Source organism: Povalibacter uvarum (assembly GCF_014202975.1).
In the GTDB taxonomy this organism is placed as follows: Bacteria; Pseudomonadota; Gammaproteobacteria; order Steroidobacterales; family Steroidobacteraceae; genus Steroidobacter; species Steroidobacter uvarum.
The window spans coordinates 170,317-401,002 of the sequence record NZ_JACHHZ010000004.1; the positions used below are offsets into that span (position 1 = coordinate 170,317).

Here is a 230,686-nt window from a genome sequence, read left to right on the forward strand (position 1 = left end):
CGCATCGGCGCCCGCTATCGCTACATGCCGTCGATGGACAACAAGTACAAGAGCTACGACGACATCACTACCGTGGGAACGCCGAGCATCGACTACCTGGATCTCAATGCATCCTGGTACCTGACGAGCGCGGCGGAGCTTTCGCTTGGTGTGACGAACGTGACCAACCAGGAACCGCCGCTGTACACGGCGTCGATCGAGATGAACACCGACCCGAGCACGTTCGATGTACTGGGACGGCGTTATTTTGCCCGATTGAATTACAAGTTCTGAACAGGTCGGTCTGAATGAGGGCCGTCGCGCGTGCGGCGGCCCTCTCTTTTTGGGCGAGCGTCAGCTGGCCCGGAACCAGCCTGTGATGCTGTAGCGTCCCGCTGCCGCGAACGTGGCCACCTGCGTGACCGTGTGCACCATCGGCACGCGCATGAGGTTCACTGCATTGAACGCGGGAGTGAACGCTTCGTGCAGATGGCCATAAGCATCCGGAAAGGCCAGCAACCCGCCCCACTCGACGCGCCAGAGCGGCGTGAAATTGAAGACGTAAGCGACGCGGCGGTTCTTGCCCTTCACATCATCATCGTGACAGGTCAGGAAATCGCCGGGGTTGTAGAGCGTCGCCTGCGCGTCGGCGAAGGTAATGTCATCGAATCCCGTGGCGACCCGGGCGAACTGCAGCAGCGGCGGTGAGTTCAGGAATTCGTGGAATCGTCGCAGGATCAGCGGCACGGCCCGGGCGTCTTCGGCTGTATCGATCCTGCAGTTGCTGAAGCGATACGCAAATCCCCGGGCTGCGGCACGATCGACCCGTCGCGACAGTTCCGCTCGCAGCGATGGTTCGATCTGCTCGAAGCTGCGCGCCGGAATATCGCGAGGTCCCTGATCGTCGTGGATCGAGAGCTGCCAGGGCGTCTGCTCGGCAAGACAGGAGAAAACCGCTTTCGCGGCATCTGCCTTCAGGATGCCGGCGATGTGCACGCGGCCGGATCGATCGAAGAAACGACGCACGAGCGCTGCGTCCGCGGAGGCATCGAGTTCCATGGTGCGATGAGTATAGAGGCAACCCTTCGCCCAAAAGAAAGCGGCGGATGTTGTGCACATCCGCCGCGAATCGAGTTGGTCGAGCAACTATTGAGACAACGGATCAGAACGTCTTTTCCTCTCCCTTCACGTCGACGTCACCGGGATTGTCGGTCACCGACATGACGACACGGCGATTTCCTGCGCGGCCTCCTGGCGAATCGTTGGTCGCGATCGGCTCTGTTTCGCCGTAGCCCTTCGCGATCAGATTCGCCGGGCTGACGCCCTGCGCGATCAGGTACTCGCGGACCGTCTCGGCACGCCGCTGGGAAAGGTTCAGGTTGTAGGCAGCGGCGCCGACGCTGTCCGTGTGACCTTGCAGTTCGACTTTCAGGCGCGGATGCGCTTTGAGATCGGCAGCGACTTCATCGAGGATCGGCCGCGATGTCTGCATCAGCTGGTCCGAGTTGTTCTCGAAGTTCACGCCGTGAAGCGTGACCGAGCCCTTGCGCGGACATCCGACTGCATCGACAGCAACACCGCGCGGTGTGCCGGGACACTGATCCTGCGGATCGAGCACACCGTCACCGTCGGTATCAGCAGGCGGCGGTGGAGGCGGTGGTGGAGGAGGTGGAGCCGGAGGTGCCGGAGGCGGCGCCTGGTAGGGCGCCGGACCGAAGTTGAATGCGAAACCGAGATTGACGATGTAGTCATGGAAGTCGTCGTGCTCGGGCGTATCAGCCCAGTCGTAGCGCATCTTTACTTCGGGCCGCAGCTGGAAGACGAACGTCTTCGCCGCGTTCTGGCCCACGTCGATCATGAGGCCCACGCCTGCCTGTGCGAGCGGCCCGCTCAGTTCGACGACGTCGAAGTCGTTGTTGATGTAACCGGCGCCGAACGTGATGTAGGGAGACACCGCGCGCTCACGCGCGAAGACGAGCAGTGCGTCGAGCGAATAAGCCTGCTGATCGAGATCGACGACCGGTCCTTCGAATTCCCCGATGAGACCGTTGAGCTCGAGGCTCCAGTGCTTGCTGAGATGTTTGCCGATGCCGAGACCCCAGTGATAGTCGTCGTCGACCCCCCGTGCATCGTCGGGCCACGTGTAACCGTATTGCGGATTGAAATACCACTTGCCCGTTTCATCGGCGGCATTTGCCGAACCTGACGTAAGGCCCGCTGCAGACGCCAGCACAGAAAGCAACATCGCGCTCTTGCGAGTTCGCATCACCCAGTCCTCCTTAAGAAAAAACGGCGTGCTCCGCCGTTGGCTCTCCACTACTCACCGCAAGTTAACGGCTGAGCGTAGAATTACCATCCGTGAAAAGGCTATGGGGTGTACGCAAACAACGCGCAACACGCCGGCCCGAGCGCGCTGCGCGAGACGCGCGGAGTTATCTCGGCAAAAAGGCGGGATGAATGATCTGGGCGCCAGCGCGAATCTGCAGCTTCGCTGCGACGCCGGCGTTGAGCTCGACGACACCGAGCACTGCTTGTCCTGACTCGATCGTGTCGAGGGACTGCGGCGTAGTGTTCGCGGTCACGCGAACCACCCGTCCGTCCGCTGCAACGAAGAGCATGTCGAGCGGAATGAACGTGTTCTTCATCCACATCGCGATCGACTGCGCCTGCGGATAGATGAAGAGCATTCCTGCATCGTCGTCCATCTGCTTCACGAACATGAGGCCGCGCTGACGGCGAGACTCGCTGTCGGCAACCCACACACGGAACGTATGCAGCTTCGAATCCGCCGTGGCGATCTGCAGCGACGAGCGCCCGAATTCCTTGTCGAGTTCCGCTGTCGGTGACGGTTTCGAATCGGCAGCGACACTGGCTGCGCAGAGCAGGACCAGCAGGGGTGTCAGTCGTCGCAGCATTGCGATCGGCGTCATGGATGCTTTCCTTTTTGAGATCCCGCCTGGAGTACGGCGTCGTCGGCGTCGTCTTCGACGTCGAAGTCGACGCGGCCCGCGAAATCGAATCGGGAGATGAAGATGGAGCCGTTACCTTTCAGGGCGCGGGCAGGCTCAGTGCAGAAGCCTCGCGCCACGATGCGATACACGCGTGAACGATGCGGGATGCCGACCAGCGGTGTCTGGCTCACCTGATCGAGCGTGCACTTGTCATCGCCCTGCGTTCCATAGAACTCGCCAGTACCTTCGCGCATCACGGTGACGTTCACGGGCAAGGCCTTCGCGCTCGTGCCCTCGCGCAGGGCGGCGATGCCGAAGACGAGCACGAGCTGACCCTCGGATCCCGACTGCCGAGTGAAACGGACACGGATCCCGCCGTCCGTCGGTCGCACAGCGCCGGTGCAGCCGGTATCGGCATTGCCCCAATCCAGCTCCGCATCGATCGAGCCCTTGAGCCGTGCGCGCAGGTATCCCGTGCCGTCGGGCAGGCACTGTGTGCGTTCGGCCACGATCTCTGCGTCGGATGACGCAGGCGGTGCCTCCTGAGCATGGACCTTGCAAGCCAGGAGGAACGCAGGCGCGCACAGCAGCGCGCTCCACCAGCACCGCCGGTCGATGATGCGCCGTGCGGTCAAGGAGCTGACAGGATGACCGAGTGGGGTGAAGCCGCCGATCTCGTCAATCGGACTCTCGTCGAGGGGATCAGGGAAGAAGTTGAGCATTCGGACTACAGGCTCCGGAACGACGGGCAGCATGCAACCGTGCTGACCGATGCGCCCGCAGATATTCCCGGCACAATGCCCAAGGCGCGGCGCACAGGCAAGCGCCGGATGAATCCCCGGATGACTCCAAATGCGCGCTCGTCGGCTACCATGGGGGTCGTCGCACTGTCGCCCGATGCCGGAACCGATCTCATGCCAGACGCAGCTACGCCAGCTCGTGTCCCCGTCCGCCAGAATCAGACGAGCCTCAAGATTTCCTCACGCCGCTATGTCAGCCGCATTACTCGCAATACGCTCGCCGTCATCATGGCGGGTGGCCGCGGCGAGCGGTTGAAACATCTCACGGACTTTCGCTGCAAGCCGGCGACGCCGTTCGGCGGCAAGTTCCGCATCGTCGACTTCGTGCTCTCCAACTGCGTCAACTCGGGCATCCGCCGCATTTCGGTACTCACGCAGTACAAGGCGCATTCGCTGATCCAGCACATCCAGCGCGGCTGGAGTTACCTGCGAGGCGAGTTCGGAGAGTTCGTGGAGATCATTCCCGCCCAGCAGCAGCTCGGCGAGATGTGGTATCGCGGCACCGCCGACGCGCTCTACCAGAACCTGCAGATCATCAAGCTCCATCATCCCCGGCACATCCTGGTGCTGGCCGGCGACCATATCTACAAGATGGATTACGGTCCGATGCTCGCTGCGCACGTGGAGAAGAAGGCCGACATAACGGTCGGCGTCGTCGAAGTGCCGCGCGATCAGGCGAGCAGCTTCGGCGTGATGACGGTCGATGAGAACATGCGCATCACGCGTTTCGCCGAGAAGCCCAAGGATCCCGAGGGCATTCCGGGGCGCGGAGACTATTCGCTCGGCTCGATGGGCATCTACGTATTCAAGGCGAGCCTGCTGTACCGGCTGCTCGAGGAGCAGGCGCAGAGGCCGGGCACCGCCCATGATTTCGGGCGCAACATCATTCCGGAAGCGCTCCAGCATCTGAAGGTGTTTGCGTACCCGTTCAAGGACACGCAGACCCGTGTTCAGCAGTACTGGCGCGATGTCGGCACGGTCGATGCGTTCTACGAGGCGAACATGGAGCTCGTCCATGTGAATCCGGAGCTCAATATCTACGACGAGCAATGGCCGATCTGGACGTATCAACGGCAGTATCCGCCCGCGAAGTTCGTGCTGGACGATGTCGGCCGCGTCGGCATGGCCGTCAATTCGATGGTGTCCGGCGGCTGCATCATCTCCGGTGCGCACGTGAACCAGTCGCTGCTCTTTTCCAACGTCAGGGTGGATGAGCGCAGCTACGTCGAGCGGTCGGTGCTGTTTCCGGACGTGCGGGTCGGCGCCAATTGCACGATCAAGCGCGCCATCATCGATACCGGCGGCATCGTGCCCGAGGGGACGCAGATCGGCGTCAATCCCGAGGACGACGCCCGTCGGTTCTACATGAGCGAGAAAGGCGTCGCGCTCGTGACGCGCGACATGCTGACGCGCTTGAGAAAGCAAGCGGAGGGATAGCGCGGTCGCTCGGAATCGCGGGCAAGCGCACCGGGCGCTACGAATCGCCGTGCGCGGGCATACAATGTGCGGAGTTCTGTTACGGAAGCCGCTATCCATGAAGATGCTCCGCAGCCTCTCGATCCTGCTCCTGCTCGCGGGCCTCAGCGCCTGCAGCAGCATGGCGCCGAAGCTGGAAACTCCGCGCCTGACGATCGTGAGCGTCGGAATGACGTCCGGCGACATGTTCAGCCAGAACTTCCTCGTGCGCCTGCACGTGCAGAATCCGAACGACCGGGAGCTCCCGATCAAAGGGATCGATTACAAGCTCTTCCTCCAGGGCGACTCGTTCGCCGAAGGCGTCAGCAGCCGCCCCTTCAAGGTGCCGGCCCAGGGCGAAACAGAGTTCGACATGACGGTGCGGACCAATTTCGTCAGCAGCCTCGGCCGGTTGCTGACGCGCCTGAACGGCAAGAAGAGGGTCGAATACATCTTCGAGGGCAAGGTCATGCTGGAGTCCGGCATGATCCGGAACATTCCCTTCCAGGAAAGCGGTTCGGTGGATCTGGCGACGAAGTTGTAGAACAACCCGCCGGGGCTGGTCGGCGTCGATGAGTGACCCCGAAATCAAAGGATTGCTGGAACGAGTCCGTGCGGGCGACGTGGGCTCGCTCGTTGTGCTTGCCAAGCGGGTTCTCGTCGGTGAAGGAATCAAGCAGGCACCTCCCGACGCAATCGCCATGCTGGAGATGGCAGTCAAGCAAGGCGCACCGGAAGCAGCGCTGCAACTTTCTGTCTGCGCCGCATGGGGTGTAGGGCTGCCCCGCAATCCGCAGAAGGCGATCGAGTATCTGGTGATGGCGGCCGGGTTCGGTTCCACCGTCGCCAAGCGCGAGCTGGCTTTGCTCGGATGCGCGTCGGACGGCGCCCACGCGCAGGCAAAACAGCCTGTCGACCTGAGTGCTCTCACGACGGCTCACGGCGTGCGCATCGTTTCTGAACGGCCGCGAATCCTGGTCGTCGAACGCTTCGCCACGGAAGCAGAATGCGCCTGGCTCATCGAGCGTGGCCGGCCAGCGCTGACGCGTGCGCTGGTGTATCGAGGCAGCGCCGATGCGCAGGTGGCGCAGACGCGCACGAACACTGAAATGGGCTTCACGATCTTTCACGCGGATGTGTTGCTGAGCCTGCTTCGTGACCGCATGGCAGCGGTCCTCCAGACTTCGACGCGCTTCTTCGAAGTCACGAAGTTGCTTCACTACGAGCCGGGCGAGCAGTTCGCGCTGCACGGCGACTTCCTGCAGACGAATACGCCCGAACTGGCGCAGGAGGTGGACCTGCGCGGGCAGCGATCGACGACGTTCCTCGTCTATCTCAACGACGGATTCGAAGGTGGCGAAACGGATTTCCCCCGGCTCGGGTTTCGCTACAAGGGCAATCGCGGCGATGCGCTCGTGTTCAGTAATCTCCAGGCGGACGGATCACCGGACTACAGCACTGTTCACGCGGGTCTTGCGACTACCCGCGGGGAGAAGTGGTTGTTGTCGCAATGGGTCAGAACAAAGCCGGTGGGGTGAAGCCGCTGGTCATTCCCGCTTTCGCGGGAATGACTACGTAGTATCGCCTGTGTCTACGCCCGCCTGCTCCAGATCCCTTCGCAGCGATTCCAGCTGCCGCTCATATCGACGCCATCGTCCCGACGACTCCCGGTAAACGGGTCGGCGAACCTGCCAGACGCTCGCGGTTTTGACTGCGGTCCGCGCCTGGTGAAACGAAAGAACCGCGTCCTCCCAAGGCAACTCGCAGAACGCCAGAAGCTCCCTCGTCGAGCCCGCCGGGTCGGCGACGAATGCGTCGTAATCGAAATTCAGGATGTCCGGGCCATGGAGCGATTGCCAGTGCGCCATGAGCCGGCGGTATTGCGCGTAGTAATGACCGATGTCCGCCAGGTCCAGCGCATAGCTCATGCGATGGTCGAGATGGAGAAAGTAGATCGACAGACAGTTGTCCAGCGGCTGGCGCTGTGTGTGAATGATCCTTGCGTTCGGAAACAGCCGCTTGATCAGTCCGATGTAGAGGAAGTTGTCCGGCCTCTTGTCAGTTACATGCGAGGCACCCGGAAACAGCTTCGCCAGGCTGTCGAGGTACTGTTGCGCCAGTGACCGCAGTTGCGGTTCGGTAACGCTGCTCATCCTGTTCGGGAACGGCGTCAGCACCTGCGATGCGAGCGACGGTATGAAAGGCAGTTCGCCGCCGGAGCGGATCTGCGAATGGGCGGCGAGCACTTGCTCGGCCAGCGTCGATCCCGAGCGGAACATGCCGCAGATGAAGATCGGCTGCGGTTGCAGCGGCGTCGCCGGCGCCCGGGGGGCGGCGGGGAACTGCGCGATGATCGCGTCGATCAATCGTTCGTGTGCCGCACGGTCATAGCGAGGCGCATTCGCAGGTGCCGCAGCCCGGCTGTCGCGATTGGCGGCGCTGCAAGCATCGAATGCTTCGTCGTAGGAACCGCAAGCATCCAGGACTTTGCCCAGAGCGAATCCGAGACTCGCTTTGTCGAGAACATTCGTCGCGGGGTCGCCGATCGCGAGACGGAGTCGGTTCACGATGGGCTCGTCGCGGTGTTTCGCCAGCGTGAGGCTCGCGTAGCGCGACAGCGCTTCGTAGTGATGCGGGTCGAGCGCGAGGATTCGTTCGTACAAGGCGATTGCGTCTGTGCGTCGCCCGTAATCCTCACGCAGGTTCGCGAGATTGAACAGCGCCGGCACATAGCGAGAGTTGATGCGCAGAGCTGCATCAAGTTCGCGCTCCGCGGCATCGTCCTGCCTCAGGCAGTCCGAGTAGATGACTCCGCGGTTGAGATGAACTTCTTCAGGCAGCGACACGCCGCGGTCGAGCGCTTGCTGATATGACGCAAGCGCTTCCGCGAACTTGCCCATGCGTCGTTGCAGCAGCGCAAGGTTGTACCAGGTGTCGGTGAGCTCAGGCCAATGGCCGAGGATCTGAGTGTAGAGAGCTTCGGCTTCCGCGAGCCTGCCCGCCTGTTCCAGCAGCGTGGCCTGATGCGCGAGTGCTCTGGGATCGCTGCGGGTCATGGCGGAGCGTGACTAGCGAATCAACGATTCGTACAGGTTCTCGTACTCGCGCCCCTGCGCATCCCAGGAAAAATCCTGCGCCATGCCGTTGCGCATCATCTGCGTCCACGCGTCCCGATCCTTGAAGAGGTCGAGCGCGGTCTGCAATGCCCAGCGCATCGCGGGCACGTCGAAATCGTTGAAGACGATGCCGGTGCCCTGGCGCGAATCGCCATCCCACATCTGCACGGAGTCCGCGAGTCCGCCCGTCTTGCGCACGATCGGGACGGTGCCGTACTTCAGGCTGTACATCTGGTTCAGGCCGCACGGCTCGTACATCGAAGGCATGAGGAAAATGTCCGCCGCCGCTTCGATCAGATGGGCGATCTCTTCGCTGTAGCCGCGATGAAAGACGACCCGGTCGGGAAAGCGCTGCTGCAGTCCTTCGAAGAAGCGCTCGTAGCGTGCCTCCCCGTTGCCGACACCGACGAGGCAGCAGTCGCGACCCGCCAGCACTTCCGGCAGCGTGTCGAAGAGCAGATCGAAGCCCTTCTGCGGCGTGAGTCGCGACACGATGCCGAACATCGGCGTCTTCTCGGGCAGCGACAGGTTCATCCAGTCCAGGAAGGCGCGCTTGCCGGCGGCTTTCCCGGAGAGATCGTCCCGGGTGTAACGATGTTTGAGATAGCGATCGAGCGCGGGATTCCAGTCTGCGTAGTCGACGCCGTTCAGGATGCCGACGACTTCATCTCCCCGTTCGCGCAACGTGCCATCGAGTCCGTGCCCGCCGATCGGTGTCTGTATTTCGCGGGCGTAGGTCGGACTCACGGTGCTCACACGATGCGCATGACGCAGGCCTTCGCGCAGCCAGTTGATCTGACCGGCGCCGAAATCAGAAGGCGAGAGGAGTCCGCGGATCTCTCCACCGACATCGTAAGCCGTGCCGGCGCCGAAGACGCCCTGGTAGCCGATGTTGTGGATCGACATGATCGTGCGCGACTGCTCGAAGAGCCGGTCCCAGGCATAGAGGGTCTTGAGCATCAGCGGCACGAGTCCCGTGTGCCAGTCGTTGCAATGAACGATCTGCGGCGCGAAGCCCATGCGCTGGCACGACTCCAGCACCGCGCGCTGGAGCACCAGGAAGCGCAGATGCTCGTCGGGCCCGTTCGTGTAGATCGTCGGTCGATCGAATGCCGCCGGGCAGTGCACGAGAAGGACAGGCGTCGTGGAGCCGGGCAAATGCGCCTGCAGCAGCGAGAAGCTGTAGCGATGCGGGCCCAGGCGCAGTTCGACGTCCTGCACGTTCGGGACGTGGTCCGCGTTCAGGGCACCTAGCCCGATGCTGGAATACAGCGGCATGAAGAGCCGCACGTCATGACCGCGACCATGCAGATATCGCGGCAAGGCGCCTGCCACGTCGGCCAACCCGCCAGTCTTCGCGAGCGGCGCGATCTCGGAGGCGATGAAACAGATGCGCATGGAGTGCGTGGGGGCGTCGGGATGCGAGCGATCGGATGCCCGCGGTCAGGCGTCCACGCGCGGCACGGTCATCGCGTCGGGTCCGAGCCCGGCTTCTCGTTGCTGGCCGGCGTGTCGGCGCCGTTGCTCTTGGAATCGCGCGGCGGCGCGAATGCAGCCAGCATCGACTCCTGCATGCGGGCCCAGACTTCCAGGTTCTGGCGGGTGAGCTCCGACATGGCCGCCATCGGCGCATTCGTCATCATGCGGGTGAGCTGGGTCTGCACCGTTTCCTGCTGGCGCATGAAGGTCTCGACGCTCTTCTCGAGATACGCGCTGAGGAAGCCCTGCAGCGAGTTGCCGTAGAAGCGGATCAGCGACTCGAGCAGCGCGGTCGAGAGGATCGGTCGCCCGAACTGTTCCTGGTCGGCGATCACCTGCAGCAGGATCAGGCGGGTGATGTCCTCGTTGGTCTTGTCCTCGATGACCTTCACCTGTTCGCCGGCGACGACCATCGTGCGGATGTCGTCCAGCGTGATGTGCCGGCTTTGCGACGCGTCATACAGCCGACGATTCGCATACTTCTTGATCAGGCGTGGTTCGCTCATGCACGGTCCCGTGAATTCTTCGCTAGCAATAGCGTGCCGGCGCCCGGTGGTTTTCTGGGACAATGCCCCAACAAGGCGTTACGCACTGCGAGGCGGGCTACTGTAGCGACGCCGATTTGGCGCTGCAACAAGGGCGACAGAAGCTCTCTTGCGGCGCAGCGGGCGATGGAGGCGGCGGAATCGATGGGCGATCAGGACCCGAAGGCAAACGGCAGCCCCTGGGCGGCGGAATGGATCGAGCAACAGCGTGAATTGCTGCGGCAGCGCACGGCTGCGGGCGGCGCCGGCGGGACCGAGGAAGTCCGCGCGATCGGGGACAAATGGCTCGATCTGGGGCAGTCCTGGCTGCAGGGAATTGCCGATACCGCTTCGCAGGGCACCCAATCGTTCGCGGGCTTCCAGGTAGGCGAGGAACTCCTGGATGCGTGGAAGAGCGCTTGGACGGCTGCCGGGGTGACCCAGCAAAGCGCCGCGCGCGCATTCTCGGACATGCTCGGCCGTCTGCCGCCGGTCGGTCTGGCTCGCGAGCACACTGAAGCGTGGCGGGAGCTCGCTGCAGCCCAGGCTGAGTGTGCGCAGCTCGAACAGGAATTGCGGGGCGCATTGCTGGGAGTGCAACGGGACGCGCTGGATCTGCTCGAACAGCGCGTACGCGAGCGAAAAGAGCCGATCGGCGGTTATCGTGACCTGTACAACCTCTGGGTCGAGTGCGCGGAGCAGGTCTTCGCGAAAGTGGCCCACAGCGAGACCTACGGCAAGCTTCAGGCGGAGCTGGGGAATGCGAGCATGCGATTGCGCGCTCGTCAGCAGAAAGTCGTCGAGTACGGACTGCGGCAGTTCGACTTGCCGACACGCTCGGAGCTGAACTCCGTGCATCGCCAGATACGCGCGTTGAAACAGCAGGTCGCGGACCTGTCGCAAGGGCGATCGAAGCCGAAGGCGAAGAAGGCGGTTCGTGCCGCGCCGAAGCGGCGTGCAGCGAAGGGCCGATCCCGATGACCGAAATCAAATTCGATCGTGAGCAGGTGAAGCAGGACACGGACGCTTTCGTGCAGCGGCTGACGCAGGGGCTTGCTGTGCTCGCACAAGCCGGCGACGTCACTATCGGCAGCGCTCCGAAAGACGCGGTGTATGAAGAGGACAAACTCGTCCTCTATCGCTATCGACCCGCTGCTGATGTCCCTGCAAAGAACCGCGTGCGCACGCCGCTTTTGATCTGCTACGCGCTCGTGAACCGCCCGTACATGATGGATCTGCAGCCGGATCGCTCGCTGATCCGCGGGCTGTTGCAGCGGGGTGTCGATGTCTACCTGATCGATTGGGGCTATCCCGACGGCGCCGATCGCTTCCTGACGATCGACGACTACGTTTCCGGTTACCTCGCACGGTGTGTCGACGTCGTTCGCGAAGCGAGCGGGCAGGACCGTATCAATCTCCTCGGCGTCTGCCAGGGCGGCACGCTCAGCCTGTGCTACGCGGCTCTTCACCGCGAGACGCTGCGCAATCTCGTGACGATGGTGACGCCGGTGGATTTCCAGACACCGCAGAACCTCCTGACCAAGTGGACGAAGCACGTCGATCTCGATCAGCTCGTTGCCACGACCGGCAACGTCCCGGGCGAGATGCTCAACGCGCTGTTCCTCGGACTGCAGCCCTTCCGGCTGACGAGCCAGAAGTACGTCGATCTGCTCGATCACATCGACGATCCCAAGGCGCTGGAGAATTTCCTGCGCATGGAGAAATGGATCTTCGACAGTCCCGACCAGCCCGGCGAGATGTTCCGCCAGTTCATGCAGTGGTTCGTGAAGGAGAACCGCCTCGTGAACGACGCGCTCGATCTCAACGGACGTCCGGTCCGCTTGAAGGACATCCGCACGCCTTTGTTGAACATCTACGCCACGCAGGATCACCTCGTGCCGCCGAGTGCGAGCACACCGCTCGAACAGCGCGTCGGTTCGCGCGACTACTCGAGCTATGCGTTCCCCGGCGGTCACATCGGGATCTACGTGAGCGGCGCAGCGCAGCGGGAAGTGCCGACGCGGATCGCGCAGTGGTTGAAAGAGCGTGACGGAAAGCGGTGAGCCGCGAGCGACGAGTTGTGAGCCGGACCGGGACCGGTCATCAGCTGATAACCTCGGGCAGTTGACGCCGTCGACGAACGGCGCGCACTCTCGTGCCCGGTTTTTTTGTTCGCGGCCCGTTGCCCATTCGGACGTGTCGGCTTCCGTTGTCGTTTTCCGTTATCTGAACTAACCGCCAACCGCTAACCGCGAGTCACTACTTCTCATGATTTACGACAGCATTCTCGGCACCATCGGCCGCACTCCCATCGTCCGCATCAACCGGCTCGCGCCGGCCAACGTCACGATGTACGTGAAGTGCGAGTTCTTCAATCCGCTCTCATCGGTGAAGGACCGTCTCGCGATCGGCATCATCGAAGATGCCGAGCGGCGCGGTGCACTGAAGCCCGGACAGACGGTCATCGAAGCGACCTCCGGCAACACCGGCATCGCACTCGCAATGGTCTGCGCGGCGAAGGGCTATCCGTTCGTTGCGGTCATGGTCGAAACGTTCTCCGTCGAGCGGCGCAAGATCATGCGCATGCTCGGAGCCAAAGTGTTTCTCACACCCGCCGCGGAGCGCGGTTCGGGCATGGTGCGCAAGGCAGAGGAGCTGGCGAAGAAGCACGGCTGGTTCCTCGCCCGCCAGTTCGAAAACCAGGCGAATCCGGAGTATCACCGCAACACCACCGGCCCGGAGATCCTCAGCGACTTCGCCGGCAAGCGGCTCGATTTCTGGGTCACCGGCTGGGGCACGGGCGGCACGCTGACCGGCGCGGGCGAGATGATCAAGAAGGCACGGCCGGAGACGAAGATCGTCGTCACCGAGCCGGCGGGCGCATCGCTGCTGACCGGCGCCGAATTCAAGCCCCACAAGATCCAGGGCTGGACGCCGGATTTCGTGCCCGCCGTCCTGAATCGCGGCGTTCCTGATGAAATTCTGCCCGTGACCGACGACGAGGCGCTTCAGGCCGCCCGGAACCTGGCGGCGAAGGAAGGCATCTTCTGCGGCATCTCGTCCGGCGGCACTTTCGCGGCTGCTCTCAAGGTCGCCAACAAGGCGCCCAACGGCTCGGTGATCCTCGCCATGCTGCCGGATACCGGTGAGCGTTATCTGAGCACTGTCCTCTTCGAGGGCATTCAGGACGCTTCGGACTCCGAACCGTAAAGAGAAGCGGTTGGCGGTTAGCGGTTGGCGGCTAGCCGGATTAGCTCCGCCTGCGTCATTCCCGCGAAAGCGGGAATGACGGGCAGCGCGGAATGACGAACAGGGCCTGCCCGTACGGGCCCGAATCCGGCCCGGCCCGAATTTCCGCCTTTTTCATCTTTCCCCTCGGTGCGTGAACTGGATTCGCGCGGATATCATTGAATTTACGATTCTTTACAGCTTCCAAGGGATGCGGCGGCTACCGTTTCCTGAACTCGCGGGGGGCGGACGGGTCGGACGCTGACTCGTCAAAGAAAATCTCGAGGTCGATGACATCGACTCTGGCCTGCATGTCCCCCAGGCCAGTCCCGGGCCGTTTCACGGCGGGGCCGCGCGGGATCCGCTGTCTTAGGCTTTGCATGGTCTCAAGTGTGCGCAACATAGTCGTCGGGGCGGCGCTTCTCGTCGCGGTCGCGGGAATCGGCTGGTATGCCGTATCGAATGGCGATGCGCCGGCGGCCAAGCCGGCGGCAGGCGCACGACCGGGCTTCGGACCCGGCGGACCGGTCGGGGTTCTGGTAGCGACGGTCGGCTACGAGCCCTTCGCGCAGGGCATGGAGGCCATCGGCACGGCTCGCGCGAACGAAGCGGTCGATATCACTGCGAAGGTCTCCAACCGCGTCACCGCCATCGCTTTCCGCGAAGGTCAGCAGGTCAGGACAGGCGACGTGCTCGTCGAGTTCGACAGCGAGCAGGCGCGGGCGAATCTCGCCGAAGCTGAAGCCGCGCTGCGCGACAGCCGCAGCCAGTTCAATCGCAGTCGCGAACTGTTCGCGACGAAAGCACTCTCCGAAGCACAGCTCGATCAGCTGCAGGCGACACTGAGCATGAACGAGGCTCGCGTCGCGGGCGCGCGATCGCAGCTCAACGACACGATCATCCGCGCGCCGTTCGCGGGCCGCGTCGGCCTTCGCAACGTCAGCATCGGCAGCTTCGTCAGCCCCACCACCGTCATCACGACGCTCGACGACACGAGCGTGATCAAGCTCGATTTCTCGGTGCCGGAAGTGTTCCTCGCCGACGTTCGCGAAGGACTCGAGATCACTGGCCGCACGACGGCTTACAGCGACGAAGTCTTCAAGGGGAAGGTGACCAGCATCGACAGTCGTCTCGATCCTGTCAGCCGCGCGGTGACGGTACGTGCCCGCATCGACAATCGCGACGGACGCCTGAAGCCCGGCATGCTCATGACGGTCAACCTGCAGCGCGTCGATGCTCCGACGCTGCTGATTCCCGAGCAGGCGCTGGTGCCCGAAGGCGATCGCAAGTTCGTCTTCACCGTCCGTGACGAGAAGGCCGTGCGCACGGAAGTCCACACTGGTCGCCGCCGTCCGGGTGAAGTCGAAGTGCTGAAGGGACTCATCGAAGGCGACGTGGTCGTGGTCGAAGGCACGCAGAAAGTCCGCGACGGCCTCGCTGTCAAACCGACGACGTCGAGCGAGGCGGTGCAGGGCGCGGCCATCGAGCCGAAGCTGCGACGGGATCGCGCATGATCCTTTCGGAGCTGTCCGTCCGGCGCCCGGTCTTTGCGATGGTGGTGAGCCTGATGCTCACCATCATCGGACTGATGGCCGCGAATCGCCTGCCGGTGCGCGAGTATCCGGATATCAGCGCGCCGATCGTCAGCATCGATACGCGCTACCGCGGCGCCACCGCCGAAGTCGTCGAATCCAAGATCACGCAGATCATCGAAGCCCAGGTCGCGGGCCTCGAAGGCGTGGAGAAGATCACGTCGTCGAGCTCCGAAGAGCGCTCGCGCATCACCATCGAATTCGGCCTGGGGCGCGACATCGAATCCGCTGCGAACGATGTGCGCGATCGCGTCTCACGCGTGCAGGGCAGCCTCCCCGACGAATCCGATCCCCCCGACATCACCAAGGTCGATGCGAATTCCGATCCGGTGATGCACATGGACGTCTCGAGCGATCGTCGCTCGGTGCTCGAACTGAACGATTACGCCGATCGCTACCTGCTCGATCGCTTCTCGATCGTCGATGGCGTCGCGATGGCGCGCATCAACGGCGAACGCCGCTATGCGATGCGCATCTGGCTCGACCGGCAGGCGCTCGCCGGCCGCCAGCTCACCGTTCAGGACGTCGAGAGCGCATTGCGCCGGGAGAACCTGCAGCTGCCGGCGGGGCGGATCGAATCCGTGAACCGCGAGTTCGCGCTGCGCACGGATACCGGCTTCAGCACCGAGGAGGATTTTCGCCAGCTCGTCATCGGCCGCGGCGGCGACGGTTCGTTCGTGCGTCTCGGTGAAGTTGCCGAGGTGAAGCGCGATGCCGAGGATCTGCGTTCGCTCTCGCGCTCCGACGGCGTGACCGGCATCAGCTTCGCGATCATTCCCACTTCGACCGCGAATGTGCTCGATGTGACTCGTGGCGTGCAGGAAGAGATGGAGCGCATACGTGCCACGCTGCCCGAAGACATTAGTCTCGAAGTGAACGTGGACAACTCATTGTTCGTCCATGCATCGATCTACGAAGTGATGCACGCGCTGGTCGTGGCGCTGATCCTGGTGCTGGTGGTGATCTACGCGTTCCTCGGAACGTGGCGCGCGACGCTGATTCCCGCGATCACCATTCCTGTTTCCATCATCGCCGCGGCCATCGTGATGGTGATGGCGGGCTTCTCGATCAACGTGCTCACGCTGCTGGGCGCGGTGCTCGCGATCGGCCTCGTCGTCGACGATGCGATCGTGGTGCTCGAGAACATCATGCGCAGGATCGAGGAGGGCGAAGCTCCGCTGCTCGCCGCAGTCGATGGCAGCCGCGAGATCGGCTTCGCCGTCATCGCGACGACGCTCGTGCTGATCGCGGTGTTCCTGCCGATCTCCTACCTGCCCGGTAATCTCGGTCGCCTGTTCGGCGAATTCGGAATCACGATCGCGGCGGCGGTTGCCTTCTCGGCACTCATCTCGCTGACGCTCGTGCCGATGATGACGTCGAAGTTTTTCGCGAACGGGGCGGTTCGCAGCCGCACGACGCTGGTCGTCGAGCGCTTTTTCCACTGGCTGTCCGCGAAGTACGAAGAGTCGCTGCGCGCAGCGATCGCAAGACCCCTCGTGGGAGTGGGCGCGGCGGCTGGCGCGATTGCGCTCGGCGGGCTGCTCTATCTCGCGTTGCCTTCCGAGTACGCGCCCCAGGAAGACCGCGCGATGGTGCAGATCATCCTGACCGCGCCTGAAGGATCGAGCCTCGCTTACCTTGACCGTTACCTCAAGCAGGTCGAAGCGGTTGCCGTGGATGAAGTGAAGCGCGGCAATGCGCGTCGCGTCCTTACCCGCTCGGGCAACTTCGGCGGCGGCGGCGATGTGAACATCGGCCGTGTCGTGCTGCCTCTGACGCCATGGGATGAGCGAAGCGAGTCGGCCTCGCAGATCGTGCAGCGGCTGCGAACCAAGGTTGCGGATTTCCCGGGCGTTCGTGTCGTCGTAGTCCAGCCCGGCGGGCTCGGCGTTCGCGGTCCCGGTTCGCCGGTGCGCCTGGTACTCGGCGGTTCCAACTACGAAGAGCTCGCGAAGTGGCGCGATATCGTCATGGAGCGCACGGCTGAGAATCCCGGTCTGGTCAACGTCGACTCGGATTACTACGAGCGCAAGCCGCAGCTCGACGTCGCGATCGATCGCAATCGTGCCGCTGACCTCGGTGTATCGCTCGAGGCCGTCGGTCGCTCGCTCGAAACAATGATGGGTTCGCGCATCGTCACGACGTATCTCGAACGGGGCGAGGAATATCGCGTCATCCTGCAGGCGCGCGAAAGCGATCGCGCGACGCCCAATGACCTGGCGAATATCTACGTCCGCTCGATGACGACGAACGCGATGATCCCGCTGTCGAACCTGGTGAAGCTCACCGAGACGGCCGGACCGATCGACTACAAGCGGTTCGACCGGCTGCGCGCGGTGACGATCTCCGCGGGCCTTGCTCCGGGCTACTCGCTCGGCGAGGCGATGGAATATCTCGAGAAGGTGGTCCGTGAGGATCTGCCGCCGGAAGCTCAGGTCAACTGGGACGGCGAGTCGCGCGAATTCCAGCGCTCGGGCTCGGCGATGTACGTGACCTTCCTGCTGTCGCTGATCATCGTGTTCCTGGTGCTGGCCGCCCAGTTCGAGAGCTTCCGCCATCCGTTCATCATCATGATGACGGTGCCGCTGGCGGTGACGGGCGCACTGCTTGGCCTGTGGGTGCAGGGCGGCTCCATCAACGTGTTCAGCCAGATCGGCTGCATCATGCTCATCGGGCTCGCGGCCAAGAACGGCATCCTGATCGTCGAGTTCGCCAACCAGTTGCGCGACCGTGGCGTCGAGTTCCTGGAGTCGATCATCGAGGCATCGGCGATCCGCCTGCGGCCGGTGCTCATGACCAGCCTGTGCACGCTGTTCGGCGCCGTCCCGCTGATGATTGCTTCGGGGGCGGGGGCTGAGAGCCGTCGTGCCATCGGGGCCGTCGTGGTCTACGGCGTGGCCTTCTCCCTGATCCTGACGCTCTACGTGGTGCCCGCCATCTACGCCCTGATCGCCCGGACGTCCCAGTCGCCGGAGCACGTCAGCCGCCTCATCGAGCGTCTGCGGGGCAAGAAGCCCGGGACGCCGGTCGCGGGCGAAGAGCCGGCCGCTCCGGGTCACTGAAAGAAGGCCCCCGAAAAGAAAAAAGACCGATGGGTTCGCCATCGGTCTTGAGGGGTGTCCAAAGCGCCTTTCGAAAAAGAACGCTCGCAGGAGGACGAATGTTGTGACCGGCCGAAACGGCACCGGTTCCAAATTTGTTTGAATTGGTTTCCTTGAATCGGCGGTAGGCAATTTGCCCCATAGTCGGGCAGATTGTAAAAAAATTGTTACAGATATCGGGGGAATCCCTGTTCCAGCCGGGCATCGCCGCCTTGCTAGAATTCGTCCCCGATCCCGCCTCGCTCGTTTTCGTCGGGAATCGGGTCTCGCCGCTTCCCGCGGCCGAGTATTCGACTCACTGGATGCCCCATGGCTCTGACCCCGTATCAACAGCTCGAACAGGAATTCCGGCGTCTGCACGCGTTCAGGAGCGCTGCCAGCGTCCTGCGCTGGGACTCCGCCGTCATGATGCCGCGCGGCAGCTCCGACCTCCGGGGCGAGCAGCTGGCCGCACTGGAAACCGAGGGGCACGCGCTCCTGGTCTCTCCCAGGGTTTCCAGGCTCCTCGAGCGGGCCGACGCGAACGCTCAGATCCTCGAGGACTGGCAGGTCGCGAATCTTCGTGAGATGCGCAGGGAACGGGACCATTCGATCGCGACGCCGCGCAGCCTGATCTCCCGACTCGCCAAGGCGACCTCCCGGGCCGAGATGAAATGGCTGGAGGCGAAGCAGAAAAGCGATTTCTCGATTTTCGCGCCGCACCTGGAAGAGGTCGTGAACCTCCTGCGCGACAAGGCCGCGCTGGTCGGCAAGGCGCTCAATCTCGATCCTTACGATGCGCTGGCCGATGAATTCAGCCCGGGACTGCGCTCGGAGCAGATCGACGCGATCTTCACGGCGCTCGGTCGCCGGCTGCCGGGCCTGATCCACGAAGTGATCGATCACCAGGCCAAACGCCAGCCCACGCATGAGATCACCGGGCGCTTTGCGGCGTCGAAGCAGCGCGCGCTCGCGACGGAGGTCATGAAAGCCATGGGCTTCCCGTTCGACCGCGGCCGTCTCGATGAGAGCGAGCATCCGTTCACCGGCGGCGTGCCCGGCGACATTCGCATCACCACTCGATTCAACCCCGCGGAGCCGCTCACGGGGCTCATGGGGGTGCTGCACGAGACCGGCCACGCAATGTACGACGTCGGCTTGCCCGAAGCCTGGCGGGGATTGCCCGTCGGTCGCGATCGCGGCATGGCCATGCAGGAAAGCCAGTCGCTGCTGCTTGAGATGCTGATCTGCCGCAATCGTCCCTTCCTCCATTACTTGAAGCCGCTGCTCGAAAAGAGCTTCGGTGTGTCGGGTCCAGAATGGGAAGTGGAGAATCTCTACCGCTTGCTCACGCGCGTGCGTCGCAGCCTCATCCGCGTCGATGCGGACGAAGTGACTTATCCCGTCCACATCCTGCTGCGCTACGAACTCGAGATCGAAATCCTCAAGGGCGAGCTCAAGGTCAAGGATGTGCCGGAAGCCTGGAACAGCCGCATGGAAGACCGGCTCGGCGTGCGTCCCTCCAGCGACGCCGAAGGCTGCCTGCAGGACGTGCATTGGGCCGTGGGATCATTCGGCTACTTCCCGTCCTACGCGATCGGCGCCGTCATCGCAGGCCAGTTGTACGAGAGCCTGCGGGCCGCCCGACCTGATCTCGACGAGGAGATCGCCGCCGGCCAGTTCTCCGGCATGTTCGAGTGGCTGCGCCAGAACGTTCACAGCCTCGCCGCCAGCCAGAGCATGCCCGAGCTCATTCAGCAGGCCACCGACAAATCGCTGTCGGCGGCGGCGTGGGTGAGGTATGTGGAAGGGAAGTATCTGGAAGAGTGAGCCGGCTAGCCACTAGCCCGCTAGCCATTAGCCAGAGTGCCTCGATCCAGCCTCACCGATACAATCAGCCCCCTCTTCATTCTGGCTAGCGGCTAATGGCTAGCAGGCTAGCTGGCTTCCTCAAAATGTCCGCCCTCCCCGAACCCTCCAACAATTTCCGTCGCCTGCAGTCCCGGCTGCGCGGCGAGGTCGGCAAGGCGATCGAGGATTTCCGCATGATCGAGGAGGGCGACCGCGTCATGGTCTGCCTGTCCGGCGGGAAGGATTCGTACACGCTGCTCGACATCCTGCTGTCCCTGAAACGCAGCGCGCCGGTGAAGTTCGATCTCGTTGCGGTGAATCTGGATCAGAAGCAGCCGGGGTTTCCGGCGCAGGTGCTGCCGGACTATCTGACGGCGCTCGGCGTTCCGTTCCACATCATCGAACAGGACACCTACAGCGTCGTGAAGCGGCTGATCCCCGAGGGCAAGACGATGTGCAGTCTGTGCTCGCGCATGCGACGCGGCGCGCTGTACCGGTACGCGTCCGAGAACGGAGTGACGAAGATCGCGCTCGGCCATCACCGCGACGATATCGTGCAGACGCTGTTCCTCAACATGTTCTTCGGCGGCAAGCTGAAGACGATGCCGCCGAAGCTTCGCTCCGAAGATGGCCGCCACGTCGTCATTCGTCCGCTGGCCTATGTCGCCGAACATGACATCGAGCGCTATGCACGCCACCGCCAGTTTCCGCTCATTCCCTGTTCGCTTTGCGGCTCGCAGGAAAATCTGCAGCGCGTCGAGATCAGGAAGATGCTGCAGGAGTGGGAAGCGCGCTATCCGGGGCGGATCGAATCGATCTTCTCCAGCATCCGCAACGTGGTGCCTTCGCATCTGGCCGATCCGGGCCTTCACGACTTCAGCGTGCTGCAGCCGTCGCAGCGCGGCGATGCCGGCATTCTCGATGACTGACGAGCGCTCGCTCGCCATCCAGCCCGTTCAAAGCAAGATAAGGTAGCGACCGGTGTCCGACTCACGTCCTCATGTTGTCTTCTCGCACGGTCTGGATGGCGAGCCGTGGGGAACGAAAATCGTGGCGCTGGCCCGAGTTGCCGAAGCGCGCGGATACGTCGTGGAGTCCGTCGATTATCGGGGCATGGAAGCGCCGGCCCGTATCGAGAAGCTGATCAAAGTTGCCCGGGATCTGCCGCATCCGCTCGTCCTGGTGGGGTCGAGTCTCGGCGGCCACGTTGCCGCGACCGCTTCGACACAGGTACCCACCCGAGCCATGTTCCTCATGGCGCCGGCCTTCTACATGCCCGGTTACGAGCAGTACACGCCGGTGCCGGCGGCTTGTCCGATCGAAATCGTTCACGGCTGGCGCGACGATGTGGTGCTGCCCCAGAACAGCATCCGCTTTGCGCAGCAATATCGTGCGACGCTGCATCTGATCGATTCAGATCATCGGCTGACGGCCGAGTTGCCTGACATCTGCAACCTCTTTGATCTCTTCCTGCAGCGCCTGGCCGGCGAGCCGGTAACTGCAGTCTGATCGGGCACGCGGTACTATCGGCCTCCTCGACGCATTCACAAAGGATCGCCATGAACTCACTGCAGCGAATCGGTTCGATCGCGATCTGCCTTGGCGTCCTGGTGGGATGCGGTAGCGGCAGTTCAGAACCCGAAGACAGACCGGAGCCGCCTCCCGTGGAGGACACCGTGTTCGGCGACACGGTCAGCACGATGGATAAGGCGCGCGGCGTGCAGGACACTGTCGATACGCACAAACAGGACCTCGACCGTCAGATGGACGCGAACGAAGGTCGCAGCCAGGAATAACGACGCCTCGCGGCCTCACAACAAAGCGAACAATCGCCGATGGCTGATCAGTCAGGGTGGGACCGCCTGCTGTTGACGGTGCTGCGCGGCCCGATTTCCGTGTGGGCCCGACCTCATGTGCTGCCGGAGGATCTGCGCAAGCGATACGCGCAGCATCCCAGGCCGATCTGCTACGTGCTGGATCGGCACAGCGTCGCCGACATGGTCGTGCTGGAGAAGGTCGCGAAGGCCCAGGGTCTGCCGGATCCGATGCAGGCCCTGAAGCCGCCGCTGCCGTCGCGGTCCTCGTTCTTCCTCGAGCGCAGCGCCAACTTCTGGGGTGATCGTGTGGATCGGCGGATCCCGGTCACGATGCGCGAACTGGTATCGGCGGTGGCGAAAGATCCGACGCTCGATGTGGATCTGCTGCCGGTGAGCATCCTGTGGGGACGAGCGCCCGACAAAGAAGCGTCGTGGTTCCGGTTGCTGCTGTCTGAAACCTGGGATCGCGTCGGCCGGTTCCGGCGCATGCTGTCGGTGATCGTGAACGGCCGGAACCTGTTCGTGCAGTTCGGCGAGCCCGTCTCCGTGCGCAGCTTCCTCGAAGAAGGAAAAGAGCCCGCGCGTGCAGTACGGCGCGGCACGCGATCTCTGCGCACCCTGCTCGGTCGTCAGCGGGCCGCGGCGATCGGGCCGGATCTCTCGCATCAGCGAACCATCGTCACCCAGGTGCTCAAGGCCGGCTCGGTGCGCCGGGCGATGGGCGACGAGATGCGATCGAAGCGCATCTCGCGCCGCGAGGCGCTCAAGGTTGCCACGGACTACGCGGTCGAGATCGCGGCGAACTACTCGCATGTATTCGTCGCAATCATGGCTCGCGCGCTGAGCTGGTTCTGGACGCGGCTCTACGACGGCGTCGAGCTGCACAACTTCAGCCAGTTGCAGAAGATCGTGGACGGCAACGAGGTCATCTACGTGCCGTGCCATCGCAGCCACATCGACTACCTGCTGCTGTCGTACGTCATCTACTACAAGGGCTACGCAGTGCCGCACATCGCGGCAGGCATCAATCTGAACATGCCCGTGGTGGGTGGATTCCTGCGCAGGGGCGGCGCCTTCTACATGCGACGCAGCTTCAAGGGCAATGCGCTCTACACGATGGTCTTCATGAAGTACCTCGGGCTGATGATGGCGCGCGGTCATTCCATCGAGTACTTCATCGAAGGCGGCCGCAGTCGCACGGGGAGGTTGTTGCCGCCGAAGACCGGAATGCTGTCGATGACATTGCGCAGCTATCTGCGCGAGCCGCGACGCCCGGTGGTCTTCCTGCCCGTGTACTTCGGCTACGAACGGCTGGTCGAAGGCAAGACGTACGTGGGTGAGCTTTCCGGCAAGCCGAAAGAGAAGGAATCGATCTGGGGCATGCTGCGCACGCTGCCGACGCTGAAGAATCGCTTCGGCAAAGTGCATGTGAGCTTCGGCGAGCCTGTTCATCTCAACGATGTGCTCGCGATACACGCCCCGCAGCGTGTGCCGGGGCAGCCCGAGAAGAGTGAGCGTCCACCCTGGTTGGCCGGCGCGGTCGACGATCTCGCGACTCGCATCATGACCAACATCAACAGTGCCGCGTGTGCGACGCCGATCAGTCTCCTCGCGCTGGCGTTGCTCGCGACACCGAAGCAGGCGATGCTCGAAAGCGATCTCACGCGACAGGTCGAGCTCTATGCCTCGCTGCTGCGCCAGGCGCCGTATTCACCCCTGGCGTGGACCACCGATATGGACGGCGCCTCGATGATCCGCCACGGCGAGCGGATGGAAGTCCTGCAGCGCATGAAGCACCCGCTCGGCGACGTCATGAAGATGACGGAAGAGACGTCGGTGCTGATGACCTACTTCCGCAACAACGTGCTGCACCTGATCGCGATGCCGTCGCTGATCGCCTGCTGCTTCCTGAACAACCGGACGATGAGTATCGCGGACATCCAGCGACTCATGCGACGCATCTATCCCTATGTGCGCGACGAGCTCTCATTGCGGTGGAAGGAATCGGACATCGACGCCGCGGTGCTGGAAGCGCTCGACGACCTGGCGAACCACGGTCTGCTGGAGGCGGTCGAGGGCAACACGCAATGGCGGCGTCAGCCGACCGGTTCGTCCGAGGCCGTGCAGCTGTCCGTGCTGGCGCAGATCACCGTCCAGATCATCGAGCGCTACTACCTCGTGATCTCCGTCCTGCTCAAGTCGGGCAGTGCACGCATCACACCGGATGCGCTGGAGTCGCAGTGCCAGCTGATGGCGCAGCGCATGTCGCTGCTGCATGAGCTGAATTCGCCTGAGTTCTTCGACAAGGCGCTGTTCAAGAGCTTCATCGAGCTGCTGCGTGCCCGCAAAGTGATCGACGTCAATGCCGAGGGACGGCTGGTCTTCAATCAGATCCTCGAAGCAGTCGCGGAAGATGCGCAGATCGTTCTGCACGAACAGATCCGCAATAGTGTGCTGCAAGTGACTCACACTTGAGGCGCACGCGCCTCTCGTGTGAGTCATCCCCGCGAAAGCGGGGATCCATCTTGGCTAGCCGCTAGCTACTAGCCGTCTAGCCAGCTAGCCAGAGCGAGAAGGCACGAGAGAAAGTTCTGGATCGAGTGAGATTGCTCCATGCGCCAACTCCTGATCGCGATACTGATACTGCCTCTCGCCGCGAACGCTGAAGCCGTTCTCTCGACCAGCGGGCCTCGCGCCACGGCCGGCGGTCCGATCGAGCTGGTGATGACAATCACCAACGCCGACGAATCGGCGCTCACGATGGAGCTGCCCGAGCACTTCCACGTGCGACTCGAGACGCCGACGGCAGTGAGTACGCTCGAGCTGGCTCCAGATCGCGTCGGCACGCTGACGATTCCCGCCCGCGAATTCCAGAAGATCCGTCTGCGCGGCACGCTGCCGGCCGATGCACAGGGACCGGTCGTCCTGACTTCAACAGGCGTCGATGCGAATCCGTTGCTGCTGCAGATCGACAACGCTCCGGCTGCCCGCGTTGCGGCTGCGCCAGCAGACGACGGGAAGAGGCCGCAGCAGGATGAGAGCCGCCTCATCGACAAGCCGCCGCCGCTGGCTGTGTCCGTCTACGAGCCCGTGTACTTCATCGTCGGCGGCGACGGTGGACTGAATGCCAAGTTCCAGATCAGCTTTCGTTACCAGCTATTCGACGGCAACGGTCGCCTCGCGCGACAGCTCCCGTGGATCGACGATCTGTACCTGTCGTTCTCGCAGACATCGCTGTGGGATCTGAACGAGCTGTCGAAGCCCTTCACCGATTCGAGCTATCGGCCGCGACTGTTCTACGCGAACTACGATCTCGCCCGCATGCTGGACGGACAGTTGCGGCTCGGTGTCGAGGCGGGCTTCGGGCATGAATCGAACGGCAAGGACGGCGACTCGTCGCGCAGCTTCAACATGGTCTACGCGCGGCCGACGCTCACCCTCGGCGATCCCGACGGGTTGCGCTTCTACCTCGCGCCCCTGGTCCACAATTACATCTCGGACGACGAGAACCCGGATCTCAAGGACTATCGCGGCTACGTCGACTGGCTCGTCGGCATCGGCAGCAAGGGCGGCCTCGACTTCTGGGCGACGCTGCGCAAAGGCACGAGCAGTGATTTCGGCAGCGCGGAACTCAACCTGTCGTATCCGCTTTCGAAGCTCAGCGGCGGTGACCTGACCGGATGGCTCACGCTCCAGTACTTCGGCGGTTACGGAGAGAGCCTGCTGAACTATCGCGACAAGCTGGATTCGCAGTTCAGGCTGGGGATTGCGATAGCACTCTGAGGCGCGAAGCGCCTCAGGGGCTGCGAGCGATGGGTCCAGGCTGCGCACTCGTCCCAGTAAATGCCGAAGGCATGCTGTCGCATAACGTCCGGCTGAAGCCGGACCCACAGCAACAAGGCACCTAGTCGAAGCTGCGAACCTTACCGCGGCTGTTCTTCACCCGGCTCCGCTGCTGCTTCCCTTCCAGCCGACGTTCTTTCGAGGCGCGGGTTGGCTTCGTCGCCCGACGGATTTTGGGCTCGATGCGGGCTTGGGCCACCATCTCGGCGAGACGCTCGAACGCGTCGCGCTTGTTGTGTTCCTGAGTGCGGAAGCGTTGCGCCGTCAGGACGATCACGTCGTCGTCTGTCAGGCGGCGGCCTGCGAGTGTGCGCAAGCGGGTACGCACACGATCGGGCAATTGCGGCCATGCCCGCAGATCGCAGCGCAGCTGCACGGCGCTCGCGACCTTGTTGACGTTCTGTCCGCCGGGGCCGCTGGCGCGGATGAAGCGGATGTCGAGGGCCGCCTCCGGAAGGCCGGAGAGCGCCGGGTAGTCAGTCGACATCGCCGGGGCTCACTTCACCACTTTTCGGCTGCTGCATCTCGAGGACGACCTGGCGCTGCGCGACCGGGATCGTGAGGCCGTGCTGCTTGAAGAGCCGCCAGATCGCGCGGTTCACGTCCGAGCGCACGTTGTTGACACCTTCCTGCGGATCGGTGATCCAGAAGCGCAGTTCGAGATCGAAGCCGTAATCGTTGAAGCCCATCATGCGGGCGACAGGGCCGGGATCGCGAAGGATGCGCGGGTTTCCTTCGGACGCTTTCAGCAGCACCGCGAGCGCGAGCTCCGGATCGTCCTTGTAGCTCACTCGCACCGGAAGCTTCAGACGTACGCGCGGATCGGTGTAGCTCCAGTTGATCACCGGGTTCGTGATCAGGTGCTGGTTTGGTACGAGCGTCTCGACGCCGTCGCGATCGCGCACGACGACATAGCGTCCGCGCAGTTCCTGCACCCAGCCGAACCCTTCAGTGCTGGTGCCGGTCGTGCCGGTGAAACTGATGACGTCGCCGGGCTTGATCGAACGATCCATCAGCAGCACGAAACCGCTGATGAAGTTCGCGACGATGGCCTGCAGGCCGAAGCCGAGGCCGACACCGATGGCGCCGGTCAGCACGTTCAGTGTGGTGAGATCCAGACCGGCGGCATTCAGGCCGAGCAGAATCGACAGGCCGATCAGGAATGCCTGCGCAAACTTCGCGATGCCGATGCGCATGCTGAGCGCGAGCCCCTGCATCGACATGAGTCGCTGTTCGAACCAGCGTGCCGCCCAGACCGCGACGAGGATGAAGATGCCGACGGTGAAGAGCAGCTTGATCACCGACCACAGCGTGATGCGCGACTTGTCGGTTTTGACGCCGACGCTGTCCAGCGCCTGCACGAGCGGCTCGAACCACCCGAGCACATGGAGCGCGAGGATGAGCCAGACGACGAACGTGATCGTGTTGCCCCAGCCCTTCGTGCGATTGCCGAGCGACAGACGCACCAGGTACACCGCCACCCGAATCAGAAGCAGCAGGCCTGCGAGCGTGATGGCGAGATCGACGAGATTGCTGCGAACCTTCAGCGCGTGCAGGACACCGCCGAACGCGGCGATGAGCACGACGGCCGCGAGATGCGGGCTCGCGATCAGGAACGCTTCGGCGACGCGAGCCTGGAATCCGGTCTGCGCGAGTGCCGAGCGGGCGCGATCGGTGTTGCGCACCTGGCTTCCGAACCACCACGCGATCAATGCAGCGATGGCGATTGCGCCGAGCTGCAGAAGTGAATTCGCTGTGAGGAGCGCGTCGAGGTCGCGACCGATGTTGTGCAGCAGTTCCTGCATTTTTTTAGAAGTAGATAGCGGATAGCGGATAGTGACTGGGCCGGAACGAAGCCGAGACCGCGCTGGTGGCGGGCCAGCGGCAAGCCATCCCGTCGCTTGCCTCACTATCCGCCACTATCCGCCATCCGCTATCCGCCATCCAACTTCTTCTTATGCATTGAGATCGGGGATCAGTTCGCTTTCGAGTCGGGCGATCTGGTCCTTGAGCAGCAGCTTGCGCTTCTTGAGCCGGCGCAGCTGCACTTCGTTCACGTACAGGTCGAGCTGCAGCCGGTTGATGACGTCGTCGAGATCGCGATGCTCGATCCTGAGGCCCCGCAGGCGCTCGAGGCGGCGGAAGGTCTCCGTTTCGACGTTGTTTTCCGATTCGCTCATCGCGCAACGCAAGTACTTTCTAAGGCCCGCAAGGTTACAACCTGCGCAGGCCGCGGTCTAACCGTCGCGGGATCCGCGGCTGCGGCATGCATCCGGGGAAGATGGCGATACTGCTGTTTCAGCCGCATGGCAGCCGGGTCGATCAATGTCGCGGATCGCCGCTTTCCTCGCGATTTTCGCGGCGAGGCGTGAGCGGCGGGCGGTGCTGAGTCCGCCATTGATCCAGGTCGAGCACGTTCGATGGGTTCGCGGGATTGTTCGTCTGGCTGTTCGCCTGGCTGTTCGTCTGGGGGTCGGCCAGGCTATTCGTCAGGGCCGAAGGAGCGACCGGTCGGGGTTCCTGGGCCATGGGCTGGAGACGAGGGCGCTGGTCGGTCTGGCCTGGCGCGTAGCCGACAGTTTCGACGCGGTGTCCGGAAAGAACGACAAATCCCTGCAGGCGGTCGATGCTGGTCGCTGTGTAGTCGAACACGTAGGTGCGGCGCAGCGTGAGGCGGCCGCTGGCTCCCCGCGTCCAGCCGAGGCGCGCGAACGCAACAGTCCCGTCGAGGAATTGCAGTCCCAGGCGCTCGCAGGCTTCGATGGCGGCGGCGTTGGCGCGTTCGCGCGCAGCCAGGCTGTCCTGCCAGAACCATGCGATGGCCGCGGCGACGATGAGGAAGACGAGAGTGGTCCAGCTGAGGAACATCGCAGGCTCGATCGCTATTCGCGGGAGGCCGATGAGAGGGGAGCCGTTATGATACGGCTTCTGATGAACACATCGCCGGCCTCTTTGGTTGCAGATCCTTTACTTCGTCCGCGCTGGGCCGAGATCGACACGGTGCTGCTCGACATGGACGGCACGCTGCTCGACCTGCAATTTGACAATTTCTTCTGGCTGCAGCTCGTCCCGGAGCGATTCGCGCTGCGGCATTCGCTGACACTCGATGCGGCGCGGGAAACCCTGACACCGCGATTCACCGAGCTCCACGGGACGCTCAACTGGTACTGCACTGATTTCTGGAGCCGCGAGCTCGATCTCGACATCGCTGCAATGAAGCGCGAGATCCGCGAGCAGGTGCGCTACCTGCCGGGGGCTGAGACTTTTCTTTCCACGGTGCGCGCACGTGGATTGCGGACAGTGCTGCTGACGAATGCGCATCGGGACAGTCTGACCATCAAGGCGCAGCAGACGGGTCTGGACCGTCACTTCGACCTGCTGGTGAGCTCGCACGAGTACGGCACGCCGAAGGAAACGCCGGAATTCTGGAGTCGGGCACAGGCGCGGGTGGGATTCGATCCGGCGCGCAGCTTGTTCGTCGATGACAGTGTGCCGGTGCTGCGCGCGGCCCGGTCGTTCGGAATCGGCCAGATCTTTGCGATCAGCCGGCCGGATTCCCAGGCTGAACGCCGGCACGTGACGGAATTTCCAGCGGTCGATGCAATCGTCGACCTGCTGGACGACTGATCTATTCCGTGGCCGGGGTTGGCGCGTCGCCGCCACCACCTTCCGGTTTGCCGCCCCTGCGCCGGCGGCGCCGACGTTTCCGTGCCGCGCCATCGGCTGGGGCCGAGCCCGCATCTGGGGAGGCACTTTGCTGTGGCGGAGGAGGGGAGTCGGTCCTCTGAACGTTTCTCGGCGGCGACGATTCGCGCCGCGGTCCGCCCTCACGGCGGCCTGGCCGGCGCGGTCTTCCCCCGTTCTGGCCGTGGCGTCCGCCGCCCCCGTGACGACCGCCGCCGCCATGATGATGTCGCGCGCGACGTTCCGGCTGGGTGATTTCAGGCAGCAGCTCGATCGGTACCGCGGCGACCGGAATCTTGCGATCGATATACGACTCGATGTCGGGCAGCGACATCACGTATTCCTCGCAGCCGAAGCTGATTGCGTCGCCTTCGGCGCCGGCCCGCGCGGTTCGGCCGATGCGGTGAACGTAGTCTTCGGGGTCCTGCGGCAGGTCGTAATTGAAAACGTGGCTGACGTCGGGAATATGCAGTCCGCGCGACGCGACGTCGGTGCCGATCAGGACCGCGAGCGTCCCGTCGTGAAAATCACGCAGCATTCGCAGGCGCTTGCGCTGGGGGACGTCGCCGGAAATCGCTTCCGCGTTGATCCCGTTGCTCTGCAACAGCTGTTCGATGTCTTCCGCGGCGCGGCGCGTGTTCACGAATACCATGCTGCGGCGCGGGTCCATGTGCTTCAGCAGACCCACCAGCAGGCGCGGCTTTTCGTCGTTGGAGGGGTAATAAATCACCTGACGAATGCGATCGACCGTCATCTTGTCCGGCTCGATCCGCACCAGCGTCGGGTCGTTCATGTGTTCGTAGGCGAGTTCGAGCACGCGCTGCGACAGAGTCGCGGAGAACAGCATGTTCAGTCGCTGATCGGGAGCGGGCAGGCGCCGCAGGATGTAGCGGATGTCGGCGATGAATCCGAGATCGAACATGCGATCGGCTTCATCGAGGACGAGAACCTGCACCGAGCGCAGGTCGATCACGTGCTGCTTGAAGAAATCGATGATGCGTCCGGGCGTGCCGATCAGGATGTCGACGCCCTGTTCGAGGTGATGCTTCTGCTTCTCGTAGTCCACGCCGCCGAAGGCGAGGCCGAGACGCAGCCCCGTATGCGAGCCGAGTGCCTCGGCGTCGCCGTGGATCTGCACAGCCAGTTCGCGCGTTGGAGCAACGACCAGCGCACGCGGTGCGTTCAGGTTGCGAGTCGCAGGCACCGGCTCTCGAATGAGGCGTGCGTAGAGTGCGACCAGGAATGCGGCAGTCTTTCCCGTACCCGTCTGTGCCTGTCCGGCGACATCCATGCCCGCGAGTGCCTGGGGCAGCGTCTGGGCCTGAATCGGGGTACAGCGTTCGAAGGACGCATCGGCGAGACCTTTCTGCAGCGTTTCAGGCAAGTGCAGGCTGGAGAAGGAAAGGTCGGTGAGGTGTGAATCAGCCATTGAGTGGAACAGTGGACCTTATTGAGTGGAATGGTGAACCTGGGTCGTCCGTGAGGGTGAATCGTTTTGCCCGAGCCTGAGCCGTGACCATGAGCAATTGCGGGAAGCGGAGGCTTGCAAATCCAAATTGGCTTGGGTTCTAATAAGCCCAACGCAGCGGACCCATCCGCGCCCGCCCCGACCGGAATACCGGCACCAAGCTACTCCTCGTGAAGAAGACCCCCGTCGGGGTTGTTTCGCTCAACTACTTGGCCATCGTGCACGAGCACTGCGCAGGTACGTAACGTCTACAGAGGCTCAACTAGCCGTCATTGTGCCCGACCGAGCACGCTCAAGTCACTAATACGGTCCTTATTCCCGCCCCCGATCAATCGACACTTCGATATCCCGTTCATTTTCCACACACCGAACCTTCCCATCGATCGCCAACGATTTGAGGAGACTGACTGGTGAGCAGCGACACGATTCTGCACGTCACCGACGCAAGCTTCGAAGACGACGTGCTCAAGGCCAACGGGCCTGTACTGCTGGATTTCTGGGCCGAATGGTGCGGGCCCTGCAAGATGATCGCGCCAATGCTCGATGAGATCGCGGGCGAATTCAAAGCCAAGGTCACGATCGCCAAGATCAACATCGACGACAATCCCAAAACGCCGCAACGCTTCAACGTGCGCGGTATCCCGACACTCATTCTCTTCAAAAACGGTCAGGTCGAGGGGCAAAAAGTCGGGGCCCTCCGTAAAGCCGATCTGGCCGCATTTCTGGAAAGCAAACTGTGAGAGGCTATCTCGGTAATCAAGCCCGCAACCAGCGCGGTGGCGGCAACAAAGGCGGCGGTCGTCAGAACCGCGGCGGCAACAACGACGGCAACAGGGGCAATCACCGGCAGCAGCAGCACGACGAGCTGCCGGTCGACGATTTCGATGCCGATGACGTAGGGATCATTTCCCCATCGGAGCTGGCGGCCTCGCGCCAGTCGATGAACCTGACGCAGCTGAAGCTCAAGCCCGTTTCGGAGCTGGTGGAAGTTGCGACGAAGATGGGCCTGGAGAACCTGGCCCGCTCGCGCAAGCAGGACATCATCTTCTCGATCCTGAAGGCGCATGCCCGCAGCGGCGAGGACATCTACGGCGACGGCGTGCTGGAAATCCTGCAGGACGGCTTCGGCTTCCTGCGCTCCGCCGACAGCTCCTACCTCGCCGGTCCCGACGACATCTACGTCAGCCCGAGCCAGATCCGCCGCTTCAATCTGCGCACCGGCGACTCGATCTCCGGCCTGATCCGTCCGCCGAAGGACGGCGAGCGCTACTTCGCGCTGCTCAAGGTCGGCGAGATCAATTTCGATTCTCCGGAGGGCGCCAAGCACAAGGTTCTGTTCGAGAACCTGACGCCGCTGCATCCGACCAAGCGCTTCAAGCTCGAGCGCGGCAACGGTTCGAGCGAAGACCTGACGGCCCGCATCATCGATCTCGTCGCGCCGATCGGCAAAGGCCAGCGCGGCCTGATCATCTCGCCGCCGAAAGCCGGTAAGACGATGCTGTTGCAGAACATCGCCAGCTCGATCACGTCGAATCATCCCGATGTGTACCTGATCGTCCTGCTGATCGATGAACGTCCTGAAGAAGTGACCGAAATGACGCGCACCGTGCGCGGCGAAGTCGTGTCGTCGACGTTCGATGAACCCGCGACGCGCCACGTGCAGGTCGCCGAAATGGTGATCGAAAAGGCCAAGCGCCTCGTCGAACACAAGCGCGACGTGGTGATTCTCCTCGACTCGATCACGCGTCTCGCCCGCGCCTACAACACCGTCGTGCCGAGCTCCGGCAAGGTGCTGACGGGCGGCGTCGATGCGAACGCGCTGCAGCGTCCGAAGCGCTTCTTCGGCGCGGCGCGCAACATCGAAGAAGGCGGCTCGCTGACGATTCTCGCGACTGCGCTGATCGACACCGGTTCGCGCATGGACGACGTGATCTATGAAGAGTTCAAGGGCACGGGCAACTCGGAAATCCACCTGGATCGCCGCGTTTCCGAAAAGCGCGTCTTCCCGGCGGTGAACATCAACCGTTCCGGTACGCGTCGCGAAGAGCTCATCACGTCCGCCGAAGAGCTGCAGAAGATGTGGATCCTGCGCAAGCTGTTGCACCCGATGGACGAACTGGCCGCGATCGAATTCCTCATCGACAAGATGAAGGACACGAAGACCAACGCGGAGTTCTTCGATGCGATGAAGCGGTAGAGCCGCTTCGTCCGATCCCTCGTCTCGATGCGCAAAGGCCTGCCTGCCGGCAGGCCGCTCCGGTTGTGCGTCCGGCTTCAGCCGGACGTTGTCCGCGGGATGCTTCGCATGACGTCCGGCTGAAGCCGGACCCACAACAACGATCCGGCGCCAATCCTCTTGATTGTGGGTCCCACTTCAGTGGGACGTAAGGCCGAAGGCCCGCGCGCGAGCGCGATATCTGGCGCGCAACCCGCGACCTCCGCGGCCATCCCGCCATGTGCTGCATTTCACAGAATCTCCGCGTGTCGGGGGTTTTCCTGATGGAAAACCCGTAACCGTGCGATGGGGTTCTCAGACCCCGCCCTGCGCCATCAATAACGTAGCCCTCGGTTACCGGGGTGGCAGCAATTCTCATGTCCGACGTTCGTCAGGATTCACCCACTTTGCGCCTGCGCAGACTGGATGCTTCCACGTATGAGCTCACCGAGCTCATGCGCGACGGGCGGCTTGCGACCCTGTTTCAGCCCATCGTCGATCCGCGCTCACGCGGGATCTGCGGTTTCGAGGCGCTGACGCGCGGACCTTCCGACAGCTGGCTGCATTCGCCCCAGAATCTTTTCGAAGCAGCGCGCCGTGCCGGCGTGAAGGTCGAGCTCGACTTCGTCTGCATGCAGAACGCTTTCAAGCGCTTTGTCGCGGCGCGCGTCGCCGGCCAGCTGTTCATCAACGTCTCGCCGGACTCCATCTACGAAGAGGCGAATTTCGCCAACCGCTTCCTCGGTTACGCGAAGGACGCGGAACTCGCCCCCGATCGCATCGTCATCGAGCTGACGGAAGAAAGCCTGCTGGACGACTACGCGCGTCTGCGGTCGGCTCTGCAGCGCCTGCGCGATGCGGGCTGTTCGATTGCCATCGACGATCTCGGCGCGGGCTCCTCGGGCCTGCGCACATGGTCGGAACTGAAGCCCGACTTCGTGAAGATCGACCGCTACTTCGTCAGCGGTATCGACGCCGACGCAACCAAACTCGAATTCGTGCGCTCGATTCTCGACATGGGCCGGGCGATCGGCTGCCGCGTCATTGCCGAAGGTGTCGAGACCGATCGCGAATGCCGCGAGCTCGTCGACCTGGGTCTCGATCGGCTGCAGGGTCATCTCTTCGGCCGGCCGAGCGCGGCGCCGATGGCCGTGCTGCAGCAGATCGAATCGCTCGATCGTTCGATCGTCGCCAACGGCGCGTTGTGCGCCGATCACATTGCCGTGTATTCGCCACCGGTATCACCCGATATGCGGGTCACCGACGTCGCGGACCTGTTTCATCAATCGCCGGAACAACAGACGCTCGCCGTCGTGCGCGACGGCCGGCCGGTCGGCGTCGTCCGTCGCAACGATCTGTTCGCGCTGCTCGCGAAGCCGCTGCACCCCGAGATCTACAACAAGAAGCCGGTCTCCTCGGTCATGGAGTCGCCCACGCTGTTGATCGATGGCCAGCTGCGCCTCGAGCAGGTGAGCCGCCTCGTCACGCAGAAGGGCAAGATGCGGCTGACGGAAGAGTTCGTGATCACGCGCGATGGCATGTATCACGGCCTCGGACAGACGATCGACCTGCTGCGGCTGATCACCGATCAGCAGCTCCAGGCAGCCAAGCATTCGAACCCGCTGACGCTGTTGCCGGGTAACGGTGCTATCCGCAGCTGCATCGACCGGCTGATCGAAGCCGAACGCCGCTTCGTCGTCGCGTATTTCGACCTCGATTCGTTCAAGCCCTACAACGATGTGTTTGGCTATGCGCAGGGCGACCAGGTCATCCTCTACCTGTCGGGGCTGCTGAAGAGCTCGTTCTCGACCCGCCTGGATTTCATCGGCCACATCGGCGGCGATGATTTCGTGGTGGTGATGCGCTGTGCCGATTGGCGCGAACGCATCATCCGCGTGCTGGAGCAGTTCTCCGCCGCCGTCGCCGGATTCTATTCACCTGAACATGCCGCTGCCGGCCACATTACGGCGACCGATCGCGACGGCAATGCGCGCGACTACGCGCTCCTGACGCTTTCGGTCGCGGCGCTCGATTCCAGAACCGTCGGTGCAACGAGCGCCGACGCGATCGCTCATCTGCTGGCTCACGTGAAGAAGCTGGCGAAGCAACGCGAAGGCAACAGCTTCGTGCTGCGCAGTGGCGAACGCGTCGTCGATCTGATGCAGGGACAGCACTCCGTGCAACACCTGACGAACGACACCGACATCCTGGCGGTGCAGGCGCAGGAGCAGATGGTCGGCTGAGATGCCGAAGTGGGCTTACTTCCCCAGCCTGTACAGCAGCACTCCCAGCCGCTGCGCCTGAATCTGAAACGTCCGCATGTCCGCGAATTCATCCGGCGTGTGCGCGTCGCCGCCGAGCAGGCCCAGGCCGTCGATCGCCATCTCGACATGATCCGCTGCGAATGAAACATCGGCAGCGCCTGCACGACGCGGATTCACGGCGGTGACAGGTCCGAAGCCGAGATCCTGGCTCACTTTGTCGTAGAGGCCGAGCAGACGCTTGTTGCCCTCGGTCGGTGCCATCGGCGGATAGCCTTCGTCGAAGGTGATTTCAGCATTGGTCTGCGGCAGGTGCGCCGCAACGATCGCCCGCATCTTCTCCTGCGTGCGCTTGATCTGATCCGGCGTGATGGCGCGCAGATCGCCCGATGCGATTGCGATCGGCGCGATGATGTTGTCCTTGCCCGAGGTCTTCGCCTGCAGCGGCTCCGGCACGTACTCGACCTGCGTGCTGCCCGCGATGAGTCCCGGATTGAACGTGAGCAGCTCTTCGCCGCGCAGCTCGTTGTAAAAGCTGTTGAGAATGCGCGACAGCTCGTAGATGGCGCCGGCGCCGACTTCGTCAGTGAAGATCTGGGACGAATGTGCCGATTTCGCCGTGACCTTGATCTGCCATCGGCCGGAGCTGCGTCGCGCGGTTACGGCAGTCGAAGGATCGTCAGCGGCGTTTTCCAGTCCGATCGCGATATCCGCGGCCTTGGCGGCTTCGATGATCGTTTCGCGTGCCGCGGCGAGCGGTGCGCCAGAGTCCTCTTCATCACCATGCATGATGACGGTGATGTTGAGCTTGTCGAGCGCACCGGCTTTCTTGAGCGCATTCAGCGCCGTCAGGGCGACGACGATGCCGCCCTTCATGTCGGAGGTGCCCGGGCCGCGAACGATGTTCGAATCGACGCGTTCGAACTTCTGGAAGGGATGGTCCGGTTCGAAGACCGTGTCGAGGTGGGCGATCAGCAGCACGTGCGGGCCTTTGCCCTTGTGATCGGCAACGAGATGGCCGGCGCGGCCGAATGCAGCGCCATCGACCCAGCGTGTCTGGAATCCCAGCGCATCGAAGTGCGGGCGGAACAGATCGCCGACGGCGCGAACGCCCGCGAAGTTCATCGTCCCGCTGTTGATGTTCACTGCCTTTTCCAGCAAGGCGGCTGCCGCTTCCTGCTGCGTCTTCACGTAGGCGACGATGGCTTTCTCCGACCGGTCGGCCGGTGTTTTCCCCCATGCCGCCGGGACAGTGAGAACCGTGGCAAGAAACATCAATGCGATCGGACGCAGGGCGGCAGGCATGGCAGAATTTCACCTGTTCGAAGGAGCCGGTTACGCATGATACGCGACCGATTCCGGACGACGCACCGTATGCAATCCCCGCCCATTTCACCTGCCGACAAGACTCCCGGAGACGGCGTAACAGCCGAGGGTGAGTCATACCCGTCGCGACGGTTGCAGTTCGTGGGCGTTGCGCCTCCGCAGCCCGGTACCTGCGTGGAGATCGCGGAAGGCGTCCTGTGGAGCCGCATCCCGCTGCCCATCGATCTGAATCACATCAACGTCTGGTTGCTCGACTGCGGTGACGGTTGTGTCGTCGTCGACACCGGGATGGCGGCCGAGATCGGCAAGTCCGCCTGGCAGCGCATTGCGTCGCAAGTCTTCGTCGACAAGCCGTTGCGAGCCGTCTTCGTCACGCACATTCATCCGGATCACATTGGGCTCGCAGGCTGGTTGCAGCAGCAGTACAGCGTTCCTGTTTGGATGTCGGCGCGCACGCTGGATATGGCAAAGCAGCTGTTGAGCGGCGCGAACCTGTCGAATGCCGATGAGGCGGAGGCATTCCTGCGGGCAAACGGCGTGGAGGACGTGTCGGCGCTGAAGCCCATGTTCTCGCCGACGCGCTTCGCGCGAATGGCGAGTGGCCTGCCCGAAGTGGAAAGACTCGTCGCTGATTGCGACGTTCTCGAGCTGGGTTCGTCTTCGTGGACCGCGCTCGAGACCAACGGCCACGCGGAAGGACATCTGTGCTTGTCGAACACCGCGCAGCGCCTGCTCGTCAGCGGCGATCAGGTTCTGCCGACGATCTCGTCCAACATCAGTTACCGATGGCGCAGCGCCGATCCGAATCCGTTGCATTCGTTTCTGTCATCGCTGCAGCGGCTGCGTACGCTGGCGCAGGACACGCTCGTGCTGCCATCGCATGGAATTCCTTTCCGGGGTCTCGCCCAGCGCGTCGATGATCTGACGCGACATCACGAGGAGCAGCTGGAGAAGATCGTCACGGCGTGCAGCGAGCCGCGTGCGGCGTTTGACCTGCTGCGATTCATGTTCCGCCGCGAGCTTTCAGGGATGCACCTTTTCCTGGGGCTCGGCGAGGCGCTCGCGCATCTGGAATATCTCTTCAACGCCGGACGCCTGGAACGCCGCCAGCACGCGGACGGGGTCACGCGCTACGAGCGCCTTTCGGGCTGACGCCGGACCCGAGATCGCCCGCCAGCTTTCCGATCGTGCGCAACGCGCCGCCGATGCGCTGGTCGTCGGGATGGCCGTAGTTGAGGCGGATGCAGTTCGTGTACGCGCCATCGGCCGAAAAGAGATGCCCCGGCGCGATACTGATCTGCCGCGATGCCGCCTGCCGCTGCAATTCCAATGCGTCGATGTGCCGTGGTAGTTCGACCCAGAGAAAGTAACCGCCTTCCGGCCGCGTCACGCGGGTCCCTTCCGGGAAGTATTCCGCGACCTGCTTCATCGCGACGTCGCGTTGTGCCGCCAGCACTCGTCGCAGTTTGCGCAGATGCCGGTCGTACCCACCCTGATCGAGATAGCCCGAGAGCGCCTGCTGCGAGGGAATCGCTGCCGACAACGTCGTCATGAGCTTCATCCGCTCGACCTGTTTCGAGAATTGTCCGGCCGCGGCCCAGCCGACCCGATAGCCCGGAGCCAGGCATTTCGAGAACGAGGAGCAGTGCATGACGAGTCCCTTGCGATCGAATGCCTTCGCCGGCAGCGGTCGGCGAGGGCCGAAGTACAGCTCGGCATAGACGTCGTCTTCGATGAGCGGCACTTCGTGCTTCGCGAGCAGCGCCACGAGCGATTGCTTCTTGTCGTCAGGCATCAGGCTGCCGAGCGGGTTCTGGAAATTCGGCATCAGCCAGCAGGCTTTGACGTTCGCTCGTCGCAGCGCGGTTTCCAGGGCATCGAGATCGATGCCATCGCGAGGATGCGTGGCGATCTCGACCGCCTTGAGACTGAGGCGCTCGAGCGCTTGCAGCGCCGCGTAGAACGTCGGCGATTCGACCGCGACCGTATCGCCGGGACGAGTCGCCGCGGACAGGCAGAGATTGAGCGCTTCCAGTGCGCCGTTGGTCACGATGATTTCCGCCGGATCGATGCGCATTTCGTCGATGGCATAGCGACGGGCGATCTGTCGTCGCAATCGTTCGTTGCCGGGCGGCAGGTCGTCGACGATCCGTTTCGGATCGAGCGCGCGCATGCCGTGAGACAGATGTCGCGCCAGGGTCTGCAGCGGAGAGAGCGCCGCACTCGGAAAGGCCGAGCCGATCGGCACGACATTGCGGTCGCGAGTCGAACCGAGAACGTCGAACACGAGATCGCTGATGGCGACGGCAGCCGACCGCTGTTTCGGCCTAGATGTCTGCGGTGCCCGCGACTGCAGCCGCTCGCTTACGTAATAGCCGGATCGTGCCCGGGCATGAATGAGCCCGCGCGCTTCGAGCAGGTAGTAGGCCTCGAAGACGGTCGCCGGACTGATGCGGCGCTGGGTGCTTGCGTGGCGCACCGACGGCAGCCGCTCTCCCGGTCGCAGCACGCCCTTGTCGATCATCTCCGCAATCTCGGCTGCATATCGCTCGTAGCGCTTCATGGGTCAATCGGGTCGGTGGGGATCTGATCCGGTTTTCGTGGGTCGATCTGAATCTGTTTCCGTTGCACAGCCAGTCGTAGCCTGTCGGCAATCGGAGGAAGGCCATGAGGATAGCGAAACCACTGCTGCTGGTGACGACCCCGCTGGGCGTCCTGGGCGGCATTTACGAGGGGTACCGGCTGGCCGGCGGCCTGATGTTCCTGATGGTCGCGCTGCTGCTGATGATCAGCGCCGCGATCGGAATGCTGGTGATAACCATACGTCGCGAGGAAGCCGCCGAAAAAGCCCGCGCGACGGGAGTGAACCCATGAAGATCTTCGTCATTCTGGCGCTCGGCGCCATCATCATAAGCATGGGACAGGCGCTCTTCGCCATGTCGGGAGGACCGACGACATCGACGAAAATGGTACGTGCGCTGACGGTGAGGGTGGCGTTGTCGGTGGGGCTGTTTCTGCTGCTGTTGCTGAGTTGGCAGCTGGGGTGGATTGAGCCGCACGGGATGTGAGAAGGCGAGCGATGAGCTGCGAGCGACGAGCGATGAGCCAGAGAACGATTTAGGTTGAGATTCTGCTTCTAGCTCATCGCTCGTCGCTCAGCTCATCCGGCCCTGATCCCATTCATCAACATCTGCACGCTGATCATCACCAGCAGCATCCCCATCAGTCGTTCCATCGCGATCAGGCCGCGTTGATGCAGGACGCGGTAGAAGAATGGTGCTGCGAGCAGGATCGCTGCGGTCAGTGCCCAGGCGATCGTCACCGCTACCCACAACTCCCACGGGCTGGCGCCTGATTCCGAGCGCTGCAGCAGCATCAGCATTGCGAGCGTCGAAGGTCCGGCGATCAGCGGGATCGCGAGAGGCACGATGAAGGGTTCGCCCTCCGGTGTGTCCGCGGCGAAGCCGCCGTGAGACGGAAAGATCATGCGCAGTGCGATCAGGAACAGCACGATGCCGCCCGCGATGCTGATCGTCTCCTGTTCCAGGTGGAGCACCTGCAGGATGTACTGACCCAGGAACAGGAACACCAGCAGCACGACGTATGCGATCAGCACTTCCCGCAGGAGGATCTGGCGCCGTCGCGCGGGTGACACGTCCTTCAGGATCGACAGGAAGATCGGGATGTTCCCGAGCGGATCCATGATCAGGAACAGGGTCAGGACGACGGAAGTGAGGTCGGTCATGGGTGGGTTGACGGTTGGCAGTTGACGGTTGACAGTCAGAAGCACAGGTTTCTCTTATTCGCCGTCAACCGTCAACCGTCAACCGTCAACATGTCCTACGACTTCGATCTCCTCGTCATCGGCGCCGGCTCGGGCGGCGTGCGGGCAGCGCGCATCGCATCCGGGTACGGCGCGAAAGTCGCCATCGTGGAGGAATACCGGATCGGCGGTACATGCGTGATCCGGGGCTGCGTGCCGAAGAAGTTCCTCGTTTACGGCGCGCATTTCGCCGAGGACCTCGAGGACGCCGTGCGATTCGGCTGGCACATCGACGGGAAGAAGTTCGAGTGGCCGACGCTGCGCGACAATGTGCTCGCGGAAGTGACGCGACTGAGCGGGCTCTACACGCAGACGCTGACGAATCACGGCGTGAAGATCCTGGAAGGACGTGCGGTGATCGAGGGTCCGCACGATGTGCGCATCGGCGAGCGCACGTACAGCGCCGGGGTCATTCTCGTGGCGACGGGAGCGCATCCGGATGTGCCGCGGATTCCCGGACGCGAACATTCGATCACGTCCAACGAGGCCTTCCATCTCGAGAAGCTGCCGAAGCGCATCGCGATCGTCGGCGGCGGCTACATCGCGAACGAGTTCGCGGGCATCTTCAACGAGCTCGGGTCGCAGGTGACATTGCTCAACCGCTCGGACCAGGTACTGCGCGGCTACGATCAGCAGATCCGCGATCGTCTCGTGCAGATCTCGATGGCGAAAGGCATCCAGTTCACGCTCAACACCGCGGTCGAGCGGATCGACAAGCGGGCTGACGGCGAACTGGCGGTGGCGCTGAGCGGCGGCGTCACGCTGAGTTGCGACGCGGTGATGTTCGCCACGGGACGCGTGCCCAATACCAAAGGCCTTGGCCTGGAGTCCGCGGGTGTCGCACTGGACGACAAAGGCGGCATCCGCGTCGACGCCGGGAATCGAACCAGTTGCCCGTCGATCTACGCGGTCGGGGACGTAACGAATCGCGTGCAGCTCACACCAGTCGCCATTCGAGAGGGCCACGCGTTCGCTGATACCGTTTTCGGCAAGAAGCCCGTGCAGCTCGATTACAGCTGCATTCCTTCAGCAGTGTTCAGTCACCCGCCGCTGGCCGGTGTCGGCATGACGGAAGCGCAAGCGCGCAACGCACTCGGGGACATCAAGGTCTACACGGCGGATTTTAGGCCGATGAAGCACGTGCTCGCGGGCCGAGACGAGCGTGCGCTCTACAAGATCGTCGTCGATGCAGCGAACGACAAGATCGTCGGCGCCCACATGATTGGCCCGGAAGCCCCGGAGATCCTGCAAGTCATGGCCGTGGCCGTGAAAGCAGGCCTGCGTAAATCGCAGCTCGACGAGTGCGTGGCGATTCATCCGACGATGGCCGAAGAGCTCGTACTGATGAAATGAAGATTTCACACGGAGTTCACGCAGTCCGCGGAGCAGAAGTCGATCCGTCTGTCCCGCGGCTTCTTTGTTTTCGTACTCCGTGCTCTGCGTGAACTCCGTGTGAAGCTCTGCTCTTCAACTCTGTTCTTCAGGCTAGTCGGGCACAACGAATCATCGCGTCCGCACTGCGCTCGACATCTTCATCCGTCGTCGCCCACGACGAGACGCTGATGCGCATGGCAGTAGAGCCCTGCCACACCGTGACACCCGCCCAGCACGTGCCGTCCTTCTGGATCGCATCGATCGCGCGGCGGGTCGCGGCATCGTCGCCGAATTTCACCACGACCTGGTTCAGTACGACCTCGTTGAGGATTTCGTGGCCGGCGGCTGCCAGGCGCTCGGCGAAGCGCCGCGCCTGGCGACAGTTGCGTTCGATCATTTCGACCAGTCCTTCGCGTCCGAGCTGTCGCAGGGCGGCCCAGATTTCAATGCCGCGTGCGCGGCGTGAAAGCTCCGGCGTGTAGTCGCACGGATTTCGCCGCGTGCCCGTCGTTGGCAGGTACTCCGCTGTGATCGACATTGCGGCTCGCAGTGCATCCGCGTCGCGTACGAAAGCGATGCCGCTGTCGTAAGGAACGTTGAGCCACTTGTGCGCATCCGTGGCCCACGAGTCCGCGAGTTCCAGGCCGCGAGCGAGCGGCGCGAGAGAAGGGACCGCGCGTGCCCACAGACCGAATGCACCATCGACGTGAATCCAGGCGCCCGCTTCGCGCGCGATCGGGCAGATCTCCGCGAACGAATCGAACGCACCGCTGTTCACGTTGCCCGCCTGCAGACACAGGATCGTGGGGCCGGAGAATTTCGGCAGGCGATGCGCGCGCATCCGCCCTTGCCGATCGACCGGAACGCGCACGAGCCGCGAGCGTCCGAGTCCCAGCATTCCCAGCGACTTGAGCAATGTGGGATGACCTTCATCGCCCACGACCACCTGGATCGGCGGCGCACCGAAGAGGCCGTCTGCTTCGACAGCCCATCCGATACGTTTCAGTACAGCGTTGCGTGCAGCGGCGAGCGCAGTGAAGTTGGCGACCGTCGCGCCGGTGACGAAGCCGACGGCGCTTTCCGCAGGTAGAGCGAGCACATCGAGGAGCCAGCGAGCAGCTACTTCTTCGAGTCGGGCAACGCCGGGGGTCGGCGAAGCCATGCTCGCGTTCTGATCCCACGCAGCAGCCAGCCAGTTCGCCGCGACCGTGACCGGCAGCGATCCGCCGATCACGAATCCGAAAAATCGAGGACCCGCCATTGCCATCGTTGCGGGCGTGATCAGTTCGTCCAGTCGTGCGAGCACAGCAGCCGGATCCGATGTGGCGACAGGAAGCGGCTCGTCGAGCAGCGCCAATCGTTCGACAGCCGCAGGCGGCGCCTGCACTGGGAGATCCGGCAGCGATTCGAGATAGCGGATCGCGCGTTTGGCCGCGTCATCGAGGAGTAATTTCATTGTGAGGTGCCGTCACTCCCGCGAAGGCGGGAGTCCATTCGGTAGCTGAAGATGGATTCCCGCTTGCGCGTGAATGACCAACGTGGCCCAAGTGTGCACCCGGCCTGCCGACGCACACAGGAGCAGTTGTGTCGCGCGCACCGCGATACACCGTCACCGACTTTCGACAGGGTGGGTCTGCCTGGGACGACCGCGCGTCAGTGCGCCGTTCCGTAGATCGCGCGCAGCGCGCGTGCCGCAGTCGTGTAACGGAACTCGAAACCGAGTTCCTGTGCGCGGCGCGGAATCACTCGCTGCCCTTCGATGAGCAGCTGGGCCATTTCGCCGAGGCCGGCTTTCACGACGGAAGCGGGAACGTGCATCCAGATCGGGCGATGCAATGCATCGCCGAGAAGACTGTAGAAATCGCGATAGCGCAGCGGCTCGGGTGCAGTCGCATTGATCGCGCCGGTGTATCGGCCGTTGTCGAGCGCGAGGAGCAGCATGCGAATCAGGTCGTCGATGTGGATCCAGCTGAGCCAGTGAGTGCCTGTGCCGGGCACTACACCTGCGTACCATCGTACCGGGCGTGCAAGACGCGGCAGTGCTCCGCCATCACCGCTCAGCACGACGCCGGTGCGCAGGCATGCGACACGCACGCCGCTCGCGCTCGCAGCCGCAGCTGCCGATTCCCATTCGCTGCACAGCGCGCTCTGAAACATGCTTTGCGGTGGCGTGGTCTCGTCGATCGTTTCGTCGCCGTGAACGCCGTAGTAGCCGATCGCCGATCCGTTGATGAGGACGGTGGGCTTGTGTTGCAGCCGGTTGCAGAGCGCGACCACGGCGCGAGTCGTGTCGATGCGGCTGGCAAGCAGCCGCTTGCGGCGGGATTCGGTCCAGGGCATGCCGAAGATGGGCTCGCCGGCAAGGTTCACGATGCCGTCGATCGAAGCCTGATCGGGCAGCTCATCCAGCGATCGAACGATCCTGACTTTCGCGTTCAGCCTGCGTTGCGCGCGCTTCGGATCGCGCACGAGCGCGATCATCCGATCGCCGCGTCGCAGCAGCGGCTTCACGAGATGGCTGCCGATGAACCCCGTGGCGCCCGTGATCAGCCACGTGCGTCCCGCTGTCGGTCCCGGCAGAAAGTCGGCGCTGGCGCTGGCCAAGCGAGGATCTCCCTATGCAATCGTGCCCTCAAGCTGACAGGCAGCGCACCGGCTCAGGCAATAGGTTTTTTCGCGGACGTCCGGCAGGGATATCCGATGGTTCGGCGCAAACGCACGACAGGGCGTGGCTAATCGCCCGCGGCGGCGATCGGCAGCGGCGTGATGGGCATCAGCGCTTCGACGGTGAGTCCGGGGCTGCCGAGCGGGCGCGACCCGGGGGTGCAGTAGATCGTTGCTTTGGTCGTGATGCCGAAGGTCGGGAACACCTGCTCACCCATCGCGGCCAGCAGATCGCAATCGTTCGGGGACAGGTGCAGGCGTTCGAGACGTGCAAACGAGACGTCGGTCCGGATCGCACGGAACCGGCGAACGGTTTCGGGAGTGGGAAGTTTCCAGTTCCGCGTCTGCGCCACCAGTTCCGTCCGGGTATCGAACGTCGTCTCGGTTTCGACGTTCTCCTCGGTCGCTTCGATAGGCACACCCGCGACGATACGGACGCTGGTGTCGTTGATCAGCGCGCCGACAGAACACTTCGCCCGGACATCCATCGGATCGGCCGCACCGACGGCCCGCATGATGTCCGCAACGCGTTGTTGCAGGATGTCGCAGTAGTAGAAGGTCGTGGGACTCTGGAAATGAAAGGTCACGCTGCGCACCCGCCAGATGGCGTCGACCGCCTGCGTCAGATCCACCGGCGCTTCGGCCCGCGAACCCATGCAGCAAAGCAGCGCGGTCGCGACTGCGACGCTGCGTGCGGCTGCTGAGCGAAGAGGCATAGGTCCTCCGGTGATGTGGCGAGTCTACGCCTGCCGGAGCGCTCCGATGCAATCTGATCAGTGCGGAGCCAGCATTGAGCATGATCGGCTGGTGATATCGCCGGGCCTGCCGCACCATGCCGCAATGCGCGCACTGTGCCTTGCCCTCCTGTATTCGGCGACGTGCTTTTCGGCCGACGAGGTGGAGCCGATCGAGCGGTATGCGATCGAGGCCGTGCGCATCGATGACACCGCCGGTTTGCTGGCCGCCGATGCCGACGGTGTCTGGATCGCCAGCAATGGCCGGATCGACAAGTTCGTGCGTGGCGAATCAGATCCGGTCGTCAGTGCGACGCCCGATGCGCCCTGCGGCGTTGCCGCAGTGGATTTCAACGCTGTCTGGATTGCTGATTGCAAAGAGCGCGCGATTCATCGCATCAATCGTTTCGACGGGAATCGCGTCGCTCTGATTCGCACCGGACTTGCGGATTCCAGTGGGTTGCTGCGGCTGGCGACAGGTGCCGGCAGTGTGTGGGTGCTGAGTGATGCGGCCGGCGAACTCGTTAGGGTCGATCCACGCACGAACGCCGTCAGCGCACGAATTGCAGTCGCGACGGATTCATTCGCCGCCGCCTTCGGCTTCGGTTCGCTGTGGATCACCAACTCGCGCGCCAACACCGTTCAACGCATCAATCCGCGGACGAATCGTGTCGTCGCCACGATCGCTGTCGGTCCATCGCCGGGGCCGCTGGCGACAGGCGAGGGCGCGGTCTGGATCCTCGATCGAGGTGACGGATCCGTCACCCGGATCGATCCCGACATCAACGCTGTGGCCGCGACGATCGAAACGGACGCATCGGGGACAGGCAGCGACATCGACGCAGGCGGTGGACGAGTCTGGGTTCGCGGCTCCAGGACGTTGTCGGTGATCCATCCAAAGCTCAATCGCATCGTTGCGCGCTATGGTACTGGCGGCGGTGGTTCAGTGAGTGTCGCTGCGGATGCGGTGTGGGTGTCCTCGGCCGAAGCGGGTACGCTCTGGGTCCTGCCGCGGCCGGCGGCCGCCGACTGACTTGTCTGAAGGGGTGCTCTTCATGCGGATCGCTGTCGTTCTGTTGATTGCGCTTGCCAGTCCCGCCGTTTCATCGGCGTCGTCGCTGGATCTGCCGGCGGCGCAGCGATTTGCAACGCTCGCGCTCGACTGCGTCCACAAGGAATACCCGAACAAGATCGCGCACGTGCTCGCCAGCGATGCGGATGCGAAGCCGCCCCGGTTGCTGACGCCGGCGTTCTACGGCTGCTATGACTGGCATTCGTCAGTGCACGCACATTGGCTTCTGGCGCGCGTCGCACGATCGTTCCCCGACAGCGACACGGCAGCGAAGGCACGATCGGCGTTGGCGAAGAGCCTTACGGCGCAGAACATCGCGGTCGAAGTCGCGTACCTGAAGACGGACGGACGCGCTTCCTTCGAGCGTCCCTACGGCCTCGCCTGGCTGCTGCAGCTCGCGGCCGAACTGCGTGGCTGGAACAGCCCGCAAGGCCGTGAATGGGCCGCTGTGCTCGCTCCGCTCGAAGCCGAGGCGGTTTCACGATTGAACGGCTGGTTGCCGAAGCTGCGGTATCCCATTCGTGTCGGCGAACATGATCAGACCGCGTTCGCATTCGGCCTCGTCTGGGACTGGGCGAGAATCAGCGGCAACAGCGAAATGCAGCAGCTTCTGAGGGAAAAGGCGCGGCAGTTCTATCTGAATGATCGCAATTGCCCGCTCTCGTACGAGCCGTCGGGCCAGGATTTCCTGTCGCCCTGTCTTGCCGAAGCGGATTTCGTTCGCCGCGTGCTCGAGCCAGCGGCGTTCGCGAAATGGCTCGATGCATTTCTGCCGACCATCGACCGCAAAGGCTCTGCCGACTGGCTGCCTCCCGCCGAGATTACCGATCGCAGCGACCCCAAGCTCGCGCATCTCGATGGCTTGAATCTCAGCCGCGCGTGGATGCTGGAAGGTGTTGTGCGCGGGCTGCCGGGGAAGGATTCGCGAATTCCTGCGCTGCGTGCGGCTGCGGGCAGGCATCGTGATGTGTCGCTCGGTGCCGTGACGAGTGAACACTACGTCGGGAGTCACTGGCTGGGGACGTTTGCGCTGTACGGCGCGTCGCAGTGACAGAACGGCGCGCGCGCCGTGAAGATGCTCTTCGGCATGACGTCCGGCTGAGGTGGTCTCAACGGGTCCGCTGCGCCTGCATCCTTTTGTGGGTCCGGCTTCAGCCGGACGTCATGCGAAGCATCCCCTTTCATGTCCGGCGAAGCCGGACGCTCTGGCTACCTGCTAGCCGGCTACCCGCTAGCAGGCTCTCCTCGTCATTTCTCCACCTTCTCCCGATCCGCACTCGACGGCTCGTCGCCGGCGAACATGATCGCCGTGGCACCGCTGACCGGGCCGATCTTCGCGCGATTGCTGACGAACAGATCGACGTCCTGTTCGAACTTCAGCGTGCCGTTGACGACCGCGTCCGGGCCGATCGTGATGGTGGGGCGCTTGCGATGGCTGTTGAACCAGTTGCCGCGGGGCTTTTCCACGAGGATGCCGCCATCGACCCGAGAGTTCGCCCCGATCGTGATATTGCCGTTGGTCGTCTTCAGGCCGCCGCCGACCTGCGCTGCTTCGAGGCTGATGCTGCCGTTCACGGTTTCGACCTTGCCGCGGACGTCACCGCCTTTGGCGACCTCGATCGAACCGTTCACGGTGGAGACGCCCTGGGCAACCTGTGCCCCTGAGCCGAAACGTACCTTGCCGTTGACCGTTTCGACGGATTCGGCCTTGACCTCATCTCCGATGCGGATGCCGCCGTTGACGGTATCGACTGCGCGCACGCTGACGCGGTCTTCGATCGTGATCGAGCCGTTCACCGTTTCCACGTCCTGGGTGGTCGCCCCGTCCTCGATCGTGATCGAGCCATTGACCGAGCTGACATCGCCCGCGACCTCGCCCGCATCGACGCGGATCGAGCTGTTGACCTTCGAGATGTCCCCCTCGGCGAACGCCATCAACGGGATGAGCAGCAGGGCATACCAGCACTTCTTCATGGGGTCTCCTTCGGGGTCACGTGCCTTTGGCGTTGCAATGACCTTTGGACGCGGCAGGAGGCTCCGGGGTTGCAACGGATGAGCGATGAGCGGGGATGGCGGTTGCGGGTAACTCCGGCATCCGATTCCGGCTCATAGCTCACAGCTCATAGCTCGCAGCCCCCGGGGCGGGCACAATGCCTCTCAACAACCCGCCAGATGAGGAAGGGGCCTGACGGCCGCCAAGCGATATCGTGATCCCCATGGACTCTGCCTCCCACGTCGCCAGTCTGGCCCAGGTCATCCAGCTCGCTGTCGCACCGGTGTTCCTGCTGGCCGGCGTCGCTGCCACGCTGAACGTGCTGGCATCTCGCATCGGTCGCATCATCGACCGGGCGCGACTGATGGAAGAGCGCCTCGAGACAGCGGGTCCCGAGCTGGCGGCAGAGCTTCATGCCCGGCTGAGGGTGCTGTCGCGTCGCGCGACGCTGATCAATCGCGCCATCGCCCTGTGCGTCCTGTGTTCGCTCCTGGTCTCGCTGGTGGTGGCCGCGCTGTTCGTGAGCTCATCGCTGCGAGTCGATCTGGCGACGCCGATCGCCGTGGCATTCGTCGTCGCGCTGCTGAGTCTCGCGGCCGCGCTGCTGTTCTTCCTGCGCGAAGTCTTCATCGCCACCGCATCGACGACTTTCGGCGGGGCGAGAAAAGAGAAGGAAGTGATCAAGTGAAGCCGGCTGGCCGGCTCGCCAGAAGCAGGTAGGTGAGTCATTCCCGCGAAAGCGGGAATCCATCCGACCGCCGGATCGCCTTCCGCGTCGCCATCCAATGACACTTTCCAACCAAACGCGTCAGTCGGCCCGACGAACGGTCCTTAAGGCCGGCCATTTCCGTGATGTACTCCTCAACGTGACCCGCTTCCGACCCGGCAATATGCCGGGGCGAACGCGCTACCGCGTTTTGCGAGAGAGTGTGAATGTCCGCATCCGGTCCGGAAATCCTCGTTCAACCCGACGCCTACCAAGTCTCGCGCGATGAGCAGTTGCTGGTCGCGGAGCTGACGGCTGCGCTTGCGATTTGCGTCTACGACGATACGCAGCCCGTGGCGGGCCTGCTGCATCTGCGCTACGTCGCGACCAACAACGATCAGCCGCTCGATCTCACCGACAACACTCTGAGCTCCGGTCTGCTGCTGATGGATCGCTTCTGCAAGGAGCTGCGTTCAGCGGGCGGCCGCAAGCAGAGCTGGCGTGTCAGCATCTTCGGACACACGCCCGACACGCCGGCGATGGCGGGTCCAGCCGCGACGGTGCTCGACCTCGCCAAGGCCTATTTCGGGGACGGCCGTCTGCCGGTCGAATGCAAGGAAAGCGTCCGCCCCCTCGGCCTCATCGTTCGTCTGCATGCGCGTGAAGGCCGCATCTGGGTGAACGGCACACCGGGCACCGGCAACGGCGCCAGGTTCGCTGCGCCCGCCGCCTGACCCGTTCGCGGCGCGGAATCCGCGTACGACCATCGACAGACTTCCCGTTTCTTCACACGGGCCGCGCGTTTGCCGCTTGCAACTGCGGGTGCCGCCTGTAGCCTGTCGCCAGCCGCACAACAACGACCGCCATGGCCATGACGAACGACGGCGCCGCTCCCCAACCCTTCTATCGCTCGCTCTATTTCCAGGTGCTCGTCGCGATCGTGATCGGCGTGGCGCTGGGTCACTACGCGCCGGAGCTCGGCGCGAAGATGAAGCCGCTCGGCGACGGATTCATCAAGCTCGTGAAGATGATGATCGGGCCGATCATCTTCTGCACCGTCGTCTCCGGCATCGCGGGTATGGAGAGCATGAAGTCCGTCGGCAAGACCGGCGTGCTGGCGCTGCTCTACTTCGAGATCATGAGCACGGTCGCGCTCGTCATCGGCCTCGTCGTGGTGAACCTCGTGAAGCCCGGCGCAGGCATGAACATCGATGTCGCCACCCTCGATGCCAGCAAGATCGAGGGCTATGCGCACGCGGCGGAAGAGCAGAGCGTGATCGACTTCCTGCTGCACGTGATTCCGACGACCGTTTTCGATGCTTTCGCGAAAGGCGAGATTCTCCAGATCCTGCTGTTCGCTTTGCTGTTCGGCTTCGCGCTGCACATGGTGGGCGCACGCGCCCGGATCGTGTACGACTTCATCGACAGCGCATCGCTCGTGCTGTTCCGGATCATCGGCATGATCATGCGGCTCGCCCCGATCGGCGCGTTCGGCGCGATGGCTTTCACGATCGGCGCGTATGGCATCGGCAAGCTGCGTGAACTCGCGTGGCTCATGCTCTGCTTCTACGCAACCTGTCTGCTCTTCATCTTCGTGGTGCTCGGCGCGGTCACGCGGCTGCACGGCTTCAGCATCTGGAAGTTCGTGAAGTACATCCGGGAGGAGCTGTTCATCGTGCTCGGCACTTCATCGTCCGAGTCGGTGCTGCCGCGAATGATGAGCAAGATGGAAACCGCGGGTTGCTCGAAGCCCGTCGTCGGTCTCGTCATCCCGACCGGGTATTCGTTCAACCTCGACGGCACTTCGATCTATCTCACGATGGCTGCCGTCTTCATCGCGCAGGCGACGAATACACCCATGACCTTCGCGGACCAACTGACCCTGCTCGCGGTGCTGCTCCTGACTTCCAAGGGAGCGGCAGGCGTTACCGGGTCGGGGTTCATCGTGCTCGCGGCCACTCTATCGGCCGTCGGTACACTGCCGGTCACCGCGCTGGCCCTTATCCTTGGCATCGACCGTTTCATGTCCGAGGCGCGGGCGCTGACGAACCTGGTGGGCAACGGCGTCGCTACGGTCGTCGTGGCCAAGTGGTGTCGGGCGCTGGATGAGAAAAAGCTCCGAGAACAACTCGATTCCACGACGACTTAGGTACTGCGGGCAGGTGGCAGTACCCAGGTTCAGCCGGTAGCCTTGGGTGATGCCATCGTTTCAACCGGCCCGTACAGAGGCCGAAATCGCCGTCATAGCGGGCCTGGCCCGCGAGATCTGGTACGAGTACTACGTTCCCCTGATCGGCCGTGCTCAGGTCGATTACATGGTGGAGCGGTTCCAGAGCCAGGCGGCCATGTACGAGCAAGTACAGGCCGGATATCACTATTTTCTCGTCGTCGACGGAGCTGAGCCCGTCGGCTACACCGCCATCCGGGAAGAACCGGCCGGCAGCGTGTTCATCAGCAAGCTTTACCTGCTGAAGGCCCAGCGCGGGACCGGAACCGGCCGCGCCATCATGACGTTCATCGAGGAATGGGCGCGTGAACGGGGTCTGACTCGGTTATGGCTGACAGTGAACAAGGGAAATCCCTCGGTTCAGGCGTACGAGCGCCTGGGATTCGAGGTCGCCGAGCCGATCGTGATGGATATCGGGGGCGGATTCGTCATGGACGATTACCGGATGCAGAAGGGGCTCGGCTAGCGAAGAACATTCCTTTCGTCAGGGACAGTCGTGGCGGGGCGACAGTGTTTCAGCGGCGGCCCGATGCATAGACTGTCCAAAATGAGCGTGTCGATGAGAGAAGGCCCTGAGGATGATGCTGCGGATGCCCGCGGCGACCTTGCGGTCTGGCTGGACGATTACACAGCCGGACGGTGCGACCGTGCGCGCATGCAGTCCTCCTTCCTCGACATCTGCCGCAGCAACCCCGAGGCGCCCTGGGATGCCCTGGCGCTGCTGGATCAGTACCAGCGGCGCGGGCGCGTCGATGCAGCCCTCGCGCGTTCCCTGAAGAGCGATATCGCTCAACTCGTCTTCGGTGTCGTCAACCAGTCCGAGGAGGAGCCCGAGGCGCCTCCCTCCGATCAGGTCGAAACGGCCAGCGGTGACACCACCGGCACCCGCTGGCGCAGGCTTGCGGCCGAACGCGATACGCCGGGAGGCAAGGCGGAGCAGTCGTTCGTCGATCCGGTCCAGTTCCGCCGCGATATGGATCTGCCGACGCGGCCGCCACCGCCAGAAATTCCGCGGCGTACGCATGCCACCGACGGCACGGCAGCCAGCAGCATCCTGCGCGATCGCTACGAGCTCCTGACGATCCTGGGTCGTGGTCCCAACGGCACGGTCTACAAGGCGCTCGATCGTCATCGCACTCATCTCGAGCCTTCTTCGCGTTGCGTCGCGCTGCGTGTTCTCAAGCTCAACTATCGCGACAGTCCCGATGCGCTCGCGGAGCTCGAGCGGCAGTTCCATCAGGCGCAGTCGTTGTCGCACCCGAACATCGTCAACGTGTTCGACCTCGATCGCGACGGCGGGACTTACTTCCTCGTGATGGAGTTCCTCGATGGCGAGCTGCTGTCGGACATCCTGCATCGCCTGCGTCGCGAGCCGATGCAGCGCGATCGCGCGCTCGCCATCATCGGCAGCATCGGCGCGGGTCTTTCGCATGCGCATCGACGCGGCGTCGTTCATTCGGACCTGCGGCCCGGCAACGTGATGATCGCCACCAACGGCGAAGTGAAAGTGATGGACATCGGATTCGTGCGACGCACGCACGCCGATCCGCAGCGCTTCGAGCCGTGGATCGGAGATCCAGCGCTCGGCGGCAAGCCCGGCGTCAATCTCGCGTACGCGAGCGAAGAGCGGGTGAACGGTGAATCGCCGGATCCGGCGGACGACGTCTACAGCCTGGCCTGCATCGCGTACGAACTACTGTCCGGCCAGCATCCTTATGGCGGTCGCTCAGCGCCGCTGGCGCGAGCGCATGGACGTGCGCCGCAGAAGATCCCGGGACTCACAGGCAAGCAATGGAGTGCGTTGCAGGCGGCACTGCGCTGGTCGAGGGCCGATCGCAAGATCGACGTCGTCGAACTGGTCGCGGGCCTGGGATGCGCTGATATCACGCAGCGCCTCGCTCCGCCGCAGGACATCGTGGCCGGGGACGCGCCACGCCGCTTCGGGACATTCGGCAAGTTCTCCATCGCACTCCTCGTGCTGGTCGCCGCGGGCGCTGCTTTTCTTGCGTTCCGCGACCAACTGAATTTCGAGCTGCCAGCAACGAGAGCGCAGCAGCCGGAAGCAGTTGTAACGTCACCGGAGCTGCCACAGGCCGACATCGCGCCTCAGACGGTCGCAACAGAGCCTCCTCCTGTGCAGCAGCAGACGCCGGCCGTGGCGGCTGCACCGCCACCCGCAGCTGCTCAACCCGAGCCCGCCAAGGCGCAGCCACAGGTCGCTGCAGCGGAGCGGCAAGCGCCAGCTGCCGCCAAGCCTGCAGGCGGCGGCGTTGCTCGCATTTCATTCGACAAGGATACGTTCGTCGCCACGGAGAGCGACGGCTCGGTGAAGCTCACTGTGCGAAGGTCCGGCAGTTCGCGTAACGCCGTGACATTCCATTGGAAGCTGATGCCGAACTCGGCCGAGGCCGGCAGCGATTTCGCCGCGATCGGTCCGGGTGTGGAGACGATTCCCGCGGGCGCCAATTCGGTGGCGCTGATCGTGCCGCTCGTTTCCGACTCGCTCAAGGAAAGCACGGAGCTGTTTCTCGCGGAGATCAGCCCGGCTGATGACACGACGGAACTGGGTGAGCTGTCGCGCGCGGCGGTGATCGTCGTCGATGACGACTAAGGAGAAGTAGATAGCGGATAGCGGATGGCGGATAGTCGGAGTCTCCTTCGTGGGTCCGGCTTCAGCCGGACCACAGTCAGATCCGCGAAGCCACTGCCGGGGGTGCGATGAACGTCAGGCTCGCAGAAGGTTCGATCCGCGTCAGGGCGAGCAAGGTGGAACTGCAGACGCTGCTCTCATCGCGCGCAGTCACTCTGGAAGTGGCGCTGCCGCGCAATCACGTCTTTCGAGTGAATGTTCGTCCCGCTGCCGTCGGCGACTGGACGCTCGACAGCGATCCGACGGGACTGTGGATCGCGATTCCCCGCGCGGAGCTCCAAGGGCTCTCTGAGTCTCTGCCGAGTCGAGATGGGCTCGAGAAATCGTTCGAGCTGCCGAACGGCGATGAGGTCGCCGTGAGTTTCGAAGTCGACGTCAAGGATCGGTGAGTTCCTTCCGTCACTCCCGCGAAAGCGGGAGTCCATCCGATGGAAAGATGGATTCCCGCTTGCGCGGGAATGACGAAGGGCACTAGCTCCCGGCCTTCTCCCTCTCGATCGCCCGATAGCCGATGTCGCGGCGATACTGAATCCCATCCCAGTGAATGCGATCGGCCAGCGCGTAAGCAGCTTGCTGCGATTCGTACACAGTCTTGCCGAGGCCCACGGCGCAAAGAACGCGACCGCCGCTCGTGGTCACATCTTTGCCGACGAGCTTCGTGCCGCCGTGGAAAACCTTGCCAGGCAGTGATGCAGCGGCATCGAGGCCGTTGATGACATCGCCTTTGCGAATCGTGTCCGGGTAGCCGCCAGCCGCGAGCACAACGCCAACGGCTGCGCGATCGTCCCAATACGCTTCGACTTGGCGCAGTCGCTGATCCAGCGCTGCCTCGCAAAGCTCCGTCAGATCCGATTTCAGTCGCATCATGATCGGCTGTGTTTCAGGATCGCCGAAGCGGCAGTTGAACTCGAGCACGTTGGGCGTGCCGTCGGCCGCAATCATCAGTCCCGCATAGAGAAAACCGAAGTACGGCGTGCCGTCGCTCACCAGGCCGCGCACCGTCGGCTCCATGACTTCGCGCATGACGCGTGCGTGGATTTCAGGCGTGACGACGGGAGCGGGCGAGTACGCGCCCATGCCGCCCGTGTTGGGGCCCTGGTCGCCGTCGTCGCGCCGCTTGTGATCCTGTGAGGTCGCGAGCGGAAGAATGTCGGTGCCGCTCACGATGGCGATGAAGCTGGCTTCCTCGCCTTCGAGGAATTCCTCGATGACGACTTTGTCACCGGCGGTCCCGAACTGCCCGTCGAACATCGCCTGGGCACTCTGCACGGCCTCTTCAGTCGTCGCGCAGATGATCACACCCTTGCCCGCCGCGAGCCCGTCCGCCTTCACAACGAGCGGCGCACGCTGCGCGCGCACCCACGCGGGATCGAAGTTCGATTTCGTAAACGTCGCGAATGCCGCAGTGGGAACGCGATGGCGCGTCAGGAAGTCCTTCGTAAACGCCTTCGAACCTTCAAGCCTCGCAGCCATCTTGCGTGGCCCGAAGCACCTCAAGCCCGCGGATTCGAACGCGTCCGTCACACCGAGTACCAGCGGCGCCTCCGGCCCGACGATCGTCAGATCGATGTTCTCCGCCTTCGCGAAATCGACGAGCGCTGGAATGTCATCCACCGCAATCTCGACATTGCGAACCCGTGGCTCCGTCGCAGTGCCCGCATTGCCAGGCGCGACGAAAACCTGTTCGACTCGCGCAGCCTGAGCGACCTTCCACGCGAGCGCGTGCTCGCGACCGCCGGAACCAATGATCAGGACTCGCATATGCGAGTCCTGAAGCGGTTAGCGGTTAGCGGTTGGCGGTTAGTTCGGAATCGACACATGATGGATCACCGATCAGCTGGTTCGTGCAGCAGCGCCTTCCGGTCCGGTCTGAACTAACCGCTAACCGCCAACCGCTAACCGCTTCTCTCCGACGCTAGTGTCGGAAGTGCCTCATCCCCGTCAGCACCATCGCCATGCCGTGTTCGTCGGCGGCGGCGATGACTTCGTTGTCGCGCATCGAGCCGCCGGGCTGGATGACGGCTTTGATGCCGAATTCGGCGGCGACGTCGAGGCCGTCGCGGAACGGGAAGAAGGCGTCGGAGGCCATGACGGCGCCGGCCACTTCGAGGCCTTCGTCCTTGGCCTTCATGGCTGCGATGCGGCTCGAAACGACGCGGCTCATCTGGCCTGCGCCGATGCCGAGCGTGAGGCGATCCCTGGCGTAAATGATGGCGTTCGACTTGACGTATTTGCACACGCGCCAGGCGAACAGCAGGTCTTCGAGTTCCGCGGGCGTGGGCTGCCGCTTCGTCACGATCTTCAGATCCGCCCTGGTGATCATGCCTTCATCGCGCGTCTGGACGAGCAGTCCGCCGTTGACGCTGCGGTATTCGTGGCGAATGTTGCTCGGCTTCATGCCGCCGGTCGACAGCACGCGGACATTTTCCTTGCGTGCGCAAACCTCGAGCGCTTCGGCTTCCACTTCAGGCGCGATGATCAGTTCGACGAACTGGCGTTCGACGATGGCGCGAGCCGTGGTGGCCGTCAGCGGACGATTGAACGCGATGATGCCGCCGAACGCGGAAGTCGGATCGGTCTTGAATGCCTTGTCGTACGCAGCGAGCGTGTCGGCTGCGATAGCGACGCCACAAGGGTTCGCGTGTTTGACGATGACGCAAGCCGGCTCATCGAACTGGCGTACGCATTCGAAGGCGGTGTCGCCGTCGGCGATGTTGTTGTAGGAGAGAACCTTGCCCTGCAGCTGCGTCGCGCTGCCGATGCTGGAGCCCTGTGCGTCAGCGACTGTGTAGAACGCACCGCTCTGATGAGGATTCTCGCCGTAACGCAGATCCATGCGCTTGCGGAAATGCAGCGCGAGCGACTGCGGGAATTCTGCCGACGCGCTTTCCGTGACGCGGCCGAGATAGCTTGCGACTGCCGAGTCGTACGTAGCTGTGTGAGCGAACGCCTTGGCCGCGAGCTTCTTGCGAGTCGTCCCGGAGACACCGCCGTTCGCGGAGATCTCTTCGGTGATTGCGGCGTAGTCGAGCGGATCGACGACCACTGCGACGCGATCATGATTCTTGGCTGCGGCGCGAACCATTGCCGGCCCGCCGATATCGATGTTCTCGATTGCGTCCTCGAACGTGCAGTCGGGTTTCGCGATCGTGGCCGCGAACGGATAGAGATTCACGACCAGCAGATCGATGGCTTCGATGCCGTGTGCTTGCATGACTGCTTCGTCGACACCGCGACGGCCGAGCAGTCCGCCATGAATCTTCGGATGCAGCGTCTTGACACGTCCATCCATGATCTCGGGAAAGCCGGTGTGCGCGGAAACCTCAGTCACCGGCACGCCGTTCGTCTCCAGCAGCGAAGCGGTACCTCCCGTAGAGAGAATCACCACACCGCGCCGATGCAGCGCCCGGGCGAAGTCGACGAGACCATCTTTGTTGGAGACCGAGAGGAGGGCGCGGCGAATGGGAGTTGTCATTGAGGGTGACGTGTGACGAGTGACCAGTGACGGCTAAGGAGAATCTCGCAGCAGCGAGCGCGGCTTCGGGATGGAATCATCGTCACGGCCCGCGAACGTTCAGTTCGCAAGCCCGTAAGTCTTCAACTTCTTCCTGAGCGTCCCGCGATTGATGCCGAGAATATCCGCGGCGCGGCTCTGGTTGCCTGCTGCGTAATCGAGCACGGCTTTGAACAGCGGTTCTTCGACTTCACGCAGGACCAGATCGTAGAGCTGGCCGGGCTTGTGGCCGTTCAGGGATTCGAAGTAGGAATTCAGGGCTTCGGCGGTCATCGTGCGCAGGGGGACGGCACGCGAAGCGGGTCTGGCAATGGGCTCTCTTCGAGCTCTCGTTTTTTTCTTCGGGGCCATGGGCTCTCCGCCAGTACGTTCCAGGAACTGCAGGAGTCAGGCCGCGTCGTTCAGCAGTTTCCCCTCAGCATCCGCGAGCGCATCGAAGTACGCCCGGGCCTGATCGAGTTGTGATCGCGCGTCTGTCGCCTGCATCAAGGCATGTCGCAAGGCGTGCGCAGTTGCGCGGCCCTTCGCATACCAATCGATGTGTTTGCGCGCGACCCGGACTCCGGCGTCTTCCCCATAGAAGGCATGCAGGTCGCGCAAATGGGCGAGCATGATATCACGTACTTCCGTGATGGAAGGCTCGGGCAATACGATTCCATCGCGCAGATAAGACTCGATCTCGCGAAAGATCCACGGACGTCCTTGTGCGCTGCGTCCGATCATCAAGCCATCTGCACCGGTTTGTTCAAGTACAAACTTCGCCTTGTGCGGCGAGTCGATGTCGCCATTGGCAAAAACGGGAATCGCAACGCTTTCTTTGACGGCGCGAATCGTTTCGTATTCGGCATTTCCCTGATACATGCACGCGCGCGTGCGCCCGTGCACTGCAAGTGCCTGAATGCCGATGTCCTGCGCCATGCGCGCAATCGATACAGCATTCTTCTGAGTCGCGTCCCATCCTGTACGCATCTTCAGTGTCACCGGCACTGTTACCGACTTGACAACCGCTTCGAGGATCTGTCGCACGAGGACTTCATCTCGCATCAGCGCGGAGCCCGCTGCCTTGTTGCACACCTTCTTGGCGGGACAGCCCATGTTGAGATCGATGATCTGCGCGCCCGCTTCGACGTTGCGCTGTGCAGCCTCGACCATCATCTGCGGATCACCGCCCGCGATCTGCACGACACGCGGCTCCGCTTCGCCGCTGTGGTCCATGCGACGACGCGATTTCTCGGTGTGCCACAAACGCACATCGCAAGTGAGCATTTCTCCAGCAGCAATTCCCGCGCCCATGCGTCGGCACAACAACCGGAACGGCAGATCGGTCACGCCGGCCATGGGGGCGAGAGCGAGGTTGTTGGGGAGTTGGTAGGGGCCGAGGAACATGGGGGGAAACAAGCTATGAGCGGTGAGCTGCGAGCGGTGGGCCAGACAAAAGATGGTATCGAACCCGCGGTGGCCTGTCTTTGAGGCAAGGCCTGTTCGGTCAGGCGCCCCCGTTCCGGCTCGCCGCTCGTCGCTCGCAGCTTCCCAGCCCTCCTACTGTGGTATCTCCCCAGCACACACCGGCGCCGGCGCCTTCCCCTTCAGGCACACGTCGAAACGGAACCCTTCCGCATCAGGTCCCGGGTCCACGATCGCGATGGTGGCGTTGATGGGGTCGTTGGGCGTGAGGAGGCGATTCGATGCAGTGCCGGGGTCGAGATACTCCGCCGGTTCGAACTCGCGGGCGCGCACCTGGTCGCCCCAGCGATCCTCGAGCACCAGTTTGAGGAGCGGGTAGGGCTGCGGGAAACCCGCGCGATTCGTGATGCTTGCGCGGACCTTCAATGTGCCCGGATGAGTGGGATCGGAGAGGACACCCCACTGCTTGATTTCGTAAGAGTGCAGCTCCCAGCCGGGGGTCAGCTCGATGCCCAGCGCGTTGTAGACGCTGACGACGGCGGAGCCGATGCCGGGATGACGAGAAAGATCGGCGCGATAGTGGTTGATGATCTGCACGACGAGCAGCAGTACCAGCGGTACCGGGAGCAGCTTCCACACGAGTGCCGTGCCTGGCCCGCGTCGCTGGGCGATGCCTTCGAGCTCTTCCTCGGATGCTTCGGCCTGCGCGGTTCTGTCGCGCTGATCCGCCAGTCGGCGCGCGAAGCGGTCGTGTTCGGATTCTTCGTCTTCGATGATTTCCTGCGACTGCTCGAAGATCGCCTCGTCTTCGGCGCGTAGCTCGCCTTCATCGACTTCGATGCCGTCCGTATCGGCGGGCGCGCGCTCTTCGTGGTCCAGATCGTCGATCTCGACCCATTCCTCCGTGACTTCCTGGCGCACCTCCGGCTGATCCGGATCGTCCATGACCCGATAGGTGCCGGTGATTTCGATGTGGCGGCCTTCGAGCGTGATGTCTTCCTGTTCCTGCGGCTCTTCGACCTCGATCTGCGTCGGCGGCGTGGGTTTCACGAACCGGCCGGAGCTCGTCTCTTCGTAGTCCTGTTCCTCGACGAGCCGCTCGAGCGCATCGAACTGGGTATGGCAGCGTCCGCAGCGCACCTGACCATGCGCGACGCGCAGGATTTCGCTGGTGATGCGAAACGTGGTCTGGCAACTGGGGCACTGGGTCAGCAAGCGGTTTCCTTTCGGGTCCCGTCGATGCGTGCCCACCCATCGCGCACGCTCACGGGAGCGATATGAAACCATGTGGCGTACTGGGCCGCCACTTGCGTTGCTTGTTCCGTCAACAACCCTGAGAGCACGATCCTGCCGCCGGGCTTCACGAGCGTCGCGAGCGCCGCGGCGAGCGTCATGAGCGGCTCAGCGAGAATGTTCGCCAGCACCACGTCCGCGGGCCGCGCATCCATTTCGGCGACCGTGCAGGCCTCCATGCGATCGGCAACATCGTTGCGCGCAGCGTTCTCTTTCGTCGCGATGATCGCCTGCGGATCGATATCGACTGCGAGTGCCGATGCCGCGCCCAGCTTGAGCGCGCCGATGGCGAGAATCCCCGAGCCGCAGCCATAGTCGATCACCGTCTTGCCATGCAGTTCCGCGCCGTCGAGCCAGGTGAGGCACAGCGCCGTCGTGGGATGAGTGCCAGTGCCGAAGGCGAGGCCGGGGTCGAGGTCGATGAAGACGGGCGATGAGCTGTGAGCTGTGAGCTGTGAGCCGCAAGACGCGGTTGTGTCAGGGCGCTGACCGTCCGGGCAGATCCAGAGGCGTTGTCCGAATCGCATCGGACGGAAATCCTTCAGCCACTCGCGTTCCCACGGGCGATCGTCGAGTCGCTCGAACGCGAGTTCCGGCAATGCGGCCGGCAACTGAGCCTGAAGCAGCGCTTCGATGACCAGGGGATCCGAGGCAATGTCGAACAACGCCTTGATCCGTACACTGGGCCACAGCGGCGTGGTCCCTGGGGCCGGTTCCAGAACGGGATTGTCTTCAGCGTCTTCGAGCGTGATCGACAACGCGCCCGCGCCGAGCAGCGCATCTTCGAATGGCTCGGGGTCGGCGGAACCGACGCACAAGGTTAGTTGCAGGAAGGGCATGACGGATGAAGCGGTTGGCGGTTGGCGGCTAGCGGATAGTTCAGAAGGGTGCCTTGCCCTCCGGGTCCGAACTAACCGCTAACCGCCAACCGCCAACCGCTTCTCCTTTCATTTGATCCCGAGTCGCCGCTCCAGGTAGTGAATGTCCAACCCACCCGCCTTGAACGCGGCGTGGTTGAAGATTTCCTGGTGCAGCGGGATGTTGGTCTTGATGCCTTCGATGACCATTTCCGACAGCGCGTTCTTCATGCGGGCGATCGCGGTGTCGCGGTCTTCGCCGTAAGCGATGATCTTGCCGATCATCGAGTCATAGAACGGCGGCACGACGTAGCCGCTGTAGAGATGGCTGTCGACGCGGATGCCGGGACCGCCGGGCGGGTGGAAGAGCTTCACGGGGCCGGGCGACGGAATGAATCCCTTCGGGTCTTCCGCATTGATGCGGCATTCGATCGCATGGCCGCGAATGGTGATGTCGTTCTGCGTCCAGGGCAGTTGCTCACCGGCGGCGATGCGCAGCTGCGCCTTCACGATGTCGATGCCCGTCACGAGCTCGGTGACAGGGTGTTCCACCTGCACGCGCGTGTTCATCTCGATGAAGTAGAACTCGTTGTCCTGGAACAGGAACTCCAGCGTGCCGGCGCCGCGGTAGCCGACGTCGCGGCAGGCTGCGATACAGCGATCGCCGATCGCCTTGCGCTGCTTCGGCGAAATGCCCGGAGCGGGCGCTTCTTCGATCACTTTCTGGTGACGGCGCTGCAACGAGCAATCGCGTTCGCCGAGGTGAATGACGTTGCCGTAGTGGTCGGCGAGAACCTGGATCTCGATGTGGCGCGGCTTCTCGAGGAATTTCTCCATGTAGACCTCGGGATTCCCGAAGGCTGCCTGAGCTTCCGCCTGCGTCACATTGATGGCGTTGATCAGCGTCGCATCGCTGTGCACGACGCGCATGCCGCGGCCACCGCCGCCGCCTGAGGCCTTGATGATGACCGGGTAGCCGATCTCGCGCGCAATGCGGAATGTTTCATCCGGATCGGTGCCGAGCGGACCATCCGAACCCGGTACGCACGGCACGCCGGCTGCCTTCATCACGCGGATCGCCGAAACCTTGTCTCCCATCATGCGGATGGTTTCGGGCTTCGGGCCGACGAAGATGAAACCGCTCTTCTCCACGCGCTCCGCGAAATCCGCGTTCTCGGAGAGGAAGCCATAACCGGGATGGATCGCGACCGAGTCGGTGACTTCGGCGGCGCTGATGATCGCCGGCATGTTCAGGTAACTGTCCTTGGACGCCGGCGGTCCGATGCACACCGATTCATCCGCGAGCAGCACGTGCTTCTGGTTGAAATCGGCCGTCGAATGCACGGCCACCGTCTTGATGCCGAGCTCGCGGCACGCTCGCAGGATGCGAAGCGCGATTTCGCCGCGATTGGCGATGACGACTTTTTCTAACATTGGATGTTCTTGAGGTAGGGCGAAATGCGGGCGGTTCGTTGGCCCTGTGCAGCTGGCTGTGAGCTACGAGCGATGAGCGATGAGCCGGAATTCCTGCTCGCAGCTCGTCGCTCGCGGCTTCCTCGCTATTCGATGATGAAGAGGGGCTGGCCGAACTCGACCGGTTCGCCGTTCTTCACCAGCACTCCGGTCACGCGGCCGGCCTTGTCGGACTCGATCTGGTTCATCATCTTCATGGCTTCGATGATGCAGAGCGTGTCGCCGACATTCACTTCGCTGCCGATGTCCACGAAGGACTTCGCGCCGGGCGTGGGTGCCGAGTAGAAGGTGCCGACCATCGGTGCGGTGACCGTGTGATCGTTACGCGCCGCGGCGGGTGCGGCGGCGGCCGGAGCCGCAGCGGCTACGGGTGCGGCTGCAATCGGGGCAGCAGGCGGGGCGGCGTAGTGCACGATCGGCGCCGGTGCTGCACCACCCGGGGGATACCGGCTGATGCGGACCGACTCTTCGCCTTCGCTGATCTCGATTTCAGCGATGCCGGATTCTTCGAGCAGTTCGATGAGCTTCTTTACTTTGCGGATATCCATGCGATGTCCTCTTTGTTCTTTTCCTACTTGCGGGCCGGAGCGGCGCTCTGGGTGAGATGGTGAGCCGCGGCGCGCAGCGCCAGCTCATATCCAACCGCGCCGAGGCCGGTGATGGTGCCGACAGCGATGTCGGAGAAATACGAGTGATGCCGGAAGGGCTCCCTCGCCTGGACGTTGCTCAGGTGCACTTCGATGAACGGGATCTTCACCCCGAGCAGCGCGTCGCGCAGAGCGATGCTCGTGTGCGTCAATGCCGCGGGATTGAAGATGATGAACGCCACGTGTGTGCCCGGAGCCTCGTGAATCTGCGTGATCAGCTCCGCTTCCGAATTGCTCTGGAAAGCCGACAGGTGATGTCCTGCCTCTGCAGCCAGCTGCGTCAGCCGGGCCGTGATCTGGGCCAGCGTGATCGCCCCATAGAGTCCCGGCTCGCGGGTGCCGAGCAGGTTCAGATTGGGGCCGTTCAGGAGCAACAGATGGGCCATAAGCCGTTTCGGACGCGGACTCGATAAGTTACTTAGCCGGAGATGGCGGCGAGTTGTATCAGTTTTCCAATGCTTTAGCGATGCTTTCGCGGCAACACCGGCACTTGACAGTTGCCGATTCAGGGCAAATCCGCAACAACTGCCACCGGGATCGGCAGCCACCGGACTGCGGATCGCAGGCCGTTTGCGCTATCTGAAGTGCGGAATCAGCGGAGAAAAGCGGTTCGCTGGACGGCGGATCGCGACCGGATCGACGCCTGATCAGGCCTCGGGCGCCTTGATCTCTTCGAGTTGTCCCGCTGCAACGGCCCGGGCGGCGTCCGGCGTCAGTTCACCCCGGTTCACCCGGTTTACCGCGTCGATCATGATTACGGACTGGGGTTGCGTCAGCTCGCCCAGGTGGGTCAGCACGATCCGGCCCTGGTTGTCGGTGAACACCGTGAAGGGGAATCCGAGAGAGCCCATCCCGAAGCTCGTTACCGCGTCGAGCCCGTCCTGTTCGCCGATCAGGATCGGATAGTCGATGCCGATCTCGCCGGCGTACTTCAGCACATCTTCACGGAAATCGACCGCGACGCCGACCACCTGGAAGCCGTTGCCGCCCTGGGTCTTCTGGATTTCCTTGAGCAAGGGGATTTCGCGACGGCAGGGCGCGCACCAGGTCGCCCAGAAGTTCACGATCATCGATTTTCCCTGCCAGCTGCGGATCGACCGCAGGTTGCCTTCCCGGTCCTGCAGCGAGAAATCCGGCAGGTTGGCCGGGATCGCAGCGGGTTCGGGCGTGGCCGGTTCGCTAGCAGGGCCTGCGGCTTGTTCGACTGGGGCGACGGGGGCGTGGGGCGCCAGCGCGTAGCGATAGATTCCGAATCCCACCGCCGCGGCCACGACCGCAACGGCACCGTAAATGACTGCCTTCACTTCGACCTCTTTAAGTCGCTCCGAACGCTGCTGCGACATGGTCGCGGAAGCGCTCGGCGGGCACGAATCCTACCAGCCTGAAGTTCTTGAGTTCGACCCCGGCGTGGTCGAAGAAGGCGATGGTGGGCGGGCCGAAAATCTCGAAGCGGGCGAGCAGGGCCTTGTCGGCATCGTCATTCGCAGTAACGTCAGCTTGCAGCAGCACTGCGTTGGCCAGTGCGGCCTGCACCCCGGTATTGGTGAACGTGTACTTCTCCATCTCTTTGCATGACACACACCAGTCCGCGTAGAAATCGAGCATGACGGGCTTACCGGCTGCTTGGGCCGCGGCCACCTGTCGATCCAGATCGGCGACGGTCTTGATGCGCTGGAATGCGATGCCATGTTGCTCGGCCGCCGTCGCGCCACTGACTCCGCGCAGATGGCTGAGCGGTTGCAGCGGATCGTGACTGCCCGAAGCCGCGCCGATCAGCAACAGGATGCCGTAGACGAGCGACATCAGGCCGACCGCGCGAACCGGTGCGGCGATCGGTGCGCCGCTTCGACCCTTCAGCGAGAAGATCCAGAAGCCTGAGATCGCGGCCAGTGCGGACCACAGCAGCATCGTGAGCGTGTCGGGCAGCAGAGGCTGAGCGAGGTAGATCGCAACGCCGAGGAACAGCACGCCGAAGAGTTGCTTGACGGTGTCCATCCACGGCCCCGCCTTCGGGAGCAGAGTCCCCGCGGAGGCGCCGACGATCAGCAAGGGCACGCCCATGCCAAGGCCGGTGGCGTAGAGAGCGAGCGCGCCACGCATGATCTCGCGTGACTGACTGATCACCGAGAGCGCCGCAATGATTGCCGGGGCAACGCAGGCAGTAACCACCAGCGCAGACAGTGCGCCCATGATGAACGTGCCGATGTACGTGCCCGACTTTTGTCGATTGCTCACGTCAGTGAGGCGCGTCTGCATCGAGGCGGGCAGTTGCAGCGTGTACGCGCCGAACATCGCGAGCGCGAGTGCAGTGAACAGCAGGACCATCAACGTGATGATCCACGGCTGCTGGAAGAACGCCTGCGGCGCCTGCTTGAATGCGAGCACGAAGATCGCGCCCGCTGCGGCGTAAGTAAGCGCCATCCCTTGCACATACGTGAATGCCAGGGCGAAGCTGCGACGACGCGTTACGTTTTCGCCCTGACCGACGATGATGCCGGAGAGGATCGGAATCATCGGCAACACGCACGGAGTCAGTGAAAGCAGCAGTCCCGCGCCGAAGAACGTCAGCAGTGCGTATGCGAGATTGCCCCCGGCCAGAGCGGCCGCGAGGCGATCCTGTTCAGCAACCGGAGCGCCGCTGCCAGCCGACGCGGAAGGCGCCGCTGCTTCCGGCAATTCCGTCGCGACATCCGTCGGGGGAAGCTCGAGCGACACCGTCTTCGTGATCGGGTTGTAGCAGAGCCCGTCTTCGGCACAGCCCTGATACGTAACGTTCAGCGTGAGTGTGCCCGTCGATCCGGCGGCGCGCGCAACAGGAAGGCTCGCTTCCAGGACTTCGTAGTAGACCTCGGTGTCGCCGAAGAACTCATCGTGCTTGGGCTTGCCCTTCGGCAGCACGGGCTGGCCGAGCTGGACCTGCGTCGAGTCGGTCGTGACGGAGATGCGGTGCTTATAGAGGTAGTAGCCCTCGGCGATGATCCAGGTCAGTGCCACGGAATCCGGTCGCTCCATGCCGGCGCCGAACTTGAAGGCCTCGTCCGGCGGCAGGAAATCATCCTGGGTGTTGCCCTTCGGCTTGAGGAATGAGCGCAGGTCGTTGCTGGTGGCGGCGACAGCCGCGGCCGCGGGAACGATCGCTTCGGCCGCCCATTTCTGCGGCGGGTAGCACAGGCCTGCATCCGCGCAGCCCTGCAGCTTCAATTCGAAGGCGAGCTTCGGCGGTCGGCCGCCATGAAAAGTAACGGGAACCGGGATGTCGACCTTGCCGCGATAGATTTCCTGTTCGCCGAAGTACTCATCGCTGTGCGATTCGCCCTTGGGCCACAGAGGCTCACCGAGCTGGACCGTTCCCATGGTCGAGGCGACGCCCATCTTCTTCTTATAGAGGTAGTACCCCTTCTCGATATTCCAGGTGACGATCAGCTGGTCGTTCTCCACGCGCGTGGAGTATTTATAGGCCTGGGTCGGCGGAAGAAATTCGTCCTTCGCCCACGCGGACGCGCCGATACCCAGGGTCAGCAGAACCGCAAGCATTCTGGCTACCAGCTCAAAGCTCATTGCTCGTCGCAAACTCATTTCTCGTCCTTATCCGCAACGCCCAATCGGACCCACTCCAGATATCGTTCGTTCCCGCCGCCGACGGGCAGGACAGCGAATTCTGGAAGCTCGTAGGGGTGCAGGGCGGTGAGCCGTGCCTCAAGTTCACGTAACCGGGCAGACGTCGTCTTGATCAGGAGCAGGACCTCGGCATCGTCCTGAAGCGAGCCCTTCCAGACATAAGTCGAGCGTACCCCAGGGACCCGGTTGACGCAGGTGGCGAGTCTTTCGGTGACCAGCGCTTCGGCGATCTGCTTCGCGGTGGCCTCGTCCGGGCAGGTCGACAGTGCGAGAATTACCTGATCAGTCATTGGGTTAAGCCACCAGGAACCGGGTACGAGGGTAGCGGCTCGGCCTCCGTGGTGTCACCGATGGCCCACGCAAACGCGGCTTGAAATTAAACAGTTGCCCCCTATTATTAGCACCCGTCGCAGGTGAGTGCTAACGCCGCTCTGGCCCACGGCGCGCCCTGCACCATCCCAAATCGGTTTTTTCCTATCCGACCTTACTCGAGGTTTGAGTTATGGCTGACAAGCTGAAAATTCGTCCGTTGCACGATCGCGTGATCATCAAGCGCCTCGATGAAGAGCGCACCTCCCCGGGCGGCATCGTGATCCCGGATTCGGCGACCGAAAAGCCCATCAAGGGCAAGGTCGTCGCCGTCGGTAAGGGCAAGATCCTCGAGAACGGCGAAGTGCGCGCGCTCGACGTCAAGGTCGGCGACAACATCCTGTTCGGCAAGTACAGCGGCACGGAAGTGAAGGTCGACGGCGAAGAGCTTCTCGTCATGCGCGAAGAAGACGTGATGGCCGTCATCGAGAAGTGACGTCACGAAGCGTCGCTATGCGACGCATGTGACGTCGTCCCCGCGAACGCGGGGATCCATCCGGCTCCTGGATTCCCGCTTTCGCGGGAATGACGGAGAGATGGAACGACGCCACGACGTGACCTGCGCCGATCCATAGATTTCTGAATCAGAGGTTGAACTCAAATGGCTGCTAAAGAAGTACGTTTCAGCGATGACGCCCGCGCGCGCATGCTCAAGGGTGTGAACATCCTGGCGAACGCCGTCAAGGCGACGCTCGGTCCCAAGGGCCGCAATGCCGTGCTCGAGAAGAGCTTCGGCGCCCCCACCGTCACGAAGGACGGTGTGTCGGTTGCGAAGGAAATCGAGCTCAAGGACAAGTTCGAGAACATGGGCGCGCAGATGGTGAAGGAAGTCGCTTCCAACACCTCCGATGAAGCCGGCGACGGTACGACCACCGCCACCGTGCTCGCGCAGGCGATCGTTCGCGAAGGTCTCAAGGCTGTCGCCGCCGGCGCCAACCCGATGGACCTCAAGCGCGGCATCGACGCCGGCGTCGTTGCTGCTGTCGAAGAGCTGAAGAAGCTCTCCAAGCCCTGCAAGGACCAGAAGGCCATCGCGCAGGTCGGCACGATCTCCGCGAACTCCGACGAATCGATCGGCAAGACGATTGCCGACGCGATGGAGAAGGTCGGTAAGGAAGGCGTGATCACCGTCGAAGAAGGCTCGGGCCTGCAGAACGAGCTCGACGTCGTCGAAGGCATGCAGTTCGACCGCGGCTACCTCTCGCCTTACTTCATCAACAACCAGCAGAACCAGACGGCCGAGCTCGACAGCCCGTACATCCTCCTGTACGAGAAGAAGATCTCCAACGTCCGCGAAATGCTGCCGCTGCTCGAAGGCATCGCGAAGGCCGGCCGTCCGCTGCTGATCGTCGCTGAAGATGTCGAAGGCGAGGCGCTCGCGACGCTCGTCGTGAACACCATCCGCGGCATCGTGAAGGTTGCTGCCGTCAAGGCTCCGGGCTTCGGCGATCGCCGCAAGGCCATGCTGCAGGACATCGCCGTGCTGACCGGCGGCACCGTGATCTCCGAGGAAGTCGGCCTGTCGCTCGAGAAGGCGACGCTGAACGACCTCGGCGAAGCGAAGAAGATCGTCGTCGAGAAGGAAAACAGCACGATCATCGACGGCAAGGGCAAGAACAGCGAGATCAAGGCTCGCGTCGAGCAGATCCGCAAGCAGATCGAAGAAGCGACCTCCGACTACGACAAGGAGAAGCTGCAGGAGCGCGTTGCGAAGCTCTCCGGCGGTGTCGCCGTGATCAAGGTCGGTGCCGCGACCGAGATCGAAATGAAGGAAAAGAAGGCCCGCGTCGAAGACGCGCTGCACGCAACCCGTGCCGCCGTTGAAGAAGGCGTGGTGCCTGGCGGCGGCGTCGCCCTGATCCGCGCTCAGAAGGCTGTCGAGAAGCTCGAAGCCAAGAACGAAGACCAGGCGTTCGGCATCCGCATCCTCGCCCGCTCGATCGAAGAGCCGCTGCGCCAGATCGTCACCAACGCCGGCGAAGACGCCGCTGTGGTGCTCGCGAAGGTGAAGGAAGGCAAGGGCACGTTCGGCTACAACGCTGCGACCAGCAGCTACGGCGACATGCTCGATCTGGGCATCCTGGATCCGACCAAGGTCACGCGCCTGGCGCTGCAGAACGCAGCTTCGGTCGCCGGCCTGCTCCTGACGACCGAGGTGATGATCGCCGAGGCTCCGAAGGAAGAAGGTGACCACGCTCATGGCGCCCCGGGCGGCATGGGTGGCATGGGCGGAATGGATATGTAACGGGAAGCGGCGAGCCGCTAGCGGCGAGCCACTAGCCAGAAGGGACCCGGAAAGCCCCGCGCAAGCGGGGCTTTCTTTTTTGGGCGGCAGTCAGCGCTATCTCGACTGGTGCCCGCTCGATTCGGCTCGCGACTCACAGTGGCTGACCGGCCGCGCGCGAAGCACTCCGATGAATTTCTGATGACAGCCCTTCGGGGTGGTGGATTCCTTTCACTGGCCGCCGGTATTCTCGATACCCATCGAGAAATGCACTCTTCAAAGGGAGTTGGCCTGTGCTAACCAGAATCCTCTCCGGACTCCTGCTCGCATTCGCATCGCTCACTGCGTATCAGGTCGCGGCACAGGTGCCCGACGTTCGCATCAGCGAAATCCACTACGACAACACCGGTACCGACAGCGGCGAAGCGATCGAGATCTCCGGTCCCGCCGGTACCGACGTCACTGGCTGGCAAGTCGTTCTCTATAACGGCAACGGCGGAGTGACGTACGACACGCGCGCGCTGAGCGGTCCGATCTCCGCAACGTGCAACTCGCGCGGCGTGGTCGTCCTCAACTACGCGACCAACGGCATTCAGAACGGTGGTACGGGAGCGACCGATACGAGTTCGCCGGACGCGGTCGCACTCGTCGATGCGACGGGCGCGGTCGTCGAGTTCCTTTCTTATGAAGGCGTCATCGCCGCGACCAATGGACCTGCAACAGGGTTGGTCTCCACCGACATCGGCGTTCGCGAGCTCGGCACCGAGCCCGTCGGACTCTCGCTCTCCCGCAATGCTTCCGGTGTGTGGGCCGGTCCCGCAGCGTCCACCTTCGGCGCGTGCAACGACGATGGCACCGTTGAACCGCCCGCCGAAGTTGCCACCGTCAGTGTTGCGCCGGTCAGCGGTTCGGTGATCGTTGGCGCGACGTTCGCGTTTACCGCGACCGCGCTCGATGCTGAAGGCGGCGTTGTTCCCGGAACGACATTCACGTGGGTCACCTCGGATGCCACCGTCGCGACTGTCTCGGCGACCGGCGTCGCGACTGGCGTGGTCCAAGGCTCGGTCACGATCACTGCGACTGCCCCCAACGGCATTGCTGGCACGGCAGCGCTGCAAGTGAATCCGCCGCCGACCGGCACATCCGACATCCGGATCAACGAGATTCACTACGACAACGTCGGCACTGACGCCGGCGAATCAATCGAGATCGAAGGCCCGGCGGGCGCAAGCATCGCGGGTTACAGCATCGTGCTCTACAACGGCAACGGCGGCGCTTCCTACAACACGACGACATTGAGCGGGGCGCTTCCGGCAACTTGCGATGATCGCGGCGTCTTCGTCGTGACGTATCCGCAGGACGGCTTGCAGAACGGCAGCCCCGACGGCATCGCGCTGGTTGACGCAACGGGCGCAGTCGTCGAGTTCCTTTCCTACGAAGGCGCCTTCCCGGCGACGAACGGCCCCGCGGCCGGCATGACGTCGACCGACATCGTCGCAAGTCAGACCAATGCGCCGATCGGTCAGTCGCTGCAGCGAAATGCCGCGAACCAGTGGCAGCCCGCAGCCTCGACGTTCGGTGCGTGCATCGGCAATGGCGGTCCGCCTCCCGGCAACACGATCAGTTTTTCCGGACGTAATCCCGGCGATCCCGCGCTGCCAGTGGGCTTCGAGGATCAGCTCTTTGCAACAGTGCGCGATGGCAACAACGTCGTTGTGCCGACGACGATCACCTGGACTTCGGAGACACCGGCGATTGCGAGCGTCGATGCGCGTGGCGTGATGAGGGCGTTGGCGGAAGGGACCGCGATCGTTCGCGCAACGGCAGCGGATGGCGTGACGACTGCAACGTACTCGCTGCCTGCTCGCGTCGCGGTTGCAGGGACGACTGCTGAATACGCTGGTAACGCAGAGTTCGGCGAACCGCAGGACGGCGACCCGAGTGACGACTTCATCGTGCGCTATCCGCAGTACACGGCGTCGTACAACCCGAATCGCGGTACCCCGAACTGGGTGAGCTACGATCTCGATGCGACGCACTTCGGCGCGGAAGATCGTTGCGATTGCTTCACTTCGGACCCGGCACTGCCGTCCTCCTTCACTCGTCTCAGCACCGCGGACTACACAGACTCCGGTGCCTTCCACGGCTACGGCATCGATCGCGGTCACATGGCGCGATCGTTCGATCGGACGACCGGCAGCCTCGACAACGCGGTGACCTACTACTTCACCAACATCGTGCCGCAGGCTGCGGATCAGAATCAGGGACCGTGGGCGATTCTCGAGAACGAACTCGGTGACTTCGCGCGATTCCAGGATCGTGAGGTCTACATCATCGCGGGCGTCGCGGGAAATCGCGGCACGCTGAAGAACGAAGGCCGCGTGGTGATTCCAGAGCGGACGTGGAAGGTTGCGGTGATCATGCCGCGCAATCAGGGTCTCGCGGATGTCGTCGATTACCGCGATGTGCAGGTGATCGCAGTGAACATGCCGAACGAACCCGGCATTCGCAACACTCCGTGGCAGACGTATCAGACCACGGTCGATGCGATCGAACTGCTCACGGGCTACGACCTGCTCGCGCTGCTCCCGGATGACGTCGAGATCGCCGTCGAGAGCAACACGCAGCCGCCGATCGGGAACGTTGCCGGGCCCTCGACATCTTCCGAGGGCGATGCAATTGCATTCACTGCGGCCGGTTCGCTCGACCCCAACGGCAGCATCGTGAGCTATGAGTGGAGCTTCGGCGACGGCGTGACGGCGAGCGGCTCGGATGTCACGCATACGTTCGCTCAGAGCGGGTCATACACGGTCAGCGTGCTGCTCACCGATAACGATGGCCTGACGACGACGGTTTCCGCATCCATCACGGTGAACAACATTGCGCCGACCGTGAATGACTTTGCCGGCGCGACGCTGGTGGCGGGCGAGACTTACAGCGTCAATGGCTCATTCACCGATCCGGGCGCGGATTCGTGGACGGCGACCATCGATTGGGGTGACGGAAGCCCGTCGCTGCAGACACAGCTTGCGGCGCGGACGTTCAGCGGTTCGCATGTGTATTCGACCGCGGGTGTTTATACGGTGACGGTAACGATCTCGGACGGTGAGGGTTCATCGTCACGCACGCAGACGGTGACAGTGACCGAGCAAGTACCGTCGCAGCTCACGGCGGCTAAGGCGCTGATCGATGAGCTTGTCGCTGCAGGCAAGATCGCGAACGCCGCCGGAGCTTCTCTCAAGGCGCAACTGACGCTGGCCGAACGCCTGCTGGCGAACGGCAACACGAAGCTCGCCGTCGTGACGTTGCGTGCGGTGCTCGTGCAGATCGATGTGCTCGTCCTGCTCACGCCGCTGCAGGCGTCGGATGTAACGGCGCTGAAGGCGGCGATCAGGCAAGTGATTTCGGCAGCGGGGTGACTTGGCTAATATCGTCACTCCCGCGAACGCGGGAGTCCATCCGGTGAGGCCGAATGGATTCCCGCTTTCGCGGGAATGACGTGCCTTTACCCCAGCAGCTCCTTCACCGCCCGATGCGCCTGCTCGATCGCCGCATCGGTATACGCCGCCATCGCCGAATCCGAGTTCGCAATCGCAATGCGGCCGAACCGCTTTCGCCCCGCGATATTGGGCAATCGATCGGGCGGCGTGTCGCCATCGACCAGGCAGTTGTACTCCGGTGCGTAGCCATGCGGCCAGCGATTGACGGCAATGCCTTCGATATCGCGCGCCGGATCGAATCCGCCGGCTGACAACGCACGCCCGAGCTGGTCGCGAATATTTCGTTCAAACGTTTCGAACGGCGTAGCCAACAACTCGGCGCGACCCGCCCTGTGCTGCTCACGCTCGGGCAGTCCGTACTGCGCCGGCGTCCGTACCATCCGGATGAGGATGGGTTCATCGGGCGTCGTCACCGTCCTATAGCCGCCGATCTCGACCGCTTCGTTCAGTTCGATGCTGGAGAAGTAGCCGCCGGGCGAGTCGATGCGGTGGACGCCGAGCTTGTGAAAGGCACGCCAGTTGCGAAGCGCGACGCTCGCATAGACCAGCGGTGTCTTGATCAGCTGATGGAGTGCCGCCTTCTGCGCTGCCGGCAGTTCCGGGCACAGATACGGAATCATCATGTTCCAGCACGCGAGCACGCAGTGGCTCGCTCGTGCCTTGAGGAGCTTGCCGTCGCGCGAATAGAGCGCCGCAACGCCGTTTCCTTCGTTGCGAACTCGCAGTGCCGTGCTGTTCAGGCGAATGCGGGTCCGGTTGTCCGGGCGGTCGAGCTTCGAGTAGTCCGCCGTTGCAGTAACGATGTCACGCGCATCGCGCCCGGCGATCGAGCCCGGAATCAATCTGCGAACGAGCAGCCGCGCGATCGACGCGTTGCCGTCCGGATAGTGAAAGGTGCCGGAGCCGCCGGTGTCGGCGAAGCCCGAGGGCGTGAAGCCCATTCGACGAGTCGATCCGGATTCGAGGTCGAGTCCCTGAAAGCCCGGATACCATGTGCCCCAGCAGTCGAGCGCGGAGATCGCGTCGATGCCGCAGCCCCACCACCCGTCCGTCGCATGCAGGTAGTAGGGCAGAACACCGGGGTCTGCCTTCACGATATCGAGCAGGTAGCGCTCGTAGGACATGCGCGACAGACGATCTTTCTTCTGCGCGGATGTCAGTCCAGGGAAATAGTCCTGCTCGCCATGTTCGATCCGCAGGATGTCGCGGCGTACTGCTTCGCTCAGGGGCGCTTGCGCAAGATAGGCGGCGGTTGCGGCACGATCCTCGCCCTTGCGGGCGACGAGTCGATCCGTGCCGAAAGTTTCGCGGTCGAAGAAGACGCCGGGATGCAGGCCGAGCGAGTCGTAGAAGTCGCCCTTCGTGCAACCCTCATCCAGGGCCTTCGCGTCGACACCCAATGTTCTCATCAGGTCAGCGGCGACAGCTCCGTAGGGACGCGGACTCTCGATCATCAACGTGCCGCCGTTCATCAGGTGCGTGCGGCCATTGACGCGGAATTCGTTGCGCTTCGCGTGGCCGCCGAAGTCGTCGTGATTGTCGAGCACGAGGACACGCGCGCCGCGCGGTGCGTTGGCGTGAAAGTAGTGCGCTGCCGCGAGACCGCTGATGCCGGCACCGACGACGATGAGATCGTAAGTCTCGCGTGTGTCGATCGCTGTGGTTTCGTCCACTCGCGACGTGTCGCGTAACAGGTGTGCGGACTCGAACGATCCCGGGTGACTGCCGCGCAATCCCATCCGCGCCGGAGGGTAGTAGCCAGCGCGATCCTGTTCCGAAAGCGACTCGGTTGCAGCGAGGAGCTCAGGCGAGAGACCGCCTGCGAGCCAGCCGCCAACACCAATCGCAGCGCCTTGCAGGAAATCGCGTCGCGCAATCACGCGATGCATGCCCAAGGTCTTGTCGGAGCGCTCTGGCATCGTCGTCTTCAGAAAGTTGCGCGCACAGTCAACGAGTAGCTGAGTGGTGGACCGTACGTATTGTAGGTGTTGGTGCCGCCCAGCCGCGCGTAGTACACCTCATCGAGCAGATTCTGCACATTCAGATTGATCGACGCATGTTCGTTGACGCGATAGCCGATGAGCGCGTTGACGACCGCGTAGCCAGGCTGCGCACGGCGCGGATCGACCGAGACTTCGCTTTGGGCATTGAAGCCCAGGCCGATCGTCAGCCCCGCGGCTCGATGCTCGTTGAATCGGCGAAGCGCCCAGAAGCGCCACGCGTGCTTCGGTTCGAGAAGATCGAACGGCCTGCCTTGCTGCGATGGTGAGGCTGTCACGTACTCATTGTCGAGTCGCGTGTATCCGGCCTGGAGCTCGAATCCTGCCCCGGGGCTGCCGGAAATCTCGACCTCCCATCCCTTCGACTCCACTTCGCCCGCATTCGTGAAGAAGCCGGGGTTCGCCGGATCCGCCATGGATCGATTGTTGTCGAGAAGACGAAAAGCGGCGGCCGACGCGCTCAGTCCGCCGTTGAAGAAATCCCCTTTGAGCCCCACCTCATACTGACCGCCCACGCGCGGCTTCAGTGAACTGCCGTCCGCGGTCCGCTGGGTGGATTGGGGAACGAAGATATCCGCGTAACTCGCGTACGCCGAGAGTTGCCGATTGATGTCGTAGACGACGCCGGCGTACGGCGTGATCTCGTTGCGCACGCGATTTCCCTGGCGCCAGTCACTGGCGACGGCCGGCGGAATGTTGCGCGAGCGAACGTCGAAGCTGCTCATGCGCAATCCGGTTGCCAGTGTCAGGTCGTCGGTGAGGCTGAAGCGGCCGAGCGCGTAGACGCCGCTTTGTCGCGTTTCTGTCAGGCCGCCCTCGTCGTAGGGCAGATCGAAATCGGGTACCAGGTCAGGTCGACCGAATGGAACTCTGATTTCCTCGCTGGGGCTCGTAAGCGAGATGCCACCGTACCGCGTATCGAGATTGTCCACGTTGTAGCCGATCGTGAGCGCGTGATCGCGCCCGAAGAGTTGCAGTGGACCGGAGAAGAAAAGATCGAGCGCCCCTCTCTCGTATTCGTAGTCGTATTCGCGCCGAACGTAAGGCAGCGTGTAGTCGCTGGCCCTTACGCCGTCGTACGCAAATCCATCGTGAAAGAACTGCGATTGGGTTCGGTAAGAGCCGACGAGCTTCATCGTCCAGTCGCTGCCGAGGCGCTGTGTGACTCCCAACGTATAGTCGTCGATCTCCCAGCGGTGCTGGTTCCAGTCTGGCGCCGAGTGTGTCGACCGCGGGACGTCCAGAAGCTCTCCCGTCGCCATCGCCGGCAGCCCAATGTAAGGCGCGGTTGTCCGCGAGTGCTGCGACGTGAGCGATGCGCTAAGTGTGGTTGCCGCGGTCACGTCCCAATCGACGGTCGCATAGCCAACCGCCCGGCTGGCATGCATTACATCCACGAACTCATCTCGTTCCTGGTGCGCACCTACCAGGCGTCCACGGACGCTGTGATTCGCATTGAGCGGCCCGGTCACATCAAGCGTCGCGCGATAGCTCTCCCAGCTGCCCGCGCTCATGCTCGCGTCAGCGGCGAATTCGTCGCGGCCGCGTTTCCTGACGAGATTCAGAACACCGCCGGGATCGCTCGATCCCTGCAGCACACCCCCGGGGCCGCGCAGTACCTCCAGGCGCTCATAGATCGCGAGGTCGAGCTGCTGATAGCCGGACAGGGAGTTGTAGGCGGGGATTCCGTCGTTCATGAGCGCCAGCGGATAGCCGCGTGACTTGTACTGGCTCTGCGACGAATCGTTCGGGATCACCGTGATGCCAGGGACGTTCGCCAGCGCATCCGCCACCGTCGTGAGTCCCTGATCTTCGATGCGCTGCTGCGTCACGATGCTGATCGAGTTCGGGATCTCACGCAGGCTCACCGGGACCTTGCCGCCGACCGTCGCCTTGGTGAGGTAGCGTGTGCCTTCGACGGTGACCTCATCGAGAATCGTCCCCGCGCCGCGGCGCGCGCTGTCATCGGCAGCGTCGGCTGGGCACGCAGCTCCCCTTGCGAGCAGCATCATCCAGACAAAAGAGTGTCCCGGCCTCACGTCCGCAATCCGCTCACCCAACGTCGAGGATGCCGCGCTTCACCGCGATCATGACTGCGTGCGTACGATCGGTTGCGCCCAGCTTCGGCAGAATGCTCTTCATGTGAGCTTTCACAGTGCCTTCCGAGATCGAGAGCTCGACCGCAATCAGCTTGTTCGAGTTGCCCGCGGCGACCAGTTGCAGCACCTGGATCTCGCGCTCGGTGAGAGCATCGTCAGCAGCATGCTCGGCGATCTCACTCGCGATCTCAGGCGGAATGCGTCGCTTGCCTGCGTGCACCGCCCGGATGGTGTCGAGCAGATCCTTGCGCAGCATGCTCTTCAGGAGATAACCAGCCGCACCGGCTTTCAACGCACCTAGTGCGTTGACGTCGCCCTTGTATGTCGTCAGCACTACGATGCGGGCTGCGGGAAATTCACGGCGGATATGTTCGATCGCTTCGATGCCGCTCATGTCCGGCATGCGCAGGTCCATCAACGTGACATCCGGCCGCAGGCGTCGAAAGCCATCGATGGCCTCCGCGCCGTTCGTCGCTTCGCCGACGAGCAGCATGTCCGATTCGCCTTCGATCACGGAGGCGAGGCCTTCGCGAAGCATCGGATGATCATCGACCGCCATCACGCGGATCGGTTGGGTCTGCATCGTTCAGCTCTCCTTCGTACTTTCCAGATCGCGGGTGTCGGCGGCAGCCCGGTGATCGGGGATCGGGAACCAGCGGCTGTGCCGGACGGGCGTGCGATACGCCAGCCCCGCGGGGACCCGCAATTCGACTTCGGTGCCGGCGCCGACGCGGCTCCAGATGTTCATGTGGGCACGCATTTTCTTCGCGCGCTCGCGCATTCCGAGCAGGCCCCAGTGCCCATCGCGTCCGCCCGCGCGAAGGATGAGCGGATCGATGCCGTTGCCATCGTCGCGAATCACGACTCGCAGCGCGGCGCGATCATAGAAGACATCGACCTCGATCCCGTTTGCCTTCGCGTGTCGTGCTGCGTTCGTGAGCGCTTCGCGGGCGACGAGGAAGGCTTCCTCGCGAACGATCGGGTGAAGATCGCGCGGGGCGCCATGCGCGGCTACGCGGACCTGGGTGCGGGCGTCGATCAGCAGATCCCGGCCCGTTGCCGCGATGTCCTGGGCGAGATCGCCCGAACCGCCGTTGAACGATCGCAGATCCTTCACCCGGTCCCGGCTCTCGATCATCACGTCGTCGGCGCGTTCGAGGACCTTCTCCATCATCGCACGCGAAGGCTCCTGGGCAGGGATGCGCGCTGCGACCGATTGGAACCGCAGGATCAGTCCCTGCAGCCCCTGCAGCAGCGTGTCGTGCAGTTCGCGGGCGATCCGCTCGCGTTCGAGCATGCGTTCCTCGAGTCGCGCGCGCAGCCGCGCATTCGCACTTCGCACTTGAATGCGGGTCAGAACGAGCAGCAGAACCACGAACGCCAGCACGCACAGTCCGCGGAACCACCACGTCTGGTAGAACTTGGGAAGAATCACGAAATGAATCGTGGCGCCGACTTCGTTCCAGACGTGATCTTCGTTCGCTGCCTGCAACTGGAATCGATAGTGGCCGGGGCCGAGGTTCGTGTATTCGGCGCGTCGTTCGCCACTCGTGAGGCGCCAGTCTTTGCTCAACCCGTCGAGCCGGTAGCGGAAGAGGACGCGTTCCGGGACGGTCATGCTCCAGGCTGCGTACCGGATCTGGACATCCGTCGTGCCCGGGGGCAGCTCCATTCCCTGCACGGGATGACGGTATGTGTCGTCGTAGGAGACCGTCTTGATCGTCAACAGCGGCGCAAGGGGGTTGGGTACGATTCGCAGCGGGTCGATCCAGCTGATGCCATTGCCGGTCGCAATCCACAGCCGGTCGTCCGTGCCGCGAATCAATGCGGGGCGCCGGTCCTGAGGCGAGCCGTTCAACCCGTCGAATGCGCTGTACGTCTTGCACGTCACCTGCGCATCGCCCGAGCCGCCTCTGTACTGCGACCAGCTGTCGATGCGTGAAATGCCGGTGCTGCGAAAAACCCACAGATCGTCGCCGACGGCCGCCATGCCGGCGATGCCTACGAAGGGCTGGCAGGTGATGGGCACGAGCTTGCGAAACTTCGTGCCATCGAAGTGCATCAATGCTTTCTCGCCGGCAACCCAGAGATCGGTACCTTTCGCATGCAGCACTGTCGAGGTGCCTGTCGCGAGTCCGTCAGCCGCAGTGAAGAGTTGCACCCGATCGCCGGTGATTCGCGCGAGCCGATCGTCGCGATAGCCGAACCAGAGATCGCCGCGATCATCGGCAACTGCGGCAAGCGCAGGCTCGCTGGGTAAATTTGCCGGCAGTCCTTCAAGCCAGTGCCCGTCCTTGAAGCGGAACATGCCCTTGCCGTCGACGGAGATCCAGAGCACGCCGCCGCGATCCGCTGTCATCGCGTTCACGTCGTGACCGGCGGCTTCGTCAGGCAGAGGCGTGGGATGCAGGCGGCCGTCGAGGAGTCGGGCGATGCCGGTGGGACCACCGAACCAGATCGCGCCCTGTGCGGTGCGCGTTCCCGCGGTGAACGATGATGCGTGGATCTGCGATCGCTGTCCGTCCGTGTCGATCTGCAGCAGCGCGCCTCGGCTGCTCGAGACCCAGATCTGGCCCGCATCGCCGGCAATCAGTGTCTTTTCGGTGCCTTCGAGCACGGGCAACGGCAGCTTCACGACGTTGCCGCGGTTCAGGGCATCGATGCCGCTGGTCGTGCCCGCCCAGACAATCCCTTCGCGATCTTCGAACAGTCCGCCCGTCAGATGACCACTCAGGCCCTGCGGCTGGTCGAATTCCTGGACTGGCAGATCGCCCGCTATGCTGCCGTCCGTGGGCAGCACCACTCTTTGCAACCTGTCACCCGTCATCCAGAGCGTGCCGTCGCGATCGATGAGCAGGGAATCGATCTGGCGATTCGCGAAGAGTCGTCGCGGCTTGATGTCCCGACGCAGCGGATCGAACAGCACGACGCCATGATCCTGCTCGCTCAACCAGAGCATGCCGTCCGGTGCTTGCGCCATGCCGCGGGCGCTGCCCGGATATTCGCGTTCGAAGGCCAGCGCGAAATCGGACTCGCCATGCGCACGCGCAAACACCGCATTTGCCGTCACTGCCCATACCGTTCCCTCGCGCGAGACGAACACCCGGAGAACCGGTGCGCCATTTCCCAATGGGACCTGTTGCCAACGCGTGCCATCGAAGCGGGCGAGTCCGCCGTCAGTGGCTGCCCAGATAGCCCGATCGTGGTCTTGCGCAAGAGTGTGAACGCAGCCTTCCGGCAATCCTTCGTTCGCCGTGAAGTTGGTGAGATGCCCATCTTTGATGAGCGATGCGCCGCCCGACTTGTAGCCAACCCACAGTCTGCCGCCCGAGGCAGCGAGCAGCGCGGCGATCTTGGTGCTCGGGAGGTTCTGGCCTTCGACCGCCCTCAGTGGATCGAATCGATTGCCGTCGAACGCTGACAGTCCGTCGCGGCCGCCCAGCCAGAATGTGCCATCGCTCATCTGCGCGAAGCTCTCGACGCCGGTGGGCGCGAGGTCTCTCTGATCCCAGGTTCGGTGATTGAACTGCGTGAGCGTGAGATCGCGATCGAGCGCGCCCGCCGGCACGCACGACAGCATTCCCAACGCGAACAGCAGGATGGTTCTCAGGCGAGACTCCAAGGACAAAAGCCAGCTAGCCAGGGTCCGAGCAGCAGGCGGGCGACACTCTCGACCTTTTCGGGCTGGCCGGCAGCTGGCTAGCATGCTAACGGCTTCTCACGGCCGCTCTGTCCGCCATGAGATCAGTCCTGGTACTACCCGAAAGTGGGATTCGATAGTAGCTGGCGGAGGGTTGGGCCGCTCGGCTTCCACGGCTAGCCTGATGGTGTGCAGAGACTGTTCTCAATGTTTCCGGACGGTGCACCGGGCTGGGCGCTGGTGATCTTGCGCGTGACTGTCGCGGCCAACCTGCTGGTGAGCGCATGGAGTCTGCGCGGCCAGGGTGCGTTCCCCTGGGTGCTCGCCCTGGTGGCGATACTGGCGGGATTGCTCACCGCTGGATTGCTGACCCCGATAGCGGCGCCATTGACCGCCGGGGGCCAGGCGTTTCATCTGCTGGCGCTGGGATTCAGCTTTTCCCCGATTCTCGCGGTGGCGACGGCAACTGCGCTGGCGATGCTCGGGCCCGGGTACTACTCGATCGACGCCCTGCTGTTCGCCCGGCGGACGGTGGTGTTGCCGAATGGGGGGGACTGAGACTTCTTCTTCTGGTGCGGATCCGTGTCGTATAACGTGCTGCGAACCCGCCACAGCGTCGCATCCATGAATCGACTTCCCTTCGTCCTGGTTTGCGTTCTCTTCTCTGGTTGCGCGCAACACCGCCCCGCCGAGTCACCGCCATCGCAAGGGGCCGTGCCGACCGAAGTGCAGGGCTGGCTCACGCGCGCCCGCAACGTGACGATCATTCGCGACGACTGGGGTATTCCGCACGTGAAGGGAAGGACCGATGCGGACGCGGTCTTCGGTCTCATGTATGCGCAGGCCGAGGATGACTTCAATCGCATCGAGACGAATTTCCTGCTCTCACAGGGAAGGCTGGCGGAAGCGCAGGGCGAGGCAGAGATCTGGCGCGATCTGCGCATGAAGCTCTTCATCGATCCGCGGGACATGCGCGCGAAGTACGAGTCGAGCCCGGACTGGCTCAAGCAGCTGATGATGGCGTGGGCCGACGGATTGAATTTCTATCTGCACACGCATCCGCGCGTGAAGCCGCGCGTCATTACTCGCTTCGAGCCGTGGATGGCGCTGACGTTCAGCGAAGGCAGCATCGGTGGCGACATCGAGCGTATTTCGCTCAAGGAGCTGGAGTCGTTCTACGACGGCAAGCCGATCGCATCGACAGCTGCCGTGACAGGTCTGCTGGAGCTGGAGCCGTCCGGATCGAACGGTTTCGCGATCTCACCCTCGCGCTCGAAGTCGAATCGTGCGCTGCTGTGGATCAATCCGCATACGTCGTTCTTTTTCCGGGCCGAGGCGCAGGCGACGAGCGATGAAGGGCTGAATGTCTACGGCGCGCTGACCTGGGGACAGTTCTTCGTCTACCAGGGCTTCAACGAGAGCGCGGGCTGGATGCATACGTCGAGCGGCGTCGACAACGTCGATGAATTTCTGGAGACGGTCGTCCAGCGCGACGGTCGGTACTTCTATCGCTACGGCGACGAGGAACGTCCCCTCGACGTCAGCACGATCGTCGTCCCTTACCGGACGGCGAACGGAACGCGCGAGCGCAAGTTCACCGTGTTCCGCACGCATCGCGGACCGATCGTCCGGGCTGCTGGGGGCAAGTGGGTCAGTGTCCGGTTGATGGAAGAGCCCGTGAAGGCGCTGACTCAGTCGTATCAACGTACGAAGGCGAAGAATCTCGACGAGTTCATGCAGGTCATGCGGCTGCACGCGAACTCCTCGAACAACACGGTGTTTGCCGATTCGCAGGGAAACATCGCGTACCTGCATGCGAACTTCATTCCGCGCCGCAATCCGGAATTCGACTGGACGCAGCCTGTGGACGGCAGCGATCCCGCAACCGAATGGCAGGGCGTGCACACGGTCGAAGAAGCGCCGAACGTCATCAATCCGCCGAACGGCTGGCTGTACAACACCAACAATCCGCCGTGGACCGCGGCTGATGCGCACAGTCCGCGGCAACAGGATTATCCGGCGTATGTTGATGTGAGTCCGCAGAACCCACGAGGCGTTCACGCGCTTCGGGTGCTGAAGGTGCAGGACCGCTTCGATCCGAAGTCGCTCACTGCCGCTGCTTTCGATTCGCAACTGCCGGCGTTCGAGCCGCTGTTGCCAATGCTGCTGGATGCTTACGTATCTCTCCCGAAGACCGATGCGCGCAAGCAGAAGCTCGCGCAGCCCATTGAGACGCTCCGCGGTTGGGATCATCGGTGGAGCGCGGAATCGGTCGCGACCTCGCTTGCGGTGCTCTGGGGCGAAGAGCTGTGGACGCGATCGATCGAAGATGCGGCTCGCGCGAAGGTGCCGATGTACGAATACATCGAGAAGCGAGTGAGCGCCGCACAGCGGCTCGACGCGTTGAACGCCGTGATCGACAAGCTCTCGACCGACTTCGGGCGCTGGAACGTGCCCTGGGGCGAGGTCAATCGCTTCCAGCGATTGACCGGAGATATCGAGCAACCGTTCAGCGACGACGGGCCGAGCATTCCCGTGCCGTTCACGTCGGCCCGATGGGGATCACTCGCGACGTTCGGCGCCCGCTCCTACAAGGAGTCAAAGAAGATCTACGGAACGACCGGCAACAGTTTCCTGGCCGTCGTCGAGTTCGGCGACAAGGTCAGTGCGCGGGCAATCACAGCAGGCGGGCAGAGCGGCGATCCGTCATCGCCGCACTTCAACGATCAGGCGCTTCGCTATTCGCTCGGCGATCTGCGCGAGGTGTATTTCTACCCTGAACAGCTCGCGCGCCACACCGAGCGGACCTACCGTCCTGGAGAGCTGCGCGTCAGCCCCGGGACGGATTGATCAGGAATTTCTCGCCCGTGCCGAACTTCGCATACGCCGCCATCGTCGCGGGATCGAGCGCTTCGCGCAGAGAGATTTCCTTCGTGTAGCGGCTCGCGAACGTCGTTCTGAGCTCGGCGACCACACGCTCGCGAAGTTTCTGCGTTTCGGCCGGACCGATCTTCTGCAGGAAAGGCGTGAGCAGCCAGCCGCCGAGGCCCCAGGCCATGCCGAAGTTGCGTGTCAGTTCCGTGGGGCCGCGATCCAGCATGCCGTAGATGTACACCTGCTTGTGCGTCGGCGAACCGTAGCGGCTGTATTCCTTCATCTTCGCCACCGCGGCGGCTTCCATGCAGCTCAAGATCTGGCCGGCAAGCTTGCCGCCGCCGATCGCGTCGAACGCCAGTGTCGCGCCGGTTTCGATCAGGGCCTTGGTCAGATCCTCCATGAAGCTCGGCGCGGACGAGTTGCACACGTACTTCGCCCCGAGCGAACGCAGCAGCGCTTCCTGGTCCGGCTTGCGGACGATGTTGACGAGATTCACCCCGTCCTTGAGGCAGATGCGATTGAGCATCTGACCCAGATTCGATGCAGCAGCGGTGTGGACGAGCGCGGTGTGTCCTTCGCGACGCATCGTTTCGACCATGCCGAGCGCGGTCAGCGGATTGACGAAGCATGACGCGCCTTCGGCGGGCTTCGTTCCTTCCGGCAGCACCATGCACTGCCTGATGTTCAGGGTGCGATACTGCGAGTACATCGCGCCGCCGAGAACAGCGACTGTCTTGCCGATCAACGCTTGAGCGGCGGGTGACGATCCGGCAGCGACGACGACACCAGCGCCTTCGTTGCCGACCGGCATCGATTCGTCGAGGCGCCCGGTCATCGCACGCAGCAATTTCTCGGGAACGGTTGCAGTGATGGCAGGTTCAGCAGGCGTGCCCGCCACTTTCGCGGTGCTCATGTCCGCGACGCCGAACAGCAGGCCGAGATCCGAGGGATTGAGCGGTGACGCCTCGATGCGCACGACCACCTCCTCGGCGCCCGGTGCCGGCGTCGGAATCCGCGGCAACGAAATCCGCAATTCGCCGCCCTTGGTGATCAACGAACGAAGCTGCAATCCGGTCTGCCAGTCGGTGCTCATTGGGGTTCCTGCCTTGAGTGTCGAAGGCGGCCAGTATAGTCGCCGGCAACGAGCCGCGATTCACCGGTTCGCCCAAGCCATATCCGGCGGCGATTCGGTATGCTTGGGTCGGTTACCGGTGCTGCTTCGAGAAGGGGGTGTCGTATGCCTTGGTGGGCCTGGCTCGTGGTCGGTATCGGATTGCTGAGCGTCGAAATGTTCGTGATCGACGCGCAGTTCTATCTCGTCTTCCTGGGCGCCTCCGCGACCCTCGTCGGATTGCTCGGTCTGGCCGGCATCACGACCCCTGAATGGGCGCAATGGCTCATTTTTTCCCTGCTTTCCATCGTCACGATGGTGACGTTCCGCCGCCGGCTCTATGACCTGGTCAAGGCCCGCAGCGGCCACGTGGAAGAGCGCCTGACGATCGGCGATCGCGTGCTGGTGCCCGTGAGGCTCGAGCCCGGGCAGAGCTGCCGCGTCGATTATCGCGGCTCCTCATGGACGGCTCGCAACGTCGACCTGCAGGCAATCGAGGCGGGGCGCGAGGCGGCGATCGCGCAGATCGATGGTCTCACTCTGCAGGTTCGCGCGGCCTAGACGCGACAACAGGAATCAACGGGCGAAAAGCGGGAGAAGCAATGGAAACAATGTACGTCGTGTTCGTGATCGCGGTACTGGCGATCGTCGTGCTGGCCAAGACAGCGCGTGTCGTGCCGCAACAAAGCGCGTATGTCGTCGAGAACCTCGGCCGGTACAGTCGCACGCTGGGGGCGGGGTTCCACATTCTCATCCCGTTCGTCGAACGCATCGCTTACAAGCACAACCTGAAGGAAGAGGCGATCGACATTCCCGAGCAGATCTGCATCACGAAGGACAACGTGCAGGTCGGCGTCGACGGCGTGCTCTACATGCAGGTGCTCGATGCATCGAAAGCCTCGTACGGCATCACCAACTATCGTTTCGCGATCACGCAGCTCGCCCAGACGACGCTGCGCAGCGAGATCGGCAAGATCGACCTCGACCGCACGTTCGAAGCGCGCGGCACGATCAATGCGAATGTCGTCACCGAGCTGGATCACGCCTCCGCGAGCTGGGGTGTGAAAGTGCTTCGCTACGAGATCAAGAACATCACGCCGCCGAAGGACGTGCTGCATGCGATGGAAAAGCAGATGCGCGCCGAGCGCGAGAAGCGAGCCGTTGTGCTGACGTCGGAAGGCGAACGCGATGCCAAGATCAATCAGGCAGAGGGCGAGAAGCAGCGCGTCATCAAGGAATCGGAAGCCAACAAGCAGCAGCAGATCAACGAAGCGCAGGGTCAGGCAGAAGCAATTCTCGCTGTCGCGACTGCCACGGCGGAAGGCTTGCGTCGCGTCGGCCAGGCCCTGAGCGGCCAGGGCGGCATCGAAGCCATGCAGCTGCGCGTCGCCGAGGAATACGTGAAGCAGTTCGGCCGACTCGCGGACGAAGCGTCCAGCACGCTGATCGTGCCGGCGACGCTCAGCGACATCTCGTCGATGATCGCGATGGCGACGAGCGTGGTGAAACAGCAGACGAAAGCCGGCTGATCCGCCATCCCCGCAAAAGCGGGGATCCATCCGGTCGGAGATTCTTGCTGTGGGTCCAGCTCTAGCCGGACGTCACGCGAAGCACGTCTTTCGGCGTACGTCCGACTGAAGTCGGACCCGCAGCCTGCGGCCGGACGAGGCCTTCCGTCATTCCCGCGCACGCGGGAATCCATCTGGGATGGACACCCGCTTTCGCGGGTGTGACGAACCCTCTGGCTCACCGCTCGCCGCTACCGGCTCATCGCTACCATCTCATCGCGTTGCCCGCAGCAATCTGCTGACTACTCTCTCCAGTTGCGCGGGCGTCCCGCATTCCTCCACCTGGTGACAGTACGGTGCCAGGAATCGCATCTCCGAATCGCCGGTGTTCCACATCGACCGCGGTTCCGGGTTCAGCCAGATCAGTCGGCGGCAGCGATCGTAGACTTCCTTGAGAATGTCACCGCGGGCGTCCGCGTTGTTGTTGCGGGCATCACCGAGGACGATGACTGTCGAACGCTTGTCGATGTCGTCGAGGCACAGGCGACGCAAGTCGCTGAAGGCCTGTGCGTAGTCGGTCGATCCGCCGCCATACTGTTTCAATGTCAGCGCAATGGCTTCTTCGGCGTCGTGCTGCCCGAACAGCTCCGAGACTTCGCCCAGGTCGGAGGAGAACGCGAAGGAGCGGACCTTGGGCAGAACCTCATCGAGGCTGTACAGGAACATCAGCATGAAGCCTGCGTAGCTTGCGACGGAGCCGCTGACGTCGCAGATCGCGAAGACCTTGGGGCGATCCACCTTCTGCGACCGCCAGTGCAGATCGAAGATCGCATCGTCGTACTTCATGTTCCGTCGCAGCGTGCGCGGAACGTGGAGTTGGCCGCGGCGGAACACTTTGCGGCGGCGCGAATAGGCCGAGACGAGCCGCCGGGCCATGCGTCGTACGAGTTCCTGCACGGCCTTGTGATGCGTGGCGTCGATGCGGCCAATTCTCATGTTTCGAAGCAGGTCGCCGCGCAAACGCTTGCCGGTTACGTCAGCGTTCAGCAGGAACTGGCGTTCGACGTAGTCGCGAACCTGTTCGCGCAACCATGCGCGCCGCCGGCCGAGCTCCTGTCCGAGGCGACGCGACGGAACTTCGGCGTTCCCGTTGAGCTGGTCGATCTCCTGCTGCAGCGCCTGCTGTCCCATCGCGTCGAGGATGCGCCACGCGTAGAGGCCTTTCTGTGTGAAGACCTCGATCTGCTGCACGTTGACGCGAGCGCCGGCGGCGTTGATGGCGATGTCGATCTCGATCTGATTGCCGCGCATCAATAGCTGTCCGAGCGCGGATTGCGCGCCGGCCATCTCGCCCGCGCTCGTTTCGGCGGCGGAAGCTTCGTCTCGAGTCGACGTCGATTGCCCCTGGTTCTGCGGAGCGCCGCTGCCGCCTTCGCCGCTTCCCTGACCGCCCTGCTGTCCGAAATCCGCGGGCTCGCTCTGCGATGAGGAAGCGTCGGGTGCGATCGGCGTCGCCTTGCGATAGGCGAAGAACTGATCGAAGGTCGCGTCGAAGATCGCCTTCTCGGGGACGGTCTTCGGCAGCACAAGACTAAGGCTGCTCTTCAGCAGGCTGCGGTCGGCATAGCCCACAAGCTCCACAGTGCTTAGTGCGTCGAGCGTCTCAGCGGTAGAGATGCGCACGTCCGCATTGCGCAGGGCCCGGATGAAGCTGGAGAGGAGAAGATCCATGGGAAAGCTACGAGCGGTGAGCGATGAGCAGTGAGCCGGCAAGGAGCCGCGGCACCTCTCGTCCGATCTGGCTCGCCGCTCGCAGCTCGTCGCTCACAGCCTGGCCTTCGTCGCCTTGTCGGTCAGAGTTCTCAATTCCCCCTGCACGCTGTCGATGTCCTCCTGGAATTTCAGGATGACGTTCAGCGTGTTGCGGACCAGCTCGGGATCGAGCCGATCAGCGTGCAGCAGCAACAGCGTGCGAGCCCAGTCGATCGTCTCGCTGATCGACGGGACTTTCTTCAGGTCGAGGTCGCGCAGTTCGTGAATGAAGTTCACGAGCTGTGTCTGCAGCTGCAGCGGAATTTCGGGAACGCGCGCATGAATGATGCGTTGCTCGAGCTCGATGTCCGGGAATGGGATGTACAGGTGCAGGCAGCGGCGCTTCAGTGCATCCGAGATCTCGCGCGTGTTGTTGCTGGTGAGGAATACCAGCGGCGGTTCGCGCGTCGCCTTGACGGTGCCGATCTCGGGAATCGAGACCTGGTAGTCGGACAGGATCTCGAGCAGCAGGGATTCGAACTCGTGATCGGACTTGTCGACTTCGTCGATCAGCAGGACGCAACCGTTCTCCTGCCGCAGCGCCTTGAGCAACGGTCGCGCTTCCAGGAATTCCTCGGAGAAGAAGATGTCGCCGAACTCGTGGAGACGGCGAACCGATTCGGCGAACCCCCGCGCGCCTTGCAGGACTTCATCGAGCGTCTGCTTCAGGACCTGCGTGTACAGCAGTTGCTTGCCGTACTTCCATTCGTACAGCGCTTTCGCTTCATCGAGGCCTTCGTAGCATTGCAGCCGGATCAAAGGCAGGTCGAACATGTCCGCCGTCGTCTTCGCCAGCTCCGTCTTGCCGACTCCGGGCGGGCCTTCGATGAGTACGGGTTTGCGCAAGTGATATGCGAGATACACCGCGGTCGCGATCTGCTCGGAACAGATATAGCGATGCGCTTCGAGCGCCTGGCGCAGCGAGGTGACTGAGGAAGCAATCTGCGGGATGTCGGCCATGAGAGAGGGCGCGGGGCTCGGGGCGTGGGCTTGGCGAGAAGCTTAGCACCGCCGCGCGGGCGCAGCTTCGTCACTCCGGCGCAGGCGGGAGTCCATCCGAATAGCGGTCCCCAGGTGGATCCCGCGTGCGCGGGATGACGGAAAGGCCTAAACCGCCGTTTGCGGCGTCAGCAATTTCCGATACGCAGACTCGACGGCGTGACGAAAGTCAGGATTGCCGGCAATCGACGGCGCGAACACCTTGTCGAGCGCGAGAAACAGTCCGACATCGTGAGCCGGATCGTTGTTGCAAGCGCGGCCGAGGTCCGATAGCTGCGCAGCGTCCGGATCCACGATCGGCACGCTGCTTTTAGACTGCCTCACGACGAATCTCATCCAGGCCGCGATCGGTACCGCCAGTCGTTGCACCGAACGACCTGTTGCCAATGTGTCCGCGATCGTACCGAGCAAACGAACCGGCAGTTTCTTGGATCCGTCCCATGCGATCTGCGACAACAGGTGCCGGATGCCTGGATTGCGGAATCGATCCAGCACGGCATCGATATAGCCATTCACGTCGAGACCCGAATCCCTGTCGAGCGTGACGGCGATGTCCTCGCGCATCATCGCTTCGACGAACGAAACCAGCGGCTGATCCTGCATCGCATCGCCGACAGTTTCGAGTCCGCGGAGGGAACCGACATAGGCGAGCGTCGAATGTGCACCGTTCAGCAGGCGCAGCTTGGCGCGCTCGAACAGTGAGACATCCTTTGCCAGCGTCACTCCCACGCGGCGCCAGTCGTCCAGATTCATGCCGGGAAGCTCTTCGATCACCCACTGAACGAAGACTTCGCGTTGAATGGGCCACGCGTCATCGACGCCGGTAGCGGTAGCAACGCGCTGACGCAGGGCATCGTCGGTTGCGGGAGTGATGCTGTCGACCATCGTGCGTGGGAAAGCGACTCCGCTTTCGATCGACGCAGCGAGGCTCGCATCGATGCGACGGGCGAAGGCGAGCACCGCGTTGCGCAGCGCGTGGCCATTGTTCGCCAGGTTGTCGCAGCTGATGACGACGAAGGGCGAAACGCCAGCGGCTCGTCGCAAGCGCAGTGCTTCAGTCAGCAACCCCACGACGCTGCGAGGCGTCCGCGGCGACTGCAGGTCGTGCACGATGTCCGGATGCGATTCGTCCAGGATGCCGGCGCCGTTGAGGCAATAGCCCTTCTCGGTGACTGTCATCGTCACGACGCGTGTTTCCTGCGCGGCGAGCCGCGCGAAGACACGCGGATATTCTTCGGAGGCGACGAGCAGCTCGCGAATCGCACCAATCACTCGCAGGTTCGATGCGACGCTGAGTTCGTTCAGCACATACAAACCGTCTTGCGGCCCAAGCGCATCGCGCACACCCGAGCTCTTCAAGGCAATTGCGGAGATCGCCCAGCCAGGATCGAGCTGAAGCAGGGAATCAATGTACGAGGCCTGGTGGGCGCGGAAGAAGGCGCCGGGACCGATGTGGACGAGTCCGATCGATGTCCTGTTGCGATCGTACGCAGGAAGCGCCGCGCCGCGAACGGACGACAGCGTTGCATTGCCCAAGCGAGGATTCATGGCAGTCGGCTCCGCGACATGACGCGGCGCGGGCCGCTGATGAAGAACGCCGGACCGCAGCCGGAGCGAACGCGATCAGCAGTAGCCGGCGTCGACCCAGTAGCTGTGACCGGTGCAGAGGCGGGCGTCGTCAGAGGCAAGGAACAGCACCATGGCGGCGACGTCCACCGGTTCGACGCGGGCCTTGAGGCATTGTTGCGCAAAGATCTTCGCTTCCTCTTCCGGCGTGTGCCACAGCGCCATCTGTCGAGGCGTGCGCACTGCGCCGGGAATAACGCAGTTGACGCGCACATTGTAACCACCGAAATCGCGTGCGAGTGCGCGCGTCATACCCTCGATGCCGGCCTTTGCTGTTTCATAGAGCGCCAGGTCCGGCAGGCCCAGGTGCCAGGAAACGGAGCCCAGGTTGATGATCGAACCGCCGCCGGCGCGACGCATTCCTGGCACGACGGACTGGATCGCGAAGAAGAAGTGACGCAGGTTCACCGCCATCCGGTTGTCCCAGTAGGCGGGTGTGACTTCGAGCGTCTTGTGACGATCGTCGTTCGCGGCGTTGTTGATCAGCGCCGCGACGGGACCGCCCTTGGATTCGATGCTGGCGAACGTAGCCTTCAGCGCCTCGAGATCGGTCAGGTCGCAATGGAGGAACTGCGCAGCGCCTCCCGATTGCTCGACGACCTGCTGCGCGCCCTGCTTGTCGATATCGACGAAGAAGACGCGCGCGCGCTGACGCGCGAAGCCGGCGACGATGTCGGCACCGATGCCGGAGCCGCCGCCCGTGACGATCACGGACTTGCCGGCGAGGGAGGGATAGATCGCGTGTGACATGTGCTTGAAGGTCCGTGTCAGTTCATCGGGGCCCGGCCAGCAGGCCGCGGCGGGCGAGGTTGTCCATCAACTCGCCGATACCGACGGTCCATGGCGGGGCCTGGTCACAGGTCGTGACTTTGTTTTCCAGTACGCCCAGTTTTTCCGCGGAAACGCGCACCAGGTCGCCCGCGTGATGAGTGAAGCCGAGTCCCTTCGCTCCGCGATCGACGATCGGTGCGAACATCGTGCCGAGGAACAGCGCGAAACCGTCGGGATAGCGGTGATGGCGACCGATGGTCTGTCCCGCGAGATCTTCGGGATCCCGGCTGATCTGGGACATCGAGCTGCTGCCTTCCAGCTTGAAGCCGTCTTCGCCCGTGATCTCGAGACGCACGACCGTGCGGCGAACATCGTCGAGAGAGAACGTGCCGTCGAACATGCGGATGAACGGGCCGATGGCGCATGACGCGTTGTTGTCCTTCGCCTTGCCGAGGAGCAATGCGCTGCGCCCTTCGATGTCGCGAAGATTCACGTCGTTGCCGAGCGTCGCGCCGACGATCCGGCCTTCGCGATCGCACGCGAGCACGACTTCGGGTTCGGGATTGTTCCAGGCCGAGTCCGAGCGCACGCCGACCCAGTCGCCCCAGCCCACCGATGAGAGGGGCGGGCTCTTCGTGAAGACTTCGGCGTCCGGACCGATCGCGACTTCGAGGTACTGCGACCACAGGCCGTCGGCGATGAGTGCCTGCTTGAGCCGCGATGCAGCGTCCGAACCCGGCTTGACCGAGCGGATGTCGGTCCCGATTCGATCGCGCAGGCTGGCGCGCAATTCCTCGGCGCGAGCAGCGTCGCCGCGTGCGCGCTCCTCAATCACGCGCTCGATCGCGGAGACGGCAAACGTGACGCCCGCGGCCTTGATGCACTGGAGATCGAACGGGGAGAGCACTCTCCAGCACGAAGCGGCTCCAAAAGCCGGCTGCAGAGGAAGTTCTTCGAGCGCGCCAAGGTCGCGTCCCTCGGGGATGCGGCCGCTCCACGCATTCAACAACTGCGAAACCGTCGGTGCCGTCTTGCTGACATCGCGTACCCGACCGTCAGTCACAACGACCGGTGTCGGACCGTCATCCGTCTGGATGCGCCCGATCAGAGTCGCGCTGCGCCAATCGGCGGGAAGATAGGGAATCACAGACTGAGGGCCCCTGAGTTAGTGCCGGAAGGGTAGTGATACCGCTATCAGGATTCAAGGGGACAGTGCTGAAGCCGCATGTTCGCTGGTGCGAATTCACGCGATCAGGGACGAGCGCTACTTGCTTGCGGGCGGGGCGACGGAGTCGCGTTTGATGAGCTGATGCGCAACGACATGGTCGACGACGACCCGCGTATCGGTGTCCTTGCGGCGGATGCTGCGCAGCAGCAGCTCGATGGAAGATTCGCCCATCGAAGCAATGGGTTGGCGGATCGTCGTGAGCTCAGGCCAGACAGTGGTCGCCGTTGGTGTGTCATCGAAGCCCACGACGGAAAGATCGCGCGGCACGTCCAGACCGCGCCGGTGCGCCACGGAAATGGCCGCTGCCGCCATGTCATCGTTGCTGGCGAAAATCGCGGTAGGCGGTCTCGCACGCGCGAGCAGCTTCTCCGTGGCTTCGAGACCGGATCGATATGTGAAATAGCCTTGCTGGACCAGCGCGGCATCGACGGAAATGCCGGCCTCCTGCATGACGGACTGGAATCCCTCGTAGCGGCGCGAGCTGGCCGTCTGGTTGGGATGGCCCTTGATGAAGGCGATACGACGATGTCCATGCTCGAGCAGGTGCTGGGTCATCTCCTGCGCGGCCCGGAAATCATCGATCCGCACGCAGGAAAGATCGGGCTGGAAGCGGCCCGAAGCGACTGCGACAACGGGCACGCCGGCAGCAACGAATTCCGCCGAGACCGCCTTCGATTCGCACAAAGGAGGCGGCAGGATGACGCCTACGACGTTGCTTGCGAGCCGACGTGCCGCGGCGCGCTCGTTCGAGGGATCGATGTTCGCCCAGGTGTCGAGTACCAGGTGCGACGCTGTTCGTGCGGCGCCTTCCAGCGCGCCAACGAGCAGTTCGCTGAGGTAGGCGGCGCTGGGATTCGTGTAGACGAGCCCGATACGCGTGCCTTGCGCCGCCGCGAGCAGGCGGGCGGCTGGATTGGGGGTGTAATTGAGTTCCTTGACGGCCCGCATCACCAGTTCGCGCGTCGCTTCGCGAACGTTGCTGTTACCGTTCATCACGCGCGAGACGGTCATCGGCGAGACGCCGGCGGCGCGGGCCACCTCGTGGATCGTGACCGCATCTCCCTTGCGCCGGACCGATTTTTCCGCGCCTTTTCGACCGCTGCCGCTCGTCTTCACCACAGTACCGATGGGTTTTGTTGTGCCCGCAATCCTAGCACTCCCGGCTCCGGGTAGATGCGGTGCCAGTCCCGTGGTACCGTTACCATTACTACGATAGACCGCGTTTCGCATGAGGCGCAGGTCATGAGAATGAGGTCAGGATGGGATCAGGGGTTCGAACGACTGCAGGAATCCTGAAGCAGCTGGTGCTGTCAGCAGCGGCTGTTGCGGTGTTCGCCGGACCGGCACGTGCCGAAGACGGCTACGACTTGTGGCTGCGATACAAGCCGATCGAGAGCGCGGCCCAGCGACAGTCCCGCTCATTCGCAACCCAGATCGCGGGGCAGACAGAAACGCCGACCTTGCGAGCCGCTGCGGCGGAACTCAGTCGCGGTCTTGCAGGCATGCTCGGAACGGCGCCCACTGTGTCGGGCTCGGTCACCAGTGACGGAGCAGTGCTGCTGGGCACGCCGACTTCCTCTTCTGAAATAGCGGCTCTCAAGCTGGGTCTCGACCGGGTTGGCGACGAAGGCTATGTGCTGCGTTCGACGACGGTGAACGGCCGTCGCGCGACAGTCGTCGCCGCCCGATCCGATGTGGGCGTCCTGTACGGTGCCTTTCATCTGCTGCGGCTGTTCCAGACGCGCGCGTCGCTGGACAACCTCGATGTCGTCGAGTCGCCCCGCGTGCAGTTCCGGATACTCAATCATTGGGACAACCTCGACGGCACCGTCGAGCGCGGTTACTCCGGCGCATCTCTCTGGGACTGGCACAAACTGCCTGACTATCTGGACCCGCGTTACACCGACTACGCACGAGCGAACGCTTCGCTCGGCATCAACGCCACGGTGCTGACGAACGTCAACGCGAACGCGACGGCGCTGACAGCGCCCTATCTCGACAAAGCGGCCGCGCTCGCAGGTGTGCTGCGACCCTACGGAATCCGTGTGTTCCTGACCGCGCGATTCAGCGCGCCAATCGAGATCGGCGGATTGAAGACGGCGGATCCGCTCGATCCGGCGGTCGCGGCCTGGTGGAAAACGAAGGTCGCCGAGATCTATCGCCACATTCCTGACTTCGGCGGTTTCCTCGTCAAAGCCAACTCCGAAGGACAGCCTGGACCGCAGGACTACGGTCGCTCGCATGCCGACGGCGCGAACATGCTGGCCGATGCGCTCGCGCCGCATCGCGGTGTCGTCATGTGGCGTGCGTTCGTCTACTCGCACGAAGAGCCTGACGATCGCGCCAAGCAGGCGTACAGCGAGTTCGTACCGCTCGACGGCAAGTTCCGCGACAACGTGCTGCTGCAGGTGAAGAACGGCGCGATCGATTTCCAACCGCGCGAGCCGTTCCATCCGCTCTTCGGTGCGATGCCGAAGACGCCGCTCATGATGGAGTTCCAGATCACGAAGGAATACCTGGGCTTCGCAACGCACCTCGTCTATCTCGCGCCGATGTATCGCGAGACGCTCGACGCCGACACGTGGCGCAAGGGTAAGGGTTCGACGGTCGAGAAAGTGGTCGACGGTTCCTTGCACGGCTATCGCCGTACCGGCATCGCGGGCGTCGCCAACATTGGTGCTGACCGCAACTGGTCGGGATCGCATTTCGACCAGGCGAACTGGTACGCCTTTGGCCGGCTCGCGTGGAATCCTTCGTTGTCGTCGGAAGCGATTGCCGAAGAATGGACGCGTATGACGTTCTCGAACGAACCGGCGGTCGTGGAGCCCGTCGTGCAGATGATGCTGCGATCGCGCGAAGCCGCCGTCGACTACATGACACCGCTCGGTCTGCATCACCTGATGGGTCGCGGACATCACTATGGTCCCGGGCCGTGGGTCGAAGGCGGGCCGCGCGCCGACTGGACATCGGTCTACTACCATCGCGCCGACGCACGAGGCATCGGCTTCGACAGAACGGCAACGGGCAGCAACGCGATCGCTCAATACGCGCCGGAAGTCGCCGCCGAGTTCGGCGATCTCAAGCGGTGCCCGGAGAAGTTTCTTCTCTGGTTCCACCACGTGCCGTGGGACTACCGCGTGCAATCGCGACGCACGCTGTGGGATGAGCTCGTCGTGACGTACACGCGAGGTGTCCAATCCGTTGGTGACATGCGCAAAACCTGGTCCACACTCACGCCATACGTCGACTCCGGGCGTCATGCGCAGGTGGCGGCCTTCCTGACGATTCAGGAGAAGGAAGCGCAGTGGTGGCGCGACGCATCGATTGCGTACTTCAAGACCTTCTCGAAGCGTCCCTTGCCGAAAGGCTTCGCTGAGCCGGCGCATTCGCTCGACTACTACAAGGCACTGGAATTTCCACATGCGCCGGGTCATCACTGAGATCCGGCGTTCGCGGGCGTCGATGGCGCTTGTCGCGGTTCTCGCGGCGTCCAACGCATGGGCAGGGCCGCTCCTGCATCCGGTGTTCCAGGATCACGCTGTCCTCCAGCGCGATCAGTCCGTGAGCATCTGGGGCACGGCGGCGGCCAACGATTCCGTGACGATTTCTCTCGGCGCTCATACCGCCACGGCACGAGCCGACGACTCCGGCAACTGGAAGGCATCGTTGCCCGCGATGCCGGCTGGCGGTCCGTTCAATCTCACAGCGAGTGCGAGCTCGGGCTCGACTCAAACCGTCAGCGATGTGCTCGTCGGTGATGTGTGGCTCTGTTCGGGACAGTCGAACATGGTGTTGCCGGTGCATCGAGCGCTCGATTCGCGTTCGGAGATCGCGGGATCAGCCAACGACGCGATTCGCATGCTGACCGTCGATCTCGCGAATGCAGTGCACCCACGGACACAGTTCGCAGCGCCTGCGCAATGGCGAATTGCGGGGCCGGACACGGTCGCTGAGTTCTCGGCGACGTGCTTCTATTTCGCTCGCGAACTTCAGAAGACGGCGAAGGTGCCGATGGGTCTCATCACTTCGGCCTGGGGCGGTTCGAAGATCGAAGCGTGGATGAGCGCGCAAGGACTTCGAGACGCGGGCGGCTACGATGTCGCGCTCGATGTGCTTTCGATTCGGCGAACCGATGTCGACGCGGCGGCCAAGCGCTGGGGCGCGGAATGGGAAGGCTGGTGGCATCGACAGCCGGCGACGCGAAACACTGTGGATCCGTGGGCGACGAAGATGACCGCATCGCAGTGGCGCACCGCACGGGCTGGACTGGGGCATTGGGAGAATTGGGGTGTGCCCGAGCTGCAGCGCTACAACGGAGCGCTGTGGTACCGCACGACCGCATCTGTGTCGGCGCAACAAGCGAAACAACGAGCGAGGCTCGTGATCGGCGGCGTCGATGAGGCTGACCAGACCTGGGTGAACGGCCGCGCGGTCGGCAACGATATGGGTTTCTCCGATGCTGCCGCGAACGACAAGTTCAGCAAGTTGCCACGCGGACCTCGAGCCTACTATCTGAATGCCGGCACACTACGGGCGGGCGAGAACGTCGTTGTCATCAGCGTACTGGATACTTACGCCAACGGTGGTCTCTACGGTGCCGCGTCGCAAAGAGCGATTCAGTTCGAGGATGGCTCCGCCGTGGCACTCGATCGCGAATGGTTCTACCAGTTGCCGCCGCGTGGAGCGCAGACGCCACCGCGTGCCCCTTGGGAAGCAACGGCCGGTGTCACGACGATCTACAACGCGATGATCGCGCCGATTGCGAACTACAGCATTCGCGGCGTGGCCTGGTATCAAGGCGAATCCAACACGGACGAAGCCGGCCGCTACCAGAGTCTTCTCGGTCATTTCATGACCGATTGGCGCAGGGTCTTCGCAACGCCTGATCTTCCATTCCTGATCGTGCAGCTTGCCAACTTCGGCACACCGCCGACGATGCCCGGCGAAAGCAACTGGGCCGCGCTGCGTGAGGCGCAGAGACAAGCCGTCGCAGCAGACAAGCACGCAGGGCTCGCGATCGCCATCGACATCGGCGATCGCTACGACATTCATCCTGCCAACAAGCAGGAGGTTGGCCGGCGCCTGGCGCGTGCGGCGCGACGCTTGGTGTATGGCGAGACAATCGCTGCATCCGGACCGATTCCTGTGGAAGTCGCGCGAGAGGGGGACCGCGCGATCATCCGATTCGGCGACGTCGATCGACGTCTCATCAGCTACGGCACCGATCATCCGATCGGGTTCGAGCTATGCGGATCCGAAGCCGGGACTTGCCGCTTTGCCGAGGCGACGCTGGACGGCAGTCGTGTGACGTTGAGGACGGAAGCGCCGGCAACCCGAGTTCGCTACTGCTGGGCCGACAGCCCTGTCTGCACGCTGTATGACGAGTCGGGCTTGCCGGCGGGACCGTTCGAGCTGTCGATCGGTTCAAGCTCGCCGAGTCATTGATGTCGATCCGCCATTGCGAGGTTCTTCGATGAGCACTTCCCCCTCTTCCCAGGCGCAACCGGCAGGTTCGACGCGCGACCGCGAGATCGTCGATGCACGTGTGATCGTGACGTGCCCGGGGCGCAACTTCGTCACGCTGCGCATCGAAACGCGTGCAGGTGTGGTGGGCCTCGGAGATGCCACGCTGAATGGCCGCGAGCTCGCCGTCGCCTCCTATCTCACCGACCATGTCGTGCCGAATCTCATCGGTCGCGATGCGGGCAGGATCGAGGATACCTGGCAGTTCTTCTATCGCGGCGCCTATTGGCGACGCGGCCCGGTGACGATGACGGCCATCGCGGCTGTCGATATGGCCCTTTGGGACATCGTCGCGAAGCTCGCAGGCATGCCGCTGTATCAATTGCTCGGTGGGCGCTCACGTGACGGCGCCCTCGTTTACGGTCATGCGAGCGGCGCAACCATCGATGAGACGAGCGAAGCGGTCGGGCGCTTCAAAGAGCAGGGCTATCTCGCGATTCGGGCGCAGAGCGGCGTTCCCGGCCTGAAGAAGAACTACGGGGTCACGAACGAGAAGTACGCATACGAACCGGCGGAGAGTGCGCTGCCTGCTGAAACTGTCTGGTCGACGCCGAGCTACCTGAGCAGCACTCCCAGGTTGTTCGAGCGCTTGCGTCGCGATCACGGCGAAGAGATCGAGTTGCTGCACGACGTGCACCATCGCTTGACGCCGATCGAGGCCGCGCGACTCGCCCGCGACCTCGAGCCGTATCGACTCTTCTGGCTGGAAGACCCGACGCCGGCGGAGAACCAGGCGGCGTTCGAAGTCATTCGCCGTCACTCCGTCACACCCATCGCGACCGGCGAAGTCTTCAACTCGATCTGGGATTGCAAGGAGCTGATCGAGAAGCAGCTCATCGACTACATCCGTACGACGCTGGTTCACGCCGGTGGCATCACGCATGTACGGCGCATAGCGGATCTCGCAGCCCTCTATCGGGTTCGTACCGGCTTCCACGGTGCGACCGATCTGTCGCCGGTCTGCATGGGTGCGGCATTGCACTTCGATACTTGGGTGCCGAACTTCGGGATTCAGGAGTTCATGCGGCATTCGCCGGAAACGCTCGCCGTCTTTCCTCATGACTACGAGTTTCGCGCCGGTCGTCTCCACTGCGGCGAATCGCCGGGTCATGGCGTGACGATCGACGAGGAGCTCGCGAAGAAATACCCCTACTCGCCGAAGCAACTGCCGATCGCGCGTCTGGAAGACGGCACGATGTGGGACTGGTAAGCGGGCGCATCGTGCACCGCAGAGGTCCACGTTGGCTGCGTGCGATGGCGTTGCTGTGCGCCAGCGTCTGTTCGTGCGCGAGTGCCGAGACGGTTTACTTCGACTGGTTCGAGTATCGAGGCAACGACAGCGTCTTCGAAGCGCCGCTGGCGAAAGGGGGGTATCGCAATCCCATCATTGCCGGTTTCCATCCCGACCCGAGCGTCACACGCGCCGGCGACAAGTTCTATCTCGTCAACTCGACGTTTGCCTACTTTCCCGGGATTCCGGTTTTCGAAAGCAACGATCTCGTGCATTGGCGCCAGCTCGGCAATGTCATCGATCGACCGCCACAACTGGGTTTCGCCGGCATCGGCATCTCGCGCGGCGTATTCGCTCCCGCCATCGATTTCCATGACGGGACGTTCTACGTGATCAACACGGCCGTCGACAGCGGCGGCAACTTCTTCGTCACGGCGAAAGATCCCGCGGGTCCCTGGTCTGACCCAAAGTGGCTGCCGCAGATCGACGGCATCGATCCGTCGTTCTTCTTCGACGACGATGGCAAGGCCTACGTGACGAGCAATGGACCGCCTGAGGGCCAGCCGCTCTACGAAGGTCATCGTGCAATCTGGCTCCAGGAGTTCGATGTCGCCAGAGGCTCGCTGGTCGGGCCGCGCAAAGTCCTCGTCAACGGCGGTGTCGATCTTGCAAAGCAGCCGATCTGGATCGAAGGGCCGCACATATATAAGCGCGCGGGCTGGTACTACCTGATGTGCGCCGAAGGCGGCACGGGGATCAATCATTCCGAAGTGATCTTTCGCAGCCGCTCTGCGTGGGGTCCGTACGAGTCGTATGCGGGCAATCCGATCCTCACGCAGCGCGATCTACCCGCGGACAGGGCGAATCCCGTCATCAACGCGGGGCACGCGGATCTGGTGGAAGGCCCGGACGGCAGTTGGTGGGCCGTCTTCCTCGGATCTCGCGCCTATGGCAAAGGCAACTACAACACCGGTCGCGAGACTTTTCTGCTGCCGGTCAGATGGCAGGACGGCTGGCCGATCATTCTCGACCCGGGCACCGCGATTCCGTATTTGCTGCCGGGACCGGCCTTCATGAAGGGAGGAGACCAGGCGCCACTCACAGGCAACTTCACCTGGCGCGATGAGTTCGATCGACCCACGCTCGACACCGCATGGCTGCAGGTTCGCGTGCCGAAGCAATCATGGTTCGATCTGACGACACGCAAGGGCATGCTGGCGATGGAGCCGCTGCCGATCGGACTCGATGCGCTCGAGAATCCATCTTTCCTTGCACGCCGCCAGCAGCACACGAAGTTCGAGGCAAGCTTGCGCGTTCAGGTCCCCGGTGCGATGGGAACTGCGGCGGGCATTGCCGCTTTCCAGAAGGAGACGCATTGGTACTTCTTCGGCACCCGACGCACCCCGACTCAGCTCGAAGTCTTTCTCGAGCGGCGCTCGAATGGTGAGATCGAGACGATCGCGCGAGCATCGCTCGCCGATGTGCCGCAGATTCAGCTCAGAGTCATCGGCGACGGCGGCTCGTATTCTTTCCACTACGACGCGGGTGAGGGGTGGCGCCCGCTTCGGGGAAACGACGACGGCTCGATCCTGAGCACGGAAGTCGCCGGCGGATTCGTAGGAACTGTCATCGGGCCGTATGCCCGCAGTGAATCGATCAACAAGTAAGGTGCACCCATGACGAAACGCACGCGCGTCATCGCGATCGCGACATTCATTGCAACTGTCGCGTGCGCGGTCCCGGCGATCGCGGACCAGCCCGTTTACCTGGATCTCGATCGGACCTTCGAGGAGCGCGCTGCCGATCTCGTATCGCGCATGACGCTCGAAGAGAAGGTCGGCCAGTTGGGCAACAACGCACCCGCGATCCCGCGTCTCGACGTTCCTGCGTACGAGTGGTGGAACGAGGCGTTGCATGGAGTTGCTCGTGCGGGTTCGGCGACGGTGTTCCCGCAGGCGATCGGCCTTGCCGCGACGTTCGATCCCGATCTGATGCATGAGGTTGCTACGGTCATCAGCGACGAGGGTCGCGCGAAGCATCACGACTTCGCGCGTCGCGGCCTGCGAAATCGCTATCAGGGCCTCACGTTCTGGTCTCCGAACATCAACATCTTTCGCGATCCGCGCTGGGGGCGGGGCCAGGAAACTTACGGAGAAGATCCGTATCTCACCGCGAGAATGGGTGTCGAGTTCGTGAAGGGACTGCAAGGCGACGATCCGAAGTATCGCAAGGTCGATGCGACCGCCAAGCACTTTGCGGTTCACAGCGGACCGGAAGCGGACAGGCATCACTTCGACGCGCGGCCGACGGAGCGTGATCTGTACGAGACCTATCTGCCCGCGTTCCAGGCGCTCGTGCAGGAGGCGAAGGTGGCGTCCGTGATGGGTGCGTACAACCGCGTCAATGGCGAGTCGGCATCGGCGAGTCCGCGCTTGCTGCAACAGGTCCTGCGCAAGGATTGGGGCTTCGATGGCTATGTCGTATCGGACTGTGATTCCATCGAAGACATCTTCCTTCATCACAAGATCGTCGGGACGGCGGAAGAAGCCGCAGCGCTCGGCGTGAAGTACGGATGCAATCTCGATTGCGGCAAGACCTACGACGCGCTGTTGCCCGCGGTGCGCCAGGGACTGATCGCGGAGAAGGATCTCGATGCGGCGCTGGTGCCGCTCATGCTGACGCGTATGCGCCTGGGCATGTTCGACCCAGTGGAGCGCGTGCGGTGGGCGCAGATTCCGTACAGCGTGAATCAGGCGCCGGCTCACGATGCATTGGCTCTTCGCACTGCGCAATCGTCGATCGTGCTGCTGAAGAACTCCGGTGTGCTGCCACTGTCGCGCGATGTCGGCAGCATTGCAGTGATTGGCCCGACCGCCGACGAAGTGATGTCGCTGCTGGGTAACTACTATGGAACGCCAGCCGCGCCGACGACGATCCTCCAGGGCATTCGCGAAGCGGCCGGACCGCAGACCAAAGTGACTTACGCCCGTGGCGCCGATCTCGTGGAAGGCCGCGAGGAACCGCGTGCCACTCCGTTGATCGATCCGGCCTACCTGCGTCCTGCCGCGAGTTCACAAGAACGCGGGCTCAAGGGCGAGTACTTCCAGGGGCGTGATTTCACGGGCTCACCCGTCCTCACGCGTGTCGATTCGCGCATCTCGTTTCGCTGGGATCGGGGCTCGCCGACTGACGATCTCGTTGCACGGGGTGAGCTCTCTGCTGCGAATGCGCTGAGCGGCGATGATTTCAGCGTGCGCTGGACAGGGCAGCTGCTGCCTCCCGTGTCGGGTCGCTATGAGCTGAGCGTCGGAGCGAATGACGGCTTCAAGCTGTTCGTCGATGGACGCGTCGTCGCTGAAGCCTGGGATCTGAATCCGAGATTGCAGAGTCGCAGCGCCTTCGTCGATCTGGAGGCGGGCAAGGCATATGAGATCAAGCTCGAGTACTTCGAAGACATTCGCGACGCGGAAGTGCGCCTGTCGTGGCAGTTGCCCGGCGCGAAACCTCCGTTTGAGGCGGCCCTCGATGCCGCCCGAGCTTCGGACGTCGTCGTGTTCGTCGGCGGATTGACGGGCGATGTCGAAGGCGAAGAGATGAAGGTGAACTATCCCGGCTTCGCGGGCGGCGATCGCACGGATCTGCGCTTGCCGGGAACGCAGCAGAAACTCCTCGAAGCATTGCACGCGACGGGCAAGCCCGTTGTGCTGGTGCTGACGACTGGTTCCGCGATCGCAGTCGATTGGGCGCAATCGACCCTGCCGGCCATTCTGGTGGCGTGGTATCCCGGTCAGCGCGGCGGCAATGCAGTCGCGGATGTATTGTTCGGAACCGCGAATCCCGCGGGCCGGTTGCCGGTGACGTTCTATCGCGCCGATGAAAAGCTGCCGGCGTTCGACGACTACAGCATGAAGGGGCGCACCTATCGTTACTTCGAAGGCAAGCCGCTCTATCCATTCGGCCACGGCCTGTCGTACACGCGCTTCGAGTACTCGAGCCTCGAGCTCGATCGTCGCAGCGTGGCGCCCGAAGGTACGGTGAAGGTGACGGCGAAGGTGAAGAACGTCGGGTCTCGTGCAGGCGATGAGGTCGTGCAGCTCTACGTAAGTCCCCTCGAGCCAGCTCGTCCGCGCGCTCGCCAGGAATTGCGCGGCATCGAGCGCATCACACTGCGGCCTGGCGAAGAGAAGGAAGTTGTCTTCACGGTGACGCCGCAGAAAGACTTGCGGCACTACGATCCGGAGCGCAAGGCCTATGCTGTCGATCCGGGCAAGTATGAAGTGCAGCTCGGTGCGTCGAGCGCCGACATCCGGCTGCGGCAGCCGGTGGCGGTGAGCCGATAGTGGGTTCTCCAGTGAGCAGTCCGTCCGCGCGATCACGCTGGGTGTTTTCTCTGAGCGCAACTGCGTCGCTGCTGTGTGCGCTGGTTCCCGCCGGCGCCAGCGAAACGTCGCCGCGCGAACGGGTGTCGATCAACGCGGGTTGGCGATTCCAGATGGGCGATCCTGAAGGGGCGTCGGCAGGGCTGATGTACGACGTGCGCCCTGATGTGAAGGAAAGCGCGGACGGAAAGGTCGCGGACGCAAAACCCGAAGAGGCGGAGCAGTTGCACAAGCAAGCGCAGCCGGTGCTCAAGCCGTGGATCCTTCCAACCGGCAACGCATTCATCAAGGACCCTGCGCGTCGTTTCGAGCGGCCGCCAGGAAATCCGGGGAGCGACGTCGCGTATGTGCGGAGCCGTTTCGACGACAGTCGCTGGGAGAAGGTGACGTTGCCGCACGATTGGGCCATCAGGGGACCGTTCCTCACAACGGGACCCTATGGCGGAATGGGTCGGTTGCCGAGTTGGGGAATCGGCTGGTATCGCAAGAAGCTCGATATTCCGGCGAGCGACGCGGGCAAGTCGATCTTCCTCGATATCGATGGTGCGATGTCGTACACGACTGTCTGGTTGAACGGCACGCTCATCGGCGGTTGGCCCTACGGCTACAACTCATGGCGTGTCGATCTCACGCCGCACATCGTGCCCGGCGGCGTAAATCAGCTGGCGATTCGACTCGACAATCCACCGGAATCCGCGCGCTGGTATCCTGGTGGCGGGCTCTACCGAAACGTGTGGTTGACCAAGACTCACGCCGTTCATATCGCACAGTGGGGCACTCACATCACGACGCCGGAAGTCTCTGCGTCCTCTGCAACGATCGAGCTGGGCGTCACGATCGACAACCCTTCGGACAGGGCGTCAACGGTCGAGGTTGCGACCGATGTGTACGCGCTCGACGCGGAAGGTCGACGAGAGAGGAATGTCGTCGCCAGGTTTGCGTCCGCACGCACCAGTATTCCAGCCAACGCGAGCTCGACCGTCAGAGGGTCGGCGAAGCTGGACAAGCCGCGACTATGGGGGCCGCCGCCAGAGCAGCAGCCCAATCGATATGCAGCGATAACGACCATGTCGCTCGATGGCAAGGTGATCGATCGATACGAAACCCGGTTCGGTATCCGCTCCTTGCGATTCGACCCGGACAAGGGAATCTTCGTCAATGGGCGGCATGTACCGTTGCGCGGCGTGAACAATCATCACGACCTTGGGTCTCTCGGCGCGGCCTTCAATGAACGCGCCGCGGAGCGCCAGCTCGAGATGCTGATCGAGATGGGCGCCAACGCGATCCGCATGGCTCACAATCCCCCGGCACCGGAGTTGCTCGAGCTCACGGACCGATTCGGCCTGCTGGTCGTGGACGAAGTCTTCGATTCCTGGGAGCGCAAGAAGACGCCGCTCGATTTCCACCTGATATTCAAGGACTGGCACGAGCAGGATCTGCGTTCGATGCTGCGCCGGGATCGCAATCACCCCTCCATCATTCTCTGGAGCGTCGGCAACGAAGTCGGCGAGCAGTACACCGGCGATGAGGGAGCGGCAATTGCAAAACGCCTGAGCGACATCGTGCGGGAGGAGAGCCCCGATCGTCCGTCGACCGCGGCGATGAACTGGGCGAAACCGCAGATGCCGCTGCCCGCTGCGATCGACGTGATCAGTCTCAACTATCAGGGTGAAGGCATTCGCCAGGCGCCCGAGTTCGAGGGCACGGACCGGATTCGCACGCCGCCGCAGTACCCGGCGTTTCACGCGAAGTTTCCCGACAAGTCGATCGTGAGCAGCGAAACTGCATCCGCGTTGAGCAGTCGCGGCACGTACCTGTTTCCTGTTTCAAAGGAGATCAGCGCACCGGTGCGCGAAGGTCGAGGCGGCGACTCAGCGAATGGTCATGTCAGCGCATACGAATTGCACGCTGTCGATTTCGGATCGACGGCGGACAAGGTGTTTGCCTCGCTCGACGGGCATCCGTTCGTCGCCGGTGAATTCGTGTGGACGGGGTGGGACTATCTCGGCGAGCCGACGCCTTACTACACAGCTCGCAGTTCCTATTCGGGAATCATCGATCTCGCTGGCTTCAGGAAAGACCGGTTCTATCTGTACCAGGCGAGATGGCGACCGGATCTGCCGATGGCGCACATCCTGCCGCACTGGTCGTGGCCTGAGCGCGTCGGCCAGGTTACTCCCGTGCACGTCTTCTCTTCCGGCGATGAAGCGGAGTTGTTCATCAACGGGAAGTCGCAGGGCAGGAAGAAGAGAGCACCGTTCGAGTATCGCTTTCGCTGGGACGACACGATCTACGAACCAGGCGAAGTCAAAGTCGCGACCTACAGGAACGGCAAGGCCTGGGCGACTGCGGCGACGAAGACGGCGAGTGCACCGGCCGGTCTCGATCTCGTCGCCGACCGCGCCAGGCTACGAGCTGACGGGCTCGACTTGTCGTTCATCACCGTTCGTATCGTCGACGGCAACGGAGTCACGGCACCGCGAGCCAACAATCGCATCAAGTTCAGGATCGACGGACCGGGCGAGATCGTTGCGACGGATAACGGCGATCCGACCAGCTTCGAATCATTTCAGTCCACTGAACGCGCGGCGTTCAATGGGCTGTGCCTCGTGATCGTTCGAGGACAGCCAGGAAAAGCGGGAAAAGTAACGCTGCGTGCGGAATCGTCATCGCTGCAGGGTGATGCGATCACCCTGCAGACTGTCCGTGACTGAAGAGAGCAGATCAGCCGACGATCTTGATCAGCTCGGCCTGCTGAGCGGCGGAGAGGAGAGGGCCGAAGCCAGCCTTCAGGTTATCGCTCTGGCGATCGGGCTTGCCCGTGGCCGGAATGACAGCCGTGACTGCTTCGTGGCTCAGCGAGTACTTCAGGAACATCTGCGCCCACGATGTGATGCCCAGTTCGCCCGCCCAGCCCGGCAACTCCTTGCCCTTGACCTGGGCGAACAGCTTGCCGTCGTTGAAGTTCCGGTTCGTCAGCACAGCGACGCCGAGCGACTTCGCCAGCGGCAGGACGCGCTTCTCGATGCCCCGGTGAGTCACGGAGTGATTGATCTGCAGGAAGTCCGGCTTCGTCGCTTCGACGACGTCGGCAAGCTCGTCCTGCGCCGACTCCACATAGTGCGTGACGCCGACGTACTTCACCTTGCCCTGCTTTTTCAGCTCCCGCGCGACTTCGATCTGTGTTTTCCAGTCGCCGAGATTGTGGACCTGCAACAACTCGACCTGGTCCGTCCGCAGGCGCTTCAACGTGTTGTTGAACTGTGCCATTCCCGCTTCGCGGCCGTTTACGCCCGACAGCTTCGTGGCAATGAACGCCTTGGAGCGCGAGCGGGACTCGGCGAGCAGCGGCCCGAGATTGTCCTCGGCATTGCTGTAAGTCGGCGCGGTGTCGATCAGCGTCGCGCCGCCGTCGAAGAAGCGCTTCAGTACTTCCTTGAGCGCCTGGTATTCAGCGCTGCCGGCCGGGATCTCGAAACTGCCCGAGGTGCCCATGCCGATGACGGGGACCAGTTCACCGCTCGAGGGAATCGGACGTCGTAACATTTTGCTCTCCGCGGCTTGCACCAGGGATGACCAGCTGGTGCCCAGCAGCACCGAGCCGGCGACGGTGGCGGAAGTACCCAGGAACTCTCGTCGTGTAGTCATTGCTTGTTTCCCCTTGATCTGTTGAGACGGGACCTGTTGAAACGGTACCCGTCGTTCGGCAGTGGGCGCCTCCGGTTGGTTCCGTCGACCCACGAAAGTGCCTACCCCGGCTTCCCTAACCCTCGCTATTCTCGTCGGGTTCCCTGGAAAGTGAGATCAAGCCCGTGCCGACGATCCGCAGCGCACACAGCTCAGACGCCGATGCGATCTGGGAAATCATCGAGCCGGTGGTTCGTGCCGGCGAAACCTATACTTTGCCACGCGACATGACGCGCGAGGACGCGCTGGCCTACTGGTTCGCAGCTGCCCACGAACCGTTCGTCGCGCTGGATGGCGGGAAGGTGCTGGGCGCGTATTTCATTCAGGCCAATCAGGGTGGCGGCGGTGCGCACGTCGCGAATTGCGGCTACATGACGCACTCGGCAGCCCAGGGGAAGGGAATCGCGAGGGCGATGCTCGAGCACTCTTTGCAGCGTGCGCGCGAACGAGGCTTCCGTGCGATGCAGTTCAACTTCGTGGTCAGCACGAACGAGCGCGCGGTGAAGACCTGGCTGTCGCATGGCTTTGAAATCGTCGGGAGATTGCCCGGTGCTTTCAATCATCCACGGTTTGGGTTCGTGGATGCGCTTGTCATGTACAAGCAGCTCTGAGCGTGTCATTCCCGCGCACGCTGGAATCCATCTTTTCAGCTATTTCGCCAGCGTCGCCGGTTCGAGGCGCGGTGCGAGGAGCTGCACGACCAGCAGCGCAAGCAGGTACGCTGAACCTGCCATCACGAAGACGGGAACATAGCTGCCAGTCGTCTGCAGCAGAAAGCCCGTGAACATCGCGATCATCATTCCGCCCACGGCGCCACCGAAGCCGCCCATGCCGACGACCGATGCGACCGCGCGGCGCGGAAACATGTCGGACGTCAGAGTGAACACATTTGCCGACCAGCCCTGGTGACCGGCGGTCGCGAGACCGATGAGCGCAACGGCGACCCAGAGATTCTGCACCTGCGAAGCGAAGACGATCGGGACGACGCAGAGGGCGCAGACCAGCATTGCGGTCTTGCGTGCCCGATTCACGCTCCATCCAAGCTTGATGAATCGACCCGCGAGCCATCCGCCGAAAATGCTGCCGATGTCAGCCATCACGTAGATGATCACCAGCGGCAATCCCAGTCCCGTCAGCGTCAGCCCATATTCCTGGTTCAGGAACTTCGGCAGCCAGAACAGGAAGAACCACCAGATCGGGTCGGTCATGAACTTCGCTGCGACGAATGCCCAGGTCTGTCGATGCTGCAGCAAATGCAGCCACGGCACCGGCGTGTTCTGTTCAGGCGGGTCGCTGCGAATGTAGGCGAGTTCCGCAGCGGACACCTTCGGATGCTGCTCGGGACTGCGATAGATCGTCCACCACAACACCAGCCAGGTCGCGCTGAGAACGCCAGTGCACAGAAACGCGGCCTGCCAGCCCCACGTTATCGCAATGATCGGGACAGTCAGGGGCGCAACGATTGCTCCGATGTTCGAACCCGAGTTGAAGATGCCGGTCGCAAACGCACGTTCCTTGCGCGGGAACCACTCCGCGACGGTCTTGATCGCCGCGGGGAAGTTGCCAGCTTCGCCGAGCCCGAGCATGAAACGGGCAATCGCGAAGCCGACGACGGTCGCTGCAAGCGAGTGACTCATCGCAGCGATGCTCCACACGCAGACAGCAAGCGCGTAGCCGACGCGGGTGCCGAGCCGGTCGATCACGGCACCAGCGCTGATCAGCCCGATCGCATATGCGGCCTGGAATGCGGTGACGATGTAGCCGTACTGCTGTTCATCCCAGCCGATCTCTCCCTGCAGACTGGGCGCGAGCACGCCCAGGACCTGGCGGTCGACGTAGTTGATCGTCGTTGCAAACAGCAGCAGCGCGCAGATGCGCCATCGGTAGTGGCCGATGACGCCGGTTGCTGACGAAGCTTCCGCGACTGCGCTGTTTGCTTGCACTGCTTACTGCCCGACGGTCAGCGTTGCCGACTTCAGGTCGACGCTGTTCGGTCCGGCGGAGATGGTGAACTCGCCAGGCTCGACGACGTACTTCATGTCCTCATTCCAGAACGCGAACGCATCACGATCGAGCGAGAACTCGACGGTGGTCGACGCGCCGGGTTGCAGCGTGACACGCCGGAACCCCTTCAGCTCTTTCACTGGTCGCGTCACCGAACTCACGACGTCGCGAACGTAGAGCTGCACGACTTCGTCGCCCGCGCGCGAGCCGGTGTTGCGGACATCCACGGCCACTTTGACTGAACCATCAACGCCGATCTTCGGAGCGGACAGGCGCGGCGCGCCGATGTCGAAGGTCGTGTACGACAGGCCGAAGCCGAATGGGAACAGCGGCTCCTTCGATTCGAAGATGTAACCGCGATGAGCGCTCGGCTTCTCGTTGTAGAACATCGGCAGGTGGCCCGCGGAGCGTGCAATCGTCACGGGCAGCTTGCCGCCGGGATTCGCGTCGCCGAAGAGGATGTCAGCCAACGCAGTGCCGCCTTCCTGGCCCGCGTACCAGCCTTCGAGAACCGCGTTTGCGTTCCCGACGACTTCGGGGATCGACAACGGCTGGCCGTTGATCAGCACCACGGCGACCGGCTTCTTCAGCGCGAAGATCGCATCGGCAAGCTCGCCTTGTTCGCCGACGAGGCCGAGACTCGTACGATCGCCGAGGTGATTGTTGGCCCAGCCTTCACGGAAGATCGAACTGCTGCCGCCGATGACGAGGACGATCGTGTCTGCGGTCTTGGCGACTTCGACGGCTTCGGCGATTCGCTTGCGATTCTCTTCGGGGCTCGAGAGAACGACTTCGTCTTCGTACCAATCTCCCGTGTCGGTGAGGCGCACGCCCTCTGCGTGAACCACCCGCGCCCGATCGCCCACTTTCGCCTTGATGCCGTCGAGCACACTGATCGCCTGGCGCGGCACGTTCGAGTAGCCACCGAGATCGATTCGTGCGGCATTCGGCCCGATCACCGCGAGCGTTCCGATCTTGCCGGCATTCAAAGGCAGCAAGCCGTCGTTCTTCAGCAGCACTGCAGTCTTGCGAGCTGCTTCGGCGGCCAGTGCGCGCGCCTGTGCATTGCCTGTGATCGACGCCGCATACTTCGCGTCGGCGTAGGGGCTTTCGAAGAGGCCTGACTGAAATTTCAGGCGGAGCATCTGTCGGACGGCATCGTCGATTCTCTGCTGGGTCACCAGGCCTTGCGCCAGTGCTTGCGGCAGCAGGGAGTAGGACATGCCGTCCGGAAGATCGAAATCGACGCCTGCATTGAGCGCCCGGGCGGCAGCCCTGACGCCATCGTTCTCCGTGTGATGGATCTTCACGAGCTCTGCGATTGCGAAGTAGTCGCTGACCACAGCGCCTTTGAAACCCATCTCCTTGCGCAGGACATCCTGGAGCAGCCAGCGATTGATGTGCGAAGGCAGGCCGTCGATCTCGTTGTACGAAGCCATCACGGCCAATGCATTGCCGCGTTTGATGGCGGCCGCGAACGGCGGGAAGAAGTTCGTGCGCAGGACGCGCTCGGAAATGTTGGCGGGCCCCACGTTGCTGCCGCTCTGAGGCTGGCCGTGACCCGTCATGTGCTTCAGTGTCACGAACACCCGCTCTTTTCCGAGCGGAATAGTCTCACCCTGGAATCCGCGAACGGCGGCGACGCCCATTTCGCTGACGAGATACGGATCTTCGCCGTAAGTTTCTTCGATCCGCCCCCAGCGCGGATCACGCGCTACGTCGACGACCGGCGCGAGTACCAGCTGAACGCCACGCGCACGAATCTCCCGTGCAACGACGGTGAACACCTGCTCGAGCAACTGCGGATCCCAGGAACTCGCGAGCGCGATCGATTGCGGAAAGCTGGTGGCATTGAGCGCCGCGTAGCCGTGCAGCCCCTCTTCGTGAAACAGCACGGGAATGCCGAGACGCGTCTTCGTGAGCGCATGGCGCTGCATCGCGTTGATCAGCTCGACGGTCTGGCGCTCGTCGCGATAGGGCGTCTTGAAGGGACTGCCGACACCTTGCAGGTCGCTGGGCCGCGTGAAGTGACCGATTCCGTTGGGATGCAGCTCACTCGCCTTGGCGGCGTCGAAGCGGCCCTTCGCGTCGAGAAACTTGTTCTTGTCGGCCCAGACGCTCGTGATCTGCACGATCTTTTCTTCGAGCGTCATGCGTCCCAGCAAGTCCTCGACCCGCGCTTCGATGGGAGCGGAGGGATCGCGATAAACGGCGCGATCGCGCGAAGTCTGCGCAACGCCGGGCGCCGACAAGGACGCCATGAACAGGCAGCCGACGCCGACGGCTGCACGGATCGAAGTTCTCATCGTTCGATTCCCCCTGCGATTCAAAGTAGATGTTCGTTACCTTCCCGACCGGAATGGTAACGCTATCATTCTCTCTGCGATCGGGCTACCTTGATTCGTCAGATGGCTGAACGGCGTGCGACTTCCATCCGCTTGGAGGCGGCTTCGGAACGTGCCTTCTCGACCGCATCGGTTTCGGTGGCCGCCAGAATCGAGTCGATGACGCGATCGAGGTGACTGTGCATCGCCCGGCGTGCGGCCTTTGGATCGCGGGACTTCAGTGCATTGAAGATCGTCAGGTGATCGTCGTGTCGCGGCTGCACGCCTGCATTGCGCGCGCGATCGAACATTTCGCGGCACATCGGGGACTCGTAGCGCATGTCCCAGAGAATCTCGACGACCCGCGCAATCGCTGAATTTCCCGTGGCTTCAGCGATCGTGATGTGGAAGTTGCGGTCGGCTTTTTCGCCGGCTTCGTTGTCCGTGTTAGCCGCCAGCTCCTGGAGCAGTCCGGAGAGCTTTTCGATTTCTTCCTCGGTGATGATGGCCGCAGCGAGCGCAGCGGCTTCTCCCTCGAAAAGACGACGGGCTTCGGTCACTTCGAAAGGGCCGATATCGAGTTCGGGCGTGTTGGTGTCCTTGGGCGGCGCATCCACCACGTAAATGCCCGAGCCCCGGCGTGCTTCCGCGATGCCGCGAATCTCGAGCGCGATCATGGCTTCGCGCACGGTTGCACGACTGACATCGAATTCCTGCGCGAGATCGCGCTCCGGCGGCAATCGCGCACCAGGCGCGTAAACGCCGTTGCGAATCGAAGCGACGATGGCGTTCGCCACCTTCTGGTACAGCTTCGGGGCGTTGTGGGGCCCGATATCGGTGAATTTGCTGTTTGGCAAAGCTTTGAGTCCGGCCGCCGAGTCTGTTTTTAAGAGGTCAGGCCAATTATTAGCGGGACGTCGGCATGGCCGCAAGATTCCGTGAGGGGAGGCCATCTGCACATGCAAAACACGCTGGCTGTCGTAGAACGTACGGTTGACAAGTCACTTCAGGCCACTTTAGAGTCAAGTGGACAGGCCACTATGACTGCTCAGTCTGAAGTGGCCAGATGACCAGATGAATAGAGTTTCAGGTTCGACCTGGGCCAATGGACGCGAAGGGGGCGACTGCATCGGCATGACCGGTGAAGCGCAGTCGGCAGAAGTGGCAACAGTCAGTTCTTTCATTCACCACGAGCTCCGTGGTTTGCGTTCATCGAAGCGTCACGCGGCGTCGGCCGCTAATTTTTCGTGCGCAAATGGTAGCGCTACCAGATCGCCACGACGCACGGGCCGTTCGGCGTACGCAGGGTGACGCCGTGTCCCGATTTCAAAAATTCTTGGGTGAGGGGGATGTCATGAAGATTGCGAAGCAGCAAACAGCCCGAAAGGCGAGTGTTCTGGGGATGTGCGTCACGGCCGTCCTTGCGCAGCAGGCGTACGCGCAGACGCCGCCAGCGAATGCGCAAACACTCGAGGAAGTCGTCGTCACGGGCTTCCGCAAGAGCCTCGAGGATTCGACAGCGGCGAAGCGCGAGTCCGTAGGGTTCGTCGATGCCATCTTTGCCGAAGACATCGGCAAGTTTCCGGACACCAACATCGCCGAGTCCTTCCAGCGCATCCCCGGCGTGCAGATCAGCCGCGAAATCAGCGGCGAAGGCACGACGGTCGCCATTCGCGGCCTGAATACCAACTTCACCAGAGTGCTGCTGAACGGCGCACCTGTTGCGATCGCGACTGGGCCGCAGGAAGGTTCGGGCGCCAATCGTGAAGTGCCGCTCGATCTGTTCCCGACGGAGTTGTTCTCGAAGCTCGAGGTTTCCAAGACGCCGAATGCAGAGATGGTCGAAGGCGGCGCCGCAGGCACAGTCAACATGCGCATGTCGCGCCCATTCGACAACGAAGGGCAGCACCTGACGTACTCGATCCAGGGCATCGACAACAGCAACGCTGAAGACATGGGCGGCCGCGGTGCGCTCATCGCGAGCAGCACCTGGGACAAATTCGGCGTACTCGCCGGCGTGACAGCAGTCCGGCAGAAAGTTGCTACTACCGGCTTCGAGACGGTCGGCTGGGCGAACCTGGCACTGACGCAAGCGCAATGCGGTTTCAACAATGCCACACCGCCCGCGCCGCTGCCTTGCAACACCACGGCGGGCAACGGACCTGGCACTGCTGCAACCGTGCCGGACAATGCGAGCACGCAAGCTGCCGGGCTGACACCCGGCGCCCCGATCGATCAGGCCTTCCTGCTCGCGAACAATCCCGGACGCACGATTCAGCAGATCGACAACGCCGTGATTCCGCGCCTGGGTCGGCAGATGTTCGAAGAAGGCGACCGCGATCGCTACAACGGTGTCGTCAGTCTCGAATTCCGTCCGAGCGACGATCTGCACTTCTTCCTCGATTCGATGTACGGCAAGCAGGAAAGCCGCTTCGATCGCGAAGCTGTTGCATGGGCCGTCCGCGCTGGCAGCCAGGGCGGTCGCCCGATTCCAACGCAGCTCGAGGTCGATCGTGAGAATTGCGCAAACGGCTGCGTGGCTACCGCCGGCACGTTCCTCAACGCGCAGTTCATGCTCGAGTACCGGCCCTACACGGAAGAGAGCGAATTCTGGGGAACGAACCCCGGCATGAACTGGCAGATCACGGACAAGCTCAACCTCGACGTGCAGGGCAACTTCACGAAGAGCGAGTTCCATCGCCAGGCCTCGACGGCGCTGTTCATCTCCGACACCGGAACGGTGACCTACAGCAATGTGGGTGGCGACCGGCCGACCATCTCGTCGAGCGTCGACCTGAACGATCCGAACAGCTGGCAATGGCTGATTCTGGATCGCGGCGGCACGGATGTCGGCCGCGTGAACCTCCAGGATGAGAACCGCGAAACCGAAACCGCAGGCGGACGCTTCGCCGTCACGTGGGGCGATGAAACGTTCAGCGTGAAGGCGGGCGGTGCCTACGATCAGTTGTCGCGAGACATCCGTCCCTCGGCCGCCGATGCGCAGTGGCAGGCGCAGGTGTGCGGCGGCGATCCGGACAACTTCCAGCCGGGCCCGAACGGCCAGCCAGCATGCCGCGGCGAAACGGCAGGACAGATCACCGCTGGCGTGAACGGCTATCCCACCTACGCGGCGCCGTACCCGGGTTCGCTCATCCCGAATGCGGCAGTTCCCAGCTATCTGCGGCCGACGCGACACGGCATTGCAACCGTGAACTGGGGCGACTTCCGCCGCGATTCGAACTACGACGCTGTCAGAGCAGATGCGCCTGAATCCGGTGCGACGCCTTCGACGGCGAACTGGGGTTCGATCGAAGAAGACGTCTCCGCGCTGTTCGCGCAGGTGAACGGCGATTTCGAGATCGCCAGCAACCGCACGCGCTACAACGTCGGTGTGCGCTGGGTGAAGACGGAGCAGCTGATCACCTCACGCCTCACATTCGCGAACCCGGCCAATCCCGCTTTGCCCGACGGTCAGAGACTGCCAGACCTGATCAACATCGTGCCGGTCGAAGCGGAATACGAAAACTGGCTGCCCTCGGCGAACGTTGCGATGAACCTGACCGAAAACGCCGTCGTGCGAGCCGGCCTGTCGAAGACGATGACGCGCGCGAACCCGACGGACATGCTGCTCGGTCTCTCGATCCGCAACGCTGACGTTTCGCAGGTAGATCTGGGCAATCCGGATCTCGAGCCGTATCTCTCCGACAACATCGATCTCGGCTTCGAGTACTACACCGGCGCCGAGGGTTACGTCGGCATCGCGGCGTTCCGCAAGGGCATCGAAGGCTTCACGCAGCGTCAGTCGCAGAACATCACGTTCGGTGACCTCGCGCAGTACGGCGTGACGCTCGACACGCTGGCGCAGCAGCAGCGCGACTCTGTGATCGCTCGCGGCGGCAATGCGGCGCCGGTCGAGTTGCGCCAGACCGTCAACGCCAGCGGTCGCCTGACGATCAACGGTCTCGAGTTCAACTGGGTGCAGCCGCTCGATTTCCTGCTCGATGGAATCGGTCTCGGCGGCCTCGGCTTCACGGCCAACTACACGATCATCGACCAGAAAGGCGAGGGCGCGGCACCAGCCATCGCAATCGGCGTGCCACCGGAGAGCTACAACGCAACGCTGTACTACGACAAGTATGGTGTCAGCGCGCGCGTCTCCGTCACTCACAGCCAGGGATCGCAGGCCAGCGGACCGAACAGCAATCAGTCGGGCGTGATCGGGGCCGAGCTCTTCGGCGACGATTACACGCAGTACGATTTCTCTTCGAGCTTCGACTTCTCGGAAATGTTTGGCTGGTCGGAGTTCGTACCGCAGCTGACGGTTGATGTGATCAACATCACCGAAGAGTCGCGGCGCACGTACCAGCAGTACTCCAACGCCACGTACAACCTGTTCGACTCGGGTCGCACCGTCATGGTGGGCCTGCGCGGCAGGTTCTAGTCCGGACATGCCCTGCGCTTGGTGCCGACCCCCCAAACGGCACTTGTCGCGGGATCATGGAGGAGGAGGCGGGGTACCTCGCCTCCTCCTGCTTCCGCGAAATCCCCCCGCTTAGCGACGCAGCGCGTACGCGATCACGTAGCCGCCGGAATCAACCGGCGCCTTGGTATCGCCGGCATTCCGATTGGCTTCAGGCTCCGCGGCGTGGCTCACTTCGAGCGCATCCGTCGAGGGCACCGTGATGACGACGAACTGGCGCTGATCTCCGGGTGCGATGTAGCTGATCGGCGTCGCTTGCGCGCTGCTCGGCAACGCATCGCTCCACAGCACATCGCCCGTGCGCACATCGAACGCGCGCAGGCGTCGATCCATTGTGCCGCCCATGAAGACCAGTCCGCCGCGAGTCACGATCGATCCACCGACATACGGCACGCCCATCGGAATGGGCAGCCTCGACTTCAGGCCGAGGGGACCCAGTTCATTCGCCGTACCGAGCGGCTTGCGCCAGATCGTTTCCTTCGAGCGCAGATCGACGAGCGCAATCTCGCCGTAGGGCGGCTGTTGGCACGGCGTGAAGATCGGTGAGAGGAACGGATCCGTCCGCGCGGCATACGGCGTACCGAGCTGCCATCCGCCCCCGAAGCCGAACTTCGTCTTCTCTGTAACATCCGCGCGTGGATAGAGCTGCACGCGATTCGCCATGTGCAGCGAGTTCACGATCATCACGCTGTTGATCTCGTCGATGGCAACGCTGCCCCAGTTCATGCCGCCAGCGAAGCCGGGATACTGGATGCTGCCGCCGAGCGAAGGCGGAGTGAGCGGGCCCTCGTAACGCAACTTTCGGAACTCGATACGACAGAGCATCTGGTCGATCGGCGTGATTCCCCACATGCTGGCTTCCGTGAAGTCAGCGCCCGCGAATGAAGGCATGCCTGTCGAGAAGGGCTGAGTCTTCGAGGTCCATTCCTCCGGTACATCCGTTTGCGGTACGGCTTTTTCTTCGACCGTCGCGAGCGGCTTGCCGCTGCGTCGATCGAGAAGGAACAGCTCGCCCCGCTTGGTCGGCACCACTACCGCCGCGGCGGTCGAGTTGTTGCCGAGCGGGATGTCGACGAGTACCGGCTGTGACGGCACGTCGTAGTCCCACAGATCGTGATGCGTCGTCTGGAAAGACCAGCGCACGCTGCCGTTCGTCACATCGAGTGCAACGACCGAACTCGCGTATCTCTCCGCTTCCGGCGATCGATGGCCGCCGTAGTAATCGGGCGTCGCGTTGCCGGTCGGGATGTACACGAGGCCGAGGTTGTCATCGGCACTGAACACGCTCCATGCGTTGGGAGTGCCTCGCGTGTAGTGCTCGCCTTCACCCGGCGGGCCCGTGCGATCCGGCCGTCCCATGTCCCAGGCCCAGATGAGCTGCCCGTCGATCGGATTGAAGCCGCGAATCACACCCGAGGGTTCCTGGGTTTCGACGTTGTCGACGACCCAACCACCGAGCACGGCGACATTGCGCGCGATGGTTGGAGGGGAGGTGACGTAGTACCAACCCGGCTTCACGTCGCCCATGCCGGCGAGGAGACTCACTTCACCATCAGTTCCGAAGCTGCTGCAACGCTGGCCGGTCTTCGTGTCGATAGCGATGAGTCGAGCGTCAGTTGTTGCGGTGAGGATTCGTTCGGCGCATTCGCCGATCGGCTCCGGTGAGCGATAGAAGGTGACGCCGCGACACGTCGTGGTGAATCCGATTCTCGAATCCTTCACCTTCGGGTCGAACCGCCAGCGCTCCTGTCCGGTCGCTGCGTCGAGCGACACGACCACGTTACCCGCGAGGCACATATATAAGGAGTCTGCGATCTGCAGCGGAGTCGCCTTGAACGCCCCGTCGACGCCGGTACGATACGTCCATGCGACTTCGAGATCGCTCACGTTGCTCGCGTTGATCTGATCGAAGGGGACGAAGCGCGCGCCGGACGAAGTGCGACCGTAGTGCGCCCAGTCGCCATTGGCTGCCGCCGGTGGATCCACCATCGCGATCGGGAAGGGTAGCGTCGGATAGGGTTCGCGTAGCGCGACACCAATGCCGATTGCGACGAACCCGATCATCGCAAGCCACGTCAATGGGGAGCGAAGCAGCGGCTTGTACTCGCGGCCGCGCAACGAACGCCGCAGTCCGGGCCGCAGCAGGAACAGGCCGAGGACCAGGAATGGGAGCACGCGAGGCGCGAGGGCCCAGCCGTTGAAGCCCACTTCCGCGAGCGCCCATATCGTAGTGAGTACAGTGAGCACTCCATACAGATAGGCACCCCAACCGTTGCCTCGCCACAGCAATACGCCGCTTGCGAGCAGCGCGATTCCCGCGAGCACGTAGTACAGCGAGCCGCCGAGCATCGCGAGTTGCGCGCCGCCGATCGAGAGGATCAGTCCGAGCAGGATGAATACGCTCGCGAGAATCTTCGGGCGACCAGCGTGCGATTTCCGGGTCGAATAGAAGTTCTTGTTCATTGTCGTTGTGGACACAACCGCGACAGTGCGGTGTCGTCATGTGCATGTATAACCGATCCGGTCCATGGCCGCACCGGCCGGATGGATTTCCGCTACGCGAATGGCGCACTATCGCCCACTTGCCACATCGTGCTTGACGGTCGGGTGCTGCTGGCCGGAGCGCGACGCAAGGAACTGGTGTTGTACCGGCGGAGTTCCTGACTGGCGTGCCCCCGGTACGTGTTGAAGGCGACACTTCCGTCGCCGGCCCTGTTCGAAAGAGATGAATCGATTCCCTTATACCTTCGGCATTGAAGAAGAATACTTTCTCGCCCACGCCTCCGACGGCAGCCTGATCGCGCGCATTCCGGATCACTTCCTCAGTCGCGCCCGTGCCCGCCTGGGCGACAGCGTCACCCTGGAGCTGCTGCAGTCGCAGATAGAGATCGCATCGCCGATCCTGAGTGATATGCGGGAAGCCTACGACTGCGTCGTCGATCTGCGCCGCGGCCTTTGCGAACTGCTCGACGAGGAGGGGCTGCGGCTCGTTGCAGCGAGTACGCATCCGCTCGGAGCATGGCGCGAACAGTTCGTCACGGAGAAACCGCGCTACGATCGGCTCCTCGGAGACTTTCGCATCGTCGGCCAGCGCAATCTCGTCTGCGGCATGCACGTGCATGTCGCCGTCCCGCCCGGGATCGATCGAGTCCGCCTGATGAACCGGTTGATGCCCTGGCTTCCGGTGTTCCTTGCTCTCAGCGCTTCGTCGCCGTTCTGGGATCAGCGCGTCACGGGCTTGATGAGCTACCGGCAGGCGATCTACGACGAATGGCCGCGCAGCGGCATTCCGGATTTTTTCGACGACGAACGGGACTATCAGTCGTTCGTCGATCGATTGCAGAAGGCGGGCGCGATCCGCGACGCGAGCTATCTCTGGTGGGCGATCCGCCCAGCGCTGCGATTCCCGACGCTCGAGCTGCGGATCGCAGATGCGTGCACACGTGTCGAAGATACAGTGGCGCTTGCTGCTCTCTTCCGTTGCCTCGTGGCGATGCTCGTGCGCGATCCGGATTACGGCAACCACCGGACGACACATACCCGCCGTCTGATCGATGAGAATCGCTGGCGCGCGAAGCGCGACGGCGTGGCAGCCACCATGCTCGATGAGCAGACGGGCGACGTCGTTCCGATGAAGGCGGTCATCGATCAGCTGTTCGATCTCGTGGGCGAGGATGCGGATGAGCTGGGCTGCAAGGAGTCGCTGCGACAGCTCTACCGCATTCTGGATCAAGGTACGAGTGCGAACGCACAGTTGCGAATCTACAATGAATGCCGTGCCGGCGGCGCCAGCAGCGACGAGGCGTTGCGCCACGTGGTGAAATGGATCTGTGAAACGACGGCGGTCGCGGAGAGGAGCGATCGCGTGGAGAGGAAACTGCCATGAGTGTTCGACAGCGAAAAGTCATCATCGGGCTTTCGCCGCGCATCCTGCGCCAGGTGCCGAGAGAGCTCGGCTTTCGCAACAAGACACTGCAATATCTCGAGCAGTCGATGGCTCATTGCGTGATGCGGCTCGGCGCTGTCGCCGTCATGATTCCGACGGTCGAGCATTCGAGCGACATCAGCCGCTGGGAAGTCTCGACCGAAGACTACGTTTCCGAGCTCGATGGACTCATCCTTCAGGGCGGCGCCGACATCGATCCGGTCGTGTACGGAGAAAAGCGTCTGGATGTCGTCGGCCCGACGGACGCGGTTCGCGATCAGTTCGAGCTGGAGTTGTTGCGCGGTTTTGCCGCGGCGGGCAAACCGGTACTCGGCGTCTGTCGCGGATTGCAGCTCATCAATGTGGCTTACGGCGGCACGCTGTATCAGGACCTGGACGTTGGCGGACTGTCGACGGCAAATCATCGCGTGTCCGACCTTTACGACGAGCACGCGCACGAAGTGAACTTCATCGAGGGCGGCTGGCTGCAGGCGATCTATGCCGGGATGAAGCAGGCGAGTGTGACGTCGATCCATCATCAGGCCGTGAAGGTCCTCGGCAAGGACCTGATCATCGATGCAACGTCTCCGGATGGTGTCGTGGAAGCAGTGCGTCATCCGGGCCATCCATTCCTGCTCGGCGTGCAATGGCATCCCGAGTTCCACGACTCGCGTTTTCCGACGCTGCTGCCGACGGAACCGATGATGAAAGCCTTCCTGAAGGCGGCCGCGGAGCGTCGAGAGCCAAGGACAGCCGAATCGGCCGCTATGCGTTGACACGCTTCGATTTCGGGGACTAGCCTGAAGCCGCCAACCTCAACAGCGGAATCATGAGGTGAGGATATGCGTCTCCCAGACGGATTTCGGCGCCGCAGCTTCGCAGTAATTGTCGTCGCCTTTGTCTCATCCTTCTTTGCAGGCTGCTCGAGCAGCGGGAGCGGAGATGACGACGACCCGCCTCCATCGGGCCAGGTCTCCTTGTTGGCCGGTCACTGGGTGGGAAGCGTCACCGATACGGCGAGCACGGAAGTGCTCACTGCGACGACGCTCATCGACCGCGAAGGCAACGCGCAACTCATGATCGTTCCGGGCATGGCCATCCTGATTCCCGGTGGAGGCTCGTCTCCACCGCCGGGTCCGATCAACACGTTTGGGAGAGTCTTCGTCGTTCACGGAGACGTTTGCTGCGGCTCCGAATTCAGCGGCCAGTTGCAGGCCCAGGACCTGGGCTCGGAAACCCATTCGTCCATTCAGCTGAACGGGCGGCTTTCGGGCGGCATGTTCACCGGCGGATTCGGATACCAGGGGAGACAGTATTCGTTCAGTCTCGCTCCCAGCGATGGTTACGCGCGGCCGCTGACGATGGCGGATCTCGCGGGCGTCTACTCGACTTCACCCTTCAGCTCGAATGGGGTGCCGTCGCCGCTTTCGCTGGCGATCAACGACGACGGCGCGATCACCGGCACACACTTCAACGGTTGCGTCGTGAACGGCACCGTGAGGATTCCGGATCCGGCTCACAATCTGTTTCGCATGCGTGTGCAGTTCGGAAACTGCGGCGCCACGATGGCCATGCCGCGCAATGGCGACTACGAAGGGCTCGGCGTGTTGCTTCGAGGCGCCGCGATTGCGGGCGCTCCCACCGAGTTGCACGATATGCTCCTGCACAGCCTGATCGGTCCGGTATGGCTCGGCTCGCAAGGCGTGATCAAGTAACGGGGTGTCCGCACGGATGATCGTCCGACCTGCATTTGTTCATGACGTGCCGCAATTGCTGCGGCTCATGCATGGCCTCGCCGAGTTCGAAGGGTACCGGGATCGATTCGCAGTGACGGAAGCGGATCTCATCGAGCGTGGATTCAGTCGCGGTCGCACACCTGAGTTTCACGTATTCGTCGCCGCGGATGAGACGGAGGCGCTCGCCGGCTATGCGCTCACCTACCTGATCCCGTTCACGTTCGATCTGCGTCCGACACTCGTCCTCAAGGAGTTCTTCGTTGCCGACGCACACCGCAGCTCCGGCATCGGGCGCAAGCTTTACCAGGCTGTCATCGACTACGGTCGCGAATCAGGCGTGCGCCTGCTGCGCTGGCAGGTGCTGCCGTCGAATGAAGGGGCGAGAAGGTTCTATCGGAGCTTTGGCGGCGACGTGGATGGGGACTGGGAGAACTGGGTTCTGGAGATCCGGTGACGCGTGACGGAAGAGGTCTGCCTGACTCAGCACTCGATCACATTCACCGCCAGTCCCCCGCGCGACGTCTCCTTGTACTTCGTCTTCATGTCCGCACCCGTCTCGCGCATGGTCTTGATGACTTTGTCGAGAGAGACGTAGTGAGTGCCGTCGCCACGCAAGGCCATGCGTGCGGCGTTGATCGCTTTCACTGAAGCGATCGCGTTGCGCTCGATGCAGGGGATCTGGACCAGGCCGCCAACGGGATCGCAGGTCAGGCCGAGGTGATGCTCCATGCCGATCTCGGCGGCGTTCTCGACCTGGCGCGGTGTACCGCCGAGCACGGCGCACAAGGCTGCAGCCGCCATCGAGCAGGCAACACCGACCTCCCCCTGGCAGCCGACTTCGGCGCCAGAGATCGACGCGTTCTCTTTGTAAAGAATGCCGATCGCCGCGGCTGTCAGCAGGAAATCGACGACGCCGTGATTGTTCGCGCCAGGGATGAAGCGCGAGTAGTAGTGCAGGACGGCGGGAATGATGCCGGCTGCTCCGTTGGTGGGAGCCGTTACGACGCGACCGCCGGCGGCGTTTTCTTCGTTCACTGCCAGTGCGTACAGATTCACCCAGTCGAGCACGATGAGCTGATCGCGCAGCGCGGCTTCGGGATTCGCGGTCAGCTGGCGATACAGTTCCGGTGCGCGACGTTTCACCTTGTAGCCGCCGGGCAATACGCCTTCGGTGCGGCAGCCGCGCTTTACACAGGCCTGCATCACTTCCCAGATTCGCAGCAGTCCGGCATCGATCTGTTCGTCGGTGCGCCAATGATGCTCGTTGCGGCGCATGACCTGGGCGATCGAAAGGGTTTCGCGATCGCAGATCGCCAGCAGCTCATCGCCGGTGTGGAAGGGATAGGGCAGGATCGTCGTGTCGGGTGCGATGCGCTTCTGCAGCGCGCCGTCGGCCGCGACCTCTTCGCTGACGACGAAACCGCCACCGACCGAATAGTAGATGCGGTTTGCAAGCTCGCTGCCGTCGGGTGCGAAGGCGATGAATCGCATGCCGTTCGCATGCAGCGGCAGCGTCTCGCGACGATTGAAGATCAGGTCGTTCTTTTCGTCGAAGGGGACCGCGTGCTTCCCGAGCAGCAGCAGTTCGCCGCCATCCCGGATGTGCTGGAGATAGGCGGGCACCGCGTTGACGTCGACGGTATCCGGCTGATGCCCTGATAGTCCCAGCAGTACAGCCTTGTCGCTGCCGTGGCCCTTGCCGGTAGCGCCGAGCGAGCCGAACAGTTCGACCCGCAGACGCGCGACGCGATCGAGAGCGCCTTCGTGCGTCAGTCGATCCGCAAAGAGATGCGCGGCCCGCATCGGTCCCACGGTGTGAGAACTGGAGGGACCGATACCGATCTTGAACAGGTCGAAGGCGCTGACGGCCATGGATGAGGAACTCGCGCGGAAACGCTGCGAGCCAGTGTATTCCCTTGCGAGCTTGCTGGCCCATCAGCAGTTCTGAAGTGAAACAATGTACACAGTCACGGGCGTACAGTACGTTGCTCCAAGCGCCATCCAGAGCCCCCGAAATGATTCCTTTCTCGGTCCTCGATCTTTCACCCGTGACCGCGGGTTCCACGCCGCGTCAATCGTTCGCGAATTCTCTGGATCTGGCGCAACACGCTGAGCGATGGGGTTATCGGCGCTACTGGCTGGCCGAGCATCACAGCATGCCGGGTATCGCGAGCGCGGCAACTTCCGTCGTGATCGGGCACATCGCAGGAGGAACGTCGACGATTCGCGTCGGCGCGGGCGGCATCATGCTGCCGAACCATGCGCCTCTCGTCGTCGCGGAACAGTTCGGGACGCTCGAGTCGTTGTATCCCAACCGGATCGATCTTGGCCTCGGTCGCGCACCGGGCTCCGATCACATGACCGCTCGCGCGCTGCGCCGCACTCTCGCATCGGATCCCGAAGAGTTTCCCCAGGATGTCGTCGAGCTCATGGGCTATTTCGACGAGCCGCAGCCGAATCAGGCAGTGCGGGCCGTTCCGGGGGCGGGTCTCAAAGTGCCGCTCTGGATCCTGGGGTCGAGCCTGTATGGGGCGCAGGTTGCGGCCGCGTTCGGGTTGCCGTTCTCGTTCGCCTCGCACTTCGCGCCCGCGCAGATGATGCAGGCGATCCAGATCTATCGGGACGGCTTCCGCGCCTCGAAGCAGCTCGACCGACCTTACGTCATGCTCGGGTTCAACGTTTTCGCGGCGGACACGGATGAGGAGGCGCGACTCCTTGCCACGTCGGTTCAGCAAGCCTTCGTAGCTTTGCGTTCCGGGCGCCCGATTCAATTGCAACCGCCAGTGCCGGGCTATGCGGATCAGCTCGGACCTCATGAGCGGGCGATCCTCGCGGATGTCCTGGCCTGTTCCGCTATTGGATCGCCGGATACAGTGCGCGACGCCATTCGCGCCTTCGTTGCCAGGACGCAGGCGGATGAGCTGATCATTACCTGCAACATGTTTGATCATTCGGCGCGGCTGCACTCCTACGAAATTGCGGCACACGTGCGCGACTCGCTGGCCGGCGGAACCAATGCAGGCGTACGCGCGTAGTGAGATGCAGGACAAGAATCTGGTCGGCGGGCTCACACTGCACGAGGACGCACTGTGTTGAACAGGTTCTTTGCGGCCAATCGCCGCATCTCCCAGGCGATCACTCCACGCCACATCCATGAAGCCAACGTTTTCGGCGCGTACAGGAAAATCGCGGCACTGCTCTTGTCGAGACCGGACGTCGTCAACGTCGTCGACGTCGGCGCGGGCAAGGGCTGGCACTTTCCGCTTCACTACAAGGAGTGGTATCGCATTCGCCTGATCGGGCTCGATATCGACGCCCGGGAGATGGAGCCCAACCACGCCCTCGACGAGAAGGTGGAATGCGACGTTTCCGATCGCATTCCGCTGGCCGATGCATCGGCGGACCTGTTCATGGTGCATTCCGGCATCGAGCATTTCCCGGACAACGAGCGCTTCCTCGAGAACGCGCTGCGCGTGCTGCGTCCGGGAGGGTTCATCGTCGCGCAGTTTCCGAGTCGCTATGCGCCATTCGTACTGGCCAACCGGCTTCTGCCCGAGAGCGTCAGCCGTCGCGTTCTCGACAAGGCGATGGGAGAGCGCGCGAAGCTGCTGGGATTCCGAGCGCACTACGATAGAACGGACTATGCGGCATTCCGCCGGATGTCGCGCAAAGTCGGCTTCGAAGAGGTCTATCACCTGCCGGGCTATTGCAGCAGTGCCTACTGCGAATTCTTCCTGCCGCTTTTTGCGCTCTCTTATATGTATGACGCGCTCACGTTCGCGCTCGGTATCCGCCAGCTCGCTTCGTACAACTTCTGGGTGCTGAGAAAGCCGAATCCCGGTGCTGCGGAAGAGCCGCTGCGCCTCTACGCCTGGGCGCGATAGAAGAAGTCGCTCGTTTCGATCAAAGAGCGCATCGGCTGGCCTATCGGCGCAGCTTGTTACCGTTTTCTACTCCGACCTTCGCGTCGCACGGGATCGTTGCCCGCATCGTGCGAACTTTCGGTCTCATTCGGTCATTGCGAATGTCGCGACGCGGCAAGCTGTCGTAATCGTAATCGCTCGAAAGTCCACACGTTGTCGTCGAGGTCATCATGCGCTTTTCCCAACACTCCCGTCATTTGTCGCTTCGCTTTGCTGTGGGGGCTGTGCTTCTGACCGCGGCTGCCGGTGTTCACGCTTCAGGATTTGCTCTGCTCGAGCAGAGTGCGAGCCGGCTCGGCACGGCGTTTTCCGGAACCGCCGCAGCGGCGGACGATGCCACAACGATCTTCTACAACCCGGCGGGCATGATGAATCTCGACGAGCTCGAGATCAGTGCGGCAGCCAGCGGTGTCAACATCAGTTCGCAGTTCAGAAACGGCGCGTCGCAGCCCGCGTTGGGTCAGCCGCTCGGTGCCGAAGGTGGCGATGCTGGCGACTGGAATGCGATTGCCGCGGCGTACGTCGCTCTGCCCATCAACGAGAATCTGGCGGCCGGCTTCGCGTTCAACGTGCCTTTCGGGCTCAAGCTCGAGTACGACAACGACTGGATGGGCCGCTTCCAGGCGCTGACGTCGGAGATCCGCACGTTCAACTTCAATCCCGCGCTCGCGTTTCGGCTCAACGAGCACGTGTCGCTCGGCTTCGGCCTGAACTATCAGCGCATCCTTGCGGAACTCACGAACTCGGTGAACTACACGGCGGCGATAGCCGCGGTGTCGCCGGCGCTGGTGCCATTGAACACGGGTCTCGAAGGCAATCTCGTTGTTCGCGGCGACGATGCAGCGTGGGGTTTCAACGCGGGCGTGCTGTTCGAATTCACCCCTCGGACCCGCCTGGGCCTCTCTTACAGATCCTCGATCCAGTATGAAGTCGAGGGGACGGTGAACTTCACTGCGCCGACAGCAACGAATCCGACCGGTGCCGCAATCATTGCTGCCGCTTCGGCACCGGGAGGTCCGCTCGCGGACAGCGGCGCGACTGTCGACATCGAGCTGCCCGACATCGCAACCGCCTCGCTGTACCAGGCGATCGGAGACAACGTCGAGTTGCTGATCGATGTCGCATGGACAGGATGGAGCAGCGTTCAGTATCTGAACGTCGTGCGCGACAACGGTGTGTTGCTCTCGGGCACGCCGGAACTGTGGGAAGACACGTGGCGCTACGCGATCGGTGCGACGTGGAAAGTGAATGACGCATGGAAGCTTCGCGGCGGTCTCGCGTTCGATGAAACACCCGTGCCGGACGAGACACGGACAGCGCGACTGCCGGACACGGAACGAAAGTGGGTGGCCATCGGCGCGCGCTGGACGCCGACGACCGCGACGATCATCGATTTCGGCTACGCCCATCTCTTCAGTGACGATGTGCCGGTGAATCAGAACGAAGGCAACACCCTGCGCTCCGGGTTACTGAACGGTCAGCAGGAATCCGCGGTCGACATCATCTCGCTGCAACTCGGCTATCGCTTCTGACGCTTGCTGTCACGCAGCGGTCACTGTCGCCAACCGCAGTCATTGTAGAAACGCTGACTGCATCAGCGGAATCGACTCCTATAGTCGTGCGCGAATACTTCGCGACGTGATCGTCTGTCGATCTTCTTGACGATTTCAGCGGCTCAGCGAGCGCTTCGCCATCGACGCGCACGTGCAACAACACGCGCGCGAGGTGATTTTCTTTCATGCGGGAACAAACCTTCGACGCCGACGCTTTTGGTGCGCGACGCGAGCGTATTGCGTTTTCCGTTATTGATGCAGATGCGCGCGAGTGTCCGCTTCGAGCGACGCTTGTTCCTCTGATAGTCGATTAGCGAAGCGCGACGCAGCGTGTCACGGGTCGGGTTGGTGCAGAAGTGCAATGTCTCGTTCCGATTTGTTGCGCACGCATGAGCCGAAGGAGCGCGCGACGAAGCCAAAGCGAGTGAGTTTGTAAGTACAAGAACTACAAATTCGTATCGCAGCGGGCAAATCGTCGGGCGTCAGCGACAGAGGTCGCAACGGAACGGGACTTGCTAGAAGAACACCGGGCAGGTGATCGATTCGCGGGACGGGGGCGTGCGCATGTGCAAGACATGGAAGTGTGTCGTGCATGTGTTGGATCTTTGACTCGGAGCCTATATGCGCGCCAGAAAGTTTGAACAAGGTTTCCTCGCTCTCATTGCCACGGCGGTAACCGCGCTGTCGATGAGTGCTCACGCGGCGACGGAAACGTCGACCGCCACGCCAGTACCTCTGCGCAGCGCGCAGTCCGATGGTCCTGCTCCGGTTCGTACGGCATTGCCGCAAGCGACGGCGCATGAACGGGCGGGAGAGATCCGGCTCGCAAGTCTTTCACCTACACCGGCAGTACAGGCTGCGGTTGCAGTGCCGCAGGGAGATCCAGCTCCGCAACGATCCACCAAGGATCTGCTGCTGCTAACGCTGGTCGGCGGAATGCTTGTGGCCTACCAGCTGCTGCGTAAGCACCGGCTGCTGCGCCAACAACCGTTCAGTCTTTAACGGCGAGCGCAGGCGTGCTTCATGAGTAGCACCGGCTATTCCACGCGTTCGTCGGTTCCCGCGATCGGTCAGCGCGCCTGGCGCGATCGTGCGGGCGATGTGAGTGCGAGCGAACCCTTCTCGATCTTCGCGCTGAAGTCGCTGCTGTATCCGATCATCCCGGTCATCACGCTGATGCTCTGCCTCGCGTTCTGGGGCAAGTCGCTCTACGGGCCGTACATCCTGGTTGCAGTGCTTTCGTTCCTGGGCGTCGCGGATCTGCTGGATGTGGTGCCGTTGCGCATCACTCCCGCCAGCGTCATGGCGCTGCGCTCGCTGCTCGACATCCTGCTGAGGTGGGGTGTGCTGATGGTCTTCCTGTGGCTGCTGCTCGGTCTGTCCTATCTCAGCCATCATTTCAGCAAGCCGGTCCTGATGACCTGGGCGATCAGCACGCCGTTCGCACTCTGGATCGGAGAGCTGGTGGCGCAGCAGATGTTGCTGCGCCGGAGCAAGAGCAAGGCGCGTCTTCGCAAAGCTGTGATCGTGGGTGCCAACGACCTCGCCTTGCAGCTCGAGCAGAACATCGGCGGACGGCCGACGCTGCAGATCAGCGTGGGCGGCTATTTCGAGGATCGAGCGGTAGCGCGAGTGCCCGACGAGTGCGTGGGGCGCGTCCTCGGATCGCTTCATGAGGTGGCGGAATACGTCACGCAGCACAATGTGGACATCGTCTACATCACTCTGCCGATGGTGCCGCAGCCGCGAATCCTGGACCTGCTCAATTCGCTGCGCGACTCGACCGCCTCCATCTACTTCGTGCCGGATCTCAAGGTCTTCGACCTGGTGCAGCCGCGCTTCGATCTCGTCGACGGCATTCCCGTGATTGCTGTCTGCGAATCGCCGTACTACGGCGTCCGTGGCCTGCTGAAGCGCATGAGCGACGTTTTCATCTCTGGCACCGCGCTGCTGTTGCTTACGCCGGTACTGGTAGCAGTCGCCATCGGTGTGAAGGTGAGCTCGGCCGGTCCGGTCATCTATCGCCAGCGGCGCTACGGCCTCGATGGCAAGGAAATCATCGTCTACAAGTTCCGCTCGCTCAGCGTCGTTGAAGACGGCGCGACGAGCTACACGCAAGTGGGTCGCAACGATCCGCGCGTGACGCCCTTCGGTGCATTCATCCGCAAGACTTCGCTCGACGAACTGCCGCAGCTCTTCAACGTCCTGCGCGGCGATATGAGCATCGTCGGCCCGCGGCCGCACGCCGTCGCGGTGAACGAGCAGTACCGTCGCCAGATCCCGGGCTACATGGTCCGGCACAAGGTCAAGCCCGGCATCACCGGCTGGGCCCAGGTCAATGGCTATCGCGGAGGAGACGATCTCGATTCGATGACCATGCGCATTCGCTACGACATCGAGTATCTGCGGCATTGGTCGCTCGGACTCGATCTCATCATCATGTTGAAGACTGCGTCCATCATCTGGAATGACCGTCATGCGTACTGACAACGTCGTTAGGACAGCATCGAGCAGATGGGTCCTGCATTCCCTGGTCGTCTGCGCAGGCTTCGCGCTTGCGCTGGCGAGTGCGGCTGTGCGGGCGAACGGCTCGGCGGACTACAAGCTCGGCGCCGGCGATCTCGTGAAGATGACCGTCTTCGGTTCTCCCGATCTCGAGACCGAAGCGCGCATCGCGGAGTCGGGCACGATCACATGTCCACTCATCGGCAGCGTGACGATCGCCGGCCTGTCGCCCAACGAAGCGGAGCAGCTTCTGGTGCGCAAGTACGTCGATGGCGGGTTCCTGCGGCAGCCGCAGATCAATCTGCTCGTGCTCGAGTATCTGAGCCAGAAGGTTTCGGTGCTCGGTCACGTCACGAAGCCGGGGCAGTACTCGCTGAGAGGCAGCGGGGCGGTGCTCGACGTGCTGGCGGAAGCTGGCGGTCTGCAGGCAGCGTCGGCTGGTACGGTCGCGACGCTGACCCGCACCGACGGCACGAAGGCGGAGATCGATCTCGACAAGCTGTTCGACGGTGATCCGTCGCAGAACGTCAAGGTCGGTGGCGGTGACCGGTTGTACATACCGCGCGCCCAGCAATTCTACGTCTACGGCCAGGTCCAGAAACCCGGCCAGTACAAGCTCGAACGCAACATGACCGTTTCCCGCGCGATCTCCGCCAGCGGTGGCCTTACTTCGCGCGGCACCGAGCGGCGCGCGATCGTGAAGCGTAGGAACGGAGAGGGAGTGGAGAAGGAGTACTCCGTGAAGGGAACCGATCTGCTGCAGGCCGACGACATCCTGTTCATCAAGGAGAGCCTTTTCTGAGGCGGCCTGGAGGAGAAAGACCCATGAGCTTCACACAGCTGCTGAGAATTCTCTGGGCCCGCCGTCAATTGGTGATCATCACCACGGCGACCGTGGTGGGTCTCGCCATCATGGCGTTCATCGCGATGCCGAAGGGCTACGTCGGTACCACGTCGATGGTGATCGATGCGCGCGCAGCCGATCCGTTGACTGGCGCGTCGCCGAATCTGCCTTCGACAGCCGCGGTGATCGCGACGCAGATCGACGTGATTGCGAGCCGTGCGGTCGCGCTGAAAGTGACCGACATGCTGAAGCTGCCGACGGACGATGCGCGCGCCGAAGAGACCGGTCTCGAGAAGCGCACCCGCGAAGGCTGGGCAACCGAGTTGCTGAAGCGGCTGGTCGTGAAGCCAGTAGCGGACTCGAACGTCGTCCGTATCAAGTTCGAGGATGAAGATCCGCAGCGCGCCGCGGATGTCGCAAACGCATTCGCCGAAGCCTATATGCAGGCGAGCCTTGATCTGCGCCTGGATCCTGCGAAACGCCAGAGCGTATGGTTCGAGGAGCAGCTGACCCGATTGCGCGGCGTCGTCGAGGATCGGCGCGAGAAGCTCTCGCAGTACCAGCGCAGCCACGGCATCGTCGCGACGACCGATCGTCTCGACGTCGAGAATGCCCGGCTCGAGGAGATCTCGAAGCAGTTGCTGGAGGCACAGCGCAAGTCGCAGGAAGCGAACGCCCGAATGCGCCAATCGCAGTATGCGACCGAAGGTGACCGGTTGCAGGAAGTGCCGGAGATCATGAGCAACGGCCTGCTGCAATCGCTGAAGGCGGACCTGGTCCGCGCCGAGAGCAAACTCGCCGAGCTGAGCGAACGCTACGGACGCAATCATCCGCAGTTCATCGCAGCGAACGCCGAAGTGCAGGAGTTACGCCAGAAGGTCAACGCCGAGGTCGGCAAGGCCAAAGGCTCGATCGAGCAGTCTTCGCAGATTGCGCAGCGCACGACAGCCGATCTGCAGCGCGCGTTCGATCAGCAGAAGCAGCACATCCTCGAGCTCAATCGTCAGCGCGACGAGCTCTCTGTGCAGGACCGTGAAGTCCAGAACGCGCAGGCGGCTTATGACGCGGCTTTGCAGCGCGCGAGCCAGCTGCGGTTGGAGAGCCAGCTCACGCAAACGAGCGTTGCGGTTCTCGATTCCGCCATCGCTCCGAGCACGCCGGCCGGGCTGGGGCTGTTCCTGAGCGTCGCGCTCTCACTCGTGTTCGGCGGACTGCTTGGCGCCGCTCTCGCGCTCATGCTCGAGATGTTCGACCGCCGCATCCGCGACGGCGACGAGCTGGTCAGCGTGGCCGGCATCGAAGTTCTCGGCGAGGTGCCGCGCCTGCGCGCGAGCTTCAAGCCTCACAAGTTGCCGCTCGTGCGGGGCAGTCGTGCCCTGCTGGAAGGGGGATCGGCATGACGGCGGCGAACCACTGAGTGCGGAAGAAAGGGTCCCCTATGGCAATCAATCCCATCCCGACAGACTCGGGCAGGCCTCACCAGCCGATCGGTGAGCTGCTGGCCGAGTCGGCGCGCCTCAGCGAACACGACGTGAAGCGGGTGCTCGCGCATCAGCGCAAGCGCGGCCTGCGATTCGGCGAAGCCGCGCGCAGTCTCGGACTCGTGACAGCCGAGGACGTGCAACAAGCCCTCTCGCGACAGTTCAGCTATCCGTACATCCGTCGCGGCGAGTCGGGCCTGCATCCGATGCTGATCAGCGCCTATCAGCCCTTCGGCGCGGCGGCGGAATCGTTTCGAATGCTGCGCAGCCAGCTGATGTTGCGCTGGTTCGACAAGGGTCGAAAGGTGCTCGCTGTCGGCGCGCCGCGCGCCGGCACCGGCTCGAGCACACTCGCCGCCAATCTCGCAGTCAGCTTTGCGCAGCTCGGTGAACGAACATTGCTGCTGGATGCGAACTTCCGCAATCCGGCGCAGCACCAGTTGTTCGGTATGTCGGCGGAAACCGGTCTGGCGGACGTGCTGCTCGGCCGCTCGAGCGTCGAGAAGTCCATCGTCTCCATTGCACAGCTCAACGGCCTGGCCGTGCTGTGCGCCGGGCCGATTCCGCCGAACCCACACGAGCTCCTCAGCAGCCGGGCAATGCAATACCTGCTCGAGCTTGCGCGGGAGATCTACGACGTCGTGATCATCGATGCACCGCCGATCCTCGAGTACGCGGACGCACAGATGATCGCTTCGCGTGCCGGGGGCTATGTCCTCGTCACGCGGCGTCATCGCACGCGACTCACCGATGTGAGAGCAGTGCAGGAGCGCCTCGAGCCGTCAGGGGCGACATTGCTCGGCGCAATCGTCAACGAATAGCGGGCCATCCGCGATGACGGTGACACAGACCATCGCTCCCGGATACGCGGGAATGCTGCGTTCGGGATCGGACGCTCATGCGGCCGTCTGGCCGACGCGCGTCATCGTGTTCACGCCGATCGTCGTGGCCACGGTCTTCGCGAAGTTCGCGCCGTGGTCAGCGCTCGTTCCGGCGATCGGACTGCTGTTCCCCGTGATCCTGCTGGCACTCGGCATCGGACTACTGACTGGGCGTCTGCAACTCGTTCCAGCGCGTCTCGCGTTGCTGTTGCTTATGCTTTCAGTGCTGTCGCTCGTGCAGGTCTGGCGCGGCGACATGTTTTCGCTCGGCTCGCTGGCCATGATGGCGCTGATTGGATTCGCTTACACGCCGGCAGCGCGTCCGCACACCGTGACGCACGAAGACGCCTTGCGCTTCTTCTGCAACCTCAGCGTGATCATCTCGATCGCGGGCATCCTGCAGTTCGGCCTGCAGTTCGTCGGTGGCACCGCGCTCGCGTTCCCGATCGAGACCTTCGTTCCGGAGGCTTTCCGGACTCGCGGATACAACGACATGGCGGTCCTGTATTACGGGTCACACATCTACAAAGCCACCGGCTTCGTGATGCTCGAGCCTTCAGTGTTCTGCCAGCTATGCGCACTCGGACTGACCTGTGAGCTCGTCTACAAGAGTCGTGTCTGGCGAATGGTGGTCTACGCGGCAGCCATCGTCGTCTCGTACTCGGGCACGGGCCTGCTGATCCTCGCGGTCACATTGCCGCTGCTGGTCATTCTTCATCGACGCTGGGATCTGCTCATCCGCGGCCTGCTGCTGGTCGGCATCCTTGCGCTGCTCGTCGAGCCGCTGAATCTCAACGTCACGATGAGCCGCGCGACGGAGTTCAGTTCATCAGGATCGAGCGCGTTCATCCGCTTCGTGGGCTGGGTCGAGCTCTTCAATGACAAGTTGTGGAACGAGCCCGCGCGAGCATTGCTCGGCTATGGCGCGGGATCGTTCTTCGATGCGGCGGCCGGCTATCGGGCAGGCGAAATGGCACACGCCAAGATCGTGTTCGAGTTTGGCGTGATCGGGGCGTTGTTCTACTTCGCGTTCATCTTCTATTGCCTGCTCGGATCGCGCGCACCCATCGTGCTGCGCATCGGCATCATCGTTGCGTACTTCATGAACGGCGCGTACTCGCCATCGGTTACGGGTTTCGCCACGAGCCTGCTGCTCTGGCCAACGACGGTGGCAATGACGCCGCTGCGACGAACGGTGATTCAAGGCAGGGAGGCATCTGATGCGCGGTGAGCCCATGCGGCGGGACCTGGCGATCGACTTCGTCCGGGGTGCGGGCATCCTGATGATCGGCGTCGATCACCTCACCTGGCTGGCCGAGAAGTTCGGCTCGCCCGAGTTCGTGAACCCGTTCATCACCTGGATCAAGATCGGCTGGTCGAGCGCCGCCGAATTCTTCGTCTTCTTCTCCGGCTATCTGACCGGCATCGTGTACCTGAAGACGATGCAGACGCACGGCGTCGGAATGATGTGGGCGAGGGCGGCGCAACGATCCTGGCACATCTATGTGCTGAACCTGCTCACGCTGTGCGCCGTTCTCATGCTGCTGCGCTCGCCGGTGCTGTTCAACGACCAGCTCAATGCAATGACCGGAATCTCCTGGCTGATGGGGCCGCAGTCCGGAAGCATGCTCGCGGCATTCCTCGGGATGCGGTTCGAGCCCCTCTATTTCGAGATCCTGAACCTCTACATCGTGCTGCTGCTCATCGCGCCGGCGATCGTGCTCCTGACGCGCATCAGCACGATCCTGCCGCTGATGCTGTCGTTCGGCATCTGGCTCTTCGTCCAGCTGAACGCTGCTTACACGTTTGCCCCGGCGCTCGACCTGTCCGAGAACTTCAATCCCCTGGGCTGGCAGTTCATGTTCGTGCTCGGGATGCTCGCCGGCATCCACGACATCTTTCGCAAGCTGCGCGCAGCGTGGTCCCACGAGCGATTGCTGCTGGTGAGCGGTGGACTGCTGCTGCTCGCGTTCCTCCTCAAGGCGCTCGACTACAGCAACTGGTCGATTCCGTATCTCGGCCCGCTGGCGATCCCCGGCTTCGACAAGCCGAACCTGGGGCCGCTGCAGGTCATTCACTTCCTCATCTCCGTCGTATTCGTCATGCAGATCATTCCGCGGTCGGAAGCGGCGCAGCGCTCGCTGGCGATGCGTGCGGTCGCGAGCGTCGGCAAGCGTTCGCTCGAATGCTTCTGCCTGAGCACGATCCTGGTCTACGTCGCGGTCGCCATCATGGCTCGCGACATGTCGTTCGATGCCATTTCCGTCTTCATCGCCGGCGTCACGATCGTGGCGCTGCTCTGCATTGCCGCGCCGGTCGTCGGCTGGATCGGAGACAAGCCCTGGCGCAAGCCGAAGCCGGAAAGCGCCCGCGATGCCTCGGGCAGTGAAGATCCCTCCGTCGTCGCGAGGACTGTTCCATGACGATAGCCCTGTTCATCGCTAGCGCGGTGTTCCTGTTTCTTGCGCTGCATCCGTTCGTGACCTATCCGCTGTCGCTGCTGTTCATCCGGCGCCAGCGGGAACACACGAACGTGGCGGCTGCCGAGGCCGCTTCCGGTCGGCTGCGGTTCGCCATTTGCATGTGTGCGTACAACGAGGAACGCGTCATCGAGGCGAAGATGCAGAACCTGCTGCATCTGCGCGCGCGTCATCCGGATCTGCGGATTCTCGTATACGTCGACGCATCGAGCGACCGGACGGCGCAACTGCTACAGCCTTATGCATCGGTGATCGATCTTCACATCAGCACGGAGCGCCACGGCAAGACCTACGGCATGAATGTGCTGTCGTCGCGCGCGGATGCGGACATCCTCGTGTTCACCGATGCGAACGTCATGCTCGATGAGCACTGCATCGACGATCTGCGCCGGCACTTCTCCGACCCACGGATCGGCTGCGTCTGCGGGAACCTGAACTACATCAACGGCGGCGATTCGGTTACCGCGTCTTCCGGATCGCTCTACTGGCGCTTCGAGGAGGCCCTGAAGCGCCTCGAGTCACGGACGGGCTCCATGATGGGCGCCGATGGTTCGATCTTCGCGATCCGGCGTGAGCTGCGACGTGCGCCGCCGGATCACATCATCGACGACATGTATACGTCGCTCATGGCGCTCATCGACGGCCACCGGGTGATCCAGGCGCAGGACGTGCGTGCGTACGAAGAGTCCGTGTCGAAGAGCGCCGAGGAGTTCAGCCGCAAGGTGCGCATAGCGTGCCAGGCTTTCAACGTCCATCGATTGCTGTGGCCGCATCTGCGCAAGACGGACTGGCTCACGCGCTACAAGTATGTCTCGCACAAACTGATTCGCTGGCTTGGCATCTACTTCCTCGCGTTCGGATCGGTCACGTTCCTCGCCGCGCTCGCATCCGCCGGGTATCCGCTGGTCGCGCTTGCGCTCGTGATCGTCGCGGCACTGTGCCTTACGCTCGGTCACGCATGGTCGATCAAGCCGTTCGCCCAGATTGCCGACCTGTTGCTTGCGATGCTCGGGACAGGGCTCGGTGTGTTGAGGTCGTTGCGCGGCGAGAGATTCCAGACCTGGACGCCGGCCAATTCGATTCGCGGAGGCGTCAAATGAAGCGCCGTGCGCTGCTTGGTTCTCTGGTCGGTGCCGCCGGTCTTTCGGCATTCGGGCGGCTCCATGCCGCCGAGCCGAAGGCACCCGCGCGACTGAGTACCGATCGGCCACCGCTCGGCTTTGGGGTGTATCTCGGCGCAGGATGTTCCGGCGCGGAGCGGCTCGGTGACTACGAGCGCTGGCTGCGCCGCGAAGTCGACCAGACGCTAGAGTTCATTTCGTGGCAGGTGCTGGAAGCGGGCCGCGCGTGGGCGGTGAACTGCTGGGACAAGTCGGGGCAGAAGAACGTCGTCTATTCCTTGCCGATGCTGCCGCCCAATCGCTCCGCGAAACTCGCCGATGGCGCGAGCGGCAAGTTCGATGCGCTGTTCAGCCAGTACGGCGGCTTCCTCGTCAAACACGGTTACGGCCGATCGACCATTCGCATCGGCTGGGAATTCAATGCCGAATGGTATCCGTGGGCCGCGAGCCACGATCCGAAATCGTGGGCCGCCTACTGGCGCCGCATCGTCGACACGTTGCGCAAGACGCCGGACTCCGATTTCAAGTTCGACTGGAGCGTCGCCGGTTCCGCTCGCGGCTTCGATGCAGAGAAGGCCTATCCGGGCGACGACTACGTCGACGTCATCGGTCTCGACTTCTACAACACGAAGGTCGACGAGCAGCGCAACACCACGCAGACCCGGTGGGAGTCGCGCAAGACCATGCAGCACGGACTGCAATGGCATCGCGATTTCGCCCGCGGTCATGGCAAGCCGATGTCGCTTCCGGAGTGGGGCACGGGCGTGCACGTAAAGTGGGGTGGTCCGCCGGACGACCCATACTTCATCGAGAACATGGCCGCGTGGATTCGCGAGAACGACATCGCGTATCACAACTACTGGGAATACAGGAACAAGGACTACGACTCGCGTCTGTCGGATGACAGGCAGCCGCAGGCCGCGGCGGCGTTTCTCAAGGCGTTCGGCGGCAAGCGCGCGAAGCCGGCGGGGGCATGACGATGTCGCTCCCGACGACCAAAAAGAAGGATTTCAACGCGGCGCTGAACGGCTATCGCGGTCTGTGCGCGATGCTGGTCTTCGTGTTTCACGTCGGCAGCGCCGGAATCCTGCTGTGGCCGTCCGGAAACTGGGTCAAGGACTCCATCACCTACCTGTGGACCTCGTTGACCTACGGCGTCGAGATGTTCTTCATGATCAGCGGCTTCGTCATCCTGGCAAGCCTGCTGCGACACCGAAGCATTGGCGGCTTCCTCCACGATCGCGTCGCGAGAATTTTCTCGGCATGGGTGCCGGCACTGTGTGCCGTGACGCTGATGTGCATCGTCCTGCAGATTCCGCCGCTGCGCGGGCTGAATCCGATCGAAGCAGCCGCGCTGTTCGTCGGCAATCTGTTCCTGCTGCCGCCCATCGTGCGTTTCCCGATGATCCACCAGGTGTCATGGAGCCTGAGTTACGAATGGGTGTTCTATCTCACGGCGGCCATGGGTCTCTTCATCTACAGGAAGAGTCAGCAGCGCTACGCGTTGCTCGCGCTTTGGCTCACGCTCGGCGCGTTGTTCATCATGCTGTTCCCGCGCGCCCTGTTCTTCGTCACAGGCGTTCTCGTATTCAAGTACCGCGACTGGTTTGCGCAGCGAAGCCAGTGGCTGCGCTTCCCGCTGGTCAGCCTGCTCATCTTCCTCGTCGCGTGGCGCGCGACGGGTGCGTTCAAGGCGCACATGAATGACACCATCTTCGATTACATCCTGGATGGGCGATGGATCGCGCTGGTGATCGCATTCATCGCATCACTGCACATGTTCGCGAGCGTGACGTTGAATGCAAGCCGCCAGGCGACCGTCCTTTGCGGCCGGATCTTTCAGTTCCTTGGGAACATCAGTTACAGCTTCTATCTGTGGCACGCGTTGGTGATGGCCTTCATGAAGAAGTTCATCACACCACTGATTCTCCCGGAGTACGGCGTCGCGGTCGCGCTGACCGTGTTCGCCGTCGGGAGTCTCGCCGTGTCGCTGCCGGTGTCGTGGATATCGTGGCGGTTGTTCGAAGTGAAGCTGGCGAATGTCATGCGTGGCGCGTCCACCCGGCGCGCCGAAGTCGGAGGGACAGTTCGTGCAGCGTGAGCCTGAAATCAAGCCGAGCGCAGCGCTCAGAATCCTGTGGATCGCGCGCTATGTGCCCTATCCGGCCGATGCGGGCGCGAAGGTGTATTCGGCGAAGCTCGCGGAATCGCTGGCGGGTGCGGGAAATCATGTGCGGTTCATGGGCTTCGGGTCGACCGAAGCCGTTCCGGCGGAGGTCAGGCACGTCGATTGGGTTGAGGTGCCCGGCGCGCGCCGCAGCGAAGTCGCCGCTGTCTTCAGCCGTCTGCCCAATGCAGCGGCCGTCGATGCAACGAGCGAGTATCGCCGTCTGCTGGAGAAGCAACTGGATGAGCAATGGGATGCCATCGTGCTGGACGGTTATGGCACAGGTTGGGCGCTCGATCGTTGCCTCGCGTATCGATACGGCGCGGCCCGGTCGACGGTTCTCGTGCATGTTTCCCACAACCATGAAGCCGCTGTCTGGCGCGACATGGTGCGTGAAGCGCGCGGCTCGCTGCCTCGACGCGTGGTATTGCGGCTCAACGCGCTGAAGGTTCAGAACCTCGAGCGTCGTGTGGCTCGCAGTGTCGATCTGCTGACGACAATTACGGACGAAGATGGTGCCGCGCTGACCGCACCGATGAAGTCCTTGGCTCCGCAGACGATTACGCTGACACCGGGCTACGCGGGTGAAGCGGCACCGGTACGAAGCATCGATGAATGGACCCCGCGCCGTGTCGCGATCGTGGGTTCCTTTCACTGGGTCATGAAGCAGGAGAACCTCCGGCGCTTCGTGGAGCTCGCGGATCCGGTCTTCGCTGCGAACGGCATCCAGCTCGACATCATCGGCGATGTGCCCGAGGCGTTACGCGGTGCGCTCCAGTCGAAAGCGCGCGTGACGCATTTTCACGGCTTCGTTTCAGATGGCGCGCTGAGCCAGCTCCTGTCGCAGGCCCGCATGGCCATCGTGCCCGAGCTGATCGGCGGCGGCTTCAAGCTCAAGCTGCTGGACTACCTGTTCGGTCGTGTCCCGATTGCCACTCTGGCGGCAGCGGCCGCTGGTCTGCCGCGAGCCCTGCAGGCTCACATGATCGTGCGCAGCGACCTGGAGTCTCTGACGGCCGCGATCGTCGCCGACATCGACCAGTTCGATGTCCTCAACCGGCGACAGGAGCTCGCATTCGGGATGGCACGCACGCTGTTTCGATGGCAGGACCGCGGCATCCAGTTGTCACGGGCAATCAGCCGCATACGCCAGGAAAGAAATGCAGGCCGCGGCGAACCCGCCGCGGTTCTCAAGACGTTCAGTACCTCCACGGCTTGTGAGATGAGAGAACCCCAATGAGTGCAGCGGAACGAATTGCTCGCGAGCGCGACTTCCACAACCAGCGGTTCGTCGAGAACAACGCAACCCGGGAATCACCAACACGGCGGTTCTACGACGCAATCGCGTACGGCTTCGAGGAGTTTCGCGCGCGAGTGACGCAGCTCAGTCGCGGCCATTGCGTGCTCGAATACGGTTGCGGCGATGAGATCATGGCCTTCGATCTCGCGCACACCGCCCGCCAGGTCACGGGGATCGACATCTCCGACGTGGCGATCCAGCAGGCGCAGGCGGTTGCGAGCGAGCGGAACCTGCCGAACGTCAAGTTCGTCGTCGACAACGCTGAAGACATGCGCTTCGCCGATCGCAGCGTGGACGTCGTCATCGGCGCCGGGATCATTCACCACCTCGACATTCCCAAGTCGCTGCAGGAGCTGCGCCGCGTCCTGCGGGATGGCGGCGTCGCGATCTTTGCCGAGCCGCTCGGCCACAATCCCGCGCTCAACTGGTTTCGCAACCGGACGCCCGAGCTGCGGACGCCCGACGAGCATCCACTGCTGGTCCGCGATCTGCGTCAGATGACGCGCGCTTTCAAGTCTTCCCGCGTGACGTTCTTCGGTCTCATCTCGCCGGTGCTCGGGCTGATGTCGCCGACGGTGAATCCGAAGAGCTGGGTGACGCAGTTCGTGTGGTCGCTCGATCGCGCCCTTTGCCGCATTCCGCTGCTGCGCCGGTACGCCTGGTACTGCTACTTCGAACTGAGAGCCTGATCCGCCTTGTCATGAAAGTCCTTTTCGTTTCGACACTGTATGCACCCAACGAGCGCGGCGGCGCGGAGCGCACCGTGCGCATCGTCGCGGAAGCGCTCGTTGCAAACGGCCATCAGGCGACCGTCGTCAGTCTCTCGCCCGACGGCGTTGCGCGCGAAGGCGAGGTCAACGGCGTTCGGACCTACTATGTGCCGCTTGCGAACCTCTTCTGGAAGCAATCGGAAGAGTCGCGCAACCCGATTGCGCGCATGGCCTGGCATGCTGTCGATGCGTGGAATCCAATCATGGCTTCTCGTGTGCGTCGCATCCTCGAGCGCGAGAAACCCGATGTCGTACAGACCGGCAATCTGCAGGGATTCTCGGTGTCGCTCTGGCGAACTGTGCGCCAGATGAACATCCCGCTCGTGCAGATGCTGCATGACTACTACCTCGGTTGTCCGAAGTGCACGATGACGCAGGGACTCGAGAATTGCGCGAAGCAGTGCGGTTCGTGCCACGTGTTCGCGACGCCGCGACGCATGAACTCGAATCTGCCGGCGGCGGTGATCAGCTTGAGTCGACGCATGCTGACGCGGCTAGAGGACACCGGCTTGTTCGGGCAAGTCCCGAACAAGTTCATCATTCACGGCGCCAGCAACGCGCGCATCAACGCAACACCGCGTGCGAATCGAGCGCCCGGCAGTCCGATCGTCGTCGGCTATCTGGGCCGCATGGAGAAGGACACGAAGGGAATCGAGGTGCTGCTGGACGCGGCGAAGAAGCTGCCGGCGCACCAGGTTTCCGTATTGCTGGGCGGGAAGGGCGACGAGGCGTACATGACCGAGCTGCGAGCGGCCTATGCCGGCAGCAACGTCCAGTTCCTGGGCTTCGTCAGACCGGCAGAATTTCTCGAGCGCATCGACGTGCTCGTCGTTCCGTCGGTCTGGGAAGAGCCGCTCGGCCGCGTCATCTACGAGGCGTACGCCCAGGGCGTTCCGGCCATCGTCGCCGATGTGGGCGGCATGCCGGAGATCGTCGAAGCCGGACGCACTGGTTTCGTGTTCCGTTCACGCGACAGCGAAGACCTTGCGCGACACCTGCGAAGCCAGATCGACGCAGGGTGGCGCGGCGCCGACTTCTCCGCGGCCTGCGTGAGGAAGAGTGCGGAGTTCAGCATCGACCGCGTGTTCGCCGACTACATGAAAGTGTGGGAGACGGCGATTCGCACGCAGGGCGGTGCTCGCCACCAGGCGCTGAGCAATGACGCTTCGCGCGTGGAGTCGGTGTCAACGTGAAAGTCTTCTATCACCAGGCGGAAGGCGGCAACGTCGGCGACGATCTGAACGCCGTGCTGTGGCGACGGCTGTTGCCCGATCTCGAACGCCTCGACAGCGCGCAGTGGCTCGTCGGCATCGGGACGATTCTCGATGAGCGGCTCAACAAACTCGAAGGCCGTCGTGTCGTCATGGGGTCCGGACTGCGGCCGGGCCGACGGTTACCGCAGTTCACCGGAGATCTGCGATTCGCCGCTGTCCGGGGAACGTTGACCGCCGACCGGATCGGGTTGAGCGACGAGGTCGCACTGGGCGATCCCGGCTTCCTCGTCGGCAGGATCTACAAGCCCTCGGCATATCCCACGAGCGATCGTGTCGCGTTGATCCCGCACGTGTACTCCGAGCGTTGGTCGCGGATCTCCGACGTGGCGCGCGATGCCGGATTCGAGGTCATCAGTCCCACGCTGCCTTGGGAACAGTTTCTGGGTCAACTTGCTGCCTGTTCACGCGTCTACTGCGAGTCGCTGCACGCGGCGATTTTCGCGGAAGCGTTGCGCATACCGTGGGCACGCGTGCGTATCAGCTCGCACTACTACGAAGGCGAGGGTGTCGCGGACTTCAAGTGGCGTGATGCATTCTCGATCGTCGGCGCGTCGACCGAATCGGCGATCACCCAGACGCTCATTCCGGTCAGGCGCTCGTGGATGCGTCCGGCACAGGCGATCGCCGAACGGCGCCTGGTGAGGGCGCTGCGCCAGCAAAGGGACGATGCCATCTTCAGGCTTGCCGACGCCAGCCGACTGGAAGAGCGTCTCGAGAAGCTGCAAGCGCGCGTGCGTGATCTGCGCGATGTTCAACAGGTGACGCGATGGCCGCCCATGCCGGCTGTGAGCCAGCCTCAGGAGCCTTCTCCGGCAGTCCTGATCTTCCCCAAGGACAACGGCAATCCATTCGTGAGTCGCTTCTCCGACGCGCTCGAGCGAACCGGCGCCGCTGTGGACGATTTCAGCTATGGCCGTGCGATGGCGGGACGCTATGACGTGCTGCACCTGCACTGGCCGGATTCCCACCTGACCAGCAAGTCGTTCGCGGGCTCGCTGTTCAAACACGCGCGGCTCGCTGCGTTGATCACGCTGCTGCGTCGCCGAGGCACGCGCATCGTGTGGATGATGCACAACCTCAAGCCACACGATCGCAATCATTGGTTCTCGGCGCGGCTCTTCCCGATGTGGTTTCCCAAGGCATGCACGCATGTGATCGCGCTCACGACGAACGGACTGCAGGCCGCGAAGTCACTCTATCCGGCTATCGGGAAAAAGCAGGCCACGATCATTCCGCACGGACACTATCGCGGTGCCTACGGCGAACCGCCTTCGCGCGTGGCCGCCCGCACGCAGCTCGGGCTGTCGCAGGGACGATTCACATATCTCTTCTTCGGCAACGTTCGTCGCTACAAGAACGTCCCCGGGCTGATCGAAGCCTTTCGCGGGATAAATGACGACGACGTACAGCTCGTGATCGCCGGGCAGCCGGGACACGGCATCGATACGGAGGCACTGTCGCAAATGTGCGCCGCGGATCCACGGATCCATTTGCGCCTCGAATTCATTCCGGATGAGGCGGTGCCGACCTATTTCGGCGCTGCGGATGCGGTCGTCCTGCCCTTCGACAGCATTCTCAACTCGGGCAGCGTGCTGCTCGCGCTCTCATTCAATCGGGTGGCACTCGCACCGCGCCTGGGTGCGCTGCCGGAGATCGAATCGAAGGTCGGGTCGCAGTGGCTGCGGCTGTACGAGGGGTCGCTGACGACAGCGATGCTGCAGGAGCTTCGCACCGCGAATCCGCCGGAGCATGCCGAAGCCGATCTGACGGCCTTCGACTGGAACTCGATCGCCGACCGGACGTTGGAGCTGTACCGACGCGACGTCGGCGAAATCACGCCGGGCGCCGCGTCCACCCTTGATGCGGGCCAATTGGGGGCGAGCGAGGATGCCGAATATGAAAGACCGGAGAATGAATACTCCAAGACGTAAACATGTCAGGGCTCGCTCAGGCCCCGCCTGCGCGATATGTATTCCCGCGTTGCTCGCAGCGGCCAGCGCGAGCGCGGCGAACTCTCCGGACGCCGCCGATCCTATCCAGTTCTTCGTCATGGACCGCTACATGTACGACGACAACCTGTTCCGCGTGCCCGACGGATTGCTCGAGAGCGATCCGGCCATCGCGCGTCCGCAGAGTCTCGAGGACTACGTGAATCGCGCGTCAGCCGGCCTGCGGCTGCGTCTGGATGCGTCGAGGCAGGTCTTTCACGCCGATGTGCGCATCGACGATGTGCGCTACGACCGCAACGACGATCTGAACTACACCGGCGGCAGCGCCGATCTGCTCTGGAACTTCGAAGTCGGCTCGAACTGGTCGGGCAAGCTGTTCGGACAGTACGACAAGCAGCAGGCGAGTCTCGCGAACTACCGCTTCTTCCAGAAGGACATCGTCGATGTTGCCGCGTATGGCGGCGAGGTGCGCTACAAGATCGGCTCTCGCTGGCGCATCATGGGTGGCATTGCCGCGGCCGACACTGATCACAGCGCTGATCTGCGTCAGACCGAGAACTTCGAGAGCACGACGTCACGCGGCGCTATCGAGTACGAAACGCCCGCGGGATCCGTATTCGCGCTCGATTATCGGTTTACCGAGGCGGATTTTCCTGTCGCCGAGTCGCTGGCCGGTGCGCCTCGCGGATATGAGGAAAGCGAGCCTGGCATTCGGATCGAGTACGCGTACTCGGTGAAGACGCAGTTCTACGGTCACCTGGGCTACGTCGATCGCGACTACGATGATCCGCTCTCGGGCGACTACTCGGGCGAGGTCTGGGACGTGCGGATGCTGTGGGAGCCTCGCAGCAAGCTCACCTTCGATCTAAAGGCCTGGCACAAGCTCAAGGCCTATGCGGACGCAGAGTCGGACTACTACGAAGGCGATGGCGTGAGCATCGGGCCGACGTGGGAAGCGACCACTAAGCTCAAGCTTGCGGCGGAGTTCAGCTACGAGAAGCAGGACTATCTCGGCAGCGCCCTGTTCCTCGGGCCGATCGTCGATCCGATCGAGTCGGGCCGCGAAGACGAGGTGAAAGGCGCGCAGTTCAGTCTCGACTACACGCCGCGCGACCTCATCAGTTTCGGTCTCGCATATCGATGGGTGGATCGCGAATCGAACCGTGATTTCCGCGGCTATGACGCCAACATGGCGAGCGCGCAGATCAAGCTGACGTTCTGATCAGCTGCTGACCGCTTCGACCTGCGGCAACGACGCGAGCTGTTCGAGCAGCTCGCGATCGGCAGCCACTTCGATGCGCTCTGGCGCACTCAGCCAGCTCAGCGCTTCGCGCAGGCTTTGCGCCTGCATCACCTTTGCCCTGGCAGTCAGTCGGTGTGCGTTCGGGTGACCGCGTGAGTCGGCCGGACGTGCGAGGTTGTTTGCAACCTGGGCATGCCGGGCTTGCGGGTGACGCGCGAGATAGCGCAACCCGTCGGCAGGCATCGGTTCGGAGTTGTGCACGATCTCGTCGCGCCGTCGCACGAGATCGGGTGTCGCGCGCTCTTCCGGAATTCTCAGCAAGCCCACGTTCGAGAGCCATTGGCCGAGTCGCACGCTGCCGCTCGCCTTCGACAGTGGGATGGCGAGTACGAGTCCCGCGACTGTCGGGGAAAGCCAGGCCAGAAGCTCCGGCGACAGCAGGAATGCCGTGATGCCGAGCAGGACGCCGATCACCATGTGTTTCCAGTGAAAGTGGGCTGATTCACGCCACGAGATCACTTCGGCCTGGCGGCGTTGCGCCACCCATTCGGAATCCCGGCCCGTGAGGATGCTGAACACGTGCTCGGTCTGGATGAGCATCATCACCGGGGCATAGAGTGCCGACACGGCAAGCTCGACGATGACGCTGATCGGCAAGCCGATGATGCCGCCGGTATTGCGGCGTACGCGATTGGTCAGCATCGCCCGCACGAAGCCGATCGCCTTCGGCGTGAGCAGCACGATCATGCTGAACAGGAACAGCAGCATCATTCGCCGTGCATCGAACACGGGCCAGTCGGGGAAGAGCTGGAACGTGCGACTGAAATATTCGGGCCGGATCAGTGTCGCCTGCAATGTCAGTGCGAAGCCGATCAGGATCAGCATCAGCCACAGCGGGGAAGCGAGATAGCTCATGATGCCGACGGTCATGTGCAACCGGCTCGTCAAGCTCAGGCCCTTCGAGCCAATGAGCTTCAGATGCTGCAGATTGCCTTGCGCCCAGCGGCGATCACGCACTGCGATGTCCGTGAGCGACGGCGGGCCTTCTTCCCAGGAGCCTGGGAGGTCGGCTGCGAGCTGAACTTTCCAGCCGGCGCGCCGGATGTACGCAGCTTCGACGAAGTCGTGCGACAGCACGAACCCGCCGAAAGGCTTCTTGCCTGGCAGCTGCGGCAGTCCGCACGCTTCCGCGAATGCGCGTACGCGAATGATGGCGTTGTGGCCCCAATAATTGCCGTCGTCGCCGGACCATGCCGCCATGCCGCGCGCGATGACGCCGCCATACAGGCGACTCGCGAACTGCTGCATGCGGGCGAAGAAGCTCAGCTGTCCGATGAGCGCCGGCACCGTTTGCAGGATGCCGAGACGCGGTTCCGCCTGCATGCGCTCGACGAGCGTGACGAGCGTCGACGCGCTCATCAGGCTGTCCGCGTCGAGGACGATCATGTAGTCGTAGTGGCCGCCCCAGCGCTTCACGAAATCTTCGACGTTGCCTACTTTGCGGCCGACGTTGTGCCAGCGACGGCGATAACGCACGGGCATCACGCCAGCAAGCGCATTGCGCAGCCGATCGGCGGCCAGTGTCTCCGCGATCCAGGCATCGGCATTCGTGGAATCGGAAACGATCGCGATCTCGAAGTAGCGGGCCGCGTCGATGGAGACGAGTTCCTCCGCCATTGCCTGCAGCGCCGCGGTCGTGCGCAACGGATCTTCGTTGTAGACCGGCATGACGAGTGCGGTGCGGCTGCCGTCGGCGGGCGCCGAGGGGAAGCGCAGACGCGGCGTCAGGAGACCACACAGCGCTGAAGCCGCCGAGAAGGCGATCCACGTCAGCGTGACGCTGAAGAAGACCATCATCACGGCCTGCAGGTTCGTCATGTTGCCGAAGCCGACGATCGCGATCATTTCCCAGATGCCGTAGCCCGCGATGCCGACCGTCGCTCCGAGCGCGATCAGCCGGGCGAACCAGGTCACGGGTTTCTGGGGATCGACGCGATCGACCGCGGGCGCGCGCGAGCGGTCCTGCACCGGCATTTCGAGCGGTGCATCGGCGGGCATCGCGCCGGACGTAGACGGGGATTTCGCTGCGTCGACGGTCGGATGCGAGGGCGGGTTCAGCTGCCCGTCCATCGGTAGAGCCAGGTTTCGGTCACGGGACGATTGCCCTTCAGCAGGCGCAGGCGCAGTTCCGCCACCGTCGCATCGCCCGGTGCGAGCTCGAAGCTCACGCGCACGCCGCGGGTGGAGGGGTTGGCCTGCAGGTTCATGTTGCTGATCTTACCCGCCGAGGTATGGGCTTCAATCTTCAATTCATTCACCGTCGAGCGCACCGCGCCATCGAAATCGACGACGAAGAGTCGGCGTTTGCCGTCGAAACTCGGCCCGGAACGTGTCACCGAGGCCCGGCCCATGGCGGGGAGGATGCGCGGGCGCTCGCTCCAGCGGATGCGATAGGAGGTCGACCAGGGCTTGCCGGCAGGAATCGGGTCCTTGGGGCGCCAGAAGGCGATGACGTTGTCGTTCGTCTCGGTGTCCGTGGGGATCTCTATGAGCGAGACGGCGCCCGGTCCCCAGGCGCTCGTCGGCTCGATCCAGGCGCTCGGGCGCTCCTCGTAATGCGCTTCGAGATCCTGGTAGTCCGTATAACGCCGCGAGCGCTGCACGAGACCGAATCCCTTGGGCGGCATCGCGGTGAAGCTCGATACCTGCAGCTGCTTCGGATTCGCGAGCGGACGCCATATCTGCTCGCCGCTGTCGCTCACGATCTGCAGACCGTCGGAATCGTGTACTTCGTCGCGGAAATCGTCGACGCGGGAACGATCTGACTCGTCGAAATAGAACATCGACGTGAGCGGCGCGATACCGACGCTTTCGAGCGTCGTGCGCGGGTACAGCGTCAGGTTGACGTCCATGACGGTTTCGGTACCCGGCACGATCGAGAAGCGATAAGCGCCTGTGGTCGATGCGCTCTCCAGCAGCGCATGGACGACGATACCGGCGGCATTGGCGGAAGGCCGCTCGATCCAGAAGTGCGTGAATTCGGGAAACTCTTCGCCCGTTGCGCTCGCCGTCTTCAACGCGAGTCCGCGCGCCGACAGACCGTAGAGCGTGCCGCGACTGACAGCCCTGAAATACGTCGCGCCCTGGAAGACCAGGAACTCATCCCACGTCGAGCGGGAGTTGATGAGGCCCCGCAAACGGAATCCCGACAACGGCAGCGACAGGCCCGCCAGCGGTTTTGCGACGGAAGGTCCGAGGATGAACGTGTCCGCGCCCGGGCGCAGATCGCGTGCGACGCCGCCTTCGACGATCGAGACGGTTACCGGGCTCTGAAACAGGTTGCCGGCGGGCAGCAACTCGACGCGTGTCGGCACCTGCGCGTTGCGCCAGATCGCCGCTTCGGGATTGGTGCGGATATCCCGGTACTGGTCGTAGCTGATCTGGCGCAGCGGAGAAGCGCTGTCGATCCGGTTCTGCGGGCGGGGTGTGTTCGAAAGACGGCTCGCCAGCTGTGTTACGGTTGTGCTGCTGAAAGGGTAGCGGTCGGCCGCTTTGTTCGCCGGTTCCTGTCGCGTTGCTGCGACGACGGCGAAGCTGACAGCGGCGACGACCAGGAGTGCGGTGGCGGCCCGATACATTTGCTCTTGCTTGTCGAAGGTACCGGGCGGCCCGGCGGATCGGTTGGGATCAGGAATGGACGAACGGTCATCCATCTGACGGAACGCATGGTACCGGATATTGGTTTCGCGATCAGGGGCTTCTGGCAACCTTGCCCCATCCCTGGCACCCCCATTCCCCCTTTACGTATTCGTGTCTGCGGTCAGGCCCGCTATTAAGTGACGTCTGTCGCAGCGTATTGCCCCGGAGGATGATTCATGACCCGTAAATTTCTGCCGCTCGTTCTGACCCTGGCCGCCGTCGCCCCCGCTCATGCCGAGCTGACCGGCAAGGGCGAGGCGGGCCTCGTGATCGCCAGCGGCAACACGGAGACCGAAACGGCCAACGTGAAATTCGCCCTCGCGCACGAGCGGGACAAGTGGAAGAACCAGTTCGGACTGGCGGGGCTCTACGCCTCCGATGTCGACGGCACGACCGCCCAGCGCTGGGAGGTCTTCGGACAGTCCGACTACAACTTCTCGCCCAAGACTTTCTGGTTCGGCGCCGCCCGCTACGAGGATGACCGCTTCAGCGGCTTCGAATACCAGGCCACGATCTCGACCGGCCTCGGCCGCAAGTTCGTCGATACGGATCGCACGAAATTCGTCGGCACGGCGGGTGTCGGTTACAAGGTCTTCGAGACCCGCGATGCCTTCGATCCGGACACTGGGGTGCTGCTGGAAGAAGGTGGGCGCGGCGAAGATGTCGTGTTCCGCGGCACGCTCGACTTCGAGCACAAACTGACCGAGACGACCTCGCTCATCGACAAGTTCATCGTCGAGGCGGGCGCCGACAATACCTTCTACCAGAACGATTTCTCGGTGCAGGTGACCGTGACGAAAGTGCTGGCGCTGGCCGTTGGCTACTCCGTCCGGCACAACACCGATCCGCCGATCGGGTTCGAGAAGACGGATACGCTGACGACGGTGAATCTGGTGTATGAGATCAAGTGACGGCGCCAGTCAGCGACTCCGTCGCTGACACGCGCCGTCATCCCCGCGCAGGCGGGGATCCATCTTCGCCGTCTGGTTTCTTGTTGTGGGTCCGGCTTTAGCCGGACGTCATGCGCAGCATCCGGCGGACGCAGTCCGCTCCGAGCCGGATTCAGAAACTGAGCCGACTTCGTCGGCTGCGGATGCTTCGCATGACGTCCGACTGAAGTCGGACCCACAGACCCACGGGCCGCACCGGTTTCTTCATCGTGTTTATCAATGCAAAGGTTAGGGACTCCCCCGTCGAGGGTAGTACCCTACCGCGTCCCCCATCACGTCCGTACCCTCCCAGATGAAAGACCTCACCCAGGGGCCGATCGTCCGGCACATCGTTTCGATGGCCGTGCCGATTGCGCTCGGAATGATCTTCCAGACGCTCTACTACCTGGTGGATCTGTACTTCGTCGCGCATCTTGGCGATGCCGCTATCGCGGGCGTCGGTGCGGCCGGCAACATCATGTTCATCGTCATGGGGCTGACGCAGGTGCTCGGCGTCGGAACGGTGGCGCTGATCTCGCATGCCGTTGGCCGCAAGGATCAGCCCGAGGCGAACCTGATATTCAATCAGTCGATTGTCCTGTCCGGTGTGTGCGGGCTGATCACGCTGGTGGGCGGTTACGCGATTACCCATACCTACATGGCGGCTGTCGCTGCGGATGAGCAAGCGCTCGCGGCAGGGCAGACCTATCTCTACTGGTTCCTGCCGGGCATGGCGTTGCAGTTCGCATTGGTGTCGATGGGATCCGCGCTGCGCGGTACCGGCATCGTGCAGCCGACGATGGTCGTGCAAGTGGTCACCGTCGTGCTGAACATCGTGCTGGCCCCGATCCTGATTGCCGGGTGGGGAACCGGCTATGCAATGGGCGTTGCAGGCGCAGGTCTCGCGAGCACGATCGCGCTCGTCGCGGCTGTGGTCACACTGAGCCTCTACTTCATCCGCCTCGAGAAATACGTTTCGTTTCATCCCGAGCAGTGGCGTCCGCGGATGCACGCCTGGAAGCGGATGCTCGCCGTCGGTCTGCCGTCGGGCGGCGAGTTCCTGCTGCTGTTCGTTTTCATGGGCGTGATCTACTGGTGTATCCGCGATTTCGGCGCGACTGCCCAGGCCGGCTTCGGTATCGGTTCGCGCGTCATGCAATCGATCTTCCTTCCCGTGATGGCAATCGCTTTCGCAGCAGGCCCGATCGCTGGTCAGAACTTCGGCGCCCGACATCCGGAGCGTGTGCGAGAGACCTTCCGCAAGGCTGTGCTCATCAGCGTCGTCATCATGGCCATCCTCACGTTGCTTGCGCACGTGAGCCCTGAGCTGCTGGTGGGCGGATTCACCGACGACCCGGCGGTGCGCACGGTGGCGGCGACGTTCCTCGCGATCACTTCCTGGAACTTCGTTTCGCAGGGAATCATCTTCACCTGCTCGAGCATGTTCCAGGGGCTCGGCGACACGCGGCCTGCACTGATCAGCACAGGGTCGCGCGTGCTCACTTTCGCGCTGCCGGCGATCTGGATGTCGAGCCAGCCCTGGTTCGAGATCCACCATCTCTGGTACCTGTCAGTGGCGACCGTCACTTTCCAGGCGGTGCTGAGCTGGTTGCTGCTGCGGTCACAGTTCAAGCGAAGACTGGCGACGATCTCGCCGGTCGCCGTTCCAGCCTGATTTCAGGAGAGGGAAGTCATCATGACCAACGATCTTTTTTCGCTTCGTGGACGCGTGGCGCTCGTGACAGGCGGTTCGCGCGGTATCGGTCGCATGATCGCGAAAGGCTTCATTGACCAGGGTGCGCGCGTGTACATCTCCTCACGCAAAGCCGATGTCTGCGAGCAGACTGCGAAAGAACTCTCCGCAGGCGGCGGGCAGTGCATCGCGCTGCCGGTCGATGCCTCGAACAAGGAGGGCATCCAGGCGCTCGTGAGCGCTTATGCCCGCCATGAAACGAAGCTCGATATCCTTGTGAACAACGCCGGCGCCGCGTGGCTCGCGGAGTTCGACGAGTTCCCCGAGAAGGGCTGGGACAAGGTCGTCGACCTGAATCTGAAGACGCCGTTCTTCCTGACCCAGGCGTTCGCGTCCGCGTTACGCGCCGCGGCGACTGCCGACAAGCCGTCGAAGGTCATCAACATCGCGTCGATCGACGGCATCTCGGTCAATCCGCAGGAAACGTATTCGTACGCGGCCAGCAAGGCCGGGCTCATTCACCTGACGCGCCGGATGGCCCTGCGGCTGATCCAGGATCACATCGTCGTTTCAGCCATCGCGCCGGGCGCGTTCGCGTCCGACATGAACACGACGGCCCGAGATCACGGCGATGAAGTGGCCCGGCGGATTCCCGCTCGACGCATCGGCACGGATGAGGATATGGCGGGAGCGGCGATTTATCTGGCGTCCCGCGCGGGAGACTACGTGGTGGGGAATACGTTGGTCGTCGATGGCGGGGTGAGTGACGCGCGCGGGGGATGAATCAGCGCTGTGAGCTGTGAGCTGCGAGCCAGAAATAAAGACGTCCGCTTTTCTTCACTCTGGCTCATCGCTCGCAGCTCGCCGCTCATAGCTGCTTATCACTTTCCCGCCATCTCAATCAGCTGCGTCGTATTCGCCAGCATCGTGTTGAAGTCGTTGCCGAGCGCCTGGTAGCGGCCAGCGACGTAGATCGCCGGAATGCCGTCCACCTGGTATTCACGCGAGAGCTGTTCCGCGTGCTGTGAGCGTGTCGACACGTTGAACGAGTTGTACGCCGCGGTGAACTTGGCTTCATCGACGCCCTGCTGGACCACCCAGGCGGTGATGTTGGCCTGGTTGTAGAGCTGCTGCTTCTGGCGATGGATCGCATCGAACAGCGCCGTGTCGAGCCGCGCGAGATCTCCTGTCGCCTGCAGACTGTAGTACGTGCGAACGAGCTGGCCCCATTGCGGGCGGCCCAGAGAAATCGGCACGCGGATCAGGGTGACATTCGCAGGCAGCTTCGCTGCCCACTGGGTGAGGAGCGGATGCAGGTGATCGCAGTGCGGGCAGCCCCACGAGAAAAACTCGATGACTTCGATCTTGCCCTGGGTTTCCTGCGGACGCGGCGCGGCGAGCTTCACGTAGTCTCGGCCTTCCACCAGCGCGGCGTGCGTCGGCATTGCCCACGCGAACGTGCAGAGTGCCAGGACGAGAGACAGGCGGAGCCGGGAGAAGAGAGCGTTCAAGCAGGAACTCCTACGGTTTGAGTTGAGGATGCTGCGGGTGACGCGCACCCGCAGCGTTCTGCGATGCCTTATTGCTGCGGCTGTTCGATGCCGAGCAGTTCGACTTCGAACACGAGCGTCGAGCCGGGCTTGATGTCCGGCGGCGCACCGCGATCGCCGTAAGCGATGTCAGGCGGGCACACGAAACGGGCCTTGCCGCCGACCTTCATCAGCTGCACGCCCTCGGTCCAGCACGGAATGACGCCATTCAGCGGGAACGTTGCGGGCTCCTTGCGCTCGACCGAGCTGTCGAACACTTTTCCGTTCGTCAGAGTGCCGTGGTAGTGGACCTTCACCGTGTCCGTCGCCTTCGGCGAGGCGCCCGTGCCTTCCGATACCTGCTTGTAGACGAGGCCGGAGGCGGTCTTCTGCGCGCCCGATTCCGTCGCGGCCTTTGCGAGATATTCCTCGCCGGCTTTCTTTTCCTTCTCGCCAGCGGCAGCGACGCGAGCGTTCTGCAGCTCCTGAATGCGCGGGAAGTACGTGCTCGCATCGAGCTTCGGTTCCTTGTGCAACGCTGCGTCCGCGATGCCCGCCTTCACGAACTCGAGCTCGGCTTCGGTCAGGTCGAAGGACGAGAGGTTGCGACCGATGGCTGAGCCCAGCGCATACAGCGTCTTGTCTTCTTCGGTCTTGAGTTCGGCAGCCCCTACCGGGGCGCTGGGCGAGGAGCAGCCGATGCACGCGAGGGCCACGGCAGCGACGAGCAGGGGATAACGCATTGCGAGAGTCCTTCTGTGGAAGTGAGGGCTCGGGGCGCGAGGGACCGAGGCCCGCCTCCGGCATGCCCCTTCCTTCAGTCTCGAGTCCCCGGAGTTTATCTTTTCGCCGAGGACGGCGTCTGCAGGCAGCAGGCCAGCACGGCTTCGTCCGATGCGGAAGCCCTGGCGCAATCGATGCCGCGTCGATCCGACCCGAGATCGCGCCATTCGGCGTCGCCAGGACCCAACAGGTCCTGCAACTCCTTGCCGACGCTTGCCAGGGTCGCCTCGGTGACGCTGCAGTACTTTGCGATCATGGCTGCGGCAATGCAGTGCTTCTGGCCGTCCGGCAGGGCGGCCGGCACCAGGTCCCGGATAGCCGCCCGCATGCAGCCCAGGCTGGATTGCGCCGGCCGCGGCTCTTTGTGAGGCAAAGGGGCGCAGGCGGTGAGCAGGAAGAAGCCGCAGAGAAGGAGGGGCTTCTTCATTGCGGGCATCCCGCGCACGAATCCGTCATTCCCGCGAAAGCGGGAATCCATCCTGGGCAAGAACATGGATTCCCGCTTTCGCGGGAATGACGATCGGGCCCCGCGCGGGAGTGACGAGCCGTCTCATTCCGTTACCAATCCTCTCGACTCCAGCAGCGGCCCAATATCCGGCGCCTTGCCGTAGAAGTCCTTGAAGATCGTCAGCGAGTCGACGCTGAAGCCCTGTGACAGCACCTTCTGACGCAGCAGATCGCCGTTCTCACGCTTGAGGCCGCCATGAGCCTTGAACCAGTGCTGCGTGTCGCGTGCAAGCACGTCGCTCCAGATGTACGCGTAGTACCCCGCCGAATAGCCGATCGGACTCGCGAAGACGTGCGAGAAGTAAGTCGAGCGATAGCGGGGCGGCACGGGAGCGAAATCCACACCGGCCTGCTTCAGCGCGTTTGCTTCGAACGCAGCAGCGTCGGTCGCCGATGGCGTCTTGCCCGTCGGCAACTGGTGCCATGCCTGATCGAGCAACGCGGCGGCCAGATACTCCGTGGTCGCAAAACCCTGGTTGAACTTGCTTGCCGCAAGCACTTTGTCCATGAGCTCACCTGGCATCGCCGCGCCTGTCTGGTAGTGCTTCGCATAGTTCGCGAGCACCCGCGGTTCGGTCGCCCACATTTCGTTGTACTGCGACGGGAATTCAACGAAGTCGCGCGGCACGCTCGTGCCGGAGAACTGCGGATACTTCACGTTGGAGAACAGGCCGTGCACCGCGTGGCCGAACTCATGGAACGCTGTCGTCACTTCGTCGAAGGTGAGCAGCGTCGGCTGACCCTTCGGCGGCTTCGGAATGTTGAGGTTGTTGACGACGACCGGACGCTTGCCGAGCAGGCGCGACTGTTCGACGAAGCTGTTCATCCACGCGCCGCCGCGCTTGTTGTCGCGTGCGTACCAGTCGACGAGGAACAGACCGAGCGGCGAGCCATCGGCATTCCACAGCTCGAACACGCGCACGTCTTCCTGGTAGACGGGCAGATCCTTGCGTTCCTTGAATGTGATGCCGTACAGCTCATGTGCCGCGAACAGCACGCCGTCGACCAGCACGCGGTTCATCTCGAAGTACGGCCGGACCTGCGATTCGTCGTATGCGTATTTCGCTGCGCGTACCTGCTCGGCATAGAAGTCCCAGTCCCAGGGCGCGAGCTTGAATGCCTGGGTTCCGTTCGTCTTCGCCTGGGCATCGATCAGCGCCTGCATCGCTGCAGCCTCCTGCTTCGCATTCGCCACGGCGGGTGGTGCGAGCTGCGCGAGCATCTTGTTTACGGCGTCAGGAGTGAGCGCGGTTTCGTCTTCGGTGACGTACGCCGCATGAGTCGGATAGCCGAGAAGGACAGCGCGGTCGGCACGCAGGGCGACGATCTGTGCGATGAGCTTCGTCGTATCGAATTCACCGCCCCAGCCGCGATCGAGCGAGGCCTTGTAGATACGCTCGCGCGATGCGCGATTCTTCAGCTGCGACAGCGGCGGCTGACCCGTCGTGTTGAGCAGGGCGATGACCCACTTCCCCTCCAGCTTGCGCGAGCGAGCCGCTTCGGCCGCGACAGCAATCTGCTGCTCGGACAGGCCATCGAGATCGCTCGCCTTGTCGAAGACCACTGCGGCGGCGTTCACGCCTTTCAGCACGGTCTGGCTGAACTGCGTCGTCAGCGTCGAGAGCTGCTCGTTCATCCGGCGCAGCGTGACCTTGTCGTTGTCGGAGAGCCTCGCACCGGCGCGCACGAACAGCGTGTAGGTCCGATCGAGCAGTCGCAGCGATTCAGGATCGAGACCGAGCGATGCACGCTTCTCATGCAGCGCGCTCACGCGCGCGAACAGTGCCGGGTTCAGATAGATCGAATCCGAGTGAGCGGACAGCTTCGGTGCCAGCTCGCTGCGCAGCTTCTCCAGATCCGGATTGGTGTTCGAGGATGTGAGATTGAAGAACACGGCCCGGGCGCGATTCAGCAGCTGGCCGCACCGCTCGAGCGCCACGATCGTGTTGTCGAACGTCGCGGGCGACGCGTTGTTCGCGATTGCAGCGATCTCACGCTGCTCCTCCGCCATGCCGGCTTCGAAGGCCGGTGCGAAGTGCGCATTGGTGATCTCGTCGAACGGCGGCAGCTCGTAAGGGAGCGTGCTGACGGTCAACAGCGGATTGGTCGCGGCTTGTGCGCCGCCGGCGGAAGCTGGGGAGTTCATGGCTTGGACCGGATTCTGGGCGGAAACGGCAACCAGCAGCAATGCGGTTGCGACCTTGCGAAGATTGTTGACGGGCATTTCAAGCGATCCTGACAGCGCCGCGCCAGGGCGGCGAACGTGTGCGGCGAAAGTCACCCGAGCGTAGCCCGGCCGCGGCGATTCTCAAATCAGGCCGACTCCTCAAATTTTTGCAATCCGTCGCTGCCGGACGTTGTATACCTGTTCCCGTGCCGCGGAAGCCCTCGGGGTCGGGTCTATCCGGGATTCGGAGAAGATGGACACCCGCTTTCGCGGGTGTGACGAAGTCGCGGCGCGGTTCGATACCATAACAACGGAATGAACGGCCTCTCATGAAGTTACCGGTTCTGATCGTCGGCGGCGGCATCGGCGGCCTCGCCGCGGCGTTGTGCCTCACTGCGCGTGGCATCCCCGTTCGCGTATTCGAGCGTGTTGCCGCCCTGCGTCCGCTGGGTGTCGGCATCAATCTTTTGCCGCATGCAGCGCGCGTCGTCCACGGGCTCGGACTTGCGGGGCCACTCTCCGCGGCCGCGATTCAGACCTCGAAGCTCGAGTACTACAACAAGCTGGGTCAGCTGATCTGGAGCGAGCCGCGCGGACTCGCGGCCGGTTACGCAGTGCCGCAGTACTCGGTTCATCGCGGCGATCTGCAGATGATGCTTTACGACGCGGCGCTGGCGCGGCTCGGTCACGAAAGCATTCAGACGAACGCGACGTTCGTGAGCGCGGAGCAGGAAGGAGAAACCGTCGTCGCACGCTTCTCGATGCCAGAAGGCGAGATGGAAGTCCGGGGGAGTGCGCTGATCGGCGCGGATGGCATTCACTCGATCGTGAGGAAGCGTTTCTATCCTGACGAAGGTCCGCCGAACTTCGCGCAGCGCCTGCTATGGCGCGCAGTGACGGAGGCGCCGCCGTACCTCGATGGGCGCACGATGATCATGGCCGGCTATCAGCACGAGAAGTTCGTCTGCTATCCGATCTCGCAGCGTCATGCCCATCAGGGTCGTGCGCTGGTGAACTGGATCGCCGAGCTGACCGTGGCGGAGAAATCGCCGCCGCAGCAGGACTGGAATCGCGAAGTGAATCGCGCCCGTTTCGCCGATCGCTTTGCGAACTGGCGGTTTGGCTGGCTCGACGTGCCGGCGCTCATCGAAGGCGCGAGCGTCATCTACGAATTTCCGCTGGTGGATCGCGACCCGTTGCCGAGCTGGACCCAGGGCTCGATCACCTTGCTGGGCGATGCGGCTCACCCGATGTATCCGATCGGATCGAACGGAGCCTCGCAGGCCATTCTCGATGCGGAAGCGCTGGCGAATGCGCTTGCGGCGCACCCGATCGCGGAGGCGTTGCAGGTTTATGAATCCGAGCGTCGTCCTGCGACGAGCCGGATCGTGCTGTCCAACCGGCAGAACGGGCCCGAGCAGGTGATGCAGATCGCGGAAGAGCGGGCACCCAAAGGGTTCCGTCACATCCACGAAGTGATGAGTCAGTCGGAGCTCGAAGAGATCGCTGCCCGCTACAAGCAGACGGCGGGGTTCGCGGTCAGCGAAGTCAATCGTCGCGCGGGTGCGTGATCGTCACTTCTTCGCCGTGTAAGCCTTCGACTGTTCGGCCACGACGTTCAGCAGGTCACCCATCGCGAGATTCGCGTCGATGAGATGCAGGCCCCAGTCGGCCTGTACTTTGCCGCCGGCCACGACGTCACCCACGATGTCATCGACCCGCGGATCTTTCGGATCAGCCGCCACAGTGACTTCGAGATAGGAGCCGTGTTCGTTCCATACGCACTCGGCGCTGAGCAGGCCCGGAACCGCTACGAACGGCGTGTCGATCTTCTGCGGCGGCGTTACCCAGGGAGCAGGTTCGATCGCTGAAGTGCTGCCGCGAGCGGCGCCGAGATAAGCATGAAGGTCCGCGTGACCTCCCGCGAGCGCAGCCGGATTCGTACAGGCCGCCATCATGTTGTCGCCCGGCACTTTGCCGAAGCGCGTGTTGGACGGCGGCGGCACATTCGAACGGAACGAAGCGTAAGAGATGACACAGCCTGTCTGCGACGCTGAACGGCACAGTGGCATCTCCTTGAACGAACCGCCCACGTCCTTGCCGACGGGCACGGCGACGTTCCAGCCGAGCAGCAGCGCGGAGACGACCTGCGACCGGACCGGCTTGCCTTCGATCTCACGAGCGATCAGCTGCGTCAGCATGCTGGAGCCCTGCGAATGGCCGACCAGCACCACACCGCGTCCTTTGTTGTCGTTCTTCAGGTAGTAGTTCCACGCGTCGACGACGTCGTCGTAGCCGAGCGTGCGATCCATGGGCATCACCTTGCCAGCGATCATTGCCTGCAGCGCCGTCAGCGTGATCTGGCGATACAGCGGCGCGTACAGCCGGCACTTCGAACCGAAGCGTGCGAACTGATGCTGGACCACGCTGCGCTCTTCAGGTCCCGCGACCATGTCGCTGTTGCCGGTGACGTCGCGCGAAACGGTTGGATAGATGTAGAAGCAGTCGATCGGTGCACGCGGATCGGCTGTGAACTTCTCGATCGAGAGTGCGCCGTCCGCGGCGACGACAGTCGTCGTCAGGTCGGCCGAGCAGGCATCGTCACGATCCGGGCGGCACAGCCAGTTCTCCGCCTTCGCATAGTCGTTGGCAGGCTGAGGCGCAGGTGCCGTCGCCTTCGCCGCGTCCGGCGCCTGTGCAAACGAGCTCGATGCGAGGAGCGCGTAAACGGCAACGATCGCGGCCGCGGGAAGTCGGGACATGCTTTCCGGCTCCGTGTCCGGGAGTGAGCGTTGAGAGTGAGCTGAAGTGTGCCAGAAGCGCTCCAGCGCGAACCCAAGGCGTTCCACGGCGGGCGGTGAGGAATTGTGAAGAGTTGTGGGGAGAAGGAGCCAGCTAGTGAGCTAGTCCGCTAGCCGGCTGGCCAGAGCAGCGTCGGAAGGTCCTGTTGAGGGTCCGGCTGAAGCCGGACCCACGGAAGAAAATGCTAGCGCGCGCCGTCGACCTTCAGCCTGATCCTCGCCAGGAAATCATTCGACGTCATGTACAGCGTTCGTCCGTCGTCGCCGAAGGCGCAGTTCGCAATGGCGGTGCCGGTGCGAATGCGGCCGAGGCGTTTGCCCGTTGCGTCCATGATGAGAACGCCGCCGGGTGCGGTCGCGAAGATCGTGCCGTCTCGTGTCACGCGCATGCCGTCGGGCAGGCCGGGATCCTTCGCCTTGTGCAGATCGCTGGAGTCGGCGAACACGCGCTTGCTCACGACTTCGCCGCGCTCGTTCAACGTGAACGCCATCCAGATCGGGCGATCCGGATCGGAGTTCGCAACGTACAGCGTGCGCTCATCCGGCGAGAGCGCGAGGCCGTTCGGGAAAGTCATCTCCTTGTCGATGAGATGCACGCTGCCGTCGGGATCGAGGCGATAGACGCCGTTGAAAGGCAGCTCCTTGTGCTTGGATGCGTTCAGTCCTTCGAGTCCATACGGCGGGTCGGTGAAGAAGATGACGCCGTCCTTGCGACGCGTGACATCGTTCGGACTGTTGAAGCGCTTGCCCTCGAAGCGGGTCGCGATCGGCGTCTTCTGTTTGGTCTTCACATCGAAGCGTGCGACCTGGCGATTGCCGTGATCCGCCAGCAGGATCGTGCCGGGCCCATCCGGAAACAACCCGTTGGCGCCGGGCTCGCGGAAGATGCCGGTCTCGGTGCCCGCGTAGCCGGAGGGTTTCAGGAACGTGGAGAGTCCATCCTTCTGCGACCAGCGATAGAGCGTGTTGCCCGGAACGTCCGTGAAGAGCAGGTAGCCGCCATCGGCGATCCACACCGGGCCTTCGGACCAGATGAAACCGGACGCAAGTTTCTCGATGCGCCAGTCGGCGGGCACGATCGCGTCGACTGCTGGATCGTAGCGATCGATATGACCCAGCGGAGCATTCGACGGCGTGGCGGCGGAAGTAGTCATGGCGGGGTTTCCCATGAAGAGAGTCAGCAGTGCAATGGCGGTTCGCGATCTCATCGAGAGCTCCGTGGTAGCGGGACGGGCGCGATCCGTCCGTTGCGGGCGCAGCAGGATTCGAGCGCGATCAGCCCCCCGCTGATCCCGCGCAAACATCGTTCGAATTGTCAGGGGAGGGACTGTAAACGCATCCCTCGTGCGGTGACAACGATAGACAGGGATCAGAGCGCGATTCCGGCTCCTTCGCCAGTCAGCGTGCGAGCCCCTGCACGCCGCCAGGCGCTTTGGTAGCGGCCGCTTCGCGCGTGAGGATCGTCACGTGCTGGCCGTCCTGCAGCCGTTCGACGCCGCGGATGACCACGGTATCGCCCGGGGCAATGTTGCCCCGGACCATGACCATATCGCCGTCGCTCGCATCCGCCGTGACGGCGACTCGCTGGGCCTTGCCGTCCGCGCCGACGCGCATCAGGTACTTGCCGTCCTGCCGTTCGGCAATGGCATCTCGAGGCACCACGAGTGCGTCGCCCGCCTCGCGTTCCGGCAGGCCGATCTCGATCGGCGTGCCGACGCTCAGTGCACTGTCGGCGAGGACCAGTCGCAACTCGAATTGCCGCGAGCGTTCTTCACCGACGGGAACGACCGTTCGGACGCTGGCCGGGAACTGACGTCCACCGACTCGGACCGGCAGCTCCATCGAAGGGCGCACGAGGCCGACCAATGACAGCGGCCCCTGGGCGCGAACTTCGAGATGCACGGTATCGACCAGGCGCACGATCGATGCGCCAGTCGTTACGTATTCACCGCGCTGGGCGAGGCGTTCAGTGACCACCCCCGGGAACGGAGCGCGTACCTCGGTCTGTTCGAGATCGTGTTGCGCCGCTCGCTGCCGCACCTGACCCTGCTGAAGTTGGGCGGTGAGGACGGCGAGCTGCGAGCGCACCTCGTCGAGCTGCGTCTGCGAGATCGAACTGTTGGCTAGTCCTTCGACGCGCTTGAGCTGGCGCTCGGACATCGCGCGCTGGGCTTCGATGCGAGCCACTTCGGCCTTCGCATCCTCGACCTGTAGTCGCAGCGTCTCGTCTTCGAGCTTGGCGATGCGATCGCCGGCACGGACGCGCGTGCCGACTTCGGCCACGTAGTCGAGCCGACCTGCTGCACTCGTTGCGAGCCGCGCATCGTTGCGGCTCACGACACCGCCTGGCACCCAGCGACGTGGCGCGACACGCGCGACGTTGGCCTTCGCGACTTCGACGACGACGGCGGGTGCCTCTGGTGCATCAGCCCAGGCTGTTGCTGTTGCCAGCATCGCCAGTGCCGCAGCGGTTTTCATACTCATCTGGCAATTCCTCGACATTTCAAACAGATATTGGCTGCTGGGCAGCCGCGGTCGCTGCGGCAGTTTCGCGGCGCTCATAAAAGAGCCGCAGCAAGCTCGGCAGCAGCACGATCGAGAACACCATGCTCACGATGACGCCGGCGACGTTCACGGCGGCGAGGCCCCGATAGATGGTGCTCGCGGGACCGGGATTGACGACCATCGGCAATGCGCCGAGTGCGCCGGTCAGGGTGCTCGCCACCATCGCGCGCAGCCGCTGATTGAGCGACATGCGCAATGCGGTCTCCAGATCGTGGCCGTGGTTGAGTGCATCGCGTGTGCGATCGACGAGCAGGATCGAGTGATTGACGATGATGCCGATCATCATGATGAAGCCGATCATCGTCAGCAGGTCGAGCGGCTGGAATGCGACCAGGCCGAGGGCGCGGATTCCCATGACGCCGCCGGCCAGCGCGAGCGGGACGGTGAGAACCACGATCGCTGCATCCCGCACCGACTGGAACATCGCAGCCATCAGCAGGAACAGCACGAGCAGCGCGAGCAGGAAGTTCATGCCCATCGTCGAGATGATGGTGTCGAGCCGGTCCGCGCTGCCTGCCAGGCGAATGTTTGCGTCGGCAGGCAGTTGTGCCCGCAGCGTCGGCACGATGTCGCTCTCGATCTTCGCCAGCATGTCTTCGAGCGACAGTGTCGGCGGCGGATCGATCGTCAGTGTCACAGTGCGGTTGTGATCGATGCGACGAATCTGTTCCGGCGCGAGTGCCGTTTCGAGCTGCACGACTTCACCCAGTGACACGATTTCGCCCGACGGTGTGATGAGCGGCGCCTGCGCGATGTCCTCGGGCGATTCGCCGACGTTGGCGCGCAGGATGATCGGCAGTCGGCTCTGGCCGTCGAAGTACTCTCCGAGCCACGCGCCGTCGCCGAGTGTGCGCACGATCGTGCCGAGCGAGGCGCGATCCCAGCCGACTTCAGCGATGCGTCGGTCGTTGGGCTGAGCGCGCAGTTCGAGGGTCTGTACGTCGGTGTTGGGAAACGACTGCACGTTTGCGCCTGCAAACGTGTCTTCGAGCAGCTTGCGCCCGGCATCGGCAGCCGCATTGAGCGCGGTCGAGTCGCTGCTCTGCAAATGGATGGCGACCGAGCGTGCCGAGCCGCCGACGCCGCCGAAAAGCTCACCTTCGAACGCGAATACGCGAGTGTCGGGGAAACCGACGACGATTTCGTCACGAACGATGCGTTCGAGCTCACCGATCTGGCTGTCGTCGACCACGCGCGCACCGAGCGTGCCACCGCCCGGCCACAGCAGGATGTAGTAGTTCTTGAGCTGCGGTTCCTTCTCGCCGTCCATGTACGGCTTCATGCGCTCGATGATCGTGCCGGCGATCTCGCGATCCACCGTTTCCGGGCTCATGCCTGGCGGGAAGCTGAAGAACGCATCGATGGCGGCGCGCTTCACCGGCGGCAGGTAGTCGAGCTTGGGCAGCAGGACCCATGACAGCAGCAGCGGCGCGACGAGCAGGCTGGCGACCCAGCCGAGTTGCTGCTTGCGAGTGCGCGTGTTTTCGACGACCCAATCCGTGAGCCGCGGCCAACCCGCGCCGTAACCGGAATCCTGACTGTGCGAATTCAGGAAGCGGCCTGCGGCGGCAGGCACCAGTGTCACCGCGACGATGATCGAGAACGCGACCGCGATGGAGATCGTCAGTGCGAGGTCCGCGAAGATCTGGCCTTCGACGTCTTCGAGGAACAGCACGGGCAGGAAGACGGCGATGGTCGTCGTCGTCGACGCGAAGAGCGCCGGAACGACTTGCGCGGTGCCGTCATGCGCCGCCTGGTTGATGGGCATGCCGGTTTCCTTGAGCCTGATGATGTTGCCGCAGACGACGATCGCTCCTTCGACGACCATGCCCACGGCGAACGCCAGGCCTGCGAGCGATATGACGTTGATGCTTCGGCCGGCAAGGTGCAGGACGCAAAACGTCGCGAGCAGACACACCGGAATCGTCGTCGCGATCAGCACGGTGGCGCGCTTGTCGCGCATGAACCACCACACGCACACCAGCGCGAGGATGGCGCCGACGACGAGGTTTTCGATCAGCAGGTTCACCGCACGACGGATGAAAAGCGAAGCATCGAACGACTGCTCGATGCCGAGACCACGAGCCTTGAGCGGTCCTTCGCGCAGATCGGCGACGACTTCCTTCACCTCTTCGAGCGTGCCAAGCACATTGGCGCCGGGCGCGCGGATGATGCGCAGTCCGATCGAGGGGTTGCCGTTCTGATAGGAGAAGAACTGGCGCTCGGGCGGCCGCAGTTCAACCGTAGCGACATCGGCCATGCGCACCGGCTGGCCATCGCGCCACGCGAGAACGAGCTGGCCGAGCTCTTCCGCTTCGTAGCGTCCCGTGTAACGCAACGAATACTGACGTCGGCCGACATCCAGCTGTCCAGCCGACACGTTCGTGGCGCTCGCGGCCTGGCGTGCGATGTCGTTGATGCCGATCCCGAGCGCTGCGGCGCGTGCGAGATCCACAGTGATGCGGACGTCATCGGGCGGACCGCCCTGGACCTCGATGCTGGCGACGCCGGGTACCGCTTCGATGCGTGGCTTCACTACATCTTCGATGAGACGCCGATAGCGTTCGATCGGACCCTCCGTGCCCGGCAGCAATTGCACGAAGAAGAATGAGAGCTGCTGGTTCGAATCACCCTCGGCGCCGCCGAGTTGCACGATCGGCCGATCGACATCGCGTGGCAGCGGCGGCAATCGGCTCATGCGACCGATGACGTCGACCAGCGCGGCCTTCATATCAGTCCCGATGGCGAACGTGAGAAAGACCTGGCTGCCGCCGGCGCCAGCGTTGCCGTTGATTTCCTCTACTCCCTGCAGGCCTTGCAGCACCTGTTCCTGCGGCTCGAGGAGTTCCGCCTCCACTTCCTCGGGCGAAGCGCCGCGCCAGTTCGTGAAGATGGAGATGGTGGGTCGCTCGATGTCGGGAAAGAGCTGCAGCGGCAGCTGCTTCAGGCTGAGCGCGCCGAACAGACAAACGAGGAGGACGGCAACACCGACCGCGATCGGGTTGCGTATCGATGTGGCAATGAGGCGCACGGGCAGTCTCCCTCTTCGGGCCAGTCCTGAAGGTTGCGATTTGACTGCGGTGCCGACGGCGAGTTGTGCCCCCTGCGACAGTCCGTACGTGCTGTGCGGCGAGTCGTTCGGGCTCGTGATCGGGTCGACGGGAGTAAGACGCTACGAGACGCGTAAAGGTTGGAAGAGAGGATGGAGGAAGCCAGCTAGCCGGCCAGCCATGAGCGGCTAGCCAGAGGGAGCGAGAACTGCGGACGTTCCGCAGCGCCGCAATGAGGCTTTCACAGAAGGCCCGGGATGAATCTCCAGCGGACTCTCTTCATGTACTTGCTGTAGCCGTTGCCACCCATCAGCAGGTGGCGTTCTTCTGTGATGGCGCGCAGTGCGTAGATTGCAGTCCATCCGAACAGTGCGAACAGCGAGAAGAAGAAACCACTGACATTGCCCATCTGCATCGTCATGAGCAGGCCGGGCAGAGCGCCGAGCCACCATGCGAGGTTCTTGGCTGCATATGCGGGATGTCTGACGAATGCGTACGGGCCGTGCGTGACGATTCCGCGATTCGTGAGGTTGCTCGCTTTGAATCCCAGGGCGATGGAGGCCCACGAGAAAACGGCGAGCGCCACGAGCAGCGTGATGTTGACTGCGAGATGCATCGCGGTGTTGCCGAAGAACGGAAAGTCGGCGCTTTGCCACGGCAGCCAGCGCATCGTGAAATCGTTGAACGGCGGATAGCACGCGAGGCAGATGAACCAGCCGAAGAATGTCGGGTCGACCGAACGGATACGGTTGCGCAGCGCCGGCAGCTCGATGAGATAGCCGAGCGTGAACAGCAGGGTGTCGATGAAGAGGATCAGCTGGAACGCGGCCCAGAAGAGCGTGCTGTCGAAGAGCATGCGTCCCCAAGTGCCTTCGCGAATCTGATCGAACACGTGGATCAGTGAAGCGGCCAGGTCGCCCGCGTGACCGAGACACCAGTTGATCATGAGCGGCGCGAAGAAGAACTTCAGCAGCAGGGCAAGCCCGGCTTGTTTGATCGAGCGCGTCAATGTCCGCTTCAGGGGAAGCTGCATCGGATCAGCTGGGGGCGCCGTCGTTCGCGAGCGCGGATGCACGACCAGCAGCCAGATCCCTCGCAGAAAGACCAGGCTCTTCGAATGCATCCATGGATAGGCGGCGTAGTAGGGGATCAGCGCCAGTGCGTAGAAAACAAGCAGACCGACGAACACGGCGTGGACGGTGATGACGACGTCGATGCCGAACATGCCGAGTTGCCATTGGCTCTGCAGCATGCCGCGATGGAAGTTGCTGACCCGTGTCACCATCCAGTACGACAGGCCGATGAACACGAGTGTCGACAGGTAGTTCGCAATGAAGCGCCGTGCGAGGAACGTGGTACGCGTCGATGCTGAGAACGGAATATCCGAGCTCACGGTACTCATGGCTGGCTCCGGGGTGTCAGGCGGACGATGCGTTCGCCGACAGCGACGAGTTCGCCAGTGCGATTGGCGGCGATGCTCGTGAAGTTTCGTGTCGTGTGGGTGTTCAGCGGCGCCCACGTGAGTCCGCCGTCCGTCGATCGCAGGATGACGCCCTGGCGGCCCGCGATCAGAAGATTGTTCGTGCGTGGCTCGATCAGGTCCTTGCGGAGTTCGACACTCACGCCGCTCGACATGCGTTGCCATCGCTGCCCGTCGATCGAGCGCACGATGACGCCGTTACCTCCGAAGCAGATCAGTGCCCCGGAACGCGGATCGCGCAGCATCCGCCGCAATGGCTGGGTCGTGTCACTGTCGACGCGTGACCATGTCGTGCCTCTATCGGTTGACCGCAGCAGCGTTCCGCCATGGCCCATCAAGTACAGCGTTCCTCGCGAGTCATCGGCGAAGGCGCCGAACAAGTCCTGCTTTGTCGCTGCGTCGACGCGATGCCAATGCTTGCCGGAGTCGTTGCTGCGGGCGACGGTGCCCGCTTTTCCCGCGACGATCATCATGCCGTCGTGTTCGAGCACGGCGCCTTGCCAGAATTCTCCATCGGTGGGGACATCGACCTGGTCCCATTCATTCGAGTCCCTGCGAGCGACACGCATGGCGCCATGCGCTTCGACCGTCACGATTGCGCTGCGATGCGTGTCGACGATTACAGCCGGGAACGCGCGCCCGTCTTCGATTGGAGTCCAGTGCTGCAAGGACCAGTTCTCGCCAGTCGCGTCGGAACGCAGGATCGCGCCAGGCGGTCCCGCTGCGATCAGTCCGTCTTCTGTTGCAACGAGTGCGCGCAGGTCAGGCGGCGTTTGCGGATTCGGATAACGAGTCGGCAGTTCGCGCCAGGTCCCGCCGTCGGCAGAACGCAGGAGGGTTCCGAGCTGCCCTGTGGCGACAAAGGCGCTCGCTCGCGGTGTGGTCGTGATCTCCCGCAGATAGAAGTCGAGATTCGGTCGCAGTGTCGTCCAGCTTGCGCCGGAAGTCGTGGAGGCGAGCAGCTGACCGCCGTTGCCGAACGCGACGAGCTCGTCGGATGCGGTCTCGATGAGACCATCGATATTCCCACCGACGCCCGGTGATCCCTGCGTCCAATGCACGCCGCCGTCGGTCGATCTCGCGACGAGACCCCCGTGACCGACAGCGATGAGCGACTTGCCGCGGCGATCGTAGCGAACGGCACTGAGATACCGTGATGAGCCATCGACGGCGATCACATCTGATTTCCACGTCTCACCGCCGTCCGGCGACCGAAGCACGGTTCCGTCGTGCCCGATCAGGACTGTGCTTCGATGCCCGCCGTCGAACGCGCTGTCCGTGAAGAATGCGCGGGTCTGCGACTGCAGGAGATCCCAGCTCTTCGCGTCATCGGTCGAGGTGAGGAATCGTCCGAGCGCGCTGGTTGCGAGCAGCAATCGATCATGACGATGAAAGCCAGAGATCGGCGTGCGCGGCTCAGACATGGCAATCCACGTGAGCTGCCAGCTTGCGCCGCCATCGCGCGACGATCCGACCAGGCCGTTCTCGCCGCCGATCAGCAGGAGATCGGTCGCGGGGTCCACGAAGAGCGCAAGGAGTGTGGTGCCGAGATTCGACTGAACCAGTTGCCAGGATGCGCCATCGTCGGTCGAGCGCAGGATTTTCCCCTGCGTGCCCGCCGCGATCCATGCATTCCTCGATGACTGGTGGACGACAGCTTTCAGATCGGCGCTCAACGCATCGCTGTTGGTCGCTTGCCATCGGCGACCACCGTCGGTCGAGCGAATGATTGTTCCCTTCGCGCCGACGGCAACGATCACCTTGCCCGTTGGGTCAGCCGCCGCGTGCGCGAGATCCGCGGTAATGGACGTCAGCGCATGCGTCCAGCCGCGGCCGTCGGTCGATAGCAGAACCGTGCCGTCCGTACCCCATACGAGATGCGTGGTCGCAACATGCAGTCCGCCGGTGAGCTCCGGGTTGATGACCTGGGCTGTGTATTCGGGCGGCGCAACGGCGTCTTGCGAAGTGCCCTTGCTCGGAGCCGCGGTCGCGTGAGCGGCGAGCGTCAACCCAATGATCGACAACGCCAGACGGGACGCCATGTCAGCCTCCTGCCATCGAGCGGAGCTTGGCAAGCTCGGCTTCGAACTCGCTCGATTCGTAGTTGCGGAGGAGGGCGTACTGCTCGTCATCGAAAAGATACTGGCGAACTTCTTCGAGATAGCTGTTCTTGTATTCCTCCAGCGCGCGGCTGATGCCGGCGATTGCCTGCTGCTTTTCCGCAGGGCTCAGATCCGGGTTCAGAACACCGGAGTCGAACAGCACCTGGCGGAAGTAGCGCTTGTAGTTGAGCTTCGTGAGCAGGATCGCGCGGCGATCGGCCGGGCTCAATGGTGCTACGTTGCTGATGCCGGCGGCGTAGTCGCCGAGTTGATACTGCTCGATATCCGAATCCTTCAGCAGTTCATAGGCTGCGTAGTCGGTCGGATGCAGCAAGGCTCGTATCTGGCCATCCGCTTCAACCACTCTCGCCTGGAGATCGGGAATCGTGCGTCGAACGGGATCGTCGTGGCTCTGGCGCGCCGTGTTCAGGTGAACCGCGATGCGTTCACGCTCCAACAAGGCATCGAGCAGCAGACGCTCGTCGACGGGTTTCTCGAACATGCCTGTCAGCAGGAACTGGTATTTCTCCGATGCATAAGGCGCGAGCGCATCGTCCGCCGACGTGACGACACGCGACGATTGCGGTTCGACGAACGGGTCCGCGGCGATTTTCCGATCGGCGACTGCCGGTGATCGGGCCGGTGGCGGCAGGATTCTCGATGCTATCTGCTCGCGATCACCGACGACCCACCAGCTCCCTGTGGCCGCAATGACGATGGCGGCAGCGATTGCTCCATACGTGGTCCGCATGAGCTGTTCTCCGGAATGAAAGCGCCGGGGGCATTGCTGCCCCCGGCAAACCATCGCAAGAGATCTTCAGTAGCTGGTGTTGCCCGACCCTGTGCAGCTCGCCCAGGAACCGATGCACATCGTTCCCGAATTGCGCAGACGGCTGTTGGTGAGGCGCGCCACGCTGCTCGAGCTGTCGGTGCGGAAGATGCCTTCGCCCATGTTGGAGATCTGGCAGCGATCCGCGTTGACGGTGATCTTGAACGTCGTGCCGCCGTTCTGGCGCAGGAACTTGCCCATGCCGTCGACGATGCAGTTCGAGATGTTGAGGGTCGATGCCGCGTTGATCTGCGCGAACTTGTCTTCGCCGCTCACGCCAGTTACGCCGGTGATGTTCACCGTGCCGGAAGACTTGATCGTGAACGCGTCTTCGCCGACGTTGGTCCAGCGGAAATTCTCCAGGTTGCCGCCGTTGTAGAAGTGCACGCCGTCGACGCCGTTGTTGCCGAGGATGGCATTGCGCAACGTCGCGCCGTTCTCCACGCGGAACGCCGGATCCTGGCCCTCGTCCTGGTCGCCCGAGCCGAGATCGGACGTCGGGTTGTACGTGCGGCAACCGCCGTCGTACGTCCCGCTCGTCACCCGGATCGTCGAGGACACGCTCACGCTGCCGGTCGAGGAGCAGGTCGCGCCGGTGATGCCTCCACCGCCGCCGCTGCTGCTGCTGCTGCTGCTTCCACCGGAAGGTGTGGCTGACGCGGCGTTCGAGTTGGTGGCGACACCATCCGTCGTGTTCTTGATCCAGAACCAGTACGTCGTGCCGTTCGAGAGCCCGGTAGCCGTGTAGCTCCTGGCGCCGCTCGAAACGCTCGCGATGCGCACGCGGCCGTTCGGATCGGAATCGGTGTCGAAGTACACCTCCTGCGATCCTGCGGTCACGCCGCTCAGGCTCCATGACAGTGCAGCCTGGGCATTGCCGCCACTAGCCGTCAGGCTGATGGAGCCGCTGCCGCCGCCAGAAGAGCTGGAGCTCGAGCTCGACGACGAAGTGCCCGAGTACGAGCAGTACCGCGGGCTGCCGACGCTGATCGATGGGAACAGCGACGCCGAGCAGGTGATGGGTCCCGTCAACGTCGCGTACACGAAGGTGCCTGATTTCCCGTAGGCGACCGAGCGCGTGCCACTGAACGAACACGTTTCCCCGTCCTTGGCGCACTTCGTATACCCGGATGGGTAGTCGGTGGCGCCGTACGCTGTGGCGGCTGCGGCAATCAGCAGACCGCCGAACAACATTCTTCGAAACATATCGACCTCCATTTGCTTTCCTGCATCGAGACGCGGCGGGCCGATGCAACGCTTGCCCGGCCGTGGACGCGCTCCCCCTAGACAAACCTGAAAAGTCGCTGTCTCGCGAGACAAGTCAGAATGCGACAATTCGGGCCGTGACACCGGTGGCAAATTTCATCGCCGAAGCCTGACACCGGTGTCACGGACGCTAACAACAGCTTTCGAAGAAACGCAATGCGTGTCCCACTTAGGAAAAAATCGGCACGCCGATTCCGCTGCGATGGTTTCTGAAATTCGCCGGCCATCTCATTGACAAGGCAACGATCTGGAGCGCGTCGGGTTTCGTTGCATCGATGCAAGGCGAATCGGCAATTGCCGTTTCTCCGCCGCGCCGAGTCGATCCGTGCGCAGCGGATGCGCAAACGATCGTGCGCTGGAGGCTCGTCGCCGACGTCCAGCGGACAGCAGGCCGATCTCGCCGCGAGCCGTCGTCGACGGCTTGGAGGAGCGTCAAGAATCGCCAAAAATGTCCTCGAACAGACAGGACTGGCGTGGCTTGAGACAAAGAGGGTTTCTGGTAGCCCGCGAAGCGTGAACGGGCGCGTCGCCTTTGCCGCGGGCTTCGGCTATCGTTCTGCGCGCGAAAGCGTCGTGACTGCACTCCCCGAGAAGACACGCAGCATGACGATCGCGTAATCCTGTGCCGTGACGACTTCGCTGGGTGTGCAGCGTCGAAGGATCCTGCTTGACCGATTACACCGTGACATCCGCGGAGAAGCGCCTGATTCTGACGGCGCTGGCCGTGGTGCTGCTGCTGAGCGCGCTCGATCAGACCATCGTGTCGACCGCGATGCCGCGGATCATCGAGCAGCTGCAGGGCATGGGAATGTATGCCTGGGTCACGACGGCCTACCTGCTGACGTCGACCGTGGCCGTTCCGATCTATGGAAAGCTCAGTGACCTGTACGGCCGCAAGCCGATTCTGATCACCGGCGTAGTGCTGTTCCTCGTCGGCTCCGCGCTTTGCGGCCTGAGCGGGGAGTTCGGCGATCTGCCGCTCCTTGGGGGCGGAATGATGCAGCTGATCGTGTTCCGGGCCATCCAGGGACTGGGGGGCGGCGCGCTCATGTCGATGACGTTCGCCATCATCGCGGACCTGTTCCCTCCTCGTGAGCGCGGCCGGTTGTTCGGCGTCTTCGGGTCGGTGTTCGGCCTGGCGACCGTGATCGGACCGTTCATCGGCGGCTTCTTCACCGACCACGGCACCGTCACGCTGCTGAATCACGAAGTGGCCGGCTGGCGCTGGGTCTTCTATGTGAACCTGCCGCTCGGGCTGGTTTCGCTGTTCATGATTCTCTACCGCATGCCGAATCTGCGAGTCGGCAAGGGCGGGCGAGTCGACTACGTCGGCGCATTGCTGGTCGTGCTCACATTCACACCGCTCCTGCTGGCTTTGACGCTCGGTGGAACGTCGTATCCCTGGGGATCGCCGCGTATCGTCGGGCTCTTCGCGCTGAGCGCCCTGTCGTTCGTCATCTTTCTGTGGGTCGAAGGCCGGACGAAGGACGCGATCCTGCCGCTGCACCTGTTCCGCATCAAAACGTTTCGCATCGCCGTACTCGCTTCGTTCGTCGTCAGCATGGCGTTTCTCGGTGTCGTGATGTTCATGCCGCTCTACATGCAGGTCGTGCAGGGCATCAACGCGACGCAGAGCGGCGTCGCACTGCTGCCGATGATGGCGGGCATGATCCTCAGCAGCACGATCTGCGGACGAATGGTGACGCGCACGGGGCGCTACAAGCTCTTCATGGTCGGCGGCGGCATCCTGCTGGCGGTCGGTGTGCTGGTTCTCAGCGGCATCGGGCCGGATACAACCGCACGGGACCTCGGATGGCGACTCGCGATCACCGGTATCGGATTGGGACCGGCGCAGAGCCTGTTCAGCCTGGTGATCCAGAACGCCGTTCCGATGACGCAACTCGGCGTCGCGTCGAGCATGAGTCAGTTCAGCCGCCAGATCGGCTCCACGGTCGGTGTGGCCATCTTCGGCACGTTCCTTACGCACAGCCTCACGATGGAGCTGCCGAAGCACGTGCCGCTGATGCCCGGCATGTCGGCCCATGAGATCGACCTGAGTCACGCGCAGAGTCAGGCAATGAGCGGCGATCGAATTCGCGCCAATGTCGACGCGGCGCTCGAGAAGCGGTTCGCTGTGATCGAGCGGGCTTACGCGGAAGACGAGACGGCAATCGCCGATGTGCTTTCAGATCCAAGGTTGCCCGACGCCGTGAAAGCGCCTCTGCGCAACGGGGGCATCCGGGCGAAAGTGCGCGAGCAACTCGAGAAGCGGGCGTCGCGAGTCGAGGCTGGACTGCGTGAAGGCCTCGCTGGTCGCGAGGCGTTGCTCGCCGATCCGGATCTGTCGCCGAAGCTGAAGCAGCAGCTTGCGAACCTTCCGGAGCGCGCACTGCGCAATCACGAGTCGCTGGAAGGCGTGCTGCCGCTGTTTCGCAGGTCGATCCTTGCCCAGGAAGATGCGCGCGTCGCTGCAGTGTCCGCACAAGCGCTGGCAGCGATCAAAGCCGGGATGGTTCAGTACGCGGAGAGACTGACTGGCGAGGTCAGTCACGGAATCAAGGAAGCGTTCTCCGATTCGATCACGCACATGCTGAGCCGGGCGCTATGGATCGTGCTGCTCGGCGTGCTGATCGTCGCATTCATTCCTGAACTGCCGCTGCGCTCGCACCAGCCGGCGAAAGAGACGTGATCGTCAGCTGTAAAGCAAATACGCGGCGCGCTCCTCGCGCCATGCATTCTCGTCGCTGATCGTTGCTGCATCCAGATCGGCGGGTGCTGCATTCGGGTCGTCGACCCATTCGCGAAGCAGCGCGCTGCCGTTGATCACGTCGATCGCAAGGCGATCTTTCTCGTACTCGTAATGGAAGTCGCGCCAGAGCGGATACTGCGGATACAGCCGCCGGATCGCCTTGAACGCAAGCGTCTGCAATCGCCACGGCCGGAATGCTTCGTGAGCGTAACTGCCGTCTTCGACATGAATGTGGAGTCCCGCGCACAACTTGCCGACGTGTTTGTGGAACGTCGGCTCGAACGAGCAGGGCCGAAGCCGGCAGCCCTCCAGCCATTGCGGCGCGAGACGATGCATCTCCGCGAGCACGGCATTGATATCCAGATCGGGCGCGCCGAAGAGTTCGAGCGGCCGAGTCGTGCCGCGACCTTCCGACAGCGTCGTTCCTTCGAGCATCACTGTGCCCGCGTAGCAACGGGCCATCCACAGATTCGGTGCATTCGGGCTCGGATTGACCCACGTGCGCTCGCCGAGCGGCCAGCCATATCCGGGTCCCAGAGCCGGTTGCCATTCACGCATCGTGATGACCTTGTAGTCGACATCGAGCTTCAGCGTCGTCACGAACCACTGTGCGAGCTCGCCGAGGGTGAGGCCGTGCCGCATCGGCATCGGTCCGGCGCCAACGAAGCTTTCCCAGCCGGCGCGAAGACGGAAGCCTTCGATCGGCCGACCGACGGGATTCGGCCGGTCAAGAATCCACACGGACTTGCGATGCAGTGCGGCGGCTTCGAGCACGTAGCGCAGCGTCGTGACGAACGTGTAGATGCGGCAGCCGAGGTCCTGAAGGTCCACGAGCATCACATCGAACGTGTCCATCATCGCCGGCGTCGGTCGTCGCACTTCGCCGTAGAGACTGAACACGGGAACGCCGTGGATCGGGTCGGTGAAGTCGGGCGACTCCATCATGTTGTCCTGTTTGTCGCCGCGCAGCCCGTGTTGCGGGCCGAACGCCGCGGAGAGCTTCAGGTCGCGGATTGCCGCCAGGGCATCCAGCGAATGGGTCAGATCCTGTGTGACCGATGCGGGGTGAGCGAGCAAAGCGATGCGCTGTCCCTTGAGAGGGTCGCGCAACTGGGCTTCAGTGAGCAGACGATCGATGCCGAAGAGCATGGGATGTAGGTGCCGATGAACGATTGAAGAAGGATAGCAGTCTAGGCCTGTCGCGATGCTGCAAGGACTGCGGCGAAACCGGCTGCGTGATGGAAATCCGGTTTGCCTTCGGCGTGACGCAACGCCCAGTAGCAGATGCGCCCGTCCTGGTCTTCGAGCACTGCCGACACGGCAATCTGCAGGGGGCTGCCCGGACAATCAGAAGCCCCCGCGCTTGCGCTCACGGTCAATCGATCGTCGCGTCGCTCACAGGCAATCCGCGGCGGCTGCCCGAGTTCGAGTTCGACCATCCCGGAGCGATAGCGCTCGAATCGATAGGCCGCCCACGCTCCCGAGGGCGAGAAATTGAACTCGTCGTAGATGTCCGAGCCCGGGCTGCGCACGAAGATTTCGTAGCAGGTGTGGCGCCAGAGCCCGTCGGTCCGGACGGGTTCCGTTGTCGGTGGAATTCTCAGGCGTGCGATATCGCCGCGTGTCTCGTACACACAACGCAGTGCGCCATCGGTGTCGCGATCGACGCGTGCCGTCACTTCCATGACGAAAGAACAGGGCGTCGACGGATGCGGTTGCAGAGCGAAGATTGGCATGGCTGCGCAGATTTCGGGGTGCGAGGAGCCTGGAAGTTTCCGGCAGTATCCCACTGGCGCGGCTGCGGGAGAACTTTCCGCTGAGATTTCTCCCGCCGCCGCCGATCGATGCATACATTCACGGCATCGTTAGCGCTCACGAGGCGTGCAGTCAAAAGTCTTATCGCCAATTTTCCGCGTGCGGCGTATTAAACCTGCCACGCCCGTCTCGCATTCAAGAAAGCCGTTCCATGGCACGAGAGCGGGCGCCGGCATCGGGGTGCCGTCTCTTCCGGGGGCAAGGAGCGCGTAAGCGCATGACTCAAGTCATAGCCGGGGAATCGCAGGTTCCCGACAGGCATGGAGGTTCGTCATGAAGTTCTCGTTGAGATCTGCTTTCGCTTGTGCGGCCGCCGCATCCGCGGTGTTCGCGTTCTCCGTCGGGACTGCACTGGCGCAGTCGACGGACGGTCCACCGCAACGCGTGATCGTCAAGTGGCGAGGGGCGGGCATAGCTGCTCAGTCCACGACGGCGTCGCGGGTCGTTACTGATGCCGAGGCGAGGATCGGCGTAGCGACGACGTCGCTGCGTACGACCGCGACCGGTGCCGAAGTGCGTCGACTCTCGCGGCGCGTAACGCAGCAGGAGCTGAACGATCTGGTCACGACGCTGCGGGCCGATCCCAGTGTCGAGTACGCCGAAGAAGACCGGATGATGAAGCGGCTGCTCACGCCGAACGATTCGCGATACGCCGAGCAGTGGCACTACTACGAAGCGAATGGCGGTCTCAATCTGCCGCCCGCCTGGGACATCACGACCGGCGCGGGCATTACGGTCGCGGTGCTCGATACGGGCTATCGACCGCACGCCGATCTCGTCGCCAACATCGTGGGCGGCTACGACTTCATCAGCGATTCATTCGTCGGCAACGACGGCAATGCGCGCGACACCGATGCTCAGGACCCGGGTGACTGGTACACGGCAGGGCAATGTCCTCCCGACCCTGGCGCGTCCGACTCGAGCTGGCACGGAACGCATGTCGCCGGCACGGTCGCGGCAGTGAGCAACAACGGATCCGGTGTTGCTGGCGTCGCCTTCGGTGCTCGGGTCTTGCCGCTGCGAGTCCTGGGCCGCTGCGGCGGCTATACGTCCGACATCGCTGACGCGATCGTCTGGGCGTCCGGCGGCGCGGTGAGCGGCGTGCCGGCGAACTCGAACGTTGCCCGCGTCATCAGCATGTCGCTCGGCGGGCAGGGCTCTTGCGACACGACGACACAGAACGCGATCAACTCGGCCCGCTCGCGCGGTTCGGTGGTCGTCGTCGCCGCGGGCAACGAGCAGCAGAACGCTGCCAACGTCAGTCCCGCCAGCTGCTCGGGCGTGATCACCGTTGCATCGGTGAACCGAAACGGCGGTCGTGCCTGGTACTCCAACTTCGGTGCGGTGGTCGATGTCGCCGCGCCGGGTGGCGATACGACGGTTACAGCGAACGGCGTGCTGTCGACATTGAACAGCGGCGCGACGACGCCCGGCAGCGATAACTACGAGTTCTACCAGGGCACGTCGATGGCGACACCGCATGTCGCAGGTGTCGTTGCGCTCATGCTGTCGCGCAACGGTGCGCTGACGCCCGACGAAGTCGAGACTCGCCTGCGCAGTTCGACACGAGCGTTCCCCGCTTCATGCAGTCAGTGCGGTACCGGGATCGTCGATGCGCTTGCTGCGGTCAATGCTGCAACAGGCGGCGGAGGTGGCGGCGGCTCCGAACTGCAAAACGGCGTGGCAGTGAGCAATCTCTCCGGAGGGACCGGCGCGGAACTGCGCTACACGATGAATGTACCCGCCGGCGCGACCAATCTGCAGTTCCAGATCTCGGGCGGCACCGGCGATGCGGATCTTTACGTGCGATTCGGTTCGGCGCCGACGACGTCGACGTATGACTGCCGTCCGTACCTGGGTGGCAACAGCGAAACGTGCACGATCGCAGCGCCGCAGACCGGCACGTATCACGTCATGGTCCGCGGGTATTCGAGCTTCTCCGGTCTCACGCTTCGCGGAAGCTATTCGACAGGCGGCTCGGGGTGCGCCGCGGGGTTCACCAGCTACACGGGCAGCCTGAGCAGCGGTGGTTCGGCATACCTGCCGACGTCCGCCGGATTCTCCGCCGTCGCCGGACTGCATTCCGGGCGGCTGACTGGTCCGGGCGGCGCGGACTTTGATCTTTTCCTGCAGCGCCGCAGCGGCAGCAGCTGGGTCGTTGCAGCGCGGTCAGAAGGGTCGACGTCGACCGAAAGCATCGACTACAACGGCGCAGCCAATACGTACCGCTGGCGAGTGCTGGCGTACAGCGGCAGCGGCTCGTACCGTCTGTGCGTGAAGACACCGTAATGGTGATGAAGCGGCGCGTTTCTCGACGCGCCGCTTCCCCGCTCTGTAAACTGCCGGTGCCGGAATGCTTGACACCCGCGCTCGACGTCACAATTCCGGCAACTGGTTTTCCTTGTTCTTGCCCGGCAAAGTATGCTGGATCGCGTGGAGGCCCCTATCGCGGAAACGGCCGACGCAACAGGGATTCGTTCGCCACCGACTGCGATGCCTTTCAAGTACACCATTCATCCCGAACTCAATCTCATCCGCCAGACCCTCTGGGGGCGAGTCACTGCCGCCGAGTTGCGCGACCTCGCGTCGTCAATGTGGGCCGATCCGGCCTACCGCAAGAAGCTCAATATCCTGGCGGATCTGCGCACGGCCGAAGTCGACATTCCGTACGACGACATGATGGAGTACACCCGGTTCCTGAGCGGCAACAGCGATATCGGCCGCCAGGCGATCGTGGTGGGTCGTTCGCTCGAGTTCGGCATGGCGCGCATGTATGAGCAGCTCACCGAGAACAACGTGTCGCGTTCGGGCCTGCGGGTGTTCTTCGAAATCGAAGAGGCGGAGCGCTGGCTGACGCGCGAGGATCTCCCGGGCCTGTCTTGACGCTTCCGAGTATGGGATTCTTGCGCCGGCCCTTCCGTGACGGCGCAGCTCATGAAATCCCGGACCCGAGTCAATCATCCCCCCGCGGTCCGGCTTCCGGACGATAACCGGCCGCTCGTCGCTCCGATCTACCAGTCGGTGAAGTTCACGTTCGACGACGTCGAACAGTCGCAGCTGCAATCACGCGGCGAGCGCGACGGCTTCCAGTACTCGCGCGTTTCCAATCCGACGCTGAGGCAGCTCGAACTGACCCTTGCAGAGCTGCAGGGCAGGGAAGCGTGCTTGCTGACTGCGTCAGGCATCGCCGGCGTGAGCGTGGCGTTGCTGTCGCTGTGTCGCCAGGGCGATCACGTCGTGTTGTTCGCCGAGTCGTACCAGCCGAGCCGCACCGTCGTGCGCCGTCTGCTTGCCCGCTACGGCGTGCGCCACACGGTTCTGTCGATCGACGACATGGACGCATTCGAGTCCGTCGTCTCGAGTACGCCTACGCGCGTCGTACTGTTCGAGTCTCCGACCAACCCGGTTTTGAAGGTGGCGGACATCTCGCGGATCACTGCGGCGGCACGCAAGCACGGCGCACTGACGCTGCTCGACAATACGTTCGCGGGATTTCACAACCACGGACAGTTCGACATCGACATCTTCGTCCACAGCCTGACGAAGTACGCGTCCGGCCACGGCGATGTCATGGGCGGCGCCGTGATCGCGAGCAAGGCGATCATCGATTCGATGAAATCGGATGCCATCGTGATCGGGGCGACGCTCGACCCGCACACGGCGTTCATGATCCAGCGGGGCCTCAAGACCTACTTCCTGCGATACGAGCGCGCCTGCGCGAACGCCGCGGTGATCGCGAAATTCCTGGAAGGTCACCCGGCCGTAGCAAGAGTTTCGTACCCCGGCCTCGAATCGCATCCGCAACGCGCACTGGCTGTCGCGCAGACGCACGATTTCGGCACGATCGTGACATTCGAATTGCGCGACGGTGCGGTCGATCCTGCTGTCTTCTCGAAGGCGCTCAAGTTGTTCGCCATCTCAGCGAGTCTCGGGTCCACTGAATCGCTGATTCAGCCGGGACAGCTCATGCTCCCGCGCGACCTGAATCCCCAGGAGCGCACATGGGCCGCTGTGGCGAACACGACGATGCGTTTGTCCATCGGCATCGAAGACGCGGACGATCTCATCGAAGATCTGCGGACGGCGCTCGGCGGCTGAGCCTGGCCTTGCAATCTCCGCGGCGGTTCCCCATCTCTTCCTGATACAACAAGGGAGTGCGGGCGATGCCCGAACCATGGGTCGTGCTGGTGCTGGTCGCGGACGTGATCGTCGGGATCGCGATCTGGCGTTATTTGCGATCGAGACGGTCGTCACGAAAGCGTCCGGTCGGCGCGGGATTCGGATGGGCATTGCTCTTTCTCAGCTCCGGCAGGATGCCGCCTCCACCGCCGCAATCGCAGATCGAACAGGAAGCCGGAGAGCGCAAGAATCGCGGGATCTCCGAGCGCGATCCCTGATGGCATGAGTGCAATGCAGGGTCAGGAACATTGACCGCGGTGACGGGTTGACCTGTAGCCCTCGAAGATTCGCAACCCCAGAATTTGTAACCAGAGGACCTGCCTTGATCCGGCTGATTGGTATCGACGTCGACGGCACGCTGGTGGGGTCTTCGGGTTCCGTGAATCCATCGGTATGGGCAGCCGCGGAGAGGGCGCGTGCCGCCGGCATTCACCTCGCCCTGTGTTCTGGACGTCCCGCGTTCGGTATCTCCACCGAGTTCGCGAGCAAGCTCGATCCGGCCGGTTGGCATGTCTTTCAGAACGGCGCGAGCATCGTCGATTTCAGGACCGGCAGCTCACGTTCGACGGCATTGCCGCCGGGCACGGTCGATTTGCTCGTGAGCGTGGCCCGGCGAACCCAGGCCATCCTGGAGCTGTACAGCGACCGCGAGTATGCGAGCGAGAGCCCATCGGAATGGGCAAGGCAGCACGCGGCGCTGCTGGGCGTTCCGTTCGAGATCCGTCGCTTCGAATCGCTTCCCGGTCCGATCGTCCGCGGGCAATGGTTGCTGCCGAAAGGCGAAGCCGACGCCTTCATGTCGCAATCGCATTCGGGCCTCGAGCTGGCGACTTCGACATCACCGCTGATGCCCGACACGGCCTTTGTCGGAATCACGGCAGCCGGCGTCAGCAAGGGCAGCGCGATGCAGACCATCGCGGCCCAATACGGTGTCGACATGCGCGACGTGATGTACGTCGGCGACGCTGACAACGATCTCTCGGCACTGAAAGTGGCGGGGCATCCGATTGCGATGGCGAATGCTTCACCCGCCGCACTGAGGGCAGCGAGCCGCACGGTGGGTCACGTCGATGAGGGCGGACTTGCTCAGGCGCTGGAAATGGCGATCGCGAGCGCACGGAGATGAGGGTGCGCTTCCGGCCACAATAGATCACCGCTTCGCCCGCTTCAGATTCGCCGCCACCGCGTTCAGTCCGCCGAGCGCGAACGTCACCATGTGATCGACGAGTGTTTCGGGGTCCGCGTTCATGGATGGAAACACCTGCTTCTGCCACTGCGGATCGGTAATGAGCAGGAATCCGCACGGCCCGATGATGCTGACGGTGCAGCGGCTCACCGCAGGATGACTGGCCGGCACTCCCAGTACTCCAGCGATCATCGTGCTGACGAGTTTCAGCTTCGGCTGGATCTGGTTCGCGATCATGCGATCCATCATGGGCGTAGGCGCGAGGACTTCGCGGCTCAGCACACGCAGTTCCCATCGGCCTTCATCGCGTTTCGCGATTTCGCCCACGACCTGGCGCAGCAGCGTCCGCAGCTTCTCGGCGGGCTCGGCATCGCTCTGCGTGGCCTTCGTGACCAGGTCGATACTGACGAGCCGGGCGTGCGCTTCTTCCAGGACTGCGGCGTAGAGGCCATCCTTGCCGCCGAAGTGATAGTTCACGGCGGCGATGTTGGCGCCGGCGCGCTCGCAGATCTCCTTGCTCGTCGCCCGCGAATAGCCTTGTTCGGCAAAAACCTGCCCCGCGACTTCCAGCAACTGCTGGCGTGTCTGTGCTCCATCTTCCCGCGCAGGCGTCTTTGCGACGGACTTCGCCGCCTTGCTGCGCGCGGCTGTTTCGGTTTTCCGCAAACGGCTCATTCGCGATCCAGTTGTAATTCAAATTTGATTTTGAATAAACTCTCACCGAGTTGCAAGTCCGCAGGATTCCCCCGGTGAACAAGAAAGCCATCCCCGTCGCGATCGTTGGGCTGCTCGCGCTCGGTCTGATTGCCTACTGGATTTTTGGCCGCGACGATGCCTCCGGCCTAGTCGTCCTGCACGGCAATGTCGACCTGCGACAGGTGGATCTGCCGTTCAACGACGCGGAGCGCATCGCGGAAGTGCTGGTGGAAGAGGGCTCCATCGTCAAAGCAGGTCAGGTGCTCGCGCGCCTCGACACGGGCCGGCTTCTTCCCCGCGTGCAGCAAGCGCAAGCGCGCGCAGCCGCTCAGGCTGAGCTGTTGAGGAAGTTGCGCAATGGCGCACGCCCCGAGGAGATCGCCCAGGCTCGCGCAGCGGTGAATGCTGCGGAAGCGGAGGCGGCCAACGCACGCAGCCAGTTCGACCGATTGCGCGGAATCAGTGACGAATCGAAAGGCCGCGCCGTCAGCCCACAGGATCTCGAAGCCGGGGCGACCGCTGCGCGTATGAGTGAAGCCCAGGCTGAGAATGCCCGCAAGGCGCTCGAGCTCACGCTGGCCGGCCCGCGCAAGGAAGACATCGACCAGGCGAAAGCACAGCTCGATGCGGCGGAAGCCGATCTCGCGTTGTTGAAGCGGCAGCTTGCGGATGCCGAACTGGTTTCTCCCACCGACGGCGTCGTGCGCAACCGATTGATGGAGCCCGGCGAGCTTGCGACGCCGCAACGCCCCGTCTTCTCCATCGCGATCACGCATCCGAAGTGGGTCCGTGCCTACGCATCGGAAGTCGATCTCAGCCGTATCAAAGTCGGTGCGCCGGCAACCATCACCACTGACGGCACTGCAGGCTCGCCGTTGCAGGGAACGGTCGGCTTCATCTCGTCCAGCGCGGAGTTCACGCCGAAGACAGTGCAGACCGAAGAGCTGCGCACGAGCCTCGTGTATGAAGTGCGGGTGTTCGTCCAGGACGAGGAAGACCGTCTGAGGCTCGGAATGCCGGCGAGCGTGACCATCGATCCTTCGGCACCGGTGCAGGCACCGGCTCAGGCCCAGGCAGGCGGCGCGACATGACTGTGACCGGCGGTGTTGCAATCGTCGGAAGCGGACTGGTCAAGCGGTTCGCCCGCGACAAGAAGGAGTCTATTACGGCGCTCGACGGCGTCTCGTTCGAAGCGCGTCACGGCGAGCTGACTGCGCTCGTTGGTCCCGACGGCGCCGGAAAGACGACGCTGCTGCGACTTGTCGCGGGACTGATGCGCACAGACGAGGGAACGCTCCGCGTCCTCGACCTCGACGCGGCCACGCAGCCGCAGGAGATACAGAATCGCATCAGCTACATGCCGCAGCGCTTCGGCCTCTACGAAGACCTGAGCGTGCAGGAGAATCTCGATCTCTACGCGGACCTGCACGGCGTGAGCGTCGAGCAGCGCCAGGAGCGCTATCCGCGCCTGATGGAGATGACCGCCCTGGCACCGTTTCGAGAACGGCTGGCGGGAAAATTGTCGGGCGGCATGAAGCAGAAGCTCGGACTCGCCTGCACGCTTGTGCGTTCGCCCGATCTGCTGCTGCTCGATGAGCCGACGGTAGGTGTGGATCCATTGTCGCGTCGCGAGCTGTGGGAGATCGTCAGCAGCCTCGTGGAGAACGAGGGGCTGTCTGTCGTCGTCAGCACTTCCTACATGGATGAAGCCGAGCGTTGTGCGCACGTTGTCGTGTTGCACGAAGGCAAAGTGCTTGCGGACGGTGTTCCGTCCAGCATCAGCTCGAGAGCCCGCGGACACTCGTTCATTGCAACGTCGACGCAAAACGAATCCGCGAGAGCGCTGCAGGCACGCCTGATCGATCGCGAAGACGTAATCGATGCTGTACCCCAAGGCGGAAGGGTCCGCGCAGTCCTGCGAGCTGAAAGCGCGCAATCGATTCCCGAGGCGACCTTCGAGCCCGCCGAGCCGACACTGGAGGACGGGCTCATGTTGCTGCTGCGACAGCAGACGAATGCGAAGCCCGCTGCCGGGGCAGCAATCGAGCTTGCGGATAAGCCCGCGCCGGATCGAGAGCAAGTAGTCATCGAGACGCACGATGTCGTGCGCAAGTTCGGCGACTTCACGGCGGTGAATCGCACCAGCTTCGAGGTGAGGCGCGGCGAGGTGTTCGGGCTTCTCGGGCCGAACGGTGCAGGCAAGACAACGACTTTCCGCATGTTGTGCGGATTGCTCCCCGCGACGAGCGGTACATTGCTGGTGGCTGGCGCGGATTTGCGCACGGCACGCGCGGAGGCGCGCCAGAACATTGGCTATGTCGCGCAGAAGTTCTCGCTCTATGGCGACATCACTGTTCGCGAGAACCTCGACTTCTTCGCCGGTGCGTATGGTCTGCGGGGAGCGCGTGCGAACGAGCGCATCGACTGGGCCATGGACAATTTCGAGCTGAGCAATCGTGCCGGTGCAGCGACCGGGAAGCTGCCCGGCGGCTTCCAGCGACGGCTGGCGATGGCTGCCGCGCTGCTGCATGAGCCGCAGATCGTCTTCCTCGATGAGCCGACGAGCGGCGCCGATCCGCTCGCCCGGCGCGAGTTCTGGCGTCGGATCAGTTCGCTTGCCGATCACGGGACGACGATCGTCGTCACCACGCACTTCATGGAAGAGGCCGAGTACTGCGACCGGATCATGATCCAGGACGCGGGCACGATGCTCGCGATCGGCACTCCCGACGAGGTGCGGCAGCAAGCCGCCGACGAGTCTCATCCGGTGGCGACGATGGAGGAAGCCTTCATCGCCATCGTCGAGAAGTCACGCGACCAGGTGCGTGCGAAGGATGCTGCGTGAGCGGCGCCGCTGTACAGGCACCTCTTTCATGGCGGCGCCTGAAGGCGCTCGTCACGAAGGAGACGCGCCAGCTCGTTCGCGACAAGAGCAACCTGATGGTGGGCCTGTTCCTGCCCGTCGTGCTGATCCTGATCTTCGGCTATGGATTGTCGTTCGATGTGAAGAATGCGCCCGTGGCCATCGTCACGGAGGACACATCTCCGGCGGCGCAGGATGTCGTGGCCGGCTTCTATCTCTCGCCATACTTCTCCGCGATTCCTCTGACTTCGATGCAGACCGCGCGGGAACTGATGCTGAAGCGAGAAGTCGATGCGATCGTGTACCTGCAATCGGATTTCTCCCGTCAGCTTGCCGCGGGTCACGCGACGGTTCAGGTGCTCGTTCATGGGGTCGATGCGAATCGTGCCCGCGTGTTGCAGGCGTTCGCCCAGGGCGCGATCGGCCAATGGGCAGTGAAGCGAGCAGCAGCCGGTCAGAGCGGGTCGGCGCCGCCGATCACGCTGCAGACACGATTGTGGTTCAACGAAGCGAACAACAGTACGCACTTCCTCGTGCCGGGCCTGATCGTGCTCATCATGACGTTGAACGGGGCGTTGCTGACTTCGCTGGTCATGGCGAGGGAATGGGAGCGCGGCACGCTCGAGTCGCTGTTCGTCACCCCCGTCAATACGAACGAGATCATCATCGCCAAGCTCGTGCCGTACTTCGTGGTCGGCCTCGCGGGACTCACGATGTGTCTGCTCGCGGGGAAGTTCCTGTTCCACGTTCCGATCCGCGGCTCCCTGCTGCTCATCATCTTCATCTCGATGGTGTACCTGCTCGTCTCGCTGAGCCTCGGATTGCTGATCTCGGCCGCGACGAAGAACCAGTTCCTGGCCAGCCAGATCGCGCTCGTCGTCAGCTTCCTGCCGGCATTGATGCTGTCGGGGTTCATCTTCGATCTGAACAGCGTTCCCGCCGTCGTGCGAGGGATCAGCCGCGTGCTCCCGCCGACGTACTACGTGGAGGCGCTGCAGACGCTGTTCCTGGCCGGTGATGTGAGCGGTCTGCTCATCAAGGACTGCGCCGTGCTCGTCACGGCGGCGGTCGTGCTGATCGCCCTGACTCGGCGCAACACGCGCAAGGTGCTCGGATGAACGCGACGCTGCATCGCATCCTCATCCTGATCCGCAAGGAACTGATCGCGGTGCTCAAGGACCCGCGCAGCCGGATCGTGCTGGTTCTGCCGATCGTGCTGCAGTCGCTGCTGTTCGGATACGCCGCGACGTTCGATCTGGACAAGGTGGCCTATGCGTTGCTCGACGCTGATCGCAGCGGCGCGTCGAGCGACTTCATGGCGCGGCTCGACGGTTCCGGTGTATTCCATCGCGTCATGAATCTGAACAGTGCGAGCGAGATCGGCGACGCGATCAGTCGCAAGCGCGCTCTGCTCGTCGTTCACATTCCTTCCGACTTCGAGCGGCGGATCCTGTCGGGACAGGGCGCTACCGTGCAGGCGATCACCGATGGCCGCAACTCCAATACGGGCGGCACAGCGGCGGCCTACGTCAGTGCAGCCGTCGAGCGGTTCAACGCCGACTGGAGGCAAAGCCACGACGGGCTGCGATCGCCTCTCACGATCGAAACCCGTGCCTGGTACAACGCCAACCTCGAGACCCGCTGGAACATGATCCCGAGCCTGATTGCGGCGCTGAGCATGTTGCAGGTCCTGATGCTCACCGCTTTGTCGGTAGCGCGGGAGCGTGAGCAAGGAACGTTCGATCAGCTGCTCGTGACGCCGCTGCGCCCGACCGAGATCATGGTCGGGAAGGCCGTGCCCTCGATTCTCATCGGGTTGGTCCAGTCGTCGATCATCCTGCTGCTGGCGCTGTTCTGGTTCCGCATTCCCTTCCAGGGATCACTCGCAACGCTGTATCTCGGCCTGATCCTCTTCATGTCCGCCGCCGTCGGCATCGGGCTGGCGCTCTCCGCGTTCTCGGCGACGATGCAGCAGGCGATGCTGTACACGTTCGTGCTCCTGATGCCGATGATGCTGCTGTCGGGCCTGACTTCGGCGATCAGCAACATGCCGACGGCGATGCAGTACATCACGCTGGCAAATCCCCTGCGTTACGCGATCGAGATGGTGCAGCGAATCTATCTCGAGGGTGCGGGCGTCACGCTCCTCTTCAACGACATGTGGCCTCTCGTCGTGATCGCGTCGATCACGCTGCCGACGGCCGTCTGGCTGTTCCGGCACCGGCTGGTGTAGGTGTTCCATGAAAAGCAGATTCTTGTTGATCGCCGTCGGCGCGCTGATGCTTACTGCGTGTGCGCTTGGCCCGGACTACAAAGCGCCGGAAGACGCGATGCCGGAGCAATGGCGGTCCGCGGGCGACGCGCTGTCGTCGCAGGACGTCGACGCGCAATGGTGGAAGCAGTTCAACGATCCAGCACTGAACGACCTCGTCGATCGTGCGCTGCAGAACAATCCCGATATCACGATCGCTGGCCTTCGCCTCGCACAGAGCAGGGCGCAACGAGGTGCGGCAGCCGGCGCGCGTTGGCCAAGTGTGAATGCGGGCGCCTTGTACGACCGGGAGCGCCAGAGCGAGAACGGTGTCAGCACTCGCGTCATCAACCTGATCGTGCCGCCCGCGCAGCGTGACGAGATCATCTCCGTCCTGAGCGAGCCGTTCAGTGTTTATCAGGCCGGCTTCGACGCAGCGTGGGAACTCGACCTGTGGGGCCGGGTGCGGCGTTCGGTGGAGTCGGCGGATGCGACACTCCAGGCCAGCGGTGAGAACCTGCATGACGCGCAGTTGTCGCTGACGGCCGAGGTCGTCCGTACCTACCTCGAACTGCGGGGTGTGCAGGAGCAGTTGCGTATCGCGAATGCTGATGTCGTTGCGAGCGCCGATCTGGTCGAGCTGACGACGTATCGAGTCAAGGGCGGCATTGTCGATGAGCTGGATCTGTCGACCCAGCGCGCACGCCTGTCGCAGACGCGTTCCAGCATTCCGCAGCTCCAGCAGCAGCAGACGCAGATCATCAGCGCGCTCGGCTTGTTGTTGAATGTTCAGCCGGGCGTTCTCGATACCCAGCTCGCGAATCAGGTGGAGGGGTTTCAGATGCCGCGGACGATCGCCGGCGGCGTTCCCTCGGAAGTCGCCCGACGCCGGCCCGACATTCGGCGAGCGGAGGCCCAGTTGCATGCGGCAACGGCGGAGATCGGCGTTGCCGTTGCCGACCTCTACCCGCGGATCACGTTGACGGGAAGCTTCGTGCAGCAATCGCTCGATGCTTCAGATCTGACGGAGTGGGGCTCGCGCCAGTGGTCCATCGGTCCGAGCATCAGCCTGCCGATCTTCGACGGTTCGCGACGTCGCTCGGTGGTCGAGATTCGAAAACTGCAGCAGCAGGAAGCCGCGGTGAACTACCAGCGCACCGTCCTGCACGCTTGGCATGAGATCGAGAATGCCCTGAGTGCCTACGAAGCCGAGCGTCGGCGCAACCAGGAGCTTGGAGAAACGTTGTCGGCGAGCCGGGATGCGTATGACATCGCGCACGTACGATACAACCACGGCCTGGTGAACTATCTCGTCGAACTCGATGCACACCGGACGCTGCTCCAGGCGGAGCGCGCCTATTCCGAAAGCAACACCCAGGTCGCGACCCAGCTCGTTGCGATCTACAAGGCGCTCGGCGGTGGATGGAGCGACGTTCAGTAGCTGAGTCGTCGCCTGTACTTCGGTACAAGTCCGGTTTCGCGCGCTTCTGCCGTTGTCATTCACGAGAGCATTCGCTCTCCTGGATCACATCGAGGAGAAGATCATGTCGAGATTCGAGTTCGCATTGCCGAGGGCACGCGCGTTGATGGCAGTCGCAGTGTTGGGGGCGGGATTGGCGCTGAGCGGCACTGCCGCAGCGGCGCCGCCAGCGACAGTGACAGGCAGCTGGAGCATTCTGATCGATCAGAACTACACCACGCTCGACATCACGAATCAGGGTGGCGGAGGTGGGCCGGGCGGCAGCACATGCCGCGTGATCCTCGGGTATCTCGGCATTGCTCCGATCACGGGCTACTACTGTCCGCCGACAGGCGAGCTCCACTTCCTGCACAACAACGTATCGACGGGAGCGACGGTGCGGACGTTCTCAGGCAGTGTGACGGCGGCAACAGGCGTTGCTCCCGCGCACATGGCAGGAACGTTCAAGGTCGTGAACGTCGCGTTCGGACCGTACGGCGAGTATCCCTTCTCGGCGTCGAAGTGAGCGGGCTTACTTTCTGAACAGCCAGAGCAGCAGCGAAAGCACGACGCTCGCGATGAGCATCGTCGTCACCGGCAGGAAGAACCGAAAGCCCGGCCGGTCGACGACGATGTCGCCAGGCAACCGGCCGATCGGCAGTTTCGAGAGCCACGGCCACAGCAATCCGATCAAGATGATGATCGAGCCCAGGATAATAAGAGTGCGGCGCATTCGGGCGTAGTTTACATAAAGACCACGGATTCCCCTGTCAACCGCCGGCCCCGACCCGCGTTGAACTCACCATCGATTCAACGACGCCGCGCCAGCGGCAGCAGGAGGAGTCCGATGAAAGGTCCGATGACAATGACGGTGGTTGCCGCACTGCTGTTGACCGCAACAGTCGCCGATGCAGGCACCCGCGATCCCGGTGTTAACGCACGTCAGCAGAATCAGCGCGCAAGAATCCATCAGGGCGTGCGCTCGGGCGAGCTCACACGACGTGAAACGCGACATGTCGCCGAGAGTCAGCGCGACATTCGGCAGCTCGAGCGTGCCTACAAATCCGACGGCACGCTGACGGGCGCCGAGCGCCGCGACCTGCACCATGAGCAGAACCAGGCAAGTCGCGAGATCTATCATCAGAAGCATGATGCGCAGGATCGCCCGGCCACACCGCCGGCGGTTCGCGATCCTGGCGTGAATCAGCGTCAGGGCAATCAGACCGCCCGCATCGCGCAGGGCGTGAAGACCGGCGCATTGACGCAGGACGAAGCGCAGGAACTGCGCACCGAACGCCGCGACATCCGCGAACTGGAACAGGGTTACAAGTCAGACGGCACGCTGACGAAGGACGAGCGCGTCGATCTCCACCAGCAGCTGAATCAGCAGAGCAGGGAGATATACGAGGAGAAGCATGATTGAAGAAGTTGGCTGGCCTGCCGGCGATTGGCCGGCTGGCCGGTCGCTCGTCATTCCCGCGAAGGCGGGAATCCATCTTCTCTCAAGGCATGGATTCCCGCTTCCGCGGGAATGACAGAGGTCCCATTCTGGCCAGCAGCCAGCCTCCCTCCTCACACGCTGCTGAACACCCTCACCCTGTGCCTGTGATACGGCAGCACCTCCATCACATCCCCTTCCGCGATTCGCTGCTGGATGCCGCGCCACCAGTCGGCGGTGAGGATTTCGCCGTGCACTTTCAGGAAGACGGCCTTGAGGTGCGGGTCGAAGCCGAGGAACTGCATGAACGTCTCGGGGAAGACGTCGTTGTCGTTGACGTGATACCAGGCTTCGGCGCGCATCTCGTCTTCGTCGTGCGCGGCCTGGGGGATGTCGCGGAAACGGCAATCGCTGATGGCGCAGAGTTCGTCGTAGTCGTAGAAGATCACGCGGCCGTGGCGGGTCACGCCGAAGTTCTTCAGCAGCAGGTCGCCCGCGAAGATGTTGGTGACAGCGAGATCGCGGATGCACTGGCCGTAGTCGAGCACGGCGCGTTCGGCTTCTTCGCGTGAGGCGTTGCGGATGTAAAGGTTGAGCGGCGTCATGCGCCGCTCGATATAGATGTGATCGATGACGATCTCACCGTCTTCGAAATGCACGGTGTTCGCCGCCTCGTTGCGCAGCTCCTCGATCAGCGCATCGGCGAACCGGGCGCGGGGGAATTTCAGGCGCTTGAATTCCTGGGCATCGACGAGCCGGCCGGCGCGATCGTGCTTGAAGACCATCTCGTACTTCTGGAGCACTTCTTCGCGCAGCACATTCTTCGGATAGGCAAAGCGGTCGCGAATGATCTTGAACACGACGTCGTATGACGGCAGCGTGAAGCAGATCATCACGAGCCCCTTGTCGCCGGGCGCGTGCATGAACTGATCGGTGCTCTGCTGCAGGTGCCGGAACAGCTCGCGATAGCGTTCCGTCTTGCCCTGCTTGGCGCGGCCGAGCACGGTGTAGAGCTCGCTGATGGGCTTGCGCGGCAGGATCGTTTTGAGGAAGACCACGGCTTGCCCGACATGCGGCAGATCCGCATGAAAGTACGAGCGCGTGAAACTGAAAAGAATGCTGACGCTGCTCTCGTCCATCATCACGGCGTCGATCAGCACGCCGCTTTCGGAATTCTTGAAACTCAGCACGAAGGGCAGCCGCCATCCCTTGCCTGAAATTCGACCGACGATGTACGCGCGCGTCATCTGATAGAACGGCACGCGGATCAGTTCGATCTTCTCGACTTCCAGCGGCGGTCGTGCCGCATCCGAGTCCGCTTCGCATTGCGCACGGACTTCGTTCGTGATGATCCGCACACTGCGGTCGAAGTCGAGATACGGCGTTCGAAAGCGGAAGTCAGCCAGGATCTCCTCGAACAGCAGTTCGAGCGAGCCACGATTCACATAGACGTTCGTGTCGATCTGGTGACGGATCTCGCTGATCGGGTCGAGATCCAGCGCGACGAACTCGACGGCGGCATCGACGCCGACAGTGCCGAAGGTCTGGCGTGTGACGGAATTGAAGAACGTCTTGTCGAACTCGCGATCGGGGAAGGCCTCGATCAGTTCAGTGAAGCGTCGCTTGACGCTCGCCCAAAGCGATCGCTCCGCGACATCCTCTCCGAGCCGCGTGAGCATGTGCGATACCGCGCGGCTGATGCATTTCTCGTAGAGCTCGATGCGTTCGACCGCATCGCGCTGGCTCCCACGCCAATCCCGTGCTTCGAAACGCTGCGGCGCCCGCCGCGTGATCGCCCTGAACTCCGCGTTGTAGTTCGCGAACGCTTCCACCAGCGTCGCGGCGCATTCTTCGACGAGGGCGTCGCGGGGGAGGGGGGGAATTGCTGCGGACATGGGGCGAAGGGTAGTGGAGGCGGCTGGCTACTGGCTACTGGCCAGAATCGTGGCCTGAATCCCTGTGGGTCCGACTTCAGTCGGACGTCAGCGCGGGAGCGCCTCCGGCGTAACGTCCGGCTAAAGCCGGACCCACAATCAGACTGAGGCCACCAGAAACGAATCGGGGCGCTTTCGCGCCCCGATCTGGCTAGCTGCTAGTGGCTAGCAGGCTACTCTGGCTTCGCAATCACAGATTGCGAATCAACGCATCGCCAAACTCGCTGCACTTCACTTCCTTCGCGCCTTCCATGAGGCGGGCGAAGTCGTAGGTCACGGTCTTCTGGCCGATGGCCTTGTCCATGGCGCTGATGATGGCGTCGGCGGCTTCGGTCCAGCCCATGTAACGCAGCATCATTTCGCCTGACAGGATCACCGAACCCGGGTTCACCTTGTCGAGGTTCGCGTACTTCGGCGCAGTGCCGTGAGTCGCTTCGAACACAGCGTGGCCGGTGACGTAGTTGATGTTGCCGCCCGGTGCGATGCCGATGCCGCCGACCTGCGCAGCGAGCGCATCCGACAGGTAGTCGCCGTTGAGGTTCATCGTCGCGATGACATCGAACTCTTCGGGACGCGTCAGCACCTGCTGCAGCGTGATGTCGGCAATCGCATCCTTGATGATGATCTTGCCGGCCTTCTTCGCTGCATCCTGCTCTTCGTTCGCGGCCTTCTCGCCCTTCGCGGCCTTGGTGCGTTCCCACTGATCCCAGGTGTAGACCTTGTCCGCGAATTCCTTCTCGGCGAGCGCGTAGGCCCAGTTACGGAAGGCGCCTTCCGTGAACTTCATGATGTTGCCCTTGTGCACGATCGTCACGCTCTTGCGCTTGTTGACGATCGCGTACTCGACGGTCGCACGGAACAGGCGCTCGGTGCCTTCCTGCGACACGGCCTTGATGCCGATGCCCGAGGTGTTCGGGAAGCGGATCTTGGCGAACTGCTTCGGGAACGCGGCCTTGAAGGCGTCGAGGAACTTCTGGTTGTCCGGCGTGCCGGCTTCGAATTCGATGCCGGCGTAAATGTCTTCGGTGTTTTCGCGGAAGATCACCATGTCGACCTTGTCCGGCGAACGCACCGGCGAAGGCACGCCCTTGAACCAGCGCACCGGGCGCAGGCAGACGTACAGGTCGAGCATCTGGCGCAGCGCGACGTTCAGCGAGCGGATGCCGCCGCCGATCGGAGTGGTGAGCGGTCCCTTGATCGACACGAGATAGTCGCGGCAGGCCTGCACGGTTTCATCCGGCAGCCAGGTGTTGAACAGGTCGTTCGACTTCTGGCCGGCGTAAACCTCCATCCAGTGGATCTTGCGCTTGCCGCCGTAGGCCTTCGCGACCGCTGCATCGAGCACGCGAACCGACGCGCGCCAGATATCCGGGCCCGTGCCGTCGCCTTCGATGAACGGGATGATGGGTTGATCCGGAACGCTGAGCTTGCCGTCCTGAATCGTGATCTTCTGGCCCTGTGCGGGCACGTTGAGCTTGACCGCTGTCGACATCGACACAACTCCGATGAATCTTGAGGGAAAGGCTGAAACGGGGGATTTTCGAGGGGCGGGATGATAGCAGATGGCCAGCGGACCGGCCCGACGGCAGCGAGCAGGAACCTTGAGCGTTTTCCGGTTGGTCGTCGTCTGGCTAGCCGGCTAGCAGGCTAGCCAGCTAGCCCGATTAGAACCCCACCGTCGCCCGTACCCCCTCCGCGTCATTCTCCAGCCGTATCCCCCACCTGTACCTCTCGCAGATCCTCCTCACGAGGTACAGCCCCATCCCATGGCCTCCTGGATGCGTGGTGAAATGCCGGGCAGCCGCTTGCGGCAGGTCCGCGTGGGGTAGTGCACCAGCATTGGACACGATCAGCTCCCGGTCCTTCATGACGCACCGGACCTCGTCGGCCGTGCCATGTTGCAGGGCATTGCGGACGATATTGCCGATCAGCATGGCCACCATGCTTTCCGGGGCCGGGACCCGTACCGGATGCTGCATATCGACATGGATCGAGATTTTCTTTCCGGCGGTGACGGAACGCAGGTCGTCGACGACTCGGACGAGGAGCTGCTGCACTTCGCAGGCCGCTTCTGCCCGGGTCGCGGCGTGTTCCTCTCGCGACAGCATGAGCAGGGCGTCGGTGAATTCCGTCATCTCGCGCACAGCTCGCTGAATGCGCGCCAATGCGCTCGCGGTCGAAGGACGATCCGCCATCTGCGCTTCGAGCAACTCGACGGCGCCGCGAATCACCGCAAGCGGCGTCCGCAACTCGTGGCTCGCTGTCGATGTGAAGGACTGTTCGCGCTCGACGAACCCGTCGAGCCGTTCCATGTAGCTGTCGATCGATCGTGCAATCGGTTCGAGCTCGTTGCCCGCGAACTCCGCACCGATGCGCACGTGACGCTGAACGGGATCGATGGCCGTCAATCGATCGGCCAGTGTGTTGATGGGCTCGACGAGGCGGCGTGAAATTCCGAACGCGGCCCAGCCCGCCATGGCGACGATGCCGACTACGCCCAGCGCGATGATCAGGACCGCGATCAGTTCCTGTCGAGCGTGCGTGGTCACGTCGTACGTGATGTACAGGCGGCCGAAATCCCCGTCGCGAACGAGCACATCGAGCACTCGTCCCGCCGAACGGACGCGATGCATTTCGCCGGGGCGCAGCGTCGCGATGCGGCGCGGCAGCTCCGCGAAATCGCTCGAGCGATAGATGCTCAGGCGCGCCGATCGCAGCGGCTCGGCGCCACGATCGATTCGCATGCGCTGCTCGTAGTGCGTGAGCTCTTCGGAGAGCAAGTCGTACGTGACGTTGCGCTTCAGGCGCTCGTCGGCGAGCACGGCCCATGCCGCAAGCACGATGCCCGCGACTGCGACAAGCGCGAGCATGGTGCCCGCGATGCGCGACCGCAGGCTGAGTCCGGCCAGCCATTGATCGGCCTTACGGACGAATGGGATCCGGCGAAAGTCGATAGCCCGTGCCATGTATCGTATGAAGCAGCTTGACCGGGAAATTCTTGTCGATCGCCGCACGCAGAGCGTGCATGTGAGCCCGCAGGAAATCGCCTTCGGGTGCGCGATCGCCCCACAGCTCGTGCTCGAGCTCGGCACGCGTGACGACGCGGCCGGCGTTCTGCATCAGCACTGCGAGGATGCGGCGCGTCGTGGGATTGAGCTTGATCTTCTCGCCTGCGCGCTCGGCTTCGAGCGTGTTCAGGTCGAACTTCAGATCGCCGACGACGAGGACGCGAGGCGCGTCCGGCGGACTCGCGCGCCGGACGAGCGCCTTGAGGCGCGCATCCAGCTCGATGAGTGAGAACGGTTTGACCAGGTAGTCATCCGCGCCTGCTTCGAATCCCTCGACCTTGTCGGTCAGCAGGTCTTTCGCGGTGAGCATGAGGATCGGCACGCGAGTGTGGCCGGCCTGTCGCAGATTCCGGCACACGGAGATGCCATCCATGCCGGGCAGCATCAGGTCCAGCACGATCGCGTCGTAAGGACGCGTGCGCGCGAGATCGAGACCGGCAAGGCCATCGGCTGCGTGCTCGACCGTGTCGCCGCGCGCAGCGAAGTATTCCGCGATATTCGCGGCGATGTCCTTGTGGTCCTCGATCAGCAAGAGCTGCATGAGCGTTCGATCCGATGTGTCATCTGGCGGTCACATTCTAGGTCCAACCGACCGGGAGGAAGGAGGAGAAGATTCTCCACGGGGTTCACGGGGATCCATGGGGCGGACGAAATACGGTTCTCGCCCCGTGGTTCCCTGTGTTCCCCCGTGGAAAATCCTCTCCGTTTCCTGCACTGGGTCACAAATCACAGAAAGGTCATATACCTGCAAATCGACTGCAGCACATCCCGACGAGACTGAGCACGCTACCGAAGGACGAGGGGACTGCTATGGCCTCCGCAAGAGCAACCGAACTGTTCCGGCGCGTCGATGCGATCGAGTACAACTGGTGTCTGCGGCTGAACCGCGGCTGCAGCCGTCCGTATGTTCGCGATGTGTTCGCGGCGGTGAGCCGCCTCGGCGACGGCGTGTTCTGGTACACGCTCGTTCTCTCGCTGCCGTTCATCTACGGACAGGAAGCCCTGCTGCCTGTGCTGCGGATGGCTATCGTCGGCTTCACCGGCCTCGCGCTCTACAAGTATCTCAAGTCGCGTCTCGTGCGTGAGCGTCCGTATATTTCGCTCGCGGGTATCGTTCCGGGAACGCGGGCGCTTGATCGCTACAGCTTCCCTTCCGGCCATACGCTGCACGCGGTGAGCTTCACGGTGCTCATCACTGCCAGCTATCCCGAGCTGGCAATGCTCTGCGTTCCGTTCGCGATGCTCGTTGCGATGTCGCGCGTCGTTCTTGGCCTTCACTATCCGAGCGATGTGGCTGCAGGCGCGATCATCGGCGCGACCCTCGCCGGTGCGAGCATGGTGGTGATGCCGATCTGATTTCTGTGTGGGCCCGGGCTCTTGCTGTGGGTCCGACTAAAGTCGGACCCACAGGCCGCAGCTCCCCTGGTTATCCGTGGCCAACCCGCCGCGCGTGTGATTGACTCGTCCGCTGCCAAATCGCGGGCGAGGTTTCCATGCGCATCACCGACCTTCCCTTCGGGACCACCGACTGGTCCCAGATCGAGTCCACTCAGCATCCGGGTGAGCGCGGCGTGGCGCACTGGCGGACCCGCCAGTTCGGCGCCATTCGTGTGCGAATGGTCGAATACTCTCCCGGCTACTTTGCCGACCACTGGTGCCGCAAAGGGCACATCCTCCTGTGCCTCGAGGGCGAGCTTCATACCGAGCTCGATGACGGGCGCGGCTTCACGTTGCGTCCCGGCATGAGTTATCAGGTGGCGGATGAGGCAGAAGCCCATCGATCGTCTACATCCTCTGGGGCAAAGCTCTTCATCGTCGACTGAACCCTGGGCTCCGACAGCCATCCGGGCGGGGACGGGCTACACTGCCTGAAACAAGCCTGTCATCCGGAGCCGCCATGTGCAGGAACATCAAGACCCTGTTCAATTTCGAGCCACCGGCCACGGAGGAGGAGATCCGGGCGGCCTCGCTGCAGTTCGTCCGCAAGCTCAGCGGCTTCACCAAGCCGTCAAAGGCCAATGAAGAGTCGTTCAACCAGGCGATCGAAGAGGTCACCGCGGCGGCCGGGAAGCTGATCGCGTCGCTCGTGACGACAGCCGAACCGCGCGATCGCGAGGTCGAGGCCGCGCGTGCGCGTGCGAGATCGATCGCCCGCTTTGCGCCATAGACGTTCGCAAGCCGACATAGGGGGCAGTCATGTCGTTCGGCAACACCTATTCCACGCTGGCCAAGAAAGCCGCCCGGTTGTCCGGCAGGCCCGCGACATTTGCGCTGGCGTTGCTGGTCATCATCGTCTGGGCCGTTACGGGCCCGATCTTCAAGTTCAGCGATACCTGGCAGCTGGTCATCAATACCGGCACCACCATCGTCACCTTCCTGATGGTCTTCCTGATTCAGAACACCCAGAACCGCGACACCGAGGCGATGCAGCTGAAGCTCGATGAGCTGATCCGCGCCACGCAAGGTGCGCACAACGCGCTGCTCGATCTCGAAGAACTCGACGAAAAGACGCTGGAAGCCTTCCGCGTTCGTTACGAGGCGCTCGCGAATTCCGCGCGTGGCGCCATCGCGAAGGGCGGCCTCGACACCGACACACCGGAAAGCTGAGAGACGATACTGATGCGCGATCGCGTACTCATCGGGCTGGTTGGCGACCGCAGCGACGCTGTCGTTGCGCACAAGGCGATTCCCATTGCGCTGCGTCTCGCGGGCGAGGCGGTCGGAGTCGATGCGGCGTTCGAATGGCTGCCGACGGAGACGATCATCAGTGCCGATCCGCTGCGGCGTTTCGATGGGCTGTGGTGCGTACCGGGAAGCCCCTATCGGAACATGGATGGCGCACTGCTCGCGATCCGGTATGCGCGCTCGAAGCCGATTCCTTTTCTGGGATCGTGCGGCGGCTTTCAGCATGCCGTGGTCGAGTACGCGCGCAACGTTCTGGGCTGGGTCGATGCGGATCACGCGGAAACCGCGCCCGATTCACCTCGCGCTGTCATTGCACCGCTGACTTGTTCACTCGTTGAAGTCAGCGGTTCCGTGCGCTTCGTTCCGGGATCACGGACCGCTCAGGCGTACGGCGCGAGCGAGGCCCATGAAGGCTATCACTGCAGCTATGGCATCAATCCGGAGTTCGCGCAGGCCATCGCGAGCGGGCCGCTCAAAGTCGCGGCACGTGATGACGCTGGAGATATCCGAGCTGTCGAGTTGGACGATCATCCGTTCTTCGTCGCGAGTCTCTTCCAGTCCGAACGCGCGGCTCTGAAAGATGTGACTCCGCCGCTGGTCGTTGCGTTCGTGCGCGCGTGCGCGAAGTGAGCCCTATGGAATTCGTAGCCTGTACCTTCGACGCCCACGCGACGCCGATCCTCGAGATCCTGAATGACGCCATCGTCAACTCGACTGCGCTGTACGACTACAAGCCGCGGACGATCGACAACATGGTCTCGTGGTTCGCAGCGAAGGACGTCGGTCGCTTCCCCGTGATCGGCGCAGTCGACCAACGGGGCACACTGATGGGGTTCGCCAGCTATGGCACGTTCCGAGCCTGGCCCGCTTACAAGTACAGCGTCGAGCATTCGATTTACATCCATGCGTCGCATCGCGGACAAGGGCTTGGATTCAAGCTGATGCAGAAACTGATCGAGGCGGCGACGGCGCAGAACTATCACGTGATGGTTGGCGGCATCGATGTGACGAACGCATCGAGCATCGCACTGCATGAACGGCTTGGCTTCACGCACGCGGGCACGATCCGTGAAGCCGGCTTCAAGTTCGGCCGCTGGCTCGATCTCGCGTTCTATCAGAAAACCCTGGCGACGCCGGCGATTCCCGTCGACGGATAGGCGGTGTCGCGGTTCCGCTGAGCTGGAGGCAGTCATGGCAACGATCGAAGAGACGAATGTCACTGTGGTTCGCGACTACCTCGCCGCGCTGGGCAACGGCGCAGCGGGCGATGCGCTCGGACGCTTCTTCTCACGCGACGCACGTCAGATCGAATTGCCGAATCGTCTCAATCCCAAAGGCGGGGAGAGCGATCTCGCGACCCTCCTGAAAAGAGCCGAGCAGGGCAAGACGCTCTTGCGACAGCAGCACTTCGACATCCGTTCCGTCGTGGCCCAGGGCAGCCACGTCGCTGTCGAGGCCGTGTGGACCGCGACGCTCGCAACGCCGCTGGCGACATTGCCCGCCGGAGCCGCGATGAAAGCGTACTTCGCGATGTTCTTCGAGATCGAAGGCGGCCGGATCGCCGTTCAGCGCAACTACGATTGCTTCGAGTCCTGGTAGGGAACTTCGGCCCGCGTCCGGGGACTAAACAGGGGCCTGCATCCGCGGGCCAGCTCCGGGGACGACCTCGCGGCTGATCTCTCAAGGGGACGACCCCGCATTCGCGGTGCGACATGTCCCCCACAATCTCCTGGTTTCTGCTCATTCTCGCGGGTCTCTTCGAAGTGGCCTGGGCCGTCGGGCTCAAGTACACCGAGGGCTTTACGCGGCTGTGGCCGAGCGTCGGCACGGTTGCCGCGATGATCGTTAGCCTTGCGTTGCTCGGTGTCGCCATGAAGTCGTTGCCGATGAGCACGGCCTACGCCGTCTGGGTCGGCGTCGGCGCCGTAGGGACGGCTGCAATCGGCATCGCGCTGCTCGGCGATGCGGCGAGCCCTCCGCGACTCCTCAGTATCGGCCTGATCATGGCCGGAATCGTCGGGCTCAAGCTCTCGCAATAGCTTTCGGCGCGATTGTCGCGGCGGTAGAGTGTTCGCATGAAGACTCAAGGCCGCGACAGCCCCGAGACCCGCAGGACGCGAACGTTCCTCGCAGCGATCGGCGGCGTGCTGGTCGCGATAGCGCTGTGGTTCGGCGCTGCCGACCCGGGGCGCGACTACGCGGTATCGATCTGCGCTTTGCTCGGCGGAGCTTTCATCTGGGCCGCACGGTTTGCGCCGGATCGTTGGGTCAAGCGATGCGAGACGTTGCTGACGGAGCGGTCATGAGCGTCACTCGGATATTCCTTGGGGCGACCGTTATCGCAGCTTCGCTCGGGCATGCTGACGACGCTCCGAAGGTTTCTCCCGCCGCGACGCCGGCCGCCGCCGGCTTCGTCAGCATTCAGGCCCTCGTGCCGGATATTCGTCTCGATATCCGGTACGCGACCAGCGCGAACTTCGTCGGTGCACGCGTCGACGGCTACGAAGCTCCGCGATGCTTTCTGCTCGAGCCCGTTGCGGAAGCGTTGCAACGGGTCGAGCTTGCCCTGCGGGCAGAACAGTTCCGTCTGCGGATCTTCGACTGCTATCGGCCCGTCCGCGCCGTAGGTCATTTCGTGCGCTGGGCCGGCGACCTCGATGACCAGCGCACGAAGCCGCTGTTCTATCCGGCGCTCGACAAGAGCAAGCTGCTCGGCGACTACATCGCAGCCACATCCGGTCACAGCCGCGGCGCGACCATCGATCTCACGCTCATGCGATGTGAGTCGAGCGGCCAGTGCGCGAGTCTCGACATGGGCACGGAGTTCGATTTCTTCGATGCCCTCGCCAACACCGAGTCGCCGGAGATCACGCCGCGGCAAAGGGAGAATCGCCAGCGCCTGCGCGCCGCCATGGAGAAAGAGGGGTTCCGGAACTACGCCATGGAATGGTGGCACTACACGTTCCAGCCCGAACCGTCGAAAGACGTCGCGTACGACTTCCCGGTGAAATAGACCGCAGCCGGATCGGCTCGCACGCGGCTACAATCCGCGACCATGTCGAACCACGCAACGCCATCGTGATCGCGACCTGGCTGCCGACCCCGGCCAACTATGTCCTGGTGAGCGCGATCGCCGTGCTCGTCTACATCCTCACGACGCGTGCCCAGCACGCTCGTCGCGCGCCGACTTCCGCCATTGCATGGGTGCTCGGGCTCGCGCTCATGCCGTATCTCATGCTGCCGATCTATCTGCTGTTCGGCCAGCGCAAGCTGCGCCCGGTCGCGACGCCAAGAACGGGCGACATGACCGAAGGAGAGCACTGGGCCGCCGAGCTCATCGAGTGTTTCGGGCTTGCGCCGCCGTCGCTTGCCGAAGTGCGCCCTCATCGCAATGGAGTCGAGGCCCGCGACGCACTCTGGGAGCTCATCGAGGCGGCGCATGAGCGCCTCGATGTGTGCACGTTCCTGATCGGCAATGATCCGATCGGGACGGACGTAGTCGAGCGTCTGGTGGCGAAGGCACGGGCCGGCGTGAAAGTGCGCCTGTTGCTCGATGGCTTCTTCGCCGTATTCGTCCCGGGACGATTCCTGCGAAAGCTTCGTAAGGCCGGCGTCGAAGTTGCCGTGTTCCGGCCGTTCCTCAGCCTGCGCAGGCTCGGTCCGCGCAATCTGCGCAATCATCGCAAGTTCGTCATTGCTGACGATCGATGGGTCTGGAGCGGCGGGCGCAATCTCGCCGCGGAGTATTTCATCGACACGAACAAGGAGCCGGCGTGGCTCGACCTGTCCTTCGATCTCCGGGGATCGATCGCGGCCGAAGCGGCCCGGCAGTTCGATCTAGACTGGGCAGGCACGACGCGAGGGGAGGTTGCTGCCCGTGTGCCAAACGCCGTGGGAATTGCGCAGGGTTCTCGCGTCCAGTTCCTGCCGAGCGGTCCGGATCAGGCCGAGGACACAGCGCAGTCATTGCTGATCGATGCCTGCTATCGCGCGCGTCGTCGCATTCTCGCGGTGACGCCGTACTTCGTGCCGGATGACAGCTTGCGTGTCGCGATCCGTCTCGCGGCGCGTCGCGGCGTCAAGGTCACGATCGTGTTGCCGGAGTTCTCCAATCATCGTCTCGCCGACTTCGTGCGTTCGCGCGCCATGCGGGATCTCGCGATGGCAGGCGTGGAGTTCCGGCTGCTCCCGCGCATGATTCACGCCAAGGGCCTGGTCGTCGACGATACGCTGGCCATGAGCGGCTCGATCAATCTCGATCTGCGCAGCCTGCAGCTCAATCACGAAGCGTCGGTGGTTTTCTACGATCCCCGCGACATCGCGTGGTTCGCGGGCTGGATCGATGAAGTCGCGCCGCAAGGCGCCGTGTATGAAGCAACGCGCCCGGGGTTGCTGCGCGACATCGCAGAAGGATTGCTGCTGACAGTCGCATTCCAGTTGTGATCGCCACAAACAGAGGTAACGAAAGCTGATGAGTGAGTACTGGCCAGCCTGGGCCCGCGAATGGCTGGACGTGATCGTCCCCGTGGCGCAGGTTCTCCTGATCGTTGCGGTCGCATGGCTTCTGCAACAACTGGCGCGACGATTGATCCGCCGGCTCGGCCGGCACAATTTGCCGGCGGAGGCGCTTACGGTCGTTCGTCGTGCCTCCGGTTTCCTGATCTACGCTGCGGCGGTGCTGCTCGTGCTCGAGCGGCTCGGCGTCTCCGCCGGCGTATTGTGGGGAGCGTTCACTGGCTTTGCGGCGGTCGCGGCCGTGGCGTTCTTCGCCGTGTGGAGCGTGCTGTCCAATATCTTCTGCACGATATTGATCTTCACGACGCGTCCGTTCCGGCTCTACGAACGTATCGAGCTGCTGGAGAACGGCGAGAAACCCGGCCTGAAGGGACGTGTGACCGACATCAACCTGATCTACACGACGTTGCAGGAAGAAAATGGCAGCGATGCATCGAACGCAACGACGCTGCAGATCCCGAACAGCCTGTTCTTCCAGCGCGTCGTCCGTCGCTGGACCGGCAGCGCCATGCGGCCGCTCGAGGAGTCGACATCGACGAACGACGGCTGATGTCATCGATCAGGAGGAAGATTCTCCACGGGGGGCACGGGGCGCCACGGGGAAGAATAAAGTCTGCCGGAAAAAATGCTTGTCCCCGTGGTACCCCGTGTTCCCCGTGGAAAGTCTTCTCTTCTCTCTTCCTTAGCGTCCGCGCCGCACCCCACCGAGCTCGATTGCGAGGCCATAGATATGATCGAGCCCCTGGTAGAACGAGGCGACGGGCAGGCGCTCGTTCAATCCGTGGGCGAACATCTCGCTCGGCTTGCTGAACATGCCTGAGCTGGCGAAGGTCGGAATGCCGGCGATGCGATAGACCTTGCCGTCCGTGCCGCCAGATTCGAGATAGGGGACGACCGCGACGCTGGGATAGTTCGCACGGACGGAGCGCGTGATTGCCGCCATGACGTCCGGGCGCATCTCCGAGACCGGGCTCGCTTCGGGATTGCCTCGCGTCACGACTTTCACCTGCGGGTCACCGATCGCGGTGACAAGTGCGTCGCGTACGGTGTCGACGGGCACGCCGGGGAAAATACGGCAATTCACCGCCGCAGTAGCGGTCTGCGGCAACGCATTCTCCGCATGGCCTGCCTGCAGCATCGTCGCGACGCATGTAGTGCGGGTCGTGCCGACGAACTCCGGCGACTTGGCGAGTGCGTCCGCGGCCGTGGCATCAGTCGGATCAGCAGAGAACTTCCGCAGTGCCTCGCCGACGGCACCAGGCTGTGCCTTGCCGACGGCGCCGAGATACGCCCGCGTCAGCGCGTTCGCCATCACCGGGAATTTGTACGCTTCGATCTTCTCGATCGCATGCGCAAGCTGATAGATCGCGTTGTCGCTGCGCGGCCGCGAGCTGTGACCGCCGGGATTGGTGACGGTCACGTCGAACGTCGCGTATGTCTTCTCAGCGCCCTGCACGAGGTAGATGAGCGGCTTGCCCGTCGCATCGTCGAGAATGCCGCCGCCGGCATCGGTGTTGATGGCGAACTCCGAATCCTTGACCCACGGATGCGCGGCGATGAGCCGGGTCGTGTCCATTGCCGTCTCTTCGTCGCCGACGAACGCGAAGACCAGGTCGCGCGCCGGCTTCAGCTGTTCGGCCTTGAAGCGCAGGATCGTGGAAACGAGGGCAACCACGCCAGCCTTGTTGTCCATCGTGCCGCGGCCGTAGAAGTTGCCGTTCTCCTCGATCAGCGTGAACGGATCTCGCTCCCATTCCTCCGGCCGCGCATCGACGACATCCATGTGCGCCGAGAAAAGAACCGGCTTGCCCCGCTTCTGTCCGGTGAGGCGCACGATGAGTGCCTTCTCACCCGCATGATCGATCGTGGCAATATCCGTTTCCGGGACGCCGCCCGTCTTGAGAACCTCGACGAGGTACGCAACCATCGCCGGTGTCTGCTTCTGCTCCGCTGCCGTCCGGAACGAAATGACGCGTGCGTAGACTTCGCGGGCTTTGACCTGGTGCGACGCTGTCTGCGCATGCGCAGAGAACGAAATGGCGATAGCCAGCGCGGCCGCGCACAGAATCGGCTTTCTCATCGGGGCGTCTCCGGGGAACGATGCGGCAAGCATAACCCAAGCGCTCGTGCGCTCCGTCAACCGCGCATTCCGACACGATACTCGTGCAGGAACGCGATTCGCCGGATCGCGGGTTATTTCTTCTTCAGGTACAGGCCCGCGATGGCGCGCGCCGTCTGATAGGGCTCGGGATCGTCCCGATTCGTCAGCACGATGACGGTGAGATGCTCGTCCGGATAACGGACGATCACGTTGCGAAAGCCCTTCGTCTCGCCCGAATGCCACAGCGTCGTGCCGCCGGTCTCTTCGCGCGTGATCCGCCAGCCCATTGCGTACTCGATCGTGGGATCGTCCGTCTTCGTCACGGGTGTGAATGCGAGCTCGCGGGAACTGTCGGTGAGCAATCGGTCGTCGTAGAGCGCGGCATCCCAGTTGGCGAGATCGTCGATCGACGAGTAGATGCCGCCATCGCCGAGGACCGCGCTCGTCTGGCTCTGGTCGGTCCGGGCCCATGCGCCGTTCTCGAGGCTGTGACCGAAAGCCCGGTGAGCGACGACCGATACACCTTCCTCGTGGGCGACCGTGTTCATCATCCGCAACGGCTGGAAGATTCGTTCGCGCAGGAACGTCGCAAACGTCTTGCCGGACACGCGCTCGACGATCAGTGCGAGCAGGGCATAGCCGCTGTTGCTGTAGCGATAGCTGCTGCCGGGTGCGAAGTACGTCTTGTCCTGGGTTTCCAGAATTTTCAGCACGTCCGCGTCGTGGAGCTGTCCGGTCATCTGCGGCGGGATCACTTCCTCGTAGTCGATGAGGCCCGACAGATGCGACAGCAGATGGCGAACGGTGATCGCATCAGTCGCGGCGGGTAGATCGGGAAACCACTTGCTGATCGGATCGTCGAGCTGGAGCTGGCCGTCCTGCGCGAGCAGCAGGATCGAGGCCGCGGTGAATTGCTTCGTGACCGAAGCGAGCCGGTAATTCGTCTCGGGCTTCGCGGGTGCCCTCGTCGCGAGATCGGCCAAGCCGTAGGAGCGCTTGATGACCGGGTTGCCGTTGTGGATGAGCAGAACGGAGGCGCCGGGCACGTCGCCGTCGTAGTCGTGCATTATCTGGTCGACTTGATCTTGCATCGAAGGGCCCTTGTCGCCGTCGTTGGTGCATGCGGCGGTCGTGAGTGCGTAGAGCGCGATCATGGGCCACAGGAACGCGGAGCGCTGTCGCGCTGACGTCCGGCTGAAGCCGGACCCACGGGCGGAGTCTGACCCATGAGGGAGGCAGGGCTTCTGTGGGTCCGGCTTCAGCCGGACACCTTCGTGCCTACGGACACGCGCGTACGCGCGTGAAAGCCAAATCTTCATAGTCGTAACTGAAGTCCGCATCTGGATCGACCTTGTTCATGGTCAGCGTCGTTGATCCGCCGACCGGTGCGAAAGTCAGCCAGGCTTCGGCGTCGACGCTGTCGTCGTACCAGTCGACGAGCACGCGCTCTCCGACCTGCATGAGTCTACCGTGCAGCCCCGGCGATTTCGCGGCGACGAAGTCGACGGTGTCGCCGCGAGCGCACAGGGAAACTTCGCCGAACCACGGATCGCGATAGATGCCTTGCTGCTTGAACGAAGCCGACACGGGAACGCGCGTGGAAGTGTCCGGGGCTCGATTCTGCGCCGGTACCGACGCGCGTTCGGCCTCGAGCTGATCGGCGTACCACGCAACAGGCTGGCCCTTCTCGGGCGCAGTGAGCTGCTTCGCGAGCAATGAATTCAGAACAGCGCGCGCATCCGAGCCATCGCCATTGATCAGGAACACGAAGCCGCTGTTCTTCTCCGGCAGCAGGTTGACCGCGGAGAACATGCCGGCGAGTGTGCCTGTGTGAGCGACTCGCAGAACGCCATCGACGTCTGAGATTCGCCAGCCGTAGCCGTAGGCATTGAAGCGACTCCCGTCCCAGGCTCGCTGGCGTTTCGAGATCGGCATGGGCATCTGCGCGCTCCAGAGCGCGTCGCGCTGGGTGCTCGAAAGCCACGGAACGCCGGATGCGGATTTCAGCCCCGGGTTCAGCCACATCCGCATCCAGGTCAGCATGTCATTGAGGCTGCAGCGGATGCCGCCGGCCGCTGCCGACGTGATCACCGGAACTATGGGGTCATCCTTGCGAATGACAGTATTCCCGTCGCCCTGCCGCATATGGGGCTGCGCGACGTTGCCGACCTGCTCGAGATTCCATTCGCCGACCTGGCATCGAGTCATGCCAAGCGGCGCGAATAATTCGCGCTGCACGAGCTCTTCATAGGAGATGCCTGCGGCGGATGCCGCGACTTCACCCGCGACGACGTACATCAGATTGTCGTAGTCATAACCCGACCGGAAGCTGCGCTGCGGCTTGAGATGCTGCAGCCCGCTGATGATGTCGGCGCGAGTGAACAGATTCGGCTCCGGCCAGAGCATCAGATCGCCCGCGCCTTCGCGCAGGCCGCTGTTGTGAATCAGCAGGTCGCGCACCTGCATGTTCTGCGTGACCCAGGGGTCGTGCATCTTGAACTGCGGCAGATACTTCGTAACAGGATCGTCCCACTGCAGCTTGCCCGCATCGACAAGGCGCGCGAGGACGCCGCTCGTCATTGCCTTGCTGTTCGATGCGATCTTGAACAGCGTGTCGTTGTCGATCTTCTGGCCCGAGCCTGCGACGACCTCGCCAGCAGCACGCGTGTAGACGACCTTGCCGTCCTGAATGACGCCCAGCGCGAGGCCCGGCAGGCGATAGCGCGTCATCACGTCCTGGAAGATTGCATCGAACTGCGGAGCGCCCGGGGCAGGGCGTTGCGCGTTCGCAGATGCAGGAGGGTGACTGGCGCAGGCTGCGAGCGCCAGTGCGATAGCGAAAGCCGGCAGGGAGCAGGAGTGCTTCATCAACCGAGAGTGCTTCATCAACCGAGAGTGCTTCATCGATTCCTCGGCAGGAGACCCAGGTCCGAAGCGTAAAGAGAGTGAGAAGAGTGAGCCAGTCCCTCGGCGATTTGTTCGTATCGTGAGGCCCTCCCCAGACGGGGAGGGCCTTGGGCTCGAGTGACTCCCGGGGCATTCGCCCCGGGAGCGTGCGATCAGAAGTCCAGCGTCAGCGTGATCATGCCGTAACGAGCCGACTGATAGCCGGTGCCGAGCCCGTAGTCAGCGTTGCCATCCGGAACGGACGGCAGGTACTCGTCGACTTCCGTGTGTCGCTGCTGATCGAGCAGGTTGTACACGGAGAGCTTCACCGCGAGGTCTGCCGTCGAGAAGGAATGGCGGTAGGTCACGTTCGCGCCGACATCGAACAGCCACGGAGTTTCGCCGCCCGAGCCGCGCTTGCGCAGTTCGTACTCGCCCGTGGCTTCGTTGAACACGAAGAAGCTCCAGAAGCACTCGTCGTCATACGGGTTGCACTCGCCGAGCGCGCTGATCGGACGGCCGGAGTTTGCCGTCAGCGTTGCGCCGAATTCCCAGTGCTCGCCCAGCGCGTACGCACCGCGCATCTTGAGCGAGTGACGGCGATCGTTCGGCAGGTAACCGTACGCGCCATAGTTCACCCACGGATTGTCGAAGGCTTCTGTGCGGCCTGCGTCCGCGAAGTCCGTGTCCGAGTTCACCGGGCCTTCCGCGTTGCCCTTGGCCCAGGACAACGTGTACGTCGCATTGAAGGACCAGTTGTTGTCCCACGCGCGGTCGATCATGAACTCGAGAGCCTTGTATTCGCGCTTCGGTTCCTCCCAGCCGACTTCGCCCGCGTAGTTGCCGTCCTCGTCGTACATCGCCCAGCCCGCTCTGGAAGTGTCGATGGTGACGTAGCCGTCCGACTCGCCGTCGCAATCCGTGTCGGTGAACAAAGTGGTGTTCTTGCCCGGGTTGCCCATCACGAATCCGGGGCTGACGGGTTCGCCGTCGCACAGGATGCCGGTCGAGGAGATTTCCATGTCATCGATCGCGTTGTGCAGCCGGCGATACACACCGCGCACGCCCCACGACCACTTGTCGTCGATCATCGACTGGAAGCCGAGAATCAGTTCGTCCTGATACACCGGATCCATGTCCTGATCGACTTCGCCGCGCAGGTCGCCGACGGTGCCGTCACCCTGCGAATCGTCGACAGCGCCAAACTGGGCGCCGAGGATCGGGCGATAGCGCGTGACGCCGTTGTAGTCGAACGCTTCGAGGCCGAGGAACTGGTAATACGTGCGCCGGTCGAGGAAGCCGCCGGCCTGCTTGATGTTGATGACGTTCGCGACCGGCAGGAAGTAGCGGCCCGCGTTGCCGAAGATCTTGCTGCGGCTGTCTCCCTTGATATCCCAGGAGAAGCCGAGTCGCGGCGCGATCATGTCCTTCTGCTCGATGTACGTTTCGCCGTCGCCGTTCTTGTTCTCGAAGGACTCGACGCGGATGCCGGCGTTGAGGATCAGCTTTTCCGTGGCCTGCCAGTTGTCCTCGATGTAATAGGCGAAGTTGTCGGTTTCGAAATTCCCGTCCACCTCGTTCTGGCGGGTGCGGACGTATTCGGTGCCGATGCCGATGGGCACGCCGTTCACGTTTGTCGTGCCAGCGCGATTGATCTCGTACAGCAGCCGCTCCGGGCCTGGATAGTACTGCTGGTGCGCCGAAGCGTTGGACTCGTGATCGAGGCCGAAGCGGACCTGGTGGTCGCCGAGCACCCATTCGAAGTCGAGTCGTGCTGCTTCGCGCGTATCGTCTCGCTGCGTGACGTTGGACGACGAAGTACAGCCGATATCGCCGCCGCCGCCAGGACGCAGATCGCGAACGCGGGCGCACTCGACGTCGTTCTGGCTGTAGCGCGAGAAGCGGCGCTCGTTCTCGCCGTAGAGCGCCTTCGCGGTGAATGTGTCGGTGATGTAAGAGGTGTAGGTCGCCGCCCAGTTCAGACCGCCGTTCTCGGTGAAGCGGGTCTGCTGGTAGTTGCCCTTCTGTCCCTCCGGGTACGTGAAGCCGAAGGCGTCGCGCTCTTCCTCGTTCTCATCGGAGAACGCCAGGAGCTCGACGAGGTTGCTGTCGTTGATCTGCCAGTCGATCTTCGCGCCCCAGAAGCCGGTGTCTTCCTGCGCCTCGTAGAAGGTGTTGGCGGTGTCGCTGCTGTAGTCGTTCTCGAGATTACGCGCCTCGTACAACGCGAAGAAGAAGAGGTGATCCTGCACGATCGGTCCGGATGCGTAGACCGTCGCATTGGTCCGGTCGTACTCGTCCCATTCGTACATGCGATAAGGATTGCCTTCGCGGTCGAAGTGGTTCGTGCCTTTGCTCTGCAGGAAGCTCGGCTCCCACGCGATCTCCGTGCCGAAGTCGAACTCGTTCGTGCCCGAGCGCGTGACCGCATTGATCACGCCGCCCGTGCTGCGGCCGAACTCGACCGAGTAGCCGCCCGTCTTGACCTGGAATTCCTTGTAGAACGCGTAGGGCACCGACGAGGAGCCGACGCGGTTGTAGAAGTCCGTGACGTTGAGCCCGTTGATGTAGATCGAGTTCTCCGCGATCGAGGAACCGCCGAAGGAAATGCCGGCGCCCAGATCGCCGTCGCCGCGATTCAGGCCGGGGGCGAGCATTGCCACCGACAGAATGTCGCGCTCGACGGGAAGGCGCTCGAGATCTTCGCGCGTCAGGTTCGTCGCGGATTCCGTCGACTTCACGTCGACTGCCTGGATGACGCGTGTGCCGACGACGAGGATCTCTTCGACGTTGCCGGTGTTGACGGTCACATCGGCCGTCGTCGCGGCGCCCAGGATGACGTTGACCTCGGCCAGTTTGCCGAGTGACTTGCCGTCGCGCGTGCCTTCGATGATGTACTTGCCGACCGGCAGGAACGAGAAGCGATACTGGCCGTCTTCGTCCGCCTTCACCGTGCGCGAGAACCCCGTGTCCGGATTGCGCACCGTGATCTCGAGTCCCTTCAGCGCGCTCTGGTCAGTCGTCGTGACCTTGCCCACGAGCGAACCGTCGTTGCTCGCGGCGCTGACGGAGTGCAACGGCAACGTTGCCGCTATGGCAGCTCCGAGCGCTACCTTCAGCGCCGTACTCAGCAGAACATTCTTTTTCATACACCCTCCCGGCCAGTGTTGTAGATGTGCGTGGTGTTGCTGCGAAACCGTTCGTCGATGACCTCAGGTCACTGGCTTCCTTCCTGTGAATTCGCGGGCAACGGCAGGAGCGTTGCCTTGAAGTCGTAGTCCCATCGATCGAAATAGAGATTGCCGCCGCGCCATTCGACTTCGCCGCGCTGCAGGTCGACGGTCTCGGAGCGGAAATGCTGTTTGGGCGGCACGAACGGCTGGCTGTAGTCGTCGTTGAAAGCGATGCGATAGGCGTCGAAGGAGCCCAGGTAGAACGCATCGAGCTCGGCGTTGCCGGAGGAGAGCTTGCCGAACGTCACGTCCATCGGCACCCAGCCGTAGGGCGCGAGATACAGCCAGCCCCAGTCATGCATGTTGTTGTAGGAGGTGTCCGCGAAGATCCAGCCCGATTGCCAGCGGGCCGGAATGCCGTTGAGGCGCAGCAGTGTCATCAGCAGAAGCGTCTGCTGGCCGCAGTCCGCGTGGCCTGCGTGCAGCGCGTAGTTGCTGATGTTCGTGATCGTCGAATACTCGAGCGCGCCCGCCCACGGAATGCGATCCACCGCAGTGAAGAGTTTCTGCGCGATGCGGTAGGGATTCTTTTCGTCGCCGACGGCTTCGCGCGAGAACTGGCGCATCGCGTCGGTAAAGACGATGTGGGGCGGTCGTTCGCCAAGGAACTGCTTCAGTTCCGGCGTAGGCGCGGCTGGAACGACCTTCGCGGGATCGATCTGATAGTGCTGGCCGTAGATCGTCACTTCATAAGTGATCGAAAAGGCCGCGGGTTTGCCGGCTGCGGCGGGCTGCTCGAGGTAGACCGTTCTCTGGAGCGTCGATTCGGGTGCGATCTGATGCCGCAGCGGCGAGCTCTCGATGAAACGGATGTCTTCGTGCTGGCCGGGGATCGCACGGGGATAGGGAATCCATGCGCGGACGGTTTCGCCGGCAGGGACCGCATCGGCATCCACCGTGATCGACTGCGTGACGCGAACACGTCGCGGCGCAACGCTCGTCTTGCCGGTCGCACGGGCGGAATCGATTACTTCCCTGTGATGCGCATGCGGCGCTTCGAGCGGGCTGTCCGTGAAAGGAGTCGGGTTGCTGCGGCGGGCACGAGCCTCGGCACTCAGCCGGAAAAGGTTGGAAGGCGCGCGGCCGAAGTAGCGCTTCTGGCCGTCGATGACGCGCGATTCGAGCAATCCCGCCGCATCCCAGGCGGCGAACTCGCTGTCTTTCAGATCCGGAATCTGGCGTCGCACGCGCTCCTTCGCGCCGGCTTCGTCGAGACTGAAGTCCAGCAGGATCCGGCGCATGCGTTCACGTTCGAATTCGAGCGCGCGCCTGTCGGCGTCGCTGAGATTGCTTTGTTGCAGGGCCTGGTCGATTCGCCGGTTGGCGGCGCGAAAATCGCCGGCGTCCACGAGCGGGATCACTGAACTGATGCCGGATGGAGCAGTCGTCGCGGCGAGCGGCGCTTCGATGGAGCAGAGTGTGAAGAACAGGACAGCCGCGGTGGCTTGTGCGACGCTGCCGCTGCGGGCAAAGACGCCGTGCCGACTCATTGGGGACGCCGCGCGTGGGCTGGCTTCCCGTTTGCATGTAAGGGGCGGGCAAACACTCACTGCAGGATGTCCACGTCGGCGGCGGTCCACTCGGCGGTTGGAGAGACTGGGGCGCGGCGGTTCGGTAATGGTGTAACACGCGACGGAAGAGCCGGTCAATAATTTATTCTTGATGAGAAACGAATAAGAAGCGAATATTCTTCGCCCATGGGAACCATGCGCCTTGCGGGCGGGGGATGAATGATCGAGTCGGTGTGGCCATACCTGGCGCTCATGCCGCTCGCCGCGGGGCTGTTTCCGTCCCTCGAGAAACGCTATGGCTGGCGCGTCTTCGAAGTCCTGCCGCCGATCGTCTGGACTTATCTGTTCGTGACCGCGCTCGCCGTCGCGGGACTATGGACCGCGACGCCCGAAATCCAGGCTGCTCAGAGAACGCTCACGGGCCAGTTGCTGCCCGCACTGCTGTTCCTGTTGATGATCACCTGTGATCTGCGCGCCATTCTCGCGGTCGGGCCGCGCGTACTTGCGGTGTTTCTCTCCGCGATGGCGACCATCCTCGTCGCGATCGTTCTCGTGTATCTCCTGTTCCGGAACTGGCTGCCCGCTGAAGGCTGGAAGATGCTCGCGGCATTGAGCGCGACGTGGACCGGCGGTTCGGCGAACCTCGTTGCGGTGAAGCAGGTCGTCGGCTTGTCCGATAGCGCGCTGCCGTCGGTGCTGCTCGCCGATGCGCTTTGTTATTCGGTGTGGGTGCTCGTGCTGTTCTCGACCGGCGCGTTTGCGTCGAAGTTCAATCGCTGGAGCCGCGCTTCGGACAAGCCGTATCCGCAGCTCGCCGCGCCAGCGAACATCGGCCCCGCACATGCGGGAAGCATTCTTCTATGGCTGGGACTCGCGATGCTCGTCGGTCTCGGGGCACGCGAACTCGCCAGCCGCATGCCGGTATCGACGATGCTGACGCCGACATCGTGGACGGTGCTTATCGCGACTGTTGCTGGTCTTGTTCTCGCGCGAACACCATTCGCACGCGTTCCCGGCTCCGCAACGCTGGGCGGCGCGCTGCTCGCGTTGCTGGTCGCTGTGCTCGCCTCACAGAGCAATTTTCATGGGCTCGCGACAGCGCCGCTGTTCATTCTGTGTGCCCTTTGCGTGATGGTGCTGCACATTGCGCTGCTGAGTCTGCTGGCCCGCCTGTTCCGCTTCGACATGTATCTGTGCGGTATTTCGTCGCTGGCGCAGATTGGCGGCGTCGCCTCCGCACCGGTGCTCGCAGCGACCTATTCGCCCGTTCTGGTCCCGATCGCGGTGCTGCTCGCGATGCTGGGCCTGGTGCTCGGCACCGGAATCGGATTGTTCATGGCCAGTGTCCTGTCGGCATTGGCGCCGACGTAATCGACTGCGTAGTTCAAGCGATGCGAACTTTAATCTTTTCGTTTGTACTCTCCCTGCTGGCCGCGTGTGCAACGCCACCATCGGCCGAGCCTGCCCGCAAGTCCGCGGGCGTTGCGGGCGTCGAGGAGGAGCAGTTGGATCCCGATTTCTGGATTGCGCAGGCAGCGAGTGCCGACAAGCTCGTCCTGGACACGGAGGCGATCGCTGCCCAGAACCAGCGATTGCGGCAGACGGACGAGTCTGTGACCGATCTGGCGCGGATTCCTTCGACGCTGACGGATGCGTCGATCCGCAAGTGGGTGGGCAGCCTCTCGGAGCGTCCCACCCGCACGCTGTTCGATGTGCATGGCAACGAAGTCAGCTCCCGCGAGCTCGACGAGCTGATGGCGAATGTGAATCTCGACGCGGTGCCCGCGAGCCGACCGGCGCAATACGGACTGGTCGTGCATCGCGCCGACTTGCGCACGTTCCCGACCCGGTTGCGTGTGTTCTCACGGCGCGGCGACACGGATATCGATCGCTTCCAGGAGAACGCGCTCTTTCCGGGTACGCCGGTGATCATCGCGCATGAAAGCCGCGATGGACGCTGGTGGTTCGTCGTGAGCCCGCTCTACGCGGCGTGGATCGAGAAGGACGCCGTTGCGATCGGCGATGCCAATCGCGTTTTCGAGTACACGCGAAAATCGCCCTACCTTGTCGTGACGGGCGCGATGGCGCACACCGTGTTCTCGCCGGAGCGGCCCGAAGTGTCGCAGCTGCAGCTCGACATGGGTCTGCGCGTCCCGCTGGTCGCCGACTGGCCGCAGAACGAGGCGGTCAATGGTCAGCATCCGTACACGGCGCACATCGTCGAGCTGCCTTATCGCGGCGCCGATGGATCGCTGCAGTTCACACCGGCGCTCGTGCCGAAGACCAGCGACGTCGCCGCCGATTACCTGCCGCTGACACGAGCGAATCTGCTGCGCCAGAGCTTCAAGTTTCTTGGTGAGCGCTATGGGTGGGGACACTCCTACAACGCACGCGATTGCAGCGGCTTCGTGTCGGAGGTCTATCGCAGCTTCGGCGTGGAGCTGCCGCGGAATACGCGCGACCAGGGCGTGAGCCCGGCCTTCGACCGCATCACGCTCACCGAAGGGAACAGCCACGAAGAGCGGATCGCCATCCTCGAGCAACTGCACATCGGCGATCTCATCTATATCCCGGGCCACGTCATGATGGTCATCGGCCACCAGGACGGCATGCCCTACATCATTCACGACACCACGGGCGTCAGCTATCGCGAAGCCACTGGCGAGATCACCCGGGTGGATCTCAACGCGGTATCGGTCACGCCGCTGGTGCCGCTGCTGCTCGATGAAGCGCGGCCGATGATCGATCGCATCTACAGCATTCAGAGAATGAGAAGTAGATAGCGGATAGCGGATGGTGACTGGTCAGAACGACGTAAAGCACAGAACGCATTGCTGAAACTCACTTATGAAAATCACTGATATCAGATACGGAATGCTGCGTGTGCCGCTGAAGACGCCGTTCAAGACGGCCCTGCGGACGGTGAACATCGTCGAAGACATCGTGGTGGAGATCCACACCGATACGGGCCACGTCGGCTATGGCGAGGCGGCCGCGACAGCGGTGATCACCGGCGATACGCACGGGTCGATCATCGAGGCGATTTCGAAGTTCATCGCGCCGCGGCTCATCGGCCAGGACATCGCCAACCTGAACCGCATCACGCAGCTGATCCAGACGGCGCTGGAGCGCAATACCAGCGCGAAGGCGGCGGTCGAAATCGCCGTCTACGATCTGTTCGGGCAGCTCTACAACGCGCCGCTCTACAAGATTCTCGGCGGCGGGGACCCGGTCGTGACGACGGACATCACGATCAGCGTCGACTATATCGACAAGATGGTGGCCGACTCGATCAATGCCGTCGAACGCGGCTTCGAGTCGCTCAAGATCAAGGTGGGCAAGGACATCGGCGTCGACATCGAGCGCATCAAGGCCATCTACGCCGCGGTGGAGGATCGTGCGCTGCTGCGGCTCGATGCAAACCAGGGCTGGACCGCCAAGCAGGCCGTCTATGCGCTGCAGACGCTCGAGGATGCTGGCGTGAAGCTCGAACTGGTCGAGCAGCCGGTGAAGGCGCAGGACCTCGACGGTATGAAATACGTAACGGAGCGCGTGCACACGCCGATCATGGCGGACGAGAGCGTGTTCGGTCCGACCCAGGTGATCGAGCTGATCCGCATGCGCGCCGCCGATATCATCAACATCAAGCTGATGAAGACGGGCGGCATCTCCAATGCGCTGCATATCGCGGACATCGCCGCGCTGTACCAGGTCGAATGTATGATCGGCTGCATGATCGAGACCAGCATCAGCGTTTCCGCAGCCGTGCACGTCGCCGTAGCCAAGGCCAATGTGATCACGAAGATCGATCTCGATGGCCCGTCGCTGTGCGCCTTCAATCCCGTCGACGGCGGCGTGATCTTCAACGAGTCGGAGATCTCGATCACCGATGCGCCGGGACTGGGCATTCGCGAGATCCGTGGCCTCGAGCGGATCGAGAGCTGATACGAAGACGGTTCACACGGAGATCACGGAGATATGAACGCGACCCGGACAGATCCGAAACTCCGTGTCCTCCGTGAACTCCGTGTGAAACTCTTTCTCCGGAACTGAAATGCCCCCCCTGCTGAAAATCCGCTCCGAACGCGATCAGATGTCCGCCATCGAACGGCGTATCGCGGATTTTCTGCTCGAGAACGCGCATCTGCTGCGCGACTATTCTTCGCAGCAGCTCGCGGACGCGTTGCAGATCAGCCAGTCGAGTGTCGTGAAGTTCAGCCAGAAGCTGGGCTTCAAGGGCTATCCCGATCTCAAGTACTCGATCGGCGAAGCTGTCGCCCGCATCGGGGGTACCGCGACTGCGACCGCAGCCAGGGCACCCAAGGTTCCGGCGCGACAGGCGCTGGTCGAAAGTCTCTGGCAGGGCAAGGTGCGGTCGGAGGAAGAGACGCGCCTCATCAACGCCGGCGAGAAGCTCACGGAGATCGCTGGTTTGTTGCAGCGGGCAGGGAAGGTCTACTGCCTCGGGCTGGGCGATGACAGCCTGCCCGCGCAAGCGCTGGCTCACCGGCTTGCGCTGCTCGGGTTGGTGGCGCTGTATCACTCGGACGTCGTTCTGATGACGTCCAGCATTTCGAGCGCGACGCGAGGCGACGTGCTGTTCGTGTTCTCGGAGCACGGCCAGCATCCGGCGCTGAATCAGCTTGCGCGGCAGTTCCGCGAGCATCACGGCAAGGTGGTGTCGGTCACGCGTCACACCTCCAATCCGTTGAGGGCCCACGCCGATGCACCGCTGCTGGTGTCGGCACACGACGAGCGTCCGCACATCCAGCCGTTGCTGTATCAGTCGGCGGTGCAGCATCTGCTCGACCAGATCTTCGTCCTGCTGTGCGATGGCGATCGCGTCGAACAGCTCAATGCGAATCTCGAGCATGTGCAGCATCTGCTCGATCCGAAACTATGAGCGATGAGCCGCGAGCGGCGAGCCGGACGATGCTGCGGCTATTCTGGCTGCAGGTGCTGATTGCTTTCGGAGCTAGTGTGCAGGCTGCAGATCTTCCATGGGCGGACGCGCAGCAGATGGTCGTCGTGACGACTGCTGGCTGGGACGTCGATCACGGGCTCATGCAGACCTTCGAGCGCGATGGTGCCGGGTGGAAGGCCGTGTCGTCGCGCCAGCCGATCACGGTGGGTCGCTCGGGTTCGGCGTGGGGACTGGGCCTGCACTCCGTTGCCGCCCCGGGACCCGTCAAGCAGGAAGGCGACGGTCGCAGTCCCGCGGGCGTGTTCCGCATCGGCCTCGCGTTCGGCTATGCCCCGGCAGAAAGCACGGCACTTCGATACGACGGCATGACCGGCTCGGACTACTGCATCGATGTCAGCGGCTCGTCCTCCTACAACCGCATCGTGGACGCGAAGGTCGTCGGCCGGTCGGTGATCGAAGGGTCGACGGAGCCGATGCGACGGGATCTGCACGCCAACGGTGACCAGCGATACAAGCTCGGCTTCGTGATCGAGCACAACGACCGGGGAGTCGCCGCGCGCGGTAGCTGCATTTTCGCCCATCTGTGGAAGCAGCCAGGGGAGCCCACGGCCGGCTGTACCGCCATGTCCGAGAACGCGATGCGCGATCTTTTCACGTGGCTGCGCGCCGATCGGCAGCCCGTATTCGTCCTGTTGCCCCAGGCTGAGTACGAAAAACTCAAGGAAAACTGGCGACTCCCGTAGCGCACGCAGCCCTCTGGCCCGTCGCCCCGGTCCCCCGTTCCCGCGCTGCCCTCCCTTGAATTCCTCCCCGACTGCCCCATCTGGCCGGCAGTCCAATATCATTCGCGCCCGAAGCGAACCCTGACGGAGCCAGACGATGACCGACGCGAGCGCCACGCAGACCCTGGGCTTTCAGGCCGAGGTGAAGCAACTCCTGCGGCTGATGATCCATTCCCTGTACAGCCACAAGGAAATCTTTCTGCGGGAGCTGATCTCGAACGCGTCCGACGCGCTCGACAAGCTGCGCTTCGAGGCCCTGGCGAAGCCTGAGCTGACGGGCGGCCAGAACGACTTCGCGATCACCATCGAGACGGACAACACGGCCCACACCGTCACGATCACGGACAACGGCATCGGAATGACCCGCCAGGAGGCAGTCGAGCACCTGGGCACGATTGCGAAGTCCGGGACCGCCGAGTTCCTTTCGAAGTTGAGCGGCGACCAGAAGCAGGATGCGCAGCTCATCGGGCAGTTCGGCGTCGGGTTCTATTCCTCGTTCATCGTCGCGGACCGGGTCGAGGTCTTCTCCCGCCGCGCGGGCCATCCGGCGAGCGACGGCGTCCACTGGGAGTCGCGCGCCGACGGGGAATTCACGGTTTCGAACGTCGAGCTGCCGGAACGCGGCACGAAGATCGTGCTGCACCTGAAGGAGGGCGAGCACGAGTTCGCCGATGCCTTCCGCATCCGCTCCCTCGTTCGCAAGTATTCGGATCACATCGCGTTCCCGGTGCGCATGCGCAAGTCCGAGCAGGACGCCGAGCTGGAAACGGTCAATCACGCCCAGGCGCTTTGGACGCGTCCGCGCACCGAGGTGAAGGACGAGGAGTACAAGGAGTTCTATCGCCACGTCACGCACGATTTCACGGATCCGCTCGCCTGGTCGCACGGCAAGGTGGAAGGCAAGAAGGAATACACCAGCCTTCTCTACATTCCCTCGCGCGCGCCTTTCGATCTGTGGCACCGGGATGCTTCACGCGGTCTCAAGCTGTACGTGCGCCGCGTCTTCATCATGGACGATGCCGAACAGTTCCTGCCGCTCTATCTGCGGTTCGTGAAGGGCATCGTCGATTCGGCGGACCTGCCGCTGAACATCTCGCGCGAGATGCTGCAGCAGGATCCCGCGATCGATGCGATCCGCACCGGTCTCGCGCGTCGCACGCTCGATCTGCTGGCGAAGATCGCGAAGGATGAGCCCGAGAAATACGCGACCTTCTGGAAGGAATTCGGCGCTGTGCTGAAGGAAGGGCCGGCGGAAGACGGCACCAACCGCGAGCGCATCGCCAAGCTGCTGCGGTTCTCCTCGACGCATGCCGACAGCGAAACTCAGGACGTCTCACTCGAGGATTATGTGGGCCGCATGAAGCCGGGCCAGACGGCGATCTACTACGTCATCGCCGACTCGTTCGGGGCCGCGAAGTCGAGCCCGCATCTCGAAGTGATGCGCAAGAAGGGCATCGAAGTCCTGTTGCTGTCGGATCGCGTCGATGAATGGCTCACCGATCACCTGCACGAGTTCGACGGCAAGAGGTTTGCGAACGTCGCCCGCGGCGAGCTCGACCTGAGCGCGGTGGAATCCGAAGACGAGAAGAAGGCGCAGGAGTCGCTCGCGAAGGAGCACGCCGATCTCGTCGAGCGCATCAGGAAGTCGCTGGGCGACAAGGTCAGCGACGTACGGATCACCCATCGGCTCGTCGAGTCCCCGGCCTGCCTCGTCCTCGGTGAGAACGACATGGGCGCGCAGATGCGGCGCATTCTCGAAGCGGCGGGACAGAAAGCACCGGTCGCGAAGCCGGCGCTCGAAATCAACCCGACGCATCCGCTGCTCGCCCGCATCGAGACGACGAAGGATGAGGCGGATTTCAGCGATCTGTCTCTGCTCGTGCTCGACCAGGCGACGCTGGCCGACGGCGGCCAGCTCGCGGAGCCGGCTGCTTTCGTGCAGCGTCTGAACCGACTGCTGCTGTCGCAGAAGTAGGCCACGAGGTGTCATTCCCGCGCACGCGGGAATCCATCGGATGGACACCCGCGTTCGCGGGTGTGACGACGAGGCGAGTAGAGACATCGAGAGGATGAACATGAGAACGCTATTGATCGTCACCGTCGCGGCGTTGGCAGTCGCGGGTTGCAAGCCGCCGGCTCCGCAAGCACCGCCGGCTTCCAATCAACCGGCGATCACCGAACTCGGCAAGACGGATCTCGCGGTCGGTGACGGCGCTGCCATTGCGGCTGGGCAGGCTGCGGTCGTTCACTACACCGGCTGGCTGTACGACGCATCGGCGCCGCAGCATCGCGGCACCAAGTTCGACAGTTCGCGTGACAAGGGCAAGCCTTTTCGATTCGTCGTCGGCGCGGGCCGCGTCATCAAGGGATGGGATGAAGGTGTCGCTGGCATGGCGGTAGGCGGTCGCCGTGAGCTCGTCGTGCCGTCGGATCTCGGTTACGGCGACAGCGGCGCCGGCGGCGTGATTCCGCCAGGAGCAACGCTGTTGTTCGATGTCGAGCTGCTGGCCATCGAGCCGGCGCAGTAGCCGGGATCGCGCATCTTGTTTACTGTGAGCGTGCGATGAGCTCGAATCCGCCCCGTCCCATCACCGAGAATCTCGTCATCGCCGGTCCTGCGGGCCGGCTCGAAGCGATCGTGGATTCGCCGCCGGATACCGTCGCGCAGGCGGTAGCCGTCATCTGTCATCCGCATCCCCTGCACGGCGGCACCATGACCAACAAGGTCGTGCACATGCTGGCGAAGGCCTGCAATGAGCTCGGCTTGCCTGCCGTGCGCTTCAACTACCGGGGCGTCGGTGCGAGTGAAGGAAAGTACGACGAAGGCAACGGTGAAACGGACGATGCAGTGGCCGTGCTCGACTGGGCGAGACAGCGATGGCCGGGAACGGGTTCGTGGCTCGGCGGATTCTCGTTCGGCGGTGCGGTAGCGATACGCGCTGCAGCCGAGCGCGAAGTCGCGCGATTGATCACGGTCGCGCCGGCTGTCCAGCGCGTGCCGGTGAGTGCAGAGAATCTGCCGACCTGCCCATGGCTGCTGGTGCAGGGCGATCGCGACGAGCTCGTCGATGCGACGCAGACGCAGCGCTGGGCGCAGGCGCTCCGCAAACCGCCGGAAGTGGTCCTGATGGAAGGTGTCGAGCATTTCTTTCACGGCCGCATGAACGATCTGCGCGCGGTCGTGCTCGACTGGGTGCGCCGCACCTCGTGAGGTTCTCCATGACAACGAAGAGGAAATACCCGTGCTGGGCCAGTTGAAGCGCATCTTCGGCAACAGCGAACCGCTCCCGGAGGGTCTGCTGCAGGTGCGAGAGCCGCTGGACCTGGCGATCGCATCGCTGCTCGTGGAGCTGACACGGTCCGACTTCTCGGAATCGCCGGCGGAGATCGAGGCCGTTCGTCACATCCTCGGCCGTCGCTTCGCCATCAGCGAAACAGCCGCGAACGATCTGATCGCGCGTGCGACGCAGCGCGCGGACCGCGCGGTCTCGCTGCACGAGTTCACGCATCGTCTGAACAAGGAATTGCCCGAGTCGGACAAACTCGCCATCGTCGAGATGCTCTGGCAGGTCAGTCACGCCGACGGTCGGATCGACAAGCACGAAGAGCACCTGATCCAGCGCGTGGCAGGCCTGCTGCACGTGTCGGATCGCGATCGGATCCGCTTGAAACTGAAGACAATCGTCGGAGATTGAACCAGCGCTGCCGCAAGGAGCGGGCTTTCTTGTTGTGGGTCCGGCTTTAGCCGGACGTTATCGCGCTAGCGCAGAGGGCCTTCGGCCTGACGTCCGACTAAAGTCGGACCCACATGACTGAAGTGGGGCCCACACAGGTCACGGGGTGGAAGGGGCCCCCGGAGGCCGCGAGAGACTCGCGACGCTCCGGAGGCGAGGAACCGTCAGATCAGTTCACCATTTCCTTGAGGCTCTTCAGAGCCGCAATGCGAACTTTCTTGCTGGCCGGCTTGGCCTTGAACATCATCTTCTCGCCAGTGAACGGGTTCACGCCTTCGCGTGCCTTCGTCGCAGGCTTCTTCACGACCTTCATCTTCAGCAGGCCGGGCAGCGTGAACAGTCCCGAGCCCTTGAGGCTCTTCTTCACGACGCCGCCCAGGGATTCGAACACATCGCTGACCTGCTTCTTCGCAAGTCCGGTGTCCTTCGAAATCTGAGCAAGAATCTCCGACTTGGTCGGGGCCGCATTCTTTTTCGCCATTTGTAATCTCCTGTGGATGTGACGATTCGCGCCCGCATTGTTTCTGCCAGGTCGCGCGACGATTGCAAGACGCGCGGGAAAATAACACAAGATTCGCCGCGGAATAACTAGCTTCAGCGATTTTTTCGCTATTTTTTCCGTGTTTTTTCGCGTTGCGACGCTCGTCGTCAGCGAGCGACGCTGCAAAAGAGGGAGAAATTCTCCGCGGGGTTCACGGGGAACACGGGGTGAAGAACGAAAACGATCTCGTGAGAAGGACGCGAATGCACCCGCCGCACGGGTCTTTGCCTGATTCAGGATCTCCCCCGGTGTTCCCCGTGCTCCCCGTGGAGATCTTTGGTTCTTCTGCTTTCAGCTCGCGTCGAATTCGCGCTTCAGCTTGACTTCCAGAGGCTGCGACTCGCCTTCGGGCGTGACTTTGATGTCGAAGACGAGGATTTCCGAGCCGGCGATCGATGTTTCGCCGATGTAGTAGATGGCCTCACCTTCGGCGATGCGGCGCATCTCGAGATTCTTCAGCTGACCGTTCAGATTGTAGGCATCGACCTGGACGGTCGCATTCACCGGCTTGCGCGGCGCCTGGTCCGCGTCCTTATGGAGCAGCGTCACGTTGAGCAGGATGCGGTTCGCAGCGCGCTGGATGCCGTACGAGCGGGCAATGTCGGGCGTGAGCGTGTCGGTTCGAAGCGCGTTGAAGTGCACTTCGTAGTTGCCGAATTCGCGAAAGGTTTCGCTCAGCTCTTGCGCCGGCGGGGCGCGGCCTTCCGGTGCGTCCGAACAGCCGCCGAGCAGCATCGCTGCTCCCAGCATCAGTGAGCCGACGAGGCTGGATCCCTTCCACTTTGTTCTGTTCATGTGTGAAGCCTCGCGAATGAGCGGACGCGACTGCTGCGCACTATAGACCAACGGCATCCTCGCGCGGCAGGGTCGCTTCGACACGTAATTACCCTTAATCGAAAAGGTCAGTGCCCGCGCGGGGGAGCGCCGATCTGCGGCGGCAATCTTGCGGGGGATTCGATGCAGAGGGTTTTGCTGCGGCCCGTTGCACCGCGAACGAGCGTGATGCGGGCGCGCGGCACGTCGAAGACGTCGGCAAGCCACTGGATGAGATGTTGATTGGCGCGCCCGTCGACGGGCGGGGCAGTGATCCGCACTTTCAATCGGTCGCCGTGCGCTCCGACGATTTCGTCGCGAGCGGCCCCAGGTTGCACCTGGAGTTCGAGCATCAGCGCGGTTCCGCGCCAGGAAACCGCGGCCATCTCAGCTGATGGCGATGTACAGCGCCTGCAGCCCGATGATGACGAACAGCGCCGAGAAGTCGATGCCCGCGAGCGGCGGAATCAGCCGCCGCACCGGTCGCAGCAACGGTTCGCACAGGCTGTGCAGGAGCGATGCGGCCGGGCTGGGCGTTCCAGGCGCGATCCAGCTCAGGATGATGTAGAGGAACAGCGCATACGTATAGAAGAGCAGGATGGTGCCGATGAGCGACAGGACCACGATCTGCAGGAACAGCGAAACCGAGAAGATGCGGGGATAGGCGCCGAGCAGCCACAACGTCGCCGTCGCGGCCATCTGCACCAGGATCAACGCGACGATCGAAGCCGTGTCGACTTTGCCGATCGGCGGCACGATCCGCCGCAGTGGCATGACCAGCGGATTGGTCAGCCGGATCACGGCCTGCGATAGCTGGTTGCGCGAATCCGCGCGCGCGAGCGGCAGCAGGACTCGAAGCAGGAACACCGTGACCAGGAGAACCTGCAGCAGGGTGCGGACGATGAATATCAGCGCTTCCATGGAGCAACGGGAATCGGGTTCGTACTCGTCAGTGGGTATCAGGTTTTGTCGGTGCCGCCGAATTCATCCGCCAGCTCTGCCGATCGTCGCGCGGCCGCGGCGATCGCGGCAGCAAAGATAGCACGGACGTTTTCGGCCTCCAGAACGCGCAGGGCGGCGTCGGTCGTTCCGCCCTTCGACGTAACCTGCTGGCGCAGGACGGCGGGAGATTCAGGGGATTCCTGTGCCATCCGGCCCGAGCCGTACGCGGTTTCGACTGCGAGCTGGCGGCTCACGTCCGGCGGCAGGCCGAGCTGAATGCCCGCCGTTTCGAGCATCTCGATCAGCAGGAAGAAGTAAGCCGGGCCGCTGCCGGATACGGCGGTGACTATGTCCATCTGCGCTTCCTGCTCCACCCAGATCGTCCTGCCGACGGCGCTGAGCAGTTCGGCCGCGACGCGGCGGTGTTCGGGTGACACATCAGTCGTGGCGAAGAGTCCGGTCATGCCGCAGCCCTGCAATGCGGGGCGGTTCGGCATGCAGCGAACGATCGGAGCGCCGTCCGACCAGCGATGGATATCTGCCGCGCGGATGCCGGCCGCCACGGAGATGATGAGCGGACGGTTCTTGAGAGCGGGCAGGAGGGAGGTAGTGACATTGCGCATCTCCTGCGGCTTCACCGCGAGGACGATGACGTCGGCGCCCGTGGCCGCTTCGAGATTGTTCGTCGTGCCGCGCACACCGAACTGCTGATGCAGCGAATCGAGTTGAGCCTGCATGGGATCCGCGACCACCATGCGCTTCGGATCGCGGCCCCGCGCAATGAGTCCGCCGATCAGGCTGCGCGCCATGTTGCCGCCGCCGATGAAAGAGATTGTGTGAGGCATGAGCGGGAGGATGTGAATGATTGAAGATGGGGCCCAGGATGACGGATACCGTCGCGCCAATCATCCCTGCATCGGCGCGTCGAGTCATCCCCGGTTGCGTTCGCCGAAGATGGCTGTCCCGATCCGAACGAGTGTGGACCCGGCCGCGACAGCGGCCTCCAGATCGTCGGACATTCCCATCGACAGCGTGTCGAGCTGCAGCCCCTTGTCATTGAGGTCACGAAGCAGTGCGCTCATTCGATCGAACAGCGCTTTCTGTTCCCCGAAAGTGTCGCGTGGCGGCGGGATAGCCATCAGGCCGCGCAGGCGCAGACGCGGCATCACTGCGATTTTCGCAGCGAGCGCGGCAACCTCGGCGACCGGAACGCCCCCCTTGCCGGGCTCGTCTTCCAGGCTCACCTGGATACACACATTAATAGGAGCGGCGTCCGCTGGGCGCTGCTCGCTCAACCGGGCAGCGATCTTTTCGCGATCCACCGTGTGCACCCACGCGAAATGCTCTGCGATCGGGCGTGTCTTGTTGGACTGGATCTGGCCGGTGAAATGCCAGACGAGCGGCAGGTCCCGCAGCGCCTCGAATTTGGGCAGGACTTCCTGCAGGTAGTTTTCGCCGAAATCGCGCTGCCCCGCCGTCGCGACCGTGCGTATCGCGTCCGCCGGATGGCCCTTGCTGATTGCGACCAACTGCACGGATTCGGGGGATCGGCCCCATTGCGACGCTGCGGATGCGATGCGCTTCCGCGCATCCGTGAACCGGCCCGTCAGATCATTGCTGGTCATCGATGGATTCATCCGGCGCCTGAATGGTCGCGGCCCCAGTCCTCGGGTTCCGGGCGTCCTCAGGCCGAAAAATGCGGACTAGTTAACATATTTGGCGCGAGGCCGCTCCGTTATACTCGACGCAGCTTGTCGCCGCAGGTTGCGAGCCCGTTGCAAGCGGGTGAGTCGTTTGCGAGCAGCTTTGCGCCGCCATGCGTACACGCACGACTTAAGGAACTCTTCATGCCCGTTGATATCGCGCAGCTGCTGGCGTTCGCCGTCAAGAACAACGCGTCGGACCTGCACCTGTCCGCGGGCGTACCGCCGATGATTCGTGTCGACGGCGACATGAAGCGCATCAACATGCCGTCACTGACCCACAAGGAAGTGCACAGCATGGTGTACGACATCATGAATGACAAGCAGCGCAAGGCGTACGAAGAGTTCTACGAAACCGATTTCTCGTTCGAAATTCCCAAGCTCGCGCGCTTCCGCGTCAATGCGTTCAATCAGAATCGCGGCGCGGGCGCGGTGTTCCGGACCATTCCGTCGCTGATCATGTCGCTCGACGACCTGAACGCGCCGAAGATCTTCAAGGACATCTCGATGCATCCGCGCGGCCTCGTGCTCGTGACCGGCCCGACCGGCTCGGGCAAGTCGACGACGCTCGCGGCGATGATCAACTACATCAACGACAACAAGCCCGATCACATCATCACGATCGAGGATCCGATCGAGTTCGTGCACGAGAGCAAGCGCTCGCTGGTGAACCAGCGCGAAGTGCACCGCGACACGCTCGGCTTCTCGGAAGCGCTGCGATCGGCGCTGCGTGAAGACCCCGACATCGTGCTGGTCGGCGAAATGCGCGACCTCGAAACCGTGCGCCTGGCGCTGACCGCCGCCGAAACCGGCCACCTGGTGTTCGGCACCCTGCACACCACCTCGGCCGCCAAGACCATCGACCGTATCGTCGACGTGTTCCCGGCCGCGGAAAAGGAAATGGTCCGGACGATGCTTTCCGAATCGCTGCGCGCCGTGATCTCGCAGACCCTGCTGAAGCGTGTCGGCGGCGGCCGCGTCGCCGCCCACGAGATCATGATCGGCACGCCCGCGATCCGGAACCTGATCCGCGAAGGCAAGATCGCCCAGATGTACTCGGCCATCCAGACCGGCCAGTCGTCAGGCATGCAGACGCTGGATCAGTGCCTGTCGGAGCTGTTGTCGAAGGGCTCGATCTCGAAGGAAGAGGCGAGGTTCAGGGCGCAGAACAAGGATTCTTTCTGAGCGCACGTAGTGCGCGCCACGAGCGGCGAGCGATGAGCGACGAGCCGGAAGGCGAAGCACAAGGTTTTTTTCTGGCTAGCGGCTCGCGGCTCGTTGCTCGCAGCTAGCAGGAGCGGAGAATGGAACGCGAACAAGCCATAAAACTGATGCAGGACCTGCTCAAGCGCCTCGTCGAGCGCAAGGGCTCCGACCTGTTCATCACGTCGGGGTTTCCGCCGGCCATCAAGGTCGACGGCGAGATCCGGCCGCAGTCCGAGCGCGTGCTCACGCCGGAGCAGAGCGCCGTGCTCGTGCGTTCGATCATGAACGACAAGCAGACGCGCGAGTTCGACGCCAGCAAGGAATGTAACTTCGCGATCGCGCCGGCCGGCATCGGTCGCTTCCGCGTCAGCGCCTTCGTGCAGCAGGGCCTGATCGGCTGCGTGGTCCGTACGATCAACGCGAAGATCCCGACGCTCGAAGAGATGCTGCTGCCGCCGATCCTGAAAGACGTCGTGATGACCAAGCGCGGCCTGTGCATTCTCGTGGGCGGCACGGGCTCGGGCAAGTCGACGTCGCTCGCGGCAATGCTGAACTACCGCAATGAAAAGACACGCGGCCACATCATCACCATCGAAGATCCGGTCGAATACGTCCACGATCACAAGGGCTGCGTGATCACGCACCGCGAAGTCGGTGTGGATACCGAGTCCTGGCACATGGCACTCAAGAACACGCTGCGCCAGGCGCCCGACGTGATCCTGATCGGCGAAATCCGTGACCGCGACACGATGGAATACGGCATCCAGTTCGCCGAAACCGGCCACCTGGTGCTGGCAACCCTGCACGCCAACAGCGCCAACCAGGCGCTCGACCGTATCATCAACTTCTTCCCCGAGGAGCGTCGCGAGCAGCTCCTGATGGATCTCTCGCTGAACACGCGTGCATTGATTTCGCAGCGCCTCATTCCGCGCGAAGCGGGTGCGGGCCGCATCGCGGCGATGGAGATCATGCTGAACTCGCCGCTGATCGCCGACCTGATCTTCAAGGGCGAAGTGGCGGCCATCAAGGAGGTCATGTCGAAGTCGAACCGGCTCGGCATGAAGACATTCGACCAGTCGCTGTTCGAGCTCTACGAGGGCGGCATGATTTCGTACGAGGACGCGCTGCGAAACGCGGACTCGAAGAACGAAGTGCGCCTGCGCATCAAGCTCGAGAGCAAGCGCGAGATGAAAGTTTCGGACGAAGCGGGCAGCAGCCTGCGCATCATGGAAGACGAGACCGATCATACGTTTGGGAGATGAAGCGGTTGGCGGTTGGCGGTTAGCGGATAGTCAGAGCCGAAGGCTCCGGCTAACCGCCAACCGCTAACCGCTGTTCACTTCGCGAGGATTTATGGCAGTAGATAGCGAAGCGATGGACAGTGCGGACAACACCGGCAGCGAGGAGCGGCCGGTCGTACTCAATACCAAGCCGCTGTTCAAGCTCATGGTCGACAAGCGGGCGTCGGACCTGTTCTTCACGTCCTATGCGCCGATCAAGATCAAGATCGAAGGCCAGATCTTTCCGGTGAACAAGCAGATGCTGACGCCCGAAGTCGTGCGCCAGGCTGCGTATGGCCTCATGACGCAGGACCAGATCGAGGCGTTCAACGAAGAGCTCGAGATCGATTTCGCGATCTCCGAGCCCGGCCTGGGCCGCTTCCGCGTCAACGTTTTCCACCAGCGCGGCAATCCGGCGATGGTGCTGCGTTACATCACCGCCGACATGCCGCGTCTCGACGACCTCGGTCTGCCGGACATCCTGAAGGACCTGGTGATGATGAAGCGCGGCCTGCTGCTGATGGTCGGCGCCACGGGTTCGGGCAAGTCGACGACGCTCGCGTCGATGATCAACTACCGCAACGAAAACTCGTCGGACCACATCATCACGATCGAAGATCCGATCGAGTTCCTGCATTCGAACAAGAAGTCGATCATCAACCAGCGCGAAGTCGGCCTCGATACGAAGTCTTACGCTCGTGCGCTCAAGAGTGCGATGCGCGCCGCGCCCGATATGCTGCTGATCGGTGAGATCCGCGATCGCGAAACCATGGAGTCCGCGATCATGCTGGCCGGTACCGGTCACCTCGTGCTCGCCACGCTCCACGCGAACAATGCGGCGGAAACGCTGGACCGCATCATCAACATGTTCCCGCTGGACCAGCACACCCAGATCTTCCTCGACATCTCACAGTACCTGCGCGCCATCATTGCGCAGCGCCTGGTGCCGGGAAAGAACAAGCGCCGCGTCGCAGCCGTCGAACTGCTGATCAACACCCCGCACGTGCAGGAACTGATCAAGAAGGGCGACGTCATCGGTGCAAAGGAAGCACTGCGCACGAGCAGCGAGAAGGGCATGCAGCACTTCGACACCGCGCTCTACGAACTCTACAAAGCGGGCCGCATCACGATGGAAGATGCACTGACGTACGCGGATTCGCGGACGAACCTGGAAGCGAAGATCAACTTTGGATAGCGGTGAGCGATGAAGCTCGCAGCTCACGGCTTCCTCGCTTCTTCAAAATCTCGTCTCCCTCGCCTCATAGTCCACCACCTTCCTGTCTGGGCCAAACTTCACGATCACCGTGATCGCCCGGATTGCGGTCGATGATTGCAGCGAACCGGCCGACTTGCCCGCTTCGACCGAGCCTCCCAGCGACACCGACGAGAAGAACAGGCCCAGTTGCGCTGCGCTCTGGGCCGAGCGGCTGTTGGCGCGGACGTCGGTCTGGGTCGTCGAGCGTTCGTAGATCCAGGTTTCGCGGCCGGCTTCGTCCTGGGTCGTCAGGTTCGGCCCGCCGAAGCGCTTCAACAGGTCGGATTGGGTCGTTACGCCTTTGCAGACTTCGTCCGCGGAGCATTGAGCGACAGGCTCGGAACGAACGGAGCTCGTCTCGGCCGCTGCCGGACTGCTGGTCGGTGCGACGTCGAGTGACAGAGGCGGTGTCACCGTCTTTGCGGCGACGCGTCGCAATTCATGCGACGGCTCGATGACCGCAGGTTGCGGCGGGCGCTGCAGCTCGGAGGAGGCCGGCCGGACATCTGCTGTTGCTGGTTCCGTCGCGCGCTCCTGATGCACGCTCGCCGCGATCTGCGCCGCAGTGGGTTGCTGGGCTTGAGGTGCAGGCGTCGGGATCGGTGTGGCCTCCGCAAGTTCGGGGGTGGGGCGATCTCGAAAAGCCCAATAGGCCGTTGTACTCAGTGCCGCTGCAGCGACGATGGCGCCGGCGAGTGCCAATACGGCGGGCGTTGCCTTGGGCTGCGGGCTCAGGATCGTCGTCATAGCGCGGACAGACGGGCGGCCGAGCGTCGGTCGTTCGCTTGCCTCGTCGCGATCGAGGGCATCCCGGAGCGCATGCTGCAGCCGCGTCATCGAGTCGTAGCGTTCTTCGGCGCGTTTGGCCGTTCCCTTCAAGATGACTTTCTGGATCGCGTCGCCGATATCAGGGCAGATGCTTTGCGGCGGCGGCAGAGGCTCCTGGATCGTCTTCATCACCAGCGCCACGGGCGTCGGCGCTGTGAAGGGAACGCGCCCGGTCAGCATCTCGTACAGTGCGACGCAGAGCGCGTAGATGTCCGTCGCCGGGCCGATCTCCTCGGCACCCAGCGCCTGTTCCGGCGCCATGTACGCGGGCGTTCCCAGCGCCGCACCTGTTTGCGTGAGTCTCGTTCCCTCGCGCATGAGTCTCGCGATGCCGAAGTCCGTCAGGATCGGCTGCGCGGCCGTCGAGATCATGATGTTCTCGGGCTTGATGTCCCGATGAACGACGCCCCGCGAGTGCGCGTACTGCAATGCATCGGCAACCTGCAGCAACAGTTCGACTGCCCGGCTGATCGGGCGGATGCGGGTCTCACGAAGCATGATCTTCTTGAGATCGCTGCCCTCGATGAACTCCATGACCATGAAGCACACGTCGCGTTCGACGCCGAAGTCGTGCACCTGCACGATGTTCGGATGGCGCAGCGATGCCACGGCCTGCGCTTCCTGCAGGAAGCGCGCGCGGAAGTCTTCGGCGCTGACGAGATCGGGGCGGATGACCTTCAGTGCGCGGTCGACCCGCAGGTTGCGATGCTCCGCCCGATAGACGTCCGCCATGCCGCCGCCGCCGAGCCGGGCAGTGATCGTGTACGGGCCGAGCGTCTGCCCGATGAGATCGTTGGCGTTGGCAGCCAAGTCAGTCGAGCCCTTTGTCGAGGAACATCTGCTTGTCGACGGCTCGCCAAACGACTGCGTAGTACTGATCGACGAGGCCCGGGTAGTAGACGTTGTCGAATCGCAGCTTCACCTTCGTGAGCGTCGGCGTCTGCTTCACCATCGAGAGCGTGAGTCCCGACATGTAGCGCGACATCATCGCGTTCGGATCGATGTCGTAGGGACCGGCTTTCTTGTCGAAGATGTCGGCGCTGTAGCCTTTGGCGACGGCGTACTGCCGCAGGCCTTCCTGCTGCAGCGACTCGAGCTGCGTCGGCGGAAGTTCGGGAATCGACGCCGTGATGTAGCCCGACGCGCGCTCCATGTTGTTGACGCGACAGCCGAGCGAGGCAAGCGCGACAGTCATCGAATCGAAGACGCGTTCGAAATTCTGTTCGAACTGCCGGTCGCCGATCGCCATGGACATCTTCTCGCGCTGGTCGTGCCAGGCGGGCAGGTCCGGGTTGTTCATGACCTCCTGCATGAGCTGGGCTTTGGCCATCATGGCTTCCGGATCGCCCATGTTCGCCCGCATGGCTTCCTGGGAACGCATGAGCTCCGCCATGTCGGGATTGCGACCGAGTCCCATGCCGCAGCCGCTCAGGCCAGTTGCTGCGAT

193 protein-coding genes (2 of these 193 running past the window's edge) are annotated in these 230,686 nt (G+C 63.1%); 110 read left to right on the plus strand and 83 right to left on the minus strand.

Translation table 11 applies throughout. From position 1 onward, the window contains the following. Positions 1-273 carry the end of a TonB-dependent receptor plug domain-containing protein gene (locus HNQ60_RS17195; RefSeq protein ID WP_184334002.1) on the plus strand. Its footprint begins 2,676 nt before the window's first position, so 273 of the gene's 2,949 nt are visible here — the last part of the coding sequence; its start codon lies off the left edge, out of view; the stop codon is at positions 271-273. A gap of 60 nt (positions 274-333) precedes the next feature. On the opposite strand, the gene HNQ60_RS17200 is transcribed toward HNQ60_RS17195, so the two are convergent. The 4 genes from HNQ60_RS17200 to HNQ60_RS17215 all read right to left on the minus strand — a co-directional run bounded on the left by HNQ60_RS17200 (position 334) and on the right by HNQ60_RS17215 (position 3,652). Continuing rightward, positions 334-1,038, minus strand: a complete 705-nt coding sequence (locus HNQ60_RS17200) for a 2OG-Fe(II) oxygenase (protein WP_184334003.1) — start codon at positions 1,036-1,038, stop codon at positions 334-336. Between the two features lie 103 nt (positions 1,039-1,141). Further along, positions 1,142-2,245 carry an OmpA family protein gene (locus HNQ60_RS17205; protein WP_184334004.1) on the minus strand — a complete coding sequence of 368 codons (1,104 nt, stop codon included), beginning with the start codon at positions 2,243-2,245 and terminating at the stop codon, positions 1,142-1,144. Positions 2,246-2,411: 166 nt separating this feature from the next. Beyond that, on the minus strand, positions 2,412-2,909 hold the full coding sequence (locus tag HNQ60_RS17210) for a DUF192 domain-containing protein (RefSeq protein ID WP_184334005.1): 498 nt from the start codon (positions 2,907-2,909) through the stop codon (positions 2,412-2,414). Beyond that, the gene (locus HNQ60_RS17215) at positions 2,906-3,652 is read right to left on the minus strand and encodes a hypothetical protein (protein WP_184334006.1); all 747 of its coding nucleotides are present in this window, start codon (positions 3,650-3,652) and stop codon (positions 2,906-2,908) included. Before HNQ60_RS17215 ends, HNQ60_RS17210 begins: the two co-directional genes overlap by 4 nt. Before the next feature lie 192 nt (positions 3,653-3,844). Here HNQ60_RS17215 and glgC point away from each other — a divergent pair, with 192 nt between their 5' ends. The 3 genes from glgC to HNQ60_RS17230 all read left to right on the plus strand — a co-directional run bounded on the left by glgC (position 3,845) and on the right by HNQ60_RS17230 (position 6,723). Continuing rightward, the gene (gene glgC / locus HNQ60_RS17220; RefSeq protein ID WP_184334007.1) at positions 3,845-5,167 is read left to right on the plus strand and encodes a glucose-1-phosphate adenylyltransferase; all 1,323 of its coding nucleotides are present in this window, start codon (positions 3,845-3,847) and stop codon (positions 5,165-5,167) included. Between the two features lie 97 nt (positions 5,168-5,264). After that, complete coding sequence (locus HNQ60_RS17225; RefSeq protein WP_184334008.1) at positions 5,265-5,729, plus strand: LEA type 2 family protein; 465 nt, start codon at positions 5,265-5,267, stop codon at positions 5,727-5,729. 28 nt (positions 5,730-5,757) lie between these two features. Beyond that, entirely contained in the window at positions 5,758-6,723 is a 966-nt protein-coding gene (locus HNQ60_RS17230) for a 2OG-Fe(II) oxygenase (protein ID WP_184334009.1), read from the plus strand. Positions 6,724-6,756: 33 nt separating this feature from the next. Here the strand turns inward: HNQ60_RS17230 and HNQ60_RS17235 are convergent, their stop codons facing one another. The 3 genes from HNQ60_RS17235 to phaR all read right to left on the minus strand — a co-directional run bounded on the left by HNQ60_RS17235 (position 6,757) and on the right by phaR (position 10,286). Beyond that, positions 6,757-8,241, minus strand: coding sequence for a tetratricopeptide repeat-containing sulfotransferase family protein (locus tag HNQ60_RS17235; protein ID WP_184334010.1), 1,485 nt, complete (start codon positions 8,239-8,241; stop codon positions 6,757-6,759). 12 nt (positions 8,242-8,253) lie between these two features. Then, positions 8,254-9,699: a glycogen synthase gene (locus HNQ60_RS17240; RefSeq protein WP_184334011.1), complete on the minus strand. Its 1,446-nt coding sequence runs from the start codon at positions 9,697-9,699 to the stop codon at positions 8,254-8,256. Between the two features lie 68 nt (positions 9,700-9,767). Next, a complete protein-coding gene (gene phaR / locus HNQ60_RS17245; protein WP_184334012.1) occupies positions 9,768-10,286 on the minus strand; it encodes a polyhydroxyalkanoate synthesis repressor PhaR in 519 nt (172 codons plus the stop codon). A gap of 165 nt (positions 10,287-10,451) precedes the next feature. On the opposite strand from phaR, the gene HNQ60_RS17250 reads away from it, so the two are divergent. The 11 genes from HNQ60_RS17250 (at position 10,452) to HNQ60_RS17300 (ending at position 25,655) form a co-directional block, all read left to right on the plus strand. Then, entirely contained in the window at positions 10,452-11,285 is an 834-nt protein-coding gene (locus HNQ60_RS17250) for a poly(R)-hydroxyalkanoic acid synthase subunit PhaE (RefSeq protein ID WP_184334013.1), read from the plus strand. Beyond that, positions 11,282-12,367: a class III poly(R)-hydroxyalkanoic acid synthase subunit PhaC gene (phaC, locus tag HNQ60_RS17255; protein ID WP_184334014.1), complete on the plus strand. Its 1,086-nt coding sequence runs from the start codon at positions 11,282-11,284 to the stop codon at positions 12,365-12,367. The genes HNQ60_RS17250 and phaC overlap by 4 nt, the downstream gene beginning before the upstream one ends. 205 nt (positions 12,368-12,572) lie before the next feature. Next, positions 12,573-13,514, plus strand: a complete 942-nt coding sequence (gene cysK / locus HNQ60_RS17260; protein ID WP_184334015.1) for a cysteine synthase A — start codon at positions 12,573-12,575, stop codon at positions 13,512-13,514. Between the two features lie 398 nt (positions 13,515-13,912). Next, a complete protein-coding gene (locus tag HNQ60_RS17265) occupies positions 13,913-15,046 on the plus strand; it encodes an efflux RND transporter periplasmic adaptor subunit (RefSeq protein WP_221304255.1) in 1,134 nt (377 codons plus the stop codon). Beyond that, a complete protein-coding gene (locus tag HNQ60_RS17270; RefSeq protein ID WP_184334017.1) occupies positions 15,043-18,186 on the plus strand; it encodes an efflux RND transporter permease subunit in 3,144 nt (1,047 codons plus the stop codon). The genes HNQ60_RS17265 and HNQ60_RS17270 overlap by 4 nt, the downstream gene beginning before the upstream one ends. A gap of 348 nt (positions 18,187-18,534) precedes the next feature. Next, entirely contained in the window at positions 18,535-20,034 is a 1,500-nt protein-coding gene (locus HNQ60_RS17275) for a carboxypeptidase M32 (RefSeq protein WP_184334018.1), read from the plus strand. A gap of 125 nt (positions 20,035-20,159) precedes the next feature. Next, the gene (ttcA, locus tag HNQ60_RS17280; RefSeq protein WP_184334019.1) at positions 20,160-20,984 is read left to right on the plus strand and encodes a tRNA 2-thiocytidine(32) synthetase TtcA; all 825 of its coding nucleotides are present in this window, start codon (positions 20,160-20,162) and stop codon (positions 20,982-20,984) included. 52 nt (positions 20,985-21,036) lie between these two features. Then, positions 21,037-21,564 (plus strand): alpha/beta hydrolase, encoded by a 528-nt coding sequence (locus HNQ60_RS17285; protein ID WP_184334020.1) that lies wholly within the window; start codon positions 21,037-21,039, stop codon positions 21,562-21,564. A 50-nt stretch (positions 21,565-21,614) separates the two neighbouring features. Beyond that, a complete protein-coding gene (locus tag HNQ60_RS17290) occupies positions 21,615-21,851 on the plus strand; it encodes a hypothetical protein (protein ID WP_184334021.1) in 237 nt (78 codons plus the stop codon). A 39-nt stretch (positions 21,852-21,890) separates the two neighbouring features. Beyond that, positions 21,891-24,347, plus strand: coding sequence for a glycerol-3-phosphate 1-O-acyltransferase PlsB (gene plsB, locus HNQ60_RS17295; RefSeq protein WP_184334022.1), 2,457 nt, complete (start codon positions 21,891-21,893; stop codon positions 24,345-24,347). Between the two features lie 138 nt (positions 24,348-24,485). After that, the gene (locus tag HNQ60_RS17300; protein WP_184334023.1) at positions 24,486-25,655 is read left to right on the plus strand and encodes a phospholipase A; all 1,170 of its coding nucleotides are present in this window, start codon (positions 24,486-24,488) and stop codon (positions 25,653-25,655) included. Positions 25,656-25,776: 121 nt separating this feature from the next. On the opposite strand, the gene arfB is transcribed toward HNQ60_RS17300, so the two are convergent. From arfB to HNQ60_RS17320, 4 genes are all read right to left on the minus strand, one after another. Then, entirely contained in the window at positions 25,777-26,202 is a 426-nt protein-coding gene (arfB, locus tag HNQ60_RS17305; RefSeq protein ID WP_184334024.1) for an alternative ribosome rescue aminoacyl-tRNA hydrolase ArfB, read from the minus strand. Then, complete coding sequence (locus HNQ60_RS17310; RefSeq protein ID WP_184334025.1) at positions 26,192-27,520, minus strand: mechanosensitive ion channel family protein; 1,329 nt, start codon at positions 27,518-27,520, stop codon at positions 26,192-26,194. Before HNQ60_RS17310 ends, arfB begins: the two co-directional genes overlap by 11 nt. Before the next feature lie 150 nt (positions 27,521-27,670). Then, positions 27,671-27,895 carry a DUF465 domain-containing protein gene (locus HNQ60_RS17315; RefSeq protein WP_184334026.1) on the minus strand — a complete coding sequence of 75 codons (225 nt, stop codon included), beginning with the start codon at positions 27,893-27,895 and terminating at the stop codon, positions 27,671-27,673. Between the two features lie 142 nt (positions 27,896-28,037). Continuing rightward, entirely contained in the window at positions 28,038-28,583 is a 546-nt protein-coding gene (locus HNQ60_RS17320; protein ID WP_184334027.1) for a DUF3301 domain-containing protein, read from the minus strand. Positions 28,584-28,646: 63 nt separating this feature from the next. Between HNQ60_RS17320 and yrfG the strand changes: the two genes are divergently transcribed. Continuing rightward, positions 28,647-29,342, plus strand: a complete 696-nt coding sequence (gene yrfG / locus HNQ60_RS17325) for a GMP/IMP nucleotidase (protein ID WP_184334028.1) — start codon at positions 28,647-28,649, stop codon at positions 29,340-29,342. Position 29,343: 1 nt separating this feature from the next. On the opposite strand, the gene HNQ60_RS17330 is transcribed toward yrfG, so the two are convergent. Next, positions 29,344-30,828: a DEAD/DEAH box helicase gene (locus HNQ60_RS17330; RefSeq protein ID WP_184334029.1), complete on the minus strand. Its 1,485-nt coding sequence runs from the start codon at positions 30,826-30,828 to the stop codon at positions 29,344-29,346. Between the two features lie 449 nt (positions 30,829-31,277). Between HNQ60_RS17330 and trxA the strand changes: the two genes are divergently transcribed. The 3 genes from trxA to HNQ60_RS17345 all read left to right on the plus strand — a co-directional run bounded on the left by trxA (position 31,278) and on the right by HNQ60_RS17345 (position 35,325). Then, positions 31,278-31,607, plus strand: coding sequence for a thioredoxin TrxA (gene trxA, locus HNQ60_RS17335; protein ID WP_184334030.1), 330 nt, complete (start codon positions 31,278-31,280; stop codon positions 31,605-31,607). Between the two features lie 200 nt (positions 31,608-31,807). Further along, on the plus strand, positions 31,808-33,064 hold the full coding sequence (gene rho / locus HNQ60_RS17340) for a transcription termination factor Rho (RefSeq protein WP_184334413.1): 1,257 nt from the start codon (positions 31,808-31,810) through the stop codon (positions 33,062-33,064). Positions 33,065-33,459: 395 nt separating this feature from the next. Then, positions 33,460-35,325, plus strand: coding sequence for a bifunctional diguanylate cyclase/phosphodiesterase (locus HNQ60_RS17345; protein ID WP_184334031.1), 1,866 nt, complete (start codon positions 33,460-33,462; stop codon positions 35,323-35,325). Between the two features lie 15 nt (positions 35,326-35,340). Here HNQ60_RS17345 and HNQ60_RS17350 read toward each other — a convergent pair whose 3' ends face one another. Continuing rightward, the gene (locus HNQ60_RS17350) at positions 35,341-36,648 is read right to left on the minus strand and encodes a M20/M25/M40 family metallo-hydrolase (RefSeq protein ID WP_184334032.1); all 1,308 of its coding nucleotides are present in this window, start codon (positions 36,646-36,648) and stop codon (positions 35,341-35,343) included. A gap of 69 nt (positions 36,649-36,717) precedes the next feature. On the opposite strand from HNQ60_RS17350, the gene HNQ60_RS17355 reads away from it, so the two are divergent. Beyond that, complete coding sequence (locus HNQ60_RS17355) at positions 36,718-37,821, plus strand: MBL fold metallo-hydrolase (protein ID WP_184334033.1); 1,104 nt, start codon at positions 36,718-36,720, stop codon at positions 37,819-37,821. Here the strand turns inward: HNQ60_RS17355 and HNQ60_RS17360 are convergent. After that, complete coding sequence (locus tag HNQ60_RS17360) at positions 37,793-39,232, minus strand: aminotransferase-like domain-containing protein (protein WP_184334034.1); 1,440 nt, start codon at positions 39,230-39,232, stop codon at positions 37,793-37,795. The two genes, HNQ60_RS17355 and HNQ60_RS17360, sit on opposite strands and share 29 nt — an antisense overlap. Before the next feature lie 104 nt (positions 39,233-39,336). Between HNQ60_RS17360 and HNQ60_RS17365 the strand changes: the two genes are divergently transcribed. Both HNQ60_RS17365 and HNQ60_RS17370 read left to right on the plus strand, forming a co-directional pair. Then, entirely contained in the window at positions 39,337-39,543 is a 207-nt protein-coding gene (locus tag HNQ60_RS17365; RefSeq protein ID WP_184334035.1) for a hypothetical protein, read from the plus strand. After that, positions 39,540-39,737: a DUF2909 domain-containing protein gene (locus HNQ60_RS17370; protein WP_184334036.1), complete on the plus strand. Its 198-nt coding sequence runs from the start codon at positions 39,540-39,542 to the stop codon at positions 39,735-39,737. The genes HNQ60_RS17365 and HNQ60_RS17370 overlap by 4 nt, the downstream gene beginning before the upstream one ends. Before the next feature lie 92 nt (positions 39,738-39,829). Here the strand turns inward: HNQ60_RS17370 and HNQ60_RS17375 are convergent, their stop codons facing one another. Further along, the gene (locus tag HNQ60_RS17375) at positions 39,830-40,414 is read right to left on the minus strand and encodes a YhgN family NAAT transporter (RefSeq protein WP_184334037.1); all 585 of its coding nucleotides are present in this window, start codon (positions 40,412-40,414) and stop codon (positions 39,830-39,832) included. Positions 40,415-40,504: 90 nt separating this feature from the next. On the opposite strand from HNQ60_RS17375, the gene gor reads away from it, so the two are divergent. Further along, positions 40,505-41,845, plus strand: coding sequence for a glutathione-disulfide reductase (gene gor, locus HNQ60_RS17380; protein ID WP_184334038.1), 1,341 nt, complete (start codon positions 40,505-40,507; stop codon positions 41,843-41,845). A gap of 127 nt (positions 41,846-41,972) precedes the next feature. Here gor and HNQ60_RS17385 read toward each other — a convergent pair whose 3' ends face one another. The 3 genes from HNQ60_RS17385 to HNQ60_RS17395 all read right to left on the minus strand — a co-directional run bounded on the left by HNQ60_RS17385 (position 41,973) and on the right by HNQ60_RS17395 (position 45,246). Further along, positions 41,973-43,322, minus strand: coding sequence for a pyridoxal phosphate-dependent decarboxylase family protein (locus HNQ60_RS17385; RefSeq protein WP_184334039.1), 1,350 nt, complete (start codon positions 43,320-43,322; stop codon positions 41,973-41,975). Between the two features lie 197 nt (positions 43,323-43,519). Beyond that, a complete protein-coding gene (locus HNQ60_RS17390) occupies positions 43,520-44,470 on the minus strand; it encodes a TIGR01777 family oxidoreductase (protein ID WP_184334040.1) in 951 nt (316 codons plus the stop codon). A 128-nt stretch (positions 44,471-44,598) separates the two neighbouring features. Continuing rightward, entirely contained in the window at positions 44,599-45,246 is a 648-nt protein-coding gene (locus tag HNQ60_RS17395) for a hypothetical protein (protein WP_184334041.1), read from the minus strand. Between the two features lie 124 nt (positions 45,247-45,370). Between HNQ60_RS17395 and HNQ60_RS17400 the strand changes: the two genes are divergently transcribed. Together HNQ60_RS17400 and HNQ60_RS17405 are read left to right on the plus strand one after the other, a co-directional pair. Continuing rightward, positions 45,371-46,297 (plus strand): Vgb family protein, encoded by a 927-nt coding sequence (locus HNQ60_RS17400; RefSeq protein WP_184334042.1) that lies wholly within the window; start codon positions 45,371-45,373, stop codon positions 46,295-46,297. A gap of 22 nt (positions 46,298-46,319) precedes the next feature. Next, a complete protein-coding gene (locus tag HNQ60_RS17405) occupies positions 46,320-47,387 on the plus strand; it encodes a DUF2891 domain-containing protein (protein WP_184334043.1) in 1,068 nt (355 codons plus the stop codon). Between the two features lie 197 nt (positions 47,388-47,584). On the opposite strand, the gene HNQ60_RS17410 is transcribed toward HNQ60_RS17405, so the two are convergent. Further along, on the minus strand, positions 47,585-48,310 hold the full coding sequence (locus HNQ60_RS17410; RefSeq protein WP_184334044.1) for a DUF4097 family beta strand repeat-containing protein: 726 nt from the start codon (positions 48,308-48,310) through the stop codon (positions 47,585-47,587). A gap of 242 nt (positions 48,311-48,552) precedes the next feature. Between HNQ60_RS17410 and HNQ60_RS17415 the strand changes: the two genes are divergently transcribed. The 6 genes from HNQ60_RS17415 to HNQ60_RS17440 all read left to right on the plus strand — a co-directional run bounded on the left by HNQ60_RS17415 (position 48,553) and on the right by HNQ60_RS17440 (position 54,301). Further along, on the plus strand, positions 48,553-49,017 hold the full coding sequence (locus HNQ60_RS17415) for a DUF2721 domain-containing protein (protein ID WP_184334045.1): 465 nt from the start codon (positions 48,553-48,555) through the stop codon (positions 49,015-49,017). Between the two features lie 245 nt (positions 49,018-49,262). Next, positions 49,263-49,769, plus strand: coding sequence for a hypothetical protein (locus tag HNQ60_RS17420; protein ID WP_184334046.1), 507 nt, complete (start codon positions 49,263-49,265; stop codon positions 49,767-49,769). Between the two features lie 131 nt (positions 49,770-49,900). Next, positions 49,901-51,184, plus strand: coding sequence for a dicarboxylate/amino acid:cation symporter (locus tag HNQ60_RS17425; RefSeq protein WP_407676451.1), 1,284 nt, complete (start codon positions 49,901-49,903; stop codon positions 51,182-51,184). Positions 51,185-51,233: 49 nt separating this feature from the next. Beyond that, the gene (locus tag HNQ60_RS17430; RefSeq protein WP_184334047.1) at positions 51,234-51,728 is read left to right on the plus strand and encodes a GNAT family N-acetyltransferase; all 495 of its coding nucleotides are present in this window, start codon (positions 51,234-51,236) and stop codon (positions 51,726-51,728) included. A 93-nt stretch (positions 51,729-51,821) separates the two neighbouring features. Beyond that, positions 51,822-53,873 carry a protein kinase domain-containing protein gene (locus tag HNQ60_RS17435; protein ID WP_184334048.1) on the plus strand — a complete coding sequence of 684 codons (2,052 nt, stop codon included), beginning with the start codon at positions 51,822-51,824 and terminating at the stop codon, positions 53,871-53,873. A gap of 107 nt (positions 53,874-53,980) precedes the next feature. Beyond that, a complete protein-coding gene (locus HNQ60_RS17440) occupies positions 53,981-54,301 on the plus strand; it encodes a DUF7009 family protein (RefSeq protein WP_184334049.1) in 321 nt (106 codons plus the stop codon). An 82-nt stretch (positions 54,302-54,383) separates the two neighbouring features. On the opposite strand, the gene purD is transcribed toward HNQ60_RS17440, so the two are convergent. The 12 genes from purD to cutA form a co-directional block, all read right to left on the minus strand. Beyond that, complete coding sequence (gene purD, locus HNQ60_RS17445) at positions 54,384-55,673, minus strand: phosphoribosylamine--glycine ligase (protein WP_184334050.1); 1,290 nt, start codon at positions 55,671-55,673, stop codon at positions 54,384-54,386. Positions 55,674-55,827: 154 nt separating this feature from the next. Next, the gene (gene purH, locus HNQ60_RS17450) at positions 55,828-57,387 is read right to left on the minus strand and encodes a bifunctional phosphoribosylaminoimidazolecarboxamide formyltransferase/IMP cyclohydrolase (RefSeq protein WP_184334051.1); all 1,560 of its coding nucleotides are present in this window, start codon (positions 57,385-57,387) and stop codon (positions 55,828-55,830) included. Positions 57,388-57,486: 99 nt separating this feature from the next. Next, positions 57,487-57,777 (minus strand): DNA-binding transcriptional regulator Fis, encoded by a 291-nt coding sequence (gene fis / locus HNQ60_RS17455; protein WP_184334052.1) that lies wholly within the window; start codon positions 57,775-57,777, stop codon positions 57,487-57,489. Positions 57,778-57,813: 36 nt separating this feature from the next. Continuing rightward, on the minus strand, positions 57,814-58,812 hold the full coding sequence (gene dusB / locus HNQ60_RS17460; RefSeq protein ID WP_184334053.1) for a tRNA dihydrouridine synthase DusB: 999 nt from the start codon (positions 58,810-58,812) through the stop codon (positions 57,814-57,816). Between the two features lie 153 nt (positions 58,813-58,965). Beyond that, a complete protein-coding gene (locus HNQ60_RS17465) occupies positions 58,966-60,045 on the minus strand; it encodes a DUF3426 domain-containing protein (RefSeq protein ID WP_184334054.1) in 1,080 nt (359 codons plus the stop codon). Next, on the minus strand, positions 60,039-60,962 hold the full coding sequence (gene prmA, locus HNQ60_RS17470) for a 50S ribosomal protein L11 methyltransferase (RefSeq protein ID WP_184334055.1): 924 nt from the start codon (positions 60,960-60,962) through the stop codon (positions 60,039-60,041). The genes HNQ60_RS17465 and prmA overlap by 7 nt, the downstream gene beginning before the upstream one ends. Before the next feature lie 108 nt (positions 60,963-61,070). After that, positions 61,071-62,414, minus strand: a complete 1,344-nt coding sequence (gene accC / locus HNQ60_RS17475) for an acetyl-CoA carboxylase biotin carboxylase subunit (RefSeq protein WP_184334056.1) — start codon at positions 62,412-62,414, stop codon at positions 61,071-61,073. Between the two features lie 125 nt (positions 62,415-62,539). Beyond that, positions 62,540-63,001, minus strand: a complete 462-nt coding sequence (accB, locus tag HNQ60_RS17480) for an acetyl-CoA carboxylase biotin carboxyl carrier protein (RefSeq protein WP_184334057.1) — start codon at positions 62,999-63,001, stop codon at positions 62,540-62,542. Between the two features lie 23 nt (positions 63,002-63,024). Further along, positions 63,025-63,486 (minus strand): type II 3-dehydroquinate dehydratase, encoded by a 462-nt coding sequence (gene aroQ / locus HNQ60_RS17485; protein WP_184334058.1) that lies wholly within the window; start codon positions 63,484-63,486, stop codon positions 63,025-63,027. 261 nt (positions 63,487-63,747) lie between these two features. Further along, the gene (locus tag HNQ60_RS17490) at positions 63,748-64,404 is read right to left on the minus strand and encodes a TlpA family protein disulfide reductase (protein ID WP_184334059.1); all 657 of its coding nucleotides are present in this window, start codon (positions 64,402-64,404) and stop codon (positions 63,748-63,750) included. A 10-nt stretch (positions 64,405-64,414) separates the two neighbouring features. Continuing rightward, complete coding sequence (dsbD, locus tag HNQ60_RS17495; protein WP_184334060.1) at positions 64,415-66,676, minus strand: protein-disulfide reductase DsbD; 2,262 nt, start codon at positions 66,674-66,676, stop codon at positions 64,415-64,417. Continuing rightward, a complete protein-coding gene (gene cutA, locus HNQ60_RS17500) occupies positions 66,673-67,008 on the minus strand; it encodes a divalent-cation tolerance protein CutA (RefSeq protein WP_184334061.1) in 336 nt (111 codons plus the stop codon). Before cutA ends, dsbD begins: the two co-directional genes overlap by 4 nt. A gap of 224 nt (positions 67,009-67,232) precedes the next feature. Here cutA and groES point away from each other — a divergent pair, with 224 nt between their 5' ends. From groES to HNQ60_RS17515, 3 genes are all read left to right on the plus strand, one after another. Beyond that, positions 67,233-67,523: a co-chaperone GroES gene (gene groES / locus HNQ60_RS17505; protein WP_184334415.1), complete on the plus strand. Its 291-nt coding sequence runs from the start codon at positions 67,233-67,235 to the stop codon at positions 67,521-67,523. Between the two features lie 165 nt (positions 67,524-67,688). Next, on the plus strand, positions 67,689-69,332 hold the full coding sequence (gene groL / locus HNQ60_RS17510; protein WP_184334062.1) for a chaperonin GroEL: 1,644 nt from the start codon (positions 67,689-67,691) through the stop codon (positions 69,330-69,332). A gap of 272 nt (positions 69,333-69,604) precedes the next feature. Next, entirely contained in the window at positions 69,605-72,730 is a 3,126-nt protein-coding gene (locus HNQ60_RS17515) for a DNA/RNA non-specific endonuclease (RefSeq protein ID WP_184334063.1), read from the plus strand. Positions 72,731-72,816: 86 nt separating this feature from the next. On the opposite strand, the gene HNQ60_RS17520 is transcribed toward HNQ60_RS17515, so the two are convergent. From HNQ60_RS17520 to HNQ60_RS17535, 4 genes are read right to left on the minus strand one after another with little or no spacing between them, the layout of a single operon-like run. Then, positions 72,817-74,730 carry an NAD(P)/FAD-dependent oxidoreductase gene (locus tag HNQ60_RS17520; RefSeq protein WP_184334064.1) on the minus strand — a complete coding sequence of 638 codons (1,914 nt, stop codon included), beginning with the start codon at positions 74,728-74,730 and terminating at the stop codon, positions 72,817-72,819. An 8-nt stretch (positions 74,731-74,738) separates the two neighbouring features. After that, a complete protein-coding gene (locus HNQ60_RS17525) occupies positions 74,739-76,850 on the minus strand; it encodes a TonB-dependent siderophore receptor (RefSeq protein WP_184334065.1) in 2,112 nt (703 codons plus the stop codon). 13 nt (positions 76,851-76,863) lie between these two features. After that, positions 76,864-77,493, minus strand: a complete 630-nt coding sequence (locus tag HNQ60_RS17530) for a response regulator (RefSeq protein WP_184334066.1) — start codon at positions 77,491-77,493, stop codon at positions 76,864-76,866. 3 nt (positions 77,494-77,496) lie between these two features. Then, complete coding sequence (locus tag HNQ60_RS17535; protein ID WP_184334067.1) at positions 77,497-80,532, minus strand: sensor histidine kinase; 3,036 nt, start codon at positions 80,530-80,532, stop codon at positions 77,497-77,499. Between the two features lie 225 nt (positions 80,533-80,757). Between HNQ60_RS17535 and HNQ60_RS17540 the strand changes: the two genes are divergently transcribed. Both HNQ60_RS17540 and HNQ60_RS17545 read left to right on the plus strand, forming a co-directional pair. Beyond that, complete coding sequence (locus tag HNQ60_RS17540; RefSeq protein WP_221304257.1) at positions 80,758-81,108, plus strand: hypothetical protein; 351 nt, start codon at positions 80,758-80,760, stop codon at positions 81,106-81,108. A 66-nt stretch (positions 81,109-81,174) separates the two neighbouring features. After that, the gene (locus HNQ60_RS17545; RefSeq protein ID WP_184334069.1) at positions 81,175-83,400 is read left to right on the plus strand and encodes an acylase; all 2,226 of its coding nucleotides are present in this window, start codon (positions 81,175-81,177) and stop codon (positions 83,398-83,400) included. Here the strand turns inward: HNQ60_RS17545 and HNQ60_RS17550 are convergent. Then, positions 83,381-84,520 (minus strand): zinc-binding dehydrogenase, encoded by a 1,140-nt coding sequence (locus tag HNQ60_RS17550; RefSeq protein WP_184334070.1) that lies wholly within the window; start codon positions 84,518-84,520, stop codon positions 83,381-83,383. The genes HNQ60_RS17545 and HNQ60_RS17550 overlap by 20 nt on opposite strands. A gap of 144 nt (positions 84,521-84,664) precedes the next feature. Between HNQ60_RS17550 and HNQ60_RS17555 the strand changes: the two genes are divergently transcribed. Beyond that, entirely contained in the window at positions 84,665-85,099 is a 435-nt protein-coding gene (locus HNQ60_RS17555) for an NfeD family protein (RefSeq protein WP_184334071.1), read from the plus strand. Between the two features lie 41 nt (positions 85,100-85,140). Further along, positions 85,141-86,067, plus strand: a complete 927-nt coding sequence (locus HNQ60_RS17560) for an SPFH domain-containing protein (protein ID WP_184334072.1) — start codon at positions 85,141-85,143, stop codon at positions 86,065-86,067. Positions 86,068-86,319: 252 nt separating this feature from the next. Here HNQ60_RS17560 and HNQ60_RS17565 read toward each other — a convergent pair whose 3' ends face one another. The 6 genes from HNQ60_RS17565 to HNQ60_RS17590 form a co-directional block, all read right to left on the minus strand. Further along, positions 86,320-87,777 carry a VWA domain-containing protein gene (locus HNQ60_RS17565; protein ID WP_184334073.1) on the minus strand — a complete coding sequence of 486 codons (1,458 nt, stop codon included), beginning with the start codon at positions 87,775-87,777 and terminating at the stop codon, positions 86,320-86,322. A gap of 93 nt (positions 87,778-87,870) precedes the next feature. Then, on the minus strand, positions 87,871-88,818 hold the full coding sequence (locus HNQ60_RS17570; protein WP_184334074.1) for an AAA family ATPase: 948 nt from the start codon (positions 88,816-88,818) through the stop codon (positions 87,871-87,873). A 147-nt stretch (positions 88,819-88,965) separates the two neighbouring features. Then, complete coding sequence (locus HNQ60_RS17575; protein ID WP_184334075.1) at positions 88,966-90,405, minus strand: mannitol dehydrogenase family protein; 1,440 nt, start codon at positions 90,403-90,405, stop codon at positions 88,966-88,968. A gap of 75 nt (positions 90,406-90,480) precedes the next feature. Continuing rightward, positions 90,481-91,233, minus strand: coding sequence for an SDR family NAD(P)-dependent oxidoreductase (locus HNQ60_RS17580; RefSeq protein WP_184334076.1), 753 nt, complete (start codon positions 91,231-91,233; stop codon positions 90,481-90,483). Positions 91,234-91,255: 22 nt separating this feature from the next. After that, positions 91,256-92,401, minus strand: a complete 1,146-nt coding sequence (locus HNQ60_RS17585) for a fumarylacetoacetate hydrolase family protein (RefSeq protein ID WP_184334077.1) — start codon at positions 92,399-92,401, stop codon at positions 91,256-91,258. 117 nt (positions 92,402-92,518) lie between these two features. Then, positions 92,519-93,493, minus strand: coding sequence for a LacI family DNA-binding transcriptional regulator (locus HNQ60_RS17590; RefSeq protein WP_246433694.1), 975 nt, complete (start codon positions 93,491-93,493; stop codon positions 92,519-92,521). Between the two features lie 248 nt (positions 93,494-93,741). Here HNQ60_RS17590 and HNQ60_RS17595 point away from each other — a divergent pair, with 248 nt between their 5' ends. From HNQ60_RS17595 to galB, 6 genes are read left to right on the plus strand one after another with little or no spacing between them, the layout of a single operon-like run. Beyond that, complete coding sequence (locus HNQ60_RS17595) at positions 93,742-95,922, plus strand: alpha-glucuronidase family glycosyl hydrolase (RefSeq protein WP_184334079.1); 2,181 nt, start codon at positions 93,742-93,744, stop codon at positions 95,920-95,922. Next, positions 95,915-97,927, plus strand: a complete 2,013-nt coding sequence (locus tag HNQ60_RS17600; protein WP_407676456.1) for a sialate O-acetylesterase — start codon at positions 95,915-95,917, stop codon at positions 97,925-97,927. The genes HNQ60_RS17595 and HNQ60_RS17600 overlap by 8 nt, the downstream gene beginning before the upstream one ends. A gap of 28 nt (positions 97,928-97,955) precedes the next feature. Next, positions 97,956-99,215 (plus strand): D-mannonate dehydratase ManD, encoded by a 1,260-nt coding sequence (gene manD / locus HNQ60_RS17605; protein WP_184334080.1) that lies wholly within the window; start codon positions 97,956-97,958, stop codon positions 99,213-99,215. A gap of 44 nt (positions 99,216-99,259) precedes the next feature. Next, the gene (locus tag HNQ60_RS17610; RefSeq protein WP_184334081.1) at positions 99,260-100,903 is read left to right on the plus strand and encodes a glycoside hydrolase family 43 protein; all 1,644 of its coding nucleotides are present in this window, start codon (positions 99,260-99,262) and stop codon (positions 100,901-100,903) included. A 9-nt stretch (positions 100,904-100,912) separates the two neighbouring features. Then, the gene (locus HNQ60_RS17615; protein ID WP_184334082.1) at positions 100,913-103,576 is read left to right on the plus strand and encodes a glycoside hydrolase family 3 C-terminal domain-containing protein; all 2,664 of its coding nucleotides are present in this window, start codon (positions 100,913-100,915) and stop codon (positions 103,574-103,576) included. Positions 103,577-103,617: 41 nt separating this feature from the next. Further along, positions 103,618-106,329, plus strand: a complete 2,712-nt coding sequence (galB, locus tag HNQ60_RS17620; protein ID WP_407676457.1) for a beta-galactosidase GalB — start codon at positions 103,618-103,620, stop codon at positions 106,327-106,329. Positions 106,330-106,339: 10 nt separating this feature from the next. Here the strand turns inward: galB and HNQ60_RS17625 are convergent, their stop codons facing one another. Next, positions 106,340-107,263, minus strand: coding sequence for an aldo/keto reductase (locus tag HNQ60_RS17625; protein ID WP_184334083.1), 924 nt, complete (start codon positions 107,261-107,263; stop codon positions 106,340-106,342). A gap of 164 nt (positions 107,264-107,427) precedes the next feature. Between HNQ60_RS17625 and HNQ60_RS17630 the strand changes: the two genes are divergently transcribed. Then, positions 107,428-107,913, plus strand: a complete 486-nt coding sequence (locus tag HNQ60_RS17630) for a GNAT family N-acetyltransferase (RefSeq protein ID WP_184334084.1) — start codon at positions 107,428-107,430, stop codon at positions 107,911-107,913. Positions 107,914-107,952: 39 nt separating this feature from the next. Here HNQ60_RS17630 and HNQ60_RS17635 read toward each other — a convergent pair whose 3' ends face one another. The 3 genes from HNQ60_RS17635 to HNQ60_RS17645 form a co-directional block, all read right to left on the minus strand. After that, positions 107,953-109,245: an MFS transporter gene (locus tag HNQ60_RS17635; RefSeq protein ID WP_184334085.1), complete on the minus strand. Its 1,293-nt coding sequence runs from the start codon at positions 109,243-109,245 to the stop codon at positions 107,953-107,955. Positions 109,246-109,248: 3 nt separating this feature from the next. Then, positions 109,249-111,612, minus strand: coding sequence for a glycoside hydrolase family 3 N-terminal domain-containing protein (locus HNQ60_RS17640; protein WP_221304260.1), 2,364 nt, complete (start codon positions 111,610-111,612; stop codon positions 109,249-109,251). A gap of 98 nt (positions 111,613-111,710) precedes the next feature. Then, complete coding sequence (locus HNQ60_RS17645) at positions 111,711-112,487, minus strand: FadR/GntR family transcriptional regulator (RefSeq protein WP_221304261.1); 777 nt, start codon at positions 112,485-112,487, stop codon at positions 111,711-111,713. Positions 112,488-112,984: 497 nt separating this feature from the next. On the opposite strand from HNQ60_RS17645, the gene HNQ60_RS17650 reads away from it, so the two are divergent. After that, positions 112,985-116,071: a TonB-dependent receptor gene (locus HNQ60_RS17650; RefSeq protein ID WP_221304262.1), complete on the plus strand. Its 3,087-nt coding sequence runs from the start codon at positions 112,985-112,987 to the stop codon at positions 116,069-116,071. A 111-nt stretch (positions 116,072-116,182) separates the two neighbouring features. Here the strand turns inward: HNQ60_RS17650 and HNQ60_RS17655 are convergent, their stop codons facing one another. Further along, positions 116,183-118,573: a membrane-bound PQQ-dependent dehydrogenase, glucose/quinate/shikimate family gene (locus tag HNQ60_RS17655; RefSeq protein WP_184334087.1), complete on the minus strand. Its 2,391-nt coding sequence runs from the start codon at positions 118,571-118,573 to the stop codon at positions 116,183-116,185. 262 nt (positions 118,574-118,835) lie between these two features. Here HNQ60_RS17655 and HNQ60_RS17660 point away from each other — a divergent pair, with 262 nt between their 5' ends. From HNQ60_RS17660 to HNQ60_RS17675, 4 genes are all read left to right on the plus strand, one after another. Continuing rightward, positions 118,836-119,996: a carboxylate-amine ligase gene (locus HNQ60_RS17660; RefSeq protein ID WP_184334088.1), complete on the plus strand. Its 1,161-nt coding sequence runs from the start codon at positions 118,836-118,838 to the stop codon at positions 119,994-119,996. Then, complete coding sequence (locus HNQ60_RS17665) at positions 119,993-120,811, plus strand: gamma-glutamyl-gamma-aminobutyrate hydrolase family protein (RefSeq protein ID WP_184334089.1); 819 nt, start codon at positions 119,993-119,995, stop codon at positions 120,809-120,811. The genes HNQ60_RS17660 and HNQ60_RS17665 overlap by 4 nt, the downstream gene beginning before the upstream one ends. Positions 120,812-121,012: 201 nt before the next feature. Further along, the gene (locus tag HNQ60_RS17670) at positions 121,013-121,750 is read left to right on the plus strand and encodes a hypothetical protein (protein ID WP_221304263.1); all 738 of its coding nucleotides are present in this window, start codon (positions 121,013-121,015) and stop codon (positions 121,748-121,750) included. Positions 121,751-121,766: 16 nt separating this feature from the next. Then, positions 121,767-122,225: a GNAT family N-acetyltransferase gene (locus HNQ60_RS17675; RefSeq protein WP_184334091.1), complete on the plus strand. Its 459-nt coding sequence runs from the start codon at positions 121,767-121,769 to the stop codon at positions 122,223-122,225. A 26-nt stretch (positions 122,226-122,251) separates the two neighbouring features. Here the strand turns inward: HNQ60_RS17675 and HNQ60_RS17680 are convergent, their stop codons facing one another. Beyond that, on the minus strand, positions 122,252-123,643 hold the full coding sequence (locus HNQ60_RS17680; protein ID WP_184334092.1) for an L-serine ammonia-lyase: 1,392 nt from the start codon (positions 123,641-123,643) through the stop codon (positions 122,252-122,254). 143 nt (positions 123,644-123,786) lie between these two features. Here HNQ60_RS17680 and HNQ60_RS17685 point away from each other — a divergent pair, with 143 nt between their 5' ends. The 18 genes from HNQ60_RS17685 (at position 123,787) to HNQ60_RS17770 (ending at position 145,241) form a co-directional block, all read left to right on the plus strand. Then, a complete protein-coding gene (locus HNQ60_RS17685) occupies positions 123,787-124,806 on the plus strand; it encodes an LLM class flavin-dependent oxidoreductase (protein ID WP_184334093.1) in 1,020 nt (339 codons plus the stop codon). 57 nt (positions 124,807-124,863) lie between these two features. Further along, positions 124,864-125,655 (plus strand): class I SAM-dependent methyltransferase, encoded by a 792-nt coding sequence (locus HNQ60_RS17690; protein WP_221304264.1) that lies wholly within the window; start codon positions 124,864-124,866, stop codon positions 125,653-125,655. A gap of 209 nt (positions 125,656-125,864) precedes the next feature. Further along, positions 125,865-127,226, plus strand: a complete 1,362-nt coding sequence (locus HNQ60_RS17695) for an OmpP1/FadL family transporter (protein ID WP_184334095.1) — start codon at positions 125,865-125,867, stop codon at positions 127,224-127,226. 642 nt (positions 127,227-127,868) lie between these two features. After that, positions 127,869-128,249, plus strand: a complete 381-nt coding sequence (locus HNQ60_RS17700; RefSeq protein WP_184334096.1) for a hypothetical protein — start codon at positions 127,869-127,871, stop codon at positions 128,247-128,249. Positions 128,250-128,270: 21 nt separating this feature from the next. Continuing rightward, positions 128,271-129,734 carry an undecaprenyl-phosphate glucose phosphotransferase gene (locus HNQ60_RS17705; RefSeq protein WP_221304265.1) on the plus strand — a complete coding sequence of 488 codons (1,464 nt, stop codon included), beginning with the start codon at positions 128,271-128,273 and terminating at the stop codon, positions 129,732-129,734. Continuing rightward, entirely contained in the window at positions 129,724-130,554 is an 831-nt protein-coding gene (locus HNQ60_RS17710) for a polysaccharide biosynthesis/export family protein (RefSeq protein WP_184334097.1), read from the plus strand. Before HNQ60_RS17705 ends, HNQ60_RS17710 begins: the two co-directional genes overlap by 11 nt. A gap of 23 nt (positions 130,555-130,577) precedes the next feature. Further along, the gene (gene epsF, locus HNQ60_RS17715; protein WP_184334098.1) at positions 130,578-131,996 is read left to right on the plus strand and encodes a chain length determinant protein EpsF; all 1,419 of its coding nucleotides are present in this window, start codon (positions 130,578-130,580) and stop codon (positions 131,994-131,996) included. Between the two features lie 38 nt (positions 131,997-132,034). Then, positions 132,035-132,898 carry a chain length determinant protein tyrosine kinase EpsG gene (epsG, locus tag HNQ60_RS17720; RefSeq protein WP_184334099.1) on the plus strand — a complete coding sequence of 288 codons (864 nt, stop codon included), beginning with the start codon at positions 132,035-132,037 and terminating at the stop codon, positions 132,896-132,898. Between the two features lie 19 nt (positions 132,899-132,917). Continuing rightward, positions 132,918-134,189, plus strand: a complete 1,272-nt coding sequence (locus HNQ60_RS17725) for a hypothetical protein (RefSeq protein ID WP_184334100.1) — start codon at positions 132,918-132,920, stop codon at positions 134,187-134,189. After that, positions 134,179-135,381, plus strand: coding sequence for an OpgC domain-containing protein (gene opgC, locus HNQ60_RS17730; RefSeq protein ID WP_221304266.1), 1,203 nt, complete (start codon positions 134,179-134,181; stop codon positions 135,379-135,381). The genes HNQ60_RS17725 and opgC overlap by 11 nt, the downstream gene beginning before the upstream one ends. Further along, complete coding sequence (locus tag HNQ60_RS17735; protein WP_184334102.1) at positions 135,378-136,538, plus strand: glycosyltransferase; 1,161 nt, start codon at positions 135,378-135,380, stop codon at positions 136,536-136,538. The genes opgC and HNQ60_RS17735 overlap by 4 nt, the downstream gene beginning before the upstream one ends. Then, on the plus strand, positions 136,535-137,536 hold the full coding sequence (locus HNQ60_RS17740; RefSeq protein ID WP_184334103.1) for a glycoside hydrolase family 26 protein: 1,002 nt from the start codon (positions 136,535-136,537) through the stop codon (positions 137,534-137,536). The genes HNQ60_RS17735 and HNQ60_RS17740 overlap by 4 nt, the downstream gene beginning before the upstream one ends. Further along, positions 137,533-138,660, plus strand: a complete 1,128-nt coding sequence (locus tag HNQ60_RS17745) for an acyltransferase family protein (RefSeq protein ID WP_184334104.1) — start codon at positions 137,533-137,535, stop codon at positions 138,658-138,660. The genes HNQ60_RS17740 and HNQ60_RS17745 overlap by 4 nt, the downstream gene beginning before the upstream one ends. Then, entirely contained in the window at positions 138,608-139,966 is a 1,359-nt protein-coding gene (locus HNQ60_RS17750) for a glycosyltransferase family protein (RefSeq protein ID WP_184334105.1), read from the plus strand. The genes HNQ60_RS17745 and HNQ60_RS17750 overlap by 53 nt, the downstream gene beginning before the upstream one ends. Further along, entirely contained in the window at positions 139,963-140,715 is a 753-nt protein-coding gene (locus tag HNQ60_RS17755) for a class I SAM-dependent methyltransferase (protein ID WP_184334106.1), read from the plus strand. Before HNQ60_RS17750 ends, HNQ60_RS17755 begins: the two co-directional genes overlap by 4 nt. Before the next feature lie 11 nt (positions 140,716-140,726). Further along, positions 140,727-141,989 carry a glycosyltransferase family 4 protein gene (locus HNQ60_RS17760; RefSeq protein WP_184334107.1) on the plus strand — a complete coding sequence of 421 codons (1,263 nt, stop codon included), beginning with the start codon at positions 140,727-140,729 and terminating at the stop codon, positions 141,987-141,989. Then, positions 141,986-144,001: a glycosyltransferase gene (locus HNQ60_RS28130; RefSeq protein ID WP_184334108.1), complete on the plus strand. Its 2,016-nt coding sequence runs from the start codon at positions 141,986-141,988 to the stop codon at positions 143,999-144,001. Before HNQ60_RS17760 ends, HNQ60_RS28130 begins: the two co-directional genes overlap by 4 nt. A gap of 49 nt (positions 144,002-144,050) precedes the next feature. Beyond that, positions 144,051-145,241, plus strand: coding sequence for a surface lipoprotein assembly modifier (locus HNQ60_RS17770; RefSeq protein WP_221304267.1), 1,191 nt, complete (start codon positions 144,051-144,053; stop codon positions 145,239-145,241). Here HNQ60_RS17770 and mdoH read toward each other — a convergent pair whose 3' ends face one another. Both mdoH and HNQ60_RS17780 read right to left on the minus strand, forming a co-directional pair. Next, entirely contained in the window at positions 145,242-147,392 is a 2,151-nt protein-coding gene (mdoH, locus tag HNQ60_RS17775) for a glucans biosynthesis glucosyltransferase MdoH (RefSeq protein WP_221304268.1), read from the minus strand. Next, a complete protein-coding gene (locus tag HNQ60_RS17780) occupies positions 147,377-148,900 on the minus strand; it encodes a glucan biosynthesis protein (RefSeq protein ID WP_184334111.1) in 1,524 nt (507 codons plus the stop codon). The genes mdoH and HNQ60_RS17780 overlap by 16 nt, the downstream gene beginning before the upstream one ends. A gap of 237 nt (positions 148,901-149,137) precedes the next feature. Between HNQ60_RS17780 and HNQ60_RS17785 the strand changes: the two genes are divergently transcribed. From HNQ60_RS17785 to HNQ60_RS17795, 3 genes are all read left to right on the plus strand, one after another. Next, positions 149,138-149,872 carry a DUF481 domain-containing protein gene (locus HNQ60_RS17785; RefSeq protein ID WP_184334112.1) on the plus strand — a complete coding sequence of 245 codons (735 nt, stop codon included), beginning with the start codon at positions 149,138-149,140 and terminating at the stop codon, positions 149,870-149,872. 331 nt (positions 149,873-150,203) lie between these two features. Next, on the plus strand, positions 150,204-151,565 hold the full coding sequence (locus HNQ60_RS17790; protein ID WP_184334113.1) for an MATE family efflux transporter: 1,362 nt from the start codon (positions 150,204-150,206) through the stop codon (positions 151,563-151,565). Between the two features lie 21 nt (positions 151,566-151,586). Further along, positions 151,587-152,366 carry an SDR family oxidoreductase gene (locus HNQ60_RS17795; RefSeq protein WP_184334114.1) on the plus strand — a complete coding sequence of 260 codons (780 nt, stop codon included), beginning with the start codon at positions 151,587-151,589 and terminating at the stop codon, positions 152,364-152,366. Between the two features lie 98 nt (positions 152,367-152,464). Here HNQ60_RS17795 and HNQ60_RS17800 read toward each other — a convergent pair whose 3' ends face one another. The 4 genes from HNQ60_RS17800 to HNQ60_RS17815 all read right to left on the minus strand — a co-directional run bounded on the left by HNQ60_RS17800 (position 152,465) and on the right by HNQ60_RS17815 (position 156,548). Then, positions 152,465-153,094 carry a thiol:disulfide interchange protein DsbA/DsbL gene (locus HNQ60_RS17800; RefSeq protein WP_184334115.1) on the minus strand — a complete coding sequence of 210 codons (630 nt, stop codon included), beginning with the start codon at positions 153,092-153,094 and terminating at the stop codon, positions 152,465-152,467. 68 nt (positions 153,095-153,162) lie between these two features. After that, complete coding sequence (locus HNQ60_RS17805; protein ID WP_184334116.1) at positions 153,163-153,855, minus strand: FKBP-type peptidyl-prolyl cis-trans isomerase; 693 nt, start codon at positions 153,853-153,855, stop codon at positions 153,163-153,165. A gap of 95 nt (positions 153,856-153,950) precedes the next feature. Then, positions 153,951-154,322 (minus strand): hypothetical protein, encoded by a 372-nt coding sequence (locus tag HNQ60_RS17810; protein ID WP_184334117.1) that lies wholly within the window; start codon positions 154,320-154,322, stop codon positions 153,951-153,953. A 123-nt stretch (positions 154,323-154,445) separates the two neighbouring features. Further along, a complete protein-coding gene (locus tag HNQ60_RS17815) occupies positions 154,446-156,548 on the minus strand; it encodes a M3 family metallopeptidase (protein ID WP_221304307.1) in 2,103 nt (700 codons plus the stop codon). A 350-nt stretch (positions 156,549-156,898) separates the two neighbouring features. Between HNQ60_RS17815 and HNQ60_RS17820 the strand changes: the two genes are divergently transcribed. Further along, positions 156,899-158,140, plus strand: coding sequence for a flavin-dependent oxidoreductase (locus tag HNQ60_RS17820; protein ID WP_184334119.1), 1,242 nt, complete (start codon positions 156,899-156,901; stop codon positions 158,138-158,140). Between the two features lie 3 nt (positions 158,141-158,143). On the opposite strand, the gene HNQ60_RS17825 is transcribed toward HNQ60_RS17820, so the two are convergent. From HNQ60_RS17825 to HNQ60_RS17860, 8 genes are all read right to left on the minus strand, one after another. Beyond that, positions 158,144-159,331 (minus strand): DUF3089 domain-containing protein, encoded by a 1,188-nt coding sequence (locus HNQ60_RS17825; protein ID WP_184334120.1) that lies wholly within the window; start codon positions 159,329-159,331, stop codon positions 158,144-158,146. Positions 159,332-159,555: 224 nt separating this feature from the next. Beyond that, positions 159,556-160,578, minus strand: a complete 1,023-nt coding sequence (locus HNQ60_RS17830) for an SMP-30/gluconolactonase/LRE family protein (RefSeq protein ID WP_407676452.1) — start codon at positions 160,576-160,578, stop codon at positions 159,556-159,558. A gap of 190 nt (positions 160,579-160,768) precedes the next feature. Next, the gene (locus HNQ60_RS17835; protein WP_184334122.1) at positions 160,769-161,854 is read right to left on the minus strand and encodes an efflux RND transporter periplasmic adaptor subunit; all 1,086 of its coding nucleotides are present in this window, start codon (positions 161,852-161,854) and stop codon (positions 160,769-160,771) included. 19 nt (positions 161,855-161,873) lie between these two features. Continuing rightward, positions 161,874-164,966 carry an efflux RND transporter permease subunit gene (locus tag HNQ60_RS17840; RefSeq protein ID WP_184334123.1) on the minus strand — a complete coding sequence of 1,031 codons (3,093 nt, stop codon included), beginning with the start codon at positions 164,964-164,966 and terminating at the stop codon, positions 161,874-161,876. Between the two features lie 260 nt (positions 164,967-165,226). After that, positions 165,227-166,387, minus strand: coding sequence for a methyltransferase family protein (locus HNQ60_RS17845; RefSeq protein WP_184334124.1), 1,161 nt, complete (start codon positions 166,385-166,387; stop codon positions 165,227-165,229). Next, positions 166,384-168,507 carry a WD40/YVTN/BNR-like repeat-containing protein gene (locus HNQ60_RS17850; RefSeq protein WP_184334125.1) on the minus strand — a complete coding sequence of 708 codons (2,124 nt, stop codon included), beginning with the start codon at positions 168,505-168,507 and terminating at the stop codon, positions 166,384-166,386. The genes HNQ60_RS17845 and HNQ60_RS17850 overlap by 4 nt, the downstream gene beginning before the upstream one ends. 1 nt (position 168,508) lies before the next feature. Then, positions 168,509-169,318, minus strand: coding sequence for a hypothetical protein (locus HNQ60_RS17855; RefSeq protein ID WP_184334126.1), 810 nt, complete (start codon positions 169,316-169,318; stop codon positions 168,509-168,511). A gap of 66 nt (positions 169,319-169,384) precedes the next feature. Further along, on the minus strand, positions 169,385-170,236 hold the full coding sequence (locus HNQ60_RS17860) for a pectate lyase (RefSeq protein WP_184334127.1): 852 nt from the start codon (positions 170,234-170,236) through the stop codon (positions 169,385-169,387). Positions 170,237-170,270: 34 nt separating this feature from the next. Here HNQ60_RS17860 and HNQ60_RS17865 point away from each other — a divergent pair, with 34 nt between their 5' ends. After that, positions 170,271-170,462 carry a hypothetical protein gene (locus HNQ60_RS17865; protein ID WP_184334128.1) on the plus strand — a complete coding sequence of 64 codons (192 nt, stop codon included), beginning with the start codon at positions 170,271-170,273 and terminating at the stop codon, positions 170,460-170,462. An 867-nt stretch (positions 170,463-171,329) separates the two neighbouring features. Next, complete coding sequence (locus tag HNQ60_RS17870; RefSeq protein WP_184334129.1) at positions 171,330-173,351, plus strand: MDR family MFS transporter; 2,022 nt, start codon at positions 171,330-171,332, stop codon at positions 173,349-173,351. A 3-nt stretch (positions 173,352-173,354) separates the two neighbouring features. Here the strand turns inward: HNQ60_RS17870 and HNQ60_RS17875 are convergent, their stop codons facing one another. Both HNQ60_RS17875 and HNQ60_RS17880 read right to left on the minus strand, forming a co-directional pair. Beyond that, on the minus strand, positions 173,355-174,560 hold the full coding sequence (locus HNQ60_RS17875; RefSeq protein ID WP_184334130.1) for an exo-beta-N-acetylmuramidase NamZ family protein: 1,206 nt from the start codon (positions 174,558-174,560) through the stop codon (positions 173,355-173,357). 41 nt (positions 174,561-174,601) lie between these two features. Then, on the minus strand, positions 174,602-175,147 hold the full coding sequence (locus HNQ60_RS17880; RefSeq protein WP_184334131.1) for a DOMON-like domain-containing protein: 546 nt from the start codon (positions 175,145-175,147) through the stop codon (positions 174,602-174,604). Positions 175,148-175,499: 352 nt separating this feature from the next. Here HNQ60_RS17880 and HNQ60_RS27935 point away from each other — a divergent pair, with 352 nt between their 5' ends. From HNQ60_RS27935 to HNQ60_RS17905, 5 genes are all read left to right on the plus strand, one after another. After that, positions 175,500-177,515, plus strand: a complete 2,016-nt coding sequence (locus HNQ60_RS27935) for a S8 family peptidase (RefSeq protein WP_184334132.1) — start codon at positions 175,500-175,502, stop codon at positions 177,513-177,515. Between the two features lie 144 nt (positions 177,516-177,659). Further along, entirely contained in the window at positions 177,660-178,109 is a 450-nt protein-coding gene (locus tag HNQ60_RS17890) for a hypothetical protein (protein ID WP_221304269.1), read from the plus strand. Positions 178,110-178,160: 51 nt separating this feature from the next. Beyond that, a complete protein-coding gene (locus HNQ60_RS17895; RefSeq protein WP_184334134.1) occupies positions 178,161-179,324 on the plus strand; it encodes a trans-sulfuration enzyme family protein in 1,164 nt (387 codons plus the stop codon). Between the two features lie 65 nt (positions 179,325-179,389). Further along, complete coding sequence (locus HNQ60_RS17900; RefSeq protein WP_184334135.1) at positions 179,390-179,623, plus strand: hypothetical protein; 234 nt, start codon at positions 179,390-179,392, stop codon at positions 179,621-179,623. A gap of 104 nt (positions 179,624-179,727) precedes the next feature. Continuing rightward, a complete protein-coding gene (locus HNQ60_RS17905; RefSeq protein ID WP_184334136.1) occupies positions 179,728-180,531 on the plus strand; it encodes a Cof-type HAD-IIB family hydrolase in 804 nt (267 codons plus the stop codon). A 24-nt stretch (positions 180,532-180,555) separates the two neighbouring features. Here the strand turns inward: HNQ60_RS17905 and HNQ60_RS17910 are convergent, their stop codons facing one another. Beyond that, entirely contained in the window at positions 180,556-181,266 is a 711-nt protein-coding gene (locus HNQ60_RS17910) for a TetR/AcrR family transcriptional regulator (RefSeq protein WP_184334137.1), read from the minus strand. Positions 181,267-181,340: 74 nt separating this feature from the next. On the opposite strand from HNQ60_RS17910, the gene HNQ60_RS17915 reads away from it, so the two are divergent. The 6 genes from HNQ60_RS17915 to HNQ60_RS17940 all read left to right on the plus strand — a co-directional run bounded on the left by HNQ60_RS17915 (position 181,341) and on the right by HNQ60_RS17940 (position 188,386). Next, positions 181,341-182,378: an HlyD family efflux transporter periplasmic adaptor subunit gene (locus tag HNQ60_RS17915; protein WP_184334138.1), complete on the plus strand. Its 1,038-nt coding sequence runs from the start codon at positions 181,341-181,343 to the stop codon at positions 182,376-182,378. Continuing rightward, the gene (locus tag HNQ60_RS17920; protein WP_184334139.1) at positions 182,375-184,132 is read left to right on the plus strand and encodes an ATP-binding cassette domain-containing protein; all 1,758 of its coding nucleotides are present in this window, start codon (positions 182,375-182,377) and stop codon (positions 184,130-184,132) included. Before HNQ60_RS17915 ends, HNQ60_RS17920 begins: the two co-directional genes overlap by 4 nt. After that, positions 184,129-185,268 (plus strand): ABC transporter permease, encoded by a 1,140-nt coding sequence (locus HNQ60_RS17925; protein WP_184334140.1) that lies wholly within the window; start codon positions 184,129-184,131, stop codon positions 185,266-185,268. The genes HNQ60_RS17920 and HNQ60_RS17925 overlap by 4 nt, the downstream gene beginning before the upstream one ends. Continuing rightward, entirely contained in the window at positions 185,265-186,383 is a 1,119-nt protein-coding gene (locus HNQ60_RS17930; RefSeq protein WP_184334141.1) for an ABC transporter permease, read from the plus strand. The genes HNQ60_RS17925 and HNQ60_RS17930 overlap by 4 nt, the downstream gene beginning before the upstream one ends. A 7-nt stretch (positions 186,384-186,390) precedes the next feature. Continuing rightward, positions 186,391-187,842, plus strand: coding sequence for an efflux transporter outer membrane subunit (locus HNQ60_RS17935; RefSeq protein ID WP_184334142.1), 1,452 nt, complete (start codon positions 186,391-186,393; stop codon positions 187,840-187,842). A 103-nt stretch (positions 187,843-187,945) separates the two neighbouring features. After that, positions 187,946-188,386 carry a hypothetical protein gene (locus HNQ60_RS17940; protein WP_184334143.1) on the plus strand — a complete coding sequence of 147 codons (441 nt, stop codon included), beginning with the start codon at positions 187,946-187,948 and terminating at the stop codon, positions 188,384-188,386. Positions 188,387-188,392: 6 nt separating this feature from the next. Here HNQ60_RS17940 and HNQ60_RS17945 read toward each other — a convergent pair whose 3' ends face one another. Beyond that, positions 188,393-188,593 carry a DUF2905 domain-containing protein gene (locus tag HNQ60_RS17945; protein ID WP_184334144.1) on the minus strand — a complete coding sequence of 67 codons (201 nt, stop codon included), beginning with the start codon at positions 188,591-188,593 and terminating at the stop codon, positions 188,393-188,395. Between the two features lie 114 nt (positions 188,594-188,707). Between HNQ60_RS17945 and HNQ60_RS17950 the strand changes: the two genes are divergently transcribed. Further along, positions 188,708-189,283, plus strand: coding sequence for a hypothetical protein (locus tag HNQ60_RS17950; RefSeq protein ID WP_184334145.1), 576 nt, complete (start codon positions 188,708-188,710; stop codon positions 189,281-189,283). Between the two features lie 149 nt (positions 189,284-189,432). Here HNQ60_RS17950 and aceK read toward each other — a convergent pair whose 3' ends face one another. From aceK to HNQ60_RS17970, 4 genes are all read right to left on the minus strand, one after another. After that, a complete protein-coding gene (gene aceK / locus HNQ60_RS17955; RefSeq protein ID WP_184334146.1) occupies positions 189,433-191,193 on the minus strand; it encodes a bifunctional isocitrate dehydrogenase kinase/phosphatase in 1,761 nt (586 codons plus the stop codon). A gap of 229 nt (positions 191,194-191,422) precedes the next feature. Next, positions 191,423-192,724: an NADP-dependent isocitrate dehydrogenase gene (gene icd, locus HNQ60_RS17960; protein ID WP_184334147.1), complete on the minus strand. Its 1,302-nt coding sequence runs from the start codon at positions 192,722-192,724 to the stop codon at positions 191,423-191,425. A gap of 172 nt (positions 192,725-192,896) precedes the next feature. After that, on the minus strand, positions 192,897-194,198 hold the full coding sequence (locus HNQ60_RS17965) for a sensor histidine kinase (protein ID WP_184334148.1): 1,302 nt from the start codon (positions 194,196-194,198) through the stop codon (positions 192,897-192,899). Continuing rightward, the gene (locus HNQ60_RS17970) at positions 194,155-194,841 is read right to left on the minus strand and encodes a response regulator transcription factor (RefSeq protein WP_184334149.1); all 687 of its coding nucleotides are present in this window, start codon (positions 194,839-194,841) and stop codon (positions 194,155-194,157) included. The genes HNQ60_RS17965 and HNQ60_RS17970 overlap by 44 nt, the downstream gene beginning before the upstream one ends. A gap of 269 nt (positions 194,842-195,110) precedes the next feature. Here HNQ60_RS17970 and HNQ60_RS17975 point away from each other — a divergent pair, with 269 nt between their 5' ends. The 12 genes from HNQ60_RS17975 to HNQ60_RS18030 all read left to right on the plus strand — a co-directional run bounded on the left by HNQ60_RS17975 (position 195,111) and on the right by HNQ60_RS18030 (position 202,050). Next, complete coding sequence (locus tag HNQ60_RS17975; protein WP_184334150.1) at positions 195,111-195,656, plus strand: phosphatase PAP2 family protein; 546 nt, start codon at positions 195,111-195,113, stop codon at positions 195,654-195,656. Between the two features lie 137 nt (positions 195,657-195,793). Next, positions 195,794-196,123, plus strand: a complete 330-nt coding sequence (locus HNQ60_RS17980; RefSeq protein ID WP_184334151.1) for a DHCW motif cupin fold protein — start codon at positions 195,794-195,796, stop codon at positions 196,121-196,123. Between the two features lie 74 nt (positions 196,124-196,197). Then, positions 196,198-196,467 carry a DUF2277 domain-containing protein gene (locus HNQ60_RS17985; protein ID WP_184334152.1) on the plus strand — a complete coding sequence of 90 codons (270 nt, stop codon included), beginning with the start codon at positions 196,198-196,200 and terminating at the stop codon, positions 196,465-196,467. A 29-nt stretch (positions 196,468-196,496) separates the two neighbouring features. Next, positions 196,497-196,907 (plus strand): low affinity iron permease family protein, encoded by a 411-nt coding sequence (locus HNQ60_RS17990; RefSeq protein WP_184334153.1) that lies wholly within the window; start codon positions 196,497-196,499, stop codon positions 196,905-196,907. Positions 196,908-196,919: 12 nt separating this feature from the next. Beyond that, entirely contained in the window at positions 196,920-197,615 is a 696-nt protein-coding gene (locus HNQ60_RS17995) for a CTP synthase C-terminal region-related (seleno)protein (protein ID WP_184334154.1), read from the plus strand. A 5-nt stretch (positions 197,616-197,620) separates the two neighbouring features. Further along, positions 197,621-198,142 (plus strand): GNAT family N-acetyltransferase, encoded by a 522-nt coding sequence (locus HNQ60_RS18000; RefSeq protein WP_184334155.1) that lies wholly within the window; start codon positions 197,621-197,623, stop codon positions 198,140-198,142. Between the two features lie 34 nt (positions 198,143-198,176). Further along, on the plus strand, positions 198,177-198,584 hold the full coding sequence (locus HNQ60_RS18005; RefSeq protein WP_184334156.1) for a nuclear transport factor 2 family protein: 408 nt from the start codon (positions 198,177-198,179) through the stop codon (positions 198,582-198,584). Between the two features lie 113 nt (positions 198,585-198,697). Beyond that, positions 198,698-199,024, plus strand: coding sequence for a quaternary ammonium compound efflux SMR transporter SugE (gene sugE, locus HNQ60_RS18010; RefSeq protein ID WP_221304272.1), 327 nt, complete (start codon positions 198,698-198,700; stop codon positions 199,022-199,024). Between the two features lie 36 nt (positions 199,025-199,060). Beyond that, the gene (locus tag HNQ60_RS18015) at positions 199,061-199,291 is read left to right on the plus strand and encodes a hypothetical protein (RefSeq protein WP_184334157.1); all 231 of its coding nucleotides are present in this window, start codon (positions 199,061-199,063) and stop codon (positions 199,289-199,291) included. Further along, the gene (locus tag HNQ60_RS18020) at positions 199,288-199,998 is read left to right on the plus strand and encodes a M15 family metallopeptidase (RefSeq protein ID WP_221304273.1); all 711 of its coding nucleotides are present in this window, start codon (positions 199,288-199,290) and stop codon (positions 199,996-199,998) included. The genes HNQ60_RS18015 and HNQ60_RS18020 overlap by 4 nt, the downstream gene beginning before the upstream one ends. A gap of 65 nt (positions 199,999-200,063) precedes the next feature. Then, positions 200,064-201,428, plus strand: a complete 1,365-nt coding sequence (locus HNQ60_RS18025; protein WP_221304274.1) for a phospholipase D-like domain-containing protein — start codon at positions 200,064-200,066, stop codon at positions 201,426-201,428. Positions 201,429-201,456: 28 nt separating this feature from the next. Then, on the plus strand, positions 201,457-202,050 hold the full coding sequence (locus HNQ60_RS18030) for a mechanosensitive ion channel family protein (protein WP_184334160.1): 594 nt from the start codon (positions 201,457-201,459) through the stop codon (positions 202,048-202,050). Positions 202,051-202,182: 132 nt separating this feature from the next. On the opposite strand, the gene HNQ60_RS18035 is transcribed toward HNQ60_RS18030, so the two are convergent. From HNQ60_RS18035 to HNQ60_RS18055, 5 genes are all read right to left on the minus strand, one after another. Next, a complete protein-coding gene (locus tag HNQ60_RS18035) occupies positions 202,183-203,580 on the minus strand; it encodes a M20/M25/M40 family metallo-hydrolase (RefSeq protein WP_184334161.1) in 1,398 nt (465 codons plus the stop codon). Between the two features lie 113 nt (positions 203,581-203,693). Then, entirely contained in the window at positions 203,694-204,764 is a 1,071-nt protein-coding gene (locus HNQ60_RS18040) for a serine hydrolase domain-containing protein (protein WP_407676458.1), read from the minus strand. Positions 204,765-204,879: 115 nt separating this feature from the next. After that, positions 204,880-206,469: a serine hydrolase domain-containing protein gene (locus HNQ60_RS18045; protein WP_184334163.1), complete on the minus strand. Its 1,590-nt coding sequence runs from the start codon at positions 206,467-206,469 to the stop codon at positions 204,880-204,882. A gap of 191 nt (positions 206,470-206,660) precedes the next feature. Continuing rightward, entirely contained in the window at positions 206,661-209,636 is a 2,976-nt protein-coding gene (locus tag HNQ60_RS18050) for a TonB-dependent receptor (protein WP_184334164.1), read from the minus strand. Positions 209,637-209,704: 68 nt separating this feature from the next. Then, the gene (locus HNQ60_RS18055; protein ID WP_184334165.1) at positions 209,705-211,210 is read right to left on the minus strand and encodes a transglutaminase-like domain-containing protein; all 1,506 of its coding nucleotides are present in this window, start codon (positions 211,208-211,210) and stop codon (positions 209,705-209,707) included. A gap of 240 nt (positions 211,211-211,450) precedes the next feature. Here HNQ60_RS18055 and HNQ60_RS18060 point away from each other — a divergent pair, with 240 nt between their 5' ends. The 9 genes from HNQ60_RS18060 (at position 211,451) to HNQ60_RS18100 (ending at position 220,632) form a co-directional block, all read left to right on the plus strand. Continuing rightward, positions 211,451-212,602 carry a DUF819 family protein gene (locus HNQ60_RS18060; protein ID WP_184334166.1) on the plus strand — a complete coding sequence of 384 codons (1,152 nt, stop codon included), beginning with the start codon at positions 211,451-211,453 and terminating at the stop codon, positions 212,600-212,602. 20 nt (positions 212,603-212,622) lie between these two features. Next, entirely contained in the window at positions 212,623-214,014 is a 1,392-nt protein-coding gene (locus HNQ60_RS18065; protein ID WP_184334167.1) for a C40 family peptidase, read from the plus strand. 64 nt (positions 214,015-214,078) lie between these two features. Beyond that, positions 214,079-215,176: a dipeptide epimerase gene (locus tag HNQ60_RS18070; protein ID WP_184334168.1), complete on the plus strand. Its 1,098-nt coding sequence runs from the start codon at positions 214,079-214,081 to the stop codon at positions 215,174-215,176. A gap of 109 nt (positions 215,177-215,285) precedes the next feature. Beyond that, entirely contained in the window at positions 215,286-216,134 is an 849-nt protein-coding gene (locus HNQ60_RS18075) for a MurR/RpiR family transcriptional regulator (RefSeq protein WP_184334169.1), read from the plus strand. Positions 216,135-216,163: 29 nt separating this feature from the next. Next, entirely contained in the window at positions 216,164-216,898 is a 735-nt protein-coding gene (locus HNQ60_RS18080) for a L,D-transpeptidase family protein (protein ID WP_221304275.1), read from the plus strand. Positions 216,899-217,034: 136 nt separating this feature from the next. Next, positions 217,035-218,912, plus strand: a complete 1,878-nt coding sequence (htpG, locus tag HNQ60_RS18085; protein ID WP_184334171.1) for a molecular chaperone HtpG — start codon at positions 217,035-217,037, stop codon at positions 218,910-218,912. Between the two features lie 100 nt (positions 218,913-219,012). Then, positions 219,013-219,465 (plus strand): FKBP-type peptidyl-prolyl cis-trans isomerase, encoded by a 453-nt coding sequence (locus tag HNQ60_RS18090; protein WP_184334172.1) that lies wholly within the window; start codon positions 219,013-219,015, stop codon positions 219,463-219,465. Positions 219,466-219,500: 35 nt separating this feature from the next. Continuing rightward, a complete protein-coding gene (locus HNQ60_RS18095) occupies positions 219,501-220,148 on the plus strand; it encodes an alpha/beta hydrolase (protein WP_184334173.1) in 648 nt (215 codons plus the stop codon). A 31-nt stretch (positions 220,149-220,179) separates the two neighbouring features. Next, positions 220,180-220,632, plus strand: coding sequence for a tellurite resistance TerB family protein (locus HNQ60_RS18100; RefSeq protein WP_184334174.1), 453 nt, complete (start codon positions 220,180-220,182; stop codon positions 220,630-220,632). A 208-nt stretch (positions 220,633-220,840) separates the two neighbouring features. On the opposite strand, the gene HNQ60_RS18105 is transcribed toward HNQ60_RS18100, so the two are convergent. The 6 genes from HNQ60_RS18105 to HNQ60_RS18130 all read right to left on the minus strand — a co-directional run bounded on the left by HNQ60_RS18105 (position 220,841) and on the right by HNQ60_RS18130 (position 224,592). Continuing rightward, the gene (locus HNQ60_RS18105) at positions 220,841-221,152 is read right to left on the minus strand and encodes an HU family DNA-binding protein (protein WP_184334175.1); all 312 of its coding nucleotides are present in this window, start codon (positions 221,150-221,152) and stop codon (positions 220,841-220,843) included. A gap of 351 nt (positions 221,153-221,503) precedes the next feature. Then, positions 221,504-222,007: a DUF4426 domain-containing protein gene (locus tag HNQ60_RS18110; protein WP_184334176.1), complete on the minus strand. Its 504-nt coding sequence runs from the start codon at positions 222,005-222,007 to the stop codon at positions 221,504-221,506. 107 nt (positions 222,008-222,114) lie between these two features. After that, positions 222,115-222,411, minus strand: coding sequence for a DUF167 family protein (locus tag HNQ60_RS18115; RefSeq protein ID WP_184334177.1), 297 nt, complete (start codon positions 222,409-222,411; stop codon positions 222,115-222,117). A gap of 1 nt (position 222,412) precedes the next feature. Beyond that, positions 222,413-222,946, minus strand: coding sequence for a YggT family protein (locus tag HNQ60_RS18120; protein ID WP_184334178.1), 534 nt, complete (start codon positions 222,944-222,946; stop codon positions 222,413-222,415). 38 nt (positions 222,947-222,984) lie between these two features. Then, entirely contained in the window at positions 222,985-223,812 is an 828-nt protein-coding gene (gene proC / locus HNQ60_RS18125) for a pyrroline-5-carboxylate reductase (protein ID WP_184334179.1), read from the minus strand. A gap of 84 nt (positions 223,813-223,896) precedes the next feature. After that, complete coding sequence (locus tag HNQ60_RS18130) at positions 223,897-224,592, minus strand: YggS family pyridoxal phosphate-dependent enzyme (RefSeq protein WP_184334180.1); 696 nt, start codon at positions 224,590-224,592, stop codon at positions 223,897-223,899. A gap of 222 nt (positions 224,593-224,814) precedes the next feature. Between HNQ60_RS18130 and HNQ60_RS18135 the strand changes: the two genes are divergently transcribed. The 3 genes from HNQ60_RS18135 to HNQ60_RS18145 all read left to right on the plus strand — a co-directional run bounded on the left by HNQ60_RS18135 (position 224,815) and on the right by HNQ60_RS18145 (position 228,351). Then, a complete protein-coding gene (locus HNQ60_RS18135; RefSeq protein ID WP_184334181.1) occupies positions 224,815-225,855 on the plus strand; it encodes a type IV pilus twitching motility protein PilT in 1,041 nt (346 codons plus the stop codon). 119 nt (positions 225,856-225,974) lie between these two features. After that, entirely contained in the window at positions 225,975-227,138 is a 1,164-nt protein-coding gene (locus HNQ60_RS18140) for a PilT/PilU family type 4a pilus ATPase (RefSeq protein ID WP_184334182.1), read from the plus strand. Between the two features lie 91 nt (positions 227,139-227,229). After that, positions 227,230-228,351: a PilT/PilU family type 4a pilus ATPase gene (locus HNQ60_RS18145; RefSeq protein WP_246433667.1), complete on the plus strand. Its 1,122-nt coding sequence runs from the start codon at positions 227,230-227,232 to the stop codon at positions 228,349-228,351. A gap of 42 nt (positions 228,352-228,393) precedes the next feature. Here the strand turns inward: HNQ60_RS18145 and HNQ60_RS18150 are convergent, their stop codons facing one another. Both HNQ60_RS18150 and HNQ60_RS18155 read right to left on the minus strand, forming a co-directional pair. Further along, positions 228,394-230,049 (minus strand): serine/threonine-protein kinase, encoded by a 1,656-nt coding sequence (locus HNQ60_RS18150; protein WP_184334183.1) that lies wholly within the window; start codon positions 230,047-230,049, stop codon positions 228,394-228,396. Position 230,050: 1 nt separating this feature from the next. Continuing rightward, positions 230,051-230,686, minus strand: partial view of a hypothetical protein gene (locus HNQ60_RS18155; RefSeq protein WP_184334184.1) — the 3' portion only. It continues 3 nt past the right edge of the window; 636 of the gene's 639 nt are visible here — the last part of the coding sequence; the start codon falls outside the window, past its right edge; it ends in the stop codon at positions 230,051-230,053.

Coding starts and splice junctions, on each gene's coding strand:
- HNQ60_RS17200 (WP_184334003.1), bottom strand. CDS start 1,038: ATGGAACTCGATGCCTCCGCGGACGCAGCGCTCGTGCGTCGTTTCTTC.
- HNQ60_RS17205 (WP_184334004.1), bottom strand. CDS start 2,245: ATGCGAACTCGCAAGAGCGCGATGTTGCTTTCTGTGCTGGCGTCTGCA.
- HNQ60_RS17210 (WP_184334005.1), bottom strand. CDS start 2,909: ATGACGCCGATCGCAATGCTGCGACGACTGACACCCCTGCTGGTCCTG.
- HNQ60_RS17215 (WP_184334006.1), bottom strand. CDS start 3,652: ATGCTCAACTTCTTCCCTGATCCCCTCGACGAGAGTCCGATTGACGAG.
- glgC (WP_184334007.1), top strand. CDS start 3,845: ATGCCAGACGCAGCTACGCCAGCTCGTGTCCCCGTCCGCCAGAATCAG.
- HNQ60_RS17225 (WP_184334008.1), top strand. CDS start 5,265: ATGAAGATGCTCCGCAGCCTCTCGATCCTGCTCCTGCTCGCGGGCCTC.
- HNQ60_RS17230 (WP_184334009.1), top strand. CDS start 5,758: ATGAGTGACCCCGAAATCAAAGGATTGCTGGAACGAGTCCGTGCGGGC.
- HNQ60_RS17235 (WP_184334010.1), bottom strand. CDS start 8,241: ATGACCCGCAGCGATCCCAGAGCACTCGCGCATCAGGCCACGCTGCTG.
- HNQ60_RS17240 (WP_184334011.1), bottom strand. CDS start 9,699: ATGCGCATCTGTTTCATCGCCTCCGAGATCGCGCCGCTCGCGAAGACT.
- phaR (WP_184334012.1), bottom strand. CDS start 10,286: ATGAGCGAACCACGCCTGATCAAGAAGTATGCGAATCGTCGGCTGTAT.
- HNQ60_RS17250 (WP_184334013.1), top strand. CDS start 10,452: ATGGAGGCGGCGGAATCGATGGGCGATCAGGACCCGAAGGCAAACGGC.
- phaC (WP_184334014.1), top strand. CDS start 11,282: ATGACCGAAATCAAATTCGATCGTGAGCAGGTGAAGCAGGACACGGAC.
- cysK (WP_184334015.1), top strand. CDS start 12,573: ATGATTTACGACAGCATTCTCGGCACCATCGGCCGCACTCCCATCGTC.
- HNQ60_RS17265 (WP_221304255.1), top strand. CDS start 13,913: ATGGTCTCAAGTGTGCGCAACATAGTCGTCGGGGCGGCGCTTCTCGTC.
- HNQ60_RS17270 (WP_184334017.1), top strand. CDS start 15,043: ATGATCCTTTCGGAGCTGTCCGTCCGGCGCCCGGTCTTTGCGATGGTG.
- HNQ60_RS17275 (WP_184334018.1), top strand. CDS start 18,535: ATGGCTCTGACCCCGTATCAACAGCTCGAACAGGAATTCCGGCGTCTG.
- ttcA (WP_184334019.1), top strand. CDS start 20,160: ATGTCCGCCCTCCCCGAACCCTCCAACAATTTCCGTCGCCTGCAGTCC.
- HNQ60_RS17290 (WP_184334021.1), top strand. CDS start 21,615: ATGAACTCACTGCAGCGAATCGGTTCGATCGCGATCTGCCTTGGCGTC.
- plsB (WP_184334022.1), top strand. CDS start 21,891: ATGGCTGATCAGTCAGGGTGGGACCGCCTGCTGTTGACGGTGCTGCGC.
- HNQ60_RS17300 (WP_184334023.1), top strand. CDS start 24,486: ATGCGCCAACTCCTGATCGCGATACTGATACTGCCTCTCGCCGCGAAC.
- arfB (WP_184334024.1), bottom strand. CDS start 26,202: ATGTCGACTGACTACCCGGCGCTCTCCGGCCTTCCGGAGGCGGCCCTC.
- HNQ60_RS17310 (WP_184334025.1), bottom strand. CDS start 27,520: ATGCAGGAACTGCTGCACAACATCGGTCGCGACCTCGACGCGCTCCTC.
- HNQ60_RS17315 (WP_184334026.1), bottom strand. CDS start 27,895: ATGAGCGAATCGGAAAACAACGTCGAAACGGAGACCTTCCGCCGCCTC.
- HNQ60_RS17320 (WP_184334027.1), bottom strand. CDS start 28,583: ATGTTCCTCAGCTGGACCACTCTCGTCTTCCTCATCGTCGCCGCGGCC.
- yrfG (WP_184334028.1), top strand. CDS start 28,647: ATGAACACATCGCCGGCCTCTTTGGTTGCAGATCCTTTACTTCGTCCG.
- HNQ60_RS17330 (WP_184334029.1), bottom strand. CDS start 30,828: ATGGCTGATTCACACCTCACCGACCTTTCCTTCTCCAGCCTGCACTTG.
- rho (WP_184334413.1), top strand. CDS start 31,808: ATGAACCTGACGCAGCTGAAGCTCAAGCCCGTTTCGGAGCTGGTGGAA.
- HNQ60_RS17345 (WP_184334031.1), top strand. CDS start 33,460: ATGTCCGACGTTCGTCAGGATTCACCCACTTTGCGCCTGCGCAGACTG.
- HNQ60_RS17350 (WP_184334032.1), bottom strand. CDS start 36,648: ATGCCTGCCGCCCTGCGTCCGATCGCATTGATGTTTCTTGCCACGGTT.
- HNQ60_RS17355 (WP_184334033.1), top strand. CDS start 36,718: ATGCAATCCCCGCCCATTTCACCTGCCGACAAGACTCCCGGAGACGGC.
- HNQ60_RS17360 (WP_184334034.1), bottom strand. CDS start 39,232: ATGAAGCGCTACGAGCGATATGCAGCCGAGATTGCGGAGATGATCGAC.
- HNQ60_RS17365 (WP_184334035.1), top strand. CDS start 39,337: ATGAGGATAGCGAAACCACTGCTGCTGGTGACGACCCCGCTGGGCGTC.
- HNQ60_RS17370 (WP_184334036.1), top strand. CDS start 39,540: ATGAAGATCTTCGTCATTCTGGCGCTCGGCGCCATCATCATAAGCATG.
- HNQ60_RS17375 (WP_184334037.1), bottom strand. CDS start 40,414: ATGACCGACCTCACTTCCGTCGTCCTGACCCTGTTCCTGATCATGGAT.
- gor (WP_184334038.1), top strand. CDS start 40,505: ATGTCCTACGACTTCGATCTCCTCGTCATCGGCGCCGGCTCGGGCGGC.
- HNQ60_RS17385 (WP_184334039.1), bottom strand. CDS start 43,322: ATGAAATTACTCCTCGATGACGCGGCCAAACGCGCGATCCGCTATCTC.
- HNQ60_RS17395 (WP_184334041.1), bottom strand. CDS start 45,246: ATGCCTCTTCGCTCAGCAGCCGCACGCAGCGTCGCAGTCGCGACCGCG.
- HNQ60_RS17400 (WP_184334042.1), top strand. CDS start 45,371: ATGCGCGCACTGTGCCTTGCCCTCCTGTATTCGGCGACGTGCTTTTCG.
- HNQ60_RS17405 (WP_184334043.1), top strand. CDS start 46,320: ATGCGGATCGCTGTCGTTCTGTTGATTGCGCTTGCCAGTCCCGCCGTT.
- HNQ60_RS17410 (WP_184334044.1), bottom strand. CDS start 48,310: ATGAAGAAGTGCTGGTATGCCCTGCTGCTCATCCCGTTGATGGCGTTC.
- HNQ60_RS17415 (WP_184334045.1), top strand. CDS start 48,553: ATGGACTCTGCCTCCCACGTCGCCAGTCTGGCCCAGGTCATCCAGCTC.
- HNQ60_RS17420 (WP_184334046.1), top strand. CDS start 49,263: ATGTCCGCATCCGGTCCGGAAATCCTCGTTCAACCCGACGCCTACCAA.
- HNQ60_RS17425 (WP_407676451.1), top strand. CDS start 49,901: ATGGCCATGACGAACGACGGCGCCGCTCCCCAACCCTTCTATCGCTCG.
- HNQ60_RS17430 (WP_184334047.1), top strand. CDS start 51,234: ATGCCATCGTTTCAACCGGCCCGTACAGAGGCCGAAATCGCCGTCATA.
- HNQ60_RS17435 (WP_184334048.1), top strand. CDS start 51,822: ATGAGAGAAGGCCCTGAGGATGATGCTGCGGATGCCCGCGGCGACCTT.
- HNQ60_RS17440 (WP_184334049.1), top strand. CDS start 53,981: ATGAACGTCAGGCTCGCAGAAGGTTCGATCCGCGTCAGGGCGAGCAAG.
- purD (WP_184334050.1), bottom strand. CDS start 55,673: ATGCGAGTCCTGATCATTGGTTCCGGCGGTCGCGAGCACGCGCTCGCG.
- purH (WP_184334051.1), bottom strand. CDS start 57,387: ATGACAACTCCCATTCGCCGCGCCCTCCTCTCGGTCTCCAACAAAGAT.
- fis (WP_184334052.1), bottom strand. CDS start 57,777: ATGGCCCCGAAGAAAAAAACGAGAGCTCGAAGAGAGCCCATTGCCAGA.
- dusB (WP_184334053.1), bottom strand. CDS start 58,812: ATGTTCCTCGGCCCCTACCAACTCCCCAACAACCTCGCTCTCGCCCCC.
- prmA (WP_184334055.1), bottom strand. CDS start 60,962: ATGCCCTTCCTGCAACTAACCTTGTGCGTCGGTTCCGCCGACCCCGAG.
- accC (WP_184334056.1), bottom strand. CDS start 62,414: ATGTTAGAAAAAGTCGTCATCGCCAATCGCGGCGAAATCGCGCTTCGC.
- accB (WP_184334057.1), bottom strand. CDS start 63,001: ATGGATATCCGCAAAGTAAAGAAGCTCATCGAACTGCTCGAAGAATCC.
- aroQ (WP_184334058.1), bottom strand. CDS start 63,486: ATGGCCCATCTGTTGCTCCTGAACGGCCCCAATCTGAACCTGCTCGGC.
- dsbD (WP_184334060.1), bottom strand. CDS start 66,676: ATGAGTTTGCGACGAGCAATGAGCTTTGAGCTGGTAGCCAGAATGCTT.
- cutA (WP_184334061.1), bottom strand. CDS start 67,008: ATGACTGATCAGGTAATTCTCGCACTGTCGACCTGCCCGGACGAGGCC.
- groL (WP_184334062.1), top strand. CDS start 67,689: ATGGCTGCTAAAGAAGTACGTTTCAGCGATGACGCCCGCGCGCGCATG.
- HNQ60_RS17520 (WP_184334064.1), bottom strand. CDS start 74,730: ATGCCAGAGCGCTCCGACAAGACCTTGGGCATGCATCGCGTGATTGCG.
- HNQ60_RS17530 (WP_184334066.1), bottom strand. CDS start 77,493: ATGCAGACCCAACCGATCCGCGTGATGGCGGTCGATGATCATCCGATG.
- HNQ60_RS17540 (WP_221304257.1), top strand. CDS start 80,758: ATGTTTCCGGACGGTGCACCGGGCTGGGCGCTGGTGATCTTGCGCGTG.
- HNQ60_RS17545 (WP_184334069.1), top strand. CDS start 81,175: ATGAATCGACTTCCCTTCGTCCTGGTTTGCGTTCTCTTCTCTGGTTGC.
- HNQ60_RS17550 (WP_184334070.1), bottom strand. CDS start 84,520: ATGAGCACCGACTGGCAGACCGGATTGCAGCTTCGTTCGTTGATCACC.
- HNQ60_RS17555 (WP_184334071.1), top strand. CDS start 84,665: ATGCCTTGGTGGGCCTGGCTCGTGGTCGGTATCGGATTGCTGAGCGTC.
- HNQ60_RS17560 (WP_184334072.1), top strand. CDS start 85,141: ATGGAAACAATGTACGTCGTGTTCGTGATCGCGGTACTGGCGATCGTC.
- HNQ60_RS17565 (WP_184334073.1), bottom strand. CDS start 87,777: ATGGATCTTCTCCTCTCCAGCTTCATCCGGGCCCTGCGCAATGCGGAC.
- HNQ60_RS17570 (WP_184334074.1), bottom strand. CDS start 88,818: ATGGCCGACATCCCGCAGATTGCTTCCTCAGTCACCTCGCTGCGCCAG.
- HNQ60_RS17575 (WP_184334075.1), bottom strand. CDS start 90,405: ATGAATCCTCGCTTGGGCAATGCAACGCTGTCGTCCGTTCGCGGCGCG.
- HNQ60_RS17580 (WP_184334076.1), bottom strand. CDS start 91,233: ATGTCACACGCGATCTATCCCTCCCTCGCCGGCAAGTCCGTGATCGTC.
- HNQ60_RS17590 (WP_246433694.1), bottom strand. CDS start 93,493: ATGACCGTCTCGCGCGTGATGAACGGTAACAGCAACGTTCGCGAAGCG.
- HNQ60_RS17595 (WP_184334079.1), top strand. CDS start 93,742: ATGGGATCAGGGGTTCGAACGACTGCAGGAATCCTGAAGCAGCTGGTG.
- manD (WP_184334080.1), top strand. CDS start 97,956: ATGAGCACTTCCCCCTCTTCCCAGGCGCAACCGGCAGGTTCGACGCGC.
- HNQ60_RS17610 (WP_184334081.1), top strand. CDS start 99,260: ATGGCGTTGCTGTGCGCCAGCGTCTGTTCGTGCGCGAGTGCCGAGACG.
- HNQ60_RS17615 (WP_184334082.1), top strand. CDS start 100,913: ATGACGAAACGCACGCGCGTCATCGCGATCGCGACATTCATTGCAACT.
- HNQ60_RS17625 (WP_184334083.1), bottom strand. CDS start 107,263: ATGACTACACGACGAGAGTTCCTGGGTACTTCCGCCACCGTCGCCGGC.
- HNQ60_RS17640 (WP_221304260.1), bottom strand. CDS start 111,612: ATGAGAACTTCGATCCGTGCAGCCGTCGGCGTCGGCTGCCTGTTCATG.
- HNQ60_RS17650 (WP_221304262.1), top strand. CDS start 112,985: ATGAAGATTGCGAAGCAGCAAACAGCCCGAAAGGCGAGTGTTCTGGGG.
- HNQ60_RS17655 (WP_184334087.1), bottom strand. CDS start 118,573: ATGAACAAGAACTTCTATTCGACCCGGAAATCGCACGCTGGTCGCCCG.
- HNQ60_RS17660 (WP_184334088.1), top strand. CDS start 118,836: ATGAATCGATTCCCTTATACCTTCGGCATTGAAGAAGAATACTTTCTC.
- HNQ60_RS17665 (WP_184334089.1), top strand. CDS start 119,993: ATGAGTGTTCGACAGCGAAAAGTCATCATCGGGCTTTCGCCGCGCATC.
- HNQ60_RS17675 (WP_184334091.1), top strand. CDS start 121,767: ATGATCGTCCGACCTGCATTTGTTCATGACGTGCCGCAATTGCTGCGG.
- HNQ60_RS17680 (WP_184334092.1), bottom strand. CDS start 123,643: ATGGCCGTCAGCGCCTTCGACCTGTTCAAGATCGGTATCGGTCCCTCC.
- HNQ60_RS17685 (WP_184334093.1), top strand. CDS start 123,787: ATGATTCCTTTCTCGGTCCTCGATCTTTCACCCGTGACCGCGGGTTCC.
- HNQ60_RS17695 (WP_184334095.1), top strand. CDS start 125,865: ATGCGCTTTTCCCAACACTCCCGTCATTTGTCGCTTCGCTTTGCTGTG.
- HNQ60_RS17700 (WP_184334096.1), top strand. CDS start 127,869: ATGCGCGCCAGAAAGTTTGAACAAGGTTTCCTCGCTCTCATTGCCACG.
- HNQ60_RS17705 (WP_221304265.1), top strand. CDS start 128,271: ATGAGTAGCACCGGCTATTCCACGCGTTCGTCGGTTCCCGCGATCGGT.
- HNQ60_RS17710 (WP_184334097.1), top strand. CDS start 129,724: ATGCGTACTGACAACGTCGTTAGGACAGCATCGAGCAGATGGGTCCTG.
- epsF (WP_184334098.1), top strand. CDS start 130,578: ATGAGCTTCACACAGCTGCTGAGAATTCTCTGGGCCCGCCGTCAATTG.
- epsG (WP_184334099.1), top strand. CDS start 132,035: ATGGCAATCAATCCCATCCCGACAGACTCGGGCAGGCCTCACCAGCCG.
- opgC (WP_221304266.1), top strand. CDS start 134,179: ATGCGCGGTGAGCCCATGCGGCGGGACCTGGCGATCGACTTCGTCCGG.
- HNQ60_RS17735 (WP_184334102.1), top strand. CDS start 135,378: ATGACGATAGCCCTGTTCATCGCTAGCGCGGTGTTCCTGTTTCTTGCG.
- HNQ60_RS17740 (WP_184334103.1), top strand. CDS start 136,535: ATGAAGCGCCGTGCGCTGCTTGGTTCTCTGGTCGGTGCCGCCGGTCTT.
- HNQ60_RS17745 (WP_184334104.1), top strand. CDS start 137,533: ATGACGATGTCGCTCCCGACGACCAAAAAGAAGGATTTCAACGCGGCG.
- HNQ60_RS17755 (WP_184334106.1), top strand. CDS start 139,963: ATGAGTGCAGCGGAACGAATTGCTCGCGAGCGCGACTTCCACAACCAG.
- HNQ60_RS17760 (WP_184334107.1), top strand. CDS start 140,727: ATGAAAGTCCTTTTCGTTTCGACACTGTATGCACCCAACGAGCGCGGC.
- mdoH (WP_221304268.1), bottom strand. CDS start 147,392: ATGGACGGGCAGCTGAACCCGCCCTCGCATCCGACCGTCGACGCAGCG.
- HNQ60_RS17780 (WP_184334111.1), bottom strand. CDS start 148,900: ATGTATCGGGCCGCCACCGCACTCCTGGTCGTCGCCGCTGTCAGCTTC.
- HNQ60_RS17785 (WP_184334112.1), top strand. CDS start 149,138: ATGACCCGTAAATTTCTGCCGCTCGTTCTGACCCTGGCCGCCGTCGCC.
- HNQ60_RS17790 (WP_184334113.1), top strand. CDS start 150,204: ATGAAAGACCTCACCCAGGGGCCGATCGTCCGGCACATCGTTTCGATG.
- HNQ60_RS17795 (WP_184334114.1), top strand. CDS start 151,587: ATGACCAACGATCTTTTTTCGCTTCGTGGACGCGTGGCGCTCGTGACA.
- HNQ60_RS17805 (WP_184334116.1), bottom strand. CDS start 153,855: ATGCGTTATCCCCTGCTCGTCGCTGCCGTGGCCCTCGCGTGCATCGGC.
- HNQ60_RS17810 (WP_184334117.1), bottom strand. CDS start 154,322: ATGAAGAAGCCCCTCCTTCTCTGCGGCTTCTTCCTGCTCACCGCCTGC.
- HNQ60_RS17815 (WP_221304307.1), bottom strand. CDS start 156,548: ATGAACTCCCCAGCTTCCGCCGGCGGCGCACAAGCCGCGACCAATCCG.
- HNQ60_RS17820 (WP_184334119.1), top strand. CDS start 156,899: ATGAAGTTACCGGTTCTGATCGTCGGCGGCGGCATCGGCGGCCTCGCC.
- HNQ60_RS17825 (WP_184334120.1), bottom strand. CDS start 159,331: ATGTCCCGACTTCCCGCGGCCGCGATCGTTGCCGTTTACGCGCTCCTC.
- HNQ60_RS17830 (WP_407676452.1), bottom strand. CDS start 160,578: ATGAGATCGCGAACCGCCATTGCACTGCTGACTCTCTTCATGGGAAAC.
- HNQ60_RS17835 (WP_184334122.1), bottom strand. CDS start 161,854: ATGAGTATGAAAACCGCTGCGGCACTGGCGATGCTGGCAACAGCAACA.
- HNQ60_RS17845 (WP_184334124.1), bottom strand. CDS start 166,387: ATGAGTACCGTGAGCTCGGATATTCCGTTCTCAGCATCGACGCGTACC.
- HNQ60_RS17850 (WP_184334125.1), bottom strand. CDS start 168,507: ATGGCGTCCCGTCTGGCGTTGTCGATCATTGGGTTGACGCTCGCCGCT.
- HNQ60_RS17855 (WP_184334126.1), bottom strand. CDS start 169,318: ATGCGGACCACGTATGGAGCAATCGCTGCCGCCATCGTCATTGCGGCC.
- HNQ60_RS17875 (WP_184334130.1), bottom strand. CDS start 174,560: ATGCTCTTCGGCATCGATCGTCTGCTCACTGAAGCCCAGTTGCGCGAC.
- HNQ60_RS17880 (WP_184334131.1), bottom strand. CDS start 175,147: ATGCCAATCTTCGCTCTGCAACCGCATCCGTCGACGCCCTGTTCTTTC.
- HNQ60_RS27935 (WP_184334132.1), top strand. CDS start 175,500: ATGAAGTTCTCGTTGAGATCTGCTTTCGCTTGTGCGGCCGCCGCATCC.
- HNQ60_RS17895 (WP_184334134.1), top strand. CDS start 178,161: ATGAAATCCCGGACCCGAGTCAATCATCCCCCCGCGGTCCGGCTTCCG.
- HNQ60_RS17900 (WP_184334135.1), top strand. CDS start 179,390: ATGCCCGAACCATGGGTCGTGCTGGTGCTGGTCGCGGACGTGATCGTC.
- HNQ60_RS17910 (WP_184334137.1), bottom strand. CDS start 181,266: ATGAGCCGTTTGCGGAAAACCGAAACAGCCGCGCGCAGCAAGGCGGCG.
- HNQ60_RS17920 (WP_184334139.1), top strand. CDS start 182,375: ATGACTGTGACCGGCGGTGTTGCAATCGTCGGAAGCGGACTGGTCAAG.
- HNQ60_RS17930 (WP_184334141.1), top strand. CDS start 185,265: ATGAACGCGACGCTGCATCGCATCCTCATCCTGATCCGCAAGGAACTG.
- HNQ60_RS17935 (WP_184334142.1), top strand. CDS start 186,391: ATGAAAAGCAGATTCTTGTTGATCGCCGTCGGCGCGCTGATGCTTACT.
- HNQ60_RS17940 (WP_184334143.1), top strand. CDS start 187,946: ATGTCGAGATTCGAGTTCGCATTGCCGAGGGCACGCGCGTTGATGGCA.
- HNQ60_RS17945 (WP_184334144.1), bottom strand. CDS start 188,593: ATGCGCCGCACTCTTATTATCCTGGGCTCGATCATCATCTTGATCGGA.
- HNQ60_RS17950 (WP_184334145.1), top strand. CDS start 188,708: ATGAAAGGTCCGATGACAATGACGGTGGTTGCCGCACTGCTGTTGACC.
- aceK (WP_184334146.1), bottom strand. CDS start 191,193: ATGTCCGCAGCAATTCCCCCCCTCCCCCGCGACGCCCTCGTCGAAGAA.
- icd (WP_184334147.1), bottom strand. CDS start 192,724: ATGTCGACAGCGGTCAAGCTCAACGTGCCCGCACAGGGCCAGAAGATC.
- HNQ60_RS17965 (WP_184334148.1), bottom strand. CDS start 194,198: ATGGCACGGGCTATCGACTTTCGCCGGATCCCATTCGTCCGTAAGGCC.
- HNQ60_RS17970 (WP_184334149.1), bottom strand. CDS start 194,841: ATGCAGCTCTTGCTGATCGAGGACCACAAGGACATCGCCGCGAATATC.
- HNQ60_RS17975 (WP_184334150.1), top strand. CDS start 195,111: ATGGCCTCCGCAAGAGCAACCGAACTGTTCCGGCGCGTCGATGCGATC.
- HNQ60_RS17980 (WP_184334151.1), top strand. CDS start 195,794: ATGCGCATCACCGACCTTCCCTTCGGGACCACCGACTGGTCCCAGATC.
- HNQ60_RS17985 (WP_184334152.1), top strand. CDS start 196,198: ATGTGCAGGAACATCAAGACCCTGTTCAATTTCGAGCCACCGGCCACG.
- HNQ60_RS17990 (WP_184334153.1), top strand. CDS start 196,497: ATGTCGTTCGGCAACACCTATTCCACGCTGGCCAAGAAAGCCGCCCGG.
- HNQ60_RS17995 (WP_184334154.1), top strand. CDS start 196,920: ATGCGCGATCGCGTACTCATCGGGCTGGTTGGCGACCGCAGCGACGCT.
- HNQ60_RS18000 (WP_184334155.1), top strand. CDS start 197,621: ATGGAATTCGTAGCCTGTACCTTCGACGCCCACGCGACGCCGATCCTC.
- HNQ60_RS18005 (WP_184334156.1), top strand. CDS start 198,177: ATGGCAACGATCGAAGAGACGAATGTCACTGTGGTTCGCGACTACCTC.
- sugE (WP_221304272.1), top strand. CDS start 198,698: ATGTCCCCCACAATCTCCTGGTTTCTGCTCATTCTCGCGGGTCTCTTC.
- HNQ60_RS18015 (WP_184334157.1), top strand. CDS start 199,061: ATGAAGACTCAAGGCCGCGACAGCCCCGAGACCCGCAGGACGCGAACG.
- HNQ60_RS18020 (WP_221304273.1), top strand. CDS start 199,288: ATGAGCGTCACTCGGATATTCCTTGGGGCGACCGTTATCGCAGCTTCG.
- HNQ60_RS18030 (WP_184334160.1), top strand. CDS start 201,457: ATGAGTGAGTACTGGCCAGCCTGGGCCCGCGAATGGCTGGACGTGATC.
- HNQ60_RS18035 (WP_184334161.1), bottom strand. CDS start 203,580: ATGAGAAAGCCGATTCTGTGCGCGGCCGCGCTGGCTATCGCCATTTCG.
- HNQ60_RS18045 (WP_184334163.1), bottom strand. CDS start 206,469: ATGAAGCACTCCTGCTCCCTGCCGGCTTTCGCTATCGCACTGGCGCTC.
- HNQ60_RS18050 (WP_184334164.1), bottom strand. CDS start 209,636: ATGAAAAAGAATGTTCTGCTGAGTACGGCGCTGAAGGTAGCGCTCGGA.
- HNQ60_RS18055 (WP_184334165.1), bottom strand. CDS start 211,210: ATGAGTCGGCACGGCGTCTTTGCCCGCAGCGGCAGCGTCGCACAAGCC.
- HNQ60_RS18060 (WP_184334166.1), top strand. CDS start 211,451: ATGATCGAGTCGGTGTGGCCATACCTGGCGCTCATGCCGCTCGCCGCG.
- HNQ60_RS18065 (WP_184334167.1), top strand. CDS start 212,623: ATGCGAACTTTAATCTTTTCGTTTGTACTCTCCCTGCTGGCCGCGTGT.
- HNQ60_RS18070 (WP_184334168.1), top strand. CDS start 214,079: ATGAAAATCACTGATATCAGATACGGAATGCTGCGTGTGCCGCTGAAG.
- HNQ60_RS18075 (WP_184334169.1), top strand. CDS start 215,286: ATGCCCCCCCTGCTGAAAATCCGCTCCGAACGCGATCAGATGTCCGCC.
- HNQ60_RS18080 (WP_221304275.1), top strand. CDS start 216,164: ATGCTGCGGCTATTCTGGCTGCAGGTGCTGATTGCTTTCGGAGCTAGT.
- htpG (WP_184334171.1), top strand. CDS start 217,035: ATGACCGACGCGAGCGCCACGCAGACCCTGGGCTTTCAGGCCGAGGTG.
- HNQ60_RS18090 (WP_184334172.1), top strand. CDS start 219,013: ATGAGAACGCTATTGATCGTCACCGTCGCGGCGTTGGCAGTCGCGGGT.
- HNQ60_RS18095 (WP_184334173.1), top strand. CDS start 219,501: ATGAGCTCGAATCCGCCCCGTCCCATCACCGAGAATCTCGTCATCGCC.
- HNQ60_RS18105 (WP_184334175.1), bottom strand. CDS start 221,152: ATGGCGAAAAAGAATGCGGCCCCGACCAAGTCGGAGATTCTTGCTCAG.
- HNQ60_RS18110 (WP_184334176.1), bottom strand. CDS start 222,007: ATGAACAGAACAAAGTGGAAGGGATCCAGCCTCGTCGGCTCACTGATG.
- HNQ60_RS18115 (WP_184334177.1), bottom strand. CDS start 222,411: ATGGCCGCGGTTTCCTGGCGCGGAACCGCGCTGATGCTCGAACTCCAG.
- HNQ60_RS18120 (WP_184334178.1), bottom strand. CDS start 222,946: ATGGAAGCGCTGATATTCATCGTCCGCACCCTGCTGCAGGTTCTCCTG.
- proC (WP_184334179.1), bottom strand. CDS start 223,812: ATGCCTCACACAATCTCTTTCATCGGCGGCGGCAACATGGCGCGCAGC.
- HNQ60_RS18130 (WP_184334180.1), bottom strand. CDS start 224,592: ATGACCAGCAATGATCTGACGGGCCGGTTCACGGATGCGCGGAAGCGC.
- HNQ60_RS18135 (WP_184334181.1), top strand. CDS start 224,815: ATGCCCGTTGATATCGCGCAGCTGCTGGCGTTCGCCGTCAAGAACAAC.
- HNQ60_RS18140 (WP_184334182.1), top strand. CDS start 225,975: ATGGAACGCGAACAAGCCATAAAACTGATGCAGGACCTGCTCAAGCGC.
- HNQ60_RS18145 (WP_246433667.1), top strand. CDS start 227,230: ATGGCAGTAGATAGCGAAGCGATGGACAGTGCGGACAACACCGGCAGC.